General features: G+C 55.5%; 213 protein-coding genes, 3 tRNA genes, 1 other RNA gene, 1 pseudogene and 1 other annotated feature (2 of these 219 running past the window's edge). Of the genes and pseudogenes, 109 read left to right on the plus strand and 109 right to left on the minus strand.

Annotated elements, in window-relative coordinates:
* On the plus strand, positions 1-1051 hold the 3' portion of the coding sequence (locus ACREYP_RS12605; protein ID WP_336819813.1) for a benzoate/H(+) symporter BenE family transporter. 116 nt of this gene lie to the left of the window's left edge; the window shows 1051 of its 1167 coding nt (coding positions 117-1167); its start codon lies off the left edge, out of view; it ends in the stop codon at positions 1049-1051.
* On the opposite strand, the gene ACREYP_RS12610 is transcribed toward ACREYP_RS12605, so the two are convergent.
* Complete coding sequence (locus ACREYP_RS12610; protein WP_008460730.1) at positions 1031-1903, minus strand: helix-turn-helix domain-containing protein; 873 nt, start codon at positions 1901-1903, stop codon at positions 1031-1033. The genes ACREYP_RS12605 and ACREYP_RS12610 overlap by 21 nt on opposite strands.
* 172 nt (positions 1904-2075) lie before the next feature.
* On the opposite strand from ACREYP_RS12610, the gene ACREYP_RS12615 reads away from it, so the two are divergent.
* A complete protein-coding gene (locus tag ACREYP_RS12615; RefSeq protein ID WP_336819808.1) occupies positions 2076-2975 on the plus strand; it encodes a DMT family transporter in 900 nt (299 codons plus the stop codon).
* A 49-nt stretch (positions 2976-3024) separates the two neighbouring features.
* Here ACREYP_RS12615 and ACREYP_RS12620 read toward each other — a convergent pair whose 3' ends face one another.
* Both ACREYP_RS12620 and ACREYP_RS12625 read right to left on the minus strand, forming a co-directional pair.
* Positions 3025-3693 (minus strand): DUF3313 domain-containing protein, encoded by a 669-nt coding sequence (locus ACREYP_RS12620; RefSeq protein WP_008460733.1) that lies wholly within the window; start codon positions 3691-3693, stop codon positions 3025-3027.
* 88 nt (positions 3694-3781) lie between these two features.
* Positions 3782-4897, minus strand: a complete 1116-nt coding sequence (locus ACREYP_RS12625) for a MurR/RpiR family transcriptional regulator (RefSeq protein WP_008460735.1) — start codon at positions 4895-4897, stop codon at positions 3782-3784.
* Between the two features lie 249 nt (positions 4898-5146).
* Between ACREYP_RS12625 and ACREYP_RS12630 the strand changes: the two genes are divergently transcribed.
* The 3 genes from ACREYP_RS12630 to celB all read left to right on the plus strand — a co-directional run bounded on the left by ACREYP_RS12630 (position 5147) and on the right by celB (position 8229).
* Positions 5147-5452 carry a PTS sugar transporter subunit IIB gene (locus tag ACREYP_RS12630; protein ID WP_008460736.1) on the plus strand — a complete coding sequence of 102 codons (306 nt, stop codon included), beginning with the start codon at positions 5147-5149 and terminating at the stop codon, positions 5450-5452.
* A 16-nt stretch (positions 5453-5468) separates the two neighbouring features.
* Complete coding sequence (locus ACREYP_RS12635) at positions 5469-6770, plus strand: 6-phospho-beta-glucosidase (protein ID WP_336819805.1); 1302 nt, start codon at positions 5469-5471, stop codon at positions 6768-6770.
* 91 nt (positions 6771-6861) lie between these two features.
* Positions 6862-8229, plus strand: coding sequence for a PTS cellobiose transporter subunit IIC (gene celB / locus ACREYP_RS12640; RefSeq protein ID WP_008460739.1), 1368 nt, complete (start codon positions 6862-6864; stop codon positions 8227-8229).
* 435 nt (positions 8230-8664) lie between these two features.
* Here celB and ACREYP_RS12645 read toward each other — a convergent pair whose 3' ends face one another.
* Positions 8665-9813 carry an integrase core domain-containing protein gene (locus ACREYP_RS12645; RefSeq protein WP_498880897.1) on the minus strand — a complete coding sequence of 383 codons (1149 nt, stop codon included), beginning with the start codon at positions 9811-9813 and terminating at the stop codon, positions 8665-8667.
* 216 nt (positions 9814-10029) lie between these two features.
* Positions 10030-11625: an ABC transporter substrate-binding protein gene (locus ACREYP_RS12650; RefSeq protein WP_008456354.1), complete on the minus strand. Its 1596-nt coding sequence runs from the start codon at positions 11623-11625 to the stop codon at positions 10030-10032.
* A 119-nt stretch (positions 11626-11744) separates the two neighbouring features.
* Here ACREYP_RS12650 and pepT point away from each other — a divergent pair, with 119 nt between their 5' ends.
* Complete coding sequence (pepT, locus tag ACREYP_RS12655; RefSeq protein WP_336817641.1) at positions 11745-12974, plus strand: peptidase T; 1230 nt, start codon at positions 11745-11747, stop codon at positions 12972-12974.
* 173 nt (positions 12975-13147) lie between these two features.
* Here pepT and tehB read toward each other — a convergent pair whose 3' ends face one another.
* Positions 13148-13741 carry a tellurite resistance methyltransferase TehB gene (gene tehB / locus ACREYP_RS12660; RefSeq protein WP_008456357.1) on the minus strand — a complete coding sequence of 198 codons (594 nt, stop codon included), beginning with the start codon at positions 13739-13741 and terminating at the stop codon, positions 13148-13150.
* Positions 13738-14730 (minus strand): dicarboxylate transporter/tellurite-resistance protein TehA, encoded by a 993-nt coding sequence (tehA, locus tag ACREYP_RS12665; protein WP_034808269.1) that lies wholly within the window; start codon positions 14728-14730, stop codon positions 13738-13740. The genes tehB and tehA overlap by 4 nt, the downstream gene beginning before the upstream one ends.
* A gap of 113 nt (positions 14731-14843) precedes the next feature.
* Here tehA and ydcK point away from each other — a divergent pair, with 113 nt between their 5' ends.
* Positions 14844-15770: a YdcK family protein gene (gene ydcK / locus ACREYP_RS12670; protein ID WP_336817642.1), complete on the plus strand. Its 927-nt coding sequence runs from the start codon at positions 14844-14846 to the stop codon at positions 15768-15770.
* On the opposite strand, the gene rimL is transcribed toward ydcK, so the two are convergent.
* The 4 genes from rimL to ACREYP_RS12690 form a co-directional block, all read right to left on the minus strand.
* Positions 15767-16321, minus strand: coding sequence for a 50S ribosomal protein L7/L12-serine acetyltransferase (gene rimL / locus ACREYP_RS12675; RefSeq protein WP_008456362.1), 555 nt, complete (start codon positions 16319-16321; stop codon positions 15767-15769). The genes ydcK and rimL overlap by 4 nt on opposite strands.
* A 194-nt stretch (positions 16322-16515) precedes the next feature.
* Positions 16516-18171, minus strand: a complete 1656-nt coding sequence (locus ACREYP_RS12680) for a glucan biosynthesis protein D (RefSeq protein ID WP_166874622.1) — start codon at positions 18169-18171, stop codon at positions 16516-16518.
* Positions 18172-18425: 254 nt separating this feature from the next.
* Complete coding sequence (locus ACREYP_RS12685) at positions 18426-19202, minus strand: transporter substrate-binding domain-containing protein (RefSeq protein ID WP_336817894.1); 777 nt, start codon at positions 19200-19202, stop codon at positions 18426-18428.
* 12 nt (positions 19203-19214) lie between these two features.
* Entirely contained in the window at positions 19215-20384 is a 1170-nt protein-coding gene (locus tag ACREYP_RS12690; RefSeq protein ID WP_336817643.1) for a pyridoxal phosphate-dependent aminotransferase, read from the minus strand.
* Between the two features lie 118 nt (positions 20385-20502).
* Between ACREYP_RS12690 and ACREYP_RS12695 the strand changes: the two genes are divergently transcribed.
* On the plus strand, positions 20503-21357 hold the full coding sequence (locus ACREYP_RS12695) for a LysR family transcriptional regulator (protein ID WP_008456369.1): 855 nt from the start codon (positions 20503-20505) through the stop codon (positions 21355-21357).
* Here ACREYP_RS12695 and ACREYP_RS12700 read toward each other — a convergent pair.
* The gene (locus ACREYP_RS12700) at positions 21344-22846 is read right to left on the minus strand and encodes a carboxylesterase/lipase family protein (RefSeq protein WP_008456370.1); all 1503 of its coding nucleotides are present in this window, start codon (positions 22844-22846) and stop codon (positions 21344-21346) included. The two genes, ACREYP_RS12695 and ACREYP_RS12700, sit on opposite strands and share 14 nt — an antisense overlap.
* Before the next feature lie 41 nt (positions 22847-22887).
* Entirely contained in the window at positions 22888-24231 is a 1344-nt protein-coding gene (hglS, locus tag ACREYP_RS12705) for a 2-oxoadipate dioxygenase/decarboxylase HglS (RefSeq protein ID WP_336817644.1), read from the minus strand.
* 378 nt (positions 24232-24609) lie between these two features.
* On the opposite strand from hglS, the gene ACREYP_RS12710 reads away from it, so the two are divergent.
* Positions 24610-25533, plus strand: a complete 924-nt coding sequence (locus ACREYP_RS12710; protein ID WP_498880898.1) for a type 2 periplasmic-binding domain-containing protein — start codon at positions 24610-24612, stop codon at positions 25531-25533.
* Between the two features lie 24 nt (positions 25534-25557).
* Here ACREYP_RS12710 and smrA read toward each other — a convergent pair whose 3' ends face one another.
* Positions 25558-26121 (minus strand): DNA endonuclease SmrA, encoded by a 564-nt coding sequence (gene smrA, locus ACREYP_RS12715; RefSeq protein ID WP_008456373.1) that lies wholly within the window; start codon positions 26119-26121, stop codon positions 25558-25560.
* A gap of 438 nt (positions 26122-26559) precedes the next feature.
* On the opposite strand from smrA, the gene ogt reads away from it, so the two are divergent.
* The 3 genes from ogt (at position 26560) to uspE (ending at position 29104) form a co-directional block, all read left to right on the plus strand.
* Positions 26560-27075 carry a methylated-DNA--[protein]-cysteine S-methyltransferase gene (ogt, locus tag ACREYP_RS12720; RefSeq protein WP_336817645.1) on the plus strand — a complete coding sequence of 172 codons (516 nt, stop codon included), beginning with the start codon at positions 26560-26562 and terminating at the stop codon, positions 27073-27075.
* A gap of 192 nt (positions 27076-27267) precedes the next feature.
* Positions 27268-28020, plus strand: a complete 753-nt coding sequence (fnr, locus tag ACREYP_RS12725; RefSeq protein WP_008456375.1) for a fumarate/nitrate reduction transcriptional regulator Fnr — start codon at positions 27268-27270, stop codon at positions 28018-28020.
* A gap of 133 nt (positions 28021-28153) precedes the next feature.
* Complete coding sequence (gene uspE, locus ACREYP_RS12730) at positions 28154-29104, plus strand: universal stress protein UspE (protein ID WP_008456376.1); 951 nt, start codon at positions 28154-28156, stop codon at positions 29102-29104.
* Positions 29105-29216: 112 nt separating this feature from the next.
* On the opposite strand, the gene potE is transcribed toward uspE, so the two are convergent.
* The 4 genes from potE to pntA all read right to left on the minus strand — a co-directional run bounded on the left by potE (position 29217) and on the right by pntA (position 36404).
* Positions 29217-30641 (minus strand): putrescine-ornithine antiporter, encoded by a 1425-nt coding sequence (potE, locus tag ACREYP_RS12735; RefSeq protein ID WP_336817646.1) that lies wholly within the window; start codon positions 30639-30641, stop codon positions 29217-29219.
* Positions 30642-30672: 31 nt separating this feature from the next.
* A complete protein-coding gene (locus tag ACREYP_RS12740; RefSeq protein ID WP_336817647.1) occupies positions 30673-32976 on the minus strand; it encodes an Orn/Lys/Arg family decarboxylase in 2304 nt (767 codons plus the stop codon).
* 499 nt (positions 32977-33475) lie between these two features.
* Entirely contained in the window at positions 33476-34864 is a 1389-nt protein-coding gene (pntB, locus tag ACREYP_RS12745) for a Re/Si-specific NAD(P)(+) transhydrogenase subunit beta (RefSeq protein WP_008456379.1), read from the minus strand.
* A gap of 10 nt (positions 34865-34874) precedes the next feature.
* The gene (gene pntA / locus ACREYP_RS12750) at positions 34875-36404 is read right to left on the minus strand and encodes a Re/Si-specific NAD(P)(+) transhydrogenase subunit alpha (protein WP_336817648.1); all 1530 of its coding nucleotides are present in this window, start codon (positions 36402-36404) and stop codon (positions 34875-34877) included.
* Between the two features lie 544 nt (positions 36405-36948).
* Between pntA and ydgH the strand changes: the two genes are divergently transcribed.
* The 6 genes from ydgH (at position 36949) to tus (ending at position 43415) form a co-directional block, all read left to right on the plus strand.
* Positions 36949-37893 carry a DUF1471 family protein YdgH gene (gene ydgH / locus ACREYP_RS12755; protein ID WP_008456381.1) on the plus strand — a complete coding sequence of 315 codons (945 nt, stop codon included), beginning with the start codon at positions 36949-36951 and terminating at the stop codon, positions 37891-37893.
* A 188-nt stretch (positions 37894-38081) separates the two neighbouring features.
* Positions 38082-39464, plus strand: a complete 1383-nt coding sequence (locus ACREYP_RS12760) for an amino acid permease (protein ID WP_008456382.1) — start codon at positions 38082-38084, stop codon at positions 39462-39464.
* A 24-nt stretch (positions 39465-39488) separates the two neighbouring features.
* On the plus strand, positions 39489-40220 hold the full coding sequence (gene folM, locus ACREYP_RS12765) for a dihydromonapterin reductase (protein WP_336817895.1): 732 nt from the start codon (positions 39489-39491) through the stop codon (positions 40218-40220).
* A gap of 77 nt (positions 40221-40297) precedes the next feature.
* On the plus strand, positions 40298-41026 hold the full coding sequence (gene rstA, locus ACREYP_RS12770) for a two-component system response regulator RstA (protein ID WP_008456384.1): 729 nt from the start codon (positions 40298-40300) through the stop codon (positions 41024-41026).
* Positions 41027-41054: 28 nt separating this feature from the next.
* Positions 41055-42350: a two-component system sensor histidine kinase RstB gene (gene rstB, locus ACREYP_RS12775; protein WP_008456385.1), complete on the plus strand. Its 1296-nt coding sequence runs from the start codon at positions 41055-41057 to the stop codon at positions 42348-42350.
* 135 nt (positions 42351-42485) lie between these two features.
* The gene (gene tus, locus ACREYP_RS12780) at positions 42486-43415 is read left to right on the plus strand and encodes a DNA replication terminus site-binding protein (protein ID WP_336817649.1); all 930 of its coding nucleotides are present in this window, start codon (positions 42486-42488) and stop codon (positions 43413-43415) included.
* Positions 43416-43418: 3 nt separating this feature from the next.
* Here the strand turns inward: tus and fumC are convergent, their stop codons facing one another.
* Positions 43419-44816, minus strand: coding sequence for a class II fumarate hydratase (gene fumC / locus ACREYP_RS12785; protein WP_008456388.1), 1398 nt, complete (start codon positions 44814-44816; stop codon positions 43419-43421).
* A gap of 53 nt (positions 44817-44869) precedes the next feature.
* A complete protein-coding gene (gene fumA, locus ACREYP_RS12790; RefSeq protein WP_008456390.1) occupies positions 44870-46516 on the minus strand; it encodes a class I fumarate hydratase FumA in 1647 nt (548 codons plus the stop codon).
* A 206-nt stretch (positions 46517-46722) separates the two neighbouring features.
* Between fumA and manA the strand changes: the two genes are divergently transcribed.
* Both manA and ACREYP_RS12800 read left to right on the plus strand, forming a co-directional pair.
* Positions 46723-47898 carry a mannose-6-phosphate isomerase gene (manA, locus tag ACREYP_RS12795; protein WP_336817650.1) on the plus strand — a complete coding sequence of 392 codons (1176 nt, stop codon included), beginning with the start codon at positions 46723-46725 and terminating at the stop codon, positions 47896-47898.
* Positions 47899-48029: 131 nt separating this feature from the next.
* Positions 48030-49613 (plus strand): YdgA family protein, encoded by a 1584-nt coding sequence (locus ACREYP_RS12800; RefSeq protein ID WP_336709865.1) that lies wholly within the window; start codon positions 48030-48032, stop codon positions 49611-49613.
* Positions 49614-49645: 32 nt separating this feature from the next.
* Here ACREYP_RS12800 and ACREYP_RS12805 read toward each other — a convergent pair whose 3' ends face one another.
* Positions 49646-50233, minus strand: coding sequence for a GNAT family N-acetyltransferase (locus ACREYP_RS12805; protein WP_008456396.1), 588 nt, complete (start codon positions 50231-50233; stop codon positions 49646-49648).
* Between the two features lie 16 nt (positions 50234-50249).
* Positions 50250-51284: a Mal regulon transcriptional regulator MalI gene (locus ACREYP_RS12810; RefSeq protein WP_008456398.1), complete on the minus strand. Its 1035-nt coding sequence runs from the start codon at positions 51282-51284 to the stop codon at positions 50250-50252.
* A gap of 186 nt (positions 51285-51470) precedes the next feature.
* Here ACREYP_RS12810 and malX point away from each other — a divergent pair, with 186 nt between their 5' ends.
* From malX to add, 7 genes are all read left to right on the plus strand, one after another.
* Complete coding sequence (gene malX, locus ACREYP_RS12815; RefSeq protein WP_008456400.1) at positions 51471-53060, plus strand: maltose/glucose-specific PTS transporter subunit IIBC; 1590 nt, start codon at positions 51471-51473, stop codon at positions 53058-53060.
* Between the two features lie 90 nt (positions 53061-53150).
* On the plus strand, positions 53151-54323 hold the full coding sequence (locus ACREYP_RS12820; RefSeq protein ID WP_336817652.1) for a MalY/PatB family protein: 1173 nt from the start codon (positions 53151-53153) through the stop codon (positions 54321-54323).
* Between the two features lie 132 nt (positions 54324-54455).
* Positions 54456-55886: a CehA/McbA family metallohydrolase gene (locus ACREYP_RS12825; protein ID WP_336817653.1), complete on the plus strand. Its 1431-nt coding sequence runs from the start codon at positions 54456-54458 to the stop codon at positions 55884-55886.
* A gap of 190 nt (positions 55887-56076) precedes the next feature.
* The gene (locus ACREYP_RS12830) at positions 56077-57552 is read left to right on the plus strand and encodes a peptide MFS transporter (protein WP_498880899.1); all 1476 of its coding nucleotides are present in this window, start codon (positions 56077-56079) and stop codon (positions 57550-57552) included.
* A 258-nt stretch (positions 57553-57810) separates the two neighbouring features.
* Positions 57811-58641 (plus strand): class I SAM-dependent methyltransferase, encoded by an 831-nt coding sequence (locus ACREYP_RS12835; RefSeq protein WP_336817655.1) that lies wholly within the window; start codon positions 57811-57813, stop codon positions 58639-58641.
* 128 nt (positions 58642-58769) lie between these two features.
* On the plus strand, positions 58770-59231 hold the full coding sequence (locus ACREYP_RS12840; protein WP_166994163.1) for a GNAT family N-acetyltransferase: 462 nt from the start codon (positions 58770-58772) through the stop codon (positions 59229-59231).
* A gap of 118 nt (positions 59232-59349) precedes the next feature.
* Complete coding sequence (add, locus tag ACREYP_RS12845) at positions 59350-60351, plus strand: adenosine deaminase (protein ID WP_008456411.1); 1002 nt, start codon at positions 59350-59352, stop codon at positions 60349-60351.
* Positions 60352-60369: 18 nt separating this feature from the next.
* Here add and ACREYP_RS12850 read toward each other — a convergent pair whose 3' ends face one another.
* Positions 60370-61368, minus strand: coding sequence for a bile acid:sodium symporter family protein (locus tag ACREYP_RS12850; protein ID WP_008456412.1), 999 nt, complete (start codon positions 61366-61368; stop codon positions 60370-60372).
* Between the two features lie 445 nt (positions 61369-61813).
* Here ACREYP_RS12850 and ACREYP_RS12855 point away from each other — a divergent pair, with 445 nt between their 5' ends.
* A complete protein-coding gene (locus ACREYP_RS12855) occupies positions 61814-63061 on the plus strand; it encodes a collagen-like triple helix repeat-containing protein (RefSeq protein WP_498880900.1) in 1248 nt (415 codons plus the stop codon).
* A gap of 89 nt (positions 63062-63150) precedes the next feature.
* Positions 63151-64866, plus strand: coding sequence for a ShlB/FhaC/HecB family hemolysin secretion/activation protein (locus tag ACREYP_RS12860; protein WP_008456418.1), 1716 nt, complete (start codon positions 63151-63153; stop codon positions 64864-64866).
* A gap of 35 nt (positions 64867-64901) precedes the next feature.
* Here ACREYP_RS12860 and ACREYP_RS12865 read toward each other — a convergent pair whose 3' ends face one another.
* Positions 64902-65942 carry an oxidoreductase gene (locus tag ACREYP_RS12865; RefSeq protein ID WP_008456419.1) on the minus strand — a complete coding sequence of 347 codons (1041 nt, stop codon included), beginning with the start codon at positions 65940-65942 and terminating at the stop codon, positions 64902-64904.
* A gap of 339 nt (positions 65943-66281) precedes the next feature.
* On the opposite strand from ACREYP_RS12865, the gene ydgT reads away from it, so the two are divergent.
* From ydgT to gstA, 11 genes are all read left to right on the plus strand, one after another.
* Positions 66282-66515, plus strand: a complete 234-nt coding sequence (ydgT, locus tag ACREYP_RS12870) for a transcription modulator YdgT (RefSeq protein WP_008456420.1) — start codon at positions 66282-66284, stop codon at positions 66513-66515.
* Positions 66516-66593: 78 nt separating this feature from the next.
* A complete protein-coding gene (locus ACREYP_RS12875; protein ID WP_008456421.1) occupies positions 66594-67034 on the plus strand; it encodes a DUF2569 family protein in 441 nt (146 codons plus the stop codon).
* A gap of 77 nt (positions 67035-67111) precedes the next feature.
* Entirely contained in the window at positions 67112-67693 is a 582-nt protein-coding gene (gene rsxA, locus ACREYP_RS12880) for an electron transport complex subunit RsxA (protein WP_008456422.1), read from the plus strand.
* Positions 67693-68271, plus strand: coding sequence for an electron transport complex subunit RsxB (gene rsxB / locus ACREYP_RS12885; protein ID WP_008456423.1), 579 nt, complete (start codon positions 67693-67695; stop codon positions 68269-68271). The genes rsxA and rsxB overlap by 1 nt, the downstream gene beginning before the upstream one ends.
* Positions 68264-70435, plus strand: a complete 2172-nt coding sequence (gene rsxC, locus ACREYP_RS12890; RefSeq protein WP_498880901.1) for an electron transport complex subunit RsxC — start codon at positions 68264-68266, stop codon at positions 70433-70435. The genes rsxB and rsxC overlap by 8 nt, the downstream gene beginning before the upstream one ends.
* Complete coding sequence (gene rsxD, locus ACREYP_RS12895; RefSeq protein ID WP_008456425.1) at positions 70436-71488, plus strand: electron transport complex subunit RsxD; 1053 nt, start codon at positions 70436-70438, stop codon at positions 71486-71488.
* Between the two features lie 9 nt (positions 71489-71497).
* Positions 71498-72124 (plus strand): electron transport complex subunit RsxG, encoded by a 627-nt coding sequence (gene rsxG / locus ACREYP_RS12900; RefSeq protein ID WP_008456426.1) that lies wholly within the window; start codon positions 71498-71500, stop codon positions 72122-72124.
* Positions 72121-72810 (plus strand): electron transport complex subunit E, encoded by a 690-nt coding sequence (locus ACREYP_RS12905; RefSeq protein ID WP_336817658.1) that lies wholly within the window; start codon positions 72121-72123, stop codon positions 72808-72810. The genes rsxG and ACREYP_RS12905 overlap by 4 nt, the downstream gene beginning before the upstream one ends.
* Entirely contained in the window at positions 72810-73445 is a 636-nt protein-coding gene (gene nth / locus ACREYP_RS12910; protein ID WP_008456428.1) for an endonuclease III, read from the plus strand. Before ACREYP_RS12905 ends, nth begins: the two co-directional genes overlap by 1 nt.
* Positions 73446-74051: 606 nt before the next feature.
* The gene (gene dtpA, locus ACREYP_RS12915; protein ID WP_336817659.1) at positions 74052-75557 is read left to right on the plus strand and encodes a dipeptide/tripeptide permease DtpA; all 1506 of its coding nucleotides are present in this window, start codon (positions 74052-74054) and stop codon (positions 75555-75557) included.
* Positions 75558-75666: 109 nt separating this feature from the next.
* Positions 75667-76269 (plus strand): glutathione transferase GstA, encoded by a 603-nt coding sequence (gene gstA / locus ACREYP_RS12920; RefSeq protein WP_008456430.1) that lies wholly within the window; start codon positions 75667-75669, stop codon positions 76267-76269.
* Positions 76270-76316: 47 nt separating this feature from the next.
* On the opposite strand, the gene pdxY is transcribed toward gstA, so the two are convergent.
* The 5 genes from pdxY to anmK all read right to left on the minus strand — a co-directional run bounded on the left by pdxY (position 76317) and on the right by anmK (position 80924).
* Entirely contained in the window at positions 76317-77177 is an 861-nt protein-coding gene (pdxY, locus tag ACREYP_RS12925) for a pyridoxal kinase PdxY (protein WP_008456431.1), read from the minus strand.
* Between the two features lie 78 nt (positions 77178-77255).
* On the minus strand, positions 77256-78530 hold the full coding sequence (gene tyrS, locus ACREYP_RS12930) for a tyrosine--tRNA ligase (RefSeq protein ID WP_008456432.1): 1275 nt from the start codon (positions 78528-78530) through the stop codon (positions 77256-77258).
* Between the two features lie 140 nt (positions 78531-78670).
* A complete protein-coding gene (pdxH, locus tag ACREYP_RS12935) occupies positions 78671-79327 on the minus strand; it encodes a pyridoxamine 5'-phosphate oxidase (protein ID WP_008456433.1) in 657 nt (218 codons plus the stop codon).
* Positions 79328-79384: 57 nt separating this feature from the next.
* Positions 79385-79708 carry a C-type lysozyme inhibitor gene (gene mliC, locus ACREYP_RS12940; RefSeq protein WP_008456434.1) on the minus strand — a complete coding sequence of 108 codons (324 nt, stop codon included), beginning with the start codon at positions 79706-79708 and terminating at the stop codon, positions 79385-79387.
* Positions 79709-79799: 91 nt separating this feature from the next.
* Entirely contained in the window at positions 79800-80924 is a 1125-nt protein-coding gene (anmK, locus tag ACREYP_RS12945; protein WP_008456435.1) for an anhydro-N-acetylmuramic acid kinase, read from the minus strand.
* A gap of 291 nt (positions 80925-81215) precedes the next feature.
* Here anmK and ACREYP_RS12950 point away from each other — a divergent pair, with 291 nt between their 5' ends.
* Complete coding sequence (locus ACREYP_RS12950; RefSeq protein WP_008456437.1) at positions 81216-81680, plus strand: outer membrane lipoprotein; 465 nt, start codon at positions 81216-81218, stop codon at positions 81678-81680.
* A 47-nt stretch (positions 81681-81727) separates the two neighbouring features.
* Here the strand turns inward: ACREYP_RS12950 and ACREYP_RS12955 are convergent, their stop codons facing one another.
* From ACREYP_RS12955 to slyA, 8 genes and pseudogenes are all read right to left on the minus strand, one after another.
* A complete protein-coding gene (locus tag ACREYP_RS12955; protein ID WP_166994139.1) occupies positions 81728-82621 on the minus strand; it encodes a transporter substrate-binding domain-containing protein in 894 nt (297 codons plus the stop codon).
* 1 nt (position 82622) lies between these two features.
* Entirely contained in the window at positions 82623-83396 is a 774-nt protein-coding gene (locus tag ACREYP_RS12960; RefSeq protein WP_008456441.1) for an amino acid ABC transporter ATP-binding protein, read from the minus strand.
* Positions 83380-84306 carry an amino acid ABC transporter permease gene (locus tag ACREYP_RS12965; protein ID WP_498532125.1) on the minus strand — a complete coding sequence of 309 codons (927 nt, stop codon included), beginning with the start codon at positions 84304-84306 and terminating at the stop codon, positions 83380-83382. The genes ACREYP_RS12960 and ACREYP_RS12965 overlap by 17 nt, the downstream gene beginning before the upstream one ends.
* A 9-nt stretch (positions 84307-84315) precedes the next feature.
* Entirely contained in the window at positions 84316-84825 is a 510-nt protein-coding gene (locus ACREYP_RS12970) for a GNAT family N-acetyltransferase (RefSeq protein ID WP_166874724.1), read from the minus strand.
* 10 nt (positions 84826-84835) lie between these two features.
* Positions 84836-87102, minus strand: a pseudogene (locus tag ACREYP_RS12975) (NtaA/DmoA family FMN-dependent monooxygenase).
* 47 nt (positions 87103-87149) lie between these two features.
* Positions 87150-88271: an amidohydrolase gene (locus ACREYP_RS12980; RefSeq protein WP_336817662.1), complete on the minus strand. Its 1122-nt coding sequence runs from the start codon at positions 88269-88271 to the stop codon at positions 87150-87152.
* Positions 88268-89269, minus strand: a complete 1002-nt coding sequence (locus tag ACREYP_RS12985) for an MsnO8 family LLM class oxidoreductase (RefSeq protein WP_166994127.1) — start codon at positions 89267-89269, stop codon at positions 88268-88270. The genes ACREYP_RS12980 and ACREYP_RS12985 overlap by 4 nt, the downstream gene beginning before the upstream one ends.
* A gap of 219 nt (positions 89270-89488) precedes the next feature.
* Complete coding sequence (slyA, locus tag ACREYP_RS12990; protein WP_034808293.1) at positions 89489-89935, minus strand: transcriptional regulator SlyA; 447 nt, start codon at positions 89933-89935, stop codon at positions 89489-89491.
* Positions 89936-90111: 176 nt separating this feature from the next.
* Between slyA and ACREYP_RS12995 the strand changes: the two genes are divergently transcribed.
* The 3 genes from ACREYP_RS12995 to ACREYP_RS13005 are packed head-to-tail and all read left to right on the plus strand — an operon-like array spanning position 90112 to position 93231.
* A complete protein-coding gene (locus tag ACREYP_RS12995; RefSeq protein WP_008456455.1) occupies positions 90112-90348 on the plus strand; it encodes a DUF1656 domain-containing protein in 237 nt (78 codons plus the stop codon).
* 4 nt (positions 90349-90352) lie between these two features.
* A complete protein-coding gene (locus tag ACREYP_RS13000) occupies positions 90353-91210 on the plus strand; it encodes an efflux RND transporter periplasmic adaptor subunit (RefSeq protein ID WP_166874735.1) in 858 nt (285 codons plus the stop codon).
* Positions 91210-93231: an FUSC family protein gene (locus tag ACREYP_RS13005; protein ID WP_336817664.1), complete on the plus strand. Its 2022-nt coding sequence runs from the start codon at positions 91210-91212 to the stop codon at positions 93229-93231. The genes ACREYP_RS13000 and ACREYP_RS13005 overlap by 1 nt, the downstream gene beginning before the upstream one ends.
* Before the next feature lie 3 nt (positions 93232-93234).
* Here the strand turns inward: ACREYP_RS13005 and ACREYP_RS13010 are convergent, their stop codons facing one another.
* Entirely contained in the window at positions 93235-94131 is an 897-nt protein-coding gene (locus ACREYP_RS13010; protein WP_008456461.1) for an aldo/keto reductase, read from the minus strand.
* Between the two features lie 57 nt (positions 94132-94188).
* Positions 94189-94428, minus strand: a complete 240-nt coding sequence (locus ACREYP_RS13015; protein ID WP_008456463.1) for a DUF1289 domain-containing protein — start codon at positions 94426-94428, stop codon at positions 94189-94191.
* 167 nt (positions 94429-94595) lie between these two features.
* On the opposite strand from ACREYP_RS13015, the gene eptA reads away from it, so the two are divergent.
* From eptA to rnt, 5 genes are all read left to right on the plus strand, one after another.
* Positions 94596-96224 carry a lipid A phosphoethanolamine transferase gene (eptA, locus tag ACREYP_RS13020; protein WP_498880902.1) on the plus strand — a complete coding sequence of 543 codons (1629 nt, stop codon included), beginning with the start codon at positions 94596-94598 and terminating at the stop codon, positions 96222-96224.
* A 71-nt stretch (positions 96225-96295) separates the two neighbouring features.
* The gene (locus tag ACREYP_RS13025) at positions 96296-96895 is read left to right on the plus strand and encodes a TetR/AcrR family transcriptional regulator (RefSeq protein ID WP_008456467.1); all 600 of its coding nucleotides are present in this window, start codon (positions 96296-96298) and stop codon (positions 96893-96895) included.
* A gap of 53 nt (positions 96896-96948) precedes the next feature.
* The gene (locus ACREYP_RS13030; protein WP_336817668.1) at positions 96949-98046 is read left to right on the plus strand and encodes an alkene reductase; all 1098 of its coding nucleotides are present in this window, start codon (positions 96949-96951) and stop codon (positions 98044-98046) included.
* 88 nt (positions 98047-98134) lie between these two features.
* Complete coding sequence (gene gloA, locus ACREYP_RS13035) at positions 98135-98542, plus strand: lactoylglutathione lyase (RefSeq protein WP_039292495.1); 408 nt, start codon at positions 98135-98137, stop codon at positions 98540-98542.
* Between the two features lie 275 nt (positions 98543-98817).
* Complete coding sequence (rnt, locus tag ACREYP_RS13040) at positions 98818-99477, plus strand: ribonuclease T (RefSeq protein ID WP_498880903.1); 660 nt, start codon at positions 98818-98820, stop codon at positions 99475-99477.
* Positions 99478-99518: 41 nt separating this feature from the next.
* Here rnt and ACREYP_RS13045 read toward each other — a convergent pair whose 3' ends face one another.
* Positions 99519-99863 carry a Grx4 family monothiol glutaredoxin gene (locus tag ACREYP_RS13045; protein ID WP_008456474.1) on the minus strand — a complete coding sequence of 115 codons (345 nt, stop codon included), beginning with the start codon at positions 99861-99863 and terminating at the stop codon, positions 99519-99521.
* Positions 99864-100225: 362 nt separating this feature from the next.
* Between ACREYP_RS13045 and ACREYP_RS13050 the strand changes: the two genes are divergently transcribed.
* Both ACREYP_RS13050 and sodB read left to right on the plus strand, forming a co-directional pair.
* The gene (locus ACREYP_RS13050; protein WP_336817669.1) at positions 100226-101071 is read left to right on the plus strand and encodes a C40 family peptidase; all 846 of its coding nucleotides are present in this window, start codon (positions 100226-100228) and stop codon (positions 101069-101071) included.
* A 170-nt stretch (positions 101072-101241) separates the two neighbouring features.
* On the plus strand, positions 101242-101823 hold the full coding sequence (gene sodB / locus ACREYP_RS13055) for a superoxide dismutase [Fe] (protein ID WP_008456476.1): 582 nt from the start codon (positions 101242-101244) through the stop codon (positions 101821-101823).
* A gap of 82 nt (positions 101824-101905) precedes the next feature.
* On the opposite strand, the gene cydH is transcribed toward sodB, so the two are convergent.
* Positions 101906-101995, minus strand: a complete 90-nt coding sequence (gene cydH, locus ACREYP_RS13060; RefSeq protein WP_008456477.1) for a cytochrome bd-I oxidase subunit CydH — start codon at positions 101993-101995, stop codon at positions 101906-101908.
* 292 nt (positions 101996-102287) lie between these two features.
* Here cydH and purR point away from each other — a divergent pair, with 292 nt between their 5' ends.
* Positions 102288-103313 (plus strand): HTH-type transcriptional repressor PurR, encoded by a 1026-nt coding sequence (gene purR / locus ACREYP_RS13065; RefSeq protein WP_008456478.1) that lies wholly within the window; start codon positions 102288-102290, stop codon positions 103311-103313.
* On the opposite strand, the gene punR is transcribed toward purR, so the two are convergent.
* Complete coding sequence (gene punR / locus ACREYP_RS13070) at positions 103310-104248, minus strand: DNA-binding transcriptional activator PunR (protein ID WP_336817670.1); 939 nt, start codon at positions 104246-104248, stop codon at positions 103310-103312. The two genes, purR and punR, sit on opposite strands and share 4 nt — an antisense overlap.
* Positions 104249-104362: 114 nt before the next feature.
* Here punR and punC point away from each other — a divergent pair, with 114 nt between their 5' ends.
* From punC to ACREYP_RS13085, 3 genes are all read left to right on the plus strand, one after another.
* Positions 104363-105565 carry a purine nucleoside transporter PunC gene (punC, locus tag ACREYP_RS13075; RefSeq protein ID WP_336817671.1) on the plus strand — a complete coding sequence of 401 codons (1203 nt, stop codon included), beginning with the start codon at positions 104363-104365 and terminating at the stop codon, positions 105563-105565.
* A 296-nt stretch (positions 105566-105861) separates the two neighbouring features.
* Positions 105862-107010, plus strand: coding sequence for a cyclopropane fatty acyl phospholipid synthase (gene cfa / locus ACREYP_RS13080; protein ID WP_166874760.1), 1149 nt, complete (start codon positions 105862-105864; stop codon positions 107008-107010).
* A gap of 226 nt (positions 107011-107236) precedes the next feature.
* The gene (locus ACREYP_RS13085) at positions 107237-108628 is read left to right on the plus strand and encodes a glycoside hydrolase family 1 protein (RefSeq protein ID WP_008456482.1); all 1392 of its coding nucleotides are present in this window, start codon (positions 107237-107239) and stop codon (positions 108626-108628) included.
* 59 nt (positions 108629-108687) lie between these two features.
* Here ACREYP_RS13085 and ACREYP_RS13090 read toward each other — a convergent pair whose 3' ends face one another.
* Positions 108688-109332 carry a riboflavin synthase subunit alpha gene (locus ACREYP_RS13090; RefSeq protein ID WP_336817672.1) on the minus strand — a complete coding sequence of 215 codons (645 nt, stop codon included), beginning with the start codon at positions 109330-109332 and terminating at the stop codon, positions 108688-108690.
* A gap of 237 nt (positions 109333-109569) precedes the next feature.
* Between ACREYP_RS13090 and mdtK the strand changes: the two genes are divergently transcribed.
* From mdtK to ACREYP_RS13110, 4 genes are all read left to right on the plus strand, one after another.
* Positions 109570-110943 carry an MdtK family multidrug efflux MATE transporter gene (mdtK, locus tag ACREYP_RS13095; protein ID WP_166874765.1) on the plus strand — a complete coding sequence of 458 codons (1374 nt, stop codon included), beginning with the start codon at positions 109570-109572 and terminating at the stop codon, positions 110941-110943.
* 154 nt (positions 110944-111097) lie between these two features.
* A tRNA-Val gene (locus ACREYP_RS13100) sits at positions 111098-111174 on the plus strand.
* A gap of 17 nt (positions 111175-111191) precedes the next feature.
* Positions 111192-111268, plus strand: a tRNA-Val gene (locus tag ACREYP_RS13105).
* Positions 111269-111468: 200 nt separating this feature from the next.
* Entirely contained in the window at positions 111469-111609 is a 141-nt protein-coding gene (locus ACREYP_RS13110; protein WP_336817673.1) for a hypothetical protein, read from the plus strand.
* Positions 111610-111643: 34 nt separating this feature from the next.
* Here the strand turns inward: ACREYP_RS13110 and ACREYP_RS13115 are convergent, their stop codons facing one another.
* Positions 111644-112042, minus strand: coding sequence for a RidA family protein (locus ACREYP_RS13115; RefSeq protein WP_336708101.1), 399 nt, complete (start codon positions 112040-112042; stop codon positions 111644-111646).
* Between the two features lie 64 nt (positions 112043-112106).
* Positions 112107-113039 carry an alpha/beta hydrolase fold domain-containing protein gene (locus ACREYP_RS13120; RefSeq protein ID WP_336817674.1) on the minus strand — a complete coding sequence of 311 codons (933 nt, stop codon included), beginning with the start codon at positions 113037-113039 and terminating at the stop codon, positions 112107-112109.
* A gap of 72 nt (positions 113040-113111) precedes the next feature.
* On the opposite strand from ACREYP_RS13120, the gene ACREYP_RS13125 reads away from it, so the two are divergent.
* Positions 113112-114035, plus strand: a complete 924-nt coding sequence (locus ACREYP_RS13125) for a LysR family transcriptional regulator (RefSeq protein ID WP_336817675.1) — start codon at positions 113112-113114, stop codon at positions 114033-114035.
* Positions 114036-114071: 36 nt separating this feature from the next.
* Here the strand turns inward: ACREYP_RS13125 and ACREYP_RS13130 are convergent, their stop codons facing one another.
* Positions 114072-115172, minus strand: coding sequence for an FAD-dependent oxidoreductase (locus ACREYP_RS13130; RefSeq protein ID WP_336817676.1), 1101 nt, complete (start codon positions 115170-115172; stop codon positions 114072-114074).
* A 215-nt stretch (positions 115173-115387) separates the two neighbouring features.
* Here ACREYP_RS13130 and ACREYP_RS13135 point away from each other — a divergent pair.
* From ACREYP_RS13135 to ACREYP_RS13145, 3 genes are all read left to right on the plus strand, one after another.
* A tRNA-Val gene (locus ACREYP_RS13135) sits at positions 115388-115464 on the plus strand.
* 371 nt (positions 115465-115835) lie between these two features.
* Positions 115836-117248 (plus strand): pyruvate kinase PykF, encoded by a 1413-nt coding sequence (gene pykF / locus ACREYP_RS13140; protein ID WP_008456501.1) that lies wholly within the window; start codon positions 115836-115838, stop codon positions 117246-117248.
* 309 nt (positions 117249-117557) lie between these two features.
* Positions 117558-117794, plus strand: a complete 237-nt coding sequence (locus tag ACREYP_RS13145) for a major outer membrane lipoprotein (protein ID WP_008456504.1) — start codon at positions 117558-117560, stop codon at positions 117792-117794.
* A 66-nt stretch (positions 117795-117860) separates the two neighbouring features.
* Here the strand turns inward: ACREYP_RS13145 and ldtE are convergent, their stop codons facing one another.
* From ldtE to ACREYP_RS13185, 8 genes are all read right to left on the minus strand, one after another.
* Positions 117861-118859 (minus strand): L,D-transpeptidase LdtE, encoded by a 999-nt coding sequence (gene ldtE / locus ACREYP_RS13150; protein WP_336817677.1) that lies wholly within the window; start codon positions 118857-118859, stop codon positions 117861-117863.
* A gap of 109 nt (positions 118860-118968) precedes the next feature.
* The gene (gene sufE, locus ACREYP_RS13155; protein ID WP_336817678.1) at positions 118969-119385 is read right to left on the minus strand and encodes a cysteine desulfuration protein SufE; all 417 of its coding nucleotides are present in this window, start codon (positions 119383-119385) and stop codon (positions 118969-118971) included.
* Positions 119386-119396: 11 nt separating this feature from the next.
* Positions 119397-120617, minus strand: a complete 1221-nt coding sequence (gene sufS / locus ACREYP_RS13160; protein ID WP_336817679.1) for a cysteine desulfurase SufS — start codon at positions 120615-120617, stop codon at positions 119397-119399.
* Complete coding sequence (gene sufD / locus ACREYP_RS13165; protein WP_336817680.1) at positions 120614-121894, minus strand: Fe-S cluster assembly protein SufD; 1281 nt, start codon at positions 121892-121894, stop codon at positions 120614-120616. Before sufD ends, sufS begins: the two co-directional genes overlap by 4 nt.
* Positions 121869-122615, minus strand: a complete 747-nt coding sequence (gene sufC / locus ACREYP_RS13170) for a Fe-S cluster assembly ATPase SufC (protein WP_008456510.1) — start codon at positions 122613-122615, stop codon at positions 121869-121871. Before sufC ends, sufD begins: the two co-directional genes overlap by 26 nt.
* Before the next feature lie 16 nt (positions 122616-122631).
* A complete protein-coding gene (gene sufB / locus ACREYP_RS13175; RefSeq protein ID WP_008456512.1) occupies positions 122632-124113 on the minus strand; it encodes a Fe-S cluster assembly protein SufB in 1482 nt (493 codons plus the stop codon).
* An 8-nt stretch (positions 124114-124121) separates the two neighbouring features.
* Complete coding sequence (gene sufA, locus ACREYP_RS13180) at positions 124122-124490, minus strand: Fe-S cluster assembly scaffold SufA (protein ID WP_039292468.1); 369 nt, start codon at positions 124488-124490, stop codon at positions 124122-124124.
* Positions 124491-124927: 437 nt separating this feature from the next.
* Positions 124928-125815 (minus strand): YadA C-terminal domain-containing protein, encoded by an 888-nt coding sequence (locus ACREYP_RS13185; RefSeq protein WP_336817681.1) that lies wholly within the window; start codon positions 125813-125815, stop codon positions 124928-124930.
* Between the two features lie 492 nt (positions 125816-126307).
* Here ACREYP_RS13185 and ACREYP_RS13190 point away from each other — a divergent pair, with 492 nt between their 5' ends.
* Entirely contained in the window at positions 126308-127948 is a 1641-nt protein-coding gene (locus ACREYP_RS13190) for an ABC1 kinase family protein (RefSeq protein ID WP_336817682.1), read from the plus strand.
* A gap of 40 nt (positions 127949-127988) precedes the next feature.
* On the opposite strand, the gene ACREYP_RS13195 is transcribed toward ACREYP_RS13190, so the two are convergent.
* The 3 genes from ACREYP_RS13195 to ydiJ form a co-directional block, all read right to left on the minus strand.
* Positions 127989-128813, minus strand: coding sequence for a CPBP family intramembrane glutamic endopeptidase (locus tag ACREYP_RS13195; protein WP_336817896.1), 825 nt, complete (start codon positions 128811-128813; stop codon positions 127989-127991).
* A gap of 145 nt (positions 128814-128958) precedes the next feature.
* The gene (gene menI, locus ACREYP_RS13200) at positions 128959-129369 is read right to left on the minus strand and encodes a 1,4-dihydroxy-2-naphthoyl-CoA hydrolase (RefSeq protein WP_008456522.1); all 411 of its coding nucleotides are present in this window, start codon (positions 129367-129369) and stop codon (positions 128959-128961) included.
* On the minus strand, positions 129366-132422 hold the full coding sequence (gene ydiJ / locus ACREYP_RS13205; protein ID WP_336817683.1) for a D-2-hydroxyglutarate dehydrogenase YdiJ: 3057 nt from the start codon (positions 132420-132422) through the stop codon (positions 129366-129368). Before ydiJ ends, menI begins: the two co-directional genes overlap by 4 nt.
* 203 nt (positions 132423-132625) lie before the next feature.
* Between ydiJ and ydiK the strand changes: the two genes are divergently transcribed.
* Positions 132626-133744: an AI-2E family transporter YdiK gene (gene ydiK / locus ACREYP_RS13210; protein WP_336817684.1), complete on the plus strand. Its 1119-nt coding sequence runs from the start codon at positions 132626-132628 to the stop codon at positions 133742-133744.
* 299 nt (positions 133745-134043) lie between these two features.
* Positions 134044-134150: antisense sRNA RprA (rprA, locus tag ACREYP_RS13215), an RNA gene on the plus strand.
* Here rprA and ACREYP_RS13220 read toward each other — a convergent pair.
* Positions 134147-135049 carry an alpha/beta hydrolase gene (locus ACREYP_RS13220; protein ID WP_166994081.1) on the minus strand — a complete coding sequence of 301 codons (903 nt, stop codon included), beginning with the start codon at positions 135047-135049 and terminating at the stop codon, positions 134147-134149. The genes rprA and ACREYP_RS13220 overlap by 4 nt on opposite strands.
* Before the next feature lie 9 nt (positions 135050-135058).
* The gene (locus ACREYP_RS13225) at positions 135059-137221 is read right to left on the minus strand and encodes a TonB-dependent siderophore receptor (protein ID WP_008456530.1); all 2163 of its coding nucleotides are present in this window, start codon (positions 137219-137221) and stop codon (positions 135059-135061) included.
* Positions 137222-137372: 151 nt separating this feature from the next.
* Between ACREYP_RS13225 and ACREYP_RS13230 the strand changes: the two genes are divergently transcribed.
* Positions 137373-138935, plus strand: a complete 1563-nt coding sequence (locus tag ACREYP_RS13230; RefSeq protein WP_336817686.1) for an alpha/beta hydrolase-fold protein — start codon at positions 137373-137375, stop codon at positions 138933-138935.
* A gap of 84 nt (positions 138936-139019) precedes the next feature.
* On the opposite strand, the gene ppsA is transcribed toward ACREYP_RS13230, so the two are convergent.
* Positions 139020-141398, minus strand: coding sequence for a phosphoenolpyruvate synthase (gene ppsA, locus ACREYP_RS13235; RefSeq protein ID WP_008456532.1), 2379 nt, complete (start codon positions 141396-141398; stop codon positions 139020-139022).
* Between the two features lie 327 nt (positions 141399-141725).
* Between ppsA and ppsR the strand changes: the two genes are divergently transcribed.
* The 8 genes from ppsR to ACREYP_RS13275 all read left to right on the plus strand — a co-directional run bounded on the left by ppsR (position 141726) and on the right by ACREYP_RS13275 (position 149836).
* Positions 141726-142559 carry a posphoenolpyruvate synthetase regulatory kinase/phosphorylase PpsR gene (gene ppsR, locus ACREYP_RS13240; protein ID WP_008456534.1) on the plus strand — a complete coding sequence of 278 codons (834 nt, stop codon included), beginning with the start codon at positions 141726-141728 and terminating at the stop codon, positions 142557-142559.
* Between the two features lie 170 nt (positions 142560-142729).
* Positions 142730-143776: a 3-deoxy-7-phosphoheptulonate synthase AroH gene (gene aroH, locus ACREYP_RS13245; protein ID WP_008456536.1), complete on the plus strand. Its 1047-nt coding sequence runs from the start codon at positions 142730-142732 to the stop codon at positions 143774-143776.
* Positions 143777-143963: 187 nt separating this feature from the next.
* Positions 143964-144128 carry a hemin uptake protein HemP gene (gene hemP, locus ACREYP_RS13250; protein WP_008456537.1) on the plus strand — a complete coding sequence of 55 codons (165 nt, stop codon included), beginning with the start codon at positions 143964-143966 and terminating at the stop codon, positions 144126-144128.
* 102 nt (positions 144129-144230) lie between these two features.
* Complete coding sequence (locus tag ACREYP_RS13255; RefSeq protein ID WP_498880904.1) at positions 144231-146210, plus strand: TonB-dependent receptor; 1980 nt, start codon at positions 144231-144233, stop codon at positions 146208-146210.
* A gap of 11 nt (positions 146211-146221) precedes the next feature.
* Positions 146222-147253 (plus strand): hemin-degrading factor, encoded by a 1032-nt coding sequence (locus tag ACREYP_RS13260; protein WP_498880905.1) that lies wholly within the window; start codon positions 146222-146224, stop codon positions 147251-147253.
* Positions 147250-148065 carry a heme/hemin ABC transporter substrate-binding protein gene (locus tag ACREYP_RS13265; protein ID WP_336817687.1) on the plus strand — a complete coding sequence of 272 codons (816 nt, stop codon included), beginning with the start codon at positions 147250-147252 and terminating at the stop codon, positions 148063-148065. The genes ACREYP_RS13260 and ACREYP_RS13265 overlap by 4 nt, the downstream gene beginning before the upstream one ends.
* Before the next feature lie 35 nt (positions 148066-148100).
* A complete protein-coding gene (locus tag ACREYP_RS13270) occupies positions 148101-149060 on the plus strand; it encodes a FecCD family ABC transporter permease (RefSeq protein WP_008456543.1) in 960 nt (319 codons plus the stop codon).
* Positions 149057-149836: a heme ABC transporter ATP-binding protein gene (locus ACREYP_RS13275; RefSeq protein WP_008456544.1), complete on the plus strand. Its 780-nt coding sequence runs from the start codon at positions 149057-149059 to the stop codon at positions 149834-149836. Before ACREYP_RS13270 ends, ACREYP_RS13275 begins: the two co-directional genes overlap by 4 nt.
* Here ACREYP_RS13275 and selO read toward each other — a convergent pair whose 3' ends face one another.
* The 18 genes from selO to ACREYP_RS13365 all read right to left on the minus strand — a co-directional run bounded on the left by selO (position 149837) and on the right by ACREYP_RS13365 (position 166060).
* Positions 149837-151282: a protein adenylyltransferase SelO gene (selO, locus tag ACREYP_RS13280; RefSeq protein ID WP_008456546.1), complete on the minus strand. Its 1446-nt coding sequence runs from the start codon at positions 151280-151282 to the stop codon at positions 149837-149839.
* A 64-nt stretch (positions 151283-151346) separates the two neighbouring features.
* Complete coding sequence (locus ACREYP_RS13285) at positions 151347-152129, minus strand: EAL domain-containing protein (protein ID WP_336817688.1); 783 nt, start codon at positions 152127-152129, stop codon at positions 151347-151349.
* Positions 152130-152246: 117 nt separating this feature from the next.
* A complete protein-coding gene (locus ACREYP_RS13290; protein WP_498880906.1) occupies positions 152247-153221 on the minus strand; it encodes a LacI family DNA-binding transcriptional regulator in 975 nt (324 codons plus the stop codon).
* Positions 153222-153346: 125 nt separating this feature from the next.
* Positions 153347-153808: a C40 family peptidase gene (locus ACREYP_RS13295; protein WP_008456552.1), complete on the minus strand. Its 462-nt coding sequence runs from the start codon at positions 153806-153808 to the stop codon at positions 153347-153349.
* Between the two features lie 76 nt (positions 153809-153884).
* Positions 153885-154622 carry a vitamin B12 ABC transporter ATP-binding protein BtuD gene (btuD, locus tag ACREYP_RS13300; RefSeq protein WP_442892437.1) on the minus strand — a complete coding sequence of 246 codons (738 nt, stop codon included), beginning with the start codon at positions 154620-154622 and terminating at the stop codon, positions 153885-153887.
* A 10-nt stretch (positions 154623-154632) separates the two neighbouring features.
* The gene (locus ACREYP_RS13305; protein ID WP_166994026.1) at positions 154633-155184 is read right to left on the minus strand and encodes a glutathione peroxidase; all 552 of its coding nucleotides are present in this window, start codon (positions 155182-155184) and stop codon (positions 154633-154635) included.
* 26 nt (positions 155185-155210) lie between these two features.
* On the minus strand, positions 155211-156191 hold the full coding sequence (btuC, locus tag ACREYP_RS13310) for a vitamin B12 ABC transporter permease BtuC (RefSeq protein WP_008456557.1): 981 nt from the start codon (positions 156189-156191) through the stop codon (positions 155211-155213).
* A 102-nt stretch (positions 156192-156293) separates the two neighbouring features.
* Complete coding sequence (locus tag ACREYP_RS13315; RefSeq protein ID WP_336817689.1) at positions 156294-157253, minus strand: bifunctional helix-turn-helix transcriptional regulator/GNAT family N-acetyltransferase; 960 nt, start codon at positions 157251-157253, stop codon at positions 156294-156296.
* Positions 157254-157387: 134 nt separating this feature from the next.
* Positions 157388-157687, minus strand: a complete 300-nt coding sequence (gene ihfA, locus ACREYP_RS13320; RefSeq protein WP_001229265.1) for an integration host factor subunit alpha — start codon at positions 157685-157687, stop codon at positions 157388-157390.
* A gap of 4 nt (positions 157688-157691) precedes the next feature.
* Positions 157692-160079: a phenylalanine--tRNA ligase subunit beta gene (gene pheT / locus ACREYP_RS13325; protein ID WP_498880907.1), complete on the minus strand. Its 2388-nt coding sequence runs from the start codon at positions 160077-160079 to the stop codon at positions 157692-157694.
* A gap of 14 nt (positions 160080-160093) precedes the next feature.
* Complete coding sequence (gene pheS, locus ACREYP_RS13330) at positions 160094-161077, minus strand: phenylalanine--tRNA ligase subunit alpha (RefSeq protein WP_008456562.1); 984 nt, start codon at positions 161075-161077, stop codon at positions 160094-160096.
* Between the two features lie 60 nt (positions 161078-161137).
* Positions 161138-161261: a sequence feature (Phe leader region), on the minus strand.
* Positions 161212-161256, minus strand: coding sequence for a pheST operon leader peptide PheM (gene pheM / locus ACREYP_RS13335; protein WP_106120997.1), 45 nt, complete (start codon positions 161254-161256; stop codon positions 161212-161214). (Overlaps the previous feature by 45 nt.)
* A 239-nt stretch (positions 161262-161500) precedes the next feature.
* Entirely contained in the window at positions 161501-161857 is a 357-nt protein-coding gene (rplT, locus tag ACREYP_RS13340; protein ID WP_000124850.1) for a 50S ribosomal protein L20, read from the minus strand.
* Between the two features lie 44 nt (positions 161858-161901).
* Positions 161902-162099 carry a 50S ribosomal protein L35 gene (rpmI, locus tag ACREYP_RS13345; protein WP_006118955.1) on the minus strand — a complete coding sequence of 66 codons (198 nt, stop codon included), beginning with the start codon at positions 162097-162099 and terminating at the stop codon, positions 161902-161904.
* Positions 162100-162190: 91 nt separating this feature from the next.
* Positions 162191-162733 (minus strand): translation initiation factor IF-3, encoded by a 543-nt coding sequence (gene infC / locus ACREYP_RS13350; protein WP_071530481.1) that lies wholly within the window; start codon positions 162731-162733, stop codon positions 162191-162193.
* 3 nt (positions 162734-162736) lie between these two features.
* Positions 162737-164665: a threonine--tRNA ligase gene (thrS, locus tag ACREYP_RS13355; RefSeq protein WP_498880908.1), complete on the minus strand. Its 1929-nt coding sequence runs from the start codon at positions 164663-164665 to the stop codon at positions 162737-162739.
* A gap of 257 nt (positions 164666-164922) precedes the next feature.
* Entirely contained in the window at positions 164923-165177 is a 255-nt protein-coding gene (locus ACREYP_RS13360) for a hypothetical protein (protein WP_008456587.1), read from the minus strand.
* Between the two features lie 124 nt (positions 165178-165301).
* A complete protein-coding gene (locus tag ACREYP_RS13365) occupies positions 165302-166060 on the minus strand; it encodes a DUF481 domain-containing protein (protein ID WP_008456590.1) in 759 nt (252 codons plus the stop codon).
* Between the two features lie 291 nt (positions 166061-166351).
* On the opposite strand from ACREYP_RS13365, the gene pfkB reads away from it, so the two are divergent.
* From pfkB to ACREYP_RS13380, 3 genes are all read left to right on the plus strand, one after another.
* Positions 166352-167281: a 6-phosphofructokinase II gene (gene pfkB / locus ACREYP_RS13370; RefSeq protein WP_336817692.1), complete on the plus strand. Its 930-nt coding sequence runs from the start codon at positions 166352-166354 to the stop codon at positions 167279-167281.
* Positions 167282-167380: 99 nt separating this feature from the next.
* A complete protein-coding gene (gene ghoS, locus ACREYP_RS13375) occupies positions 167381-167662 on the plus strand; it encodes a type V toxin-antitoxin system endoribonuclease antitoxin GhoS (protein WP_008456593.1) in 282 nt (93 codons plus the stop codon).
* Positions 167663-167760: 98 nt separating this feature from the next.
* Positions 167761-168621 (plus strand): fructosamine kinase family protein, encoded by an 861-nt coding sequence (locus ACREYP_RS13380; RefSeq protein WP_498880909.1) that lies wholly within the window; start codon positions 167761-167763, stop codon positions 168619-168621.
* Positions 168622-168657: 36 nt separating this feature from the next.
* On the opposite strand, the gene ACREYP_RS13385 is transcribed toward ACREYP_RS13380, so the two are convergent.
* The gene (locus ACREYP_RS13385) at positions 168658-169194 is read right to left on the minus strand and encodes a YniB family protein (RefSeq protein WP_166874878.1); all 537 of its coding nucleotides are present in this window, start codon (positions 169192-169194) and stop codon (positions 168658-168660) included.
* Positions 169195-169362: 168 nt separating this feature from the next.
* Here ACREYP_RS13385 and hxpB point away from each other — a divergent pair, with 168 nt between their 5' ends.
* The 3 genes from hxpB (at position 169363) to ACREYP_RS13400 (ending at position 172267) form a co-directional block, all read left to right on the plus strand.
* Positions 169363-170031 (plus strand): hexitol phosphatase HxpB, encoded by a 669-nt coding sequence (gene hxpB, locus ACREYP_RS13390; RefSeq protein ID WP_008456600.1) that lies wholly within the window; start codon positions 169363-169365, stop codon positions 170029-170031.
* 121 nt (positions 170032-170152) lie between these two features.
* Entirely contained in the window at positions 170153-170743 is a 591-nt protein-coding gene (locus ACREYP_RS13395; protein WP_008456602.1) for a metal-dependent hydrolase, read from the plus strand.
* Positions 170744-170875: 132 nt separating this feature from the next.
* Complete coding sequence (locus ACREYP_RS13400; RefSeq protein WP_008456603.1) at positions 170876-172267, plus strand: L-cystine transporter; 1392 nt, start codon at positions 170876-170878, stop codon at positions 172265-172267.
* A gap of 44 nt (positions 172268-172311) precedes the next feature.
* Here ACREYP_RS13400 and cedA read toward each other — a convergent pair whose 3' ends face one another.
* Both cedA and osmE read right to left on the minus strand, forming a co-directional pair.
* A complete protein-coding gene (cedA, locus tag ACREYP_RS13405) occupies positions 172312-172548 on the minus strand; it encodes a cell division activator CedA (protein ID WP_008456606.1) in 237 nt (78 codons plus the stop codon).
* Between the two features lie 151 nt (positions 172549-172699).
* Entirely contained in the window at positions 172700-173041 is a 342-nt protein-coding gene (gene osmE, locus ACREYP_RS13410; protein WP_008456607.1) for an osmotically-inducible lipoprotein OsmE, read from the minus strand.
* A 267-nt stretch (positions 173042-173308) separates the two neighbouring features.
* Here osmE and nadE point away from each other — a divergent pair, with 267 nt between their 5' ends.
* From nadE to cho, 3 genes are all read left to right on the plus strand, one after another.
* Positions 173309-174136 carry an NAD(+) synthase gene (gene nadE / locus ACREYP_RS13415; RefSeq protein WP_336817694.1) on the plus strand — a complete coding sequence of 276 codons (828 nt, stop codon included), beginning with the start codon at positions 173309-173311 and terminating at the stop codon, positions 174134-174136.
* Between the two features lie 66 nt (positions 174137-174202).
* On the plus strand, positions 174203-175093 hold the full coding sequence (gene yddG / locus ACREYP_RS13420; RefSeq protein WP_336817695.1) for an aromatic amino acid DMT transporter YddG: 891 nt from the start codon (positions 174203-174205) through the stop codon (positions 175091-175093).
* A 66-nt stretch (positions 175094-175159) separates the two neighbouring features.
* Complete coding sequence (cho, locus tag ACREYP_RS13425) at positions 175160-176023, plus strand: excinuclease Cho (RefSeq protein WP_336817696.1); 864 nt, start codon at positions 175160-175162, stop codon at positions 176021-176023.
* Positions 176024-176052: 29 nt separating this feature from the next.
* On the opposite strand, the gene hutH is transcribed toward cho, so the two are convergent.
* The 8 genes from hutH to ACREYP_RS13465 all read right to left on the minus strand — a co-directional run bounded on the left by hutH (position 176053) and on the right by ACREYP_RS13465 (position 185730).
* Positions 176053-177597 (minus strand): histidine ammonia-lyase, encoded by a 1545-nt coding sequence (gene hutH, locus ACREYP_RS13430; RefSeq protein ID WP_336817697.1) that lies wholly within the window; start codon positions 177595-177597, stop codon positions 176053-176055.
* A 263-nt stretch (positions 177598-177860) separates the two neighbouring features.
* Positions 177861-178406 (minus strand): environmental stress-induced protein Ves, encoded by a 546-nt coding sequence (ves, locus tag ACREYP_RS13435; RefSeq protein ID WP_008456615.1) that lies wholly within the window; start codon positions 178404-178406, stop codon positions 177861-177863.
* A gap of 473 nt (positions 178407-178879) precedes the next feature.
* Positions 178880-179365 carry an ATP-independent periplasmic protein-refolding chaperone Spy gene (gene spy / locus ACREYP_RS13440; RefSeq protein WP_008456618.1) on the minus strand — a complete coding sequence of 162 codons (486 nt, stop codon included), beginning with the start codon at positions 179363-179365 and terminating at the stop codon, positions 178880-178882.
* 334 nt (positions 179366-179699) lie between these two features.
* On the minus strand, positions 179700-180665 hold the full coding sequence (gene astE, locus ACREYP_RS13445) for a succinylglutamate desuccinylase (protein WP_008456619.1): 966 nt from the start codon (positions 180663-180665) through the stop codon (positions 179700-179702).
* 10 nt (positions 180666-180675) lie between these two features.
* Complete coding sequence (astB, locus tag ACREYP_RS13450; protein ID WP_336817698.1) at positions 180676-182007, minus strand: N-succinylarginine dihydrolase; 1332 nt, start codon at positions 182005-182007, stop codon at positions 180676-180678.
* On the minus strand, positions 182004-183482 hold the full coding sequence (gene astD, locus ACREYP_RS13455; protein WP_336817699.1) for a succinylglutamate-semialdehyde dehydrogenase: 1479 nt from the start codon (positions 183480-183482) through the stop codon (positions 182004-182006). The genes astB and astD overlap by 4 nt, the downstream gene beginning before the upstream one ends.
* Positions 183479-184513 carry an arginine N-succinyltransferase gene (gene astA, locus ACREYP_RS13460; RefSeq protein WP_039302203.1) on the minus strand — a complete coding sequence of 345 codons (1035 nt, stop codon included), beginning with the start codon at positions 184511-184513 and terminating at the stop codon, positions 183479-183481. Before astA ends, astD begins: the two co-directional genes overlap by 4 nt.
* Positions 184510-185730 carry an aspartate aminotransferase family protein gene (locus tag ACREYP_RS13465; RefSeq protein ID WP_166874910.1) on the minus strand — a complete coding sequence of 407 codons (1221 nt, stop codon included), beginning with the start codon at positions 185728-185730 and terminating at the stop codon, positions 184510-184512. The genes astA and ACREYP_RS13465 overlap by 4 nt, the downstream gene beginning before the upstream one ends.
* A 444-nt stretch (positions 185731-186174) precedes the next feature.
* Here ACREYP_RS13465 and xthA point away from each other — a divergent pair, with 444 nt between their 5' ends.
* Together xthA and ACREYP_RS13475 are read left to right on the plus strand one after the other, a co-directional pair.
* A complete protein-coding gene (gene xthA / locus ACREYP_RS13470; protein ID WP_008456628.1) occupies positions 186175-186981 on the plus strand; it encodes an exodeoxyribonuclease III in 807 nt (268 codons plus the stop codon).
* 78 nt (positions 186982-187059) lie between these two features.
* Positions 187060-187728 (plus strand): TVP38/TMEM64 family protein, encoded by a 669-nt coding sequence (locus tag ACREYP_RS13475; protein WP_166874917.1) that lies wholly within the window; start codon positions 187060-187062, stop codon positions 187726-187728.
* A gap of 30 nt (positions 187729-187758) precedes the next feature.
* On the opposite strand, the gene ACREYP_RS13480 is transcribed toward ACREYP_RS13475, so the two are convergent.
* A complete protein-coding gene (locus ACREYP_RS13480) occupies positions 187759-188187 on the minus strand; it encodes an organic hydroperoxide resistance protein (protein ID WP_008456632.1) in 429 nt (142 codons plus the stop codon).
* Between the two features lie 207 nt (positions 188188-188394).
* Between ACREYP_RS13480 and ACREYP_RS13485 the strand changes: the two genes are divergently transcribed.
* The 5 genes from ACREYP_RS13485 (at position 188395) to ACREYP_RS13505 (ending at position 193834) form a co-directional block, all read left to right on the plus strand.
* The gene (locus ACREYP_RS13485; protein ID WP_336817700.1) at positions 188395-189057 is read left to right on the plus strand and encodes a TVP38/TMEM64 family protein; all 663 of its coding nucleotides are present in this window, start codon (positions 188395-188397) and stop codon (positions 189055-189057) included.
* A 51-nt stretch (positions 189058-189108) separates the two neighbouring features.
* A complete protein-coding gene (locus ACREYP_RS13490; RefSeq protein ID WP_336817897.1) occupies positions 189109-190266 on the plus strand; it encodes an ABC transporter substrate-binding protein in 1158 nt (385 codons plus the stop codon).
* Complete coding sequence (locus tag ACREYP_RS13495) at positions 190263-191837, plus strand: ABC transporter permease (RefSeq protein ID WP_336817701.1); 1575 nt, start codon at positions 190263-190265, stop codon at positions 191835-191837. Before ACREYP_RS13490 ends, ACREYP_RS13495 begins: the two co-directional genes overlap by 4 nt.
* Complete coding sequence (locus ACREYP_RS13500) at positions 191837-192460, plus strand: ATP-binding cassette domain-containing protein (protein ID WP_336817702.1); 624 nt, start codon at positions 191837-191839, stop codon at positions 192458-192460. The genes ACREYP_RS13495 and ACREYP_RS13500 overlap by 1 nt, the downstream gene beginning before the upstream one ends.
* An 84-nt stretch (positions 192461-192544) precedes the next feature.
* Entirely contained in the window at positions 192545-193834 is a 1290-nt protein-coding gene (locus ACREYP_RS13505; RefSeq protein ID WP_336817703.1) for a sulfurtransferase, read from the plus strand.
* A 135-nt stretch (positions 193835-193969) separates the two neighbouring features.
* On the opposite strand, the gene ACREYP_RS13510 is transcribed toward ACREYP_RS13505, so the two are convergent.
* Positions 193970-194596: a CDP-alcohol phosphatidyltransferase family protein gene (locus ACREYP_RS13510; protein WP_336817704.1), complete on the minus strand. Its 627-nt coding sequence runs from the start codon at positions 194594-194596 to the stop codon at positions 193970-193972.
* Positions 194597-195163, minus strand: coding sequence for a carboxymuconolactone decarboxylase family protein (locus tag ACREYP_RS13515; protein ID WP_166993988.1), 567 nt, complete (start codon positions 195161-195163; stop codon positions 194597-194599).
* A 70-nt stretch (positions 195164-195233) separates the two neighbouring features.
* On the opposite strand from ACREYP_RS13515, the gene ACREYP_RS13520 reads away from it, so the two are divergent.
* Positions 195234-195644: a pyrimidine (deoxy)nucleoside triphosphate diphosphatase gene (locus ACREYP_RS13520; protein WP_336708025.1), complete on the plus strand. Its 411-nt coding sequence runs from the start codon at positions 195234-195236 to the stop codon at positions 195642-195644.
* Here the strand turns inward: ACREYP_RS13520 and ACREYP_RS13525 are convergent.
* From ACREYP_RS13525 to selD, 3 genes are read right to left on the minus strand one after another with little or no spacing between them, the layout of a single operon-like run.
* Positions 195610-195855, minus strand: a complete 246-nt coding sequence (locus tag ACREYP_RS13525; RefSeq protein ID WP_336817705.1) for a YnjH family protein — start codon at positions 195853-195855, stop codon at positions 195610-195612. The two genes, ACREYP_RS13520 and ACREYP_RS13525, sit on opposite strands and share 35 nt — an antisense overlap.
* Positions 195812-197806, minus strand: coding sequence for a DNA topoisomerase III (locus ACREYP_RS13530; RefSeq protein ID WP_336817706.1), 1995 nt, complete (start codon positions 197804-197806; stop codon positions 195812-195814). Before ACREYP_RS13530 ends, ACREYP_RS13525 begins: the two co-directional genes overlap by 44 nt.
* A gap of 3 nt (positions 197807-197809) precedes the next feature.
* Entirely contained in the window at positions 197810-198850 is a 1041-nt protein-coding gene (selD, locus tag ACREYP_RS13535) for a selenide, water dikinase SelD (protein ID WP_008456654.1), read from the minus strand.
* 230 nt (positions 198851-199080) lie between these two features.
* Between selD and phoC the strand changes: the two genes are divergently transcribed.
* Positions 199081-199830, plus strand: a complete 750-nt coding sequence (phoC, locus tag ACREYP_RS13540; protein WP_008456655.1) for an acid phosphatase PhoC — start codon at positions 199081-199083, stop codon at positions 199828-199830.
* Positions 199831-199874: 44 nt separating this feature from the next.
* Here the strand turns inward: phoC and ACREYP_RS13545 are convergent, their stop codons facing one another.
* Entirely contained in the window at positions 199875-200426 is a 552-nt protein-coding gene (locus tag ACREYP_RS13545; RefSeq protein WP_336817707.1) for an NAD(P)H nitroreductase, read from the minus strand.
* A 232-nt stretch (positions 200427-200658) separates the two neighbouring features.
* On the opposite strand from ACREYP_RS13545, the gene sppA reads away from it, so the two are divergent.
* The 4 genes from sppA to chiD all read left to right on the plus strand — a co-directional run bounded on the left by sppA (position 200659) and on the right by chiD (position 205748).
* Positions 200659-202509, plus strand: coding sequence for a signal peptide peptidase SppA (gene sppA, locus ACREYP_RS13550; RefSeq protein WP_336817708.1), 1851 nt, complete (start codon positions 200659-200661; stop codon positions 202507-202509).
* A 97-nt stretch (positions 202510-202606) separates the two neighbouring features.
* Entirely contained in the window at positions 202607-203623 is a 1017-nt protein-coding gene (gene ansA, locus ACREYP_RS13555; RefSeq protein WP_008456661.1) for an asparaginase, read from the plus strand.
* Positions 203624-203632: 9 nt separating this feature from the next.
* Positions 203633-204268 (plus strand): bifunctional nicotinamidase/pyrazinamidase, encoded by a 636-nt coding sequence (gene pncA, locus ACREYP_RS13560; RefSeq protein WP_166993980.1) that lies wholly within the window; start codon positions 203633-203635, stop codon positions 204266-204268.
* A 205-nt stretch (positions 204269-204473) separates the two neighbouring features.
* Complete coding sequence (chiD, locus tag ACREYP_RS13565; RefSeq protein WP_166993978.1) at positions 204474-205748, plus strand: chitinase ChiD; 1275 nt, start codon at positions 204474-204476, stop codon at positions 205746-205748.
* A gap of 48 nt (positions 205749-205796) precedes the next feature.
* Here the strand turns inward: chiD and ACREYP_RS13570 are convergent, their stop codons facing one another.
* Positions 205797-206078 carry a YeaC family protein gene (locus tag ACREYP_RS13570; protein WP_008456664.1) on the minus strand — a complete coding sequence of 94 codons (282 nt, stop codon included), beginning with the start codon at positions 206076-206078 and terminating at the stop codon, positions 205797-205799.
* 39 nt (positions 206079-206117) lie between these two features.
* The gene (gene msrB, locus ACREYP_RS13575) at positions 206118-206531 is read right to left on the minus strand and encodes a peptide-methionine (R)-S-oxide reductase MsrB (RefSeq protein ID WP_008456665.1); all 414 of its coding nucleotides are present in this window, start codon (positions 206529-206531) and stop codon (positions 206118-206120) included.
* A gap of 344 nt (positions 206532-206875) precedes the next feature.
* Here msrB and gapA point away from each other — a divergent pair, with 344 nt between their 5' ends.
* Positions 206876-207871: a glyceraldehyde-3-phosphate dehydrogenase gene (gapA, locus tag ACREYP_RS13580; RefSeq protein WP_008456666.1), complete on the plus strand. Its 996-nt coding sequence runs from the start codon at positions 206876-206878 to the stop codon at positions 207869-207871.
* An 83-nt stretch (positions 207872-207954) separates the two neighbouring features.
* Positions 207955-208839: a D-hexose-6-phosphate mutarotase gene (locus tag ACREYP_RS13585; RefSeq protein WP_336817709.1), complete on the plus strand. Its 885-nt coding sequence runs from the start codon at positions 207955-207957 to the stop codon at positions 208837-208839.
* A 104-nt stretch (positions 208840-208943) separates the two neighbouring features.
* Here the strand turns inward: ACREYP_RS13585 and ACREYP_RS13590 are convergent, their stop codons facing one another.
* A complete protein-coding gene (locus ACREYP_RS13590; protein ID WP_008456668.1) occupies positions 208944-209690 on the minus strand; it encodes a MipA/OmpV family protein in 747 nt (248 codons plus the stop codon).
* Between the two features lie 424 nt (positions 209691-210114).
* On the opposite strand from ACREYP_RS13590, the gene yeaG reads away from it, so the two are divergent.
* A complete protein-coding gene (yeaG, locus tag ACREYP_RS13595; RefSeq protein ID WP_008456669.1) occupies positions 210115-212049 on the plus strand; it encodes a protein kinase YeaG in 1935 nt (644 codons plus the stop codon).
* A gap of 71 nt (positions 212050-212120) precedes the next feature.
* Positions 212121-213401: a YeaH/YhbH family protein gene (locus tag ACREYP_RS13600; protein ID WP_336817710.1), complete on the plus strand. Its 1281-nt coding sequence runs from the start codon at positions 212121-212123 to the stop codon at positions 213399-213401.
* Between the two features lie 45 nt (positions 213402-213446).
* On the opposite strand, the gene ACREYP_RS13605 is transcribed toward ACREYP_RS13600, so the two are convergent.
* Together ACREYP_RS13605 and ACREYP_RS13610 are read right to left on the minus strand one after the other, a co-directional pair.
* Positions 213447-214175, minus strand: a complete 729-nt coding sequence (locus tag ACREYP_RS13605; protein WP_008456673.1) for a MerR family transcriptional regulator — start codon at positions 214173-214175, stop codon at positions 213447-213449.
* Between the two features lie 129 nt (positions 214176-214304).
* Complete coding sequence (locus tag ACREYP_RS13610) at positions 214305-215495, minus strand: diguanylate phosphodiesterase (RefSeq protein ID WP_336817711.1); 1191 nt, start codon at positions 215493-215495, stop codon at positions 214305-214307.
* Between the two features lie 307 nt (positions 215496-215802).
* On the opposite strand from ACREYP_RS13610, the gene ycgZ reads away from it, so the two are divergent.
* From ycgZ to ACREYP_RS13625, 3 genes are all read left to right on the plus strand, one after another.
* Positions 215803-216051, plus strand: a complete 249-nt coding sequence (gene ycgZ, locus ACREYP_RS13615) for a regulatory protein YcgZ (protein ID WP_336817712.1) — start codon at positions 215803-215805, stop codon at positions 216049-216051.
* Between the two features lie 72 nt (positions 216052-216123).
* A complete protein-coding gene (locus ACREYP_RS13620; protein ID WP_336817713.1) occupies positions 216124-216489 on the plus strand; it encodes a hypothetical protein in 366 nt (121 codons plus the stop codon).
* A 37-nt stretch (positions 216490-216526) separates the two neighbouring features.
* Positions 216527-216805, plus strand: coding sequence for a biofilm development regulator YmgB/AriR family protein (locus ACREYP_RS13625; RefSeq protein ID WP_034808453.1), 279 nt, complete (start codon positions 216527-216529; stop codon positions 216803-216805).
* A gap of 52 nt (positions 216806-216857) precedes the next feature.
* Here the strand turns inward: ACREYP_RS13625 and ACREYP_RS13630 are convergent, their stop codons facing one another.
* Positions 216858-217283 carry a GNAT family N-acetyltransferase gene (locus tag ACREYP_RS13630; RefSeq protein WP_498880910.1) on the minus strand — a complete coding sequence of 142 codons (426 nt, stop codon included), beginning with the start codon at positions 217281-217283 and terminating at the stop codon, positions 216858-216860.
* 104 nt (positions 217284-217387) lie between these two features.
* On the opposite strand from ACREYP_RS13630, the gene ACREYP_RS13635 reads away from it, so the two are divergent.
* On the plus strand, positions 217388-217834 hold the full coding sequence (locus ACREYP_RS13635; protein ID WP_336817715.1) for an NUDIX hydrolase: 447 nt from the start codon (positions 217388-217390) through the stop codon (positions 217832-217834).
* A 1-nt stretch (position 217835) separates the two neighbouring features.
* On the opposite strand, the gene ACREYP_RS13640 is transcribed toward ACREYP_RS13635, so the two are convergent.
* Positions 217836-218660, minus strand: a complete 825-nt coding sequence (locus ACREYP_RS13640) for a phosphotransferase family protein (RefSeq protein WP_336817716.1) — start codon at positions 218658-218660, stop codon at positions 217836-217838.
* Between the two features lie 72 nt (positions 218661-218732).
* On the opposite strand from ACREYP_RS13640, the gene ACREYP_RS13645 reads away from it, so the two are divergent.
* Complete coding sequence (locus tag ACREYP_RS13645) at positions 218733-219236, plus strand: YbaK/prolyl-tRNA synthetase associated domain-containing protein (RefSeq protein ID WP_336817717.1); 504 nt, start codon at positions 218733-218735, stop codon at positions 219234-219236.
* Here ACREYP_RS13645 and yoaI read toward each other — a convergent pair whose 3' ends face one another.
* A complete protein-coding gene (gene yoaI / locus ACREYP_RS13650) occupies positions 219237-219341 on the minus strand; it encodes a small membrane protein YoaI (RefSeq protein WP_284143111.1) in 105 nt (34 codons plus the stop codon).
* Positions 219342-219491: 150 nt separating this feature from the next.
* On the opposite strand from yoaI, the gene ACREYP_RS13655 reads away from it, so the two are divergent.
* A complete protein-coding gene (locus ACREYP_RS13655) occupies positions 219492-219938 on the plus strand; it encodes a DUF441 domain-containing protein (RefSeq protein ID WP_034808455.1) in 447 nt (148 codons plus the stop codon).
* Here the strand turns inward: ACREYP_RS13655 and ACREYP_RS13660 are convergent.
* Genes ACREYP_RS13660 through ACREYP_RS13675 form a run of 4 tightly spaced genes read right to left on the minus strand, consistent with a single transcriptional unit; the run spans position 219919 to position 223036 of the window.
* Positions 219919-220614, minus strand: coding sequence for an amino acid ABC transporter permease (locus ACREYP_RS13660; protein ID WP_336817718.1), 696 nt, complete (start codon positions 220612-220614; stop codon positions 219919-219921). The genes ACREYP_RS13655 and ACREYP_RS13660 overlap by 20 nt on opposite strands.
* The gene (locus ACREYP_RS13665; RefSeq protein ID WP_336817719.1) at positions 220604-221362 is read right to left on the minus strand and encodes an amino acid ABC transporter permease; all 759 of its coding nucleotides are present in this window, start codon (positions 221360-221362) and stop codon (positions 220604-220606) included. The genes ACREYP_RS13660 and ACREYP_RS13665 overlap by 11 nt, the downstream gene beginning before the upstream one ends.
* Complete coding sequence (locus tag ACREYP_RS13670; protein ID WP_336817720.1) at positions 221359-222177, minus strand: amino acid ABC transporter ATP-binding protein; 819 nt, start codon at positions 222175-222177, stop codon at positions 221359-221361. Before ACREYP_RS13670 ends, ACREYP_RS13665 begins: the two co-directional genes overlap by 4 nt.
* Before the next feature lies 1 nt (position 222178).
* The gene (locus ACREYP_RS13675; RefSeq protein WP_008456699.1) at positions 222179-223036 is read right to left on the minus strand and encodes an ABC transporter substrate-binding protein; all 858 of its coding nucleotides are present in this window, start codon (positions 223034-223036) and stop codon (positions 222179-222181) included.
* 294 nt (positions 223037-223330) lie between these two features.
* Here ACREYP_RS13675 and ACREYP_RS13680 point away from each other — a divergent pair, with 294 nt between their 5' ends.
* Complete coding sequence (locus ACREYP_RS13680) at positions 223331-224866, plus strand: methyl-accepting chemotaxis protein (protein ID WP_336817721.1); 1536 nt, start codon at positions 223331-223333, stop codon at positions 224864-224866.
* Here ACREYP_RS13680 and ACREYP_RS13685 read toward each other — a convergent pair.
* Positions 224856-225656, minus strand: coding sequence for an AraC family transcriptional regulator (locus ACREYP_RS13685; protein WP_336817722.1), 801 nt, complete (start codon positions 225654-225656; stop codon positions 224856-224858). The two genes, ACREYP_RS13680 and ACREYP_RS13685, sit on opposite strands and share 11 nt — an antisense overlap.
* 98 nt (positions 225657-225754) lie before the next feature.
* On the opposite strand from ACREYP_RS13685, the gene ACREYP_RS13690 reads away from it, so the two are divergent.
* Positions 225755-226479, plus strand: the 5' portion of a protein-coding gene (locus tag ACREYP_RS13690) for an MFS transporter (protein ID WP_336817723.1). Its footprint extends 478 nt past the window's final position; only the first 725 of its 1203 coding nucleotides appear in the window; it begins with the start codon at positions 225755-225757; the stop codon falls past the right edge of the window.

Genomic DNA, 226479 nt, shown 5'->3' on the forward strand with positions numbered 1-226479 from the left:
CCCGCACCAAATCGCTGGCTGGCTGACAATGCTGGGCCTGGCGATGGGCATCAGCACGCTGGGGTTAACGCTGTGGTATCGCGCGCCGATACTCACAGCCTGGTCCACGCCGGGCGCGGCGCTGCTGGCCACCAGCCTGCCGGGCTACAGTCTGAACGAGGCGGTGGGCATTTTTATTTTCGCCTCTGGGCTGATCCTGATCTGCGGCCTCACCGGGCTGTTCGCCAGGCTGATGCGCCTGATCCCGTCTACGCTCTCCGCCGCCATGCTGGCCGGGGTTTTACTGCGGTTTGGCCTCGACACCTTCACATCGTTACAGGGTCACTTCTTGCTGTGCATCAGTATGCTGACCGGCTGGCTGCTGGCGAAGGTGTTTGCCCCGCGCTATGCCGTGGTTGTCGCCATGCTGGTTGGTCTGCTGATTTGCTTTATCAGCGGCGAGCTTCACGCCGGGAACGTCCCGGTTTCTGTCGTGGTGCCGGAATTCATCGCCTCCTCATTTAGCCTCGCCAGCCTGCTGGGCATCGGCGTACCCTTCTTCCTGGTGACCATGGCCTCGCAAAACGCCCCCGGCGTCGCCACGCTGGCGGCCTCCGGCTACAAAGTCCCGGTTTCACCGCTGATTGTCGTAACGGCGTTAATAGCCCTGCTGCTGGCACCATTCGGGGTATTTTCGGTTTGCATCGCCGCCATCACCGCCGCCATTTGCCAGAGCGCTGAAGCCCATCCCGACAAAGACAAACGCTGGCTTGCCGCCGCTGCTGCTGGGGTATTTTACTTATTGGCCGGCGTGTTTGGCGGGGCGATCTCGACGCTGCTGACGGCCCTGCCGCTCGCCTGGATCCATACTCTCGCCGGGCTGGCCCTGCTGGGCACCATTGCCGGAAGCCTGCATCAGGCGCTGAACCACGAGCGCGACAGAGACGCCGCCGTCGTGACGTTTCTGGTGACCGCCTCAGGCGTCAATCTGCTGGGCGTCAGCTCTGCATTTTGGGGGGTGATCGCCGGGGGAATTTGCTACACCGCGCTTTCAAGGCTGAAGCGCGCGTAGCTGCGAGGGCGTTGCGCCAAAGACGCTTTTAAAGCGGGTGCTGAAGTGGCTGGGCGAACTAAACCCGCAGGCCATCGCGATCTCCGTCAACGGCAGTTTTCCCTGACGAACCAGTATTTCCGCCTTTGCCATTCTGCGCTGCATCACGTACTGATGTGGCGCCAGGCCGGTGGACTGTTTAAACATACGTGCAAAGTGGTATTCGCTGAGATCCGCCAGCCGGGCAAGTTCACCCAGGGTCAGCGCCTCACTCAGGTTCTGCTCGATATACGCCTGGGCATTGCGCAGTACCGCCGGCGCCAGCCCGCCGCGCACCGTCGGCAGTTTCCACTGCACGCTGCTGTAATGCTGCACCAGATGCGTCAACAGCAGCGTAGAGGCCGTGCTTAGCGTCAGGTGATTAGCCCGCTGCTGCCAGTCGCTGCTCAGCAGAAAGTGACGATAAAGCTGGGTTATGCGCGGGTCGTCGGCAAAGGTTTTTTCATCAAGGTTGATGGCCGCCGGGCTGCGGTCCCAAATCTGCGCGGCAATCTCTTTCAAATGCTCGTCGGTGCAGTACAGGTGCACAAACGAGAAGTCATCCCGCACGTCCCAGGTTGACTCACTGTCTTCCGGCATAATGCAGAAGCGATCCGGGCCGCCGCCGTTGCGCCAGCCTGAGCTCGTTTTTTGATACGTTTCGTACCCTTCGGTCACGTACAGGCTCAGCGTGTGGTGATCGCAGCGCTGGGTAATGCAGTCATTTCCGTTGGACCAGGCGGCCAGCTGAATCCCTGAGCCAAGCTGAACGCTGCCGTTCAGGCGGGCTTTGTGCTGCTGCAGGTTTTCAAAGGCGTGGTATGGCGCGGTCATAGCGGGAGTCGGCTTCTGGAACATAATGGCTAGTGTAAGGACTGCGCGCCGCCGTCGCCACTGCCGCCGTGAAAAAAAACCGCAAGAATATGCAAGTCGCTGGCCCGGATGAAAGTCGCAGAGCGGAAAAAAAAGGAGACTCGTCATCTGGTTTTGACTGACGAGAACAACAATGAACGCTTTGCTTTATATTCTGGTGGTGGTGATTTGGGGAACGACCTGGATTGCCATTTACATGCAACAGGGGGTCGTTTCAGTTCCCGTGTCTATTTTCTGGCGCTTTGCCGTGGCGGCCGTGGTGATGCTTGTTGTGCTGCTCGCGCTGGGTCGCCTGAAGCGTATCGGGCTTAAAGACCACCTGTTTTGCGTCCTGCAGGGCGCGTGCGTGTTCGGCTTCAACTTCTTCTGCTTCTACCACGCGGCGGCCTATATCAGCTCCGGTCTGGAGTCGGTGATCTTCTCGATGGCGGTGCTGTTCAACGCCTTCAACAATTTTCTGTTCTTCCGCAAGAAACCGTCTCCCCGCGTATTGCCCGCCGCCGCGCTGGGCATTGCCGGCATCGTGGCCCTGTTCTGGCACGATCTTGCCGCCACACAACTGGCGCCTTCGCTGCTGATCGGCATCGGCCTTAGCGCGCTCGGCACCTTTGGTTTTTCGCTGGGGAATATGATCAGTGCCCGCCATCAAAGCCGGGGCCTGGAAACGCTGTCCACCAATACCTATGCGATGTTTTACGGCACCGCAATTATGGGCGTCGTGGCGCTGGCGAGCGGCGAATCGTTTATGCCGGATTTCACCGTGCGCTACCTTGGCTCGCTGCTTTATCTGGCGATTTTTGGTTCGGTGATAGCCTTTGGGGCCTATTTCACCCTGGTAGGCCGCATCGGGGCGAGCCAGGCCGCCTACAGTACGCTGCTCTTCCCGCTGGTGGCGCTGACGCTGTCGACGCTTTACGAAGGGTACGTCTGGCACGCGAACGCCGTGCTTGGGCTGGTGATGATCCTGCTGGGTAACCTGGTGATGTTTGCTAAGCCGGAACAGTGGCTGCCGTGGCGGAGAAAGCTGGCGTAATAAAAAACCGCAGCTTGTTCAGGGCTGCGGTTTTTGTTTGCAAAAAAGGTTATTTATTCGGCACGTCAAACATCGTGGCATCGGTGGCCAAATCATCCACAACCTGTTTCAGGGTATCGACGGTGACTTTTGCATTTTCGTTGCTGAGCGTTTTCCCTTCGCCCTTACGGACCACGCGTAAAACGGGTTTATTGGTTGCCGCATCAATCAGTTCGCCTTCGAAATAGAGATCGGTATTCATGGTGCGGTGCCCGGTGGCCATTTGCGTGCCTGCGACAACCATCGCAATCGGGATCACCTCATAGAACTGCAGCCCTTCTTTGCTGCTGTCCACGCCGGTGATCGCGCCCCGGAAAATAAGGCTGTGCGGGCCTGGCGTCGTGACCAGCGGTTTCCGCTGCGCCGCCGCGGCTTTTAATTTGGTGTTGGTGTACGCCAGCAGACCATCCAGCGTGTTCTGGCCTATTTGGGTCGTGGGCCTTGGCGTCGGGTAGTAGATCACCGGATTGTAGACCAGGCTGTCGTAGTTGCCGGGTTTGAAGTTCGGGTCAACCCAGCGCATAACGGTTTTACCGGTAGCTGATTTTGTCTCCTGCAGACCGGAGTAATCTTTTAGAAACCCAGAGTATTTTTCCGGCGCGGTGGTTTTTGAAGCACACCCCGCCAGCGCTAATAAACCTGCCAGACAAGCCACTTTAAAATACGTTTTGCTCCGCATCGTTTGATCCTGTTTGTGGGTATAAGCCTTTCAGGTATAGCAAAAAACGACACTTTGTGTGGGGGTTAAGCGGCCTTGACGTCAAAACTCAGATCGCGCGCTCATCGCCGGGGGCGGCAAGCCCATCGCAAAGCAGGTCAACAATCAATAATGCGCCGTAATGCCCTTCCCCGGGAGGCAGCCAGACGTCACCGGCCTGCCCCACGCTGGCGGGATCTTTCGTCACCATAACGATGGCTGCGCCCTGCCGCCTGGCCTGCTGCACGGCCGCTAACAAGGTGCTGTCCGGCGTCGAGCTGGCAAAGACGATCATTGCCTGCTCGCGATTCAGCATTGAGGCGGTGAAGCTCATCAGGGCAGGATCATAACAGACGCTGGCGGGCTGGCCCTGCGTCAGCAGGCGGTACTGCAAAAGGCTGGCAAAAGGCGTGTCTGCCGCGCCTGCGCTGAAAATATGAATCGCTTTCGCTTGCTTCAGCAGCAAAACGGCGCGCGAAACATTAGCTTCCGGAAGCGTTTCCAGTTGCTGAGTTAGCGCCTGCTGGATGCCGCTCAACCGCTGTTGCCAGGAAGCCGGTAGCTCGCTACCCGGTATGGCGGTGCTGGCCTGCGCCAGCTTCATGCGTAGATCACGAATATCGTCGCAGCCTGCGGCTCTGGCAAAGCGCGTGATAGTGGCCGGACTGACGCCCGCCGCCTGGGCAAGCTGGTCGATTGTCGCCGACGACGCAAAGCCCGGATCGTGCAAAATAGCCTGCGCAACTCTGGCTTCCTGCTGGCTGAACTCCGCCAGCCGCTGGCGGATCCGGCTGATAATGTCGCCCTCAGCATCCCGCCCTATGGAATGAGAAAAGCGTTCCAGCACGTCTTTCGCCACGCCGCCCCGGTTGGCCAGAAACTGCAGCGTGTCATTATCCACCCAGGCGGCATCCCCTAGCAGTTGAGACGGCGCTGCCAGCAAATCCTGTACCCGGCTGTCGTGCTGCTGGTGGCGAACCTGGCCGAGGAAATCATTCATATCGCTGCAGCCGATGGTGCGCGCGAACTGCTGGAGCGTGGCCTGACTGACACCCGCGCGCGCCGCCAGCTGCTCCATGGTGGCATCCGGTAGCTGGAAGAAATTCTCCAGAAAAAAGCGGGCCAGCCGCGTTTCCTGGGGAGAAGAGTCGGCTAACCCATGGACCAGGTGATAAACAATATCCATCGCTGAAAGGTTCCTTGTGTCTGCGTCACAGGCGGATAAATCATCATAATGCGTTGAAATTATTTTTCAATTAACTTTGCCGCGATGCCTTGCCGCCGTTTCACCCTCCTCCGTAAAAGTCTTGTTATTCCTTTAACATTCGGGAAACCAATAATCCAACGCAGATCACGGTCATGAAAATAATTTTCATACATGCTGAATAAACGCACTGTTGTTTGAAACACGTTTTCAATTTGAAGGATAAAGGTAATGAAAAAGATCATGTTGTGTTGTGCCGCAGGGATGTCCACCAGCATGCTGGTGCAAAAAATGCGCGCCGAGGCCACAAAACGCGCCCTGGACATTCAAATTGACGCGGTGTCTGTGGCCGAAATTGAAAGTCACCTGCAGAGCGCCGACGTGGTGCTGCTCGGCCCTCAGGTGCAGTTCGAACTGGCCCGCCTTTCCGAGCTTTCGGCTCCTCTCGGCAAACCCGTGGCGGTGATCGACATGATGGATTACGGCACCATGCGCGGCGACCGCGTGCTGGATAAAGCCATAACTCTGATGGCCTGATAACCGGGAGAAACCAATGAAAATTACCGTTGTGGGCGGGGGCAGCAGCTACACCCCGGAACTGATTGAAGGCCTGATTCTGCGCCATGCCGCCCTGCCGATGACGGAGCTGGCGCTGGTGGATGTAGAAGCGGGCCGCCAGAAGGTTGAAATCATCGCCGCGCTGGCTCGCCGCATGTTCGACAGCAAAGGTTTGGAACAGGTCAACGTGACGGTGCATTACGAACCAGACGCCGCGATTGTGGGTTCCAGCTTTGTGCTGACCCAGCTTCGCGTGGGGCAACTGCCCGCTCGCGCCGCCGACGAACGCCTGGGCCTCAGCCACGAGCTGCTAGGCCAGGAGACCACCGGTGTCGGTGGTTTTGCAAAAGCACTGCGTACTATCCCGGTGATGCTGGACATTGCTAAACGCGTGGAGCGCCTGGCCCCGAATGCGTGGATTATTAATTTCACCAACCCGGCGGGGATCGTCACCGAGGCAGTTTCCCGCTACAGCGCCGCCAACATTGTTGGCCTGTGCAACGTGCCGGTGACCATGCACCACACCATCGCTGACATGCTCCAACTGCCTTACGACAAAGTCACGCTGCGCTTCGCCGGGCTCAACCACATGGTGTGGGTGCACGAGGTGATTGCCGATGGGCGGGACGCGACCGCCGAGGTGATTGAGATGTTGTGCGATGGCGAGCAGTTGTCGATGAACAACATTAAAGCGATTCCGTGGCCGCCAGCCCTGCTGCGTGCCCTGAAAGCGATCCCTTGCCCGTACCACCGCTATTTCTGGCAAACCCGCACCATGCTCAAAGACGAGCTAGCGGATGCGGCGAACGGGAAAGGCACCCGCGCCGAACAGGTAATGAAAGTCGAGGCCGAGCTGTTTGAGCTGTACGCCAACCCGCAGCTCGACAAAAAGCCGGAGCAGTTGAGCCAGCGCGGTGGCTCGTTCTATTCCGAAGTGGCCCTGGAGCTTATCGACGCCCTGCACAATAACCTCGGCAAGCAGATGGTGGTGAATACCGCCAACAACGGCGCTATTCAGGGGCTGCCGGACGACGCGGTGATTGAAACCAACTGCGTGATCGACGCGCTGGGGGCCCATCCGCTGGCATTCGGCAAACTTCCTCCCCTGATGAATGGCCTGACCCAGCAGGTGAAAGACTTTGAACGACTGACGATTGAAGCGGCGGTCCACGGCGATAAACAGCAGGCGCTCCTGGCCCTGATAGCGAACCCGCTGGTGGCTGACGTGAATATCGCTCAGGCGTTGCTCGATGAAGTGCTTGCAAGCAACAAGGCGTGGCTGCCGCAGTTCAATTAGCGCCGCTTACCGGTGGGCGATGCTTTACGTCCACCCCACAACAGAAATCAATAACAATAATGCCCGGCCATGCGCCGGGACAGGGGTAACCGTGTCCGCAAAGAAATCGTTTCTTGAAAAATATGTGCTGCCCGTGGCGCTGAAAATCGCCGGGCAAAAGCACGTGCTTTCCGTCCGCGACGGGATCATTCTGAACATGCCTTTCATGCTGATTGGCTCGTTCTTCCTGATTTTCGCCTATCTGCCGGTGCCGGGTTACCCCCAGCTAATGACCGATCTGTTTGGTGCCACGTGGCAGACCAAGCTGCTTTATCCGGTCAAAGCGACCTATGACATCATGGCGATTATTTCGAGTTTCGGGATCGCCTATCGTCTGGCCGAAAAATACCGCACCATCGACCCGCTCACCGCCGGGGCGGTGTCGCTGGTAGCCTTTATCATGACCATCCCGCAGAACATCATGTTCACTCCGCCGTCCGGGGGGCCCGCTGAGTTTGTGAAGGGCGTGCTGCCCATGGGGCAAATTGGTAGCCAGGGGCTGTTTGTCGCCATTCTGATCGCCCTGCTTTCTACCGAAATTTACCGGTTTATCAGCAACCGTAATCTGGTGATCCGCATGCCGGAGGGCGTGCCGCCTGCGGTAGCAAAATCGTTCCTCGCGCTGGTGCCGGGTTTTTGCGTGTTGGCCGTGGTGCTGGCGCTTCGCCTGCTGGTGGAAGCCACGCCGTTTGGTGACATCAACACCATGATCACCGATCTGGTCGGCATTCCGATGAGCCACATTGGCGGCTCGTTACCGGGAATGATCGTGTCGGTGATCCTGATTGGTATTCTGTGGACGCTCGGCCTGCACGGCGACACCATCGTGCTGGTGTTTATCCGCCCGGTCTGGCTGACCAATATGTCCGAGAACCTGGCGGCATTCCAGAACGGCCTGCCTATCCCGCACATCATTACCCAGCAGTTCTATGACCTGTGGATCGCCCCTGGCGGCACCGGGGCGCTGTTAGGTCTGGTGATCTTTATGCTGATCCGCAGCCGCAGTGTGCAAATGAAGCAGCTGGGTAAAATTGCCGCACCGGGCAGCCTGTTTAACATCAGCGAACCGATGGTGTTTGGCATTCCTCTGGTGATGAACCCGTACCTGGTGGTGCCGTTTATTTTGACCCCGGTGGTGCTGGTGATTGTCTCCTACACGGCGATGGCAACAGGTCTGGTAGCGCCGCCTGCGGGGATTGCGCTGCCGTTCACCACGCCGATTATCGTCAGCGGCTATTTAGCGACAGGCGGCCATGTTTCCGGCTCGATTCTGCAGATTGTGAACCTGGCTATCTCGCTGGTGATGTATTACCCGTTCTTCCGGGTCTGGGATAACCTGAAATTCCGCGAGGAGCAACAGGCGAATCAGGCGACGGCAACTGCGCCGGTTGAGGCGGTGAGCGAGCGTAGTACGGTGTAGCGGTTGATTGGTGTTCAGGAGGTTCCGTTCACCTCAAGTACAGCTTCGACCTCAGCCACCGCACCAGTGAACGTCTTAGGGGAGCCACCGTCACTCCCCTAAGAACCCGGACTCCCGGCCAAATAAATCGACCGCGTGAGCGGCAAACCTCCATTTTATCTCCCAGTCCTGGGTCGGCTGAGATGCGTTCCCGACGCTCTCAGCCTCCGGTTATGACCCAACTCAGGCGGGGTTGAGCAGCCGGGAGCAGCGAAAGAGAGCGATCGTCGGGAACGAATCGCGAACGACCCCGAATGTTTGGGTGATAGCCGCTGGGTTTACCGCTTCAGCGGCGATGAGCTCGCCGGGCGCCGGGGGTTGTCAGGGGGCATGGCGTTGTATGAACCGGTCACATGGGTTACAGAACTGACCGGTCACATGGGTTACACCTTTCTCTCAATCTAACCTCAGGATACGGTGATTGATTCTGTCGTAATGCGCCAGTCTCAGTTCACCAAATCCTATTTCGTCGCATTGCTCATTCAACGGTTTCATCCAGACCCACTCATTTCGTAGCGCTTCACTCAGAAATATTCGGGTACTGTTGAACCATAAATCTCCTCTCTGCGCGACTCTCAACATTCTGGCATTATCCGGGACAGGCATTTCTGTTCGTGGCCCCGCAAACTGTCTTTCCGAAGGTTTCCAGACCGAGGCCGGCGTTTTACCCTGAAGCGCTTTATGCGGCCTTATCTCGTTGAATTCCTTTCGCCATCTGTCAAACCATTGTTGCTGTTCTTCCAGAGAAGAAAATGAGCAATGTTGGTTGAGCGCTTCCTTCATTGTCCGGTGCATTCTTTCGTGACGCCCGTTTTCAGTCGGTTTACCTGGCCGGATACGTTCAGGAATAATGCCACATTTTAATAACCAGACGGACATGACACTCAACCCCCACACCCCATGTCCGGCAAAGGGTGCACCGTTATCAGTCCGTAATAATTGGGGCATGCCGTTTTCAATAAAAATGCGCTCGAGGCAGGAAACGACAAAGGCATTATTAGGGGAATAGGTCGCCTCACTGGCGAGGATGATCCGGCTGCAGTTATCCGTCAGCGTGAGCGGGTAACACCATTTCCCGTTAGCATGTTTAAATTTCCCTTTAAAATCAGCACTCCAGACATCATTGGGCTCTTTGACCTCATACAGAACATGGGGCTGTGTCGGCTTGAATCGAACAGGGGGGCGTGCTTTTACCAATCCATGAGACTTGAATATCTGGCCGACAGTGCTTGCGGCAGGGACACCGGGAGTATCCAGATTGAGCAGATATTGCCTGATTTTTTCTGGCCCCCACAGCATGTACTGCTTTTTAGTTTTCAGCAGCAACTGAACCATCGACTCAGGAATGGTGTTTTGATGATGGCGTGCCCTGGAACGGTCAGCCAGAGAGTTAACATCTTCGCCTGAAAAACGAGCTAACCACTTATAGCCCGTTTTACGGCTGATATTGAATCTGCGACAGGCATCGCTGACAGATAATCCGTCTACAAGGCATGCCATGACAAATTGCATTCGTTGCATGGTAACAGTCTCAAGCCAGGGCACGATAAACCTCCTCACTCAGTTTACCGTACCAGTTATAACCTGTTACCCATGTGCCCGGTTTAAAGTGTTACCTATGTGCCAGTTCATACAGCGTAATGCCCCCTGACACGTTCACTGTCTCTGAACTTGCATGGACAATAGATCAATAAGTGAACGGAAAATATCCAAACTTACAGAGAATGTATTCTCAGATCGCCTGCTCTCTCCCTGCGCCAGCTACTTCTTCACATCCACCTGATAAAAGATATGCTTCCCGAACGGATCAATTTCATACCCGGTCACCTCTTTACGCACCGGCTCGAAAATCGTGGAGTGGGCAATCATCACCGCAGGCATCTGGTCGTGCATCATTTGCTGCGCTTCTTTGTAGAGCTCAACTCGCTTATCGTGGTTCCCCTCGGCACGGGCTTCGAGAATCAGCTTATCAAACGGCTGATAGCACCATTTGGATGAGTTAGACCCACCGTTGGCCGACGTGCAGGAAAACAGCGGCCCGAAGAAGTTGTCCGGGTCGCCGGTGGCCGTCGTCCAGCCCATCAGCGCCGCCTGGTGCTCACCGCCCTTCACTCGCTTGAGGTATTCGCCCCATTCGTAGGTGACAATTTTCGCCGTCACGCCAACTTTCGCCCAGTCGGCCTGAATCATCTCTGCCATACGTTTAGCGTTCGGGTTATACGGACGCTGAACCGGCATTGCCCACAGGTCAATGCTCATGCCGTTGGCAAACCCGGCTTCTTTGAGCAGCGCCTTTGCTTTTTCAGGATCGTAATCGTAATCCTTGAGCTTATCGTCCGCGCTCCACACGCCCGGCGGCAGTAGGTTTTTTGCCTCGATGCCCGTGCCGTGGAACACCGCTTCGATAATGGCCGGTTTGTTAATCGCCATTGCCAGCGCCTGGCGCACTTTCACGTTATCGAGCGGCGGTTTCTGGGTGTTAAATGCCAGAAAACCAGTATTCAGACCCGCTTTTTGCATCAGCGTGATGTCTTTGTTTTCCTTCATGCGCGGCAAATCCGCCGGGTTCGGGAACGGCATTACCTGGCATTCATTTTTCTCAAGTTTGGCGTAGCGGATCGACGCATCCGGCGTGATCGAGAACACTAAACGGTCGATTTTTGATTTGCCCTGCCAGTAATCAGGGAAAGCGGTATAGAGAATGCGGGAATCTTTCTGGTACTGCTTCAGCTCAAACGGCCCGGTGCCGATGGGGTCGGAATCGACGCGTTCCGGCGTGCCGGCCTTCATCATGACATCGGCGTATTCGGCAGAGAGAATCGAGGCAAAATACCAGCCTAAATCCGCGACAAACGGCGCTTCCGGGTGCGCCAGCGTGAAGCGCACGGTGTTGTCATCCACTTTATCAATCGCTGTGATCAGCTTGCCAAACTCCAGGCTTTCAAAGTTGGAGTAATTGCCGTTGGAAACGTTGTGGTACGGATGCTTAGGATCTTTCTGGCGCATAAACGAGAAAATGACATCGTCCGCGTTGAAGTCTCTGGTGGGCTTAAAGTATTTGTTGCTCTGAAACTTAACGCCTTTACGCAGATGGAAGGTATAGACTTTGCCGTCTTCGCTGACGTCCCAGCTCTCCGCCAGGCTGGGCTGCAGTTCCGTGGTGCCGACTTTAAAATCCACCAACCGGTTATAAACCGGCACCGCGCTGGCATCCACGCTGGTGCCCGAGGTGTAAAGCTGCGGGTTGAAGTTTTCCGGTGAGCCTTCGGAGCAATAAACCAGCGTGCTGGCCGCCACGCTGGTACTGATGGAGAGCGCCGCTACGGCAAGTGCAAGCGTTGTAATCTTTGTTTTCATCGCTGTCTTCCTGTGGTGTTTGTCCTGACCCTGAATGAATAAAGCTTGTGCAAAGCGCCTTAATAAATAACATTAAATTTACATTGCCAACAAACAACATCGAACAATAAGGAAACACTATGTCTTCGTCGCTCAGCGAGCAGCTCACCCGGCGCTTCTTTCGTTATCTGGCGGTGACCAGCCAAAGCGATCCGCGCGTCAGCAGCCTGCCCAGTACCCCAGGACAACACGAAATGGCCCGCCTGCTCGCGGAAGAACTGCGCACGCTGGGCCTTGAAAATATTGTGATTGATGAGCACGCCACGGTAACCGCCGTGAAGAAAGGCAACGTCGCTGGCGCACCGCGTGTGGGGTTTATTACGCACATTGATACCGTTGACGTTGGCCTTTCCCCGGATATTCATCCACAGATCCTGCGCTTCACCGGCGAAGATTTATGCCTGAACGCCAAAGAGAACATCTGGCTGCGCACGGCGGAGCACCCGGAAATCAACGCCTATCCTGGCGAAGAGATTATCTTCAGCGACGGCACCAGCGTGCTGGGCGCGGACAACAAAGCCGCCGTCACGGTGGTGATGACGCTGCTGGAAAACCTGACGCCAGAGCACCGGCACGGTGACATCGTGGTGGCCTTCGTCCCGGATGAAGAAATTGGCCTTTGTGGCGCCAAAGCGCTGGATTTGGCACGTTTTGACGTGGACTTCGCGTGGACCATTGACTGCTGCGAGCTGGGCGAAGTGGTGTATGAAAACTTCAACGCCGCCCACGCGGAGCTGAAATTCACCGGCGTGACCAGCCATCCGATGTCCTCCAAAGGCGTACTGGTTAACCCGCTGCTGATGGCGATGGACTACATTAGCCATTTTGACCGCCAACAAACGCCTGAACACACCGAAGGGCGCGAAGGCTATGTCTGGTTTAACGGGATGCAGGCTTCACAAAGCGAAGCGCTGCTGAAGGCCAATATTCGCGACTTCGATTTGGCCAACTTTGAACGCCGCAAACAGCAAATTGGCGAAGTGGCGCAGAAGATTGCCGCGCAGTACCCGACTGCACGCGTGGAGTTCAGCCTCAGCGATACCTACAGCAACATCAGTAACGCCATTACCGATGACCGCCGGGCCATTGATTTGATTTTTGCCGCTCTGGATGAGCTGGGGATTGAGCCGAAGGTGATCCCCATGCGCGGCGGCACGGATGGCGCGGCGCTGTCGGCTAAAGGTTTGCTGACGCCGAACTTCTTTACCGGCGCGCACAATTTCCATTCTCGCTTTGAGTTTTTACCGCTACGGGCGTTTGAGGCGTCTTACAATGTGGCGCTGAAGCTTTGCCTGCTGGCGGCGAAGTAGTTTTCCCCTCACCCTAATCCTCTCCCCTAAGGGAGAGGGTATCAGGACAGAAATCCCACTTAGCTTCACTCCCGCGATTTGCGGTGAAAGAAACAGCACAATTTTCTTGTATAGCTCTGATTTACCGCTCTCCTTTTCAGGGAGAGCGCCGGGGTGAGGGTTAATTTTTACATTTAGTTCTTACGCGCCAGCATCGTGGCAAAACGCAGCTTGATGCGGTTGCCGTGCTCATCAGTCTTGTGCAACTGCCCCACATCTTCGTTGTATTTAATCAGTTCCCAACCTTCATAGTAGTTCCGCAGTTCACCCTCTTTAAAGGCAAACGGGAAACCGACCGTGCACGGAAAATCCTCGGTATCCATGGCCGCCACAATCAGGTTGTAGCCGCCGGGTTTGGTGCAGCGCTGCATATTGGCGATAAGTCCTGGGATCGTGCTGCGCTCGAGGAACATCATCACCACGGTGGAGAGAATAAAATCGTACTCGCCGTCAAAGCTCAGTTGGTTCAGGTCAACCTCAGCGGTGACAATATTTTTCAGCCCTTCCGTCTCGATAATCTGATTCAGCCTGGCGATGCTCATCGGGTTTTTATCCCAGGCGGTAACGTCGAACCCTTTCTGGTTCAGGTACAGGCTGTTGCGCCCGCCGCCGCAGCCAAGATCCAGCGTTTTACCGGGGGCAACGTACTTCACGGCGTTCAGCACGTCAGAATGTGTGGCAGTTAAGCCGTATTTTTCGCTGTAGTAGCTTTCAGACTTCTCGGTCATGACAGATCCTTATTTTCAGGCCGCGCGGTGCGCAAAATCAATTTCCCCTGCATCAGCAGGATAAAAGTACGTGCCAGCAGCAGGCCGATAATCACATTAGTAAAAATAAACAGCGGCACGGCAATGACGTGAAACAGCCCGTCCCCGCTGCCTGCGCTCAGATGGAGCGCCGTGGTTGCCAGCGCAGAAATACCGAATGAGAAACTCCAGAAGGAGGCATTGAACGGCTGCGCCAGGTACCAGGGCATTAAGCGCAGCATGAAGAGCAATTGCAGCAGGCCGTAACCAAACAGCATTTTGGCAAAGAAATCCGTCACGCCGCCGTTCACGGCAAGGTAAGCGCTGCAGGCCACCAGCGCAGGGGCAAGCTGAATGCCCAGCGAGGTGCGTACCGGCGTGGGCAGTTCCCCGGCGCTGCGCATACGGTGCAAAATCGCCGGTTCCAGGCTGAGCCAGGAAAAAACACCGGCCCCAAGGAACAAGATCCCCAGGTCGTGATAACCCAACGCGCCGCAGGCCATCGCGCTGATAAAATTATTGGCGACGGTGGGCAAATACAGCCCCGGCGTCGTGGCATCCTGCGGGTGCGTACCTCGCCATAATCCGGCGGACTGCCAGGCGGCATAACAAAGCTGCACCACGGCGCCAAAGCCAAACATCACTGCAGCGAGCGGGCGCAGATAAGGGGCTACGCCGATGGCCACCAGCATGGTTGTCGCCGGGAACAGACTCACGAAGCTGCTCATTAAAGGGTGATAAATCTCTGCAATCACGCTGTGCGGGTAGCGCACCAGCCGCGTCAGGAACGCTAACGCCAGCAGCAGCCAGATGCCGGCGGCAAGCGCCACAAGAACCTCACCAACAACCGACGGCACCGGCCAAATCGTGGCGGCATAGCGCCAGGCAAACCCCATGCCGATGGTGCCCAGCACCATGCCAAAGTAGCCTGCGGGGAGATTGATAAAGCTACCGGGGATTGGTTTATTCATTTTGTTTATTTTTTAAAATGTATTTTAAATGCATTTTATGCGATTACGCCGCCAAACGCTACGCCGGTGAATTACCTGCTACGTTTATCAGCAGTGCACAGCGAGAAATCACCATGAAAAAATACCGGATCACCGATGTTTCGCGGCTTCATGATTATCAGCATGATGGCGAACAGCGGCAAGTTCGACTCTGGCAAATTGAGGCGCTTCGCGCTTTTGGCAACGTCGTGGCCGGGCAAGGCGGCGGCTGGATTGAGGAAGAAGCGAACCTGAGCCACGAGGGAACCTGCTGGCTTGAGCCTGACGCCCTGATCTGGAACGGTGCGACGGTTGAAGATGACGCAAAAATCCTCGGCGAGTCTGAAATTTGCCATCACGCAAAAGTGGGCGGCAAGGTGCTGGTCGAGGATTCCCGCATCAGCGGCGAATGCTTTATCTCGGGCTCGGCCCGCGTGTTGCAGCAGAGCCAGGTGATTGCCGTGCTGGGGCTGACCGAAGATACAGAAATGCGGCTGCAAATCTACGGGAACGCCACGGTGCTGGCCTCACGCATCGTCCATCAGGCACAAATCTACGGCCACGCGCGCGTGAACAACGCCTTTGTCGAACACCGCTCAGCCATTTTTGATAACGCCGTTATTGAAGGCAATGCAGAGAACAATGTCTGGGTTTGTGATTGCGCGCAGGTGTCCGGTAACGCACGTATTATTGCCGGCAGCGGCGACAGCCAGATCCCGACCATCCGCTACTCATCTAAAGTCTACGGCAACGCCCTTATTGAAGGAGATTGCGTGCTCAGGCACCGCGTCCAGGTTTACGGTAATGCGGCGCTTATCGGCGGCCCGGTTCTGCTGGACAACAATGTACAGGTGTATGGCGAGGCGAAAGTGATGGGTAACGTGCTCATCGAAAACAACGTGCAGATTTATGATGAGGCGGCGGTGGAAGGCTTTGGCGGCGAACTGATTCATCTTCGCGGCATGAAGGATATTAACGGCGCACAGCGAATTACCCGCACGCCGTTTCATGGCATTTTTTAATCAGCAATGCGCCCGTAAATATTCTGATCGTGGAACTCGTCGTTCAGAAACTCGGCTTGCCTCAGGCAACCTTCAAGGGCAAAGCCGTTGCGTTGGGCCACCCGGTTGCTGGCCTGGTTAGTGACGATGCATTTGATGACAAACCGGCGCACCGTCCCTTCCCCCGCGTACTTGCCGATCGCGGCCTCAATCACGGCGGAAATGATCCCCTTGCCCTGCCGATCCTCGCTTAGCCAGTAGCCGATGTAGGCCGTTTTGTCGGTCGGGACTATCTGGTTAAAGGAAAAGACGCCCGCCAGCTCGCCGCGATAGAGGATCATAAACATCTTCGCGTAGCCTTTATGGTGGAGAACATAATTCCCCTGCAGCGTTTTGCGGGTGTCGTCCTCGGAAACAACATACTGCGGCCAGTTCATCGCCTTTTGCAGCCAGCTTTTATTGCGCTGCACCAGGGCAAAAACGTCCTTCACGAACCGCTCGTTCACCGAATGCAGTTCGATATCATCATTAACCGCAATCACTTCATCCTGCCAGGCCTGCTGTTGTTCCACTCGTGACTCCTGCTTTTGTTAGAAGGTGACAGTTATCTTATGTCACTTTTTTGTGGCAACGCACGAGATTTAAAACACCGCCAAAAGTGAATACATAGAAATTCGTTATGAAAGAGTATTTATGCAATAAGAGGATGAGATGGTGAAACGGGCATAAAAAAGCCCCGCGGCTTTTACGCGGCGGGGCTGGATGATTAACGCATTTCGCGGTCGTCAACGTATTTACGTTTATCCGGCGGTGGTGGGAAATACTGGTACAGCCAGGTTTCACTGATCGCTTTGCCCTGGCAACGCAGGAACATGCGCATCTCGACCGGGTCGGTGGCGTCGTTGGTCGGATACCAGTCAAACAGAATGCGGTAGCCGTCAAACGGTTCGACGTAGAGGATCTCAATCTGCTTCGCTTCGCCGTTGGAGAGCGTAATCACCGGCTCAATCCCCTTCGGCGCGGCGGCTTTCAAATCGCCCCCGATAAAGTCGATAGCAAAGCGGCGGGACCATTTTTCCGGGAAGTGTTCACCCGGCGCCCAGCCTTCCGGGAAGCTGCCCATCCCGGTGCGGGTGGCGTAAACGCGGGCCAGATCCGTCGTCACCGGCGGCAAACCGCTCCAGTAGAGGCGATATTTGAACTCGAATTCGTCCCCGGCTTTGACCGGTTTTTCCGGCTGCCAGAAGCAGACAATATTGTCGAGCGTTTCGCCGGTGGTCGGGATTTCCATCAGGCCAACGGTGCCTTTGCCCCACTTGTTACGCGGCTCTACCCACAGGCTTGGACGCTTGTTGTACCAGCCCATGATGTCCTGGTAGCTGGCAAAGTCGTGATCCAGCTGCAGCAGGCCAAAGCCTTTCGGGTTCTCGTCCATAAAGGCGTTGAACTGAAGTTTCTGCGGGTTATTCAGCGGGCGGCAAATCCACTCGCCGTTACCGCGCCACATGGCCAGGCGGTCGGAGTCATGAATTTGCGGGTGAATGGTGTCGCAGGTCCGGCGTTCGTTGGTGCCGCAGGCAAACATGCTGGTCATCGGCGCGATACCCAGCTGCTTGACGTCTTTCCGGGCATAAAGGTGATTGTCCACCTCCATCACCACGCGCTCGGCTTCACAGCTGATAATAAATTTGTACGCGCCGGTCACGCTTGGGCTGTCGAGTAAGGCATAGACCACAAAAGTCGTGTCGGTGGCTTTCGGCGTTTCAAACCAGAACGAGGTGAAGTCCGGGAACTCTTCCGGCGTGTCGGTGAAGGTGTCCACCGCGAGGCCACGGGCGGACAGCCCATACTGGTACGTGCTGTCTACGGCACGGAAATAGCTCGCGCCGAGGAAGGAGACGACGTCACGGCGCGCCAGCTCCGGTGCCTTGAAGACTTTCAGGCCGGCAAAGCCGAGATCCGTCTGGCCTTCGAGCTGCCTGGTGTCTACGCCAGCATTGTTGTAGTTAAACAATTCCGGGCGGAAGTGGATTTCGCGCGCCTGATGGGTGGCGGAATCCAGCGAGAACATTCTGACGCGGCGGCGGAATCCCATGCCGACGTGGAAGAACTGCACGTCAAGCTGGCGGTTTTCGATGTTGTTCCAAAGCGAATGATCGGCGTCGTACTGAATGGCGTTATAAGCCTGAGGCGTCAGGTTAGCCAGGGTGTTGGGCAGCGCGCGCGGTGCCCCGCCCCATGGTTTTTTCGACAGGTCGTGCGCCATGCCCTGAAGCACCGCAAAATCGAAGGCGGTGGAGTGCCCGTCAGCGATGCCTGATTCGGCAGCAAAGGCGCTTCGGGAGAATAGCGTGGCAAGGGTTGGCGTGCCGCAGGCAGCGGCGAGAGCCATAGAGGCCTGGATAAAACGTCTGCGATTCATGCCTGAGAAATCGTCCTTATGTGTCGATGTGTTTTGTTCCTCCCGACGGGAAGAACAGCGGCAAGAGACTGCTACCTGTACGACCGCACACTCTAGACAAAATTCACAGTGAATCCAATGGGCGGAGAAGGCGTTTGGGGGAGGAACGAAAGTTTTTTTTCAGGAAACCAGATATCACCGAAAAATTCGCCATTGCCTGGCGAAAAAAACGCTAAAGGCCCGTCAGCCTGTGTGCCGACGAGCCCTGGTCAACGTTACTTCACGCTGACGTCGATGCCGGGGAAGAACTTCTGCGCGAGCTTAGTCACGGTGCCGTCGGCTTTCACCTTATCGATGGCCGCATCCAGCTCTTTTTTCGTGACAGTGTCACCTTTACGCAGACCAAAGCCAATCCCGCTGCCGAGGATAGTGTCGTCGCTCACCGGCTTGCCGATAAAGCCAAAGCCCTTGCCCTGCGGCGTGCTGAGGAAGCCCGCCTGACCTGCCGCGGACATCACCAGAGAGGCATCAATACGGCCGTTCAGCAAGTCAGCCCAGGCCATGTTCTGGTCTTTGTAAGACACGACGTTCACGCCCTGCTTTTCCCAGTGCTCTTTGGCATAGGTTTCCTGAATGGAGCCCTGGAGCACGCCGATGGTTTTGCCTTTCAGCCCTTCCGCCGTGGCTTCAAGGCCGCTGCCTTCTTTGCCCACCAGCTGAGACGGAATACGGTAGATTGGCTGGGTAAAGTCGATGCTTTTACGACGCTGCTCGGTGATGTTCATTGCCGAGTTGATGGCGTCAAACTTCTTCGCCACCAGCCCCGGGATCAGCGAATCAAACGACGTTTCAACCCAGGTACATTTCAGGCTGGCCGCCTGGCAAATGGCTTTCCCCAGCTCGACGTCAAACCCTTCCAGCTCGCCCGCGCTGTTGCGGCTTTCAAACGGGGGATACTCCGCTTCGAGGCCATAGCGAAGCTCGCCGGCGGCCAGCGCAGAAAACGAAGAACACAGCCCGAGCAGCAAACTTAACGCATACATTTTTTTCATCATGACCCCTTATCAGCGTGGCTTAACCCGGCACAGCGCTTCAGCGCCCGCCCGAAGTGTGGCTTCATCTTTGGCAAATGAGAGCCGGATAATTTTATTGTCAGTACCGTCGGTATAAAACGCGGAGAGCGGAATGGTCGCCACGCCGTAATCAGTGATTAACCGCTTCACCATCTCGCTGTCGGACTCATCGCTGAAGTGCCCGAAGCGGGCCAGCAGGAAGAATGACCCACCGCTCGGCAGCAGTTCAAACGGTGAATCAGCCAGCAAAGACTGCATTAAATCACGCTTGCGCTGATAAAACGCCGCCAGTGAAAGATAAGTTTGCGGATCGCTCATATAGTCGGCGAACGCATACTGCATCGGCGTGTCGGCGGAGAACATCAGGAACTGATGCACCTTGCAGATCTCATCCATCAGCGCCGCCGGGGCCAGGCAATACCCGACCCGCCAGCCCGTGACGTGGAAGGTTTTACCGAACGACGACACAATCACGCTGCGCTCGGCAAGCTGCGGGTGCGTCGCCATGCCGTGGTGCTTTTTGCCGTCAAAGACGATGTGTTCATACACTTCATCGGACAGGATCACAATGTCGGTGTCGCGAGTTACCGCCGCCAGCATTTCCAGGTCATGGGCGCTAAATACCTGCCCGCTTGGGTTATGCGGCGTGTTCACGATGATCATCCGCGTACGTGGCGTAATCGCCGTCCGCACTTCGTCCCAGTCAACGGTAAAATCAGGCAGGCTCAGCTTGAGCGCCACCGGTTTGGCGCCCTGCAGGCGGACAATCGGCGCGTAGCTGTCGAAAGAAGGCTCAAAGTAGATAACTTCATCGCCGGGATGTACCAGACCGCCGATCGCAGAATAAAGCCCTTCGCTGGCGCTGGCGGTGACCAGCACCTCCTCTGCGGGGTCATACACGGCCCCGTAAAGGCTGGCCACTTTGTCGGCAATCAGCTGTTTCAGGGACGCGAGGCCGGTCATTGGGGCGTACTGGTTATGCCCTTCCTGCATAGCTTTGGTGACGCCGGCAATCAGTTTCGGGTCGCAGGGGAAGTTGGGTGCCCCCTGAGAAAGATTTATCGCCTTGTGCTGCGCGGAAAGCTGGCCGATCACCGTAAAAATCGTGGTTCCGACGTCCGGCAATTTTGAACGTTGTTGTACCGGGGTTTGTATGGCCATAGCGGCTCCTGAACGTGATGCGATTTGCATAACTATTCAATATCGCCGCCATTGCCACGACAATCGAATTGTTGTCATAATAGCCATGCAAAAAATGCATAGCTCAGCGGAGAGCATCATGACCCGGCGTAATTTCCCCCTAAATACTCTCGATGCTTTTCTGGTCACGGCCAGGCACCTGAACCTCACCCGGGCGGCAAAAGAGCTTTGCCTGACCCAGGGCGCCGTCAGCCGTAAAATTGCGGCGCTGGAGCAGTGGCTGGGGTTCGCGCTTTTTGAGCGCCATGCACGCGGATTACGCCTCACGCCCCAGGGCAGCGCCCTGCTGCCCGACCTCCAGAACGCCTTTAACACGCTGCTGGACGTGGCCGACCGGGCCTGCCATAAGCCTGAGATTATTCGTCTTAAGGCCCCCACCTGCGCCATGCGCTGGCTGGTGCCGAAGCTGATTCAGCTTGAGCAGCGTATGCCGGAGATCCAGGTTGCGTTAACCACGACCGTGGAGCACGGCGTCAATTTCAAAAACGAGCCGTTTGATGCCGCCATTGTGTTTGGTCAGCAGGCCAAAAGCGGCGCGCTGCTGTTTGAAGAGAGTCTGACGCCGGTTATCTGTCAGGCGTTGCTTCCGCCGGAGACGAGCAACTGGGAGCGGCTGACCTTTTTGCACCCGACTCGCGATCGTACCGACTGGTCATTATGGCTTGGAAAGAACCCTTCACCGCCTTGGCTGGCGATGCAGAAAAATCAGCATTTCGACACCATGGATCTGGCGATCAGCGCCGCTATTCAGGGGTTTGGGATAGCCATCGCAGACGAAACGCTGGTGGCCGAAGATCTTCGTACCGGGCGGTTAGTGCGGCCTTTTACCGGGAGCGTAAAAACCGGGGCCAGTTACAGGCTGGCGGTGAAGCCCGGCAGCGAAGGCGCCGCCGGGCTGGAGGCCTTTTGCAATGCGTTACTCAGTCCAGGCTGACGTGGTGTTTCATCACTCGCTTAAATAACTGCATTCTCAGCCGCATAAAGCGATTTTCGACTTTAAACTGCGCCCGCAGATGAACGCCCAGCCGCAGCGTGCGGTCCCGCCCTTTGGTGCTGGCAGGCCAGCTTAACGGCCCAGGTAACGCTTTGCTATGCGCCCTGGCGCTGCGGGCGAAGCTGACCCAATAATCGCCAATCTGAGCGGCAAACTGCAGGTCGCGTTCAGTCACATATTCACTGGCAGGCGGGGAAAGCTGCAGCGTGTTAAAGACATAAGCCACTTCGTTGCCGTGCCAGGTGCCGTTGGCGTAGGTTTCACGCTCGGCCTCCGCCACGTAGTCAAAATAATACCGCCAGCAGGGCTGGCCTGCGCGCTGCTGCGCCTGCATCACCACAAACCCCAGCGTGGTAAAGGCCATGTCCCGGCACACCTGACGGCCCAGCTCAGCGTCACCCTTAACGCCGGGATACAGCAATTTGATAAGCCCCAGACCGAGACGCTTTTCCCGGCGCAGAAGCGCAACCTGCCCGGCGGGATCTATCCCGAAGTAGCTCAGCACGCTCGCCTCATCGCTGTTGCTGCCCACCATCAGCGGCATCCGGTGCTGTCGTGCGGCAAAAAACGTGTCCAGCATGGGTTCAGGCAAAACAATATCGCCGCTGATGGGCGTCGGCCCGATGTTTAGCGGGGCTTCCAGCGCCCATAATTCACTGGCGGGAAGGGAACGCAGCGCTTCAGCGTTCGCATTCTTCAGCCCAAAATGTTCTGCCACCGCCACGCCGCGCTTCAACGCTTTACGGCGATCGACATCCGGCAGCGTGTAGGCGCTTTGTATAATCCCCTTGTGGAACAGGCCACTGGCTAAAGGCGATGCCAGCAGAGAAAGCACGCTGCGGGCGCCTGCTGACTCGCCAAACAGCGTGACGTTGCTGGCGTCTCCGCCAAAAGCAGCGATGTTGGCCTGCACCCACTTCAGCGCGGCAATCTGATCGAGCAAGGCAAAGTTGTGGATCGGCCCAGCCGGATTTTCTTCATCCAATGCGGGATGAGCAAAAAAGCCCAGATGCCCAAGCCGGTAGTTCACCGTCACTAACACCACGCCCCGCGAGGCCAGCGCGGCGCCATCATATGGAGGTAAAGAACCGGCTCCAATGGTGTAGCCGCCCCCGTGCAGCCAGACCATCACCGGCAAGGGTTTGCCCGTTCGCCGGGCGGGAGTCCAGATATTGAGGTAAAGGCAGTCTTCTGAAAACTGGCCCGGATCGCCGCCGCCGACGGCTTTGCAGTATTCCAGGCTTTGCCAACAGGCCTGAGCGAAGGTATCGGCGACGCGAATACCTTGCCAGTTTTCTGGCGGCTGAGGCGCTCGCCAGCGCAGGTTTCCAGTGGGAGGCATGGCAAAGGGAATACCGCGATACACCGCAATATCCCCCTGAAGGACGCCGCTCAGTTGACCCTGAGCGACGTTAACAACGTGTTCCATCTGCTGTTCCTTGTAGCTGACATCCCAGCAGGGTAACGCGTTTACAATAAACCGCAACGGCGTTTGCTGCGATCCTCCGCCTGTTGATAAAGGCTGAATTCATCGGCCACCGCCGCACCCAGCGCCATTTCGAACTCGCTGCGGCTGGAGTGCCCGTGCTGTCGCTGGCCACCGTCGCTGCCTAAATTTGACTGGAAGATGCCCGCGGCGCTAACCGGCAGGAAATCTTCATAGATGATAGGCTGGGCGATGAGCCAGCCGCGCTCAATCAACAACTGCGGATCGTCGCCTGGTTTGATGGACTGGCGATGCATGTCGCCCACCGGCGTCAGGCGGTAGCGAAAATAGGCCAGTCCCTGGCGACGAAGCAGTGCGTCGCTGTCCGGGAAGCGGCTGAAGACTTCCTGCAAATGCTGCTGATGACTTAGGTTGTCCTTGCCGTTTCCCGCTTCGAGCAATAATTCATCATACAGCGCGCGGCCTTTAGGCGTCAGCGCCACGCCGCGCTGCTCAATCTCACCAAATCGGGCGGTGTGCGTGCCGTGGTGCTCACCGGCAAACAAAATAGGCTCTTCCAGCGCTTTAAAACTGGTCTGACGCAGCAAAATGGGGCGTTCACGGCGAGGTGGGCCTTCAATAATGGCTTTGGGCGAGATGCCCCGCTCCGGCATCATCGCCTGAACGCGGTCGATATCCAGCGTGCGCGGCGTGAGATGGTTAATGTGGCAGCCACGGAAGCAAACCACATCGGCGATCAGGCGATGTTCGTCGTGCAGGGCGCGGTAAGTGTCGGCGTCAACCGTGGCATGCTGATGCCAGCGGAAGGTTTCCAGCGCTTCGGCCACAAAGGTGTTCGCCTCTGCCTCGCTGAATCCGCCCTGCCTGTCGTGGAGATCGAGCATTTCGCGGCAGCGGGGAGTGAAAATGTCGCGTTTATCGAGGATTGCGGCTGCGCGAGCCCTTAGCGTCGGATTGTCGATAAGCTCCAGACGCAATAAAGAGGTAAACACGCGGAAAGGATTTCGCGCCAGCGCCTGGTCGTCAATCGGGCGGAAAGCGGTGGAATGTACCGGTACCCCGGCCTGGGAAAGATCGTAATAACCCACCGGATGCATGCCCATCACCGCGAAAATTCGCTTCAGCACCGCCAGCTCTTCGGCCTTACCTACGCGAATCGCGCCGTGGCGCTCTACGTTTAACCTTGCCAGCTCGTCAGCATTTTCGAGCTGCTGGTGCAGCTCAGGATCGTGTTCCAGCACGGCCAGGTTTACATCCGCCACCAGTTCTAACAGCGTGCCGTACTGCGGAACTTCTTGCTGGTACATCGCCGACATAGCTTGCGAAAATTTGTCCCGAATCTCATCGGCCGTGAGGGTGTTCGCCATGATGTCATGCCTCCAGTGGATAGTGCTGAAAGCGTAGAACCTGGTGGATCACTTATCAGGAAGAATTTCCATTTTGTGATCTGCTTTGCAGCACCTAAAAAGTAATTTTTTCAGCACATTACATAACGCAGCGTTATGCAGAATGCCTACCACAAAGAGTATAAATTAACAAAAAATTAACTAAAACAGGCCGCGTTAAAATCTGCAGATCGGCATCACTTTTCAGCAAAATAGCGCCCTTTTGTCGAAAAAATCTTCTCTGATTTAAAGTGGTTATGTGCCTGGCCATAACAAAATGTTAATAATATTTTGCAATGAAGTTATCAAAATTCAACACCGAGGCTTGTCAGCGAAGCCGGACTGTTTTTAACATTGCTTATGGAAAAAAATGGTCTCTTCAGTCAGCGCATTCGCTTGCGCCATTTACATACTTTCGTGGCCGTCGCTCAGCAGGGAACACTGGGTCGCGCGGCTGAAACTCTTAACCTGAGCCAGCCGGCGCTCTCCAAAACCCTCAATGAGCTGGAGCAGCTTACCGGCACACGTCTGTTCGAACGCGGGCGGTTAGGCGCTCAGCTAACGCTCACCGGCGAGCAGTTTTTAACCCATGCGGTAAAAGTGCTTGATGCCCTGAATCATGCCGGGCAGTCGTTTGTACGCCGGGAAGACCGGCCTTCTGATGTGATACGGATTGGCGCGCTGCCTACCGCCGCGCTGGGTATTTTACCGGCGGTGATCGGCGAGTTTCATAGGCAGCAGAGCGACGTCACCCTGCAGGTTGGCACCATGAATAACACCATGCTGCTGGCGGGATTGAAGTCCGGGGAACTGGATTTAGGCATCGGGCGCATGTCCGATCCTGAGCTAATGACGGGCCTGAACTATGAACTGCTGTTCCTTGAGTCTCTCAAGCTGGTTGTTCACCCTAACCACCCGCTGCTGCATGAAAATATTACCCTTAGCCGGGTGATGGAATGGCCCGCGGTGGTCTCCCCTCAGGGCACGGTGCCACGCGATAACGCGGAATCTCTGCTCGCGTCACAGGGCTGCAAGCTGCCTTCAACCTGCATCGAAACGCTGTCGGCTTCGCTCTCCCGTCAGCTGACCGTCGACTACAACTATGTCTGGTTTGTGCCTTCCGGCGCGGTGAAGGACGATTTGCGCCAGGGCACGCTGACCGCGCTTCCTGTCCCGATTCCGGGCGTCGGGGAACCTATCGGGATCCTTACGCGGGTGGACACTCAGCTCTCAACGGCTGCGCAAATTCTGCTGTCGTCGATTCGTAAATCAATGCCGTCCTGAGGGAGCTCGCCGCCATCCCGCCGCTCAGCGGCTTCTTTTGGCGTGTTTCTCCCAGGTTTCCAGTTTGGCCTGCTCTGATTTTTTTAAAGCAACATAGCAGGCCCCGCTTCCGCCGTGGTGCGGCATCGCCACGCAAAAAGCCTGCACTTCGTCAAACTCGGCCAGCCAGCGCCCAAGGAAGCTACGCACCACGTTGGCATGGGATTTATCTTCTCGTCCTTTGCCGTGCACGATGAGCACATTACGCAGGCCATCCTGCTTAGCCTGCATAATGTAGGCAAACAACATCTGCCGGCAGCGCTCCACGGGCTGGCGGAGCAGATTAAGACTTGCCTGCTGGCCGTATTTTCCGAGCCGGAGCTTGTCCAGGACGCCGCTCTGCAGACCCTCTCGCTTGTACTCCAGCGGCGTGTCGAGGGGAATGATGTCCAAAAAGTCGGTGGTGAGAAAGTTGTCCAGTTGGATGGGGTCTGGCTTCACGCCAATGTGCTCTTTCTGAGGTTTGATCCACTGGCTGTCCGCACAGTTTTTCAGCGGTTTGACATCCTCCATGGCGTCAAGAAACAGCGATTTGTCGTCAAGGTTCATGGTCAATCCTCCTGAGTTAGCTGCCGCTACTATAACCCCGCCCTGCCTGAGGCTCAACGGGACAGCCGTGGGAGATATTCCAGAATAGTTGGCAAATTATTTATGTCACCGGATCTTTAAAATGAAAATATAAAGTTTGCATTTACGTTAAAAAAAGGTAAATCAAATAACCGTAAAAGAAATTATTATTCCCTTCACCGGGGAAATAATCACCGCCGCAATCAGACGGTCAGTCGCTAACTATTTCGGGCAATGAGTCAGGGAAGTTATCAAACTTTTTTCTCCACGTCCGGCCATTATTTTCCGTCTTCGCCTGGAAATTTAGATGCGGTGATAATCCTTTTGAGGTCTGGCTGACGCGGTTGGGGGCATGTTATCTTTTCAGACTCAAAATGGGCCGCGCATTCGTTCAGGCCTGACAAAAAACGGAGTAATACCGTGCTGACAATACTGGAAGATAAGATTGACACCCCGCTTGGGCCGCTGTGGATCTTGTGCGACGAACAATTCAGGCTTCGGGCCGTGGAATGGGAAGAACACAGCGACCGCATGGAGCAGCTGTTGAATATTCACTATGGGAAACAAGGGTTTCAACGCGTCAGCAGTCGTAACCCTGGGGGCCTTAGTGACAAGCTGCGTGACTATTTTGCTGGCGATCTGGCGGTGATCGATACTCTGCCCACGGCGACGGCTGGCACGGATTTCCAGCGTCAGGTTTGGCAGGCTTTGCGCGATATCCCCTGTGGACGAGTGATGCATTATGGCGAACTGGCAGAACAGCTAGGCCGCGCCGGGGCCGCTCGCGCTGTCGGCGCCGCGAACGGCTCAAACCCGGTGAGCATTGTGGTGCCGTGCCATCGCGTCATTGGTCGAAACGGCACGATGACCGGGTATGCAGGCGGCGTGGCGCGGAAAGAGTGGCTGCTGCACCATGAAGGTTATTTATTACTGTGATGGTGCCAAAAGTGCGGCTATTTATTCCAAAAAAGAGTAGCTGCATTTTAATGTTTCAGGGAATTCAACAAGATGAAGACCCTTTTTTAACCCCCTCCCTTTATTATTGTCCGAATAACGTTCTGCCAGACTTACCTGATCGCGAAAAAGATGTTAAAATTGACCAATATCAATTACGGTCCGAGCATATCTATGATCCCTGAAAAGCGTATTATTCGACGAATTCAGTCTGGCGGTTGTGCTATCCATTGTCAGGATTGCAGCATCAGTCAATTATGCATCCCCTTCACGCTTAATGAGCATGAACTCGATCAGCTTGATAATATCATCGAGCGTAAAAAGCCGATTCAAAAGGGTCAAACCCTGTTTAAAGCAGGTGATGAACTGAAATCGCTGTACGCTATTCGCTCTGGCACCATCAAAAGCTACACCATTACCGAGCAAGGCGATGAGCAAATCACCGGTTTCCACCTCGCGGGCGACCTGGTCGGCTTCGACGCCATCGGCACTGGCCATCATCCGAGCTTTGCTCAGGCACTCGAAACGTCGATGGTTTGTGAAATCCCGTTTGAAACGCTCGACGATTTGTCCGGTAAAATGCCGAGCCTGCGCCAGCAGATGATGCGCCTGATGAGCGGCGAAATTAAAGGCGATCAGGACATGATTTTGCTGCTGTCCAAAAAGAATGCCGAAGAGCGCCTGGCGGCGTTTATATACAATCTTTCTCGCCGCTTTGCGCAGCGCGGTTTCTCACCGCGTGAGTTCCGCCTGACCATGACCCGTGGCGATATCGGTAACTACCTGGGCCTGACGGTAGAAACTATCAGCCGCCTGCTGGGTCGCTTCCAGAAAAACGGTATGCTGGCGGTGAAAGGCAAGTACATCACTATTGAGAATATCGATCTGTTATCCGACCTCGCGGGCCAGTCGCGCAGCGTTGCCTGATAACCCTCCCCTTTGCCGGATCGGCTTTTATCCCTTTTATTGATCCGGCAAGGGCTCTTCACCTGTTTCATTCCTTTCTTATGGGTTAATCTTACTTCACAGACTGTGGTTAAGCAGTTGTAAGGAGACCTGTATGGCAAACTACCAAAACATGCTAGTCGCGATTGATCCTAATCAGGACGATCAGCCTGCCCTGCGGCGCGCTGTTTATTTGCATCAACGGATTGGCGGCAGGATCAAAGCCTTCCTGCCTATCTATGATTTTTCCTACGAAATGACCACGCTTCTGTCCCCCGATGAACGCACCGCAATGCGCAAAGGGGTTATCAGCCAGCGCACGGCCTGGATTAAGCAACAGGCGCAGTACTATATCGAAGCCGGTATTCCTATTGATATCAAGGTGGTGTGGCATAACCGCCCGTTCGAAGCCATTATCCAGGAAGTGATCGCCGGCGGGCACGATCTGCTGCTAAAAATGGCGCACCAGCATGACAAACTGGAAGCCGTGATTTTCACTCCAACCGACTGGCATTTGCTGCGTAAATGCCCCTGCCCGGTGTGGATGGTCAAAGACCAGCCGTGGCCGGAAGGCGGCAAGGCGCTGGTGGCGGTGAACCTTGCCAGCGAAGAGCTTTACCACAACGCGCTGAATGAAAAACTGGTGAGAGAGACGCTGAAGCTGGCGGATGATGTCAACCATACCGAAGTTCACCTGATTGGCGCGTATCCGGTTACCCCCATCAACATTGCCATTGAGCTGCCTGATTTTGATCCGAGCGTGTATAACGACGCCATTCGCGGCCAGCATCTGGTGGCCATGAAGGCGCTGCGTCAGAAATACGGCATTGATGAAAAGATGACGCACGTCGAGAAAGGCCTGCCGGAAGAGGTGATCCCTGACCTGGCCGAGCATCTTCAGGCCGGGATTGTGGTACTCGGCACCGTCGGGCGAACGGGACTTTCCGCAGCGTTTCTGGGCAACACCGCTGAACAGGTTATCGACCATTTGCGCTGTGATTTATTGGTGATAAAACCGGACGATTACCAGACGCCGGTTGAGATGGACGACCCGGAAGACGACTGATGTGGCCATCCATTCAGGCAAAAAACCCCGCAGTCCATTTACCTGCGGGGTTTTTATTGGTCAGTGGCTGGAGCCGAATACGTTCCAGCTATTCTGCCCGAGCACGGGCCTTTTACTTATCCCGGTACGGGATAGCCGGCACATCCTCTTCCCCAGTGATAACCCGGTCAGGATGTACGAGTTGTTCCCCCTTCACAAATCTGGCACTGACGGCGCCAAACAATGTAAAGCCAAGAATGGTGGCTACGCCCCCGTACATCAAAGCCTTATCACCAGAATTCACTAACGCAAAGTAGCTGTACGCAGCCCCAACCCCTGCGATTGCGTTATTCAACAGAGCCTTATGGCTGAGTACCCGGTTGATTTCCTGAATTGTTACCAGAGCTGCCATAGACAGGATGTAGGGAATAAGATTCGTGACGACCGACAGGTCAACTACGGTTGAAAATTGGTCAGAGACACCCAGATTACCGGTGGCTACATGATGAATCCAGCCGTAGCGAGTCCCGTCAGGGCTGGCGGGAATTGAAAACCACCCCAGAATGGTTTGAATCCCCAACAGAATCAGCATTCCTGCGATGGGGGTTCCACTCTTATTACATTTAGCGAAAATTCGTACAAAATAGCCCACTTCCGCAGAACTCTTGAAGACTTGTGCAGTAGTGAACTGCCAGCCCAGTAAGGAACCGATGCAGGCGATAATCATCAGGCCCGTGATGATATTCCCTACCATGGGAGTAAACATCGTGGCGAATACCAGGCCAAACGGCGCGTTTGAACTGGCAAGTTCAGCGTTTGGAATAATTCCGCCAATGACGTTGGTCGACACGATATAGATAACCGCAGAGCCCAATGTCCCGAAGAGCACGGCGATGGGTACATTCTTTTTAGGATTATCCACCGCATCACTGTTCGCGCAGGCTGATTCGAGCCCAAGAAAGGCCCACAGCGTGATTGCTACGGAAGAGCCTGCGGCATCAAGTAGCGTGCTGTTATGAGGGTTCCAGCCTGCGGCATATATTTCGGGTTTAAACCAGAACCATCCCACCGTCGATACCACCACGACCGGCGCGATCACCCCCCAAACAGTGACGCCACCAATTTTACCGGTTATGCTGGCTCCACCAAAATTAGCAAACGTGGTTAACCATAAAAGTCCTATCGTCATTAATCCAATTTGCAGAGGATTAGGATTAATATTGAATAGCCCAATAATATAACCCACGGCAGTGATGGAGATCGCGACGTTACCAATGACGATCGCAACGCCATAGGTGTAGTTTGCAATGTAATTCCCCGCCTTACCAAAGGCATACTCAGCGTAACCGCCCATGCCACCAAGCTTATTACTCATCGTACCGCAGCAGGCAAAAGCCCAGGCCAGCGCCATTGAACCCACGGCAGTAATCACCCAGGATACTATCGAAATATTCCCGACTTGAGCCAGCTTAGTGGGTAGTAATATTATTCCCGATCCTAACATGTTGATGGCAGTCAACATTGTTAGCTGAGTGACACTCATTTTCTTAATTGCCATATTCACTCTCCTGCAGCTAACTGGGTTACCGTTAGATGCTTTCTTTTAGGCATTGAACGTAATAAACCCCATTTTTATTCTCTACACCATGGATATCATGGCCAAAACCTGGGAATCGCCGATCCCATAATTGCAGAATCTGCAAATATTTGATGTATGGGCTATCTTTATCTCCCGCGTTCTCGCCTGGCATGATCATTGGAATTCCCGGCGGATAAGGAACAACACCGGTCGCAAGAGTGCGGTTGTAAAGATCATCCACGCTAACTGTTTCAATATCGTTGTGTACGAGCCTGATATAAGCCTCGGCTGGAGTGAGTACCGGTTTCGGTAATATGGTGAAGGCTTTCTCCTGAACCTTTATGAGATCTGTTTCTTTGAAAAAGAGGAACATTTCATTAGCAAGATCTTTCAATCCTTTATTTTTGAACGCCTCAGGGCATTCGTCTTCATGTGCATAAAGGAGGTGTTTGACCGGAATATTGTTATCGTATGCATCTTTAAATTTGAGTAATGCATTGATCAATGTTCCGTATTTCCCTTTGGTAATACCAAGGGAGAAAAGAAACAGAATGGTAAAATCAGTGGTCTTTTCAACTTGAATGCCTTTCTGGCTAAGAAAAGCCGTCACCAGTGCAGCAGGAATGCCGGCGTTCTCAAGTGAGCCATCCGTCGCCACGCCGGGCATCACGACGGACACTTTTATCGGATCCAGCATACAGTAGCTGTCTTCGATTCCCTTAAAACCGTGCCATATATCACCCTCTCGCAATTCCCAGCAACGAGGGTCGGTAACTAAAAGAGACAGGGGCGCATCTTCAAAAGAAATTTTCTTTCCGGACTCCGGGTCGGGAACGAAGTCTGCATTCCAGGTGGAGAAAAACCAGTCATCATTTTCCTGAAGTTCTCTTCGAATACGCCTGACGGCCTGGCGAAAACGAACCGCTTCAGTAATTGATTCTGTGGTAAGGTGCTGACCACTTTGCCCCCGCATCATTTCAGCCGAAACTTCGTTAGCCATAATTATCGGATACAGCGGCGACGTCGAGGCATGCATCATATAAGCTTCGTTGAAGCGTTCATGAGGAACCGAATTTCGTCCATCCCGCACCCCAATCAGCGATGCCTGCGAAAGTGCAGCTAACAGCTTGTGCGTTGAGGTTGTAGTGAAAATTGTCGGCAGATCCCTTGGATAATCATCGGGTTCTCCATACATGCCAAAACGTTCTGCGTAGAGGGGGTTAAATCGCGCATAGCCGTACCATGCCTCATCAAAATGAATACGATCGACGCTGCTATTGAGCTGCTTAATAACCGTAGGCACATGGTAGGTCAGGCCATCATAGGTCGAATTTGTGATAATGCTGTGCAGCGGTTTTTTATTCTTATCTGTGGCGAGAGGGTTTGAGGCGATAGCTTCTTTCACTGCATCACCACTCAGTTGACGGGCATATACCGGCCCAATAATGCCGAGGTAGTTTCTCGAAGGCATTAAATACGTTGGGATGACCCCCGTCATAGTCAGGGCCTGTTCCGTAGATTTATGGGCGTTGCGGTCGCACAGGGCATAGTCGTCACGGGCTACGGAAGACATCATAATGACCCTGTTGGACATGGAAGAACCATTGGTAACGGTATAGGCCCTGTCCGCGCCAAATACCCGGGCACAGAATTTTTCGCTATCACCAATCGGACCGCTATGATCCAGCAGAGATCCTAATTCTCCGACGGAAATAGAAAGATCGGAGCGCAAAAGATTTTCCCCAAAATAATCATGGAATGCCCGGCCAACGGCCGATTTCATGAATGCCGTCCCCCCGGCATGGCCTGGGGTATGCCATGAATATTCATATTTTTCCGCAAACTCAAAAATTGCACGAGTGAGCGGCGGAACAATTTTATCCCGATAAGCTAAAATAGCCGAATGAATCCTACCTGCCAGGAAAAAAGGCGTATCTTCTTGAACCCAAATTAACTCATCAGTTTCACGCATTATTTCATGATTTAAATTCTCAGCCTGTCGATTATCTAATAACAGAAATAAAGGGATGGACTGATTTTTACGTCGAAGAGATTGTATTACTCTCTTTGCCGATTCATTATTCTGCTCACTGTCACTCATTACCCAATCGAGAAGTACGAGCTCAATGGTTTCATCATTATTTAAAACTGCGGCGGCGTCATCAGCAGAATCGGCATAAACAGTGGCGACATCCTTACTGTTTAACGCATTAATAAGATTAGAAATAGAATCATTGACTACGCTAACATGACAGGCAGAATTATGAACAATTAACGCCTTTAGCGATATTATCCTTTCACTGCGAATATCCATAGTAACCTCCGGGATTGTGCGATTTTATTTTCAATAAAAACAGACAATTTATATTCAAAATGAAATGTTGAATCACCTTTATCGTATACCACTCTCCAATATAGACCATGCTGGATCAGATAGCGTTAACAGAAATGCTCAATTCATTTCTTGCGTATTTTCACATCTACAGCTATGGGATGTTTAATAGCCTCGTAGAAAGGCCTGAATAAACTTAGTGGCTTTCAGGATATACAGACGATTTTTCTCGATGATAACCCAACTCGCTGAAATCAATATTTTTACAGGATGATGACAAATGGCGTGATTGTTTATTTCTAAAACTAAAAATATCTTCTTGAGATCCTCTCAATACCTTCGTCCTCCAGATCTGTTTGTTTTGTAAAATATCACACGCTGCGGCTTCGCTCTGATTGCGCCTGAACCTGCGTTTTCGTTCCTGTCCCGTACCCCAAAAAAAAGCCGCCCATTTGGGCGGCATTCACAAGACGGCTAACGCTTACAGCGCTTTCAGAATCGCTTCGACGCTGGCTTTGGCATCACCAAACAGCATCTGGGTGTTCTCTTTAAAGAACAGCGGGTTCTGCACGCCTGCGTAACCGGTATTCATTGAGCGCTTAAACACAATCACGTTCTGCGCTTTCCACACTTCCAGCACCGGCATACCGGCGATTGGGCTGCGCGGATCGTCCTGAGCAGCCGGGTTTACGGTGTCGTTCGCCCCGATAACCAGCACGGTGTCGGTGTCGGCGAAGTCGTCATTGATCTCGTCCATTTCCAGCACGACGTCGTAGGGCACCCGGGCTTCAGCCAGCAGTACGTTCATGTGGCCCGGCAGACGCCCCGCGACAGGGTGAATACCAAAACGTACTTTGACTCCGCGGGCACGCAGTTTTTCGGTAATTTCCGCCACCGGATACTGCGCCTGGGCCACCGCCATGCCGTAGCCTGGGGTGATGATCACTGACGTGGAGTTCTTCAGCATTTCAGCCGTTTCTTCCGCGCTGATTTCACGGTGTTCACCCGCTTCTTCCGTTTCACCGGTTGAAGAACCGTCTGTTCCAAAACCGCCGGCAATCACGCTGATAAACGAGCGGTTCATCGCCTTACACATAATGTAAGAGAGGATGGCACCAGAAGACCCCACCAGCGCACCAGTGACAATAAGCAGGTCATTGCTGAGCATAAAGCCCGCAGCCGCTGCGGCCCAGCCGGAGTAAGAGTTAAGCATCGACACCACAACCGGCATGTCTGCCCCACCGATGGACGCCACCAGGTGCCAGCCAAACGCCAGCGCAATGATAGTCATCACCAGCACGGCCAGAACCTGCATACCAACGCTTTCGGTACGCACAAACACCAGCAGCAGCGCGAAGGAAACCACCAGCGCCGCCAGATTGAGCTTATGACGATTTGGCAGCATCAGCGGTTTAGACGAAATTTTACCGCGCAGCTTGCCAAAGGCGACAATAGAGCCGGTAAAGGTCACTGCCCCGATGAAGATCCCAATGAAGACTTCCGTTAAGTGGATATTCTCCATGATCGGCTCAAGGCCCGGACCGTGATCGAGGTAGCTGTTAAAACCAACCAGCACCGCCGCCAGGCCCACAAAGCTGTGCAGCACGGCAACCAGCTCCGGCATTTCGGTCATTTCGACTTTCTTCGCCAGGTGAATACCAATCGCCCCGCCGATCACCATCGCGATGATAATCCACACGACATTGCCAGTTTCCGGGCCAAAAATGGTCGCCACCAGCGCAATCGCCATCCCCGCGATACCAAACAGGTTACCCTGCTTTGAGGTTTCGTGTTTCGACAGGCCAGCCAGGCTAAAAATAAACAGGATCGCGGCAACAATGTATGCAGCTGTAACTAATCCACCAGACATGTGTTACCCCTTAGTTCTTCCGGAACATTTTCAGCATGCGCTGAGTGACGGTGAAACCACCAAAAATATTGATACTGGCGATCAGTACCGCAATGAAGCTCAGGAAGCTGACCCAGCCACCGTGGCCAATCTGCAGCAGCGCACCTACCACGATTATCCCTGAAATAGCATTCGTCACCGACATGAGCGGCGTATGCAAAGCATGGGAGACGTTCCATACCACGTAGTAGCCCACCACGCAGGCCAGCGCAAAGACGGTGAAATGACCAAGGAACTCTTTTGGCGCCACACTTGCGAACCAGCCAAACAGAATAATTGCCAGCGCCATCAGGCCATATTTAAACCACGGAGACGTTGGTTTTTTCTCTTCGACCGGCTCAGCAGCTGGTTTTGCAGCGGCCTGCGGCTGAGCGGAAACCTGAATCGGCGGCGCAGGCCAGGTGACTTCACCTTCGCGAATAACGGTCACACCGCGCACAACCACATCATCAAAATCAACGGTGATATTGCCGTCTTTTTCCTTACACAGCAGCTTGAGCAGGTTGACGAGGTTAGTGCCGTAAAGCTGGGAGGACTGGGTCGGCAAACGACCCGGCAGATCGGTATAACCAATGACCTTCACCCCGTTAGGCGTCACGGTGACCTGGTTCGCAACGGTGTATTCGCAGTTGCCGCCGTTTTGTGCCGCCAGATCGACAATCACGCTGCCCGGCTGCATGGAATCCACCATTTCACGGGTAATCAGCTTCGGTGCAGGTTTGCCCGGAATCAGCGCCGTAGTGACGATGATATCCACCTCTTTCGCCTGAGCCGCAAACAGCGCCATTTCGGCTTTGATAAAGGCTTCGGACATCACCTTCGCATAGCCATCCCCGCTGCCGGCTTCTTCTTTGAAGTCCAGCTCCAGGAATTCGGCGCCCATGCTTTGCACCTGCTCTTTCACTTCAGGCCGGGTATCAAACGCACGAACAATTGCCCCGAGGCTGTTGGCCGCGCCAATCGCCGCCAGGCCCGCAACACCCGCGCCGATAACCATCACTTTAGCTGGCGGGACTTTACCGGCGGCGGTGATTTGCCCGGTGAAGAACCTGCCAAACTCATGTGCGGCTTCGACAATCGCACGGTAACCGGCGATGTTAGCCATGGAGCTAAGCGCGTCCAGCGACTGCGCACGTGAAATACGCGGCACTGAGTCCATCGCCATAACGGTGATGTTCCGCGCCGCCAGTTTTTCAAGCAGCTCCTGGTTTTGCGCCGGCCAGATAAAGCTGACAAGCGTCGAACCTTCACGAGCAAGCTCAATTTCGTTATCCAGCGGGGCGTTCACTTTAAGGATAATGTCCGACTGCCAGACATCCGCGCCGCTGGCAACGATCGCCCCCGCGCGCTCAAACGCTTCGTCGTCAAAACTTGCCAGTTTCCCCGCATCGCTTTCAACGGCGACAGTGAATCCCAGTTTAATCAGCTGCTCTACCGTTTTCGGCGTGGCGGCTACACGGGTTTCATTGGCCAACCGCTCTGTTGGTACACCAATACGCATAGTATTCCCTTCCATCTGTTTTTGATGATGGTTTGCCAGACCTTGCCATGGCCAGACGCAAGCATCCGCCCGCACGCGCAGGCAGATATCTGTTCCATTACCACTTCAACAAAAAATACATCTGTAACAAACTTTTTATAACCTACTGAAAATAACGACTGTGATCTACATCCGCATCCTGGTATTTCTATTTTTATCGCAAAAATTCAGTCATCAGGCGCTCAGACAGTTGTTTTAATCTTTATTTACACGCCGAGGCCTGATAATACGCTTAACCGAGACGGTAAGACATGATTCTACGCCGCAACAAAAACCAATTTTAACAACATTTTAACCAAATAAGTCATAAGCTTTATCAGTTTTAGCGGTGAATGCCTCTTTTTTTAACTTAATAACGTTTGTCGCGGTTATTCATCGCCGGGAAGGCACAAGGCGCGAAAAATGCCGCAGACAAGGACGTTATTTCCAGCCATAATCGGCATCTAATCGGTCCTAATCAGAGAAGTACCTGTATTCATTTTGCGCAAGGCGAAGGATTATTTTTATGAATCTCAAGAACACCCTTCTGGCGTCAGCTCTTATTTCCGTCACCTCGCTGTCCGCTCAGGCGGCGACCGAACTGACACCAGAGCAGGCGGCCGCACTTAAGCCGTACGATCGAATCACTATCACAGGCCGCTTTAATGCTATCGGCGATGCCGTGGCCGCCGTATCTCGCCGCGCAGATGCTATCGGGGCCGCTTCTTTCTACGTGCTGGACACCAGCGCAATGGGCGAAAGCGGCAACTCCCGCGTCGTGGCTGATGTTTATAAGAATGATGCACCTAAAGCCGATGCGCCTAAGAACCGCGTCATCAATGGCGTGATGGAGCTGCCGAAAGACCAGGCTTATCGACTGGAACCCTTTGATACCGTCACCGTTCAGGGTTTCTTCCGTACCCAACCGGACGTTAATGATGCCATTACTAAAGCTGCACGCGAAAAAGGGGCTGCCTCCTTCTTTATCGTGCGCCAGGTCGATACCAACCAGGGCGGCAACCAGCGCGTAACGGCGTTTATCTATAAAGCTGACGCTAAAAAACGCGTTGTGCAAAGTCCGGACCTGCTGCCAGCAAACTCCGAAGCAGGTAAAGCCGCGCTAGCCGCGGGCGGCGCTGCTGCCAAAAATGTGGAAATTCCAGGTGTTGCTTCTTCAGAAACGCCGTCTTCCGACGTTGGCCGTTTCTTTGAAACCCAGTCATCTCAGGGTTCACGTTATACCGTAACGCTACCAAACGGCACCAAAGTACAGGAAGTCAACAAGATAACGGCTGCTCAAATGGTGCCATTTGACAGCATTAAGTTCACCGGTAACTTCAGCAGCATGACCGAAGTTTCCTACCAGGTTGCGAAGCGTGCAGCTGATAAAGGGGCTAAGTTCTACCACATCACTCGCCAGTGGCAGGAACAAGGTAACAACTTAACCGTCAGCGCAGACCTGTTTAAATAAGATACACCATCAATCAAAGGGCAGCTTCCGCTGCCCTTTTTTTTGCACTCAAATCATTTTATCGCACCACACGCATTGCAAGCAGTGTGCACACTCCGTAAAATCCCGCGCCTTAGCGTGATCCTCCATTTATATGCGAAAAAGCATAATAATTATGCTGGAACACTTCTGACCTCAACAGGATGCGTATGGAAAAGAAACTTGGCCTCGCAGCGCTCACCGCGCTGGTATTAAGCTCCATGCTCGGCGCAGGCGTGTTTAGCTTGCCGCAAAATATGGCAAGCGTTGCGAGTCCGGCTGCGTTGCTGATCGGCTGGGCGATCACTGGCGTAGGTATCCTCCTGCTGGCTTTGGCGATGCTGGTGCTTACCCGACTCCGCCCCGACCTGGACGGCGGAATATTCACCTACGCGCGTGAGGGCTTTGGGGAGCTTATCGGCTTTTTCTCGGCCTGGGGTTACTGGCTGTGCGCGGTGATCGCCAACGTTTCTTACCTGGTCATTGTTTTCTCCGCCCTTAGCTTCTTTACCGACACGCCTGAGCTGCGTCTGTTCGGCGACGGCAATACCTGGCAATCCATTGTTGGCGCATCCGTTCTGTTATGGATGGTGCACTGGCTGGTGCTGCGAGGCGTACAAACGGCGGCCAGCATCAACCTGGTCGCAACGCTTGCGAAGCTGCTGCCTTTGGGGATGTTTGTGGTACTGGCGGCAGTTGCTTTTAAGCTATCTACCTTCTCTCTCGATTTTACCGGTATTAAACTCGGCGTTCCCGTCTGGGAACAGGTGAAAAACACCATGCTGATTACCCTTTGGGTCTTTATCGGCGTGGAAGGGGCCGTGGTGGTATCCGCACGAGCAAGAAATAAAAAAGACGTTGGCAGAGCAACGCTTCTGGCTGTCATTGCCGCACTCAGCGTCTACCTGCTGGTCACGCTACTTTCACTCGGCGTAGTTGCTCGCCCTGAGCTTGCTGCAATGCGCAATCCGTCGATGGCTGGCCTGATGGTCGAAATGATGGGCCCGTGGGGGGAAGTGATTATTGCTGCCGGGTTGATTGTTTCCGTGTGCGGCGCGTACCTGAGCTGGACAATTATGGCTGCAGAAGTGCCATTGCTGGCGGCAACCCATAAAGCTTTCCCCAAAATGTTTGCCCGTCAGAACAAAAATAACGCACCGTCGGCTTCTCTTTGGCTGACGAATATTAGCGTGCAGGTGTGCCTCGTGCTGATCTGGCTGACCGGGTCGGACTACAACACGCTGCTAACCATCGCCTCAGAAATGATTCTGGTGCCTTATTTCCTGGTGGGTGCATACCTGCTAAAAATCGCGACCCGCCCTTTACACAAGGCGATTGGTTTTGGAGCCTGCCTCTACGGTTTGTGGTTGCTTTATGCGTCAGGCCCGATGCATCTGCTGCTTTCGGTCGTATTGTATGCGCCTGGATTATTAGTCTTTATTTACGCGCGTCGTACCCATACGCACGAAAAGTCGCTAAATTTAAAAGAAAGAACGATGATTTGCCTGATGCTGCTGGCAGCATTTCCGGCAACGTGGATGCTGGTGGGGTAACGAATCCTTTCCCCGGCAACTATTCTGGATGAGGGGAGCCAAGCTATTAACCGACCTATTCTTATCACCGGTGCAGGCCAGCGTATTGGCCTGGCACTGGCTCAGCATTTTCTGGCTAAATCTCAGCCGGTAATTGTCAGCTATCGCACTCGCCATCCCGCTGTCGATAAACTTGAACAGGCCGGTGTCACTTGCCTGTACGCCGACTTTTCAACGAATGAAGGTATCCTTGAATTCGCTGAACGGGTGAAGTCACTCACGCCCGCACTGCGCGCCATCATTCATAATGCCAGCGAATGGAAGCCAGAAACTCGCGACACGGCCCTGTGCGATACGCTACAGGCAATGATGCAGGTTCATGTTACCACGCCCTACTTACTTAACCATGAGCTGGAGAGTTTGCTGCGCGGACACGGTCAGGCGGGCAGCGATATCATCCATCTGACCGATTACGTGGCGGAGCGCGGCAGCGACAAACATATCGCTTACGCCGCCAGTAAAGCGGCACTGGAAAATATGACGCTCTCTTTTGCGCTTAAACTGGCCCCGGAAGTCAAGGTCAACGCCATCGCGCCTGCCCTGATCATGTTTAACACCGACGACGATGCCGACTACCGCCAGCGCTCGCTTAACAAATCGCTGATGAAAATCGCCCCGGGTGAGCAGGAAATTGTGCGTCTGGTTGAGTATCTGTTGACCAGCCGCTATGTCACCGGCAGAAGCCATGCCGTAGACGGTGGCCGGCACCTACGCTAACACTGTTTACCAACCATTAATGGTGTAATCTATTGCATCATTGTATGTTCAAATTTTAAAAGCCGACGCGGCGGATTATGAGCAAAATAGTTTACGTGGAAGACGACCCGGAAGTTGGCGGCCTGATAGCCGCCTATCTCGGGAAACATGACATTGACGTTATCGTTGAAACCCGCGGTGACCGCGCCGAAGCGGTTATCCAGCAACAGCAGCCGGATTTGGTTTTGCTGGATATTATGCTGCCAGGGAAAGACGGGATGACGCTATGCCGCGACCTTCGCCCACAGTGGGACGGCCCAATTGTTCTGCTGACATCTCTGGACAGCGACATGAACCATATTCTGTCGCTGGAAATGGGCGCAAATGACTACATTTTAAAAACAACGCCGCCTGCGGTGCTGCTGGCGCGTTTACGGTTACACCTCCGTCAACGTGTTTCAGCCCAACAAACGGCAGACACAACGGCCAGTAACCTCAAGCCGCATAAAGCTATACGTTTTGGCACGCTGTGTATTGACCCGCTGAACCGCCAGGTCACGCTTGGGGATGAAAACGTTGTGCTGTCGACTGCGGATTTCGATCTGTTGTGGGAGCTAGCCACCCACGCAGGCCAGATAATGGACCGTGATGCCTTATTAAAAAATCTGCGTGGTGTGACCTATGACGGCATGGATCGCAGCGTGGATGTGGCCATCTCCCGCCTGCGCAAAAAGCTGCTGGATAATGCGACTGAGCCCTTCCGTATCAAAACCGTGCGCAACAAAGGCTATTTATTTGCCCCTCACGCCTGGGAAAGCGAAGCTTAATGAAATACGGATTTGACGGTAACGCTCAATGAAAAAGCTGTTTGTACAGTTTTATCTTTTGTTGTTTGTCTGCTTCCTGGTGATGACCATGCTGGTCGGGCTGGTGTATAAGTTCACCGCCGAGCGGGCGGGACGACAGTCGCTCGATGACTTAATGAAAAGTTCGCTGTACCTGATGCGCAGCGAGCTACGTGAAATTCCGCCGCGGGACTGGAATAAAACGATCAACGATCTCGACCTGAACCTCTCCTTCAAGCTCAATATTGAGCCGATGAGCAAGTTCAAACTCGATGACGTTGCCGCTCGCCACCTGCGAGAAGGCGAGATTGTGGCGCTGGACGAAGAATATACATTCATCCAGCGCATTCCACGCAGCCACTACGTTCTGGCCGTCGGCCCAATTCCGTATCTCTTTTATCTGCATCAGATGCGGCTGCTGGATATTGGCCTGATCGCATTTATCGCCATTTCGCTCGCCTTCCCGGTGTTCATCTGGATGCGCCCGCACTGGCAGGACATGCTCAAACTCGAAAGCGCCGCCCAGCGATTTGGTAAAGGGCATCTGGATGAGCACATCCATTTTGATAATGCCTCAAGCTTTGAACGGTTGGGCATCGCCTTTAACCAAATGGCCGATAACATCAACGCCCTGATTGCCAGCAAGAAGCAGCTGATTGACGGCATTGCCCACGAGCTGCGTACCCCGCTCGTTCGCCTGCGTTACCGTCTTGAAATGAGCGACAACCTCAGCGAAGAGGAATCTCTGGCGCTCAATCGGGATATTGGCCAGCTAGAAGCGCTGATTGACGAGCTGCTGACCTACGCACGCCTCGACCGCCCGCAGACCGAGCTTCATCTGGCGCACGTCAAATTTGCCAGTTGGATGGAAACGCATATTGCCGACGTACAGCTCATTCACCGTCAGCGCCGGATTAGCCTGGAGACAGATACCCTCACCGCCATTGACTATGGCGCGCTGGATCTGCGCCTCATGGAACGCGTCACGGACAACCTGATCAATAACGCCCTGCGCTACAGTGAGCAACAGCTGCGCGTCAGCCTGTGGCGTGAAGATGATATCGCCCATTTGCAGGTAGAAGATGACGGCCCGGGCATTCCTGAGGAAGAGCGCGCCCGCGTATTCGAGCCTTTTGTTCGCCTCGACCCCAGCCGGGACAGGGCAACCGGCGGCTGCGGGCTTGGCCTGGCGATAGTCCATTCTATTGCCGTGGCGATGGGTGGACACGTCACCATTGAAAGCAGCTCTTTGGGCGGCGCCAGCTTCCGCTTTTCATGGCCGGTCAATACCACGTACCTTTCCTGAATCCTGAATCCTGAATTCGCCAGCCCGGTAACCCCTACCGGGCGATTTTTCCCTGTTAAGCGCCACGTTCACAGTTGCTGATGCGGTCTCCCGTTGCTACAGTTCATAAGTATGTTGTAACTAATGTGAGTCGCTATGCCACGCTACGATCTTATTGAACGTTTAACGTCCACCTGCCGGGAGCTGGAGCAGCACCTGACTGTGCTCAGGGCACAGCTCGGTCAGCTTCGACTGCTCAGCGGGCGGGTCTTTACGCTGCCGGAGATAGAAAAAAGCAAAGAGCACGATCCGCTCTCTAAGATTGAAGTCACCCAGCGCGTCGGGCTGGAGGCGCATCACGCCGCCGTCGCCCACTTTACGCGGCTGTTTATCCAGCAGCAGTCGGAAAAAATCAGCACCAAGGCCGCCGTGCGCCTACCCGGCGCGCTCTGTTATTCGGTCAGCGAAGAGCAATACCAGCAAACTTCGGGGCTCCTGGAAAACATCAATCAGTTGAAACACGCTCTGGAGCAGATTATCAGCGTCGAGTCGACGCTTCCCTCCGCCCAGCGTTTTGAATGGGTTCACCGCCATATTCCCGGCCTGCTTACCCTGAACGCATACCGCGCCATTACCCTGCTTGAAACGCCGGACACCGTGCGTTTTGGCTGGGCGAATAAACAGATTGTCAAAAACCTTAGCCGCCAGCAGGTGCTGGAGATGCTGGAAAAAAGCCTGAATGCCGGTCGAGCCGTGCCGCCGTGGACAAAGGAACAGTGGGCCGAGCGCGTGAGGCAGGAAATGGATGAAGTGCAAAGGCTGCCGGAAAACGCACGGCTGAAAATCAAGCGCCCGGTGAAGGTTCAGCCCGTGGCCCGCGTGTGGTATCAGGCGCAGCAGAAACAGGTGCAGTATGCCTGCCCTTCTCCGCTGATTGTGTTGTGTAAGCAGGAAAGTGGTGAAACCTCGCCCGATTTAGGCGAACTGCTGAATTACGATGCCGAAAACATTCAGCACCGCTATAAGCCTCAAGCGCAGCCGCTGAGACTGATTATCCCGCGGCTGCATCTGTACTGCGAAACGTAAAACTTACGACTTCATGCTGCCGACCATATCCTCAGGGCGAACCCAGGCGTCAAACTCATCCTCGGTCAGATAACCGAGCTTCAGTGCCGATGCTTTAAGGGTCAGCCCTTCTTTATGGGCCTTTTTGGCAATTTCTGCCGCCTTGTCATAGCCAATATGGGTATTGAGCGCGGTCACAAGCATCAGCGACTCGTTCAGCAACTGGCTGATGCGATCGCGATTAGGCTCAATGCCCACTGCGCAATGCTCGTTGAAGCTTTCCATGCCGTCGGCCAGCAGGCGAACGGACTGCAGGAAGTTATGGATGACCATCGGGCGATAAACGTTCAGCTCGAAGTTACCGGACGCACCGCCGATATTCACCGCCACGTCGTTCCCCAGCACCTGGCAACACAGCATGGTGACGGCCTCGCACTGGGTCGGGTTCACTTTGCCCGGCATGATGGAGCTGCCCGGTTCGTTCTCAGGAATCGACAGCTCGCCAATGCCGCAGCGCGGGCCGGAAGCCAGCCAGCGAACGTCGTTGGCAATTTTCATCATCGACGAGGCCAGCCCTTTCAGCGCGCCATGCGCATGAACCAGGGCATCGCAGGTGGCCAGTGCTTCAAACTTGTTTGGCGCCGTGACGAAAGGCTGCTTCGTGAAGTCAGCCAACTCTTTTGCCACGCGCACCGCATATTCAGGGTGGGTATTCAGCCCGGTGCCCACCGCCGTACCGCCCAGCGCCAGCTCCGCCAGATGCGGCAGGCTATGGTCGATGTGCTTCAGGTTATGCTCAAGCATCGCCACCCAGCCGGAGATCTCCTGCCCCAACGTCAGCGGCGTGGCGTCCTGCAGGTGGGTACGGCCGATTTTGACGATATCCTTAAACGCATCGGCTTTTTTGGCCAGCGTTTGCCTGAGCACGTTTAGCTGCGGCAGCAGGTGCTCGCGAACCGCGATAATGGCCGCCACGTGCATGGCGGTCGGGAAAACGTCGTTCGAACTCTGACTTTTGTTCACGTCGTCGTTCGGGTGCACCAGTCGCTCCATCCCACGTACGCCACCCAGAATTTCACTGGCGCGGTTCGCCAGCACTTCATTCATGTTCATGTTGCTTTGGGTGCCGGAGCCGGTCTGCCAGATAGCCAGCGGGAACTCACCGGGGTGCTTTCCTGCCAGCACTTCATCTGCGGCCGCGATAATGGCCGTACCGCGCTCTGCAGGCAGCAGGCCGAGGTCAACGTTGACCTTCGCCGCCGCGCGCTTGGTAAGCGCCAGCGCTCGAATCAGCTCGGTCGGCATTTTCTCGGTAGAAATGCGGAAGTGCTCAAGTGAACGCTGGGTCTGCGCCCCCCACAGCTTATCTGCCGGGACGTCGATCGGGCCCATTGAGTCTTTTTCACTGCGACTGGATGTCATGCCTTTCTCCTTTGCGATAAAAAAAGCCGCCACTATAGGCGGCGGCTTGAGTATTACTTAACGCATCGAGAGCACTGTGAGGCCTGAATTTTCTGGAAGAAGTCGTTGCCTTTGTCATCCACCAGGATGAACGCCGGGAAGTCTTCCACTTCGATTTTCCAGATAGCTTCCATACCCAGTTCCGGGTACTCCACACACTCCAGGCTCTTGATGCTATTTTGCGCCAGCACCGCCGCCGGGCCACCGATGCTGCCGAGGTAGAATCCGCCGTGTTTGTGACAGGCGTCGGTCACCTGCTGGCTGCGGTTGCCTTTGGCCAGCATGATCATGCTGCCGCCGTTGGCCTGCAGCTGATCCACGTAGGAGTCCATGCGGCCCGCCGTGGTCGGCCCTAAGGAGCCGGATGCGTAGCCGTCCGGCGTTTTGGCCGGGCCTGCGTAATAAATCGGGTGATCTTTCACGTACTGCGGCAGATCTTCCCCGTTATCGAGACGTTCTTTCAGTTTAGCGTGAGCGATGTCACGCGCCACAATAATGGTGCCGGTTAACGACAGACGGGTGGACACCGGGAAGTCGGACAGCTGGGCGAGGATCTCTTTCATCGGACGGTTCAGGTTGACCTTAACGGCTTCCCCCTCGCCCGCCTGACGCAGCTCTTCCGGGATGTACTTGCCCGGATTGTGCTCCAGCTTCTCAAGCCAGATGCCGTCTTTGTTAATTTTGGCTTTGATATTGCGGTCGGCTGAGCAGGACACGCCCATGCCAACCGGGCAGGATGCGCCGTGGCGAGGCAGACGAACAACGCGGATATCGTGGGCAAAGTATTTGCCGCCGAACTGCGCGCCCAGGCCAAGATTCTGCGCTTCTTTCAGCAACTCTTCTTCCAGCTGCACGTCGCGGAATGCCTGGCCGTATTCGTTGCCTTCGGTTGGCAGGCCGTCGTAGTACTTGGTTGACGCCAGCTTCACGGTTTTCAGCGTCGCTTCGGCAGAGGTTCCGCCGATAACAAACGCCACGTGATACGGCGGGCAGGCCGCGGTGCCCAGGGTGCGCATTTTCTCCACCAGGTAATCTTTCAGCTTCGCCGGGGTGATCAGCGCTTTGGTTTCCTGATAGAGATAGGTTTTGTTAGCCGAACCGCCGCCTTTGGCGATGCACAGGAATTTGTACTCGTCGCCGTCCACGCTGTAGAGATCGATCTGCGCTGGCAGGTTGGTGCCGGTGTTCACCTCTTTGTACATATCCAGCGCGGCGTTCTGGGAATAGCGCAGATTATCTTCAATAAAGGTGTTGTAGACGCCGCGAGACAGCGCTTCTTCGTCGCCACCACCGGTCCAGACGCGCTGGCCTTTTTTACCCATGATGATAGCGGTGCCGGTGTCCTGGCAGGTCGGCAGAATGCCCTTGGCGGCAATATCTGAGTTACGCAGGAACTGCAGCGCAACGTATTTATCGTTCTCGCTGGCTTCCGGGTCGCTCAGAATGTCCGCCACCTGCTGCTGATGCGCCGGGCGCAGCATAAACGAAGCGTCGTGGAAGGCATGCTGAGCCAGCAGCGTCAGGGCCTGAGGATCAACCTTGAGGATTTGCTGGCCGTCAAACTCGGCGACGGAAACATAGTCGGAGCTCAGGAGGTAATATTCGGTCGGGTCTTTCTGGAGCGGAAAAGGCTCCTGGTAATGGAAGGGTTTATTCGACATATTTCTCTCACTTGCGACAACAGTAACGTTAATTTTTATATTTCAGCGCAGGATCTTACGCTGCGTTCCAAAAACAAGTCATAACATGCTACACAATTTTTTAACAGAAACTGAGACTAATACGACTTTTTGTTGCCCTGGTTACTTCCCCGCGGATAATTGGTTTAATAACTGAAACTTCGATTCAATGATGACAGGGACCTGAGATGCAAAAATTGATCAATGCGGTACAAAATTATGCCTGGGGAAGTGAAACGGCGCTAACGGAACTGTATGGCATCGCCAACCCGCAGCATAAGCCCATGGCCGAACTGTGGATGGGCGCTCACCCAAAGAGTAGTTCAAAAGTGCTCGATGCCAACGGGCAACCGCACGCATTGCGCGATGTGATTGACGCCGATAAGCAAGCGCTGTTGGGGAAAGCCGTTGCCGAGCGTTTTGGCGAGCTGCCTTTCCTGTTCAAAGTCCTTTGCGCCGCCCAGCCTCTCTCCATTCAGGTTCATCCGAACAAAAAAGCCTCTGAAATCGGCTTTGCGAAAGAAAATGCAGCGGGTATTCCGCTTGATGCCGCAGAGCGTAACTACAAAGATCCTAACCACAAACCTGAACTGGTTTTTGCCCTGACGCCGTTCCTCGCGATGAACGCTTTCCGCGAATTCTCCGACATTGTGTCGCTGCTACAGCCGGTTTCTGGCGCACATCCGCTGATTGCGCATTTCCTCCAGCAGCCTGGGGCCGAAACCCTGGCGCAGCTGTTTGCCGGCCTGCTAAATATGCAGGGCGAAGAAAAAGCCCTGGCTCTTGGCGTACTAAAAGCTGCCTTGAATAATCGGCAGGGCGAGCCGTGGGAAACCATTCGCCTGATTTCCGAGTTCTACCCGGACGACAGCGGCCTCTTCTCCCCGCTGCTGCTGAACGTGGTTAAGCTTGAGCCGGGCGAAGCGATGTTCCTGTTCGCCGAAACCCCACACGCCTATCTGAACGGCGTCGCGCTGGAAGTGATGGCTAACTCTGACAACGTGCTGCGTGCCGGGCTGACGCCGAAGTACATCGACATCCCTGAACTGGTGGCCAACGTCAAATTTGAGCCAAAACCGGCCAATCAACTGCTGACCGAGCCGCAGAAAAACGGCAGCGAACTGGACTTCCCTATTCCAGTGGATGACTTTGCCTTCTCCCTGCACGACCTGAGCACGCAGGAAGCCGCGCTGGCACAACAAAGCGCTGCCATTGTGTTCTGCGTTGAAGGTGAAGCCGTGCTAACCAAAGACGCCCAGCGCCTGGTGCTGAAGCCGGGCGAGTCAGCCTTTATTAGCGCCGCAGAATCCCCGATTGCCGTCAGCGGCGTTGGCCGGGTAGCACGAGTGTTTAATAAACTTTAACTTACTGATCTTTTTAGCGCGTATTGCTAAGCTAGTAAGCATGTTGACGAAAACGCCTGATAACAGGCGTTTTTCTTTCGCCCGGTGGGGGACGGCTGCCGGCTTCTATACATGACATGGATAATGACACGATGAAAAAATCTCTGGTTGCGGTTGGGGTAATTGTTGCGCTAGGCGTGGTATGGACCGGTGGGGCCTGGTTTACGGGTAAACAGCTCGAAGGCCGTATGGCCGAAATGATTGATAACGCCAATGCTGAAATCAAAAATTCAGCACCGGAATCAGGGCTGGTCCTCAGCTATCAGGACTACAAGCGTGGGCTTTTCCACAGTTCGGTACAGCTGGTGGTTAAACAGGCTGCCGGGACGAAAAACGCCCTGCTCACGCCAGACCAAAGCGTGTTATTCAACGAAACCATCGACCATGGTCCTTTCCCGTTCGCACAGCTGAAGAAATTCAACCTGATCCCGAGCATGGCGTCGATCCACACCGAACTGGTGAATAACGACACCACCAAACACCTCTTCACGCTGACCAAAGATAAGCCGCTTATCGGCGTGGAAACCCGCGTGGGCTACAGCGGGGCAACGTCTTCGGATATCGCCCTGGCGGCCATTGATGCCACCGAGGGTGAAGACAAGTTCAGCTTCAGCGGCGGCAAATTTACCGCCGACGTTGATGGCGCGGGCAATGAAATCGCCCTGTCCGGCTCGGCCGACAGTGGCCTTGTCAACACCGTCAACGAATACGGCCAGCGCGTGCAGCTCTCTTTCAACGGGATCAAAACCGACGGCGACAGCAAACGCAGCCTGTTTGACCAGCGCGTAGGCTCTCAGAAAGCGACCATCGATAAGCTGTCTATGGTTGTGGATGGCAAAGAAATTGCCGTCGTGGAAGGCTTTAACCTGAACGCAAAATCTGACGTGCAGGACGACAAAAAACACTTCACCGGCCAGTTCGACTACAGCCTTGATGCGCTGAAAGTCCAGAACCAGAACATGGGCAGCGGCAAGCTGACGCTCAAGCTCGGCAATATTGATGCCGCCGCGCTGCGCGAGTTTACCCAGAAATATAACGCGGGCGTACAGCAGCTGATGGCCGATCCAGCGCTGCAGCAAAACCCTGAGCTCTATCAGCAAAAATCCGTGGAGCTGATTAGCGCTAACCTGCCACTGCTGCTGAAGGGCAACCCAATCATTACCGTCGCCCCGCTGAGCTGGAAGAACGCGAAAGGCGAATCGACCTTTAACCTGTCCTTGTTTATGAAGGATCCGCAGGGCGCAACCGGCCCGGCCAATTCGGCGGAAGAACAGCTGGATCGCTACGTGAAATCTCTCGACGCGAAGTTGGTTATCCCTATGCCAATGGCTACGGGGCTGATGTCCCAGGTGGCGCAGCTGGAAGGCTATAGTCCGGAAGAGTCAGACAAACTCGCCAGCCAGCAGATCAAGGGCCTCGCTGCCATGGGCCAGATGTTCCGCGTCACCAAAGTTGACGGCGATAACATCACCACCAGCCTGCAATACGGCAATGGCAAAGCCTCCCTGAACGGCGAGCAGATGTCGCTGGGCGAGCTGTTCAGCATGTTCGCCCTGCCGGCAGGCATGGGTGGCCCGGCGCTGCAGGATAACGACAGCGATGCCGTGCCGCAGCCGCAGGACGAAGCACCGGGGGATGATGCATCTCCGGACGCCGCCCCGGCACCTCAGCAGTAAGCCATACAAAAACCCGCCAGATGGCGGGTTTTTTAGTTTCTGTCGGCCAGCAGCGCCGCAAGTGAATCCCGAATCTCTGGCCATTCATCGTCAATAATGCTAAATCTTACCGAATCACGCTTGCGGCCATCCGGCATGATTCGCTCGTGCCTGACTATCCCTTCCTGCTTCGCGCCTAATCTTAGAATAGCCCGGCGAGACTTTTCGTTAATCACATCCGTGGTGAACTGCACCCGAACACAATCCAGTGTCTCAAACGCATATTGCAGCATTAGAAATTTGGCTTCGGTATTGGCCCAGGTTCGCTGCCAGCGGGCGGCAAGCCACGTACTGCCGATTTCAAGCTTGCGGTTTTTCATATCTATTTTCCAAAACCGCGTGCAGCCAATCACGTGTCCAGACTCAATATCCGTCGTCACGAACGGCAAAATAGTTCCTGCCTGCCGCCCATTGAGCGCATGCTGGATGTAGTCGTTTACCGTCTGCGCGGACGGCACAACGGTAAACGGCAAATTCCACAGCTCACCGTCCGAGGCGGCCTCAACCAGCAACGGGGCATCGCTCAGCGCCAGGGGCCTGAGCTTGATACGCTGGCCGGTAAGTGTAGGAAAGTCGCTCATGTAATTCCTGAAAAAGTTAGTTTTTAATGGTGATTAACCGGGCGGGCATAATCTGATTGCTGAACACGACGTCGCTTTCCTGGGCTCGCTGGAGAATACGCTGTGCCGCGCTGCGGCCAATTTCTCTCGCAGGCGTCGTCACCCACGTCATTGGCACGTCGTCCAGATCATCTTCTGTGACTTCGGCAAAGCCTGCCAGCGCGATGTGCCGGTCGTAATAACTGTCCACGCTGCCGCCGCCCATCTGCCAACCCGCGCGGGTCAGGCCGAACCACGCCCCCATCGCCACGGTGCTGTTGTGGCAAACCACGGCGCTGATGGTCGGGAAGTTGTGCAGCAGTTCGGTGATGGCATCCGCCGCCTGCTTCTGGCTCGGCTCGCACTCAAGGATCCAGTCGCTGTGGAAAGGCAGCCCATGCTGCATCAGGGTGGCGCAAAAGCCGCCCAGCCGCTCCGCGCGTGTTAACGACGAGCTACGCCCGCCCAGCCACGCAATACGCTGGTGCCCGCGCTTAATCAGATGCTCGGTCACCAGTTGCGCCGCCTGCATATTATCCGGACGGATGATATCAACCTCGTCCAGATAACTTGCTCGTGAGGCAAACACCAGCGGCACCTTATTCTGTACTGCCATATCCCGCAGATCCGCGCCCTGACCTGCCGCACCGGCAATAATAATGCCGTCCACGCCCTGGGCCACCAGCGTGTCGAAACAGCGCTGCATATGCTGCCCCTGGCTACCGCTCTGGGTGAGAAACAGAAGCTGGCCCTGTTGCTCCAGCGCTTCCGTTAACCCGGCGGTTAACTCCGCATAAAAAGGATTACAGAGGTCGCGGACAATCAGGCCAATCACCCCGCTCTGGCCACCGCGCAGCGAAGCGGCCTGGCGATTACGCACAAAGCCTAACTTTTCGATAGCCTCATTCACCCGCTGACCGGTGGCGGTGGAGATCCTCCCCTTACCGCTAAGCACCAGCGATACCGTGGTCACCGAGACACCTGCAGCCTCGGCAACCTCGTTGATAGTGATTCTTTTGGTCAGCGTCGACATCGTTAAGTCAGATCCTCCGTGAATCGATAAATATAAAGATAAAACGTTTTACTTATGCTGGCATATTCAACGTCATTATGCGCGGTAATTCTGCGATCGTCCTCACGATAAAATTGGGTAAAACGTTTTATCATTTTCAAACTTTACTTACACAACACTTCATTTTAACCGGGTCAAGGAGTCGTGATGGCGGCTAATACACCACAAAAAAAATCGCTTTGGGAGTTTTTCCAGAACCTCGGCAAAACTTTTATGTTGCCGGTGGCGCTGCTGTCGTTCTGCGGCATCATGCTGGGGATTGGCAGTTCGCTGAGCAGCCATGACGTTGTTACCGAGATCCCGTGGCTGGGCAACCCAGTCTTACAGCTGATCTTTACCTGGATGAGCAAAATGGGCTCATTCGCGTTCAGCTTCCTGCCAGTGATGTTCTGTATCGCCATCCCGCTGGGCCTGGCGCGTGAAAATAAAGGCGTGGCCGCCTTCGCCGGCTTTGTCGGCTATATGGTGATGAACCTCGCGGTTAACTTCTGGCTGACCGCCAAAGGCATCCTGCCAACGACCGATGCGGCAATCCTCAAAGCCAATAACATTCAAAGCGTGCTCGGCGTGCAGTCAATTGATACCGGTATTCTCGGCGCGGTCATTGCCGGGATTATCGTTTATCTGCTGCACGAGCGTTTTCACAATATCCGCCTGCCGGACGCATTAGCGTTCTTCGGCGGCACCCGCTTTGTGCCCATTATTACCACCCTGGTGATGGGCCTGGTTGGCCTGGTTATCCCGCTGATCTGGCCAATTTTTGCCGCCGGGATCAACGCCCTGGGCTACATGATCCACAGCGCAGGTATCTTCGGGCCAATGATCTTCGGCACCGGGGAACGTCTGCTGCTGCCGTTCGGCCTGCAGCATATTCTGGTGGCCCTGATTCGCTTCACCGAAGCGGGCGGCACCATGGACGTGTGCGGTCACACCGTGAGCGGCGCGCTGACTATCTTCCAGGCGCAGCTGAGCTGCCCGACCACCCACGGCTTCTCTGAAAGCGCAACGCAGTTCCTGTCTCAGGGTAAAATGCCGGCGTTCCTCGGCGGCCTGCCAGGTGCAGCGCTGGCGATGTACCACTGTGCTCGCCCGGAAAACCGCCATAAAATTAAAGGGCTGTTGATCTCCGGCGTGATTGCCTGCGTCGTGGGCGGCACCACCGAACCTATCGAGTTCCTGTTTCTGTTCGTCGCGCCGGTGCTGTACCTGATTCACGCCGTGCTGACCGGGATTGGCTTCACCATGATGTCCGTGCTGGGCGTGACTATCGGCAACACCGACGGCAACATTATCGACTTCTTCGTCTTCGGCGTGCTGCACGGCCTGTCCACCAAATGGTATATGGTCCCGGTTGTGGCCGCGGTATGGTTTGCTGGCTACTATGCCATCTTCCGCTTCGCCATTACCCGCTTCAATATCAAAACCCCAGGGCGTGATATTGAAACCACCACTGCAGAAAAACCGGTTGGCGGCCACACGGGCAAATCTGGCTACAACGTGCCAGCGATTCTGGCGGCGCTGGGGGGCAGCGATAACATTTCGACGCTGGATAACTGCATCACCCGCCTGCGCCTGTCGGTTAAAGATATGTCGCTGGTGGATACCGCGGCGCTGAAGGCCAACCGCGCCATCGGCGTAGTGAAGCTCAACGAGCACAACCTGCAGGTGGTTATCGGGCCACAGGTTCAGTCGGTAAAAGATGAGATGGTCGGCCTGATGCGTACCGTCGAGGCTTAATTCACCCAGGAGCGCTTCGGCGCTCTTCATTATCATGCAAAGAGGGAAAGCGCGGTTTTCCCTCTTTGTGGTTAAAAGCTGTGAGGTTTTATGTTTGATTTTTCTGTTCCGGTAGACCGCCACGGCACCTGGTGCACCCAGTGGGATTATGTGGCCGACCGCTTCGGCGCCGCTGACCTGCTGCCCTTCACCATTTCCGATATGGACTTCCCTACCGCGCCCTGCATTCTTGCTGCCCTGCAAAAAAGACTGGCCCACGGCGTACTAGGCTACAGCCGCTGGAAGAACGACGATTTTCTCTCCGCCATCGCCCACTGGTACCTTCAGCGTTTCGGCAGCAGCATCGATCCGGAGAACGTAGTCTACGGTCCTTCGGTGATTTACATGGTTTCGCAGCTTGTACGCCAGTGGTCGCAGCCGGGCGACGGCGTGCTGATTCATACCCCCGCGTACGATGCGTTCTACAAAGCAATTGAAGGCAACCAGCGTCAGGTTCTGAGCGCGCCGCTGCATAAAACAGCGGAAGGCTGGCACTGTGATATGACGAAGCTGGAAACCCTGCTCGCCCGCCCTGAATGTAAAATCATGCTGCTCTGCAGCCCGCATAACCCAACGGGCAAAGTCTGGACACGGGAAGAGCTGACCACCATGGCTGAACTCTGCGCACGCCACGGGGTGCAGGTTATCAGCGATGAGATTCATATGGATATGGTGTGGGGCAATAACCGCCACATTCCGTGGTGCGAAGTTGGCCTCGGCGGCTGGGCACTGCTCACATCCGGCTCGAAAAGCTTCAACATCCCGGCACTTACCGGCGCTTACGGGCTGATTAATCATGCGGACGACCGCCAAAAATACCTGAACGTGCTCAAAGGGCAGGATGGCCTCTCCTCTCCGGCCGTGCTGGCGATTGTGGCTCATATTGCCGCCTACCGCGAGGGCCAACCCTGGCTTGACGCGCTGCGGGACTACCTGCAAGGCAATTTACAGTTCGTGGCCGACAGGCTGAACCAGGCGTTTCCTGAACTTAACTGGCAGCCACCACAGTCCACTTACCTGGCATGGATTGATTTACGCCCGCTGGGGCTGGACGACAGAGCGCTGCAGCAAGTGCTTATTGAAGAGCAGAAAGTCGCCATCATTCCGGGCTACACCTACGGCCCTGAAGGCAACGGTTTTGTGCGCCTGAACGCCGGGTGCCCGCGCGTCAAACTTGAGGCTGGCGTTGAGCGGCTTATTGCCGGGATCCATTCGCTGTTATAGCCCGTAAAGGGGAGCCAGCTCCCCTTCCTCTCCTGCGGCATTCATCACTTCGTCATGTTTCCGACACCCAATCGACACACAATCTTCACTCGCTCCCCTTAAGCTCGTGACAATTAAGAACAGGAGCAAATCATGCACGTTTTTACCGGTGAAATTCCCTTCGGTCATGCCGTCCACACCTTCTCTGTAGCAGACGATGCCCCGGCGATTAGCCTGACCGGCACGACGCTGCGTACCGGACACCTCTACTGCTACCTTTACGACAGCCGCCGGCAGCTAAGAGCCTCGGTGATGCTGCAAAAACCGGAAAAGGTGCTGACAGTCTGCGCGGACTGGGCTTCCATCGGTGCTCTCCCCGGCGAACTCCCCGCCGGAGAATGGCAATTGCATATCTATAACGTCATCGGTGAAAGCCGTTCGCCGCAGCCCATGAGCTATCGGCTGGATGTGACTTTCGACGCCCTGGCCGCCTCCGTTGATTTTGAAAAACAAGACGTTTTACGCCCGGATCACCAGGTCATTTTTGACTACCAGCGCACGCTCAGCGATCGTCCCGGCTGGTATCGCGGCGACCTGCACGGCCATACCACGCTGTCCGACGGCAACAACACGCTGCCTGAAGCGCTGGATATCATGGCTTCGCAGGGGCTGGATTTCTTCTTCCTGACCGAGCACAACTTGTCCCACGCCTGTCTCCCACGCCACGACAGCGTTTTGTTGCTGCCGAGCATTGAAGTCACCGCCGACAAAGGCCACCTGAACGTGCACGGCCCCGCCGGCACGCTGAATATGTTCCATGCGGATTACAGCAGCCGCGGTCTGCTCACTCAGGGCATTGCGCTCAAGCGGCCAGAAAGCGTACTGAGCGTAAACCACGCCATGCTGCACCCGTGGAGCTGGCTCTATAACGACATGCCGATGGCGGATATCGACGTACTGGAAGTGCTCAACGACCCAACCTGGAAAAACGCCACCACCGCGAACGAGCAGGTGGTCGAGATCTTCACCACGCTGTGGAACGCGGGGCACCGGATTTATGCCGTCGGCGGCAGCGACTGCCATATGCAGCCCCACGAGCGCTATCCGCAGGCGACAGAGCCGTCTATTTACGGCGACCCGGCAACCTGGGTTTATGCCGAAGCGCTCAGCGGAGAGGCCATTCTTGCCGCCATCAAAAGCGGGCATTGTTACTTTGAGCGCCGCTGCGGCCTGACGTTCAGCCTGAATGACGGCGCGCTGCTGCCGGGCGACGCTGCTGACGGCAAACAGATCGTATTGACTGTAGCGGTAAAAGATAGCGAACGGCGCTACACGCTCCAGGTCGTGTCGGAAGCGGGTATTCTGGCTGAATATCCCCTGGAAAACACGCCACAAGACATTCGCGCAGATATGAAAAAACATGCGTGGATTCGCTGGGATATCCGCCGTGAGGACGGCACGCTGGAGGGCATGATCAACCCGGTTTACTGCGCTCAGCATCCGCTGTTTCTCTCGCCTGTCGGCGCCACCTGGGGCGAGGTGACCGGCCACCTTGAATTTCCCCGCAGCACCGATTCGGAGTGATTTTTAAGCACTTTCGTCTGGTTATCTTTTTGGTTTGTAAAATTTTGAAATTATTTAATGTGAATATTTAGTCGTTCTGCTTTGCATAAAACCGCTAAAAGCGACGAAAATGCTCCCTCATCATAGTCATAGAAGTTAAGACCCGGTGACGCCGCGCTTCCCGGGTCTTTTTGTTGTTGAGAGAGACAATATGAGTTTATCTTCCGGCCACGCCTCGCATCAGGCCATTCCTCCCGGCTCAGGCGCGTTGTTCTTTATTCAGATGTTCGCCACCCTGGGCTTTGCGGTGCTTTACTCCACGCTGGTGCTGTACGTCACCAGGCGACTGGGCTTTAGCGAAGGCCAGGCCGATGCCATGATGGGGATCTTCGGGGCATTCAACTACGGGCTGCACCTGTTTGGCGGCTGCCTCGGGGGCCGCTATCTGAGCAACCGGAACCTGTTTGTGCTGGGGATGCTGCTGCAGGTCGCGGGCTGTTATCTGATTGCCGACGCGGGCCTGACGGGCCTGTGGTGGGGGCTGGCGATGTTCCTGAGCGGCAGCGGGCTGAACGTCACCTGCCTGAACATGATGCTGACCCAGCGTTTTGCGCCGGACGACGATCGCCGTGAAGCCGCCTTCCTGTGGAACTACGCCGGGATGAACCTGGGCTTCTTTATCGGTTTTACCGTGGCGGGCTACTACCAGTTGACCGAAAGCTACCGGGCGCTGTTCCTGTTTGCCACCCTCGGAAACGTCGCCGCCGTAGTCATTACCCTGCTCCGCTGGCCGGTGCTGGCAGATATCAGCACGCCGCTGCAGCACATCAAGGGGAAAGGGTTTTATCTGCGCATGGCTTTTGGGCTGCTGATCCTGATTCTTCTGGTCCCTGTCCTGCGCCTGCTGCTCGGCCATACCGAATTCAGCAGCACGTTTGTTATCGTGCTGGGGGCGCTGGTCTTCCTGGCACTGTGCGTCATGACCGCCCGACACCCTCGCAAGCACGAGCGTCGCCGCATGGTAGCTTACCTGCTGCTGGCCGCCGGTTCGCTGGTGTTTTGGTCGCTGTACCAGCTGGCACCCATGGGGCTGACGCTGTTCGCCGAGCATAACGTCACCCTGAACGCTTTTGGCTGGGAAGTCTCTCCGCAGTGGCTGCAAAACATCAACACTGTCGTCATCGTGATCGGCGGCCCGCTGATGGCCTGGCTGTTCAAACGTCTGCGCGATCGCGGCGTGCGCATCGACATTCCCGCCCAGTTTGCCTCTTCATTGTTCTGTATGGGCATTGGCATGCTGGTGCTGCCGCTGGGTATCGCCATGGCAGGTGCGGACGGCATGGTGGCGCTGAAATGGATTGTGCTGAGCTACATTCTGCAAAGCATCGGCGAACTGCTGATTTCTCCGGTGGGCTACTCGATGATCGGCAAACTGGCCCCGGCCAACCTGCAGGGCCTGATGATGGGCTGCTGGATGATGGTCACGGGCGTGGCCTCCGTGCTGGCGGGCTATGTTTCCGGCCGCATGCCGCAAAACAGCGGCAGCACGCCGATACTGACCGACCCGGGCTACAGCAAAGTCTTTAGCCAGCTGGGCTGGGGCTCCGTTGCTACCGCCGTTATTTTACTGCTGCTGATTCCGCTGCTGCGCCGCCTGATCGAGCAAAAAAACACGGCTCAGGCCTGAGTCACAGGGCGCGGGGGAACCCGCGCTTTTTGTACTACCTTATATGGCGGTTGACGCCCTTCCCGGCAGGAACTAAAGTTAATCGCCCACTCTTTATCCCCGAGGTTTGCAACGAAATGAACAACTAATGCGCTCCGCCTGACTTATGCCAGTGTGAATACGCATTGCTGTTTATTATTGCAGTTTCGGCTGCGGCTTATGCCGCACATCTCGCCGCTATTCCCTGGCTCTGCTTTTCACTCCCCAGAGGAAAATAAGATGCCTGATACATTTACCCACTCTTCCGACTTACTCGAGCACAACCGCGCCGCATGGGATGCCCTTGCCCTCCAGCAGTGCGAATGGTCCCGGCCTGTCGGTGCCGACATCATTGCACAAGCCCGCCGCGGCGAGTGGCAGATTCATTTAACGCCAGGCAAGCTCCCTGCCAGCTGGCTACCGAACGTGCAGGGAAAACGCATTCTCTGCCTGGCGTCTGCCGGGGGGCAGCAGGCACCGGTGCTCGCCGCCGCCGGGGCGGAAGTCACCGTATATGATTTATCGCAGGAGCAGCTCAATAAAGACCGCTTTGTTGCGCAACGGGACAATCTGAAGCTGACATTTGTCCAGGGCGATATGCGCGATCTGTCCCGTTTCGCGGATAAAAGCTTTGACTACATTATCCACCCGATATCTAACCAGTACGTGCCGGATATTCGCCCCATCTGGCACGGCTGTTACCGGATTTTAGCGAGCGGCGGAAAGCTGTTATCCAGCTTTTTTAATCCGGTTGTTTTCATCGGCGATCGTGCAGCCAACTATGCCGAACAAGGCGTTATCCGTCCAAGATTCAGCCTGCCCTATTCTGACGTCAATGATCTTACGGCCGACGAGCTGGCCGCGAAACAGGCTCGGGGAGAAGCGTTCGTCTTCGGCCATTCACTGGAAGAGCAGATCGACGGACAGCTTGAGGCGGGTTTCGCACTGGCCGGTTTTTATGAAGATAAGCAGCCCAACCCGCGTTTCTTGATTGACCAGTTTATGCCGACGTTTATAGCTACCTGCGCGATTAAATATGGGTTGGCAGCCGTCAGTGAAACAGGCGAATAAAAAGATCTTTTTTATTTAAATATGCTTACAAACAACTTTTTATAAAACCCAAAAACAGCCAGCCCCTAAAGCTGGCTGTGCTAACATTTGCCGGCACAAGCCTTCTTTCCCCTGATGGAAACCAGCCAATGAACGAGATACTTTTTCGTAAAGCACAGCTTGCCGATGTTCCCGCCATTATCACGCTGTTAGCCGACGACATTCTGGGCCGCCTGAGAGAAGATCCCAGCCTTCCCTTAGATCAGCGCTACATTGAGGCTTTTCATGCCATCGATGCCGACCCAAACCAGCTACTTGCCGTAGCCGTATCCGGAGATGAGGTCATCGGGACGTTACAACTGACCTTTATTCAGGGCTTAGCGCGCAAAGGCGCGTGGCGCGGCCAGATTGAAGCGGTACGCATTGCGCGTTCACAGAGAGGGACGGGGTTTGGCAAACAGATGGTGGATTGGGCCGTCCAGCAGTGCAAAGAAAGAGGCTGTCACCTCGTACAGCTCACTACGGACAAAACACGGACGGATGCGCACCGCTTTTATGACAACCTTGGTTTTGAGGCCAGCCATCTTGGCTACAAGCTAACGCTGCAATAATTTTTCTCGGCAAAAGCGCGACAGGGACGTTTGCGCAACAAAATGCTGACAGCCGTAGCAATTGCCCCCCATTTCTTTTTATAATACGCCGCACTTTAATCAAAAAAAGAGTGCGACCATGATTGATACCACCCTGCCGTTAACCGATTTGCACCGCCACCTTGATGGCAATATTCGTGCGCAAACGATCCTCGATCTCGGCCGCCAGTTTAATTTATCTTTGCCTGCCAACACCCTCGAAACCCTGCGTCCACACGTTCAGGTCGTTGAGACTGCACCGGACCTGGTCAGTTTCCTGCAGAAACTGGACTGGGGCGTGAAAGTGCTGGGCGATCTCGAGGCCTGCCGCCGCGTCGCCTGGGAAAATATTGAAGATGCCGCTCGCAACGGCCTGCACTACGTGGAGCTGCGTTTCTCCCCAGGCTATATGGCGATGAGCCATAACCTGCCGGTGGCCGGCGTGGTTGAAGCCGTAATTGAAGGTGTACGCCAGGGTTGCCGCGACTTTGGCGTTGAAGCCCGCCTGATCGGCATTATGAGCCGAACCTTTGGTGAAGCCGCCTGTGAAGCGGAACTGAACGCCCTGCTCGCCCACCGCGACAGCATTACCGCGCTGGACTTAGCCGGAGACGAACTTGGCTTCCCGGGCAGCCTGTTCCTGAATCACTTTAATCGTGCGCGGGATGCTGGCTGGCGGATCACCGTGCATGCCGGCGAAGCTGCCGGGCCGGAGAGCATCTGGCAGGCTATCCGAGAGCTGGGCGCGGAGCGTATTGGCCACGGCGTAAAAGCAGTTGAAGATCCGGCGCTGATGGATTTCCTGGCGGAACATAAAATCGGGATTGAGTCCTGCCTGACGTCGAATATTCAGACCAGCACCGTTGCGGCCCTGGACAAACACCCGCTGATCGCCTTCCTCGATCGCGGCGTTTTGGCCACGATCAATACCGATGACCCGGCGGTTCAGGGCATCGATATTATTCATGAGTATAACGTCGCGGCACCTCAGGCCGGCCTCAGCGCGGCGCACATTCGCACCGCGCAGGAGAATGGACTGAAGATTGCGTTCCTGAGCGAAGCCGAAAAACAGGCGCTTATCGCTAAGGTTAAGGCGGCGTAAAAATACCGGCGGCTGGCGTCAGGACGCGGATTCCAGCTGCCGTTTTTGTTCGGCCGTTTTGCGGGCATAGCGCTGAGCCAGAACGGCGCAAACCATCAGTTGGATTTGGTGGAAAATCATCAGCGGCAGCACCATCATCCCCACCGCACTTGCCGGGAACAGCACATTTGCCATCGGCACGCCGTTGGCCAGACTTTTCTTCGACCCGCAAAACACGATAGTAATCTCGTCAGCCGTATTAAAGCCCAGCAGGCGCGCCGCCAGCGTATTCACCACCAGCACAATCGCCAGCAGCACCAGCGAGCAGGCCAGCACCATCAGCAGCGAGAAACCGTTGACCTGATGCCAAATGCCTTCGACTACCGCTTCGCTAAACGCCACATAGACGACCAGCAAAATGGACGATCGGTCGGTCAGGCCAATCAGCTTTTTATGACGATCCACCCATTTGCCAATCAGCGGCCGGGAAAGATGCCCGATAACAAACGGCACCATCAGCTGCATAATGATTTTGCCAATGGCATGCAGCGTGTCGGTTGCCCCTTCCTGAGTCTGCATCAGCGCCCCGACCAGAACGGGAGAGAGGAAGATCCCCAGGATGCTGGATGCAGAAGCGCTACACACCGCCGCCGCCACGTTACCCCCGGCAACCGAAGTAAAGGCGATGGCTGACTGCACCGTGGCGGGCAGCGCACAAAGATAGAGGAAGCCCATATACAGCGGCTGACTCAGAATAGCCGGAGAGAGAAAGCCCATCGCCAGCCCCAGCAGCGGGAACAGCGCAAAGGTACTGAGAAACACCACTAAATGAAGTTTCCAGTGCCCCATGCCCGCCACAATGGCATCGCGGGAGAGTTTTGCTCCATGCATAAAGAAGAGCAGCGCGATGGCAAACGTCGTCAGGTATTCAAACCCGGTTTTCACTATCCCCTCGCACGGGAACAGCGATGCCACGATCACCACGCCAATCATTATCAGTAAAAAATTATCAATTTTTAGTTTTTGTAGCCAACCCATCCTGTTCCTCTACCTGCCAGACATCATTTTGGCTGTTACTTTGCAACAAATCGGCCGCGCTGGCGAGTTAACAATTCTGCAAACTTCCAAAAAATGCACAGTGGGTTCATGTCGCTTTATCTTAAAGCGAAACGTCATCGATTAAGCGAAACTGAAACTAAAATATGAATACAGCACGGCTTAATTTTATAGCTATTTAAAGAAGACATTTCATCGTAAATCAAGGCAATTGTCATAAAAATTTTTTTACCTTTTGGTAAAAATATAACCCAATGATAATTAAAAATTTAATATCAAAACCATTCAATTTCAAAATGCAGAAATACGACAAAAATCTCATTTGGAAATTTAAATTCATATTATATGAGCCGTGATGTGGCAGTGATTCAAATACGCCATACACTTATTAATACGCCGTCCGGCGTGCTAATAGTGGAGTATTGCTATGCGCTCAAATAACTTTGGCCGCCTCAGCGCTATTGCGATGGCGGTACTTCTTGCCTTCTCCCTGTCGGCCTGTAGCGGCGGCGGCGGGAGTTCGCACAATACGGCGAAAACAGCCGGGTCTGCCGGCACCACGGGCACAGACACCGCAAGCAATGGCGGTAGCGGCTCGGGGAGTAGCGGTTCCGGTGGAGGAACCGGTTCGGGTGGCAGTACTGGAACAGGAACAGGTACAAGTACTGGAACAGGTACAAGTACTGGAACAGGTACAAGTACTGGAACAGGTACTGGAACAGGTGGCGGTTCGGGCGGAGGTGGAACCGGTGGCGGTACTGGTGGAGGCACTGGAGGCGGAACAACCGTCGCTAATAGTGCAGGTAATAACATTATCGGCGATGCCGGCGGCGTCGTAAGCGGCGTTGGCAGTACCGTCAGCGGCGTAGGTTCTCAGTTACCGGTGAATAATCCTGTCACCTCCACGGTTGCCGTGGCCGTGGACGGCACCGGCAGCGCCATTTCAACCGTCGGCAACGGCGTAGTGAATGGCCTTGGCAATGCTAACAATCCTAACGGGGTGGGCACCACCGTGACCGGTGCGACCAATGCCGTGTCTGGCCTTGGGACAACCGTTTCAGCAGTCGGGACTAATCTCGCAAGCTCCACAGCCAATACGCCAGTCGGCGGGGTAACTGGTGCCGCAGGTGGACTGGTCAATACTGCGGGGCAAGTCGTGACCGGTACAGGGAATGCCCTGACTCAAACTGTACAAAGCCCTGGCGTGTCCAACCTGACAACTGGCGCTACGGGGCTGGTTAACACCACCCTTTCAGATACGCAGAAAGCCACTCAGGCCGTGGGCGGGGCTACCGGGCTGGGTACGCCAGTCAGTAACCTGCTGACCACCACAGGGGGAGCCGTCAGCGGTCTGGGGACCAATATAAGCGGCAGCAACCCTTCTCTCAGCGGCGTGGGGCAGGTTGTCCAGAATACCGGGCAGGTGGTGACTGACAGCGGAGCGCTGGTGAAACCAGTGCAAACCGGCAGCAGCTCAGGCTCCGTTTCAGCGGGGGCTTCTGGCTCGCTCGGCGTGGGGGGCAATGGCCTGGTGACCGGCCTTGGCACCACAGTGAGCGGCCTGACCTCTTCGCTAACCACCAATGTCAACGCCAGTGCGACAGGCAGTAGCACAAGTTCAGGCCAGCAAGTCGGGCTTACCGGCGCGGTCAGCGGTCTTTTGAAAACCAAATAGTGCTCACTATGGCACATGTGCTCCCGTGGTAACGGCGGGAGCACTTTTTTCACAGCATCTTCTTCGCTGCGCAGTTAAGGGAGATCACTATGGACACTCGTCTGGGTATCGTGTTGCTTTATGGCGCTACGCTGAGTATCAGCTATGCCGATATGTCCCCCACGCTTATCGACCCTAATAACCCCGCAAAAGCTGCTCGTTCTCTTGCCATACCTGCTGCCCCGCAAAAACAGCCAGAAGTAAAAACCTCGCTGCCGGTTCCGAAGTTAACCCCGCAGACGCCGATTACGGTGAAACATCTGCAGTTTATTGGCGGCACGCGCTATAAACTCGACTCGCTGGTTCAGCCGTTTATGCCGCTGGTCGGCAAAACAGTCCCGCTGGCCCAGTTGATAACGTTGACCAATAACATTACCCAGCGCTATCAGCAGGATGGCCTGCCGCTGTCCTACGCTTACCTGCCGAGCGACAATTTCCATGATGGCACGGTGCGTATTGTGCTGGTTGAAGGCTATATTGCGCACAGCAACATCAAAAGCGATAACGCTAATACGGGCGAACGCTTAAGCCGTTTGTCGGCGCTAATGATGAATGAAAAACCCCTCAGTCAGGCCACATTTGACCGCTACAGCCTGCTGATGCAGCGCACGCCGGCGACAAAAGTGGAGGCCAATGCCGCGCTACCTAACAACATTTATGGCGCGGCGGATATGAAAGTCGACGCCACGCAGCCGCATATCTGGGATATTTCCTCCACGATAGACACGCGCAAAGGCTCAAACTTGGCGCTGATTAACGGCACGCTCAGCAACCTCACCAGCCACGGCGATCAGCTGGGGCTTGCCACGCTGGTGCCGCTGGATAGCAGCACGAAAAAAACCTACTTTGGGGCCAACTATCAGCAATACCTCACCGATAACGGCCTGCTGATGCAGTTGAAAGGCAGCTTCTATCGTGAAAACCCCAGCGACTACACGCCGCTGCTTTATTTGCCGCAGAACATTTCTATCGACGCAAAGGAAAAAACCACCCAGTACACCGGGGGAATAGCCTTCAGCTACCCGCTGCTGCTTGAGCGCAAGAAGCAGTTTTCGGTCAGCGGCGGGCTGGATTATGTCGATAAGCGCGACGATTATGCGCTGCGCGCCAGCGGCTTCGGCAATACCATTGATTTGCCCGGCGTCAGCCAGCGCGCTCGCTACCCGGCGGCAGAGTTTTCGGCCTGGGGCTACCGCGAGTACGACACCGCCAACTGGAGCGCACGCCTGACCCTGCGCAAGGGTATTGATGCCTTTGGGGCCAGCGTCACGCCGGGATTAAACACTAATCTCAACTTTACGCGCTGGAAGGGCAACGTCGATGCCGCCTGGCTGGTCGCGCCTAAATGGCGATTGAGTACGTCGCTGGAGGGGGACTGGTCAAACAATAATTTGCCCGAAGCTGAGCGCGTAAGCTTCGGGGCGCAGCGTTTTGGCCGAGGATATCCTGACGGCGAGGCCAGCGGAGATTACGGCTACGGCGGGCAGGTTGAAATGCGCTATCTCCATAGTCTCGATCAGGGCGTGTGGATTAACACGGTGCAGCCCTATGTCGTGGCAGATACTGCCCAGACCTGGTTCAATCAGCCGGGCTTCCGTCATCAGCGTCTGGCCTCGATTGCAACCGGGGTAACGGTGGGCGACAGCCGCCACTATACTGTCTCCGTTGAGGCGGCGAGGCCACTGGCTGATTTACCCAGCGACAGCAGCCGCCGCGATGTCCGCTTCAGCCTGACCTTCACCTACAACTTTAACAATCTGCATTAACGGTTAACCCTCACCGGGCGCGGTGAGGGGCATTCTCAGACAAGGTTCAGCGTCGCGCGCTTTTTCGCGGACTCGATGCCCAGCTCAATCAGTTCCATGACCTGAATCGCCTGGGCTGCCGGGACAGGGTTCTCACCTTTACCGGCCAGAGCATCACGCACTCCCGCATAATAAGCCGGATAGTTACCCGGCACGGTCAGTAGCGTCTGCTCGTCCATTATCTCGCCCTGTGCCAGGGTCAGCACGCCGTCGCGCATGTCGTAACCCCAGTCTTCCTGTGGCAGTCGTTCGCCCGCTTTCAGGCGATCTTCCTGCGGATCAAGGCCGTATTTAATGTAGCTCCCACGCGTGCCGTGCACGATGTAACGCGCCGTTTCCGCCGCCGCCAGCAGCGTGCCATGCAGCACGACACGACGCTGCGGATAAGCCAGCACGGCGTGGAAGTAGTCGGTCGCCTGCGCCCCGGCGCGAAGCTGCGCGAGGTCCACGGTCAGGCTGACTGGCAGCCCAAACAGAGTGATGGCCTGATCAAGCAGATGCGGCCCAAGATCGTACCAAATACCGCTGCCGACGCCCGCCTGTTCACGCCAGCGGTTACGTACCTGCGGGCGGTAGCGGTCAAAGTGGGATTCAAAATAGGCCACTTCGCCGAGCGTCCCTTCCGCCAGCAAATTTTTCACCGTCAGGAAGTCGCTATCCCAACGGCGGTTGTGGAACACGGACAGCAGCAGGCCGAGCTTTTTAGCCAGCGCATCCAGCTCCCGCGCCTGGGATAGCGTGACGGTGAAAGGCTTATCAACGACGACATGTTTTCCGGCTTCCAGCGCAGCTTTAGCCAGCGGGAAGTGGGTGTCATTCGGGGTAGGAATGACAATCAGATCGATGGCGGGATCTTTAAACAGGTGCTGAGGATCGGACACGACCGTCATCCCCGGCCAGTCAGCGTGCACTTTTTCAGCATCGCTACTGGAAACTGCGGCGAGGATCATTCCTGGCGTACCGGAAATCAGCGGTGCATGAAAAGTCTTGCTGGCATAACCGTAACCGATAAGCCCGACGCGGATGGTATCACTCATGTGTTTTCCTCTCTTTAATGAACTCCGGCATTTCACCTTATCCCCCGGTGGACGACAACAGCAAGTTTCTGGATTGCGCATTGCTCAGGCATAAGACCGCCATTATTGCTAATCATCCAGACAGTTATTATGGCTTTAAATAACTGTCTTCATTTAGCCCGAACGGCCAGGGTAAATTAAAATTAAGAAGATTTTTATGTAGTCCAGGACGCGATATTCCTGGATCTTGCAAAGAAAACTCCTAATTGTTCCGTTGAGTAATAATAGCGCTAAGTCGCGACCAAGTTTGCGATTATCATCGCCTCTCAATCCGCCGACCGTGATTAATTGATACCCGCCATGGAAAATGCAACACCTCTCAGTGCCCTGGACTACCTGATGAAATTCCGCAAAATAAGCTCGCAGGAAAATCTGGAAAAGCTTTTTGATCACTTGAATTACACCCTGACCGACAGCCAGGAAATCATGAATATGTACCGCGCGGCCGATCACCGCAGGGCCGAACTGGCCTCCGGCGGACGTCTTTTTGACCTTGGATGTGTGCCGAAAACGGTCTGGCGTTACGTTGTATAGCCGCTGCCGGTAGCATTAGCGGCAAAATCCCTTATAATCCCCCCGCTTTATTCACCTTATTTAAAATCGGGAGGACACATGACGACGCCCCAACCCCCGCGCATTGCCGGCTGGCTCCTTGCCCCTTTGGCCTGGCTGCTGATGTCGTTGCTTAGCAGCTCGGTGGCGCTGTTAAGTTTCCTGATGATGATTCTGTCCCCGGCAGCCCGCGAGGCGCTGGGCAGCGCAGACGCAAAAACAACGCTGTTGTTCAGCCTGTCCGTCGCCTGTGCGATGGCAATGTGGGCCTATACCCTCTGGCTGACTATCGCGTTCTTTAAACGCCGCCAGAATGTGGTCCGTCATTATATTTTGTGGCTGCTGCTCACCGTGCTGCTGGCGATTAAATCCTTCGCATTTTCGCCGGTCAGCGACAAGGTCGCGGTTCAACTGCTGCTGCCTTCTCTGCTTGCAGCGGCATTACTGGTGCCTTATTTGAAGCGTTCGAAGCGAGTGAAGCAGACCTTCATTAACCCGTAATAACCCTATAGATAGCCCGTTGTCGCCGCCCGCCGATTCGTCGATAATAGGCGGCTTTTTTTGTTTCAGGTCGAATCATGTCAGATTATTTGCTGCTCTTTGTGGGTACCGTGCTGGTCAATAACTTCGTGCTGGTGAAGTTCCTTGGTCTGTGTCCGTTTATGGGGGTTTCCAAAAAACTGGAAAGCGCCATCGGCATGGGGCTGGCGACCACCTTCGTGATGACGCTCGCCTCTATTTTTGCGTGGATCATTGACGAACTTATCCTGGTGCCGCTGGACCTGATCTATCTGCGCACCCTGGCGTTTATCCTGGTTATCGCGGTTGTCGTGCAGTTCACCGAAATGGTGGTGCGTAAAACCAGCCCCGCGCTTTATCGCCTGCTGGGGATCTTCCTGCCGCTGATCACCACCAACTGCGCCGTACTCGGCGTGGCATTGCTCAACATCAATCTGGGCCATAACTTCCTGCAGTCGGCGGTGTACGGCTTTTCCGCCGCGCTTGGCTTCTCGCTGGTGATGGTGCTGTTCGCGGCCATTCGCGAGCGTATGGTTGTAGCCGATATTCCAGCCCCGTTTCGCGGCAACGCTATCGCGCTGGTGACCGCAGGCCTGATGGCCCTCGCCTTTATGGGCTTTAGCGGGCTGGTGAAGTTCTGATGACAACGTTGTGGATGGCCATTATTTCGGTCACGCTGATGGGGCTGCTGTTCGGCCTGATCCTGGGCTATGCCTCTCGCCGCTTTGAAGTAGAAGAAGATCCGATTGTTGACCGCATTGACGAACTGCTGCCCCAGAGCCAGTGCGGCCAGTGCGGTTACCCAGGCTGCCGTCCTTACGCAGAGGCCGTTGGCAACCAGGGCGCGAAAATCAACCTTTGCGCGCCGGGCGGCGAAGCCGTAATGCTGAAGATTGCCAGCGCCCTGAACGTGGAGCCCCAGCCGATTGACGGCGACGCCACCGCCGCAGAGCCGGTGCGCATGCTCGCCGTGATTGACGAAGCAAACTGCATCGGCTGCACAAAATGCATTCAGGCCTGCCCCGTTGACGCGATTGTAGGCGCGACCCGCGCCATGCATACCGTGATCAGCGACCAGTGCACAGGCTGTAACCTTTGCGTCGACCCTTGCCCTACCCGCTGCATCGACCTGATCCCCGTCAGCCCGACGACCGAAAGCTGGAAATGGGATTTGCAGACCATCCCGGTGCGTATGATCCCGGCGGATAACCATGCTTAATATCTTCAATCGCTTTAAAAAAGACAGAATTTGGGACTTTGACGGCGGCATTCATCCCCCGGAGATGAAAACCCAGTCCAACGGCACGCCGCTGCGCCAGGTTCCGCTGCCCTCCCAGCTCGTGATTCCGCTGAAGCAGCACATCGGCGCGGAAGGTGAACTGTGCGTCAAACCCGGTGATTATGTGCTGCGCGGCCAGCCTCTGACCCGTGGACGCGGGCGTATGCTGCCGGTACACGCTCCAACCTCCGGCACCATTAAGGCTATTGAGCCGCACTCAACCGCGCATCCTTCTGCCCTCGCCGAACTTAGCGTCATTCTTGATGCTGACGGTGAGGACCGCTGGATTGAACGAGACGGCTGGAGCGACTACCGCTGCCAGAGCCGTGAAGCCCTTATTGAACGCATTCACCAGTTCGGCGTGGCCGGGCTGGGCGGCGCAGGGTTCCCGACCGGCAGCAAACTGCAGGGCGGCGGCGATAAAATTGACACGCTGATCGTGAACGCCGCCGAATGCGAGCCCTACATTACCGCCGACGACCGCCTGATGCAGGACTGTGCCGCGCAAATTATCGAAGGCGTGCGCATTCTGGCCCATATTCTGAAGCCACAGCGCATTCTTATTGGCATTGAGGACAACAAGCCGCAGGCGATCTCCATGATGCGGGCGGTGCTGGCTAATAGCCACGATATGCAGCTGCGGGTCATCCCGACGAAATACCCGTCCGGCGGCGCCAAGCAGCTGACGCAGATTTTAACCGGCAAGCAGGTGCCCCACGGGGGCCGTTCGTCCGACATTGGCATTCTGATGCAGAACGTCGGCACCGCGTATGCCATTAAACGTGCGGTCATCGACGGCGAACCGCTGACCGAGCGTGTCGTCACTTTAACTGGTGAATCCATAACTCAGCCGGGCAACGTCTGGGCGCGTCTGGGCACGCCGGTCAGCCACCTGCTCAGTTTTGCGGGCTTCCGCCCAGGACAGGATCAGAAAGTGATTATGGGTGGGCCGCTGATGGGCTTCACCCTGCCGTGGCTCGATGTGCCGGTAGTGAAAATTACCAACTGCCTGTTGGCCCCGTCTCCGGCTGAAATGGGCGAGCAGGAAGAAGAACAAGGCTGTATTCGCTGCAGCGCCTGCGCGGACTCCTGCCCGGCCGATCTACTGCCGCAGCAGCTGTACTGGTTCAGCAAAGGCCAGCAGCACGACAAAGCCACCGCCTACAACCTGTCTGACTGTATCGAATGCGGGGCCTGCGCCTACGTTTGCCCGAGCAATATTCCGCTGGTGCAGTACTTCCGCCAGGAAAAGGCCGAAATCCGTGAGATTGAGCTGGAAGCCAAACGCACCGTTGAGGCTAAGGCTCGCTTTGAGGCACGGCAGGAAAGGCTGGAGCGTGAGAAAGCCGCTCGCCTTGAGCGCCATAAAAATGCCGCGGTTCAGCCGACGGCAAAAGATAACGATGCCATTCAGGCCGCACTTGCCCGCGTAAAAAGCAAAAAAGCGCAGGCCAGCGACGAACCTATAATGGTGAAAGCCGGCAGTACGCCGGACAATAGCGAAATGATTGCCGCCCGCGAAGCCCGTAAAGCTGAAGCGCGCGCGCGCCAGGCCGAGAAAGCGCTACAGGCAGAATCGGCGAGCAGCACCGAAACCGATCCGCGGAAGGCTGCCGTTGAAGCCGCGATCGCCCGTGCCAAGGCTCGCAAAGCCGCACAAAACGCAGAAAGTCCTGAGCCAGCTGCCGTTGAGCCAGAAGCCGTTGACCCGCGTAAGGCCGCCGTTGAGGCCGCCATTGCCCGAGCCAAGGCTCGCAAAGCGGCGCAAAACGCAGAAAGCCCTGAGCCAGCTGTCGTTGAGCAAGAAGCCGTTGACCCGCGTAAGGCCGCCGTTGAGGCCGCCATTGCCCGAGCCAAGGCTCGCAAAGCGGCGCAAAACGCAGAAAGCCCTGAGCCAGCTGTCGTTGAGCCAGAAGCCGTTGACCCGCGTAAGGCCGCCGTTGAGGCCGCCATTGCCCGAGCCAAGGCTCGCAAAGCGGCGCAGAAAGCGGAAAGCGAACAATCAGCTCCACAAGAAGAACAAGATCCACGCAAAGCTGCAGTGGCTGCGGCAATTGCTCGCGTTCAGGCGCGTAAAGCCGCTCAGATGTCTCCAGAGGAATAAATGGTTTTTAAAATCGCAAGCTCTCCGTTTACCCATAATCAGCGCAGCACCGCGCGGATTATGATGCTGGTTTGTCTCGCAGCCCTGCCCGGCATCGCGATGCAGTGGTACTGGTTTGGCTGGGGAACGCTGATTCAGGTTGTACTGGGGATCGTCAGCGCTATGGTCGCCGAAGCGCTGGTGCTGCGTCTGCGCAAAAAATCCGTACAAAACCACCTTGCCGATAACTCGGCGCTGCTCACCGGCCTGCTGCTGGGGATCAGTATTCCGCCTCTCGCGCCATGGTGGATGGTGGTTGTCGGGATGGTGTTTGCCATCATCATTGCCAAGCAGCTCTATGGCGGCCTTGGCAATAACCCGTTTAACCCGGCGATGATTGGCTACGTTGTGCTGCTGATTGCTTTCCCGGTGCAGATGACCTCCTGGCTGCCGCCGCAGTCCATTGCCGCCAGCGTACCGGGTTTTGTTGACAGCCTGCAGGTGATTTTCCACGGCGCAACCGCCACCGGCGGTACCATGGATACGCTGCGCATGGGCGTGGACGGCATCAGCCAGGCCACGCCGCTGGACACCTTCAAAACCGGTCTGCACGCGGGGCACTCCGCAGAGCAACTTCTGAGTGCGCCAATCTATGGCGGCGCGCTGGCGGGCCTCGGCTGGCAGTGGGTTAACCTGGCTTATCTGGCGGGCGGTCTGTTCCTGCTGTGGCGCGGCACCATTCGCTGGCATATCCCGGCGGGCTTCCTGGTGGCTTTGGTCGTCTGCTCCACGCTCGGCTGGGTTATTGCCCCGGAAAAATGCCTGTCGCCGATGGTGCATCTGTTCTCCGGTGCGACCATGCTCGGCGCGTTCTTTATCCTGACTGACCCGGTCACCGCCTCAACGACCAACCGTGGACGACTGATTTTCGGGGCGCTGGTTGGCCTGCTGGTCTGGCTGATTCGCACTTACGGCGGCTACCCGGACGGCGTGGCGTTCGCCGTGCTGCTGGGTAATATTACCGTGCCGCTGATCGACTACTACACCCGCCCTCGCGCGTACGGCCACCGCTAAGGAGACGCTATGTTTAAAACAATGCAAAAGCATGGCGTAGCCCTGGCGCTGTTTGCCGCTCTGTTTACCGGGCTGACGGCGCTGGTCAACGAACTCACCAAACCGACAATTGCCCAGCAATCGGCGCTGCAGCAAAAAATGTTATTTGATCAGGTGATTGCCGATGACGTCTACGATAACCCTATTCAGGACAGCTGCCTGCTAGTGAAGGACTCCCCGCTAGGCAAAGGCGCCCGACATATTTATGTGGCGCGTAAAGGCGATAAGCCCGTTGCCGTTGTCATGGAAGCCACCGCGCCGGACGGCTATTCTGGTGCTATACAGATTCTGGTTGCCGCCGATTTTAACGGCACCATCCTCGGCACCCGCGTGACCGAACACCACGAAACGCCGGGGCTTGGGGATAAAATAGAACTGCGTCTCAGCGACTGGATCACCCACTTTGCTAACAAACGCATTCAGGGCAGCAATGACCCGAGCTGGGCGGTCCAAAAAGACGGCGGGCAGTTCACGCAGTTTACCGGGGCAACCATTACCCCGCGCGCGGTAGTCAATGCCGTTAAGCGCGCTGGCCTGTTTGCAGAAACCCTGCCCGCGCAGCTCAACGAATTGCCGGCCTGTGGAGAACAACAATGAGCGAAACAAAACGCGTCCTGGTAAACGGGCTGTGGAAAAATAACTCGGCGCTGGTTCAGCTGCTGGGCCTTTGCCCGCTGCTGGCCGTCACCTCCACCGCCACCAACGCCCTCGGGCTTGGGCTGGCAACCACGCTGGTACTGACGCTGACCAACGGGACAATTTCCGCCCTGCGCCGCTGGGTGCCCGCTGAGATTCGTATTCCGGTGTACGTGCTGATCATCGCCTCGGTGGTCAGTATCGTGCAGATGCTGATCAACGCTTATGCATTTGGGCTCTACCAGTCGCTGGGGATCTTTATCCCGCTCATCGTCACCAACTGTATCGTCGTCGGGCGAGCCGAAGCCTACGCGGCAAAAGCCAGCGTGCCTTATGCCGCGCTGGATGGGTTTGCCACCGGGCTGGGCGCGACCAGCGCAATGTTTGTTTTAGGCTCCATTCGCGAGATTATTGGTAACGGCACCCTGTTTGACGGCGCGGACGGTCTGCTTGGCAACTGGGCGAAAGTGCTGCGCATTGAAGTCTTCCATACCGACACGCCTTTCCTGCTCGCCATGCTGCCGCCGGGCGCCTTTATTGGCCTCGGTATGCTGTTGGCGATAAAATACCTCATTGATGAAAAAATGAAGGCACGTCGCGCTCGCGAAAGCGCCACCGCCGTAGCAGGCAATGCAGAGAAGGCTTAATGAATAACAGCAAGCGCGTTGAGATCCTCACCCGCCTGAGAGACAACAATCCTCATCCGACAACCGAACTCAATTTCAGCAGCCCTTTTGAGCTGCTGATTGCGGTTCTGCTGTCCGCTCAGGCCACCGACGTCAGCGTCAACAAGGCGACGGCAAAGCTGTACCCTGTCGCCAATACCCCGGCGACGATGCTGGCGCTTGGGGTAGACGGCGTAAAGGAGTACATCAAAACCATCGGCCTGTTTAACAGCAAAGCGGAGAATGTGATCAAAACCTGCCGCATGCTGCTTGACCTGCACGGTGGCGAAGTCCCTGAGGACCGGGCGGCGCTTGAGGCGCTGCCGGGCGTAGGCCGTAAAACCGCCAACGTCGTGCTGAACACGGCCTTCGGCTGGCCAACGATTGCCGTCGATACCCATATCTTCCGGGTGTGTAACCGCACTCAGTTTGCTGCCGGGAAAAACGTCGAGCAGGTAGAGGAAAAACTGCTGAAGGTGGTTCCGGCAGAATTTAAGGTCGACTGCCATCACTGGCTGATCCTCCATGGCCGCTATACCTGCATCGCGCGCAAGCCGCGCTGTGGCTCATGCATTATCGAAGATCTCTGCGAATTTAAAGAGAAGGTTGACGCCTGATAGCCTCGCCCGGCTCTGTACCGGGCTTCCTCTGAACTTCCCTGCCTAAAAACTACCCGAGCTGCACACTTTTATCCCATGAATAACGCAGTGTGATTTTATATTGTTCGTTGATTAACCGGCTCACCAGGTTAATCGTTTTTTTGCGATAAGAAATTTCTATAAATTTGTGATCTGCATCACTTTGATAACCTGAGGTTGCGTAAAGGTAACGAAATCACCACTAACGCCTTGCTATCGTTAGCAATAATGGATCTACGGCCATACAATAGGCCAGACATATTGAATATAGTGGTCATTAACACTGCATCACGGCTTAATAAGCAGAATATATAACTATAATGTTAAAAAATCGCTTTGAAAAAAGACAAAAAATCGTTAATAAATGAATTGGTAAAATTTAACGCTGAATAACAATTCACCTGATGGCGTATTATCTTGCCATGGATATATGTAACAGAATATTACAAACCCCTTGCCTGCAACCCCTGGATAGTGAACATTACCCCCCGTTTTTCCTTCCTAATAACAAGAAAAATGCTTACCCATGCGGTAAGACATAAGTAAGCCCCTTAATTAAAGCGGGATGTAAAAAAAGAGGTATATGTGTCGACTGCAAACAAAGAACCAGCAGAAAGCGTTAGTCTAAACGCCTTTAAGCAACCTAAATCGTTCTACCTGATTTTCTCTATCGAACTCTGGGAGCGTTTCGGCTATTACGGCCTGCAAGGCATCATGGCCGTTTACCTGGTCAAAATGCTGGGCATGTCCGAAGCGGACTCCATCACGCTGTTCTCCTCCTTTAGCGCCCTTGTTTATGGCCTGGTCGCGATTGGCGGCTGGCTGGGCGATAAAGTCCTCGGCACCAAACGCGTTATCATGCTTGGTACCGTCGTACTGGCTATCGGTTACGCCCTTGTGGCCTACTCCGGCCACGACGTGAGCGTGGTGTATATCGGGATGGCGACCATCGCCGTAGGTAACGGCCTGTTCAAGGCTAACCCTTCCGCGCTGCTGTCAACCTGCTATGAGAAAGACGACCCGCGTCTGGACGGTGCATTCACCATGTACTACATGTCCATCAACATCGGCTCCTTCTTCTCTATGCTCGCCACCCCATGGCTTGCGGCGCAGTATGGCTGGAGCACCGCGTTCTCCCTGAGCTTCGTGGGCATGCTGATTACGCTGGTGAACTTCATCTTCTGTAAGAAGTGGGTGAAGAACTATGGCTCTAAACCTGACTTCGCACCGGTGCACTTCGGTAAGCTGATGGCAACCGTCGCAGGCGTTGTAGTGCTTATTGCCGTGGCAACCTGGCTGCTGCACAACCAGGGCATTGCTCGCGCCGTGCTGGGCTTCGTTGCACTGGGTATCGTTATTATCTTCGCGAAAGAAGCTTTTGCGATGAAAGGCGCGGCTCGCCGCAAGATGATCGTGGCCTTCATCCTGATGGTTGAAGCTATCGTCTTCTTCGTGCTTTACAGCCAGATGCCAACCTCCCTGAACTTCTTCGCTATTCGCAACGTGGGCCACGAAATTCTGGGCATCACTTTCGAAGCCGAGCAGTTCCAGGCGCTGAACCCGTTTTGGATCATGATTGGTAGCCCGATTCTCGCCGCTATCTACAACAAAATGGGCGACCGCCTGCCGATGCCGCACAAGTTCGCAATCGGGATGGTGCTGTGCTCCTTCGCCTTCCTGGTTCTGCCGGTTGGCACGAAGTTCGCTAACGAAGCGGGTATTGTGTCCGTAAACTGGCTGATTCTGAGCTATGCGTTGCAGAGTATTGGTGAGCTGATGATCTCCGGCCTGGGCCTCGCAATGGTGGCACAGCTGGTACCACAGCGCCTGATGGGCTTCATCATGGGCAGCTGGTTCCTGACGACTGCGGGTGCAGCAATCATCGCCGGTAAAGTTGCAGGCCTAATGGCGGTGCCGGAAAACGTGACTGACCCGCTGCAGTCTCTGGAAGTGTACGGTCGTGTCTTCATGCAGATCGGTATCGTCACCGGCGTGATTGCCGTGCTGATGCTGCTGACCGCGCCGAAGCTGAACCGCATGACGCTGAGCGAAGACAAAACCGAAAAGGTTAACGAAACCGCTACCGCGTAATTTCTCCAGGAAAAATGATTATTTAGCCGCCGGCCTCACAGCTGGCGGCTTTTTTTTTCCCGGTGTCCGCACTAACATAAGTTATCTTAGCGCCCTAAAGGAGTTCGTCATGAAACTGTATTTCAAGCCCGGTGCCTGTTCCCTCTCCCCACACATTATCCTGCGTGAATCTGGCCTGGACTTTTCGCTGGTGAAAGTTGACCTCGCGACCAAGCGCACCGAAAACGGTGACGATTTTCTCGCCATTAACCCCAAAGGACAGGTGCCCGCTCTGGTACTGGATGACGGCTCTCTGCTAACCGAGGGCGTGGCTATCGTGCAATACCTGGCGGATAAAGTGCCCGATCGCCATCTGCTGGCCCCAGCAGGCAGTATGACTCGCTATCACACGCTGGAGTGGCTGAACTATGTGGCAACCGAGCTGCATAAAGGCTTTTCTCCGCTGTTCAACCCGGCAACCCCTGAAGAGTTCAAGGCCGTGGTTCGCAAGCAGATGGAGAAGAAATTCCACTATGTGAACGAGTCGCTGCAGGGTAAGCAGTGGCTGATGGGGACCCGCTTCACCGTGGTGGACGCCTACCTGTTTACCGTGCTGCGCTGGGCCTATGGCCTGAAGCTGGATCTGGCCGGGCTGACAAACATCGAAGCCTACGTTGAGCGCATGAAGGCGCGCCCGGCTGTGTCTGCGGCGCTGACCGCCGAAGGGATTTAAATCAGGCCTGGATAGCAAAACGCCCTCTGCTGAGGGCGTTTTTTATTTCAGAGCTTCACCGCGGTGAAATAGTGTTCGGGTTTGGCAATCCCGTCCTGAGCCGCGACCAGCTGCAGTTCGTACTCGGCCATGCGTTTGGTGACGACCATAATGTCGTACACCGCCGCCGTAACGTGCTCCAGCGCTTCACGCAGCGTTGCCCCCTGCAGCAGCTTAACCAGCAGCAGGCCGCTGGTCACGTCACCCACGCCAACCGGCTGGCGCTCGCCAAAGTCCACCAGCGGGCGATGGATGTGCCAGGCTTCGTCCGCCGTCACCAGCAGCATTTCAAAACGATCCTGCTGGTAGCCTGCGCGCGCCAGGTGCTTCACCAGCACAATTTCCGGCCCTTGAGCAATCAGCTCCCGGGCCGTCGCCACGGCTTCGTCCACGTTGTTTACGCTGTGGCCGCTGAGAATTTCCAGCTCAATCAGGTTCGGCGCGATGATATCGCTGGCAGGCATGGCGTAGCGCGTGTGGTATTCCGCCACGCCAGGCGCCACGATACAGCCTTTCTCCGGGTGCCCCATCACCGGGTCACAGAAGTATTTTGCCTTCGGGTTAGCCGCTTTTACCTGACGCACAATGGAAAGAATATGTTCGCCCTGCTCAGCCGAGCCCAGATATCCGCTCAGAACCGCATCACAGCGCTCCAGTTGGCCGATATTCGCAATCCCCTGCACAATCTCGCTCAGGTGGCTGGCGGGCATCACCGTGCCGGTCCATTGCCCGTATTGCGTGTGGTTGGAGAACTGCACCGTGTTCAACGGCCAGACGTTGGCGCCCAGGCGGCGCATCGGGAATTCGGCGGCGCTGTTACCGGCGTGACCAAATACCACGTGGGACTGGATGGCAAGAATGTTTTTCATTTTCGACTCAGGTATCGCCAGGTGTTGTGCTTGCTAAAAAAAAGCACGGCATAAGCCGTGCTTTTCTATTCCGATAACTTATTTCCAGCAGACGAGGCAGTAGTTCTTTTTACCGCGGCGCAGCAGGGTGTAACGGTTAAACAGGATGTCGCCTTCGGTGAAGGAGTATTCCGGGTCAGACTGTTTTTCACCGTTGATGGTGATTGCGTTCTGCGAGATGGTTTTACGCGCCTGGCCACGGGATGGCTGCAGCTCGGAATCCACCAACGCCTGTTGCAGGTCGGCACCGCGATCCATTTCGACCATCGGCACGCCGTCCTGAGCCAGCTGCTCAAAGTCGGCTTCGCTCAGTTCACTCAGGTTGCCGTTAAACAGGCTGGCAGTAATGCGCTTGGCCGCGGTCAGACCTTCTTCACCGTGCACCAGACGGGTGACCTGCTCGGCCAGCACGTACTGGGCGCGAGGTGCAGCCCCGCTGTTTTTGTCTTCTTCTTCCAGGGCATTGATCTCTGCAATGTCCATAAAGGTGAAGAACTTCAGGAAGCGATACACATCGGCATCCGCGGTGTTGATCCAGAACTGGTAGAACTTGTACGGGCTGGTTTTCTTCGGATCAAGCCAGACCGCGCCGCCTTCGGTTTTACCGAATTTGGTGCCGTCGGATTTAGTGATCAGCGGCACGGTCAGGCCGAAAGCCTGCTGCTGATGCAGACGGCGGGTCAGATCGATACCGGAGGTGATGTTGCCCCACTGGTCAGAACCGCCAATCTGCAGCACCACGCCGTGCAGTTTGTTCAGGCAGGCGAAGTCGTAACCCTGCAGCAGGTTGTAAGAGAACTCGGTGAAAGAGATCCCCACGTCATCGCGGTTCAGACGCTGTTTTACCGCTTCTTTGTTAATCATCTGGTTAACAGAGAAGTGCTTGCCGATATCACGCAGGAAGGTCAGCACGTTCATGCTGCCGAACCAGTCGTAGTTGTTTGCGGCGACGGCAGAATTATCCCCGCAGTTAAAGTCGAGGAACGGCGCAACCTGACGGCGGATTTTTTCCACCCACTCCTGCACGGTATCTTCGGTGTTTAGCTTACGCTCAACGGCTTTGAAGCTTGGGTCGCCGATAAGACCGGTGGCGCCGCCCACGAGGGCAACCGGCTTATGGCCTGCTTCCTGAAAGCGTTTCAGGCACAGCAGTGGAACCAGATGGCCCAAATGCAAGCTGTCGGCGGTCGGATCGAAGCCGCAATAGAGTGCAATTGGCCCTTGCGCCAGTCGCTCTGCTAACGCATCCTCATCCGTCACCTGGGCCACCAGGCCCCGCTCTTGCAATTGTTTGATCAAATTGATGTTCGACATCAAATTCTCCATCTCTAATACGACTGCACCTTTGCCGGTACACGGCTTTTCGCCCACTGGCGAAAGAATTCATTTTTTAGGGGACATAGAATAAAGGGCTGGCGCAGTTAGCACCAGCGCTTAAGGTGAAAATCCTGACTTTACGGCGCGAGGCGGTCTATTTTCCAGGCTGTTCCGTCGCGCTGGTAGAGGAAGCGATCGTGCAGACGGTGTTCGCCACCCTGCCAAAACTCCATCTGGTCGATGCTGACGCGGTAGCCGCCCCAAAAACTCGGCAGCGGCACTTCCCCCTGCTGAAACTTCTGTTTCAGCTCGAGGAATTTGCTTTCCAGCACGCCGCGCGCGGATATGCGGCTCGATTGCTTCGATACCCAGGCGCCTATCTGGCTGTCCTTCGGGCGGCTGTGGAAGTATTTCAACACTTCGAGGGTGGATAACCGCTCGGCGGTGCCCTGCACCATCACCTGGCGCTCCAGCATATGCCACGGGAAATGCAGGCTAACGCGGGGGTTGTGTTCGATGTGGTGCGCCTTGCGGGAGCCCAGGTTGGTGTAAAACACCAGCCCTTTTTCATCAAAATGCTTTAGCAGGACGATGCGTTGATACGGCTGGCCGTTTTCGTCAACCGTGGCCACGACCATGGCGGTCGGGTCGGCAAGTTTGGCTTCGCAGGCCTGAGCCAGCCAGCGTTCAAAAAGCGGCAGCGGGGTGTCGGTGAGATCGTGGCGGCGCAGGCCACCTTTGGTGTATTCGCGGCGCAAATGCGCAATCTGTTGCAAAGAGTCGTTATCAGACATGGCGTTACATCAGGCTATCCTCGGGTGGAGCTATTGTGCTCTCCACCCTGAGAAATCTCAACGTTTGGCCGTCTGTAGCTGGCAATTATTCAGCACGATTGTGTCTTTGCGATAGACGGTTGCGCTGTCGCCCTTCGACCAAAAGACGTACACGCCGTCGGTATAACGTGCGCCGGACGCGGAAAGCCCCTGCGTCAGGTTCAGCATCTGGTTATCGTAGACAAAGCTAACCTGCTGTTTGTCGTTATTCAGCTTCACGGTGAGCGGTTTTTCATCGCACTGATACGCCAGCGTATCGGTATGCATTTTTTCGAGAAAAGCGTTGTAGTAACTACAGCCGGCGAGCAGCAGTGGCACGGTGGCAACGAGCAGTTTTTTCATCTGAGTATCCTGAAGATCTTGTTATCCCTGGAGGGCATGCGCCCTCCTTAACGCTAGCAGTTTAGCGGCTGCGGGATGAAGATAATTTCAGTTAACTCTTATTATGACGCGGATTAGCAGGATAAATGGCACCGAGGATGGTCGGCTCAGAGGCACCGGTTACCGAAGGCAGGTTGCCCGGCAGGCCGGACATTGTTCGGTAGGCCAGCCAGGCAAACGCCAGCGCTTCCATATCGTCCCCGCTTATCCCGGCTTCATCGGTCGTCGTCACTTCCGTACCCGGCAGCAGCGCAGCGAGGCGCGCCATCAGAAGCGGGTTACGGCTGCCTCCGCCGCACACCATGAGACGTTCACAGCCGCCGCTCAGGAGTACCTGCTCGGCGATGGTTGTCGCCGTCAGCTCAGTCAGCGTGGCCTGCACATCTTCTCCGGCAAGCGCCGGGAACATCGCAAGCTGGCGCTCAAGCCAGCCATAGTTAAAGTATTCGCGGCCCGTACTTTTGGGCGCAGGTGCGGCGAAGTAAGGATCGCTCAGCATTTGCTGCAACAAAGGAAGAACGACTTTGCCCTGGCTCGCCCATTCGGCGTCTTTATCATAGCCTTTTCCACGCTGCCGCCAGATCCACGCATCCATCAGCATATTACCGGGCCCGGTGTCGTAGCCTCTGACCGGCTGGTCTGGGATCAGCAAAGAGAGGTTGGCAATGCCGCCGATGTTGAGCACCATTCGGCGCTCAACCGGATGAGCGAGCAACGCCTGGTGAAACGCCGGCACCAGCGGCGCGCCCTGCCCGCCAAGCGCCATATCGCGGCGGCGAAAATCACCGACGACGGTAATACCGGTCAGCGCGGCAATATGGTTGTTGTCGCCAATTTGCATAGTGTGGGCGGCCTCGCCCTGCGGCTCATGCCACACGGTTTGCCCATGGCAGCCAATGGCCGTGACATCTTCAGGCCGCAGCCCTTCGCGCTTAATAAGGATTTGCACCGCCTCGGCGAACAATTTACCCAGCCGGTTGTCCAACTGGCCTAGCTGGGACAGCGTGAGTTGCTGCCCCTGGCAAACGGCAAGAACCGCGTTTTTGATGGCCAGCGGCATCGGGTGGCTGTAGCTCGCCTGCTGAACGACCAGATGTTCGTCGATAGCAGCCAGCACCACATCGATACCATCCAGACTGGTGCCTGACATCACGCCTATATAACGACCTGACTTCATCCGTCACTCCTTATTCTCGCCGGGGCGGTAAATTAATGTGGTTAAACTAGCACGCAATATTATGATTTATTAATAATTTTAATTAATAATCTGTGTCAGTCGCGGCAGAAAGCAGTACGGCATTTAAGCCAAACTCGCACAGCGCGGCGGTTTAATTGTTGTTAAAGACATTTGATTTACTATTTTTACAGGATTGTTGTAGAACAAACATGAACTATGGCCAGGAATTGCCATATAATTTAGTCATAACGGATGCTCACCGAGCGTTGATGGTTCACAGGAGAGGTACAAATGATTTCACGTATTTTGGCAGTTTCACTGGTTGCTTTCACCCTTGCTGGCTGCGCCAACGAAGGGCTGTCCGGCGATGTGTACAACGCGTCTGAAGCTAAACAGGTAAGAACCGTGACCTACGGGACCATTACCCACGTTCGCGCGGTGACCATCAAAGGCAGCGACAGCAATAGCACTATCGGGGCTATCGGCGGTGCGGTACTGGGTGGCCTGTTGGGTAACACCGTCGGCGGCGGCACCGGACGTACTCTGGCCACCGCAGGCGGCGCCGTAGCCGGTGGCCTGGCGGGTGATGCCGTCGGCGGCGCAATGGGCAACAGCAAAGGCGTTGAGCTGGAAATCCGTAAAGATGACGGCCAGACCATCATCGCCGTGCAGAAACAGGGTGACACCCGTTACTCCGTTGGCCAGCGTGTAGCCATCTCCGGCAGCGGCAACAACATCACCGTTGCTCCTCGCTAAGACAACATCGCCAAATGAATTAAGGCCCGCATAGCGGGCCTTTTCTGTTAGTAAGTAATGCCGGGCGGATTCACCTCCGACTGGGCAACTTCTTCCCCCTGCTCCCCCCACCGCGCAAGCACCTGCTGATACTCTCCCCGCTGAATAGCGCCATCCAGCGCCGCCTGCAGCGCGTACACCAGCCCGTTGCCCTTTTTCGTTGTCGTCGCCACATAGGCCTTTTTCGGCCCCAGCCCAACCACACGCGTAGTGCCGGTTAACGCGGCTTTATAGGCGGTGATTGACTGCGGCCCAAAGAACACGTCGGCCCGGCCAGACTGAATATAAAGGTTGGCGGAGGCATCGTCGGTCACATACACAGGCAAGGCGGGCTCGCGCCCGGCACCTTCGTTTTCTGCATTCCAGCCTAGCAAAATACGCTCCTGATTTGTGCCTGACCCGACGATAACCTTCCGCCCGGCGAGATCTTCTGCCTTAGCGATAGACTGAATCGGGCTGCTGGCCTTCACCGCAAAAGAGAGCGAGTCCACGCGATAGGTGGCAAAATCAAATTTCTCTTTCCGCTGCTCCGTCACGGCAATGTTTACCAGCGCCACATCATAGCGCCCGGAGGTGATGCCCAGCGGCCAGTCTTCCCACGCGGTCGGCACCAGCTTCAGTTTCAGGCCAAGGCTACCGGCCAGCAGGCGGGCTATGTCCGGGTCGCTGCCTATGCGCGTGCGGTTATCGCTGGCCAGCAGCGCCAGCGGCGGAGAGTTAAGCGCGGAGATCGCCACCGTTAATGTACCTGGCTCGACAAACCTGTAGCCTGCGGGGATTTTGGCAATCGCCTTTTCATCCCGCGCCACGCTCAAAGGCTTTTCATTGGCAACAAGGTCAATATTCGTCTGCGCAGACAAAGCGGAAAAAGAGATCAACAGCGCGATAAAGCCATATTTCATCTCACAGCACCTTCGATAAAAATTGACGGGTGCGGGGATGCTGCGGGCGATTTAATACTTCGTCGCTGCTTCCCTGCTCGACAATTTTGCCGTCGACCATAAACACCACCTGATCGGCCACTTCCCGTGCAAAGCCGATTTCATGCGTGACGACTACAAGCGTCGTGCCCGAACTGGCCAGTCTTTTAATTACGTCCAGCACTTCGCCGACCAGCTCAGGGTCAAGCGCTGACGTTGGCTCATCAAACAGCATCACCCTTGGGCTCAGTGCCAGCGCGCGGGCAATGGCAATACGCTGCTGCTGCCCGCCGGATAAATGCCGCGACCAGGCATCGGCTTTATTGCGCAGCCCGACGATGTCCAGCAGATCATACGCACGCTCAATCGCCTCTTTGCGGCTCAGCTGTTTATGAGCCACCGGTGCTTCAATCAGGTTTTCCAGCACCGTCATGTGGGGAAACAGATTGAAGTTCTGAAAGACATAGCCCACGTTGGCCCGCTGGCGCAGGATCTCCTTTTCTTTCAGCTCGTACAGTTTGTCCCCTTTCAGACGGTAACCAATGTAATCGCCGTCAATCTGGATGTAGCCTTCGTCCACCCGCTCAAGGTGGTTGATGGTGCGCAACAGCGTAGATTTACCGGATCCGGATGGCCCGAGGATTACCGTCACCGTGCCAGGCGGGATCTCAAGCGAAACATCATCCAGCGCCTTATGGCGACCGAAATATTTGCTGACGCCGGTAATGGAAATATGGCCGTTATGAGAGGTTGGCATGGACCGGCTCCTGGGCAACGGGGGCTGTGGACGGCGCAGCGCTGCGGGCGGTGCGCGTTTGATTGATGGCGGAGCGGCGTTCGCTGCGGGCCAGCGAGCGTTCAACCAGGTACTGAATCACCGACAGTACGCTGGTGATCACCAGATACCAGACGGCCGCCACCATCAGCAGCGGGATCACCTGCTGCGTGCGGTTGTAGATCATCTGAATGGTGTAAAACAGCTCCGGCATCGCCAGCACGTAAACCATCGCCGTGCCTTTAGCGAGGCTGATGATTTCGTTGAACCCGGCGGGCAGGATCGTGCGCAGCGCCTGCGGCAAAATAATCCGCACGGTACGCCGCCACGCGGGCAAACCTAACGCTGCGGCGGCTTCGTATTGCCCGTGATCCACCCCCAGAAAACCACCTCTAACAATCTCTGCGGTGTAGGCGCTTTGCACCAGCGTCAGCCCCACTACTGCCGTCGAAAACTGCCCCAGCACGTTAATCGTGTCGTAGCTGCCCCAGACGATGCTGGTGAAAGGCACCCCAATCGACAGCGTGTCGTACAGGTAGGAGAAGTTGTAGAGCACGATCAGCACGACAATCAGCGGCAGGGAGCGAAACAGCCAGATGTAACTCCAGGCCAGGCTGCTCAACAGCCAGGAAGAAGAGAGCCTTGCCAGCGCGAGTAAGCCCCCGAGCACCACGCTCAGCGCCGTGCCCAGCAGCGTTAACAACAGAGTTTGCCCTAACCCCTCCAGAATGACCGGATCAAAAAACCAGTGGGCAAAAACGCCCCATTCCCAGCGAGGGTTAAACGCGACGGATTGCACCACTACCGCGAGCACAAACAGCGCAACCACCGCCCCCACGGTTCGCAGCGGGTAACGCGCGGGCACCACTTTAATGGTTTCAGACGTTTTCATCGTCACTCCTCAGGCCGTTTTACTCAGGCTTTCCAGCGCTAAGATTTTGGTGAACCGTAGCCGCCCGTCGTAGGGCGGCAGGCTGAACGTTTCGGGGTCAACCTCCAGGCTGAACTGCGGATCGTAGCCCTCGCTCAGATAAAGCCTGACGGCCTCCGGTTGACGAAAGCCAGTGGTGAGATAGATGCGGCTGTAGCCAGCCTGAAGGGCCAGTCTCTCCAGTTCGCGAACCACTCGTCCGGCCAGGCCCTGCTTGCGCAGAGTACTTTTCGTCCAGATACGTTTGATCTCGGCGGTTTGCTGGTCGTAGGGCTTGTAGGCCCCGGTGGCAATAATTTCACCCTCGCGCTCCAGCACGATAAAAATGCCCTGCGGCGGCAGATACCATTCGGTCAGCTCCACTTCGGCATCACGGGAGAAAAAATCCCCGTAGCGAGCGGCGTACTCGCCAAACAGGCCGCTAATGATTGGCTGTAGCTCCGGCGCTTCCGGGGACAAAACGCGAAAATATTCGCTCATATACGCCTCCTCAATCGCCTAAACCGGCAGGGTTAACTTCCGAGGCAGAAATACGCTCCACGCCTTCACCCCAGCGCTTTAAAACTTTGTCGTAGTCGCCCTGTTGAATCGCGCCGTTGAGCGCCGCCTGCACCGGTTCCACCAGGCCACTGCCTTTTTTCAGCGTCACCGCAATGTGTGCCGCTTTTGGCCAGCCGCCGTCCACGCTGCCCACCAGCTTTGTTTTACCGGTCAGCGCCGCTTTCCATGCCCCGGTGACATTAGGCCCAAACCAGGCATCGGCTCGCCCGGACTGCAGCGCCAGCGTGAGCGCGGCATCGTCTTTGGTGTACACCGGCGTAAACGGCTTCAGCCCTTTTTTCTCGTTTTCCGCATTCCACGCCAGCAGGATCGCTTCTTGATTGGTGCCGGACCCAACGACGATGCGCAACCCGGCGATATCTTCCGCGTGGGTGAGCGATTTAATCGGGCTGCTGGACTTCACATAAAAGCCCAGCGAGTCTTTGCGGTAGGTGGCAAAATCGAACTTCTCTTTGCGATCTTTGGTGACGGTAATATTGCTGATCGCGGCATCATATTTCCCGGAAGCTACGCCGAGCGGCCAGTCCTCCCAGGAGGTCGGGACCACGTTCAGCTCTAGTCCCAGGCTGTCGGCAACCAGGCGGGCAATGTCGACTTCGCTGCCTAGCAGGGTTTTATTGTCATCAGAAAAAACCGTCAGCGGCGGCGAATTGAGCGCCGCCACTGCCACGGTAAATTTACCGGGAACGGCAAATCGATAATCTTTAGGCAACTGCGCGATGGCCTGCGGATTTTTAGCGGTATTGATCGGCGCTTTGTTGGCTTCCAGGCTGACGCCAGTGCCGTTGATGGTCACGTCGTTCGCCCAGGTAAGCGGCGTCCACGCCAGCGCAATCGCCAGCAGCAGGGATGTTTTTTGCATAGTTTTTCTCTTTATTTGTTTTATTTGCCGTAGCGATTTTCGGGTTGCGCAAGGTCAAAGCTTTCGCGCAGCGTGATGCCGGGGTATTCGGTGCGGAACAGGCCACGAGCCTGAAGGACCGGCACAACCTGATCCACAAAACGCGGGAAGGTGTCCGGGGTGCCGCCCTGGATGATGAATCCGTCTGCCGCTCGCTCGTCAAACCACTGTTGCAGGCCGTCCGCCACCTGTTCCGGCGAACCGGAAAAACGCGGCCTTGGGCTGGCGGCTTCAAGCGCGACCTGGCGCAGGGTTAACCCGCGCTCCCGGGCGTTGCGTTTGATCTCATCGGTGGTGCTGCGGAAGCTGTTCTGGCCCAAATCGCCGATATCGGGAAAAGGCTCGTCCAGCGGGTACTGGCTAAAGTCATGGTGTTCGAAATAACGGCCCAGGTAATTCAGGGCATCGCTGATGGAGACCAGCGCGGCGGTGGTTTGGTACTGCCGTTCAGCGTCTTCGGCATCCGTGCCAACGATGACGCTCACGCCCTGGAAGATGTGCAGCGAGTCAGCCTCACGGCCTTGCCCTTCCAGCTGGTTTTTCACATCCCGGTAAAAGGCTTTTGCCTCATCGAGCGATTCATGGTGAGTAAAAATGGCATCGGCATGTTTTGCCGCCAGCTTTTTGCCGTCTTCCGAGGCGCCGGCCTGGAACAAAATTGGCCTGCCCTGCGGCGTGCGGCCAATGTTCAGCGGCCCCGCGACCTGGAAGAAATCCCCCTGATGATCGAGCGCGTGCAGCTTTTCAGGGGCGAAGAACTGCCCGCTTTCTTTATTGCGCACAAAAGCATCTTCTTCCCATGAATCCCAGAGCCCTTTTACGACGTCCAGGTATTCATCGGCGATGCGATAGCGCAGCGCGTGTTCAGGATGCTGGGTTCTGGAGAAGTTTTTAGCCGATCCTTCCAGCGGAGACGTGACCACGTTCCAGCCGGCGCGGCCGTTGCTCAGATGATCGAGACTCGCAAACTGGCGCGCCGTGGTAAAAGGGTCGCTATACGACGTCGACAATGTTCCCACCAGGCCCAAATGCTTCGTCACGCTCGCCAGGGCAGATAATACCGTCAGCGGCTCAAAGCGATTTAAAAAGTGCGGGATAGATTTTTCGTTAATATAAAGTCCGTCGGCCACAAAGATAAAATCCAGCTTCCCCTCTTCCGCCTTGAATGCCGTTTGTTTGACGAACTCAAAATTGATACTGGCATCGGCTACCGCAGCAGGATGGCGCCAGGCCGACATATTTCCCGACGCGCCATGTAATATCGTACCCAGTCTTAATTGTCGTGTTGCAGACATGCCTTATCCTTATGCGGAACGTTAAAATCCGCCGTCGCTGATTAGAGTTAAAGTTGTTGTAGCGCCGATTGGGCTAACCGGGCGAAATAACGGGCTGCGGGTTCAATCAGTCTTTCATCGGGATCGAAGGCCGGATGATGAAGCCCATAGCGGCTGTCGCTGCCGATGCTGACAAACGCGCCGGGAATATGCTGGAGATAAACCGCAAAATCTTCACCGCCCAGATGCAGATCTGCATGATGCGTGGCGTAACCTTCCGCGGCGGCAACTTCACTGGCAAAGGCTGCCCAGCGCTCATCGTTAACCAGCGCGTCAGGCCCCAAATGCCAGGTGACGTCGATTTCCGCCCCAAAGGCGCTGGCAAGACCGGCCGCAATCTCAATCACGCGAGCTTTAACCGCCTCTCGCACGCTGGCGCTGTGGGTGCGCAGCGTACCTTCCAGCTCAACGCTTTCCGGCAGCACGTTCCAGGTGTTACCGCCCGCAATACGGGTAATGCTCAATACGGCTGAATCCAGCGTGTTGACCTCCCGGCTGGTGATACTTTGCAGCAGGGTAACTAATTGGCTGGCAAGCAATATCGCGTCTTTGCCTTCATGCGGGCGCGCCGCATGCGCGCCTTTGCCCCGCACCTGAATGACCAGCCTGTCAACGTTGGCATAGAACGGGCCGCCGCGTGTGGCAAACGCCCCGACAGGCAGGCCTGGCTCATTGTGCATGCCAAAAATGGCGGAGATCCCCTCCAGCACGCCGGCCTTAACCAGCGTGCTGGCCCCACCAAAACGCTCCTCTGCGGGCTGAAACAGAATGCGAACCCGGCCGTTAAGCTGCGTTTCGTTCTGCTTAAGCAACAGCGCCGCGCCCAGCATCACGCTGCTGTGAACGTCATGCCCGCAGGCGTGCATTACCCCTGGATTCTGCGAACTAAAGGCCACGCCGCTGGCTTCTTCAATGGGCAGTGCGTCGATATCGGCCCGCAGCGCAATAGCGTTCTCGCCTTCGCCAATTTCCGCCACTACGCCGGTGTGTAGCGAATACGGCAGCAGGCGGATACCCGCGCTTTGCAGCCAGTCGCGGATGCGCGAGGTGGTTGCCACTTCTTCAAGGGATAATTCCGGGAACCGGTGCAGCTCGCGACGCCAGTCGATCAGTTGCTGAGCAAACGTCATACAGCCACCTCCGCAGCCGCATGGGCCTCGGCCAGCAGCTGCAGCGAAGCCAGACGTTCTGCTCCTTCTGCCACCGGCGTATCAATAATAAATTCATCAATGCCGTACTCTTCGTGCAGCGCCTGCAGCGCTTCCCGCACCGCTTCAGGCGTGCCTTTGAACAGCGAAGGTTCACGGCGCGTCAGGCTTCGCAGCGTGCTGCCGGACTGGCGGGCAAAGCTGTGGGCCTGCTCTTCGCTTGCCACGCTCACGCGCTGGCCGTTTTCAAGCTCCACGCCCCAGATTTCCACCTGTCGGGCAAGCTCTTCCGCGCGGCCTGCATCCCGTGCCACGATAGCCTGTACGGCCACCAGCACGTCGCGGCGGCTGTTCTTTTTCCAGTCAGTCACTACGTCGCGCAGCAGCGTTTTATCGCCGTTTAAATGGGCGGCAAAAACAAAGTTCCAGTCCAGGCTGGCCGCCAGCCTGGCGCTTTGCAGGCTGGCGCCTAATAAAAAACCTTCCGGGCGCTGGGCCGGTAGCGGCGTGGCGCGAACGCTTTCGTCCGTCGCGGGTTCACGTCGCGAGAGCCAGTCGTCGAGCTGCGTGAGCTGTTCATCAAAGCTGCCTTTTATCGACGGCGATTGCCCGTGCTGCAGCGCCTGCGTCGAAAGCGGCAAGCCCCCCGGCGCTTTACCGACGCCGAGATCGATGCGGCCAGGCGCAAGGGACGACAGCAGATTGAAGTTTTCGGCCACTTTGTAAGGGCTGTAATGCTGAAGCATCACGCCGCCGGAGCCCACGCGAATGCGGCGAGTCTGCCCGGCAATCCAGGCAATCAACACTTCCGGCGAAGGGCTGGCAAGCTGGGGCGTGTTGTGGTGCTCGGCCAGCCAAAAGCGGTGATAGCCCCAGGTCTCTGCCTGCTGCGCGAGATGCAGCGTACGGGCCAGGGCATCCGTCGCGCTGTCGTTGGGCGCAAGCGGGCTTTTATCCAGGATACTGATGCGATAAGACATAATGCAGGCTCATTGTTAAAAACATGCCTGCATTATTAAAAGCGGGAGACGGCGGTGAGAAACAATTAATTTACATTTAGACTTCTGAAATAGAGATAAACAAACTCACACGCCTGCTCAACTCTTTGCTACCGGGCGAATATTTTTGCGGGTAACGGACAGTCAGGTAAAAAAAAGCCCCGCTGGATAAGCAGCGAGGCTTGGGTTCAACCAGGGAGATTAATCCCGGGCCTGCAGTTCAATAATATTTTGCTCAAGCCGATTAATCAGGCTGCTTAACAGCGCCTGCTCTTCGCGAGTAATACCCGACAGGATTTCTCCCCGCGTTTCGTTTATTACGCCTTCCATCTTTTCAATGATAGGCGCGGCCTGCTCGGTCAATTTAATCCGTTTTGCCCGGCGGTCGTTTGCACAGGTTTTGCGTGAGATTAACCCTTTCTCTTCGAGTTGATCGAGCGTACGAACCAGTGATGGCTGCTCAATGCCGATCGCTTTAGCCAACTGAATCTGTGACTGATCTGGCGGCAGCTGATGAATATTATGCAGCGTTACCCAGTGTGTCTGTGTCAATTCCAGAGGTTTCAGGCGATGGTCAATCAGAGCACGCCAGATGCGTACCAGGCGGGCCAGATCCGAACCTAATGGCGATGGCGATTCCAATTTCATCTCCTTATAATTAGCTTGCTAACTTATTATACTGATTTTAGACTATTGTGCAGGCATTAATTGTTAAAAACAAATCCCTTACTTTCACTGAAGTTATGCAACCAGCTATACTTTTATTCTACATCTAAGTGAGGGGAAACGGCAGCCACCCCCGTTTTTTAAAGGATTATCACTACGTGAGTCTCACTTTTAGCCCGTCCGGTTTCCCGCTTCAGGATCTTGTGGTCGGGGCATCGGTCTACTTCCCTCCGCTGTTTAAGGCCGTGTTTGTCGGCTTTTTTATCTGGCTGATCGTCCACCGTTTGCTGCGCGACTGGATTTATTCCGGCGAAATCTGGCATCCCACGTTAATGGACTTATCCCTTTTCGCGCTGTCCGTCAGCGCCGGCATGGCTCTTTTGGTGATGTGGTAACGCAATGAATATCAAAACAATAAAATATTTTTCCACCCTCATCGTTTTTGCCGCCGCGCTGCTGGCGGGCTGGCTGTTATGGAACTATTACATGCAGTCGCCCTGGACGCGGGACGGCAAAGTGCGCGCCGAACAGGTGAGCATCACGCCGCAGGTGTCCGGCACCATCGTGACCCTGAACGTGAAAGACAACCAGTTTGTGAGTAAAGGCACTCCGTTGTTCACCCTCGACGCCACGCCTTACCACATTGCGGTGCTAAACGCCGAGGCGCAGCTGGCGAAGGCCCAGTCCGATCTGGCCAAAGCCAGCAACGAGGCGAACCGCCGCCAGAATCTGCCGCGCAACTATATTTCTGCCGAAGACATGGACACCGCCAACATTAACGTTAAAGCGATGCAGGCGGCAGTGAAAGTCGCCCAGGCCACGCTGGAGCAGGCGCAGTGGCAGCTTTCGCAAACCACAGTCACTGCCCCGGTAGACGGCTGGGTCACCAACCTGACCTCCCGCGTCGGGAACTACGCCAGCGAAGGCAAGCCGGTCTTCGCGCTGGTGGACAGCCACTCGTTTTACGTGGTGGGCTATTTCGAAGAGACCAAGCTGCGCCGCATTCAGCCGGGTAATGCCGTGCAGATCGTGCTGTACAACGGCAACCAAAAGCTGAGCGGCAAAGTAGAAAGTATTGGCCGCGCGATCTACGACCAAAGCATCGAAAGCGACAGCGACCTGGTCCCGGACATTAAGCCGAACGTGCCGTGGGTTCGCCTTGCGCAGCGCGTGCCGGTGCGCATTAGCCTGGATGCCATTCCTGATGGCGTGACGCTGGTGTCAGGCACCACCTGCACCGTTAGCGTTCAGCCCTGATGAATCTCAGTTTTCTGGCGTGGCATAACACGCCGTGGGGAAAAGCCACCGGCGGGCAATGGCGCTATGCGCTGCGTAACGCCATTGCCATGGGCATGGCGCTGGCCATTGCCTACGGCCTGAATCTGGATGAGCCTTATTGGGCGATGACCTCCGCCGCCGTGGTGAGCTTTCCCACCGTTGGCGGCGTGATAAGCAAAAGTCTGGGGCGGATTGCAGGCAGTTTTATCGGCGCGGCAGCCTCGTTAATGATTGCCGGCAACGCGCTGAACGATCCCTGGCTGTTCACCTTCGCCATGGCAAGCTGGCTGGCGCTTTGTACCTGGGCCTCCAGCCATTTTCAAAATAACGTAGCCTACGCCTTCATGCTCGCCGGGTACACTGCCGCCATTATTGCCTTCCCGATGATCGATACCGTGGAATCAACGGAGCTGTGGGATATCGCCCAGGCCCGCGTGTGCGAGGTGGTGGTCGGGATATTGTGCGGCGGCTTTATGATGATGGTGCTGCCCAGCACCTCGGACGGCAGCGCTCTGGTTAGCGCCCTGAAAAACATGCACGCCCGGCTACTCGAACACGCCAGCCTGCTCTGGCAGCCGGAAACCACCGACGCCATTCGCACTGCGCATGAAGGGATTATCGGCCAGATCCTGACCATGAATCTGCTGCGTATTCAGGCTTTCTGGAGCCACTATCGCTTCCGCCGCCAGAACAACCTGCTGAACTACCTGCTTCACCAGCAATTGCGCCTGACCAGCGTGATATCCAGCCTGCGTCGGATGCTGCTCAACTGGCCGGAGGCACCCGCCAATATCTGGTCGGTGCTGGACAGCCTGCTGCGGGAGCTGGCCAAGCCCAACGCCGATAAATACACCGTTGCCCGGCTGCTGCAACACATCGCCCCTCATTCTCAGGACGATTATCGCCATCAGGCATTCTGGCACCGCCTGCGCTATTTCTGCTGGCTCTATCTCAACAGCAGCCGCTGGCTAAGAGAGCTGGAAAACGCCACGCCGGTGTCGGTGATTACGCCGCCCGAAGCCCCGCCGCTGGCGCGCCATACCGACAATGCCGAAGCGCTGTGGAGTGCCGTGCGCACTTTTGCAACGATCGTCCTGACCGGCGCCTGGTGTATCGGTACCCAGTGGGAGTCCGGCGGCGGCGCGCTGTCCCTCGCCGCCATTAGCTGTGTGCTCTACTCTTCGGTCGCCTCGCCGCTCGGCTCGCTCACGCTGCTGATGCGGACCCTGCTTTGGCTGTCGCTGTTCAGTTTCCTGGTGAAATTTGGCCTGATGATTCAGGTCACCCAGCTGTGGCAGTTCCTTATTTTCCTGCTGCCGCTGCTGCTCACCATGCAGTTACTGAAACTCCAGCAGGCAAAGCGCGCCGCGCTTTGGGGGCAGCTCATTGTCTTTATGGGATCGTTTCTGTCGGTCAGCAATCCGCCGGTGTACGACTTTGCCGGGTTTATGAATGACAACCTCGCCAAAGTCCTCGGCGTGGGCATTTCATGGCTGGCTTTTTCGGTACTGCGCCCCAGCTCCGACACCCGCAGGAGCCGCCGCCATATCCGGGCGCTGCGGCGCGGGTTTATCGACCAGCTCAGCCGCAAACCGCAGCACAGCGAGAGCCAGTTTGAATCGCTGGTGTACCACCACATCAGCCAGCTTAGCAGTAGCAAAGAAGAGGCGGCCCGCCGCTGGCTTCTGCGCTGGGGCGTGGTGCTGCTCAACTGCTCGCACGTAGTCTGGCAGCTGCGCGGCTGGGAAACACGCTCCGACCCGCTGTCGATGGTCAGGGACGTTTGCCTGCACACCCTGCGGGATGTGATGAGTGAACGGGGTGTACTGCAAAGGCCGCTGGCGGAATCACTGAAAGAACTGCAAAGAATGTGCAACACGCTGTCGCATCATCACGATCCGGCGGCGCGGGAACTGGCGGGCATTATCTGGCGGCTTTACTGCTCGCTGTCACAGCTGGAACAGGCACCGCCTGCCGGAACCCTGGCAGGCGGTCAGTAACAATCAAGGCACGTCGTAGCCGAGCGCGGCCTTACGAATGCGGAACCACTGCTGGCGAGTCATCTCCAGAGACAACGAGTGAATGGCAGAGCGCACACGTTCGATTTTACCAGACCCGATGATCGGCAGCGGGGAAGATGGCAGGCGCATCACCCAGGCATAAACCACCTGTTCGATGGTGTCGGCCCCAAGTTCTTCCGCCACTTTCTGCAGTTCGGCGCGCAGCGGCTGGAATTCATCGTCGTTAAACAGACGGCCGCCCCCAAGGCAGGACCACGCCATCGGACGAATGCGCAGCTGCTGGAGCTGGTCGAGCGTGCCGTCCAGCAGCAACGGCTGGTGCACCGGTGAAAGCTCAACCTGGTTTGTTGCCAGGGTGAACGGCAGGCGAGACTGCAGCAAGGAGAACTGCGCCGGGGTAAAGTTAGACACGCCGAAATGGCGCACCTTGCCGCTGTGATGCAGCGCGGTGAAGGCTTCCGCCACTTCGTCGGCGTCCATCAGCGGGTCCGGGCGGTGGATCAGCAGCAAATCCAGATAGTCGGTGGCCAGTTTTTTCAGCGAGCTTTCTGCACTGCTGATGATGTAATCGCGATCGGTAATGTAGTGGCCAAGAGCATTTTCTGGCTTCGCGGTGGTGGCGATACCGCACTTGGTGACAATCTCCATTTTACCGCGCAGATGTGGCACCAGACGCATCGCTTCGCCAAAGGCCGCTTCACAAGCGTACCCGCCGTAAATATCGGCGTGATCCGCCGTGGTGATCCCCATCTCAACGTGCTCTTCAATAAAGCTCGCCAGCTCGCGCGGGGACATGTTCCATTCCATCAAACGCCAGTAGCCCATCACCAGGCGTGAAAACTCCGGGCCCTGCGGGGCAATCGTAATACGCTGTACCATAAAAAAATCACCTCAAAAAAGGAAAAAATCTTCCCCGAGTATAACGGCGGTGAATGATTAAAACAGTGAGGGCTGCTCAGGTTCTTCAGGAGAATTTGGCTTGTTTGCTCGTAACTTGCGCAATAAGCGCTGGCGGCAGAGGCGCAGCACGTCCTGCTTTTGGGCGTCGCTCATTTGCTGCCACTGGAAACGCTCGTCCCGGCTGCGCATACAGCCACGGCAAAAGCCGCGTTCATCCGACTGGCAGATCCCGCGGCAGGGGCTTTGAATGGGGAAGAACTCTAGCTGCTCAGACACTAACCCGCCTCATTAACGACTTTGCATCAATTGAAGCCTGAGTCTGCCCCGGATGCAAGCGGGGCGGCTAAAAAATCGCCTCTCGACTGAAAGCGGCTGAAAATTAAGGTTCAACTAATCTTCTCTCTCCAGGATAGCGCATATTCAGTTTTGTATTCACGGCTTATATGAATCTTTTAAAAAAGTTACAGTGTAACGATGCGCAGTTTAACCTGTGCTGCGCATTTTTCTTTACGCTGATCAATTCTCTTTTTATCCACCGCAGCTGGCAGCTAATTGCGCCGGACTCGCTCCATAGCTGGCTGTTTGCCGCTTCGGTGCCGGTGGTACTGTTCTGCGGCTGGCTAATGATTTTCAGCGTGGTGAACCTGCCCTGGCTACGCAAACCCGTGCTGGTGCTGCTGGTCATCGGCTGCGCTGCCAGCAACTATTTTGTGTTCACCTACGGCGCCGTCATTGATAAAAACATGATGGTCAACGTGTTTGAAACAGATTCCCAGGAAGCCACCGCGCTGGTTACGCCGCAGCTGGTCAGCTGGCTGGCCTTGCTGGGTATTATCCCCGCCCTGTTGCTTTCCCTGGTGAAGGTTCAGCCGGCGCGCTGGTGGCATACCGTGCTGACTCGCCTGGTCGGCATTCTCGCCGGACTGCTGGTGATAATCCTCATCGCCGCCGTGTTTTACAAAGACTACGCTTCGCTGTTCCGGAACAATAAAAGCGTGGTGAAAATGGTCACGCCCGCAAACTACATCAGTGCCATTAGCCGCTACAGCAAAGAACGCTGGTTTGCCGGGGATCAGACGCTGATTAAAATTGGCGAAGACGCGCAAAGAGGCCCGCTGATTAAACAGCAGCCGAAGAAAACGCTGGTGGTGTTGGTCGTCGGTGAAGCCTCAAGAGCCGAGAACTATTCGCTGGGCGGCTATGAGCGTGAGACCAATCCTCAGCTCAAAAAACAGGGCGTGATTTACTTCCAGAATGCCTCGTCCTGCGGGACGGAAACCGCGGTTTCTGTGCCCTGTATGTTCTCAGTGATGCCGCGTAAAACCTACGATGCGGATCTCGCCCGGCACCAGGAAGGCCTGCTGGACGTATTAGCCCACGGCGGCGTGAACGTGCTGTGGCGGGATAACGACGGCGGCTGCAAAGGCGCCTGCGACCGTGTTCCGCATACGGATATGACCCAGTGGAAGCTGGACGTTTACTGCAAAGACGGCGCCTGCTTTGACGATGTGCTGCTCCACCGCCTGGACAATGTTCTCGACGGCCTGCAGCGGGATACCGTCCTGGTGCTGCATCTGATGGGCAGCCACGGGCCGGCTTATTACCAGCGCTATCCGGCCAGCTTCCGCCGCTTCACCCCCACCTGCGACAGTAATCAAATTCAGGACTGTGACCGCCAGGCGCTGATTAACACCTACGACAATACTATCCTGCACACCGACGACGTGCTGAGCCGCACTATCGACATGCTGAAACAGCATCAGGATAAACTGAATACGGCGCTGGTTTACCTGGCCGATCACGGGGAATCTCTCGGGGAAAGCGGTATTTACCTGCACGGTACGCCGTATATGCTCGCGCCTTCGCAGCAGACACATATCCCGCTGCTGTTCTGGCTGTCACAGGATTACCAGCGAAGCTTTGCGCTGGACAGCGAGTGCCTGGCCAATAAGGCCGCCAGCGACGCCGTGTCCCAGGACAATTTGTTCTCAACCCTGCTCGGTATGATGAATATTCATACCTTGGTTTATCAAAAAGATACGGATATTCTTGCCGACTGCCGCAGGCGCTAATGGGATGGTAGTCACAAAAAAGTGGCCGCCGCCTATTGCATTAGACTGACTGGTCTACTACATTTGAGCGCATGAATCGACATCCTGAACACGACACTCGCGAACATCTCCTCGCCATTGGCGAGCGGCTGTGCCTTGCCCGGGGCTTTACCGGCATGGGGTTAAGCGAATTGTTGCGCACCGCAGAAGTGCCCAAAGGCTCTTTCTACCACTACTTCCGCTCAAAAGAAGCGTTTGGCGTGGCAATGCTGGAGCGCTATTATCAGGCTTCTAATCTGCGCGTGGCGGAACACTTTTCGCACGGCGAAGGCAATTATCGCCAGCGCCTGCTGAAGTGGTACCAGGATATGCTGAGCTACTTCTGCCAGAGCGGAAACCTGAGTAACTGTCTGATAGTGAAACTTTCAGCAGAAGTCTGTGATCTTTCGGAAGATATGCGCGGCGCGCTGAATAACGGCGGCTCACAGCTAATCTCTCTGCTTGCTGATGCCCTGGAGAAAGGCCGCAGCGAAAAAAGCCTGCGCTTTGAAGGCGAAGCGCTCGAGCAGGCCATGGTGCTGTACTCGCTGTGGGTAGGCGCCAGCCTGCAGGCAAAAATATCCCGCAGCGCGCTGCCGCTGGAAAGCGCGCTGGCACACGTAAGAATCCTATTGGCAGAACCTGTCGCCTGACAGGTTTTTTATTTACTGAATTACTAGACGACCGGTCTACTTGAGGAAACACCATGTCAGCAGATAAACTGTTTACGCCGCTCAAAGTTGGCGCTATTACCGTACCAAACCGTATCTTTATGGCTCCGCTGACGCGCCTGCGCAGTATTGAGCCAGGCGATATCCCAACCCCGCTGATGGGCGAATATTACCGCCAGCGCGCCAGCGCCGGGCTTATCATCAGCGAAGCAACCCAGATGTCCGCCCAGGCTAAAGGCTACGCCGGCGCTCCGGGCCTGCACAGCGAAGAGCAAATCGCCGCGTGGAAAAAAATTACCGCTGGCGTGCACGCTGAAAAAGGCCACATGGCGGTGCAGCTGTGGCACACCGGCCGTATTTCCCACTTTACCCTCCAGCCAGGCCAGCAGGCTCCGGTCGCGCCTTCCGCGCTGAGTGCCGGGACCCGTACCTCCCTGCGTGACGAAAACGGCAACGCCGTTCGCGAAGATACTTCCATGCCTCGCGCGCTGGAACTGAACGAAATTCCGGGCATCGTGGATGACTTCCGCCAGGCAATTGGCAATGCACGTGACGCCGGTTTTGACCTGGTTGAGCTGCACTCTGCCCACGGCTATCTGCTGCACCAGTTCCTGTCTCCTTCTTCTAACCACCGTACCGACGAATATGGCGGCAGCCGCGAGAACCGCGCTCGCCTGGTGCTGGAAGTGGTTGATGCCGGGATCAAAGAATGGGGTGCCGACCGCATCGGGATCCGCGTATCACCGATTGGCTCCTTCCAGAACGTGGACAACGGCCCGGATGAAGAGGCTGACGCGCTGTACCTGATTGAAGAGCTGGGCAAACGCGGCATTGCTTATCTGCATATGTCCGAGCCGGACTGGGCCGGTGGCGAACCGTACACCGAGGCATTCCGTGCCAAAGTCCGTGAGCGTTTTAGCGGTGTGATCGTTGGCGCTGGCGCCTATACCCCGGAGAAAGCGGAAGATCTGATCGGCAAAGGCCTGATCGACGCCGTCGCGTTTGGCCGTTCGTTCATTGCCAACCCGGACCTGGTCGCTCGTCTGCACAAAAATGCCGAGCTGAACCCACAGCGCCCAGAGTCCTTCTATGGCGGCGGCGCGGAAGGCTACACCGACTACCCAACGCTGTAACTCCGCAGTACCTTTCATTGATAGCGGCGCGCAAACGCCGCTATACTCAACGACTCCAGAAATAACTGTCTCATTCGACGAGGATTTTATGCGTCTACTTCATACCATGCTGCGCGTTGGCGACCTGCAACGCTCCATCGAGTTTTATACCAAAGTGCTGGGCATGAAACTGCTGCGTACCAGCGAAAACACCGAGTACAAATACTCTCTCGCGTTTGTCGGCTATGGCGATGAAAGCGACACGGCGGTTATCGAACTGACCTATAACTGGGGCGTGGACAGCTATGAGCTGGGCACCGCTTACGGCCACATCGCGCTGAGCGTGGATAACGCCGCAGACGCCTGCGAACGCATTCGCAATAACGGCGGCAACGTGACCCGTGAAGCCGGCCCGGTAAAAGGCGGCACCACCGTTATCGCTTTTGTTGAAGATCCGGACGGTTACAAAATCGAGCTGATCGAAGAGAAGCACGCGGGCAAAGGCCTGGGTAACTGATTTTCAGGCGATTAGCGTCAAACAAGGGGCGTGTTGTGCGCCCTGATGGTTACTAACTAAAGAGGGAAAAAGCGTGTTTTTTCCCTCTTTGTGGTTAACAGATGAAAATCAATGAATTGATTTTTCTGGTTTATTTCATAATGACTTCGGGCCGCCTCTCCTATTATTGGGGAGTTATCCATACCCTGAAGGCGCACGTTGTGCGGCCTTTACTGCAACACTCCCCGAAATTTGCCATAATGCGCGCTGCATTTTCCCCGTATTAAGAGAAGCTGATGTCAGACAACACGCAATTGCATGGCCTGTGCGACCGTTTTCGTGGTTTTTATCCGGTAGTTATCGACGTTGAAACCGCAGGTTTTAACGCTAAAACCGATGCGTTACTGGAAATCGCCGCCGTTACCCTGAAGATGGATGAAGACGGCTGGTTATCCCCCGACGAAACGCTGCACTTCCATGTCGATCCGTTTGAGGGCGCGAACCTGCAGCCTGAAGCCCTGGCGTTCAACGGTATTGACCCGCATAATCCCCTGCGTGGTGCCGTCAGCGAATACGATGCCCTGCACGCGATTTTCAAAACCGTGCGAAAAGGCATTAAAGACAGCGGCTGCAGCCGGGCGATTATGGTGGCGCACAACGCCACGTTCGACCACAGCTTTATGATGGTGGCGGCAGAGCGAGCCTCTTTGAAACGCAACCCGTTCCACCCGTTTGTGACGTTTGATACCGCGGCCCTGAGCGGCCTGGTGCTGGGGCAAACAGTGCTGGCCAAAGCCTGCATCGCCGCAGGCCAGAAGTTTGACAGCTCGCAGGCCCACTCCGCCCTGTACGACACCGAGCAAACCGCCCTGCTGTTCTGCGAAATCGTCAACCGCTGGAAGCGCCTCGGCGGCTGGCCGCTGCCGCTGGCCGACGAACCGGAATCTGAAGCATAAAAAAAGCGACCTGAGGGTCGCTTTTTTACTGGCTGGCGAAATTATTCTGCGCCTGGCTCTTCAGATTTATGCTTCTCTGCGGTCTCTTTAATCAGCGCCTGCAGTTCGCCGCGCTGGTACATCTCGATGATGATGTCGCAGCCGCCGACCAGCTCACCGTCCACCCACAGCTGCGGGAACGTTGGCCAGTTAGCGTATTTTGGCAGCTCAGCACGAATGTCCGGGTTCTGCAGAATATCCACATAGGCGAAACGCTCGCCGCAGGCGGACAGCGCCTGAACGGCCTGAGCGGAGAAGCCGCAGCTCGGCAGCTTCGGGGAACCTTTCATATAGAGAAGAATCGGGTTCTCAGCGATCTGGCGTTGAATTTTTTCAATAGTGCTCATTGTCATGCTTCCTCAAACCTTGATACGGCAATAGCCTGCCATTGTAGCCAGTTGCGCCCCGGGCAGAAAACACCATTTTTATCAGGGTTTCTCTTTCCCCCGCCTGGCGCGCAAACATACCTTAAGAATAACACTTTTACAGCGCGCGAAAATGAGCAATTTGCTTCATTCAAGATCAATTAAACAGCGGATAACACCCTGGAATGGCTAATTTTTTAGCTATAGCTTCCACTTTTGACCGTTAAATAGTATTTGCCTATTAACATTATCGGCTTTTATGCATTAGAATCGTCGGGTTTCGCAAAAATCATACGCAGGCATGATGGTTAGCATCGTGTCTTCATTTATCAGGGGATTGACGAGTGGCGCGGATAAATAAAATCTCTATCACGCTATGTGCTCTGCTATTTGCTTTGCCCTATACACCTTTGGCGCAGGCGTCCGAGCACGCCCGCCATCCTGTTGCACAAAAAGGCCATCCGGCCAAGACAACAACCAGTAAAAGCAACAAGGGCAAAGAAAAAGCAAAACCGAAGGTCAGCACAGCCTCCACAAAGAAGTCCGGTAAAAAAACAACCTCACCGGCGAAAGCCAAAGTGGCAAAACACACCACCTCAGGCAAAAGCAGCACCCTCGCTAAAACTAGCAGCAAAAAAACCTCGCAGAAATTAGCCCTACAGCCAGCCTCAGCCTCCGTTGCGTACACTGAAAAATGCACTCATCGTAAAGGGCATAAAAAGCAGTGCGTTAAGGTGAAGTCGGAAAAAAATCTGACCATAGCGCAGGCGCATAAAGTGCGCGTGCAGAAAGCGCAAAAAACGGCCATGAACAAGCTGATGGGGCAAATTGGAAAACCGTATCGCTGGGGAGGTACTTCCCCACGCACAGGTTTCGACTGCAGCGGGCTGATTTATTACGCTTATAAAGATCTGGTGAATATCCGTATTCCACGCACCGCCAACGAAATGTATCACCTGCGCGATGCCTCCTCCGTTGACCGCGGCGAACTGGAAAGCGGTGACCTGGTGTTCTTCCGTACCCAGGGCCGTGGCACCGCCGATCACGTTGGCGTCTACGTTGGCAACGGGAAGTTTATTCAGTCCCCGCGCAGCGGCCGCGATATTCAGATCACCTCCCTGAGCGAAGATTACTGGCAGCGCCATTACGTGGGCGCCCGCCGGGTCATGACGCCAAAAACTATTCGTTAATCTTATCGCGCCCTTTCGGGCTAATCAGACTGATTAAAATATTAACAGCCCGGCACGGGCTGTTTTATTTTGTTGTTTCATTGCGCTTTTTTGCACTCTCGTAATTTGCTAACCTTATGACCACACAAAATGTAGCTATATTGTGAAGCAAAATAACAAGGAGTGAAGCCATGTCGTTCGAACTACCCGCCCTGCCCTATGCCAAAGATGCGCTGGCACCGCATATCTCAGCCGAAACCCTCGAATACCATTACGGCAAACACCACCAGACCTACGTCACTAACCTGAATAATCTGATCAAAGGCAGCCCGTTTGAAGGTAAAACGCTGGAAGAGATCGTGACAGGATCTGACGGCGGGATCTTCAATAACGCGGCCCAGGTCTGGAACCATACGTTCTACTGGCACTGCCTGGCGCCGAATGCCGGCGGGGAGCCGACCGGTGACGTGCTGGCAGCCATCAACCACGCTTTTGGCAGCGTGGAAGCCTTTAAAAAGCAGTTCACCGAAGCGGCCATCAAAAACTTCGGCTCCGGCTGGACATGGCTGGTGAAAAATAGCGACGGCAGCCTGGCTATCGTCTCGACCTCTAACGCAGGTACCCCATTAACAACCGGAGCAAAACCGCTGCTGACCGTGGACGTATGGGAACATGCTTACTACATCGATTATCGCAACGCTCGCCCGGTTTATCTCGACCACTTCTGGGCGCTGGTCAACTGGGAATTTGTTGCGCAAAACCTGGCAGGCTGATTTTTAGCGGTTAACCACGAAGGAGGGAAGCAACGCTTTTCTTCTATATACGAGAAGGGCCGCGAAAGCGGCCCTTTGTAAATCAGTGCAGGACGGCGGTTAGCGCCCCGGCAACAATCAGACTCAGTACGATAACCGTAGTCACCACGGAAAACTTCAGATCGGTACTCATCGTAAGCTCCTTTTATTTCCCTACAAAGTGTATGTGGGGTGATTTTCCCACAATTAGCGATAAAAATCCTGCTGGATTTGCACAGATATCGGTTTTCCCTCTTCCACTTTGCCCCGGGATAAGCCAAAATCCTTCGCTAATTTACCGCGTATCGCCCGGCAACGCCCTCCTCCCGCTGTATGTCGCATCCCCGACAGGCCTGGAACCAACGTGTTGCCCCAGGAGTTAGCGAAGGCAAACGTTTAACACATGAGTTATCAGGAGTTTACGATATGGTCTGGAGTGACATCTAATGGCAACGATTAAGGACGTAGCGAAGCGCGCAAACGTTTCCACTACCACTGTGTCACATGTCATTAACAAGACCCGTTTTGTGGCGGAAGAGACACGCAACGCCGTCTGGGCAGCCATCAAAGAGCTGCACTATTCGCCTAGCGCCGTGGCTCGCAGCCTGAAGGTCAACCACACCAAATCCATCGGCCTGCTTGCTACCTCAAGCGAAGCCCCTTATTTTGCGGAAATTATTGAATCCGTTGAGAACAGCTGTTTCGCCAAGGGCTACACCCTGATTCTGGGCAACGCGCACAACAACTTTGAAAAGCAGCGTGCATACCTGTCCATGATGGCGCAAAAACGCGTGGATGGGCTGCTGGTCATGTGTTCCGAATACCCTGAGACGCTGCTTTCAACCCTGGAAGAGTACCGCCATATTCCGATGGTGGTGATGGACTGGGGCGAAGCTCGTGCGGACTTTACCGATTCCGTGGTCGATAATGCCTTCCACGGCGGCTACCTTGCGGGCCGCTACCTGATTGAACGTGGCCATCGCGATATCGGTGCTATTCCGGGTCAGCTGGAGCGAAATACCGGCGGCGGCCGCCATGCAGGGTTCCTGAAGGCACTTGAAGAAGCCAATATCAAAGTGCCAGATAACTGGGTGGTTCAGGGTGATTTCGAACCAGAGTCTGGTTATCGCGCCATGCAGCAACTGCTTAACCAGCCGCATCGCCCTACCGCCGTTTTCTGCGGCGGCGATATTATGGCGATGGGTGCAATTTGCGCCGCAGACGAAATGGGGCTGCGCGTGCCGCAGGACATTTCTATCATCGGCTATGACAACGTGCGCAACGCCCGCTATTTCTCTCCGGCGCTGACCACAATCCACCAGCCGAAAGAGCGCCTGGGCGAAACGGCGTTTAACATGCTGCTCGACCGCATCATTAATAAGCGCGAAGAGTCGCAGACGATTGAAGTCCATCCTCGTCTGATTGAACGCCGCTCGGTGGCCGACGGTCCGTTCCGCGATTACCGCCGCTAAGCCTCTTCGGGGGCCGGGAATGTGTTACCCGGCTCCTGCAGCCACTCCTGATTCATCGTCTCACTGTCACCCAAATAGTCCAGCAGCCAGCTCAAAGCGGGCGAAGCATCGTCCTGCCGCCAGGTTAAGCAGCAGGCCGCGTCCGGGAATGGATTCTCCAGCATCAGCTCTTTCCAGTCGCCCCTGACGAGCCACGGCTGGGCAATGTGCGTCGGCACCATACCAATGCATAATCCCGCCGTCAGGCAATCCGCCCCCGACGCCCAGTCCGGCACCACCACGCGGCGTTGGTTGTCCAGCAGCCAGGTAATGCGCTTGGGTAACGAACGGGATGTGTCTTCCAGCACAAGGGATGGCCAGGGACGGATGTCATCATCCAGAATAATACCTTCCCGTTTCGCAAGCGGATGGTCAGCGGAAACCACGCAGCGCCAGCTTAGCGCCCCCATGTCCCGAAATGCGTAACGCCCCCCGACCGGGATAGCCTGCGTGGCGCCAATCGCCGCCTCAACTCGCCCGTCGGCAAGCGCATCCCACACGCCGTTGAACACTTCCTGGGAAACCCTTAACTCGATATCCGGGAAATGACGATAAAAATCCAGCACCAGCTGGCGAGTACGCTCAGGTTTAACGATATTGTCTACCGCAATGGACAGGTGCCCACGCCAGCCGTTGGCTATCTGCTGGCACTGCTGGCGCGTTGCCATCATTTTTTTGATAACAGACCGACCTTCTTTGAGAAAAAACGCCCCGGCGGCGGTCAGCTCAACGTCCCGATGACGCCGTTCAAACAGCGGCACGGCCAGCCACTCTTCAAGCTGACGCACCGTGTAGCTAATGGCAGAAGGCACGCGATGAAGCTCCTGGGCTGCACCGCTAAAGCTGCCGTTTCGCGCCACGGCATCAACCACTTCCAGCGAATATTCAGACCACATATTTCTGCCTGCAAAAAATTTGAATGCAATTTGCAAATATTAGCGTTTCACAAGCGGTTTTGCACTCCGTAGACTCCTGCCCCGTTAACCTGCTATCAAAATCAAGAGTGAAACATGCAACCATCAAAGGGATTTCTTATCTGGCTTGCGGGGCTGAGCGTGCTGGGTTTCCTGGCCACCGACATGTACCTGCCCGCCTTTGCCGCCATTCAACAAGATCTGGGTACCACCGCCTCCGCCGTGAGTGCCAGCCTGAGCCTGTTCCTCGCCGGCTTTGCTTTTGCCCAGCTAATCTGGGGCCCGCTTTCCGACCGCTTCGGGCGTAAACCTGTGCTGTTGATTGGCCTGGCCATGTTTGCCGTCGGCTGTATCGGAATGCTTTGGGTGCAGGATGCCACCACGCTGCTGGTGCTTCGCTTTGTTCAGGCCGTGGGCGTTTGCTCAGCCGCCGTTAGCTGGCAGGCCCTGGTGACTGATTATTATCCCGCCAACCGCGCTGGCCGCATTTTTGCCACCATCATGCCGCTGGTCGGGCTTTCTCCGGCGCTGGCCCCGCTGCTGGGCAGCTGGCTGCTGAACCATTTTGAATGGCAGGCTATTTTTGCCGTGCTGTTCGCCGTCGCTTTGCTGCTGATGATCCCCACGTTGCGCCTCAAGCCCCGGATTCAGCACCACGGGCAAACCGAAAACAATAAAGTCAGCTTCTTCTCTTTATTACGTTCCCGCGTTTACGGTGGCAACGTGCTGATTTACGCCGCCTGTTCCGCCAGCTTTTTCGCCTGGCTTACCGGCTCGCCATTTATTCTGAATGAGATGGGCTACAGCCCCGCGGCGATTGGCCTGAGCTACATGCCGCAGACTGTCGCTTTCCTGGTTGGTGGCTATGGCTGCCGCAGCGCGCTGCAAAAGTGGAGTGGCAAACAGCTACTTCCGTGGCTGCTGGCTCTGTATACCCTGAGCGTGGTCGCCACCTGGGGCGTGGCGGTGAGCGGCCATGCTGATCTGACGCTGCTGCTTATTCCGTTCTGCGTGATGGCCGCGGCGAACGGCGCCATCTACCCTATCGTGGTGTCCTCGGCTCTGCTGCCTTTCCCGCAGGCAACCGGGAAAGCCGCTGCCCTGCAAAACACCCTGCAGCTTGGGCTTTGCTTCCTGGCAAGCTTAATGGTTTCCTGGCTGGTCACTACGCCGCTGCTGACCACCACCAGCGTGATGCTGGCGACAGTCCTGCTTGCTGGTCTGGGCTATGCCCTGCAACACGCGGCCCAACGCAAAGCACCCAACAAGGGCCACAGCGAGCTGTCCCGCGCACAGTAACCTGCATGATAATGTGAATGTTGTGTGATTAGCTTGCTAACAATATTCCATTGAACCCTCAATTAAACGGGCTTATAGTAATTGCGGTTCTACGATAAGCCTTATCAATTTTATTTTGCGGAAGCCGGAGCGCTTCCGTTTTTCCATGGATGGCCTTTCAGTAAGGGAGAATCCCTCCTTTCTCTGTTCTACGTCGGATATCAGGCACGCGGAATTTTCCGTGAGAGTTCTCACAAGCCGGGAATAGCGTCTACGCTGTTTTAAGGTTCTGATCACAACAAGGTGATGGAGAAGCTATGAGTTCATCGTGTATAGAAGAAGTGAGCGTACGAGATAACGAATGGTATCGTATCGCAAATGAAATGCTGAGCCGGGCAGGTATCACCCTCAACGGCCCAAACCCCTTTGATATTCAGGTCAAAAACCCGAACTTTTTTAAACGCGTTCTGCAGGAAGGTTCTCTCGGCCTTGGCGAAAGCTATATGGACGGCTGGTGGGAATGCGAACGGCTGGATATCTTTTTCACTAAAGTCCTGCGTGCCGGGCTGGAAAACCAACTCCCCCACCATTTCAAAGATACCCTGCGCATTGCGGCGGCAAGACTGGTTAACCTGCAGTCTAAAAAACGCGCATGGATAGTCGGGAAAGAGCATTACGATCTTGGCAACGATCTGTTCAGCCGGATGCTGGACAAGCACATGCAATACTCCTGCGGTTACTGGAAAGACGCGACAAATCTCAGCGACGCTCAGGATGCCAAGCTCAAAATGATCTGCGAAAAACTGCAGCTGAAACCCGGTATGAAGCTGCTGGATATCGGCTGCGGCTGGGGCGGTCTGGCCGAGTTTGCAGCACGCAACTATGGCGTATCCGTCTTTGGTGTGACTATCTCAGCAGAACAGCAAAAAATGGCGCAGGCGCGTTGCAAAGGCCTGGATGTCACCATCCTTTTACAGGACTACCGCGACCTGAACGAACAATTTGACCGCATTGTTTCCGTCGGCATGTTTGAGCACGTCGGGCCTAAAAATTATGCCACCTACTTTGACGTTGCCGACCGCAACCTCAAGCCGGACGGCATTTTCCTGCTACACACAATAGGTTCTAAAAAGACCGACAATAATGTCGATCCGTGGATCAATAAGTACATTTTCCCTAATGGCTGCCTGCCGTCGGTGCGGCAGATTGCCGACGCCAGCGAACCGCATTTTGTGATGGAAGACTGGCACAACTTCGGCGCCGACTATGACAAAACGCTGATGGCCTGGCACGAGCGTTTTCTGGCAACCTGGTCAGAAATCGAAGGCAACTATTCTGAGCGCTTTAAAAGGATGTTTAGCTACTACCTGAATGCCTGCGCCGGCGCTTTCCGGGCGCGCGACATTCAGCTCTGGCAGGTTGTTTTCAGCCGGGGCATTGAGCACGGCCTGCGCGTACCCCGTTAAAACAGACCCGGTGAATGCCGGGTTTTCTTCTTTGCAATTGTCTCTCTTTGCGCACCAATGTGATTAACCTCACAGGTTTAGCCCTGCCTGCGCTTAGCGGCTTGATCTGCTTAACAGATATCATTTCCTGGGATGGAAACCGGTTTCATCAATCACAGACAATCTGGGCATTAGCCGTATCAATGATTGCCTGTCGGAGATGGCAGGTCAGACCGTGAGGACAACGATGAAATACGCATTTCCTGAGCATTTCTGGTGGGGCAGCGCAGCCTCCGGCCCACAAACCGAGGGCGAAGCGCTGAACTTTGGCAAATCTGAAACCATCTGGGACCGATGGTTCGCCGAGCAGCCTAACCGTTTCCACCACGGCGTCGGGCCACAAAACACCTCAACTTTTTATCAGCGCTGGAAGCAAGACATCGCCCTGCTGAAAAAGCTCAATCACAATACTTTCCGCACCTCCATTTCCTGGGCTCGTCTGATTCCCGAGGGCACGGGTGAAGTCAATCCGCTGGCGGTTGAGTTCTATAACCAGGTGATTGACGAACTGTTGGCTCAGGGCATTAAGCCATTTATCAACCTGTACCACTTTGATATGCCCATGGTGATGCAGGAAAAAGGCGGCTGGGAAAGCCGTGAAGTGGTTGATGCCTATGCCGCCTACGCCAATACCTGTTTCGAGCTTTTCGGCGATCGCGTGAAGCACTGGTTTACCTTCAACGAGCCGGTTGTTCCGGTTGAATGCGGCTACCTCTATGACTACCACTACCCTAACGTGGTGGATTTCAACCGCGCGGTGACCGTCGCTTACCACACCATGCTTGCCCACGCTAAAGCGGTCAAGGCTTACCATGCCCGCAGCGATGACGGCCAGATTGGCATCATTCTCAACCTGACGCCATCTTACCCTCGTTCGCAAAACCCGGCTGACGTAAAGGCCGCCAACCTGGCCGACCTGATGTTTAACCGCAGTTTCCTGGACCCGGCACTGCGCGGTGAATATCCTGCTGAGCTGGTCGCGTTCCTGAAAGAGCACGATAAACTTCCGGCCTGTCAGCCTGAGGACAGAGCCCTGCTCGCTGCGGGCGTCGTAGACTTACTGGGGATTAACTACTACCAGCCGCGCCGCATTAAGTGTCGCGACACGCTGGTTAACCCGGAAAGTCCGTTTATGCCGGAGTGGTTCTTTGAGTCCTACGAAATGCCGGGTCGCAAAATGAACCCTTATCGTGGCTGGGAAATCTACGAGCGCGGGATCTACGATATTCTCACCAATCTGCGTGAAAATTACGGCAACCCGGCCTGCTATATTTCAGAAAACGGCATGGGCGTCGAAAACGAACAGCGCTTTATCGACAACGGCCAAATCAACGATGATTACCGGATTGATTTCGTTCGTGACCACCTGAAGTGGCTGCATAAGGGCATCAGCGAGGGCAGCAACTGCCTTGGTTACCACATGTGGACATTTATCGATAACTGGTCATGGTGCAACGCCTACAAAAACCGCTATGGCTTTGTGTCGCTGGATCTTAATACCCAGCAGCGCACAATTAAGAAAAGCGGCGAGTGGTTTATGAAAACTGCAGTCGAAAACGGGTTTAACGAAGAAGATTAATCCTGGTTAAGAACGAGAAACGGGGCCAGCTGGCCCCGTTTTTTATGGCTAAAGAATGTTTATTCGCTAGCGGGAATCGCCGCTGCTATTGCCGCTTCACGGCTAGCCAGCACGCGTTCAACGGTGTCGACAATTGCCTGGGTCTGCGGGTCAATTTCAATGTTCACGCGCTGCCCCAGTTTTTTAGCACCAAGCGTAGTGCGCTCCAGTGTTTCAGGGATCAGATGCACGCAAAAACGCGTGGCGGTCACCTCGCCCACCGTCAGGCTAATCCCGTCGATGCCCACATAACCTTTATAAAGGATATATTTCATCAGGGTCTTATCCTGGATCTTAAACCAGATTTGGCGGTTATTTTCTGAGGTCAGAATTTTTGAAATTTCGGCCGTGGTCATAATATGACCCGACATTAAATGTCCGCCGATTTCGTCATTAAATTTGGCAGCACGCTCAACGTTCACGCTGTCGCCCACGCTTAGCTCACCGAGGTTGGTGATGCGCAACGTCTCTTTCATCAAATCAAAGCTAACGTGATTGCCGTTGATTTCGGTTACCGTCAGGCAGCAGCCGTTATGCGCCACCGAAGCCCCGGTTTCGAGGTCTGGCAGCATTTCAGTCGGCATATCAATAACGTGGGTGCGGAAATTCGGTTTCTCATCGATGGAAATCAGGGTCGCCGTGCCCTGCACAATACCTGTAAACATCTAAAAACTCCTGGCAATTCGCAGACGGTAACGCTACCGCCATTAACAGACATTTTCGCACTTTAGCAGTTGGAAAATCAGCTTGCCAGTGCGGGGCGTGCGCTGGCTCTATTTTTGACTGGCGTATAAATAAACTCCCGCTACAATAGACTGGTTATTTCCCCAGTTCATCTTCTTGCTGCCTGTTTTGGCGGCTTTTTTAGTCTCTCATACATATAAAAATAATCAGGTGTAATCATGCAGAAGTACCTCACCGAAGCTCGCCAGCTCCTTGCCCTGGCGATACCTGTCATCATCGCGCAGGTCGCTCAAACTGCAATGGGATTCGTCGATACCGTGATGGCCGGTGGCTACAGCGCCACCGACATGGCCGCCGTGGCGATCGGCACCTCCATCTGGCTGCCCGCCATTCTGTTCGGCCACGGGCTACTATTGGCCTTAACGCCAACCGTTGCGCAACTCAACGGTTCGGCGCGACGTGACCGCATTGCGCACCAGGTTCGCCAGGGGTTCTGGCTGGCTGGCATGGTTTCCGTGCTGGTGATGGTGGTGTTGTGGAACGCGGGCCACATCATTCACGCTATGCACAATATCGATCCTGAACTGGCGGATAAAGCCGTTCGCTATCTCCGAGCGCTGCTCTGGGGTGCGCCAGGTTACCTGTTCTTCCAGGTAGGACGTAACCAGTGCGAAGGCCTGGCCAAAACCAAGCCAGGTATGGTGATGGGCTTTATCGGCCTGCTGGTCAATATTCCGGTCAACTACGTCTTCATTTATGGCCATTTCGGCATGCCCGAACTGGGCGGCGTGGGCTGCGGCGTGGCAACGGCGGCGGTATACTGGGTGATGTTCTTCAGCATGCTGTCTTACATCAAAAAAGCGCGTTCGATGCGCGACATCAAAAACCCGGAAGGTTTCAGCAAGCCGGACTGGGCGGTGGTCAAGCGCCTGAGCCAGCTCGGACTGCCGATTGCCCTGGCGTTGTTCTTCGAAGTTACGCTGTTTGCCGTTGTCGCCCTGCTGGTTTCCCCGCTGGGTATCACCGACGTTGCCGGGCACCAGATTGCCCTCAACTTCAGCTCGCTGATGTTTGTGCTGCCGCTCTCTTTAGGGGCCGCGGTGACTATTCGCGTCGGTTTCCGTCTTGGGCAGGGCTCAACCCTGGATGCACAAATCGCCGCCCGCACCGGGGTTGGCGTGGCCATTTGCCTGGCGATGTGCACCGCGTTGTTTACCGTTATTTTCCGGGAGCACATTGCTCTGCTGTACAACGACAATCCGGCAGTTGTCGCGCTGGCGGCGCATCTGATGCTGCTGGCGGCCATTTACCAGATATCCGACTCAATCCAGGTGATTGGCAGCGGCGTTCTGCGTGGCTACAAAGATACCCGCTCGATCTTCTTTATTACGTTCATCGCGTACTGGGTGCTGGGGCTGCCAGCCGGCTATATTCTGGGGCTAACCGACTGGGTCGTCGAACCGATGGGCCCGGCCGGGTTCTGGATCGGCTTTATTATCGGCCTGACTTCCGCCGCGATCATGATGATGTTGCGTATGCGTTGGCTGCAGCGTCAGCCTTCCGTCACAATCCTGCAGCGCGCCGCGCGTTAATTAAACAACAGTAGCCGCATCCGCGGCTACTTTCTCTCCATTCTGCGCAGATGCTCGGCAATCGTGTGAAATCTGGAATAAAATTGCGAGTTTTCCCTTGCAAGCCCCGAGGTGTATCGCTAATATTCGTCCCCGCTGTCGCCAAGACAACAATGCGTTCATAGCTCAGTTGGTTAGAGCACCACCTTGACATGGTGGGGGTCGTTGGTTCGAGTCCAATTGAACGCACCATTTTCAAATATATCAGTGCGTCCGTAGCTCAGTTGGTTAGAGCACCACCTTGACATGGTGGGGGTCGGTGGTTCGAGTCCACTCGGACGCACCATATTTGCTAAAGCAGTTCCCTTCTTTAACCCGCTTTTCTTCAAGCTGATAAATTCCAAATTTCTTTTTTACACGCAAGCCCGTAGCGCATGAAAACGTCATTTTTAGCGTTTTGAGCGTCCGCCGGTGTTTGGGGATGCGAAAACCCGAAAGGTTGCATATCATAAAGCGAGTCATTCACTAAACCACGACAGGTAACTTATGGAAATCGATCTCAATAATCTGGTGTTTTCCGGATTAGATGAAGCCGAAGTGCGCAACGCCGAGCGCCAGGAAGACGCAGACAAAAAAGCTAAGGCCGTTGTGGCCGATGACGACTGCGGCGACGCCTGCAAAATCTGATAAAAAACCGGCTTACTCAGCCGGTTTTTTTATGTTACGCCGTTCTTCTCACGGCAATACATTTCACTTCCACCAGCAGCCCCGGGCGAGCCAGTTCAGACACGCCGACGCAGGTCCAGGCACAGTGTCCCCGCGGAAACAGTTCGTCTTTCACCTCCCGAAAAACAGCCATGTGTTCTTTCATGTCTACGTGATAAGTAGTCATTTCCACAACGTCTTCAAAGTTGCAGCCCGCGGCCTGAAGGACCAGACGCAGGTTTTCCCAGCAGGCCATAAACTGCGCCCTTGGGTCAGCTATCACCTGTAAATCAGGCGTGCGCCCAACCTGCCCGGCACAATAAACCGTGTTACCTACCACCACCGCAGGTGCATATCCCGCCCGTTCAGCAAGTACTTGCATGGAAGGCGGCATAATAATTTCTCTGTCTGACACGACTGTCTCTCCCCATTATTTAAAGGCTCGCAATTCTCGCGCCTGCAGATGAATCATTTTTATCTCACCCGATGTTGACCGGGTTTAGCGCATCTTCGAAGAATCTTATCGCGTTTCGTAGCGCCTGGTCCGCCTCCGGCAATATCCCGGCAAACAAATGCCAGACGTGAAACATTTCCGGCCAAACTTCTAGAGTGGTACGAACCCGGCTCTCACTCATGTGGGATGCAAGGCGAATGGCGTCGCTCAGCATCACCTCGTTTTCACCAACCTGTATCAGCGTGGGAGAAAGGCCTTGTACATCGGCAAAAACCGGAGAAGCATCCGGATGTGTGGGCAGCACTCCGGCAAGGAAACTTCGGGCCAGTTGGTTCAGGAAAGCTACACTGCATAAAGGGTCCAGCCCATCCCGCACCGTTGCAGATGCGCCGCTATGCGTTAAGTTAGCCCACGGTGAAATAGCTACTGCGGCGGCGGGTAATGCCAGGCCAGCACCGCGCGCTTTACGCATCAGCGTGACAACCATCGCCCCACCGGCAGAATCCCCCGAAATCATCAGCGAGCGCGGGTTTGTACCCTGCTCAAGCAAGGCTCGGTAGGCCTGAAAGACATCATCAATTGGCGTCGGGAAAGGAAACTCAGGCGCCTGACGATAATCTACCGCATATACTTTAGCCTTCAAGGCGCGAGCATAACGCCCAGTTAATCCCCGATAAGCTTCGACCCCACCGTGAACATAGCCTCCGCCATGAATATAAATCATCACCCGATCCTCAGTGACTTCCTCAGGCGTGACCAACATCGCACCAATACCGCCCAGGCTGGCATCGGCAAAGGTTACGCCCTCCACGGCAGGGAACAACTCATCCAGCTGCTTCACATAGTCAGCCCGAACTGCTTTCCAGTCAGCATCAGACTGGCCATATACCTTCTTCACAACCGGCCCGGCGGCTTTTATCCAGCCCATAAGGGCTGCCTGTGCGTTATCAGGAAGCATTTATTTCTCCATTGTCTACTGTGATTAAACAAAAAAGATTATGCTTAATGATTTGACGAAAGAGGTTCGCCAATGTCACTCCGCACAGGCACTAAAAGCCATTCAGACCTCGATCTCGGCAGCCTGCGAGTTTTCGTGGCTATCGTGGAAAGCGGGAGCTTTGTCGCCGGAGGAAAGGCGCTGGGCTTAACCCGTTCCGCCGCAGGAAAAGCGATTGCACGCCTTGAAGCACAGCTGGAAACGCGGCTATTTCATCGTACGACGAGAAGCGTCGCCCTGACCCGCGATGGCTACGGTTTTTATGAACGCTGCGCACAGATTTTGCAGGATATTGAAGAAGCAGAGGCGAGTGTCCGGCAGAATTTTTCCAGCCCCGGCGGAGTGCTTCGGCTCAGCGTCCCGGAAACGTGGGGCAAAGTAGTGCTTCTGCCTTTTCTGAAGCACTTCATGGCGGCCTACCCGAGACTGGATATTGAAGTCAATTTCACCGACCGCGTGGTGGACCTCGTCGCGGAGGGGTTCGATCTCAGCCTCCGACTGGGTGATTTACCGAAAGATTCGCAGCTTATTGCACGAACCGTGCAGCGCATTCGCCCTCATCTGTTTGCTTCCCCAGACTACCTGGCCAGTTCAGGTATACCAGGTTCGCCAGAAGATCTTCGCCTTCACCAGCGGCTGATTTACGGCCTGAGCCCTCAAACGACAAACTGGACGCTGTTCACGGCCAGCAATGAGAGCGTGTTGGTTGAAGGGCACAGCAGGATCCGCTTCGACAGCGGAGAGGCTATTTGCGCCGCCGCTGTTGCAGGCTTAGGCATCGCTTTCCTGCCAGCTTTTCTCGTTGCCCGGGATGTCGCAGAGGGCACACTGGTGCCCGTACTGCCTGAATTAGGCGGCACACCATTGAGCGTGAACGTGGTGTACCCTAATCGGAAACATCTGGCAGCCAAAGTGAGGTTGTTTATCGACAGCCTGGTGAAGCATATGGACCATTAACAACATCCCGATGAAAGGATTTGGGAATTACAGGACCTAATCCTGCGCTCCTAACCCGGTGAATAACCCCAGCAGTTCCCGCGGCGCATCAGCCGCAAACCCCATGGCAAAATTCGCGGCAGACTCCTGCTGAAAACGAACGGTTCGTGCAGCCATTGCCTCCTGATATACCTTAAAAGCACCCTCCATGCTGGAAGGCTGGGAAATGATGGCATAGGCGAGATCGACGGCATCCGCCATCGCCAGATTCACGCCCTCCCCGGCAAAAGGTGACATAACATGCGCGGCATCACCAATCAGGGTCACATTTCCCGCTGCCTTCCAGAACTCCGCGGTAGGTAACACATAGATTGGCCTGGCAACCATCGGCCCCTCACTTTGCACTAACATCTCGCGGTAGCATTCGCCCCAGTCACGGAAGTGTTCAGCCAATTCATCACGAGTAAAGGTTCTGCGCGATTGCGCTTCCGGTACGGGTATGGCGGCATAGGCTGAAACCTCGTCTCCCGGTTCACAGTGAGCCATGATGCCCCGGCCTTCGCTCAGAGCAAACAACGACCCCTTGCCCATCAGCGCTTTCACCGCAGGATATTGCTGGCTTACGTTCGGGTAACGCAGCTCAACAAAGGTTATTCCGGAATAAAGCGGTTGCTGTCCCGTTAACAAAGGCCTGACTTTCGACCACGCACCATCGGCGCCTATCAGGGCATCACAAACATGCGTACTGCCGTTCTCTAGCCGGAGAAGAAAGCCTGTGCCCTGTCGTTCGACGGACCTTACCCGACTGTTCCAACGAATGATCCCCTTGGGCAACGCCTCTATCACTAGTTTGCGCAACGCGCCGCGGTCGACTTCCGGGCGGGAGCCATCACCTTCATCCTGATACAAGATATGGCCGTTTTTATCACGCATCAGAGTTGCATCCGCCCCCTCCAACACCAGAGCCATTGCGGCTTCATACAATCCCGCCGCTCGAAGTGCAGGTTTACCCGTGCCTTCGTTCAGATTGAGCATGCCACCCTGATGGCGTGAATCGAGAGAAGCATCAGCCTCGAAAATACAGACCGCAATACCCTGGCGGTGCAACATGTACGCCAGCAGCGGCCCCGCTACACCTGCGCCAAGAATGGTTATCATAAAAATGCCTCTGACTGTCGGAGAAGAAACGGTTTTATCAGCAGCCAGATTGAAATGCCAGCCAGAACAAGCATAAAAAGCTCAAACATTCACCGGACAGTTTCTACGGGGCTTGTCAACATCCCGATTGCCCGTCATAATGTTGTCACTTCTCACCAAAGAAGATAAAACAATAATCAATTCAGTCTGTTATCGTTTTATAAATCGTATTAAATGCGTTCATAGCTCAGTTGGTTAGAGCACCACCTTGACATGGTGGGGGTCGTTGGTTCGAGTCCAATTGAACGCACCATTTCTTTTTATTTTCATCATCTCTGAAAACGCTCAAACATCTGGCAACGCCCTGATAACAACTCGCTGTAAAACTGTGCACTCCGTCGCTGAATCAACGGTTTTGATTCCTTTTCCAGCCAGATTTATCTATACTACGCCCGTTCTTAACTTGAATGGTTTCAGCTCATTGGACTCCTTTTTTATACAACAACATCGTCTAACGCTTTCCCCTGCTGAACCACAAGCACACTTTCCTCTGCACGCTTTATTTCTGTCACCTATCCTTACCAGGTGCCACTTTCAACACCACAGTATTCTTTTAAGCTCCGGCAGCCCGGTCTCCCGGAACACGATTTCAACATTCCTCCTCAACTTATAGATAAGACTGTCATGAAAAAGACTAAAATCGTTTGCACCATCGGTCCAAAAACCGAATCCGAAGAGATGCTGTCTAAAATGCTCGACGCGGGCATGAACGTTATGCGTCTGAACTTCTCCCACGGTGACTATGCAGAACACGGCCAGCGCATCAAAAACCTGCGCAACGTCGTTGCTAAAACAGGTAAAAAAGCCGCTATCCTGCTGGACACCAAAGGGCCAGAAATCCGTACCATCAAGCTGGAAGGCGGTAACGACGTCTCCCTGAAAGCAGGCCAGACCTTTACCTTCACCACCGACAAATCCGTGGTTGGTAACAGCGAAATCGTCGCAGTGACCTACGAAGGCTTCACCAATGACCTGACCGTGGGCAACACCGTTCTGGTGGACGATGGCCTGATCGGCATGGAAGTCACCGCCATCGAAGGCAACAAAGTTATCTGTAAAGTGCTGAACAACGGCGACCTCGGTGAGAACAAAGGCGTTAACCTGCCGGGCGTGTCCATCGCGCTGCCAGCGCTGGCTGAGAAAGACAAACAGGATCTGATCTTCGGCTGCGAACAGGGCGTTGACTTCGTGGCAGCCTCCTTCATCCGTAAGCGTTCTGACGTGGTTGAAATTCGTGAGCACCTGAAAGCCCACGGCGGCGAGAGGATCCAGATCATCTCCAAGATCGAAAACCAGGAAGGCCTGAACAACTTCGACGAAATCCTCGAAGCATCTGACGGCATCATGGTTGCTCGTGGCGACCTGGGCGTTGAAATCCCGGTGGAAGAAGTTATCTTCGCGCAGAAGATGATGATCGAGAAATGCGTTCGTGCACGTAAAGTGGTGATTACCGCAACCCAGATGCTCGACTCCATGATCAAAAACCCGCGCCCTACCCGCGCAGAAGCCGGTGACGTTGCTAACGCCATCATCGACGGCACCGACGCAGTGATGCTGTCCGGTGAGTCTGCAAAAGGTAAATACCCGCTGGAAGCTGTGACCATCATGGCAACTATCTGCGAGCGTACCGACCGCGTAATGACCAGCCGCCTGGACAACAGCAACGACAGCCGTAAACTGCGCATCACCGAAGCCGTTTGCCGTGGCGCCGTTGAAACCGCAGAAAAACTGGAAGCACCGCTGATCGTGGTTGCCACCCAGGGCGGTAAATCCGCTAAAGCCGTGCGTAAATACTTCCCGAACGCGACTATTCTGGCGCTGACCACCAACGAAGTAACCGCGCGTCAGCTGGTGCTGAGCAAAGGCGTTGTCACCCAGATGGTGAAAGAAATTGCCTCCACCGACGACTTCTACCGCCTGGGTAAAGAAGTGGCGCTGGAAAGCGGCCTGGCTCGTAAAGGCGACATCGTGGTGATGGTTTCTGGTGCGCTGGTCCCAAGCGGCACCACTAACACCGCCTCGGTCCATGTTCTGTAATTGACTTGTTAACAAGTTTAATTAACAAAAAAGCGCCTTCGGGCGCTTTTTTTATATCACTTGCAGTCAGATCTTAATAAAAATGCAAATCGGATTTTACTATTTAAGCTTACTCTTAATTAAGATGAATCCGATGAAACTCCCCTGTTTTCTCTCTTTTTTTTAACTTTCCGGCTCCGTTCGGTGCTTCTTTGAGCGAACGATCAAATTTAGGGGTATTCCCGACAAAAAATTATTCTCATCACAAAAAACTTTGTGTAATACTTGTAACGCTACATGGAGATTAACTCAATCTAGAGGGTATTAATAATGAATCGTACTAAACTGGTACTGGGCGCGGTAATCCTGGCTTCTACTATGCTGGCAGGTTGTTCTTCTAACGCTAAAATCGATCAACTGTCTTCTGACGTTCAGACTCTGAACGCTAAAGTTGATCAGCTGAGCAACGACGTGAACGCAGTGCGTTCTGACGTTCAGGCTGCTAAAGACGACGCCGCTCGCGCTAACCAGCGTCTGGACAACCAGGCTCACTCTTACCGTAAGTAAGAGTCACTGGTATAAAATGGCGCACAATGTGCGCCATTTTTTTTGCCTGTCATTTATCCCCGCCGGCTACTGTGTCGCGCTAGTCGCCTCTTCAGCATTTACCACGCCATTCCTCGCCGACTGCACCGCCATCGTTGCCGCAGGTGTTTGCCCCGCAGAGACCACAACGGGATACCCCGCACGCCTGTATAGCGCCTTCTCCACTAACGCTTTCTCCACGCCGCTACCGGCCCGGAACTCGCTAAAGCCCGCGGGAAGCACGTAAGGCATAGTCTGCGTGTTCTGCTGCTCATCCTGAGAAAGCGGCCGATGGACTTCGACGTAGCGAACGCCGTTTGGCTCAACGGAGAATTTCACCGGATCGTTAATCACCCGCACCGTCGTGCCAGTTTTCGTTTGCTCAAACAGGGTTTTGATGTCGGGGGCATTCATTCTGATACAACCGGAGCTGACGCGCAGCCCCACACTGTCCGGCGCGCTGGTGCCGTGGATCAGGTACTCGCCATTGCCGTAGGCCAGCCGCATGGCGAATCTCCCCAGCGGGTTATTAGGCCCGGCAGGCACGACGGGCGGCAGCTTGATCCCTTTTTCCAGGGAGCGCTGGCGAATACCGGCGGTAGGTGTCCAGGTAGGGTTGGGGATCTTTTGCCCAATCCTGGTGGTCATCAGCGGCGTCTCCAGCCCCTGCAGACCAATACCAATCGGATAAACCTGCACAATGTTTTGTCCTGGCGGGAAGTAATACAGCCGCAGCTCGGCAAGATTCACCACAATCCCCTCGCGCGGCACGTCCGGCAGCAGCAGCTGGCTGGGGATGGTTAGCACCGTGCCGGGTTTAGGCACTGGCGCAATGGTGTTATTGGCCTCCAGCAGCAGCATCGCACCGGTGTCAAAACGCCGGGCAATAGCCTGCAGGTTACGATCGCCTGCCTGTACGGTATAAGTCTGGTTTTGGCCAATCAGGCGGCTGCCTTCCGGCGGTAAGGGATAATCGAGGGCTAAAGCGGGCTGAATGGCGCTCAGAGCGCCGATAATGGCCAGTGTGAGTAAAGACGCGTATTTCATACTTTTTATTCCTGTAGTCGCGCTGGCGAGCGCCAGCAGGCTGAAAGACAAGCGAGGCAGAAAACCGCCTCGCAAAACAGGACCATAGGTATGATTAAGTTTAGCTAACTTAAATGAGATTGGTGGCTTGGTTGCGAATTGCGCGAATCATCGCTTCCAGCCCCTGAGAGCGGGACGGCGTCAGATGCTGTGCGAGCGCCATTTTTTCAAACCACGGGCGCACATCAAACGCCACGATATCCTGCGGCGTCATTTGCTGATAGAGAATAAATACGATAGCGATCAGCCCTTTAACGATAGCGGCATCGCTGTCACCCTCCAGCGTAATCACCCCATCGGGCTGCTGGTGCATGACTATCCATACCTGGCTCTGGCAGCCCTGAATAATATGTTCAGGCTTGTGTTGCTCCGCCGCCAGTTCCGGCAGGCGGCTGCCCAGTTCGATAATGTAGAGATACTTCTCTTCCCAGTCCGCACAGCGGCTGAAATTTTTTAGCAGTTTGTCTTTATCCGGCAGCGTGGCCATGACCGTCTCCGTTATCCTAACAGGCTGTGGATACGCTGCAGGCCGGCGACCAGGCGATCCACTTCTTGTTCGGTATTGTACATGGCAAAGGAGGCGCGGCACATGGCCGGGACGCTGTAGAACGCCATCAGCGGCATGGCGCAATGGTGCCCGGTGCGAACCGCGATGCCGTAGTTGTCGAGGAAGCTGCCGACGTCATAGGCATGATGTTTCCCGAGATTAAACGCCAACACACCACGGCGCTCTGCCGGGCCGTATACGGTGAGATCGGGCACGGCCTGCAGCGCGTGTTGAGCATAGCGCATCAGGTTGCGTTCATACTCGCCAATCGCCTCCATGCCCAGCCCTTCAACGTAGCTCAACGCTGCCCCAAGGCCGATAATGCCAGCCGTGTTTGGCGTCCCGGCTTCAAAGCGCCACGGGGCTGCGGCGTAAGTCGTCCCTGCAGTCAGGCTGACGGTAGCAATCATCGACCCACCGCCTTCCCATGGCGGCATATCCTGCAGAATGCTTTCTTTCACATACAACACGCCAATCCCCGTTGGCCCGTAAATCTTGTGCCCGGAGAAAAGATAAAAATCGCAGTCCAGCGCCGCCACATCCGTGACGTGGTGCATCACCGCTTGTGCGCCATCCACCAGCACTTTGACGCCCGCCTGATGCGCGGTAGCGATCATCTCCTTCACCGGGTTTTCGGTACCGAGCACGTTAGAAACGTGGGCAATCGCCAACAGTTTTGTGCGCTCGTCAATCAGCGTCGGGAAGACATCAAGCTGCAGCGTGCCGTCCTGGTTGAGCGGGATAACGCGCAGCTCCGCGCCGGTACGCTCACACAACATCTGCCACGGCACGATGTTAGCGTGGTGTTCCATGGCGCTGATGATGATGTTATCCCCGGGCTGGACGTTGGCGCTGCCCCAGCTATTGGCCACGAGGTTTATCCCCTCGGTGGTGCCACGCACAAAGACAATCTCTTCCGGTTTTGCCGCGTTGATAAAGCGTGCCGCCTGACTGCGCACGTTTTCCATCAGGGTGGTTGCTTCTGCGCTCAGAGTATGAATGCCACGGTGCACTGCGGCATACCCATGGCGATAAAACTCAAGCTCGGCGTCAATCACCGCCTGTGGTTTCTGCGCGCTGGCGGCGCTGTCCAGATAGGCCAGCGGCTGGCCGTTGACCTCACGGCTCAGAATCGGGAAATCAGCCCTGACCTGCTCAATTGAAAAACTCATGCCTCGCCCCCTGCAAAGCGCCGGGCGATACGTGCCAGCACCTGCTGTTTTAAGGCCTCGTCGCGAATACTTTCGGTAAGCTCTGCGGCAAAGGCGAAGATTATCATCTGCTGTGCAGCCTGTTCGCTGATACCACGGGAGCGCAGGTAGAACATCTGTTCGTCATCAATGCGCCCAATGGTTGCGCCATGGCTGCACTTCACGTCATCGGCGTAGATTTCCAGCTGTGGCTTGGTGTCCACCTCCGCCAGGCGGCCAAGCAACAGGTTATTGTTGGTCATCTGCCCGTCGGTTTTAATCGCGTGCTGAGCCACTTTGATCATGCCGTTAAACACCGCCCGGCCCTTATCACGCACGATGGTTTTATGCAGCTGGCGGCTGTTGCAGTAGCCCTTGTTGTGCTCAAGCCAGGTTCGGGTGTCGCACACCTCGTTATTTACCGGCAGCGCCAGACTGTTGATGTGCAGCTGGTTGTTCTCGCCGTTAAGCTGCGTGCTGGTGTTGTGGCGCAGCACTGCGGCCCCCAACAGGAAGCTGTGGCTGCTCACCGCCGAGTCCTGCTCAATCAGTAGATCGTTGTGCGCAAAGTGGTAGCTGGCGGCATTTTCAAACGCCAGCTTGTAGTGGCTAAGCTGCGCGTTGGCGGCCACTTCGGCGGTAAATCGTGCGCCGGTGAAATGCGCCGCCTCGTCAAGGCTGACGAAGTGCTCCATCACCGTGGCCTGAGCGCCCTGCTCAAGGATCAGGTGGTGACGGTAATGCGCCGTCGCCATCTCCTGCGCCTTGCTGCCGCGCGTGACGTGCATCAGCAACAGCGCTTTTTCAGGCTGCGTGTTACGCGCCACGCGGATATGCGTCACGGTCTCCGCCAGGCTTTCCGTCAGGTGCAGGAACACTTCGCCCTGAACCGGCGCGGGCAGCGTCTGGCGGTTATCGTCGATACTTATCACAAAACCGCTGTCGGCGATGTCATCGCTCAGTTCGGCGCTGAAACGCCCGTCAACAAACACCAGCCGCAGCGCGTCTACAGGCAGGGCAAGCTCGTCACGCTGTTGCGCACTTAAAGGCGACTGAGGCGCAAAGACAAACTGGTTATTCAGCAACCCGTCGAGCGGCGTGTATTTCCAGTTTTCATGCTTGCGTGTCGGTAAACCCAGGCGCAACAGCTGCTGCATATGCTGCTGGGCCACCTGCGAGCGGCCCGTGCCCTGAGCTTCAAACAGATGATGCCACTGCTGGAGCGCGTTGCCGTTACTGCTGTTCGGTAAGCCAGCCATAACCCTGCTCCTCCAGTTGTTTCACCAGGCTGAAATCGCCAGATTTAACGATGCGCCCCTGATACAGCACGTGAACAAAGTCCGGCTTGATGTAGTCGAGGATACGCTGGTAGTGGGTGACCACGATAAATGAACGCTTGCCGTCACGCAGCGAGTTAACGCCTTCGGCCACAATCTTCAGGGCATCAATATCCAGCCCGGAGTCGGTTTCATCGAGAATACACAGCTCCGGCTCCAGCACCGCCATTTGCAGAATGTCGTTACGCTTTTTCTCGCCGCCGGAGAAGCCGACGTTCACCGAGCGGGTAAGTAAATCTTCCGGCATTTGCAGCAGCTTGATTTTCTCTTCCATCAGATCCTGAAAATCAAAGCGATCCAGCGACTCGAGGCCCCGGTATTCCCGCACCGCATTCAGCGCGGTTTGCAGGAAGAACTGGTTGCTGACGCCGGGAATTTCCACCGGGTACTGGAAGGCCATAAAAATACCTTCGCCGGAGCGGTCTTCCGGCGACAGTTCCAGCAGGTCTTTGCCGTTGAACTGCACCGAGCCGCCGGTCACTTCGTAGTCTTCACGACCGGCAAGCGTGGCGGATAAGGTACTTTTCCCGGAGCCGTTTGGCCCCATGATGGCGTGAACTTCGCCCGGCTTCACTTCGAGGTTTAAGCCACGCAGGATCTCTTTATCCTCAACGCTGACCTGTAAATCTTTAATGCTTAACATAGTTTTCCCTTAATCCTTAACCGACGCTGTGTTCGAGGCTGATGGCTAATAATTTTTGTGCTTCCACCGCGAATTCGAGCGGTAACTCTGAGAACACGTCTTTGCAGAACCCGTTGACGATCATCGAGATGGCGTCATCTTCGCTGATGCCACGCTGCAGGCAGTAGAACAGCTGATCTTCACCAATGCGCGACGTGGTCGCTTCGTGCTCCAGCTGCGCCGTGTTGTTGCGGCACTCCACGTACGGGAAGGTGTGCGCCCCGCTGTCCGGCCCGATCAACATCGAGTCGCACTGGGTGAAGTTACGAGCGTTGGTCGCGGTGGGCATGATTTTCACCAGGCCGCGGTAGCTGTTCTGGCTATGACCGGCGGAGATCCCTTTCGAGATGATCGTCGATTTGGTGTTCTTGCCGATGTGGATCATTTTGGTGCCGGTGTCCGCCTGCTGATGGCCGGAGGTCAGCGCCACGGAGAAGAACTCGCCGATGGAGTTGTCGCCACGCAGGATCACGCTCGGGTACTTCCAGGTGATGGCAGAGCCAGTTTCTGACTGTGTCCAGGACATCTTACTGTTCTCACCTTCGCACAGGGCGCGCTTGGTGACGAAGTTCAGGATGCCGCCGGTGTTGTTATCCCCCGGGAACCAGTTTTGCACCGTGGAGTACTTCACTTCCGCATCGCGGTGAATAATCACTTCCACTACGGCGGCGTGGAGCTGGTAGCTGTCGCGCACTGGTGCAGAACAGCCCTCGATGTAGCTCACATAGCTGCCTTCATCCGCCACTAAAATAGTGCGCTCGAACTGACCGGTTTTTTCCGCGTTGATACGGAAATAGGTGGACAGCTCCATCGGGCAGCGCACGCCTTTCGGGATGTAAATAAAGGTGCCGTCAGAGGCCACCGCGGCGTTAAGCGCGGCGAAGAAGTTATCGTTAGACGGCACCACGGTACCCAGGTATTTTTTGACCAGTTCCGGGTAATCGTGAATCGCCTCGCCGAAGGAGCAGAAGATAATGCCCTGCTCGGAGAGTTTTTCGCGGTAAGTGGTTGCCACAGACACGGAGTCAAAAATGGCGTCAACAGCCACTTCGCTACCTTCGCGCACCGGTACACCAAGCTGCTTAAACGCGTCTTCGACTTCGTTAGTCAGGAAGGCGTTTGGCGGCTGCTGAACCGCGCCGGGCTGGGACGCACAGGTGTCGTCGCAGCTCCCGCAGGATGGCGCAGAGTAATAGCTGTAATCCTGGTAATTCAGTTTGTCGTAATTCGCCTTCAGCCAGTGCGGCTCTTCCATTTTCAACCATGCATGGAAGGCGTTGAGACGAAACTCCAGCATCCATTCGGGCTCGTTACGACGGGCAGAGATTGCCCGAACCACCTCTTCGTTTATGCCCTTCGCCAGCTGCTCGGTCTGCAGCTCGGTGAAAAAGCCCTCTTTATAATTGAGGTTGCCGGTCCAGGTTTTGACATCGTCAGTTGCTTCAGTATTACGAGACATAGTACCGCCTATACCCCAAAGCTTTCGCCGCAGCCGCATTCGTGCTGCGCTTTCGGGTTATTAAATTTAAAGATCTGATTCAGGCCTTCACGCACGTAATCCACTTCCGTGCCGTCGATAAAAGGCATGGCGGAGAGCGGCACCCACAGGCGCGCGCCGTCAAACTCATAGACCAGATCGTCCGGCTTCGGCTCGGTGACTGTGTCCAGCACGTAGCCAAAGCCAGCGCAGCCCGTCTGTTTAATACTCAGGCGGATGCCTTTAAGCTCGGGTTGTTTGGCGGCCAGATCGCGGATATGCGCGCTCGCGGCCGGGGTCAGGGTCAGCCCCTGCCAGGCAAAATCATTGGGATCAAAGGAACCGGTTTGCACATCCATTCTTCACCTCATTATTCTCTGCGCCCGAAGGCCGATACCCTTATGTTAATGATAACAATTATCAATACAACGTTATGAAAACAGGGGTATTCGCGAAACGCTGGTTTTTTGGGCGTCTTTACTAAGGATAGACCGTCATGAAACTCTTGCCGATGGCGAAAAGAGCTGTTTAAGCTACTGGTGTAAAAGGAAATATCAAAGATGAAAAACGCCTGAAGCGGGCAAGACAAAAGATGTATAGAAAATATCTATTTATGTGATTGGAAGCGCACTGAATGCCAAAGGGCACCGACAAAGTACCAATAATTTTCAGTTTTACGGGAACAAGAAGAGGTGCGGTCGCAGGGGGATTAAGGTATCTGTTCAGGAAAATCCGCCCCCTGGTTACCAGGGCATAAGGTTAACCAGGGGAACTGAGTTAGCTATGTTGAGCTGCATTACCACTCAAAGTTGACTGCCGCATTGTATGTCACGGCCTTGAAGTCTTCGGTATTGGTTGAAATCCCGGCCTTTGCGGCGACATTTTCATTGAACCGATACCCGCTACCAATGGCCATCGCGCTGGTAGATTCATACCCGCCTAGCGAGCCAGAAAGGTTGAATTTGCCAACGCTGTAGGGCTGGAAAAGCCCTGAGAGCGCCGCCTGGGAGGCAAACCCACGCTTCATTTTGTGATCCAGTTTATCCACGCGGTTACCGAGATGGTTAAGATCGCCATTAAGCTGGGTGATGGAGTCCTGGAACTGAGCATTGCTCCTGGCCTGACTCTGGTTAATGGTATTCTGCTGCGTATTCAGATTTGCCTGAGACTGGTTAATGGCCCCCTGCTGATTGTTCAGATTTGCCTGAGTCTGATTAATGGCCCCCTGCTGATTGTTCAGATTTGCCTGGGTCTGATTAATGGCCCCCTGCTGATTGTTCAGATTTGCCTGGGTCTGATTAATGGCCCCCTGCTGATTGTTGACGTTAGCCTGGTTCGCATTAACCGTGGACTGCTGTTGATTCACCGCATTCTGCTGGCTATTTACGCTGTTCTGGTTCTCATTCCACTCGGCCTGCTTGACGTTGGTGGCATTCTGCCGATCGTTGAGCATTTTTTGTTGGTCATTGACTGTCTGCTGTTTTTGAATGCTTTCATTCAGCGCTGAATCAATGGTATCAACGTTATTTTTAATATCACCGAAATTTCCATTAGTTTTATCAGCATCAGCATGTGAGTTACTGGAAGTCACGTCTGATGACCAGTCCCCCCATTCAAGAGCAGAGACAGACTGGGTGACTAATAATCCAGAAACAAGAAAGGCCAACAAAGACTTATTATTCATTAAAATCACTCCATTATTATAATAAAACCATTACTGTGCGGAGAAATTATTCATAAATAGAATTAACAAGGCAACACAGAAATAATGATAAAAATAGCCTGAAGTGAATATTCCTATCCATAAAAAATAAAATTAACCAGTTGTTTTTAAAACAATAAAAACAAAAAAATAACAAATTTGACATAAACAAACACATCAAAAACCACCAGACTTTCAGAATTCACCTCGGGCAAAAGTGGTAAAAAATCGATAATAAAAATCAGATTTAGCAATAAGAGAAAACCATACACATACCAAAAAAAACAAGATAAATAGATGAGATGAAGATCAGTTAGCTTTTATTGATGACTCTCATTACCTTCCATCGCTTTAACGTCAAATTTCCCGCAGCCTGTATGCGACAGGCTAACCCTCTGCCCTGAGATAAGAATGGCGTGAAAATATTCCGATTTATCGACTATCCTCCTGTTAAGAAAAAAGGAGCTTAGCCTGATGCTGAAAATGATTATGGTCACCGCCCGCGATCGCGTGAGGCTGCAGGAAATTATCGGTGTTTTCCTTCGCTATGGATTGCAGGACATTGTGCGTTTGCTGGGCCTGGCCTCGCTGCATGACAAAATTCGCGGCGGCAGCCAACACGATGCTTTACCGATGCCGCAGCGCCTGTGCGCGGCGCTGGAAGAACTGGGCCCGACGTTCGTTAAGCTCGGGCAAATCCTCTCAACCCGTAGCGACCTGCTTGACCCCGCATGGACGGAAGCGCTTAGCCAGTTGAATTCGAGCGCCAGCCCTCTGCCCTGGCCGCAGCTTGAACCAGGCGTTGTAGCGACGCTCGGGGCTTCGCCTGCGGAGGTTTTCGCTACCTTTGATGAAACCCCGCTGGCCAGTGGCTCGATAGCACAAATTCACCGGGCCACGCTGAAAAATGGCGACGAGGTTATCGTCAAAATTCAGCGCCCCGGGATTGAAACAACCCTCAAGGCCGACCTGCGTTTACTCCGTTACCTCGCGGAAAGTCTGGAGCAGCAGAGCGCGGGGCTGGCTCGCTTTCAGCCGGTGATGCTGGTGCGTTATCTGGAAAACGCCCTGAATCAGGAACTGGATTTTTGCCATGAAGCAGCCAACGGGGAAAAGATTTATCAGTTTTTCGCCGACAACGACGACGTCGTCATCCCCAGGATTTATTGGGACTGGTGCCACCCTACGCTGATGGTACAGGCATTTTTGCCCGGCGTAGCGCCGGTTGACGGCCAGCAGCTTGCCGCCGCCGGGTTTGATGGCCCCTTGTTGGCGCGTAAAGGCGCGACAGCGTTTATCAATATGCTCTTTGACCTGCGGACTTACCACGCAGATCCGCATCCCGGCAACGTCATGGCCCTGACGGGCAACCGGGTCGGCTTCATTGATTTCGGCATGGTGGGAAGCCTGAGCCAGGCGCGACGCGACGAGCTGCTGTCGCTGATTTATGCCATCAGCGAGCGTGACGCCAGCGGGATTGTCGATGCCCTCATCGCCTGGAGTGGCCAGGAGACAGTAGATCTTACCGAACTGGAACTTGCAGCCAGCTATTTTCTGCAAAAACAGGGCAATCTCCCGCTACAGCTGGGAAAAGCGCTGACCGATATGCTTTCCACCATCCGGGAATTCCAGCTGGCGCTGCCGCCGGATTTGGTTTTATTGTTTAAGGCGTTGATCACCGCGGACGGCGTATTGCTGAGAATGGATCCGCAGTTCGACATTATTCGCATTCTTCGCCCGGAGATTAAGCAGGAGCTGTTAAAACGCTATACCCGCCTCGGGAGCCGCAGACGCCTGCTTAAACTCGGCAACCAGCTTCTTGAGGGAGGTGATTCGCTGCCGCAGACCCTACGTCTGGTGATGCAAAGGCTTCGTCACGGTAAGCTGCACGCGGACATTAACGTAGAGAATATTAACCAGCTCGGAAAGTCGCTGGAGCGAGCGGCCTCTACTCTGGCGCTCGCCCTTGTTTTAGCCGCCCTGACAATCGCGATAGCTCCATGGCTGCTCGGGTTGAACTGGACGCTGTTTGGCATCCCATTTTTCCCTGTACTTGGCTTGTTGTGTGCTATTGCGGGAAGCGCATGGCTGGTTATTCGGTTGTTAAGGCGATGAGATTTACGACATCGGAGCCAGGTTCCGATGTCGTAAAAAATTAGTGCACAGAATGCTGCAGCGCCGGATAGGTAAACAGCAATAAATGGGTCATATTCAGCCCGACATGAAACGCCACGGCAACCCACAGCCGCCCGCTCCACATCCACGCCAGGCCGTAAATAAGCCCCGCCAGTGCGGCAAAAACAATCAGCAGCGGGCCACCGGCGAAATGCAGTCCGCCAAATATCGCGGCTGAAATAATCAGCGCCACAACCGGGTGCATAAAGCCGGATAAACGCTGCTGGAGATACCCCCGGAAGAGCGCTTCCTCCGCCAGCGAAACAAAGAAAATATTTGCGAACAGGAACGGCGGCAGCCACTGCGGGAAATGAGGTTCAATCTTTAAGCCACCCAAAGCTACCGCCAATAGCAACAGCCCTGGGATCAAAGCAATCAGCAAGATCCACCAGAGCTTAGCGGGCTGATATTTCGGCTCGCTGACGAACAGCGACTTCATCATCACCAGCAAAATAAAGGGCACCAGCGCTTTGTCGAAGTTGTAATACATGGAAAACGGCGCACTTTGCGGCCCGGCGGTCACCGAGTCCAGCACCTTTGGATTATGGAAACCGGGAATAACATGGATGGTCAGCGCTACTGCGGCGGCGACCAGCAAAAATTCAAGCACATAGCGCACGGGCTTTCTGTTTGCGGCTTTTAAATAAGCGACGGCAAGAGCGGTCATTACCGCCAGTGAAGCCAGTGCCCGCCAGTCGAGTACACCGTCAACGGCACCCCATACCACGGTCACCAGTAATAATCCGAGGGAAATTTTTTTATTAAATTGTAAAACCAGTAAGGCGGCTGCCAGCAATATCCACATCATTTTTCCTTAAGCCTGAAAACATCATGAGGCAGGTTTTTTAACAAAATGGGTGGTGGATATATAGTTTTTTAAAGAAATAATCACAAATTAAAACAATCCCACGTCCCCGAGGGCTGAACGTGGGAATATTTTAGCCGTTGCTTTACACCACCGCCGTAGTCAGGCGGGAGGTACAGCACAGCTGGTCTTGCTGATCGTAGATATCAATTTGCCACACCTGATGACGACGCCCCGCGTGCACCGCGCGACAAACGCCGCGCACCACGCCTTCTCGCGCCGAGCGGATATGATTGGCGTTCACTTCCAGCCCAACCACCTTCTGGTCGCCTTCGGTGCACAGGTAGCCTGCTACGGAACCCAGCGTTTCCGCCAGCACCACCGACGCGCCACCGTGCAGCAGGCCAAACGGCTGCCGGGTGCGCTCATCCACCGGCATGGTGGCCTCAATTTCGTTGTCGTCAAAACGCGTAAATTCAATGCCTACATGGCCGACCATATTGTTCGCGCCCATTTTATTGAGCGCGGCAAGCGTGGCTTCACGTCGCCAAATCATCCGATAATCTCCAGAAGAGCCTGTAATGGATGCCGTACGCCGTTGCCCTCAACGCGCTTGACCTGGCTGCGGCAGGAGTAGCCGGTTGCCAGACAGCGGTTGCGCGGCAGGCGCTGCATCGCCTGATGCCAGGAGAGTTCATAGATGCCCAATGAATTGGCGAGATTCTTCACCTCGTGACCGTAAGTGCCAGCCATGCCGCAGCAGCCAACACTCACGCTCTCGAGCTTCGCGCCAAAACGAGCAAAAATACCGGCCCACTGATTCGGTGTCGCCGGCAACGCCGTTACTTCGGTACAGTGGCCAAAGAGGTACCATGCTTCCCCTCCCGCGCCCTGCACTTCCCGTTCTTTCAGCGCAGTCTGGAGCCATTCGTGCACCAGCTGCACCTGAAAATCACCGCGCTCTTCGCCTAATGTCTGTTTATATTCATCGCGGTAGCACAGGACCAGCGCCGGATCGACGCCGACCATCGGCATACCCAGTTTCGCAATGCGGTTCAGGAACTCAGACGTTTTACTCGCCGTGCGCGCAAAACGCTGCATGAACCCTTTAATGTGCTGAGCCTTACCGTTCGGTGAGAACGGCAGCACCACAGGTTCAAAGCCTAGCTTATCTGCAAGCTTAATAAAATCAGCCACCACCTGAGCATCGTAATAGCTGGTGAACGGGTCCTGCACCACCAGCACGGTTTTGGCGCGCTGCTCATCTGAGTAATGCTCCAGCTCTTCCAGCGTGACGTTGGCTGAGCGGTGCCCGACCAACTGCTGCTGCAGCGTCGGCGTGGACAGCATAGGCAGGTCAACCATACCGATGTGCCTGCGGGACAAACTCTGGACCCACGGCTGGCTCATAAAGAAGTTGAAGGTTTTTGGCGCGCGCGCCATCAGCGGCGCGTAGCTCTCCACGGAGGCCACAACGTGATCGCGCAGCGGGCGCAGATAGCGCGTGTGGTAAAGCTGCAGGAAGCGAGAGCGGAACTCCGGCACGTCGATTTTAATCGGGCATTGGGTCGAGCAGGCTTTACAGGCCAGGCAGCCGGACATCGCCTCTTTCACTTCGTGGGAAAAATCGTACTCGCCCTTGCTGGCGTGCCACGAGTTGCGGGTACGCTCGATAAGGCCTCGCAGGCTGGCGCGCTGCTCCGGCAGCTGTTTCTCAAGCTGCAGCGGGTCAACGCCGCGTTCGGCCAGCAGCCGCAGCCATTCACGGGTCAGCGTGGCTCGCCCTTTCGGGGAGTGGATACGGTTGCTGGAGATTTTCATCGACGGGCACATCGGGCTTTTCACGTCGAAGTTAAAGCACAGGCCATTGCCGTTGCACTCCATCGCGCCGCGCCAGGAGGTGCGTACCGCAATCGGGATTTGTCGGTCAAACGTTCCGCGCTTAACGGCATCGACCTGCATCATCGGGTCGTCCACGCCGAGCGGCGGGCAAATCTTCCCGGGGTTCAGCCGGTTAGCCGGGTCAAACACGGCTTTAATCCGGCGCAGTTCTTCATACAGCGTTTCACCGAAGAAGGCCGGGCTGTACTCGGCGCGGAACCCTTTGCCATGTTCGCCCCACAGCAGACCGCCGTATTTTGCCGTCAGCGCCACCACGTCGTCGGAGATGCTTTTCATCAGCATTTCCTGCTGCGGATCGCACATATCCAGCGCAGGGCGAACGTGCAACACGCCTGCATCAACGTGACCAAACATCCCGTAGCTCAGGTTGTGGCTGTCCAGCAGAGCGCGGAATTCAACAATGTAGTCCGCCAGATGCTGCGGCGGCACGCAGGTGTCTTCGGCAAACGGAATCGGTTTAGCCTGCCCTTTGGCGTTCCCCAGCAGGCCAACGGCTTTTTTCCGCATGCCGTAGATTTTTTCGATACCGGCCAGCTCGTCACAAACCTGCCAGCCAATCACCCCGCCCTCGCCTGCGGCTATTAGCGCATCGAGGCGAGCACATAGCTCAGTGACCTGGCCGTCGATCAGTGCCTGGTCGTCCCCGGCAAATTCAACGATGTTCAGCCCGAGCATCTCTTTGTTCGGCACGTCGGTGATCAATTCGCTGACCGAGTGCCAGACGATATCTTCCCGCGCCAGGTTCAGGACTTTGGAATCGACGGTTTCCACCGACAGCGCCCGAGCATCCACCATAAAGGGCGCGTTACGCAGGGCTGAATCGAAGGAGTCATACTTGACGTTCACCAGCCGGCGCACTTTCGGCAAGCGGGTGATATCCAGCTTCGCCTCGGTGATAAAGGCCAGCGTCCCCTCGGAGCCGGTAAGAATGCGGGTTAAATCGAACTTGCTTAGATCGTCATTAAAGACGTGGCGCAGGTCATAGCCGGTAAGAAAGCGGTTTAGTTTGGGGAATTTATCGATAATCAGCTCACGCTGCTCGCGGCAGCGTTCAAGCACGGTGCGGTAGATTTTACCGCTCGATGTCTCTTCGCGGCCCAGCTCTTCGGCAAGCCCGGTTGCCATCTGGTGCGTGTCCAGAATTTCACCGTCCATCAGCACGGCGCGCACGCCCAGCACATGATCGGAGGTTTTACCGTACACCAGCGATCCCTGCCCGGAGGCATCGGTATTAATCATTCCTCCCAGCGTGGCACGGTTACTGGTCGACAATTCCGGGGCAAAGAAGTAGCCGTGCGGCTTCAGGAACTGGTTGAGCTGGTCTTTAATCACGCCGGCTTCGACCCGCACCCAACCTTGTTCCGGGTTGATTTCGATAATGCGATTCATGTAGCGGGACATGTCCACCACGATGCCGCCGTTCAGCGACTGCCCGTTGGTGCCGGTGCCGCCGCCGCGCGGGGTAAACACCAGGGATTTAAAGCGCTCTTCGGAGGCCACGCGGGTAATCAGCGTGACGTCGGCGGTTGAACGAGGGAAAAGCACCGCATCCGGCAGCAGTTGGTAAATACTGTTGTCGGTCGCCATGGTCAGGCGGTCTGCGTAGCTAGTGGCGGTATCGCCGGTAAAGCCCTGTTGCTCCAGTGATGCTAAATAGCTGAGCACCAGCTGAACGACGCCAGGTGCCTGAGAAATTTGTGGGATCATTGACGGGTCGACCCTGTGTTGCTTAGTAAGAGTTATCGTTTGCGTGTCTGTTTTGTTTTTATCATATTCCATCGCGATTTGCGGCTGTTATTTCAGATAACGCGATGCGAAATGCACCTGTCAAAAATCGAGGAAATACATCATCATTAAATTATCGCCATGCGAATTTAGCGCGGGTGCATTTTATTGAGGTGATTCTTCCTATGATCAAAGTCAGTCAGCCAAAGGATCTGCTGCAGATCCTGCTGTCCGTGCTGTTTATTTCGGTGATGATTCTTGCCTGTCTGTGGATTGTCCGCCCGTTTGTTTTGGGCTTCGCCTGGGCCGGAACCATCGTCATTGCGACCTGGCCGCTGCTCATCAAATTGCAAAATCTGCTGTGGGGCAAACGCTCCCTTGCGGTGCTGGTGATGACGCTGCTCCTGCTGATGCTGTTTGTCATCCCGGTCGCGATGTTAGTGAACAGTCTGGTGGACAACAGCGGCCCGGTGATTAACTGGGCGACCAAAGGGCACATGGCGCTGCCCGCCTTCGAATGGCTGCACAGCGTCCCACTTATTGGCGATAAACTTTACAGCGGCTGGAACACGCTGGTGAGCAGCGGCGGCAGTGCGATTATGGAAAAGGTCCGACCCTATATCGGCACGACGACCAGTTGGTTCCTTGGTCAGGCCGTACACATAGGTACTCTGCTTGTGCATCTCGGCCTGATGCTGCTGTTCAGCGTGCTGCTGTATGCCAAAGGTGAGACGCTGGGGAACGGCATTCGTCATTTCGCCTTCCGCCTCGCGGACAAACGCGGTGATGCCGCCGTACTGCTGGCCGGCCAGGCGATTCGCGCCGTAGCGCTGGGCGTGGTTGTCACCGCGCTAGCACAGGGTGTACTGGGCGGTATTGGCCTGGCGGTGTCCGGCATTCCTTACGCCGCGCTGCTTACGGTGCTGATGGTGCTTAGCTGCCTGATTCAGCTTGGCCCGCTGGTGATTCTGGTGCCCGCCATTATCTGGCTGTACTGGAGCGGCGATACCACCTGGGGGACGGTGCTGCTGGTATGGAGTTGTGTCGTTGGCACCATGGATAACGTGATTCGCCCGGTGCTTATTCGCATGGGCGCGGACTTGCCGATGATTCTGATTCTTTCCGGCGTGATCGGCGGCTTGATTGCCTTCGGGATGATTGGCCTGTTTATCGGCCCGGTGCTGCTGGCGGTTTCTTATCGCCTGATTTCGGTCTGGATGCACGAGGCGCCTGCCCCACAGGACGATCCACAAGAGGTGGTCGAACTGCTTGAGGAGCAGCAGACGCTGAATGTGAAGAAATAAAGATGCGGAGGGTTTGAGGAGTTCCTGTTCGCTCAAACCCTCTATGCGACAACAGCTAAGTTTCCGTTCACATCCTCTACATCTCCACAGAAACTTTTTTAACGACAGAATAACTTGCGCCTAAAGCAGTGACTTAACGCAAATGGTTAATAAATCTAATCAATAACGCATTTTCCCTTCGCTATTCCGGCCATTGAAGCCCCCATTCCGGGCTATGCTGCCTCAAGTTATTTACCTTCTGTTAACGATTGAGACGAATCTGAGTGACGCCACTTAGTGAGATGCCTACTATTTAACTCACGGTTATGAATCAACACGTTGATTTATAAACATCGAAATCCCCTGAGTGAAACAACGAATTGCTGTGTGTAGTCTTTGCCCATCTTGATGATGGGCTTTTTTTTATTCTGATTTCGCAAAGTGATTGATAAGCGCCCCATGCAGAACCAACGGGGCAACGGTCAGGTGGCTCTGCCCTTCTACCAGCGTAAAATCAACCCGGGTCGGGGCGTTAGCTATCAGGGCATTAGCCATTTCGCGGTTCCCGTCTACCATCGCTCGCTGCCCACGATGTTTTAATAGCGTGGCGCGCTTCTCTTCCGACAGCCTGGCCTCCTGCGGCTGCAGCGACTGTTCATAACTTCCCACGGAGAGCGATAGCTGAGCATTTCCCTTATCAGGCCGCCAGTTTTGCGCCATTCGCAGCAGATAGCGGTCGTTCCACCATACCGATGGGCTTGAGGCGTAATAATGCTGGAAAGCGCCCGGTGAGGTCATAAACAGCCAGGTGGTGAACAGGCCGCCATAGGAGTGCCCAAAAAGCGCCTGCCGCTGCGGATTGATTTTCCACTGCTTTTCGACCCAGGGCCGGAGTTCAGCGTCGATAAACCGCCAGAATTTCTGCGCCTCGCCGGGGGCGCCAGGCGGATAAGTGCCCCCTGCCGGGTTCGGCTCCAGCACCACTTTTTCTACCGCAGGTCGATAATCCCGCTCCCGGCGGCTGTTTTCCGGGTAGTCAATCGCCACCACCACGCCCGGCGTCAACGGGCAACGCTCACAGGTCAGGCGCTGCATCAGCGACACCGCGCCGGGGAAGACGGACTCACCGTCCAGAAGGTAAATCACCGGCCAGCCTTCTGACGGCGCTTCGCCTTCAGGCCAGGAAACCATAATTTTATACTCACCGTTTTCCGGCGAATGCAGACTGTGTACCAGCGTATTCGCCAGCGTGTAGGGCTTATCCTCGATGACCGCTGCCCCCGAGGGAGCAGCGAGTGCGATAAGCGCCATAAGCAGATAGCGCAAAAGTTCTCCTTACCAGCGATAGCTGACGGTGGCGGTTAAGGTACGGCCAATGCCGTAGAAACAGGCTGAATCCGACGCGCAGGACGCCACGTATTTTGTGTCCGACAGATTATTGACGTTGAACTGCAGGGCGGCCCCTTTTAAATCAGGGCTCACTTCTCCCAGCTCGTAACGCAGCATGGCGTCATAGAGATCCACGGCCGCCACTTTAAAGGTATTTTTCGCATCGCCATAGCTGGTCCCGATGTAGCGAACCCCGACACCTGCCGTCAGGTTTTTCAGCAGGCCTTCAGGAATAGTGTAACTGCCCCACGCCGAGGCCATATGTGTTGGAACACGCGCGGGCGTTTTTCCTTCGGTGCCCGCCACGGTGGTGCTCACGGTTTCCGCATCCGTCCAGGTGTAAGAGCCTATCAGGTTGAGGCTGTTAAACAGCGTGGAATGCACCTCCGCCTCCAGCCCTTTAGAACGGATTTCACCGGCGTTTTCAAACCAACCCAGCGCGCTGTTGTAGGTCCCAACGTTTGTCTGGCGGAGATCGAACAGCGCCAGCGTCATGAAGGTCTCTTTCAGCGGCTGATACTTCAGGCCCACTTCGGTCTGCTTGCCCAGGCTTGGGTCGAACGGCGCAGCGCCTGGCGCACGGTTGGTCTGCAGATTGGGCTCAAACGAGGTGCTGTAGCTGATATACGGCGACAGGCCAAAATCAAAGGCGTAAAGCAGCCCCGTACGCCAGGTGAACTTGCTGTCATTCTGCTGCGTCGTTTTACTTTTTAACCTGTCCGTCGTGCGCACTTCGGCCCAATCATAACGCCCGGAAAGCAGCAGTTGCCAGTTGTTCCAGCTGAGCTGATCCTGCAGGTACACGCCCGTCTGGTCGAGATTCTGCTGATCGTCGTTCACCGCGCTGAAGGTGCTTTCGTCCACATTGAGGCCATATACCGGATTCGGCCAGTACAGATCGTATTTCGCCCCGGTACCGCGGCTGAGCTGCTGCCGGTCATGGTTAGACTTGTAATCCAGGCCGCCTAACAGCGTATGCCCCAGCGCGCCGGTATCAAACTGCGCTTCAAGCTGGTTATCCACGCCAAACTCATCGGTATCACGCGTTTCTCGCTGCGCACGGCGCGAAAGTAGCGTCTCGCTTTTTGAGGTGGAATACACGAGGTAACGGTACTTCTGTTTGATACTGGCGTAACGGGCGTTCTGGCGGAAGGTGAAGATATCGTTGAAGCTGTGCTCGAACTCATAGCCCACCATCGTTTGCTCGCGCCACGACTGGTCGTAATTGGGATCGCTAACGTTAAAGTCCAGCGGGATATACCCCGCCGTGGTTTCCGTCACCAGGCCTGCGGCAGGCAGGAAGTTACGATAGCCCGCCTTCGGGTCTTTCTGGTAGCTGGTCAGTAAAGTAAAACGCGTCTGCTCGTTGGGATACCAGGTCAGCGCCGGCGCAATCGCCAGGCGCTGCTCTTTGTAATCGGCCACCTGGCTGTGCTGCGTGCGTGCGATGCCGTTCAGGCGATAAAGCACCCGATTATCGTCGCTTAGCGAGCCGCCAAAATCAAAAGCCCCCTCGGCCAGATGCTGGTTGCCTGAGCGGAACTGCACTTCATGTATCGCTTCCCTTGTCGGCCGCTTGCTGGTCATGCTGATAAGCCCGCCGGGGTTCACCTGGCCGAACAACACGGATGCCGGGCCGCGCACCAGCTCCACGCGCTCAAGCAGCCACGGGTCAAACGTCCCGGTCTGGGAAGACGCTGTTGCGCCATAGCTCAGTCCGTCAAGATATTTTGGGACATAGCTGAAGCCGCGCACAAACACCTCATCGTTGCGGTTCGAACTGCCCCGATACTCCGTCAGCACCCCGGCCGAATAGCGCAAAGCCTGCGACACGGAGGTAACATCCTGCGCGTTCATTTGGTCGCGGGTAATCACCGAAACCGACTGCGGCGTTTGGAGCAAATCAGCCGCGGTTTTCGTTGCAGACAGCGTTTTGGTAGCCACCATCCCCTTCAGCGGCGCAGAAGGATCCTCGCTAACGGAGCCGGTGACAACCAGAGTTTCCTCGCTGCCCTGCCGCTCCTGCGCCTGAACGCCGTTTCCCATCCCCAGGGCACTGAATCCCATCAGCCAAAGGCCGCAGGTTACCTTATTATTTTTAAAGTGCATGACCGTAACATCCCATGTGATTAGGTGAATTAAGTTCGCCTTTCTCTCCTGTTACGTTTTGTCGTAAAACGCAACGACTCGCAATGTTATTGCAAATCAATCTCATTTGCATTAGCGTGTACGCACTTTTTTATCAGGAATGATAAACACGATGAGAGCCGCGTGGAGCGCATTAATGTTGGGGCTTTGTTCAGCGTCGGCGGTGGCCGCGACCTGTACTTTTACCGGCAGCCAGGGTGAGCAGGATGGGAAGTTCGACGCCAGCGGCGAAATCTGCTTTGGCCTTCCGGCGCTGGGTGAAAATTACGCCAACGTCCGGTTGAGCGGCGTGACCGACGCCAGCCTGGTGGACAGCAAAGGCAGACTCTGGCGTTCGCTGGTGGAAAACGGGCCGGTGGATGGCCAGCACAATCCGCTTTTCGCCCTGCCCGTCGGCCAGCCTTCTACGCTGGTGCTTCGCGGTGAACCCGGCCGGCGCTGGCTGTTTCGCTGGCAGATCCGTGAAACCGTGCCGCTCAAGCGTAACGACGAACAATCCCCGGAAAGCCCGACACTGCTGGCGCTTGAGCAGGCTCTGAGCCATGGCGCAAGTACGGAAGCCTTCTGGCAGGAAAGGCGCGAGCAGGGCACGCCGCTGGTCGAGCCCATCGATGCCAGCCGTAAACGCGTGACGTTCCTGTGGCGAGGCGCACAGGGCAACGTGTTCGTGCTCGGTTCACCGGCCGGTGACCATGACCCGATGTTCCGCCTCGGGCAGTCCGACGTCTGGTATCGCAGCTATGTGGTACCGGCTGATACGCTAATGCAGTACAAACTTGCCCCCGACGTTCCCCTTGTGGAAGGCACCGCGCGCGACCAGCGCCGGGCGATTCTGGTGTCGGCCCAGACTGACCCGCTTAACCCGCAATTCAGCCCCGCAGGCAAAGGCGACCGCTGGAATCGTTTCTCGCTTTTGGACCTGACCACCCACCGCTATTTTACCCCGCAGGCAACCGCCGAGCCGATTCGGCAGGGCTCCCTTGTTCGCTATCAGGTAGAAAGCAAAAAGCTGGCTAACCGGCGGGAAGTGACCGTCTATCGGCCACGCGGGGGGCAGCCCGCCCGCTGGACGCTAATGCTGTTCGATGGCCGTATGTACCAGGACCGTTATCATCTCGCCAATGTGCTGGACGGCCTGATAGCCCGTCATGCCCTGCCGCCGGTTAACGCCGTGTTTATCGACAGCCTGGACGGCGAACGACGTGAAAAAGAGCTGCCGCCCAATCCTAATTTCGCTGATTTTATGGCCGAAGAGTTAGTGCCGTGGCTGCACCGCCAGGGCATCACCACCCCGGCACAAAAAACCATCGTGGCAGGCTCCAGCTACGGCGGCCTGGCATCGTCCTGGGTGGCGCTTCGCCATCCCGAAGCGTTTGGCAACGTGCTGAGTTTGTCCGGCTCTTACTGGTGGGCACCCGAGGGCGAAGCGCCGGGCTGGCTTACCCGGCAGTATCAGGCATCCCCGCGCCTGCCGGTGCGATTTTGGCTGCAGGCGGGACGCTTCGAAAGCAAAGGCGCAGACGGCGGTATTTACCGTAATACGCAACAGCTTGAAGCCGTGCTGCGTGAAAAGGGCTACGAGGTGAGCTTTAACCCCTGGTCGAGCGGGCATGATTACGCCGCCTGGTGCGAGGCCATTATTACCGGCATGAAGGAATTGATTAAGCGGGGATAAGTGTCGGCCCGGTGGCCTACCCCGCATAAGGCAGGCAGGCTCCGGGCCGGATCCCCTCTCTTTATTGCAGAGAAGGGTTGAACGTTACTTATTCAGTTCAGCAAGGCTGAGCCAGGTTTGCACCACGGTGTCCGGGTTCAGGGACAGGCTGTCAATCCCCTCTTCCATCAGCCAGGCGGCAAAGTCTTCGTGATCGGACGGCCCCTGCCCACAGATCCCGACGTATTTACCCTGTTTCTTCGCCGCTTTAATCGCCATCGACAGCAGCGCTTTCACCGCGTCGTTACGCTCGTCAAACAGTTCAGACACCACACCAGAGTCGCGATCCAGGCCCAGCGCAAGCTGCGTCATATCGTTCGAGCCAATGGAGAAGCCGTCAAAGTATTGCAGGAACTCGTCCGCCAGCAGGGCGTTGGACGGGATCTCGCACATCATGATGATCTTCAGCCCGTTCTCACCGCGCTTCAGGCCCTGACGTTCCAGCTCCTCAACCACCGCTTTTGCCTGGGCAACGGTACGCACAAACGGTACCATCACTTCGACGTTGGTCAGGCCCATTTCATTACGCACGCGCTTCATGGCCGCGCATTCCAGCGCGAAGCAGTCGCGGAAGCTGTCTGCCACGTAGCGACCTGCCCCACGGAAGCCCAGCATTGGGTTCTCTTCTTCCGGCTCATAACGCTCGCCGCCCACCAGGTTGGCGTATTCGTTAGATTTGAAGTCAGACAGACGCACAATCACGCGCTTCGGCCAGAACGCCGCACCTAAAGTCGCGATCCCTTCGGTCAGGCGACCCACGTAGAACTCAACCGGATCGTCATAACCTTTCATCATCGTGCGGATTTCCGCCTGCAGCGCGGGCTCCTGCTGGTCGAACTCCAGCAGCGCGCGCGGGTGCACGCCAATCATGCGGTTGATGATAAATTCCAGACGCGCCAGGCCAACGCCTTCGTTCGGCAGGCAGGCGAAGTCAAACGCACGATCCGGGTTGCCAACGTTCATCATGATCTTCAGCGGCAGATCCGGCATGGCATCAACCGTGGAGCTTTTCACGGTGAAGTCGAGGATCTCCGCGTAAACGTAGCCGGTGTCGCCTTCGGCGCAGGAAACGGTCACGTTCTGGCCGTCTTTCATGCGCTCGGTGGCATCGCCACAGCCCACAACGGCTGGAATACCAAGCTCACGTGCGATGATGGCCGCGTGGCAGGTACGCCCACCGCGGTTGGTGACAATCGCCGCCGCTTTTTTCATGATCGGTTCCCAGTCCGGGTCGGTCATGTCGGTGACCAGCACGTCGCCCGGCTGGATGCGGTTCATTTCGCTGATGTCGTGGATCACTTTTACCGGACCCGCGCCGATGCGGTGACCAATCGCGCGGCCTTCCGCCACGATCTGCCCCTGCGCGTGCAGCTGGTAGCGTTCCATCACCTGGCCCTGAGAACGCACGGTTTCCGGGCGAGCCTGAACGATGAACAGCTTGCCGGTATGGCCGTCTTTAGCCCACTCGATGTCCATCGGGCGGCCATAATGTTTTTCGATTTGTACCGCCTGCTTAGCCAGTTCCTGAATCTCTTCCTGGGTAATACAGAAGCGGTCGCGATCGGCTTCCGGCACGTCTTCAATCCGCACCTGCTTGCCGTGTTCCTGCGTTGGAGCGTAGACCATGCGAATTTTTTTCGAACCCATGGTGCGGCGAACGATGGCCGGATTACCCGCCTCAAGCGTTGGCTTGTGCACGTAGAATTCATCCGGGTTTACGGCGCCCTGCACAACCATTTCACCCAGGCCCCACGCGGCGGTAATAAACACCACCTGATCGAAACCGGATTCGGTATCAATGGAGAACATCACCCCGGAAGAAGCGAGGTCGGAGCGCACCATACGCTGAACGCCAGCGGAGAGCGCCACGCCGCGGTGGTCGTAGCCCTGATGCACGCGGTAGGAGATTGCACGGTCGTTAAACAGCGAGGCGAAAACGTGTTTCACCGCCACCAGCACGGCATCATAGCCCTGCACGTTGAGGAAAGTTTCTTGTTGCCCGGCAAAGGAAGCGTCCGGCATGTCTTCCGCAGTGGCCGAAGAACGCACCGCAAAAGAGGCCTCGGCATCATCGGAGGAGAGCGTTTGGTACGCTTCACGAATGGCATGCTCCAGCTCAGGCTGGAAAGGCGTGTCAATAATCCACTGGCGAATCTGCGCCCCGGCTTTTGCCAGTTCGCTCACATCGTCAATGTCGGTTTTATCCAGCAGCTCGTAGATACGCTGGTTCACGCCGCTCTGGTCGAGAAACAGGTTAAACGCCTCGGCGGTGGTCGCAAAACCGTTCGGGACGGAAACGCCCATACCCGAAAGATTGGTAATCATTTCACCCAGGGAGGCATTTTTGCCTCCGACCCTGTCTACATCATTCATGCCAAGTTGGTTATACCAAAGCACCAGCGGTGACGAGCCGTTATTGGACATCGAAACAATCCTTTTTTAAATGAATGGGTACAAGAAACACCAGACTTCGTATTTAGCTTTGCATACTCTTAGGGGGGAATGAAACCAGTGAATCGTTCAAGCAAAATAAAATATGACGTTTTCGGATAGATCCGCTCATTTCATAAACCATTGATTATCATATAATCCTCACAATTTAGATGGGTATAGTATTGATTTGAATATATTTAAGATGGTTTATTAAATTTAAAAACGCTATTTCACTTTTTAAATTAAGATTAGCGCTACTCGGAATCCCTTGTTTTACTTTATGCTTTAGGGAAACCGGTTCCCCGCTCAGGAATAAAAATGGATAATTTAGTCGATCGTCAGGTATTTTGTATTTCCGATGGCACCGCGATTACCGCAGAGGTACTTGGTCACGCGGTCATGTCACAATTCCCGGTATCTATCAACAGTATTACGCTGCCGTTTGTTGAAAATGAAAGCCGCGCAAAAGCGGTAAAAGAGCAGATTGACGCTATTTACCAACAAACCGGGGTGCGTCCGCTGGTGTTTTATTCCATCGTGCTGCCCAATATCCGCGACATCATTATGCAGAGCGAAGGTTTCTGTCAGGACATCGTGCAAACGCTGGTTGCGCCGCTGCAGCAGGAGCTAAAACTCGACCCGACTCCCGTCGCCCACCGAACGCACGGCCTTAACCCCGGTAACCTGACGAAATACGACGCCCGTATTGCCGCCATTGATTACACGCTGGCGCACGACGACGGGATTTCGATGCGCAATCTCGATCAGGCGCAGGTCATTTTGCTGGGCGTATCCCGCTGTGGAAAAACGCCGACCAGCCTGTACCTCGCGATGCAGTTTGGCATTCGCGCCGCGAACTACCCTTTTATTGCCGATGACATGGACAACATTCAGCTCCCGGCCGTGCTTAAACCGCTGCAGCACAAGCTTTTTGGCCTGACCATTAACCCTGAACGCCTGGCCGCCATTCGTGAAGAACGGCGTGAAAACAGCCGCTATGCTTCTCTCCGCCAGTGCCGTCTGGAGGTCGCCGAAGTGGAAGCTCTGTTCCGTAAAAATCAGATCCGCTACCTCAACAGCACCAACTATTCTGTTGAAGAGATGGCGACCAAAATTCTCGACATTATGGGACTGAATCGCCGCATGTACTAAGAAACTAGTACAAAAGATCGAGCGTGTATGCTAGGGTGTACAGACTGCGGTGGGGCAATCCTTTCGCCAAAGCCGGCCGGATGTTGAAATCGGTCAGCTTTGGTTTATTGTGATCCCCATCACTTCCCGGTAAATCTGCCGCAGAGAAGACAAAATTTCTGAGACACCCAATGAACAAAACAGATGAATTGCGAACCGCGCGCATCGACAGCCTGGTGACGCCGGCTGAGTTAACCGAGCGCTTCCCGGTTTCCGCCGAGGTTGCCCAGCACGTCACCGCCGCCCGCCGCCGGATCGAAAAGATCCTCACCGGTGAAGATAAGCGCCTGCTGGTTATCGTCGGCCCCTGCTCGATCCACGATCTTGACGCCGCGATGGACTATGCTCGCCGCCTCAAAACGCTGCGTGAAAAACATCAGGATCGTCTTGAGATCGTGATGCGTACCTACTTCGAAAAACCCCGCACCGTCGTCGGCTGGAAAGGGTTAATTTCCGATCCTGATCTGAACGGCAGCTACCGCATTAATTACGGCCTCGAACAGGCGCGCCGCCTGCTGCTGCAGGTCAACGAGCTGGGTGTCCCTACCGCGACCGAATTTCTGGATATGGTGACCGGGCAGTATATCGCCGACCTGATTAGCTGGGGCGCCATTGGCGCGCGCACGACCGAAAGCCAGATCCACCGTGAAATGGCGTCCGCACTCTCCTGTCCGGTTGGCTTTAAAAATGGTACAGATGGCAATACCCGCATTGCGGTGGATGCCATCCGTGCCGCGCGTGCCAGCCATATGTTCCTCTCCCCGGATAAACAGGGGCAGATGACGATTTACCAGACCAGCGGCAACCCTTACGGCCATATTATTATGCGCGGCGGCAAGCAGCCGAATTATCACGCAGAAGACATTGCCGCCGCCTGCGACACGCTGAGCGCGTTTGACTTGCCTGAACATCTGGTGATTGATTTCAGCCACGGTAACTGCCAGAAGCAGCACCGCCGTCAGTTGGATGTTTGCGAAGATGTTTGCACGCAAATTCGCAACGGCTCGCGGGCGATTGCCGGGATCATGGCGGAAAGCTTCCTGAAAGAAGGGACGCAGCAAATCGTTGCTGGCCAGCCCCTGACTTACGGGCAGTCGATCACCGATCCTTGCCTTAACTGGGAAGATACGGAAACGCTGGTCGCGATGCTGGCGCAGGCCACTGACCGACGCTTCTGATAGTCTCCACCGGCGGGCACTTGATAACCCGCCGGATATCATAGCATTACGCCTCGCGACAACTCGCCCGCAAAGAAATTCCCTGATTCACACAATTCTTACAAATAATGCTTGCTGCTGATTCGGCTTTTTCTGATAATGATTCTCATTGTTACACTGATTGTCATTTGTAAACAGAGTGAAGCGTATGGACAAACCATTCACCCCCGCCCGCCCACAGCCCGCGACAGAACCTCGCCAGGTTGACAGCAAAACGCTGCTCGGTGCCGATGGCCGTGTTGTTATCGTCCATGAAGGACAGCAATATCTGTTACGCCAGACTCAGGCCGGGAAGCTGATCCTGACCAAATAAATTAAACAAACCGTTCCCCACACCCAAACGGGGAAATTAGCCAGCCACCCAGGTCATACCCAGGCAGCCAGCGCTTTCGATATTCCTTAGGAGAGTTGCGCTATGCCTTGCACCAACACAGCAGGTTTTCGTCTGTCTGTACTCACGTTAGCCGTATTTACCGCCCTGCCCGCTTTCGCAAAAGACGATCAAATGACCGTGGTTGCCACCGGTAACCAACGCAGCACTTTCGAAGCCCCAATGATGGTGAGCGTTATCGATGCAAATTCGCCAGAGAGCCAGACGTCCACGTCCGCCGCTGACATGCTGCGCAAAGTTCCGGGGATCACCATCGACGGCACCGGGCGCACCAACGGCCAGGACATCAACATGCGCGGTTACGACCGCCGTGGCGTACTTACCCTGGTAGACGGCATTCGTCAGGGCACCGACACCGGCCACCTGAACAGTACGTTCCTCGATCCCGCGCTGATTAAGCGTATTGAAGTGGTACGTGGCCCGGCGGCTCTGCTGTACGGCAGCGGCGCGCTGGGCGGTGTTATTTCCTATGAAACCGCAGACGCCGCCGATCTGCTATTTGACGGGCAAAACAGCGGCTTCCGCGTCTTCGGCACCGGCGGTACCGGCGACCACAGCATCGGCATGGGTGCCAGTGCCTTTGGCCGTACCGATAACCTGGACGGCGTCGTCGCCTGGTCCAGCCGCGATCGCGGTAACCTGCGCCAGAGCAACGGTGAAACCGCGCCTAATGACGAAAACATCGGCAACCTGCTGACCAAAGGCACCTGGTATATCGATTCGGCTCAGTCGCTGTCCGGCTCCCTGCGCTACTACAATAACAACGCGCAGGAACCGAAAAACCCGCAGACGCCGGATGCCTCAGCCTCCAGCAACCCGATGACCAATCGCTCCACCATTCAGCGCGACGCGCAGCTGAAATACCACCTCAATCCGCAGGATAACGACTGGCTGAACGCGACCGCGACGGCCTACTGGTCCGAAGCTCGTATCAACGCCGAAACCCCTAATCAGGGGAGTGAATTCCGTAAACAGACGACCAAAGGCGGTAAGCTCGAAAACCGCAGCCGTCTGTTTAGCGACAGCTTCGCGGCTAACCTGCTGACCTACGGCAGCGAATATTATCGTCAGGAGCAGGCTCCTGGTGGCCTGACGACCGGTTTCCCACAGGCGAAAATCAACTTTGGTTCCGGCTGGCTGCAGGATGAAATCACCCTGCGCGACCTGCCGATTTCTATCCTGGCCGGGACGCGTTATGACAACTACAGCGGCAGCAGTCAGGGCTATAAAGACGTCGATGCCGACAAGTGGTCATCACGCGGGGCGGTTTCTGTCACCCCAACCGACTGGCTGATGCTGTTTGGTTCCTATGCGCAGGCGTTCCGTGCGCCGACCATGGGCGAGATGTACAACGACTCCAAGCACTTCTCTATCGGCACTCGCTACACCAACTATTGGGTACCAAACCCGAACCTGCGCCCGGAAACCAACGAAACGCAGGAATACGGCTTCGGTCTGCGCTTCGACAATCTGGCAATGGCTAACGACGGCCTGGAATTCAAAGCCAGCTACTTCGACACCAAAGCGAAAGATTACATCTCTACCACCGTGGACTTCGCCAAAGCGACCACCATGTCCTACAACGTGCCAAAAGCAAAAATTTGGGGCTGGGACGTCAACGCGAAGTACACCGCCGATCTGTTCAGCCTGGATACCGCCTATAACCGTACCCGCGGTAAAGATGAAGATACCGGCGAGTACATCTCCAGCCTGAACCCGGACACCGTCACCACCACCCTGGACATCCCTGTGTCACACAGCGGCTTCTCCGTGGGCTGGGTCGGCACCTTCGCCGAGCGTTCCACCCATATCAGCAGCTCCTATGCACAGCAGCCGGGCTATGCGGTCAGCGATTTTTATGTCAGCTACAAAGGGCAGCAGCAGCTGCGCGGTTTAACCACCACGCTGGTGTTTGGCAACGCCTTCGATAAAGAGTACTGGTCACCGCAGGGTCTCCCGCAGGATGGCCGTAACGGTAAAATTTTCGTGAGCTATCAATGGTAAAGGAGTTATTCATGAGTCAGCGTTACGACAGCTGGATCCAGCTTAAGCAAGAACACCCGAAAAAATATGCCCGGGATATCGCCAAACTGATGCACATCAGCGAGGCGGAACTGACCCATGCCCGCGTCGGGCACGACGCATGGCGCCTGAATGGCGATGTGAAAGAGATCTTCGCCGCGCTGGAAGCCGTGGGGGAAACAAAGTGCATCTGCCGCAACGAATATGCCGTTCACGAACAGGTAGGCCGCTTTGAGAACCAGCACCTTAACGGCCACGCCGGGCTGGTACTGAATCCTCGTGCGCTGGATCTGCGTTTGTTCCTGAACCAGTGGGCGAGCGTGTTCCACGTCCGGGAAGAGACCGCTCGCGGCGAACGCCAGAGCATTCAATTCTTTGACCATCAGGGTGATGCGCTGCTGAAGGTATACACCACCGACAACACCGATGTTGAAGCCTGGAGCCAGGTGCTGACCCGCTTCATCCGCACCGACAACCCGGCGCTGGCGATCAAAGCCGTTGAAGAAGCGGTAATGACGCCTACGGTCGAGGCCGACAAGGTGGACGCAGAATGGCGCGCGATGACGGATGTACACCAGTTCTTCCAGCTGCTTAAACGCCATCAGCTGACTCGCCAGCAGGCTTTCCGCTTGGTGAAAGACGATCTGGCCTGTCGCGTAGATAACGAAGCGCTGTCCCAACTGCTGAACCAGGCGAAAGAAGACGGCAACGAGATCATGATTTTCGTCGGCAACCGCGGCTGCGTGCAGATCTTCACCGGTGAAATCCGCAAAGTGGTCCCGATGGAAAACTGGGTCAACGTGTTCAACCCGGAATTCACCCTGCACCTGATGGGCGACACCATCGCCGAAAGCTGGGTAACCCGCAAACCAACCGCCGACGGCCACGTGACCAGCCTCGAGCTGTTTGCCGCCGACGGCACGCAAATTGCCCAGCTGTACGGCCAGCGTACTGAAGGCCAGCCGGAGCAGGAGCAGTGGCGTCTGCAAATTGAAGCCCTGATCGGCAAAGGGTTAGCGGCATGAAACGCCTGCTGCTCGCCATCCTCGCCCTGCCATTGATGGCAGGTGCGGCCGAGCGCGTGGTAACCATCGGTGGCGACGTCACCGAGATTGCCTGGGCTCTGGGTGCGGGTCAGGATGTGGTGGCTCGTGATAGCACGAGCCTTCATCCCGATGCCGTGAAAAAACTGCCGGATGTGGGCTACCTGCGCCAGCTTAATGCCGAGGGTATTCTAGCCATGCGCCCGACGCTGGTACTGGCCAGCGCTCAGGCTCAGCCATCCATGGCGCTGAAGCAGGTTGAGGCCAGCAAAGTGAAAGTGGTTACCGTTCCGGCGGAAAATAACCTCGAGAGCATTGATGCCAAAGTGGCTGCCGTGGCTACCGCGCTGGGTAAAACAGCCGAAGGCAACAAGCTGCGCAAAACGCTTCACGACCAGCTAGCGGCGATCCCGGCCAAACCGCTGGGCAAAAAAGTGCTGTTCATTATGAGCCACGGCGGCATGACCGCCATGGCTGCCGGGCAGGAAACCGCCGCGGATGCCGCGATTCACGCCGCCGGACTGGACAATGCCATGCAGGGCTTCAAGCGCTACCAGCCGCTGTCTCAGGAAGGCGTGATCGCCAGCAAACCTGACCTGATCCTGGTCACCACTGATGGGGTGAAAACCCTCGGCGGAGAAGCCAAAGTCTGGGCATTGCCAGGGCTTGCGCAAACGCCAGCCGGGAAAAATAAACAGCTGATGGTCGTCGATGACATGGCGCTGCTCGGCTTTGGCATTGATACCCCGCAGACGATCCTCGCCCTGCGCAAAAAAGCGGAGCAACTGCCGTGATACGCCGACCTTTGCCTCACCATGCCCTGTGTTTGATGGGGCTGGTTTTGCTGGCAATGGCACTTATTGCCGCTAACCTCGGCGCCATGCGGCTGTCTGTGGCCGTGCTGTGGCAGACGCATGACGACACGCTGCGTGACATCTGGCTCAACATCCGTCTGCCGAGGGTGCTGCTGGCGGCGCTGATCGGCGGCGCGCTGGCGCTGTCGGGCTGCGTGATGCAGGGGTTGTTCCGTAACCCGCTTGCCGATCCGGGCCTGCTTGGGATCAGCAGCGGGGCCGCGCTGGCGGTGGGGCTGTCGATTGTTATGCCGCTGGCTCTGCCGGCGGTTTTGGCGCTTTATGCCCCTATGCTGGCAGCGTTTGTAGGCAGCCTGGCGGTGACGCTGGCGATTTTCCTGCTTAGCCGGAAAGGCACCAACAGTTTGTCTCGCCTGCTGCTGGTGGGCATCGCCATCAATGCGCTGTGCGGCGCAGCGGTTGGCGTGCTGTCGTGGATAAGCAACGACACTCAGCTGCGCCAGCTTTCTCTGTGGGGCATGGGGAGCCTGGGCCAGGCACAATGGTCCACGCTGCTCGCCACCGCGTCGCTTATTCTTCCTGCAAGCCTGGGCATCTGGCTGCTTTCAAAGCGCCTGAATTTGCTCCAGCTTGGTGATGAGGAAGCGCATTACCTGGGCGTGGATGTCAAAACAACCCAGCGGCATTTGCTGATCCTGAGCGCATTGTTGGTTGCTGCGGCGGTAGCCATCAGCGGCGTGATCGGCTTCGTTGGTCTGGTGGTTCCGCATCTGGTGCGCATGTGGCTTGGGTCCGATCATCGCTGGCTGGTGCCCGGCTCCGTGCTGGCCGGTGCCATGCTGCTGTTGGTGGCCGATACGCTGGCGAGAACGATTGTCGCGCCAGCAGAAATGCCTGTAGGCCTGTTGACCAGCCTGATAGGCGGCCCCTGGTTCCTGGCGATGATCTTTCGCAGCAAGGAGAGCGCGAGATGAATGAAGTTTTGTCCACGCACGATATTTCGCTGAAGCTGGGCCACCGTTATCTGATTGATAACGTCAATGTCAGCCTGAAGCCGGGTGAAGTTGTGGCGCTGATTGGCCCAAACGGCGCGGGCAAATCCACGCTGTTGCGGCTGTTAACCGGGTTTCAACAGCCTGACAGCGGGCACGTTGCGCTGGCAGGCCAGGATTTGAATCAGTGGTCCAACGAAGCGCTGTCCCGCAAACGCGCGGTGATGCGCCAGCAAAGCAGCATGGCGTTTAGCTGGACGGTAGAAGACGTGATCGCTATGGGCCGTGCGCCGTGGCCGCAGGCGTCAACGGCCGGCGTCGTGGCGGAAGTCATGGCGCTGACCGGGTGCGACTCTCTGAGCGGCAGAGATTTTTGTCGTCTGTCAGGCGGCGAGCAACAGCGGGTGCAGCTTGCCCGGTCGCTGGCGCAGCTTTGGTGCGACGGGCAGCCTCACGGCTGGCTGTTTCTGGACGAGCCTACGTCGGCGCTGGATCTCTACCACCAGCAGCATGTGCTGCGCCTGCTGCGTCGCCTGGCGCAAATGGGGACGTTATCGGTCTGCGTTGTGCTGCACGATTTAAATCTGGCGGCACTCTGGGCCGATCGTATCGTGCTGTTACATAAAGGCAGGCTGGTGGCAGATGGAACGCCTGATGAAGTGCTGGAAGAGCAAACGTTGCAGCGCTGGTATCAGGCCGATCTGCGGGTGTTCCGACATCCGGAACACCCGGTTCCTCAGGTAGGCCTGCGCCAGTGATCAGCTTGAACAGCTGACTTCCAGCCGTTTTCCCCAGTCAGGTGGGCGCTGCGTCATATCGTCCTCACGATCGGAGAACGGCTGGAGCAGCGCCTCGTGGAGTTTAGCCAGTTCACGAGTATCACCCTTTTCGGCAGCTTCGATTGCCCGCTGTGCCAGCCAGTTGCGTAAGACCAGCGCCGGGTTCACCGCCTGCATTTTCTGCTGGCGTTCGGCATCACTCACCTGCTCCGCCTGAAGCCGCTCACGATAGCGCCCAAACCAGGCATCAAAACTTGCCCTGTCGATAAATTCATCCCGCAGCGGCGACGCCGCGCTGAGCTGCTCCGTCACGCTCAGCATCCGGAAGGTACGCGTGTAATCGCTGCCTTCTTTGCTCATCAGGGCGAAGAGCTCACTCAGGATTAGGTTATCGGCCTGCTGTTCGGTGAAAAGCCCCAGTTTGGCGCGCATCCGTTGGCCAAAAGCACGCATAATTGCCGGCTGGTAGCCATCCAGAATCGCGTTCAGCTTCTCGGCAGTAATAAACGGCGACAGCGTCTGCGCCAGGCGCTGCAGGTTCCACAGCCCTACCGCCGGCTGGTTGTCGAAGGCATACCGGCCCTGGTAGTCGGAATGGTTACAGATAAATTCAGGCTGATAGTCGTCGAGGAAGCCATACGGGCCGTAGTCCATGGTCAGGCCAAGAATCGACATGTTGTCGGTGTTCATTACCCCGTGGGCAAAGCCCACCGTTTGCCAGCTGGCAATGAGCGCGGCGGTACGCGCCACCACGTCGGTAAACCACAGCTCATAGCGTTCTTCAAGCCCCTGCAGATGCGGCCAGTGGTGACGAATGGCGTAATCGGCAAGCTGCTGAACTTTTTCCGGCTCGCGGCGATAGTAGAAATGCTCAAAATGCCCAAAACGCAGATGGCTTTCGGACACCCGCAGCAGCATTGCCCCCTGCTCAACCGTTTCACGCTGTACCGGCGTATCGCTGGTGACTATAGTTAACGCTCGCGTGGTCGGAATGCCTAAAGCATGCATGGCTTCGCTGGCGAGAAATTCGCGAACAGTGGAGCGCAGCACGGCCCGGCCATCACCCATGCGAGAGTACGGCGTCAAGCCTGCGCCTTTGAGATGCCAGTCAACCTTGCGCCCGTCCGCCAGCTGCTGCTCTCCCAGTAAAATACCGCGCCCGTCCCCCAGTTGCCCTGCCCAGACGCCGAACTGGTGCCCGCTATAAACTTGGGCGAGCGGCTGCATGCCGGGCAGCAGCGTTTCGCCACTCCAGATCCCCTGCTGTGGTGCAGCAAAAAACGAGGCGTTAATCCCCAGATCGTCTGCCAGCGGCTGGCTGTGATAAAGCAGCCGGGCGTTTTTCAGCGGCGTGGGGGTTAATTCGCTATAGAACCCCGGCAGCTCATCGTGCCAGGTATTCAGAAAAGCTAAAGTATTGGTCATGGTTCCTCCGCCCGACAGTGTAGCCCCAGTAATGCATTTTAAACACAGTCGAGCAGCAGGGGCTTTAGTGAACCAGACCTTCATGAGGGGGGAAAAGTGAGGCCAGTTCTTCCGGCGGCACCAGCGGCCAGAGTTTGCCCTGCATCGCGGCAAAGCCTAAACCCTGCACTTTACGTCGCGCGCTGGCGGTATCTATCCCGGCAATCAACAATGCCTGACAAAACGGCGAAACCTGCCCAAGAATGGCAAGCATAAAGGGCGAGAAAGTGCGGCCCGGAAGCTGTTTCTGAACAAAAAATCGGTCCATGAACACATGCCGGAACAGACCATCAAAAATAGATTTTGTGGTGGCATTGCCTGCACCAAAGTCAGCCAAACCGAGTGGGAAACGTTCAGCCAGCCAGGCCAGTCTTAAATTCGTTTTGCCGCTATTTAAATCAGGAAAGCTTTCGCTAATCATTAATTCAATAAACGGCAAAGCCTTTAGCCGGATATATAAATCCTGGTTGTTAATTAGCGCGTCAACAATAGTTTCATTAATATGAACCCAGACAACAAGGTACCGGGTGATAAAGAAATGCTGATGTTCTTCTATTTGCGTTAATTTTTCTCTAAACAGTTCGAGATGCTGTTCCGGCGCAAGATGAGGAATTAACAATTCGGTTGGAATACGAACCGGCGCGTCGGCACCCACGAAGTTAGCAACGATTTCGACGCCCAAAATGCTATCGTCCGGCCTGACGGCGGGGCGATAGTAGAGGTGAGAACAATAAACACTATCAAGTGAAACAATCATTTTGCCAGCCCTGTGGATTTCTGGTTGGACGGCAGAGAGATACAGCGCCAATCCGAAAATAGTCGGATAGCTGCTATCGCTGTGAATTTCACACTCATCCCTGAAACGTTTAAGCTTTATGTTTTAATAACTTTTAGCTTATCCTGGATATCCGTACATAGCCAGTTTTTAACGTAAATTCCGAACGGAATCACGAGCAATGATGCAAGGTAAAAAAGATTCATTCTCACAATGTTCATTCAGTAATTTACACGTGGCAAAGCGGGCCATGTCGCCTATTGGGAAATAAACGCTGGTTAACGCCGGGCGGACAAATGCCGCACGATCGCCACTGTCATAACAAATAAGGGATATATCCAGAGGAATGCGTAAGCCCCGCTCGGTAATGGCCAGCATCGCCCCGACGGCCATCTCTTCGTTACAGCAATAAAGGGCGCTGATTTTATATTCATCCAGCAAGGCCGAGGTTTGCCGATAGCCGCTGGGCATATCGTACTCACCTTCCACCACCGCCACCGGGGTAATGCCCTGCTCTTCCATGGCATCGAGAAAGCCCTGGCGTCGTAAGAGGCTGGAGGCGCGCTGGGTCGGGCCATGCAGGCAGGCGATTGCCAGGTGGCCGGCATCCAGCAAATAGCGGGTGGCCATGTGGCTGGCAAGACGATGATCGAAGACCACGCAGCGCGGGCTTAATGCGGGCACGTCTCTGTCGAGGATGATAAACCGGTTACCTCGTTCCGCCAGTTGAAGCAGCGTTTCGTCCGCAATGGCACGGACATGGAGAATCAAGCCATCACAGCGCAGATTGTAGAGTCGCTGAATGGCATTGCGCTCGTTCTCTTCTACGCCACGCCCCTGCGTCACCAGCAGTTGCTTGCCGTGGGATTCAGCTTCACTTTGCACCGTATCCATCAGCGTCCCGAAGAAACCCCCGGTGTATGACGTGGTTACCAGACCAATGGAATGGCTCTGGCTGGACGCCAGCGCTCTGGCTGCAGGATTGGGGGAATAGCCCAGTTCAGCAATCGCGGCCTCCACTTTAACGCGGGTTTGCGATTTAACCTTAGTGTCGCCATTCACCACGCGTGATACGGTGGCGCGGGAGACGCCGGCGTGGGCAGCAACATCTTCGAGGGTGACCATGACACAATCCTTAGCGGGAAAAGCACAATGCATCCCGATATTACCTGATATTGCCAATACCGTTGACGTTGCCCGCAGATTTGCGGGAACGGTCACGATTTTCAGTCAAGAAAAAACAGGAAAGGCTATATGCGGCGGGCTTGCCAGAATTTTTTACGCCAGTAGACGTTGTCCAGAGAGGAACGCATAACGCCGCGACTGGTAGACGCGTGAATAAAGGTGTTGTCGGTGTCATAAATGCCGACGTGCAGGCCGCTTTCGCCCGAGCCGGTTTTGAAGAACACCAGATCGCCAGGCAGCAGGTCGTCTTTATCGATTTTTGTGCCGATTTCTGCCTGCTCGCTGGTCATGCGCGGCAGCATCAGATCGAACCTGTCGCGGAAGGTCATCAGCACGAAGCCGGAACAGTCCACGCCGCGTCGACTCATGCCACCGTAGGTGTACGGCGTGCCGTGCCAGCTGCGGAGCTGATCGTTTAGCTGAGCGATAACGGTGATGGAATCGGAAAGCCTGGCGTTCGGATGAGGGGCATTATGACTACACCCCACCAACACTATGCATGCCACTGCAATAAGCCACAAACGCATTTTCAGACAACTCCCGGTCTTGCTGTTTCCAGTAATTTAGCCTGTCGCCCGGAATTATTGCAAGCTTTCCACGATGTTATAACGGGCTTATCAGCATACTGTGCCCTTCGATACGCAAGAGTCGGAACGGCATTTGGTAAGCTGCGGCTAAATTTTTTGGCGTCAGCACTTCATCCTTCGGCCCCTGAGCGATCATTTTTCCCTCACGCAAGAGCCACACTTTATGGGCATGACGCAGGCTATGGTTCAAATCATGGCTGCTCATCACTACCGCAATACCCGTCTCACAAAACGCAAGCAACAGGCGATCTAATGCGGCCTGCTGGGCGACATCAAGGCTGTTCATCGGCTCATCCAGCAGCAAGAGCTGCCCTTCGGGATTGGCCGAGGGATCAATCTGCAGCAGCACGGCGGCAAGGCGAACGCGCTGCCATTCACCGCCGGAAAGCTGGTTGACCGACCGGGTCAGTTTGTCTGAGAGCCATAGCGACGCCGCCAGACGCAGCATTGCCGCTTCGGACTCAGGCGAGGATTGATGTAGCTGCAGGTAATGCCAGACGGGCATTGCAAAAGGAGGAAGCTGCTGCTGGCTTAGCCAGGCACGATGTCGGGATAGCCCGGCAGGCAACCAGTCGTCAAGCGGCTGCTGGTTAAACAGAAGGCTGCCTTGCCCGGCGCTTAACCCTGCCATTCGCGTGAGCAGCGTGCTCTTGCCTGCCCCGTTCGGCCCGACAAGATGGATAAGTTCTCCGGGCTCCACCGCCGCAGATATTGGCCCAACCCGGCCCGCGACGGTGACGCCTGTCAGCTGCAGCAGGGACAACTTATTTAGCCAACGCCTGTTTAATGGCGTCCAGCACCACAGGATCTTCTGGCGTCATGTCCGGAGAGAAACGCTGAATCACTTTGCCATCACGGCCAATCAGGAATTTTTCGAAATTCCACAGGATGTCGTCAGGGTAAAGCGGACCACGCCCTTTGCTGCTCATTCGCTCCAGAAAGCCGCTGCCTTCCGGGGCAACGGCTGCCGGGCGCGCATCAATCAGCTTCTGATAAAACGGATGTCGGTGCTCGCCGTTGACATCGATTTTGCTAAACAGCGGGAACGTCACGCCGTAGGTAGTGCTGCAGAAGGTTTTAATTTCTTCGCTGCTGCCAGGCTCTTGCCCCAGGAACTGATTACATGGGAAACCAAGCACGCTGAACCCCTGAGCTTCAAAGTCTTTTTGCAGGTTTTCCAGTTGCTCATACTGCGGCGTCAGGCCGCATCTGGAAGCGACGTTCACCACCAGCAGCACTTTTCCCTGCCAGCTCTCCAGCGTGGTGTTTTCGCCGTCAATGGTGGTGACTTCGGTATTCAGAACATTGCTTTGCATATCATCCTCTTCCTCTGTGAGCCGAATTAACGTCCGGCTTTCAATAATAGCCAGATAAACACCGGCGCGCCGAGCGTAGCGGTGACTACGCCAATGGGCAGCTCGGCAGAACTTAGCGCAAGCCTTGCCACCACATCCGCGCCGGTTAAGATCGCGGCCCCAGCCAGCGCACTGGCAGGCAGCAAAACGCGATGATCGGTTAACCCCGCGAGTCGCAGCATGTGCGGGATCACCAGACCGACAAATCCAATTGCGCCGGCAAGCGCCACGCTGACGCCAACCAGCCAGCCGGTAGCCACAACCAAAATATTGCGCCACAGCCAGACGGAAAGCCCCAACTGCCGGGCTGAGTTTTCACCGAGCGCCATCAGGTTGAGCGGCGCATGCTGTCGGCACAGCCAGACCACCACCGGCAGCAGCGTCACCATCAGCCAGCCCTGACGCCAGTCCACGCCGCCAAAGCCGCCCATCATCCAGTACATCAGCTGGCGCAGGTCGAGGCTTGAGCTAAAGTAGACCGCCCAGGTCATCAGGGCACTACAAATAATGCCGAGGGCGACACCTGCAAGTAATAGACGACTGGTGGAGAGATGACGACGGGAAAAACGTAACAGAATAAAAGTGATCGCTAAGGCACCGAGAATGGCGCACAGCCCCAGCACCCAGCCCGGCAGCATCCCCTGCCCGAGCAACAGGGCAACAACCAGCGCAACGCCGGCGCCGTTGGAGACGCCAAGTAAACCGGGTTCGGCCAGCGGATTTTCAAACAGCGACTGCATAATCGTGCCGGTCACGGCCAGAGCCGCCCCCACCAGCAGGACGGCCAACGTTCGCGGCAGGCGGATTTGCCAGATAAAGAGCCGGGCCTCATCATTCCACCAGGAAAGAGGCGAAAACCAGACATCCCCGGCGCACAGGCTCAAGGCCAGCATCGTCGCCGTGGCAAAGACCAGGGCCACTAGCCAGCGTCGCTCAAACCTGCGTTGTCTGGTTACAAAATTCAGCATTCCGTAAAGGCTCCCCCTGCCCCGTTTATGCGCCTGATTTTACGGGGAGTTCGCCGAAGAGAACAAGCAAAGAAAAGGCCTTAATACCGCACCTGTCCCGAATTACTTTTCTACTGGCCGTTTACGAGTGAACTGCTGCTCCAGCATTGAGCTTCCCCACTGCTCGCCCTGCCATTCCCTGGTTAGCTTGAATCCCATCGACTCATAAAGATGGCGAGCGGCATTCAGTCCGCTAAAAGTCCACAGCTGCACGACGGAAAACCCATACTCATCGCAAAAGCGCATGGCCTCACGTAAAAGCGCTCGCCCGATACCGCTGCCACGGCACTCATCGTCGAGAATAAACCAGCGTAAATGGGCTTCGTGATTGCCCAGATCCTCACCATCGATGGATACAGAGCCCACTATTTTGCCGTTGTGGAGCACCACCCAGATGCGGTTACACGGGCGATCCAGCCGCCCTGAAAACTCCGCCAGCCCGGCGGCGACTTTCCCTTCAAAAAAATAGCCGAAGTTATAGTGCTTTGAGTAATAGTTAGCGTGCATTTCCGCCACGCGGCCAATTACGCCCGGCTGGTATCCCGTCATTATCTCGAAGTTTTTTCTTCCCTCGTCGCCCGTCAACTCACCACGACAGGCTTTCAGCGCCTGAGCATAGTTAGACAGGCCAGCAGCGACTGATTGCTGCGCCGGAGCATTCAGGTGCGCCAGAGCCTTCTCTACCCGCATTCTGCCGTATCTGTGGATTTCCCTGACCGTTTGTTTACCCTGGGCGGTCAAACGGAGTCGCCTGGCTCTGGCGTCTTCGTCTGAAACGCTCTCGAACAGCTCTCCCGCCTTGCGCAGTTTGCCTATCATTCGGCTGACGCTCGACTTCTCCAGACCAAGAATCTGGACCAGGTCGGCCGCAGTGACGTTCTCCCGGGAATCAATTTCCAGCAAAGCATGAACCGCAGAAGCAGAGTAGTTCGTGGCGGCAAGCGTTGAATTGAGAAAACCAAGCTCGCGTACAACCTGGCGCGATGAGGCGCGTATAGATTCGATTAGGGTGCTGTCAGACATGATCGATACCGTTGAAATATGGTTGTACAATACAACCATTTGGCAGAAATGTTTGTCAAGCACATGTCGTTAAGCAATAGGACTTAAAAGCAAAAGAAAAAGGCCGCGAATGCGGCCTTTTTTGTTAACTCAGGTTACTCGTCTTTTGGCGACGCGTTTTCAACCCGACTTTTTAGCTTCTGACCAGGTCGGAAGGTCACCACACGGCGCGCCGTAATGGGAATATCTTCACCGGTCTTCGGGTTGCGCCCGGGACGTTGGTTTTTATCGCGTAAGTCAAAATTACCAAAGCCCGAGAGTTTAACCTGCTCACCGTTTTCCAGAGCGCGACGGATCTCTTCGAAAAACAGCTCTACCAGCTCTTTGGCATCTCGTTTGCTAAGCCCAAGCTTATCAAACAGATATTCTGACATTTCAGCTTTTGTAAGCGCCATACGTTCAATCCCTCAATGATGCCTGGAATCGCTCTTTTAATGCCTCTACACATTTTGCAACGGTAGCGGCCATCTCCTCTTCTTCGAGTGTACGGCCCGTATCCTGAAGGATAAGGCTTATGGCCAGGCTCTTGTAGCCATCGGCTACGCCCTTGCCACGGTACACGTCAAATAAGTTTACGCCAACTACCTGATTTGCGCCAACTTTCTTACACTCGGCCAAAACATCTGCTGCCGGGACGTTTTCAGCCACCACAACAGCGATATCGCGGCGGTTTGCCGGGAAGCGGGAAACGTCCTGCGCCTCAGGCACCACGCGGTCTGCGAGCTTGCTCCACAGCACCTCAAACACCACCGTGCGGCCGTTAAGGTCCAGTTTACGCTCCAGTTCCGGGTGAACAACACCAATGAAACCAATGCATTCACCTGCTAAATAAATGGCAGCACTTTGCCCAGGATGCAAGGCCGGATTTGCCTGCGCTCTGAATTCGATGTCTGAAAGTTTACCGGTCAGGGCCAGAACGGACTCCAGATCGCCTTTCAGATCATAGAAGTCAACGGTGTTGCGCGCCAGATCCCAGTGTTCTTCATAGCGGTTGCCGCAGATAGCCCCCGCCAGCATAAGATCCTGACGAATCCCAAGGTCTGCCTGAGTATCAGGCACAAAGCGCAGGCCGGACTCGAAAATACGCACGCGGCTTTGCTGGCGATTCTGGTTATAAACCACGGTTGTCAGCAGGCCACTCCACAGCGACAGGCGCATAGCGGACATGTCGGTAGAGATCGGATTAGGAAGAATCAGATTTTCTTCGCCAGGGTGCAAAAGCTGCTGAATTTTCGGGTCGACGAAGCTGTAGGTAATGACTTCCTGGTAACCTTTGTCCACCAGCATGGTTTTCACACGCTTCAGAGAAAGGTCGGCTTCGCGATGGGTGCCCATCACCAGACCTGCCTGTATCGGGCTGTTTGGAATACTGTTGTAGCCGTAAACGCGGGCCACTTCTTCCACCAGGTCTTCTTCAATTTCCATATCGAAACGCCAGCTCGGCGCCACGGCAGTCCACTGCGCCTGACCTTCGGTCACTTCGCAGCCCAGACGACGCAGAATGTCGCTAACCTGAGCATCTTCGATGTGGTGACCAATCAGACGGTCCAGTTTGCTGCGACGGAGCGTGATCGTAGCGCGCTTAGGCAGGTGCGCTTCGCTTGTGACATCGATAACTGGGCCAGCTTCACCGCCACAGATATCCACCAGCAGGCGAGTCGCTCGCGCCATCGCTTTATACTGCAGCGCAGGATCGACGCCGCGCTCATAGCGGTGGGAAGCATCGGTATGCAGACCATGGCGGCGCGCACGACCGGTGATAGACAGCGGGCTGAAGAAGGCACATTCCAGCAGTACGTTCTGGGTTTCGTCGTTTACGCCTGAATGCTCGCCGCCGAAGATACCGCCCATGGCCAGCGCTTTATTGCGATCGGCAATAACCAGGGTGTCGGCATTGAGCTTCGCTTCGCTGCCGTCCAGCAGGACCAGGGTTTCGCCCTCTTCCGCCATACGCACCACGATCCCGCCTTCAATACGGTTCAGGTCGAAGGCGTGCATCGGCTGACCAAGCTCCAGCAGCACATAGTTGGTCACGTCAACCACCGCATCAATGGAACGAATACCGCAGCGACGCAGCTTCTCTTTCATCCACAGCGGCGTGGGTGCCTTAACGTTGATGCCTTTCACAACGCGGCCCAGGTAACGTGGGCAAGCTTCTGCGGCGTCTACGCGAATAGGCAGCGTGTCATTGATAGTCGCAGCAACGGCGGTAATTTCTGGCTCAACCAGAGGCAGCTTGTTCACCACCGCCACGTCGCGAGCTACGCCGATAATACCGAGGCAGTCGGCACGGTTTGGCGTGACGCTGATTTCAATGGTGTTGTCGTCCAGCTTCAGGTATTCGCGGATGTCAGTGCCGATTGGCGCGTCCGCTGGCAGCTCGATAATGCCATTATGATCGTCGGAAATACCCAGCTCGGAGAAGGAGCACAGCATCCCTTCGGACGGTTCACCGCGCAGTTTGGCCGCTTTGATCTTGAAATCGCCCGGCAGCACGGCACCAACAGTCGCCACGGCAACTTTCAGACCCTGACGGCAGTTTGGTGCGCCGCAGACGATATCCAGCAGGCGATCGCCACCGACGTTAATTTTTGTTACGCGCAGTTTGTCGGCGTTTGGATGCTGACCGCACTCGACCACTTCCCCGACCACAACGCCGTGAAAAGCCCCTGCTACGGCATCGACACCGTCAACTTCAAGCCCGGCCATAGTTATCTGGCTGGAAAGTTCGTCACTGCTGTTGGCTGGGTTTACCCATTCGCGTAACCAGAGTTCACTGAATTTCATTGGATATCCCGCCTTTATTTGAACTGTTTGAGGAAACGTAAATCATTTTCGAAGAATGCACGCAGATCGGTCACGCCATAGCGCAGCATGGTCAGACGCTCCATGCCCATACCGAAGGCGAAGCCGGAGTAAACTTCCGGATCGATACCTACGTTACGCAGCACGTTCGGGTGCACCATGCCGCAGCCCAGTACTTCCAGCCACTTGCCGTTTTTACCCATCACGTCCACTTCAGCGGACGGCTCGGTGAACGGGAAGTAGGACGGACGGAAGCGAATCTGCAGATCTTCTTCAAAGAAGTTATTCAGGAAATCGTGCAGCGTTCCCTTCAGGTTGGTGAAGTTAATGTTGGTGTCAACGATCAGGCCTTCCATCTGGTGGAACATCGGGGTGTGGGTCTGATCGTAGTCGTTACGGTAGACGCGGCCCGGGGCAATAATACGAATTGGCGGCTGCTTGTCTTTCATGGTGCGGATCTGCACACCAGAAGTCTGGGTACGCAGCAGACGGGTCGCGTCAAACCAGAAAGTATCGTGGTCCGCGCGCGCCGGGTGGTGCCCTGGAATATTCAGCGCATCGAAGTTGTGGTAGTCATCTTCGATTTCAGGGCCAGTTGCTACGGTGAACCCCAGCTCGCCGAAGAAGCTTTCGATACGATCAATGGTGCGGGTTACCGGGTGCAGGCCACCGTTTTCAATCCGACGACCAGGCAGAGAAACGTCAATCGTTTCTGCAGCCAGACGTTCGTTCAGTGCGGCGCTTTCGAGTGCAGCTTTGCGGGCGTTCAGGGCTTCCTGAACCTGCTCTTTAGCTTCGTTAATCACCGCGCCCGCAGCCGGACGTTCTTCCGGTGGCAGTTCACGCAGGGTGGTCATTTGAAGGGTCAGATGCCCCTTCTTCCCCAAATATTCGACGCGTACATTATCTAACGCGGCAACATCCTGGGCATCGTTTATGGCTGCTTTGGCACTGGCAACCAGCTCTGCGAGATGTGGCATGGTATTCCTCTTATGCCGGCAAACTGCCGGGGTAGTTGGTCTGATTCGAAAACGAAACGCAAAAAAAAAGCCTCCGTACAGGAGGCTTTCGGCGCTGTTTTTCGTTTCTTTTCTTACGCGCAAAGCCCCCTGAATCAGGCGCTAAAGTAAAAAAAGAAGCGGAAAATAGCAGCATTCATGCTTGCAGTTACCTTGTTTTGACAAATTTCGCTTTGGCTATTGAACGAGCTACGGCGTTGAAAGTCAATAAATTGATTGTGTTATGCCCGAATAATTCGATTTGTAGTAAGGCGACAAGCTCGATTATCCCCGGGAGCTTACTTAAGTAAGTGACTGGGGTCAGCAAGTGCAGTTAACGCAGCTACAGATGAAGTATGACGGGGATAAATTAAAAGAGGGAGCAAGCTCCCTCTTATAACTGGCTTATGCCAGAGCTGCTTTCGCTTTCTCAACCAGGGCAGTGAATGCCACTTTGTCGAATACGGCGATGTCAGCCAGGATCTTACGGTCGATTTCAACAGAGGCTTTTTTCAGGCCGTTGATGAATTTGCTGTAAGAGATACCGTTCTGACGAGCTGCAGCGTTGATACGTGCAATCCACAGCTGGCGGAACTGACGTTTACGTTGACGACGGTCGCGGTAAGCGTACTGACCAGCTTTGATAACAGCCTGGAAGGCAACGCGGTATACGCGAGAACGCGCACCGTAGTAGCCTTTAGCTTGTTTGAGGATTTTTTTGTGACGAGCACGTGCGATTACACCACGTTTTACGCGAGCCATTTAGCTCTCCTGTTTCTATTCTGAATTAATTAAAAAAAGTTTACTTATGCGTACGGCAGGCAAGCGACAACCAGGCCCAGATCCCCTTTGGAGACCATGCCTTTCGGACGCAGATGACGTTTACGTTTGGTAGACTTTTTAGTCAGAATGTGACGCAGGTTAGCGTGCTTACGCTTAAAACCGCCAGAAGCAGTCTTTTTGAAGCGCTTAGCGGCGCCGCGTACTGTTTTGATCTTTGGCATTTCAATTTCCACTTCGCATTGTTAATAAAACGAACCAGTAGGCGAACAAAACCCGCGAGGCCTAAGCCCCGCGGTCTGTTACTTGATGGCCTTACTGTTTCTTCTTCGGAGCAAGCACCATGATCATCTGGCGGCCTTCGATCTTCGTTGGGAAGGATTCGACCACTGCCAGTTCACTCAGATCGTCACGGACGCGGTTAAGCACTTCCATACCAATCTGTTGGTGTGCCATTTCACGCCCACGGAAACGCAGGGTGATTTTGGCTTTGTCTCCGTCTTCCAGAAAGCGAACCAGGCTGCGGAGTTTTACCTGATAGTCGCCATCATCGGTACCAGGTCGGAATTTAATTTCCTTAACCTGAATAACTTTTTGCTTCTTCTTCTGTTCCTTAGAAGATTTGCTTTTCTCGTAGAGGAACTTGCCGTAGTCCATGATGCGGCAAACAGGCGGCTCGGCGTTTGGACTGATTTCTACTAAATCAACCCCAGCCTCTTCGGCTTTTTCTAAAGCTTCATTCAGACTGACAATACCAATCTGCTCGCCATCAATACCGGTCAGACGAACCTCAGTGGCACGAATCTCTCTGTTAATGCGATTAGGACGCGCCGGTTGAACTCTTTTTCCGCCTTTAATACTTTATTCCTCCAGTTGATGAAGATTGCGGCTGCGAATTTCTTGCTGCAGCTTTTCAATCAATTCGTTGACGTCCATGCTCCCCAGGTCTTTGCCGCGGCGGGTACGAACGGCAACTTTGCCTGCTTCGACCTCTTTATCGCCACAAACCAGCATATAAGGGACACGACGTAACGTGTGTTCACGGATTTTAAAGCCTATCTTCTCATTTCTCAAGTCTGCTTTTACGCGAATGCCCGCATTTTGGAGTTTACGAGTCAATTCGTTAACGTATTCTGCCTGGCCGTCGGTGATATTCATCACCACGGCCTGCACCGGAGCAAGCCAGGTTGGGAAGAAACCAGCAAACTCTTCGGTCAGAATACCGATAAAGCGTTCCATTGAACCTAAAATGGCGCGGTGAATCATTACCGGCACCAAACGCTCGTTATTTTCGCCAATATAGGAGGCGTTCAAGCGGGTTGGCAGGGAGAAGTCAAGCTGAACGGTACCACACTGCCATGCACGATCCAGGCAGTCATACAGCGTGAACTCAATTTTCGGGCCGTAGAATGCACCTTCACCCGGCTGATAGTCAAACGGGATATTGTTTTCCTGCAATGCAACAGCCAGATCCGCTTCCGCGCGATCCCACATTTCGTCACTGCCGATGCGTTTTTCCGGACGGGTAGACAGTTTCACCACGATTTTCTCGAAACCGAAGGTGCTGTACATGTCGTAGACCATGCGGATACAGCTGTTTACTTCATCGCGAACCTGCTCTTCAGTACAGAAGATGTGGGCGTCGTCCTGAGTAAAGCCGCGAACACGCATCAGGCCATGCAGCGCGCCCGAAGGCTCATTGCGGTGGCAGCTACCAAATTCCGCCATACGCAGCGGCAGGTCGCGGTAGGACTTCAGGCCCTGGTTGAAGATCTGCACGTGGCCCGGGCAGTTCATCGGTTTGATGCAGTATTCACGGTTCTCGGAAGAAGTGGTGAACATCGCGTCTTTGTAGTTATCCCAGTGGCCCGTTTTTTCCCACAGGACACGGTCCATCATGAACGGACCTTTTACTTCCTGGTACTGGTACTCTTTCAGCTTGGAACGGACGAACACTTCCAGCTCGCGGAAAATCGTCCAGCCGTCGTTGTGCCAGAACACCATACCCGGCGCTTCTTCCTGCATATGGTACAGGTCAAGCTGCTTGCCGATTTTGCGGTGATCGCGCTTGGATGCTTCTTCCAGACGCTGCAGATAAGCATTCAGCTGCTTTTTGTCCGCCCAGGCAGTGCCGTAGATACGCTGCAGCATCTTGTTATTGCTGTCACCGCGCCAGTATGCACCGGAGGTTTTCTGCAGCTTGAAGTGATGGCAGAAACGCATGTTTGGCACATGTGGCCCGCGGCACATATCCACGTATTCCTCATGATGATACAAACCTGGTTTGTCATCATGGCTGATGTTTTCATCAAGAATGGCAACTTTGTAGTTTTCGCCGCGGTTGACGAAAGTCTCACGCGCTTCCTGCCAGCTCACCTTTTTCTTGATAACGTCGTAATCTTTCTCGGCCAGCTCGTGCATACGCTTCTCGAGCAGCTCAAGATCTTCCTGCGTCAGGGTGTGGTCCAGATCAACGTCGTAGTAGAAACCGTTGTCGATAACCGGGCCGATCGCCATTTTAGTGTGCGGCCACAGCTGCTTGATGGCATGACCGAGCAGGTGAGCACAAGAGTGGCGAAGAATTTCCAGACCCGTTTCGTCTTTAGCGGTGATAATGGCGAGCTTCGCGTCGTTTTCGATAATATCGGAAGCATCAACCAGTTCACCGTCTACGCGGCCAGCGATACACGCTTTGGCAAGACCTGGACCGATGTCCAGCGCAACGTCCATTGGGCTAACGGGTTTGTCGTAATGGCGTTGGCTGCCATCAGGAAGAGTAATAACAGGCATGTTAAGTCCTTATCTGCAGTGGTGACCCACACGAAAGATCACATACAGTAGAGAAATTGGATTTAGAACAACTCGTTGCGTAACCATTTGACCAACAATCGCCGAATTGGTACGCAGTCTGGTGTACAAATGAAAATGGCATCACTGCCATCTCACCTGAATCGCAGATGGTAACACTAACAGGAAGGGGAATACATCCCTTGTTGCCGTGAACGAGCTTGATAAATAGGGCCGTCGCCCACCCTTTTCAAGGCGCGTTATGCCGCTTTGTCTTTCTCTTCCACCAGCACCAGCGGGCATTTTTTTACCTTACAAGCCTGGGAGTAAGCCAGGTCGCACACCGCACAAAGGTCTCTCAGTTCCGACTCATATTCGTATTCCATAAAATAGCGAAAAGTCCCACCGCCGGACTCAGTGCGCCAGAATCGCTGCGGCTCCAGAATTTCATCAAGCTGCCTGAAGGTCAGGGCTGAAGGGTTATGAAACCCCACTCGTACGCGATAGATAGTCATGCACGATTATTCTCAGGGCGCGATGCGTTTTGCCAGGTGGTTTTGGTTCTCAAAAGGATAGGAAAAAACGAAGAGTGGGCGCACGAGGAAAAAACAAAGCCGGATATTGTCCGGCTTCTTAATCTTACATCTTATACCCGAGCGTAATTTGCGTACGTCTGTCGGTATGGTTTGGTGCAGTAGACGGCGGATCGGAGTTCCAGGTCACGTTATAGCCTACTTTCAGGCCAAAGTGCTCACTGATAGCCACATCCAGCGCCGTTTCGGAGTTCACCGTGGTGTCGTCACTGCCCAGCACGGACACGCCCTGAATAAACTTAGCGTTGTCGGTCAGCTGCCAGTTATAAGTCGCAGACGCATAGCCCAGCGCCTGAGTCTCGTTTTTACCATCGGTAAATTCGTCATAACGCACACCTGGACCGAATTCCACACGCAGACTGTGAACTGGACCGTTCAGCAACTGGCGACCATAACCCGCAGTGAAGACATCGCGCGCATGATAGCCGTTGTACCGGTCAGTCAACCAGCTGGCCTGACCAAAGAGATAGTCATAGTCAGTCATGTTGTAACGACCACGTCCACCCGCTGAGTATTTCTCGGAAGAACGCACATCGTTGGAAGAGGTGTTACTGGCGGTACCCCAAATTGACCAGGCGGTAGCCGTATTGTACCAGGTCATATTGGTGTTTGCAGTCAAGTTGGAACTTTTGGTATTGCCTGCCTGCGCAAGATAGCCTGCATTCAGATTACCTTCGAAGGGTTTCTTCGCGGTAGTCGGGTCATCCATGACAGTAAATACTGAGTCATCTGCCACTGCGAAATGGCTAAAGAACGCTCCACCGGTGAGTAAAAGCGCAACCGGCACTGTCTTTAAAAGCTTCATTTATTAATCCGTACAACACAAAAAAGAAACCATTAAGGTTCCGGAATCTTTCCTCGGGATCAAATCGAAGCCGCCCCGGAAAGGTTACAAATTATAAAAACTCCGCAATAACATAGCAATGGATTCTTGTTTCATTTTTTGTATAAGAGAGCTCTTAAAATATCTTTATTTTCATAAGGATACGAAGGTTATGGTTTTTGGATAATCATTCGATAAATCATGATTTTAATTAACATTTCACTTCCCGCTTCGGTGCTACGCTTTAGGACAATGGCTAAAAAAGGAGGAGACATGACCGCTATTTTTACACTCACCCTCGCCCCTTCCCTCGACAGTTCCACCGTCACGGCGCAAATCTATCCTGAAGGGAAACTTCGCTGCACCTCGCCCATCTTTGAACCCGGCGGCGGCGGTATAAACGTTGCCCGTGCTATTGTCCATTTGGGGGGACACGCCACGGCGATATTCCCGGCTGGCGGCGCGACTGGCCAGCACCTTCGTGACCTGTTGCTTGAAGAGCGTGTCATTGTGGACACCGTGGAAGCGAAAGACTGGACCCGCCAAAACCTGCACGTTCATACCGAGTCTACCGGCGAACAATATCGATTCGTGATGCCTGGAGCCGCCCTGACGGAGGATGAATTCCTGCACCTGGAACAAAAAGCCCTCGCTCTTCATCCCGGCGATATTCTGGCGATCAGCGGGAGCCTGCCGCCGGGCGTTGATCTCAAAAAGCTCTGCCGCCTGGTAAAAATGGCTCAGGAGAAAGGCATACGCTGCATTGTGGACAGCTCAGGAGAGGCACTGAAAGCCACACTCGCGTTAGGCAACATCGAACTGGTGAAGCCAAACCAAAAAGAGCTGAGCGCCTTAGTTCAGCGCGAACTTACGCAGCCGGACGATGTGCGAGCCGCCGCGCAGCACCTTGTCGACAGCGGCCAGGCAAAACGCGTCGTGGTTTCTCTGGGTGCACAGGGAGCCCTGGCGGTTGATACACAAGAATGTGTGCACGTTGTGCCGCCGCCGGTCAAAAGCCAAAGCACCGTCGGCGCCGGAGACAGCATGGTTGGCGCCATGACGCTCAAGCTTGCGGAAAACGCGCCTCTGCTGGATATCGTTCGCTATGGTGTGGCTGCCGGCAGTGCCGCTACGCTGAACAAAGGCACCCGCCTCTGCTCGCTGGAAAATACGCAGAAGATCTACGCCTGGCTACGAGGCTAACGTTTCGTTGCAGAATAAACGGGCTGCCGCCGGGCGAGAATATCGCCATTCCGGCAGCATGAACTATGCTAAAACCTTCAGGATAACAACGGGGTGACTATGAGCGAAGTTGAACGCTATCTGATAACGGTGCAATTTGAAGAGCAAAGCCTGGCCGACATCAACGAGCTGAACAACCAGCTCACGCGCGGCGGTTTTACCCTCACGCTCACCGATGATCAAGGCAAAATTCACGAACTTGGCCCGGGCAGCTTCGGGCTAATCAGTCCGCTTGATGAACAAGAAGTTGCAGCGTTGGCCAGAGGGCTGGGAAGCGTAGCGCTTGGCACGGAGCCTGACGTCGTCGTTACCCGCTGGGAAGCCTGGCAGAAACAAAAGTAAGTACTGGCCGGGGTTGTGCGTCAGCGCGTGTTTTTGCCCGGCAAACGGCGATAAGCTATTGATTGCAGTGTCTACCAGCCAACCTGGGGAGAAAAGTCATGTGGCAAGCCATCCGTCATTTGTTAAGCGAGCAGTTAGGCGAAGCAGAGATTGAACAGCGCACTGAGCTACCCGGCGGCGAAATTCACGCGGCATGGCATATTCGTTATGCGGGCCACGAGATTTTCGTCAAGTGTGACGAACGCGAAATGCTGCCCATCTTCACGGCAGAAGCCGATCAGCTAGAGCTCCTGTCGCGCAGTAAAACCGTCAGAGTACCCAAGGTCTGGGCGCTCGGCAGCGACAGAGATTACAGCTTCTTGCTGCTGGAGTATCTGCCTTCTAAACCCCTCGATGCCCATAACGCGTTTCTCCTCGGTCAGCAGTTGGCCCGGCTTCATCAATGGAGCGACCAGCCGCAGTTCGGTCTGGACTTCGACAACGATCTCTCCACCACCCCGCAGCCCAACGCCTGGCAGCGACGCTGGTCGACCTTCTTTGCCGAGCAGCGCATTGGCTGGCAGTTGGAAATGGCGGCGGAAAAAGGCATCGACTATGGCGATATTGATTTGATCGTTGATTTTGTCCAGCAGTCGCTGGCCTCACATCAGCCTCAGCCTTCCCTGTTGCATGGCGATCTCTGGTCGGGCAACTGCGCCCTCGGGCCTGACGGGCCCTTTATTTACGATCCCGCCTGCTATTGGGGTGACCGGGAATGCGACCTGGCCATGCTGCCGCTGCACAACGACCAGCCGCCGCAAATTTACGACGGCTATCAGTCCGTCTCTCCTCTTCCGGCGGGCTTCCTCGACCGCCAGCCCATTTACCAACTTTATACCCTGCTTAACCGGGCGATTCTGTTCGGCGGGCAGCACCTGGTGACGGCGCAAAAAGCGCTGGAGAAAGTATTAGCGGCGTAAAAAGCAGGCCGCGCCTGAACGGCGTGGCCCGTTATTTTATAAAAAGCCGAGCAGCTTGAAGAAGAAATAGCCCACTACGATGACAATCACCGGCAGGACATAAAGCGGAAAAATCTGCAGTAAGATCGTGTGATGTGGCACAACCACTTTTGCATCGAGCTGCGCTTTGCTGAGTCCCTCCGGCCCTTTGGCCTGTTCAAGAATCAGCTGATCCTGCACGCCCTCGCGCAGGAATTTTGCCTGACGGCTCATGCGGGCCCCGGAGTCCTGCAGCGCCAGACCGATAAAAATCAGCGCAAATATTAGCCAGAAGAAGACGTTCACCTGGCCGTTAAAATCCGGCAGCGGCGAGTTGTACCAGAAGAGATTCAGGAACGGCGTATTGAACCGCATCATCTCAATCATCACGTGAGCGAAATCCATCATTACGGCGTCAATGCCCGGCTGTTTTTCGCTGTGCTGATACATAAATTTCAGGATGGAAATTACCGTCGACAGAAGCGCCGGGATAAAAATAATCCAGCCCGCCACGCGCTTTAAAATCGCAATGCGTCCAGCTTGTTGATACGTCATGTACTCCCCTTTATTAGGACGTAACGTTATACGCTCAAAGTCTACCCTGTGTGGCGCTATTTCGCCTGAGCTTTGCGGGCTAAATTCGCAAAAGCGGTAGCTTCGAGCTTTGTTTCCGGCTAAAGATACACAAACATTTTATTTTGACGAACAGAAAGGAGTCATTTTATGGCCGAAACGCGCCAAATCCTCGCAGCAATTTTTGATATGGATGGGCTGCTGATAGATTCCGAACCGCTTTGGGATCGTGCGGAGCTGGACGTGCTGGAGAGCATCGGCGTCGATATTACGCGTCGTCACGAACTGCCCGACACGCTGGGATTACGCATCGACCTGGTGGTTGAACTTTGGTATTCACGCCAGCCGTGGACCGGACCATCCCGTGAGGAAGTGACCGCGCGCGTTATCGAACGTGCTATTGCGTTGGTTGAGGAACAGCGCCCGCTGCTGCCTGGCGTTATTGAAGCGGTGAAGCTTTGCAAAACGCTGGGCCTAAAGGTTGGCCTGGCTTCTGCGTCTCCGCTGCACATGCTGGAAAAGGTGCTTGAAATGTTCGACCTGCGCCAGGACTTCGACGCTATTGCCTCCGCCGAACATCTGCCTTACAGCAAGCCGCATCCACAAGTGTATCTCGATGCGGCCGCGAAGCTGGGGATCGATCCGCTCTCCTGCGTGACGCTCGAAGACTCCGTCAACGGTATGATCGCCACTAAAGCGGCGAGGATGCGCTCCATTGTGGTGCCTGCCGAGGAAAACTTTGCGGACCCACGCTGGTGCCTGGCGGACGTCAAACTTCCTTCTCTGGTTCAGCTAACGGAAACAAGCCTGAAAGGCTAAACCTGTCGGGCGGCTCAGGCCGCCCATCTTCCTGACAAAATGTTACACCGTCACCTCTTCCGAATACTGTACAAAAACCCTATACTGGATGAATCGACAGTTTCTTCATTCAGGTTGTATCATGACGGCGGAAGGCCACCTGCTCTTTTCTATTGCCTGCGCAGTTTTTGCCAAAAACGCCGAACTGACGCCCGTCCTCGCCCAGGGTGACTGGTGGCATATTGTGCCGTCCGCGATTCTGACCTGCCTGTTGCCGGATATTGACCACCCAAAATCCTTTCTGGGCCAGCGGCTAAGCTGGATCTCAAAACCGGTGGCGCGAATGTGCGGCCACCGGGGGTTTACCCACAGCCTGTTCGTGGTGTTCGCCGGGCTGGCACTGTTTTACCTCAAGGTACCGGAAAGCTGGGTCATTCCGGCCGATGCGCTGCAGGGCATGGTGCTGGGTTACCTCAGCCATATCCTTGCCGACATGCTAACGCCTGCCGGGGTGCCGCTATTGTGGCCGTGCCGCTGGCGTTTCCGTTTCCCCATCGTTCGCCCACAAAAAGGCAATCAGCTTGAGCGCGCCCTGTGCATGGCGCTGTTTGGTTTTGCGGTTTGGATGCCCCAGGGCCTGCCCGAAAACGGTGCAGTACGCTGGTCTTCGCAGATGATAAATTCGCTGCAAACCACCTTTAATAGCTTTATAACTCACCAGTCTGAGCGTTAAACAGCCAATATCATTCATTTGGTAATAATCAATTCCTTTTGAATATAAGCCAACGCCCTGCCATCTGTTACGCTTTGCAACATAACGGTCGTCCCTGCGCGGCCGCGTGACAATAAATCAGGAGATACGGGGATGAATTTTCCACTGGTAGCGAACATTGTGGTGTTCGTTGTATTGCTATTGCTGCTGGCGCAAACTCGCCACAAGCAATGGAGCCTTGCCAAAAAAGTGCTGGCAGGTCTGGTACTGGGCGTGATCTTTGGCCTGGCGTTGCACACCATTTATGGTTCCGACAGCGCGGTGCTGAAAGATTCCATTCAGTGGTTTAATGTTGTCGGTAACGGCTATGTGCAGCTGCTGCAGATGATTGTCATGCCGCTGGTCTTCGCCTCAATTCTGAGTGCCGTCGCCAAACTGCATAATGCATCTTCGCTGGGGAAAATCAGCGTTCTGTCTATCGGTACACTGCTGTTTACCACGCTGATTGCCGCGCTGGTCGGGGTGCTGGTCACCAATCTTTTTGGCCTGACCGCTGAAGGCCTGGTGCAGGGCAATGCAGAAAACGCTCGTCTGGCGGCGATTCAATCCAACTACATTGGTAAAGTGGCTGACCTGACCGTCCCGCAGCTGATCCTCTCCTTCGTGCCAAAAAACCCGTTTGCTGACCTGACCGGTGCCAACCCGACGTCTATCATCAGCGTGGTGATTTTTGCCGCCTTCCTGGGCGTCGCAGCGCTTAAGCTGCTGAAAGATGATGCCCCTAAAGGTGAGCGCGTACTGGTGGCTATCGACACCCTGCAAAGCTGGGTCATGAAGCTAGTTCGCCTGGTCATGCAGCTGACGCCATACGGCGTGCTGGCGCTAATGACCAAAGTAGTGGCGGGCTCAAACCTGCAGGACATCATCAAGCTGGGCAGCTTCGTGGTGGCGTCTTACCTTGGCCTGGCAATCATGTTTGGCGTTCACGCCGTACTGCTGGCTTTCAACGGCGTTAGCCCGGTGAAATACTTCCGCAAAGTCTGGCCGGTGCTGACATTCGCGTTCACCAGCCGCTCCAGCGCAGCGAGTATTCCACTGAACGTGGAAGCGCAAACCCGCCGTCTCGGCGTACCAGAATCTATCGCCAGCTTCTCTGCCTCCTTCGGCGCAACCATCGGCCAGAACGGCTGCGCAGGCCTTTACCCGGCGATGCTTGCCGTGATGGTGGCTCCGACCGTAGGGATTAACCCGCTGGATCCTGTCTGGATTGCGACGCTGGTAGGGATTGTGACCGTTAGCTCCGCAGGCGTAGCCGGCGTGGGCGGTGGTGCAACCTTCGCCGCGCTGATTGTGCTGCCCGCGATGGGGCTGCCGGTCACGCTGGTCGCGCTGCTGATTTCCGTTGAACCGCTGATTGATATGGGCCGTACCGCCCTGAACGTTAGCGGGTCGATGACCGCCGGGACCATTACCAGCCAGTTGATGAAGCAGACCGACAAAGAGATTCTGAACAGCGACGATGAAGTGGAATTAGCCCACCGTTAATCTGAACTGAAAAACAAAAGGCCGCTGGTGATAGCGGCCTTTTTTTATACTTCGTTTTCCTGTCGAACCTGTTTCGCCCAGCGCTGTGCCGACTCGGGCAAAGTAAACGGCGGCGACTGGCGGAAGGCATCACCCAGTAAAACAAACGCTACATACTGCCCGCGCAGCAAATAGACATCTTTAAACCCGTCTACTCGCCACGCATGAGAAGGCGGAGCTGGCTCCACGCGGGGCGTGTAGGTAATGATTGGGCGTGTATTCGGTTGGCGCAGTGGTTTCATAGGCAACGGGATTGGAACTGAATTAGTGAACAACCTCACCATGATAGCGGATCTCACCCTTCCTCGTCGCCCCCTCTTCTCTGTCTCCGCCCGTAAGGCAAAAAAAAGCCCGGCGCAGAGACTGCAGCCGGGTCCATTACGGCGTGCTAGCTTAGGCTTTAGGTGCCTGCGGATCGGTGTCGTATTCAGCGCAGGTCTGGTAGCCCGAATTCATCACGCGACCGGTGTCATCCAGCGCGACAAAATACGTTTCAGCTTTACCGTTACGCTGGCCCAGAATATAGGTCTGGCAGGTCCCTTTGGCGTGGATCATGGTGATTTCGGAAGACGGTTTACCCGCAATCTGCTGTACCTGGGCACGGGTCATGCCTTTTTTCACATCTTTCACCACCGGCTCAGTCACCAGATCTTTGGTGCGATCGTAAGCGGTACACCCTGCCAGCATAGTCATTACCGCTGCCGCGCCTAAAAATCCTGCAAATTTATTATTCATAATTATCCTCATCAATGAATGTATTGATCCTGCGTGTTAGATAAGCCTGGAATATAAAAGAACATTTTTCAACTCGTTACCCTTAATGCGTGAAAATTCGGACAATAAGAGTATTCATAAGGATCCTGTCTGGTTTGCAGGAAAACTCGCCGTCTGCAGGCCGGGTAAGCCTTTGAGCCTTGTCGTTTTCAGCGCAACAGGGTAAGTTTTAGGGCAGTTAAATTTTGCGGCCTGCGCTTTGCGGGTACAGCTTATTGGAGGGGTTAAATGGCTCTGCAACAAGAAATTATTCAGGCACTGGGCGTCAAGCCACAAATCGACGCCAGCGAAGAGATCCGCGTCAGCGTTGATTTTCTGAAAACGTACCTTAAAACCTACCCGTTTATTAAATCTCTGGTGCTGGGGATAAGCGGCGGCCAGGACTCCACTCTGGCGGGTAAACTCTGCCAGCTAGCTATCAGCGAACTGCGTGAAGAAAGCGGCGACGACAGCTATCAGTTTATCGCCATGCGCTTGCCGTTTGGCGTACAGGCCGACGAGCAGGATTGCCAGGATGCCATTGCGTTTATCCAGCCGGATCGCGTGTTAACGGTGAACATCAAGGGCGCCGTGCTTGCCAGCGAGCAGGCTCTGCGCGAAGCGGGAATCGAGCTGAGCGATTTTGTTCGTGGCAATGAAAAAGCCCGCGAGCGCATGAAGGCGCAGTACAGCATCGCCGGGATGACCAAAGGCGTCGTCGTGGGGACTGACCATGCCGCGGAAGCCGTAACCGGATTCTTCACCAAGTATGGCGACGGCGGCACCGACATTAATCCTCTTTTCCGCCTCAACAAACGCCAGGGCAAACTGCTGCTGAAAACGCTCGGCTGCCCGGAACATTTGTACCTGAAGGCCCCGACAGCCGATCTCGAAGACGATCGCCCTTCTCTGCCGGATGAAGCGGCCCTCGGCGTAACCTACGTGCAAATTGACGATTATCTGGAAGGCAAAACCGTACCGGCTGAAACCGCAAAAATCATCGAAGGCTGGTATCTGAAAACGGAACACAAACGCCGTCCGCCGATTACCGTGTTTGATGATTTCTGGAAAAAATAGTCAGAAACAGCTTTGCATTAGCATTTTTTCAGGGCGGCGTAGTGCCGCCTTTTTTACAGGATGGACATGGACACCTCTTCGCAACGCGCCACGCTTATCGGCCTTATCGCAATCCTGCTCTGGAGTACCTCCGTTGGCCTGTTGCGCAGCATCAGCGAGCACTTTGGCGCAGTCGGCGGCGCGGCCCTGCTCTACACCGTCAGCGCGCTGTGTCTTTGCCTCGTCCGAGGTTTGCCCAAAATACGCGAACTCCCACCCCGTTATCTCTGGGTTGGCGGGCTGCTCTTTGTGGGCTATGAAATAAGCCTGGCGCTTTCAATTGGCCTGGCGCACACCCGCGCTCAGTCCCTGGAACTGGGGATGATCAATTATCTCTGGCCCTGCCTGACCGTCTTTTTCGCCCTGTTTATTAACGGCCAGCGCAGCAATTTATGGCTGTGGCCTGGGCTCGCGCTTTCCCTGGCGGGGATTGTGCAGGTAATGAAAGGAGACGGCGACTGGTCGCCTCTCGTGATGTGGCACAACATTCTCGATAACCCACTGGCCTACGGCCTGGCTTTTGCCGCCGCCATCATCTGGGCGCTCTACTGCAACCTGACTCGCCGCTGGAGCGAAGGTAAAAGCGGCGTCAGCCTGTTTTTCTGCGCCACCGCGCTGGTGCTGTGGATTAAGTTCGCCTTTGTGGCACATCCAACAATGCATTTCACGCTATCCGGTACAGCGCAGCTGTTATTTATGGGGATTTCTACCGCCGTCGCCTATTCAGCCTGGAATGTTGGTATCCAGCGGGGAAACATGACGCTGCTTGCCACGGCTTCCTACTTCACGCCGGTATTATCGGCCCTGCTCGCCACGCTGTGGCTGGGTCTGCATCCCGGCTTTGCTTTTTGGCAAGGTGTACTGATGATTGTAGGCGGCTCTCTGCTTTGCTGGCTTGCCACGCGGCACTATGGTTAAGGGCGATTCCCTCTTCACCTTCACGACTGCTATACTGGTGAAATAAACAGTATCCAGGAGTCCGATGTGGTCAGGCGTGCAAATACGTCGCGGTTAGAGTTTGAAGCCGCGGCGGTCTATGAATATCCGGAGCATCTCAGGCCATGGCTTGATGACCTGCCCAAAAAACCCGGCGTCTATGTTTTTCACGGTGAAAGCGACGTTATGCCGTTGTATATCGGCAAAAGTGTCAATATCCGCACGCGCGTGATGTCCCATTTTCGTACGCCTGATGAAGCCGCACTCTTGAGGCAGTCTCGCCGTATTACCTTTATCCGCACTGCCGGCGAACTCGGAGCGCTGCTGCTCGAAGCGCAAATGATCAAAGAGCAACAGCCTTTGTTCAACAAACGCCTGCGTCGTAACCGCCAGCTTTGTTCCCTGTCTCTCCAGGGGGACATACCGCAGGTTGTATATGCCAAAGATGTCGATTTCTCCCGCCAGCCGGGCCTGTATGGGTTGTACGCTAACCGCCGGGCCGCGCTGCAAACGCTGCAAGGGCTGGCCGATGAGCATCGCCTCTGTTACGGCCTGCTGGGCCTGGAATCACTGAGTAAGGGCCGGGCCTGTTTTCGCTCAGCGCTTAAACGCTGCGCCGGAGCCTGTTGCGGGAAAGAGACTCAGGCCGAGCATCATGCCCACCTGGTTCAGGCTCTCGAACAGGTTCGCCTGATTTGCTGGCCATGGAAAAACGCCGTCGCCATCGTGGAACGCAGCCCGGAGATGACCGAGTATCACCTGATCGATCACTGGTTTTATCTTGGGTCCGTGCAGCAGTTAAATGACGTAACAACCCGCCGCCAGCCGCCGGATGGCTTTGATAACGACGGCTACAAGATCCTTTGCAAGCTGATGCTGAGCGGGGAATATGAGGTGATAGAACTGGAGTAGACTCCCCCCAAGAGAGGAGTCTAAAAGTGCTATGCCGCCGACGAAGGCAGAAGTTTGGTGATAGCTTCCGGCCAGCCGTCGCTGCAGCCCCAGAGACGCATTTGCTCGATATCCGGTGCCAGCAGGCGGTCCTTTTCCAGAAATGCCACGCGTTCGCGAATATCCCCGAAGACGTTTTCAAGCAGGGGTGAGCTGCGCAACGGCCGGTGAAACTCGATGCCCTGAGCGGCCGCCATAGCCTCAATCCCAACCACTGCCGCAGTGTTAAAGCACATAGATCCCAGACGGCGAGCCGCATAGGTCGCCATCGAAACATGGTCTTCCTGATTCGCAGACGTTGGCAGACTGTCGACGCTACCCGGATGAGCGAGCGATTTATTCTCCGATGCCAGTGCCGCAGCGGTGACCTGCGCAATCATAAAGCCGGAGTTAATCCCGCCCTCTTTCACGAGGAACGGCGGCAGGCCGGACAGCCCGGTATCCAGCAGCAGCGCCAGGCGACGTTCCGAAATTGCGCCAATTTCCGCCACCGCTAACGCGATAATATCGGCGGCAAAGGCAACGGGCTCTGCGTGGAAGTTGCCGCCGGAAATCACTTCTCCGGTGTCGCTGAACACCAGCGGGTTGTCCGAGGCGGCGTTGGCCTCAATCTGCAGAACACGCGCCGCATGACGCAGGTTATCCAGACACGCGCCCATAACCTGCGGCACGCAGCGAATGGAATAAGGATCCTGCACGCGGCCACAGTGGACGTGAGAATCAACGATTTTACTGTCGGCAAGCAGTGCAGTGACCGCCGCAGCCACATCAATTTGTCCCGCCTGGCCGCGAGCCTGGTGGATACGCGCGTCGAATGGTTTCACTGAGCCTTTGATAGCCTCCAGCGACAAGGCCCCCGCCACCAGCCCGGCAGCAAACACCTTCTCGCCCTCAAACAACCCTCGCAGCGCAAGCGCCGTCGAAACCTGGGTCCCGTTCAGCAGCGCCAGGCCCTCTTTTGGCCCCAGTACCAGCGGCTTTACGCCTGCCAGCTTCAAACCTTCACCGGCAGGGATCTGTTCGCCGTTCACCCTGACATTCCCTTCCCCGAGCAACATCAGCGACAGATGCGCCAGCGGGGCCAGGTCACCGGATGCCCCCACCGAGCCTTTCTCCGGGATCACCGGCATTACGCCCGAGTTAAACAGCGCAATCAGGCTATCAATCACCAGCAGACGAACGCCAGAATGCCCGCGTGACAGGCTGATAATTTTACTGGCCATCACCAGTCGGACAACATCATCCGGCAGCGCTTCGCCAAGCCCCACGCTGTGAGAAAGCACCAGATTACGCTGAAGTTCAGCCAGATGATCGGTGGCGATGGTGGTTTGTGCCAGCTTGCCAAAACCGGTGTTAATACCGTAAACCACGTCGCCGTGGGCAACAATCGCTTCTACCGTGCCGAGCGCACGCTCAACGGCGGCAACCGCCCCGGGGTCAAGCCTGAGCAGCACGTTTCCATGGTAGATCTCGCGCAGAGTGGCCAGTGAAACGGAACCTGGAGTGAGACTGCATAGCTTCTTTTGCGTTGACATGTCAGCATCCTGTTTGCATCGGGTTTTTGTCTATATTTGTATATACAACTTAACTAATAAACCAAATAATCCGCCAGCGGGTCATAGGACTTTTTTATCGATCGGTGAGCCGGATCGCGCTTGTGAAATTTTTCCAGCACGGGATGCTGCCGGGCGTTTACAGGTAAGGGAAATGAAGAACAAAAGCGCAGTTGCACAGCAGTTTCTGAGGATATTCATCAGGAAGAAAGAGCATTGCCCGGCCAGTTTTCCGGGCATTCGGTCTACAAATAGGTAATTTCGCTGAACAGCAGTTGCCCTTCGTTTTTTAACAGCCGCAGCGTGTGGCTGCCCTCCTGCCACCAGGCGCCCTGGTCCGGTGAAAGCAGCTTATCTTCCAGCTGCCATTCCCCGCTCAGGACATAAACAACGCCGCCTCGGGTACCAAAAGTGGTAAAGGTTCTGTCCGCCACCCGCACCTGGGCCCGGCATCGGTCCCGGCGAGTCATCACGTTAAAGTCCATCGACATGCCGCGAGTCAGCTCGGCTTTTACGGGCTGCTCGCCGGCAAAAGTAAAAGGCTGATGGCGCTTGAGCGTATGCCTGAACGCCTTTCCGCCGTCGAGAACGACCTCACTCCCCTCCAGCAGAGTCATTACCCGGTCAACCTGCGGAAAGACCGGGAACTCGCCGTTGTGGGCCAAAGAGGCGATACTGGCACGCCAGTTGAAATCTCGCGTCGCGGGTGGAAAACAGCATATTTCTCGCGTTTCCCCGGCGCCGTTGCGCCAGAGGTTAACCGGCACCTTTCGTATATCAAAGAATTCCATCACCACTCCTGAGGACGCACGGCATCCGTGTGCCCTGGCATTTGCTCTTTAAATTGAGCGACCCCAAAGGAAGCGCTCCCCCGGCGGCCTGCTCATCAGTTCTCTGTTTTGTTCGTCAGATCTGTGCCTGACGCCAGTGTTATCGGCAGCCGTGGCCGGTTGCTGTAGCCCTGGTTCTATTTTTGTGACAATGATTTAGCGGCTTTTTTATCGGGAAGCAAAGTAAATTTATCGCCCTCAATACCGGTCGGTAAAATCTGCGGAGTGAACTGCAATTTTGAATGTAAGCTGCTGAAATAGAGTGTTTAAAATGGCTTATCCCGTCGGTGTGATTATTGCCGGGCGGTATTATTTGAGTCGAGCGAAGGGGAAAGAGTGGAGTGACATGATTAAACGAGAAAACCGCCGATCCTGTTCACAGCGTACCTCGCTATTGTGAACAGGACCGGCGGTCTTAATTTAGTCGCTCAGGCTTACTGAGCAGCTGGCATTTTACCTTCATGCGCAGGGCGTTCTGTCAGACGCTTCTCAAAATTCGCATTAAACTGTTTTTTCTGATCCGGGGTCAGAATGTTGTAGATTTTGTTCTGGGTTTGCAGATGCGCCAGCATGCGCGCTTTGTTCTGCTCGGCCATTTTATCAATCTGCGCCTGGGCTTTAGCCTGGTCGAAGCTGTCGCTGGCAATCACGTCGTGCATGGCGCGGCGTTCGTCAACGGATGGGCGCTGCATCTTGCCGCGCTGTTCTTTCATAATGTCTTTAATTTGCTGTTTCTGCGCATCGGTCAGGTTCAGGTCTTTAAACATCATGTCGTGCATCGGGCCGCGCATCATTTTATGGTGCATCATCGGAGCATCGGTTTGTGGAGCCGCAGCCGGGGTTGTGTCTGCAGCATGCGCCAGGTTAGCGGCACCCAGAGCCAGGGTAGAAGCGACGAACAGTGCAGTTAATTTACGCATATTTTTAACCTTCTCTTTTCATTAAATTGACGGCTCGCTTAAAACGACGATGCCGTGTTGACGAGAATGAGTTTACGAGTCTTATCGTCAAGGAGACGGTGGCATCCGTAAATCATTGAAAGGGTATTAAACAAGAATGCATCAATTATGAAGAAAATAAGGATTAAGGCGGGGAATAGTGCAACTAAATATAACAAATCACTGATTATAAAGACAATATGAAAAGTGTACAGCAATCAACCTAACGAATAAACCCTGTACCCAGGAATTATCCGCAAATAAATTAACAATACGAAATGATTAAGCAGCTCAATTATTCAGAGCTGCTTAAAGTTTAAATTTCCTCCAGCATCAGCCCCGCTCTCAGCCCCAGCGCCACATCCGGGTTGGGGAATAAAACGTACTCTTTTTCACCGGCAACGACATAACGCTTCTCACCATCTTCAGCCAGCAGGGTGCCCTTCGAAAACGCGGTAAAGTTCTGCGTTTGGCCGGACATGTGCAGCACAAATTTCTCCGACTGTCGGGTGATTTGCTGAGCGACACGGTAACGCTGCGGTTCTATCTCCATGACCGGCGGCTCTGCCCCGCTTAACAACGCTGAGATTGCTTCTTTAGTTATTGCGAACTGACCAAGATCGTTCTGCCCAAACGGCCTGGCTTTTCCCAGCTCGAGCGTGCAGCTCAGCGCCCCAAAATGCTCGCTGCTGAAATGACTAAAGGTGCCACCGGGCTTTTGATGAAACACCAGCGCCTGCAGCCCGGCGCAGCCCAGCCAGGTTAAAAAGCTCTCGCTATAAGGCAACGGCCTCGCAGGAAGCACGCCAAACCGGGGGTGATAAGAGCCACGAATAGCGGTATGCATATCCAGATGCCAGCGGGTTTGCTCTTCACTTCGCGACCAGAATTGCTCGAGGGCATGTTCAAGCCTGGCCGCACGTTGGGTTTCTACGCTTTCAGGAAACTGCTGCCAGCGCCCGCCAAACATACGGTTCATGTCGCTATGGGTATAACGCTTATCCGCGCGCAGCGCCGCTGGGTTACCCAGAATAATCATCGTGCGCCACTGCAGCGGAAGCTGCCCCGCGATCAAGCCGTTGGTCAACTGGCCAAGGATCTCCACCGGGGCGGTTTCGTTGCCGTGAATCCCGGCCGATATGACCAGCGCTTTCCCTGCCGCCTCACGCGGCGTCAACGTCAGAATACCTTCATCCCACCAACGCCAGCTGAGATAAGCATTCTCCCCGGAAGTTTGTTCAGGCGCCTTGCCGGCCAGCGTCTGCGCCAGAAAATCAATCATTATTTCTCCCCTATTGCTGGAACGGATACACGGAACCTAAATCCAGAATGTGCGTCAGTTCATCCAGGGCTTCACGCCCCTCGCGCAACAGCTGCGGGTCGGCTAAATCAGCCTGGGTTAAACGGTCGCGATACCAGCGATCAACCCAGCCATTGAGCGTCATAAACAGCGTGTCGTTCATCATCACCGCCGGATTAACGGCTTTAAGCTCCTCGTCCGTCAGTACCACTCTCAGGCGTAAACAGGCCGGGCCACCGCCGTTAGCCATGCTTTCCCGCAGATCAAACACCTGCAGCTCACGGACAGGGTTATCCGCCTCCAGCAGTTGATTAAGGTAGCGCCAGACGCCTGGATGCTGGCGAGACTCTTCCGGCAGCACGAGCGTCATGCCGCCGTCGGCGCGACTCAACAGCTGGCTGTTAAACAGATAGGTCGAAACCGCATCCGCCACCGAAACCAAATCGTCCGGGACTTCCAGGGCCGTAAAGCCCGGGACTTTTTCGCGCAGGCGCTGATAAAGCCCCGGCTGATCCACAAACGCATGCTGGTGGCAGAACAGCACCTCGCGGTTAGAAACTGCAATAACGTCGTTGTGAAAAACGCCCAGGTCGATCACCGCCGGGTTTTGCTGAGCGAAGATAACCTGCTCAGAACGTACCTGATTCAAACGTGCCACGGCCTGGCTGGCCTCCAGCGTCTGACGAGCGGGATAGCGGGCCGGTGCCTGCCCGCTTTTCGAGTCTTCGCGACCATAAACAAACAGCTGCACGCCCGGCTCGCCATACTCGCCGCCTAAACGGTTATGGTTGGCGGCACCTTCGTCACCAAACATCGCCACCTGCGGCAGCGCGCCGTGCACGGCAAAACACCCGGTATCCCGGAACATCGCCCGCAGCACGCTTTCCGTCGTCGGTGCTTCGCTGGCGCGGTGGAACTTATTGTTCAGGTTGGCGACGGTGAGATGCACTTTACCGTCCAGCGTATCGGCTGACGGTGATACCGTCGCCGCGTTGGCCACCCACATCGAAGAGGCCGAACTGGCGGCGGACAGCAGCTGCGGAGCTTGCCGAGCTGCACGCTCAACAACCTGCTCGTCGCTGCCGCTAAAGCCTATCTGACGCAGCACGCCAATATTCGGACGCTCCTGCGGGGCAATCACGCCCTGCGGATAACCCGCGTCTGCCAGCGCTTTCATTTTCAGTAGCCCCTGCTTCGCCGCCAGCTTCGGGTTAGACACGCGAAACTGGTGCTTCGTCGAGGCTTCATTGCCGAACGACAGCCCGGCGTAATGGTGGGTCAGCCCCACCAGTCCGTCGAAGTTGGCCTCACGTGCTTTCTTCATGGCTGCTCCTCGCGGCTAAAATCTAGCCCTGGACTCAGGGTTGGTGGCAGCGCGAAGCTTGTACTTTCCAACGAGGCCATCGGCCAGGCGCAGTAATCCGCCGCATACCAGGCGCTGGCGCGGTGATTACCTGAAGCGCCCACGCCGCCGAATGGCGCAGTGCTGGCGGCCCCGGTCAGCGGTTTATTCCAGTTCACGATCCCGGCTCTGGCTTCCAGTAAAAGCTGGTCAAACTGTTCGCGGGACGGTGAAATCAGCCCGCTCGCCAGGCCGTAGCGTGTGTCGTTCGCCATCCGAATCGCGTCGTCAAAGCTGTCATAGCGGTAAATCGCCAGCAGCGGGCCAAACACTTCTTCATCCGGCACGTCGGCCACGCCGCTAAGCTCAACGATGCCCGGCGTCAGTAAAGAGGTGCCTGGACGAATCATTTTTGGTTCAAGCAGCGGTTTACCGCCGCGGGCTATGTGAGCCTGAAACGCGGTCAGCACCCTTTCAGCCGCCTGCACCGAAATCAATCCGCCAATAAACGGTTGTGGCATAGCATCCCATTCCCCCGGCTGCAAACGGGCAGAGACTTCAACCAGGCGACGAATAAATGCATCTCCCTGCTCACCCTGTTTCACCAGCAGACGGCGGGCGCAGGTGCAGCGCTGCCCGGCGGTGATAAACGCCGACTGGATAGCCACGTGAACGGCGCCGTCGATATCCTGCGGATCTTCGACGATCAGCGGGTTGTTCCCGCCCATTTCCAGGGCAAGGATCTTCTCCGGTTGCCCGGCAAACTGCCGGTGAAGGTGGTAGCCGGTGCCCGCGCTGCCGGTAAACAGGAGCCCATCAAGTTCCGACTGATTAGACAGCGCCTCGCCGGTTTCGCGTCCCCCCTGCACCAGGTTCAGCACGCCAGCCGGGATACCGGCCTCCTCCCACAACTTCATCACCAGCTCACCGATACGCGGCGTTAGCTCGCTCGGCTTAAACACCAGGGTGTTGCCGGCCAGCAGTCCCGGCACGATATGTCCGTTGGGCAAATGGCCAGGGAAATTGTAAGGGCCAAAGACTGCCAACACGCCGTGAGGGCGATGGCGTAAAGTCGCCGCCCCGTCCGGCATCGCGGTGTGCGTTTCGCCCGTTCTGGTGTGGTAAGACTTGATGGAAATGGCAATTTTATTAACCATCGCGGTCACTTCGGTGGCCGCTTCCCAGCGAGGTTTGCCGGTTTCCTGCGCAATTGTTTCAGCGAGTGCAGTTTTATTCGTCTCAAGCAGGCCGGCAAAACGCTCCACAATCTCCTGGCGTTCTGCAAACGGGCGTTTCGCCCAGGCGGGAAACGCCGCACGAGCCGCACGGCAGGCTTCTTCTACCTGCGTTTTATCCGCCACCAGCCCTTCCCACAGCAGCGAGCCGCTGACAGGGTTATGTTTTAACAGCGCTTCGCCGCGGCCCGGCACCCATTGTCCGTTGATCCAGTTAGTCATACTTTTTTCTCCTCAGGGCACAGGCGCACCACGCGCACGGTGTCGCCGCTGGCGCACTTCAGCGCATCGGCGGTGGCGGCATCAATAACCAGTTTCTCGCCTTTGGGATCGGCTTTGATCAGCATCACGCGGAACTGGTGATAATTTTCGTTGGCGACCAGACAAACGGGCAGTTCGTCGGTAGCAGGCTGGCCGACAGCGACGGTTTGCAGGCGGCTCTTGCGGATCGCCCGCACGCGGTCGATATCGCACTCCAGAGTAGGACCACCGTCGAAGATGTCGACATAGTTACGATAGCGGAATCCTTCGGCTTCAAGCACGGTGCGCGCTGGCGCCGTTTGCGGATGCACCTGGCCGATAACCGCCTGCGCCTCTTTGGAAAGGAAGTCGGTATAAATCGGGTGTTTTGGCATCAGCTCGGCAATAAAAGCTTTCTGCCCGGTGCCACACAAGTAGTCGGCGCGAGCGAACTCCATAGAGAAGAAGCGATTCCCAAGGCTTTCCCAGAACGGTGAATGCCCGTGTTCATCGATTACCCCGCGCATCTCGGCAACCACTTTGTCGTTGAAGCGTTCGCGGAAGGCGGCCATAAACAGAAAACGAGACTTGGATAACAGATACCCGTTGCCCTCTTTACGCCAGGCCGGGTCGAGGAACAGCGTGCAAAGCTCGCTCGCTCCGGTGTGGTCGTGGGTGAGAAAAAGCGTCGGCAGTGCGTTATAGATATTCAACTCTTTGGAGGCATGAACCAGCGTCCCGACCCGGTAGTTGTACCAGGGGTCATTCAGGCCCACGGCCACCTCAATGGCGCAAATCCCCACCATCTGGCCGCTGCTGGTATCTTCCAGCACAAAAACATAGCCCTGATCGCCCTTCGGCAGCCCGCCCTGCCAGGTCTGCAGCGAGCGTTCGATTCGGTCGGCCAGCGTTTTTTCGTCGGCGGGGAGCGAGGTCAGTCCGCCGCCGGTTTTCCCGGCAAGCTTAAGCAACCCCGGCAGATCGCCTCGTTCAATCGGGCGGATTACCATCATGATGAAACTCCCGCGAGGAAGCGTTCGCAGGCACGCTCGAAGCGATCCAGGCCCAGCTGAACTTCTGCTTCGCTGACGATGAGCGCAGGGGCAAAACGCAGCACGTTAGCCCCGGCGATCAGCATCATCAGGCCTTCCTGCGCGGCAGCCTGCAGAATAAGTTTCGCTTTACCGGCATGTTCAGGGCGCAGGGCACAGCCGATCAGCAGCCCTAAGCCGCGTACTTCGCTGAACAGCTGGTGCTTCTGGTTAATGTGGTTCAGGCGCTCAACAAACCAGTCATGGCGCTGTTTCACGCCGTTGAGCACCTCCGGCGTATTAATGATTTCCAGCACGCGTCCGGCCACAGCAGAGGCCAGCGGGTTGCCGCCGTAGGTGGTGCCGTGGGTGCCCACCACCATCACTTTGGCAAAGCGATCGGTGGTCAGCAGCGCGCCGATCGGGAAGCCGCCGCCCAGCGCTTTGGCCGTCGAGAGTACGTCCGGCGTCACGCCATAATGCATATAGGCATACAGCGAGCCGGTGCGGCCCACGCCGGTTTGTACTTCGTCAAAAATCAGTACGGCGTTGTGTTTGTCGCAAAGTTCGCGCAGCCCCTGAAGGAACTCTGGCGTCGCTGGAACGACCCCGCCTTCACCCTGCATAGGCTCGACGATCACCGCACAGGTTTCGTCGTTAATCAGCTCACGGGCAGACTGTAAATCGTTAAATACCGCGTGGTTAATCTGCGGCGGCAGCGGCGCAAAGTCCTGAGAATAAGCGGGCTGACCACCGGCCGTGACGGTAAACAGCGTGCGGCCATGGAACGCGTTCTTGAACGCTACGATGCCGCTTTTCTGTGCGCCAAAATTATCATGGGCATACTTACGCGCCAGCTTCAGCGCCGCCTCGTTGGCCTCGGCCCCTGAGTTACAGAAGAACACTTTCTCCGCAAAGGTAGCGTCGATGAGCTGCTTCGCCAGCTTCAATACCGGCTCATTGGTGTAGCCATTGCCGGTGTGCCAGAATTTTGCCGCCTGCTCCTCCAGCGCTTTGCGCATTTCAGGGTGAGCATGTCCCAGGGCGTTAACCGCGATGCCACCGGCAAAGTCGATGTAGTCTTTTCCCTGCTGATCCCACAGGGTGGAACCCTCGCCACGAACCGGAATAAAAGGCGCAGGGGCATAAACCGGCATCATCCATTCGTCGAAATGTTGGCGTGTAATTGACTGCGACATAGTGACCCCTCACGGTAAACAAAAAGTTTATTAAATGTTAAATAATTGAGTGTTTGCGCTGTAAATGTAGATTGCAGGCATCGTGCCAGCCAGCGATAAAAATGCATAAACCGGAGGGGCAAACGAAAAATCAATAACTTAAAAACACTTACTATTCATATAAAATGAATAAAAAGTGCATAGTTTTAACGTGCCGCCTGATTTTCGACACGAAAACAAGAAATATTATGCAGTGGTAAAATATAATGCTGGAATTGTGATCGCCTTCGGGATTTGCCTGCCGTTTTCGCCCCCTTTTTGCGCATCGAGATCAATTTTGGTGCAAATGTTGCTTTATTTTTGCCCGTCAGACGCGCCTATGGCAACGATTAGCTTCAGCGCAGCAACCTGCGCCGTTTTCTGCTACCATCCTGCAACAATTAACCTGACAACCTGGCAGCGACTATGAAATTTGTCTCTTTTAATATCAACGGCCTGCGCGCCCGTCCTCATCAGCTTGAAGCCATCGTGGAACAGCATCAGCCGGACGTTATTGGTCTGCAGGAAACCAAAGTGCACGACGATATGTTCCCGCTGGAAGACGTGGAGAAACTCGGCTATCACGTGTTTTATCATGGCCAGAAGGGTCATTACGGCGTGGCGCTGCTGACCAAAGAGAAGCCGATTTCGGTGCGAAAAGGCTTCCCGACCGACGACGAAGATGCCCAGCGGCGCATTATCATGGCGGAAATCCCGTCTGAATTTGGCAACCTGACGGTGATCAACGGCTACTTCCCGCAGGGCGAAAGCCGCGATCATGAAACCAAATTCCCGGCCAAGACTAAGTTTTACCAGGATCTGCAGGACTTCCTGCAGGGTGAACTGCGCCCGGAAAATCCGGTGCTGATCATGGGGGATATGAATATCAGCCCGACGGATCTCGACATCGGGATCGGTGAAGATAGCCGCAAGCGCTGGTTGCGCACCGGGAAATGCTCGTTCCTGCCGGAAGAGCGTGAGTGGATGGCTCGCCTGCTCGGCTGGGGCCTGGTGGATACTTACCGCCACGCTAACCCGGAAGCACAGGACAAATTCTCGTGGTTTGACTACCGTTCAAAAGGCTTCGACGATAACCGTGGCCTGCGTATAGACCTGCTGTTGGCAAGCCAGGGGCTGGCGCCGCACTGCGTGGCAACCGGGATCGACTACGACATTCGCGGCATGGAAAAACCGTCCGACCACGCCCCTGTTTGGGCGCAGTTTAAGCGGTAAGGGAAATACTGAAGGTAGACACATCTTCAGACAAGGATAGCGAGATGCCGTTTTTCCCCCTGACGAGGCGCGAACAGAATGCGTAAAATCCTGTTTTTGCTGCTGGCCACGCTGGTCATCTCGCTGTTAATCCTGCTGCCGCCGGGCACCCTTAGCCTGGCGACGCTGCAGAAATATCACGCTCAGCTTAGTCTCTGGCACGCCGAACGCCCGGCGCTGGTGATGAGCGCCTTCTTCCTTGGTTATTTCCTGATTTCCGCCCTTTCCATCCCCGGCACGCGCATTATGACCCTGATGGGCGGCGCGCTGTTTGGGCTGATTGAGGGCACCGTACTGGTTGCCACGGCTGCTGCCAGCGGCGCAACCGTGGCGATGTTGCTGAGCCGTTATTTCTTGCATGACTGGGTACAGCGGCGCTTTGCCACCACCATGGCAAAGATCAACGAGGGCATTAAACACAATATTACGCACTGCCTGTTTGCCCTGCGCCTGGTGCCGGTTCTGCCCTTTTCCATCATCAACCTGCTGATGGGGCTGACGCCGATTTCCGCCGTTCGCTTCGCGATAGTCACGCTGCTTGGCCTGCTGCCGTCTATCGTGCTGTACATCAGCACCGGCCGCCAGCTTAGCCAGGTAGAAAGCCTGCGGGACATTATTTCCCCCACCATGCTGCTGTTATTGGCGCTGATTGGCCTGCTGCCGCTCCTGTCTCACTGGCTGATAAAAAGAACTCGCTTAAAAAGTTAAACGCCCCCGGCTATCGAAGGCGTTTTGTCGTTACCCTTGTGAAAGCAGCGTCACGTCAACATTGCCGCTAATAGCACGTGAGTAAGGGCAAGTGGCGTGGGCGGTCGCGAGCAAAGTTTCCCGCTGGGCCTCGCTCAGCCCAGGCAGCCTGACGTGAAGCGTCACCGCCAGCGCAAACTGGCTGTCGTTATCGACTTTTCCCAGCGAAACACTGGCGTCCACGGCGGTTTCCTCCGGAATGCGGATAGCCAGTTTTTTCCCCGCCAGCCCAATCGCCCCCATAAAGCAGGCGGAATAACCGACGGCAAAAAGCTGTTCTGGATTCGTCCCCGGCTTGCCGGATCCCGGCGTGCTGAGCTGCACGTCCAGGCTGCCGTCGTCCGAACGCCCGTGCCCGCTGCGAGCGCCAACGGTAGTGGTATGGGCGGTATAAAGCACTTTCTCGAGTTTGCTGGACATCGTGATTCCTCAATCGTGGGTAAGAAGAGCCGCCATTTAACTACCGCTATGTATCTGCCATATGTTCTCCGTCAGGCCAAAATGTATAAGTCTGTATCCGCTTCATGACCTGGCTCAAGCTCGCTGTCACGCTCCCTCCGCTATACTCCACGCCTTTACTGCAGCGGTACGGTATGACGATGGATAAACAAAAGAGAAGAGGTAGATGTGCGTAAGAGTCTCTTTGCGCTGCTGGTCATCATGGCGGGGTTGTTTTGGTATCTGCTTCCTCCGGGCACAATAAGCCTGTCGGCACTTCAGCACTCTCAGATAGCGTTTGCGCACTGGCATGCGCAGCACCCAATATTGGCGATTGTGATTTTTTTGGGCTGCTACTTTCTCACCGCCGCCTTTTCCATTCCCGGTGCCACCCTGCTCACGCTGCTGGGCGGCGCTATCTTTGGTGTGGTGCAGGGCACCGTGCTGGTTGCCCTGGCGGCCACTGCAGGTGCGACCGTCGCCATGTTAATCAGCCGTTACATGCTGCGGGACTGGGTGCAGCGCCGTTTCTCGCGCATGATGGAAAAAGTGAACCAGGGCATACGGCGCGACGGCGGCCATTACCTCTTTGCCCTGCGGCTCGCGCCGGTCTTCCCTTTTGTGCTGGTGAATTTATTAATGGGCCTGACGCCAATGGGCGTCGTTCGCTATGCCGCGATCAGCCTGCTCGGCATGCTGCCTGCCATCGTGGTCTACATTAACACCGGCAGGCAGCTGAGCCAGCTACAAAGCCTGGGCGATATTCTCTCCCCCGGTATGATGCTGGTGTTTGCCCTGCTAGGGCTATTGCCGCTGGCCGCGCGCTGGCTGGCCAGACGAACAGCCCCATAACACGCTGAGGACTTTCTCTTGCAACGCTTAATATCTGGCATACGGGCGCTGATGGTTGCCCTGACGATGATCGGCTTTAGCGCCGTCGCCCAACCTCAGTCCTGGCAGAATATTCGCCAGCAGGCCAACGGCCAGACGGTTTATTTCAACGCCTGGGGCGGCGATCCTGCCGTTAACGGCTATCTGGACTGGGTCAGCCGTGAGGTAAAAACGCATTACGGCGTGACGCTTAAAGTGGTGAAGCTGGCGGACGCGGCCGATGCGGTGAGGCGCATTCAAAGCGAAGCGACTGCGGGCAGAAAAACCAACGGATCGGTAGATCTGCTTTGGGTCAACGGTGAAAATTTTAGCGTGCTCAAGCAGGCAGGATTGCTCAGCGAAAACTGGGCCGAAAATCTGCCAAACTGGCGATATGTTGACGTGAAAAAACCTGTGCGGGAAGATTTCTCGGTACCGGTTGACGGGGCAGAAGCGCCCTGGGGAAGCGCCCAGCTGATGTTCATCGGCGATAAGAAACGCACGCCGACCTTCCCACAAAATGCAGAACAACTGTTGGCCTTCGCCAAAGCCCATCCCGGCAAGCTCAGCTACCCTCGCCCGCCGGATTTTACCGGCACGGCGTTCCTTGAACAGCTTTTGATTGTCTTGACCGAAAAACCGGCCGCGCTGAAAACGGCCCCGGATCCCGGCACCTTCGAGCAAGTCACCGCCCCGCTCTGGCGTTACCTTGACCAGCTTCATCCGTTCCTCTGGCAAAAAGGTAAAACGTTCCCGCCGACGCCGGCGCGCATGGATCGTATGCTGGCCGACGGCGAGCTGCTGCTGTCAGTGACCTTCAACCCGGCGCACGTCGACAATCTGATCGCTCGCCGCCAGCTCCAGCCGTCGGCAGAATCCTTTGGCTTTAGCGCCGGTATGCTGGGCAACGTGCATTTCGTCGCTATTCCGGCGAACAGCAGCGCCAAAGCCGGAGCGCAGATCGTGGCCAATTTCCTGATGTCCCCGGAAGCACAAATCCGCAAAGCCGATCCGGCTGTCTGGGGCGATGCGAGCGTGCTGAGCAGCAACGCACTGCCGCCACCGCACAAAGCACAGCTTGAGGATCTGGTGCCCAAAAGCCAGCATCCGGTTCCTTTCCTGGCAGAACCTCACGCCGCCTGGGTTAACGCGCTGGAGCAAGCCTGGCTTCAGCGTTACGGGTCGCGATGAGCCGCGGCTTTACGCTTGCCGGAGCACTGGCGGCGGGCCTGGTGTTTGTGCCGGTGCTGCCGGGGTTTGCGCTGATAGTGCCGCCATTATTACAAAGTGAAACCTGGCTTGCCTTCTGGCAGGACTCACAGTGGCCGGAAGCCTTAATGACCACGCTGGTTTCAACCACTCTCAGCGTGGGCGGTTCGCTGCTGTTGACGTTAATCCTTCTCTGCACCCTGTATCCCGGCGAGCGCTGGCAGCGCTATCTTCAGCGCCTGCCGCTGCTGCTGGCGCTGCCACACGTCGCCCTTGCCAGCGGCTTTTTCTTCCTGTTTTCAGCCAGCGGCTGGCTGGCGCGCCTTTTCAACCTTTCTCTGCCGCCGGATAACTACGGCTTTACCCTCGGCCTCATGCTGGCGCTAAAAGAAGCCTGGTTCTTGCTATGGTTCTCAGCCGCACAGCTACAAAGCGAACAGCTGAGCCAGCAGATAACGTTTGCCAGAACGCTCGGCTACGGCGAGCTACAATCCCGTCTCTACGTGCTTGTGCCGCAGCTCTTGCCGCGCCTGGGCTGGGCTTTAGTGGCGGTGACGGCATACAGCCTTTCGGTCGTGGATGCCGCGCTTATTCTTGGCCCCGCTAACCCGCCCACTTTTGCCGTGCTGGCCTGGCAATGGTTAACGGACAGCGATATTTCTCGGCAGAACATGGGCCTGGCGGCCTCCTGCGTGCTGCTGCTTTTGCTCGGCGGTTTTATGGTTTTCGGGCGGTTAGCGTGGGAAGCATTTAAACTGCGAATCGGGCGTTTTTCAGGCAAGCGATATGCCTTGAATCTTACCTCAGCAGGCACTGTGGCCAGCGCTTCACTTTCTCTGTTCGGCTTTATGGCTCTCGCCATGCTTGTCACCTGGTCCTTCGCTGAAGGCTGGTTCTATCCGGCGCGCTGGCCTGAAAGTTTAACGCTTAGCGGTTGGCAGCAGGCTGAACTGGTGCCGGTCTGGACAAGTTTTGTGGCCGGGCTTATCAGCGCTTTGATCGCGCCAGTCGTGACAATATTGTGGCTAAAGGGCTGCCCGCGCCGGTACGATCGCTGGCTGTATCTGCCGCTGCTGCTGCCTGCGCTGCCGCTGGCAGCCGGGCAGTATCAACTCCTGCTCAGGCTGAACATGGAAGGAAGCTGGGCCGCGCTTATCTGGAGCCATTTGCTGTGGGTCGTGCCTTATACGCTGTTGATTCTGGCCCCAGCCTGGCTGCGGATCGACGCTCGTCTGGTACTGACAGCGCAAACTTTCGGCTGGTCGCCGGGGAAAATTCTCTGCCTTATCCAGATCCCATTGCTTGTCCGGCCTTTGCTGGCGGCGCTGGCCGTCGGTTTTTCGGTCAGCATCGCGCAATATTTGCCTACGCTTTATGCCGGGGCGGGCCGGTTTGCCACCGTCACAACGGAAGCCGTGGCGCTCAGCAGCGGCGGCGATCCACAGCAGTTTGCAATCCAGGCCCTGCTGCAAATGCTGCTGCCGCTGGCCGTATTTATCGCCACAATCTCAGCCAGCCGCCTGGCTGGCACCCACAGAAAAGGATTGCGCTAATGCTCAGCGTGCGAAATTGCTCCCTCTCTCGCAATGGCGAACCACTGCTGGCGAATATCAGCTTTGACGTTGCGCCGGGTGAGATTGTTACGCTGATGGGCCCGTCTGGCGTGGGTAAATCGACGTTTCTGAACTGGATGATCGGCGATTTAGCCCCGGACTTTAGCGCCCAGGGCACGCTGCAACTTAACCAGCGCAGCCTGACTTATTTGCCCGTTGAACAGCGCCGCATCGGCATTTTGTTCCAGGATGCGTTGCTATTCCCTCACCTCAACGTTGGGCAAAATCTGTTGATGGCGATTCCCGCCTGCGTCGCTGGGCGCTCGCTGCGGCAGCGTGTTGTTTCGGAGGTTCTGGAAAGCGCCGGGCTGGCAAACTATGCCCGCAGAGATCCGGCCACGCTCTCCGGCGGGGAACGAGCGCGCGTCAGCATCCTGCGCACCCTGCTGGCCGAACCCGAAGCTTTGCTGCTGGATGAGCCCTTTTCCCGGCTCGACCTGCCGCTGCGCCAGAGCTTTCGGGAATTTGTCTGGCAAAAAGCCCAACTGCTTAAACTGCCGGTCGTGCTGGTTACTCACGATGAGCAGGATGCGCCGGCCCACGGCCAGATTATCCAGCTTTAGCCCATCGAACATGAGGTATCGCAAAGAAGCCAGCGCCAGCGAGGGCTAAACTTTCGGCTCTTTTGCTATCCTTCAGGTTATTAGATGAAACGTGTTTCTCAGCTAACCACCGCCCTGCTGCTTGCCGGGCTGTCCCAGGTCACTTTTGCCGCCTCGGTACCCACTGAAATGAACCTCTCCAGCGTAAAAGCCGTAAACGGTGCCGTGATTGATACTCGGCCGAGCGCGTTTTACAACGGCTGGCCGCAAACCTTAAACGGCAACGGCGGCCATGAACCCACAGCCTTGAATCTTTCGGCCTCCTGGCTGGCGCTAATGAGCGATGAGCAGCTTTCAACGTGGGCTAAGCAGCATCAGTTGACCAAAACCGGATTGATGGCGCTGTATGGTAGCGACGCTCAGGCCGTGAAAACTCGCTTAGAAAAGCTGGGGTTTACACAGATTGCAATGCTGACCGACGCCCTGCAGGATCCTTCCCGCCTGCAAAAGCTGGCGCATTTTGAGCAGCTGGTGTACCCGCAATGGATCCATGATTTACAGAATAAAAAACCGGTCACCGCAGCGCCTACCGGGGAGTGGAAAGTGATTGAAGCGGGCTGGGGCGCGCCGAAAAAATATCTGCTCAGCCATATTCCCGGCGCGGGCTACATCAACACCGAAGAGGTGGAGAGCGAGCCGCTGTGGAACAAAGTGTCCGACGACAAGCTGAAAACCATGCTGGCGAAGCACGGCATCCGGCACGATACGACCGTCATTTTGTATGGGCGTGATGTCTACGCGGCGGCGCGCGTGGCGGCGATCATGCTGTACGCCGGCGTGAAAGACGTCCGTCTCCTGGACGGAGGCTGGACGACGTGGAGCGCAGCGGATCTGCCCGTTGAACGTGGCCTGCCCAGCCAGCCAACACCAGCCCCCGACTTCGGTGCCCCGATTCCCGGCCAGCCTCAGCTGATGCTGGACATGGAACAGGCGCGCGCGCTGCTGCACCGCAAAGATGCTTCTCTGGTCAGCATTCGTTCCTGGCCGGAATTTATCGGCACCACCAGCGGGTACAGCTACATCAAGCCCAAAGGCGAGATTGCGGGCGCCCGCTGGGGCCACGCGGGCTCTGACTCCACGCATATGGAAGACTTCCATAATCCGGACGGTACCATGCGTGCAGGGGACGACATCGCCGCGATGTGGAAAACCTGGAATATCTCGCCGGATCAGCAGGTTGCTTTTTACTGCGGAACCGGATGGCGTGCTTCCGAAACGCTGATGTACGCGCGGGCAATGGGCTGGAAGGACGTTGGCTTGTATGACGGCGGCTGGTACGAATGGAGCGCTGACCCTAAAAATCCTGTCGTGAGCGGCGAGCGTAAACCGAACTGATGCCGACTTGAGGACTTCCCCCCCTCACCCTAATCCTCTCCCCCACGGGCAGAGGGGATAAATAGCACCTGTATTCTCCCCCAGAGCGGAATTGTGTTCTTCCTCATCCCCTGGGAGAAGGTCGGGGTGAGGGGATTAATCTGTGGAGTCATCCAGTCGTTTTAACGTCTTATACCCGCCCCAGGCGCGGTTGAGCGTTGTGAGCCAGCACAGCGAACCGAAGATCCACGCCAGCCAGGCAAAAGCGTCCGGGAACAGGCAGCCAAGCACAAACAGCAGGAGAGTTTCGGTACCTTCCGTCAGTCCCCCCAGATAATAAAACGATTTATGGGCGTAGCCTGGATTCGCGATATCGTGCTTCTGCGCCAGGACAGCAAACGCCAGAAAGCTGCTGCCGGTACCGATGAAAGAGAACAGCAGCCACGCGCCTGCGAGAGCATTTTGCGCCGGGTCCGCGAGAATAAAGCCAAACGGCACAAGGGCATAAAAAAGAAAATCCAGCGTAATATCGAGGAAGCCACCGGCATCGGTTAGCCCTCTGCGTCTCGCCAGCGCGCCGTCCAGGCCATCAAACAGCCGGTTAAAGATAATGGCAACCAGCGCCGGGACATACCATTGCAGTGCCAGAAAAGGCAAAGTGAGCACGCCAATCGCGAATCCTGCCAGCGTCAACCTGTCCGGCGTGATAGCGGGCTTATCAAGCACGGCCGCCAGGCGATTAAGCACGGGTTTGATACGCGGGTGAAGGTAGCTGTCGAACATCTAGCGTTTTCCCTTCGTCGGGCATAACCCCTGGGAGGGAATATCCAGTGCGGCGTTAAAGCGAGCCGAAAGGTTCTGGAAGGCAATCAGCGCGGTGAGTTCGGTCCCCGCCTGGTCGTTGAAATGCTGCTTGAGCCTATTTTTTAACTCGTCGGTCACCTGTGGCGGCGTGGCGGTCATCGCTTCGGCGTAGGCCAATGCGACCCGCTCTTTCTCACTAAATATCGACTCATTTTGCCAGTTGGCCACCGCCAGCACCTTATCCATCGACTGACTACGCTCTGCAAGACGCAGGCTGTTAGCGTCGATACAAAATTCACAGCTGCACAGCTGCGATACCCGGGTCATCACCAGCGAACGAATCACCGGGTCGATTTTTGCCCGGCGTCTTTCCAGAAAGCCGACAAACAGCGCCACCAGCCAGAATAAATACGGCAGTCGCCCCCACCAGCGGGTCGGGTTCAGCACCGCACCAAAATTTTTCTCCTGCATCGCCACAATCGGGCGCAGGCTTTTGGGCAGCGTTTTAAGGGGGGCAATCCAGGGCTCGCTTTTCGTTTCCATCATTCAGTTACTCTTTTGCTGGCATCTCAGGACGAGTATTATGCCACGCCAGCCCCACGGAAAATGGACACCCATGCTAAAAAACCTTGATGTTGTCGCGGCTATTATCGAGCACGAAGGCAAAATTCTGCTCGCCCGTCGCCCTGAAAATGGCGATCAGCCCGGCCTGTGGGAATTTCCAGGTGGGAAAGTAGAAAGGGGAGAAACGCAGCCCGAAGCGCTGGCGCGGGAACTCCTGGAAGAGCTGGGAATTACGGCACAAATTAGCGGCTACGTGGCCAGCCATCAGCGCGAAGTGAGCGGGAGAATGATTCATCTGCACGCCTGGCATGTTGAGGCCTTTAGCGGCGAACCCATCGCCCACTGCCACAGCGAGCTGGTCTGGTGTGAACCGCCGGAGGCGCTTGGCTATGCCCTCGCCCCGGCGGATGTCCCACTGTTGAAGGCGTTTATGGCTTCACGCGGCGCCAGACCAGCGGATTAGTCCCTAAGACTTTGTCATCACGCTGGCATTGCAGCAAAATGCCTTCCGTCTTCACCACCGCCCCTTCAGAATAGTTTTTATTTTCATAAATACAGCACTGGTTGCAGGGCGGCGTCTGCGGCTGATTGTTGTTGGTGAACACTTCCGGCGGGATCACCACGTCAACGTCAGGCTGACGGGGCTGCACCGCCATCGCTGGCAGACTCATCATTAGCCCCACGACGGCGGCGAGCAGGCTTTTTACTGGCATCATCACTTCCCTCTTTTTTGACCCAACGTTTTGCTTTTTTTCCGTCATCCTGGGCTTTGATGCCCTTAAATGCATGCCGCACCGGCGTGGTTCGCGCCTGATGAATCAGCTCATAAAGCGTTTGCACCAGCGGCTGCATAAAGTCCTGATAGCGGCACTGCTTTTCGCTGATTTGCGTCAGCGTTGATTCCCAGTGCGCGGTCATGTCCGGCCTGGCGGCCAGCTCCGGCAGCGAGTGGATCAGCGCCCGCCCGGCCTCCGTAGAATGAATATAGCGCCCTTTCTTGACCAGAAAAGCGCGTTTGAATAACAGTTCGATGATCCCGGCTCGCGTCGCCTCGGTGCCTAATCCGTCCGTGGCGCGCAGGATCTTTTTCAGATCTTTGTCCTGCACAAAGCGCGCAATCCCGGTCATCGCTGACAATAATGTCGCATCGGTAAAGTGGCGCGGCGGCTGAGTTTGCCGTTCAACCACTTCGCCATGCTCGCACAGCAGTTCGTCCCCTTTCGCCACCACCGGCAACGGCGTGCCGTCGTTCTCTTCATCGCGCTCTTTATTGCCCAGCAGCGCCCGCCAGCCCGCTTCGGCAAGGAAACGCGCTTTAGCGATAAATTTGCCTCCGGCGATATCCAGATCGATGGTGCATTTACGGAATACGGCGTCGGCACAGAACTGCATTAAGTATTGACGGGCGATCAGGCCATAAACTTTAGCCTCATTTTCACTTAATGAGATTGCAGAGCTGCGGGCTGTGGGAATAATCGCGTGGTGGGCATCCACTTTTTTATCGTCCCAGCAGCGGTTACGCAGATCGGCATCCACCGCGGGCTGCGGCAGTAAATCCGGCTGATGCACGCTGATGGCGTTCATCACCGCATGCCGCCCGGCGAAGTGCTCTTCGGGCAGATAGCGGCAATCGGAACGCGGATAGGTGATCAGTTTGTGGGTTTCGTACAGCTTCTGGCAAATATCCAGCACGTTCTGGGCGCTCAGCCCAAAGCGTTTCGCCGCCTCGATTTGCAGGCTGGAGAGCGAAAACGGCAGCGGCGCGGTTTCCGATTCCCGTTTATCGTTATAGGCGGTGACCAGCGCCGGGTGGCCGTTGATACGCGCGACGACGTGCTCCGCCAGCTTGCGGTTCAGCAGGCGGCCTTCTTCGTCCTGATGGGGTTCGCAGGATTCGCTCGGCTGCCACACCGCCACAAAACGCTCGTCCGCCGGCGTCACGATGTGGGCTTTTACTTCGAAATAATCTTTGGCGACAAAGTTTTCAATCTCTTCATCGCGACGCACGACCAGGCCCAGGACTGGCGTCTGGACGCGGCCCACAGACAGTACGCCCTGGTAGCCCGCATTGCGCCCGAGAATGGTGTAGGCGCGGGTCATGTTAATCCCGTACAGCCAGTCGGCGCGGGCGCGGGCCAGCGCCGAAACGCAAAGCGGAATAAATTCGCTGTTGGCGCGCAGGCGGGAAATCGCCCGCTCCACGGCCTGCGGGTTAAGGTCGTTGATCAGGCAGCGCTGCACCTGCTGGCGCTTTTCCGGGGCAAGCTGGAGATAGTCCAGCACTTCATCCACCAGCAACTGCCCTTCACGATCGGGGTCACCCGCGTGAACCACTTCGGTGGCCTGAGCCAGCAGCTTTTTAATCGCGTTGAGCTGTTTAGTCACGGAGGGGCGAGGCTGGAGCTGCCACTTTTCCGGCACAATGGGCAAGTCAGCGAGGTTCCAGCGGGCATATCTCCCGTCGTACGCGTCCGGCTGCGCCTGCTCCAGCAGGTGGCCAATGCACCAGGTCACCACCTGGCCATTGCCGCATTCAATAAACCCATCGCCGCGACGATGGGGCTTGGGCAGCACGTCGGCAATGGCTCGCGCAAGGCTTGGTTTTTCCGCAATAAACAGCCGCATGAATTAACGGATCTCGATCATTGGGCGGCCAGCGCGGGCCTCTTTCAATTCACCGATGGCGCTGAGCTTAATGCCGTTCCGCTCGGCAGCCGCAAAGACTTCGGCTTCGGCATCCGCGCGAACCGCCAGCAGCAGGCCGCCGGAAGTTTGCGGGTCGCACAGCAGATTGCGCCAGGCCTCCGGCATCTCGCCGACGAGTTGCCCGTAGCTGGCAAAGTTTCGGGAGGTGCCGCCGGGCACGCAGCCCTGCTCGATGTAGCTTTCCACACCCGGTAATTTTGGCACGCATTCAAACCAGACATCAGCTTGAACGCCCGCGCCTTCGCACATTTCGCTCAGGTGGCCCAGCAGGCCAAAACCAGTCACGTCCGTCATCGCGGTCACGCCCGCAATATCGGCAAACTCTGCACCGACTTTGTTCAGCTGGCACATCGTCTCTGCCGCCAGGCCTTTGTGCTCTGGCAGCAGCAGGGATTTTTTCTCGGCGGTGGTCAACACGCCAATGCCCAGCGGTTTGGTCAGGTACAGCTTGCAGCCTGCTTCAGCAGAGCTATTTTTCTTCACTCGCTCGGTGGGCACAACGCCGGTCACCGCGAGGCCAAAAATCGGTTCAGGCGCGTCAATCGAGTGGCCGCCGGCCAGAGAAATCCCCGCCTGCTGGCAGACAAAACGCCCGCCTTCGATAACCTCACGAGCAATTTCGGGCGCCAGCGTATTAATCGGCCAGCCGAGAATAGCGATCGCCATAATCGGTTTCCCGCCCATGGCGTAGATGTCGCTGATGGCGTTGGTCGCCGCGATACGGCCAAAGTCGAAGGGATCGTCCACGATCGGCATGAAGAAGTCGGTGGTACTGATGATACCGGTGCCGTTGCCCAGGTCGTAAACCGCCGCATCGTCGCGGGTTTCGTTCCCCACCAGCAGATTAGGATCGACAAACTTCGCCTGCTCGCTGTGCAGGATGGTTTCCAGCACCTTCGGGGAAATTTTGCAGCCGCATCCTGCGCCGTGGCTGTACTGGGTCAAACGAACGGTTTGCTTCATGGACTTTTCCTTTCTTTGCCAAATTCTGTACCCAATATGGTAGCGCTCAAACGCCCTGGTGGTAAGTCTGGCAGTCCTAATTCGCGTGCCGTTGCTCACTAAGCAGGCAAAGCGGAAGTTTTTTGAAGCCAGGCCGCATTTTGCCGATGCGCTCTTTTACTCAAATATGACAGTAATGTTACAACCATCGAGGCAACTATCTGGACAACCCACGCATGTAAGGAATAACAATGAAAAAACGCGTATTAGCCTTCTGTATTGCCGGCCTGTTCTCCTCTGCGGCCTTTGCCCTTGCCCCTCCGGGAAATGACGCCACCACCAAGCCCGATCTCTATTACCTGACCAACGCCCAGGCCATTGACAGCCTGGCGCTGCTGCCGCCGCCGCCTGAAATCGGCAGCATTGCGTTTCTGAACGATCAGGCGATGTATGAGAAAGGCCGCCTGCTGCGCGCCACCGAACGCGGCAAGCTGGCCGAAGAAGATGCCAACCTGAGCGGTGGCGGCGTGGCTAACGCTTTCTCCGGCGCGTTTGGCTCGCCAATTACCGAAAAAGATGCGCCGGAACTGCACAAGCTGCTGACCAACATGATTGAGGACGCCGGTGACCTCGCCACGCGCGGCGCAAAAGAAAAGTACATGCGCATTCGCCCGTTTGCCTTCTACGGTGTGCCAACCTGTAACACCAAAGAGCAGGATAAGCTGTCGAAAAATGGCTCTTATCCGTCCGGGCATACCTCAATTGGCTGGGCTACCGCGCTGGTGCTGGCGGAAATCAACCCGCAGCGCCAGAACGAGATCCTGAAACGCGGGTTTGATCTGGGGCAAAGCCGGGTGATTTGCGGTTACCACTGGCAGAGCGATATTGATGCCGCTCGCGTCGTGGGATCTGCCGTAGTGGCCACGCTGCATACCAACGCCGCCTTCCAGCAGCAGCTGCAGAAAGCGAAAGACGAGTTTGCGAAACAGCAGAAGAAATAAGAAATGGAACCTGCCGGGTCAGCGCCCGGCAGGATAATGTCCAATCAGAAGTGAGAAACGAACGCAGAAGTATCCGGGGTGCTGATGGTCGTCGACGCTTTCAACTGCGGCGTGCCGAGGTAGAGGAAGCCCACCACTTTGTCCTGCTCGCGGCCACCCAGTCCTTCGCGCACCAAATCATTTTCAGTCCACGCGCCGCTGCGCCAGATACCGTTAAAGCCCTGGGCCACCGCCGCCATTTGCATCGCCATCACCGCACAGCCTGCGGAAACCACCTGCTCCCACACCGGCACTTTATGGTTAGTCTCACAATGCGCAACCACAGCAATGATTTGCGGGGCGCGGAACGGCGATGTACGCGCCTTTTCAACGCTTTTTTCATCCATGCCGGCCGCAAGGGCTGCTTTCTCTAAAAGCTGAGCAAAGCGCTCGCGCCCTTCCCCTTCAATAACAATGAAGCGCCACGGCTGGAGCGTACCGTGGTCCGGCGCGCGCATCCCGGCACGCAGAATATTTTCCAGCACTTCACCCGCCGGAGCCGGCTCGGCCAGACGGGAGGCGCTACGGCGGTTAATCAAAAGTTCAAGTGCATCCATTTAAAAGCCCCTTACTGACAGGAAATGACTGGCAAAGCGTGGAGGTTGCCCCAGTCCGTCAAATGATTTTCATTCACAAAATTAACACAGCCGTAGTTTTTGTTACAGCGCCGCTCCGATTTCCTGCTGACATTTCCTCGCCCTCTCTTTAGGATAGCCTTTACTTTCGCCGCTTTAGCCAGCTTCATTGCGGCGTGCGGGTAATACCCCTGTTGAAGGTTATGGAGAAAACATGCGCACCATTGGGCGATTTATTAGCGGCTTTTTTAAGTGGACCTGGCGTCTGCTTAATTTTATTCGGGAATTTATTCTCAACTTGTTCCTTATCCTGCTGATCCTGGTCGGAGTCGGCATCTGGATGCAGGTAAAAAGCACGCCTGCAGAACCTGCGCGCGGGGCGCTGCTGCTGGATATCACCGGCGTGGTGGTAGACAAACCGTCGGTCAGCAATAAGCTGGGCGTGATTGGCCGCCAACTGGTGGGCGCCAGCTCTGACCGTCTGCAGGAGAATTCCCTGTTCGACATCGTCGACGCCATTCGTCAGGCGAAAGACGACCGCAATATCACCGGCATCGTGCTGGACCTGAAAGATTTCGCCGGGGCCGACCAGCCGTCAATGCAGTACATCGGTAAAGCGCTGCGCGAGTTCCGCGACGGCGGCAAGCCGGTTTATGCCATGGGCGACAGCTATAACCAGAGTCAGTACTACCTGGCAAGCTTTGCCAATAAAATCTGGCTCTCACCGCAGGGCATGGTTGACCTGCACGGGTTTGCCACCAACGCGCTGTATTACAAAACCCTGCTGGATAAGCTGAAGGTCTCGACCCACGTCTTCCGCGTCGGCACTTACAAATCAGCGGTTGAGCCGTATATCCGCGACGATATGTCCCCTGCCGCGCGCGACGCGGACAGCCGCTGGATTGGCGAGCTGTGGCAAAACTACCTGAACACCATCGCGGCCAACCGCCAGATCACCGCTCAGCAGGCTTTCCCTGGCGCTCAGGCGCTGCTGGATAACCTGCAAAAACTGGGTGGCGACACCGCGAAATATGCCCTGGACAATAAACTCGTGGACGAGCTGGCGAGCAGTGCTGCTGTAGACAAAGCACTGGTGAAGCAGTTCGGCTGGAGCAAAGCCAACAAAGACTTTAGCTACACCAGTATTTACGACTACACCGTGAAAAAACCGTCTGAGCAAGGCGATGCCATCGCGGTGATCTTCGCCAACGGCGCGATTATGGACGGGGAAGAAACCCCGGGCCAGGTCGGCGGCGATACTACGGCCATGCAGATCCGTGAAGCGCGTCTGGATCCGAAGGTGAAAGCCATCGTCTTCCGCGTGAACAGCCCTGGCGGCAGCGTCACTGCGTCCGAAACCATCCGTGAAGAGCTTGTGGCTGCGCGTGAAGCCGGGAAGCCAATTGTGGTTTCCATGGGCGGCATGGCGGCATCCGGCGGGTACTGGATCTCCACCCCGGCGAACTACATCATCGCCAACTCAAGCACGCTGACCGGTTCGATTGGTATTTTCGGCGTCATCAACACCGTAGAAAACACCCTCGATGCGATTGGTGTGCATACCGACGGCGTATCAACGTCGCCGCTGGCCGACGTGGCCGTGACCAAGAAACTGCCGCCTGAAGTACAGCAGATGATGCAGCTCAGCATCGATAACGGCTACAAGCGCTTTATTGGCCTGGTGGCGGCGTCCCGTAAGAAAACGCCGGAGCAAATCGATCAGATTGCTCAGGGCCACGTCTGGACCGGGGAAGATGCCAAAGCCAACGGCCTGGTGGACAGCCTGGGTGACTTTGACGACGCCGTGGCCAAAGCCGCCGAGCTGGCGAAGCTGAAAAGCTGGCACCTGGCGTTCTGGCAGGATGACGCGACCTTCACCGACATGGTCTTTAACGCCATGACCGGCTCGGTACGCGCCGCGCTGCCGCAGGCCATTCAGGCTTACCTGCCAGCGCCACTGGCGGATGCCGCGCTGGCGGTCAAGGCCCAGAATGACAAATTCGGCACCATGAACGATCCGCAAAACCGTTACGCCTTCTGCCTCACCTGCGGCGATGTGCGTTAATTTACTCAAATGAATCAAAGCCCGGTTAAACCGGGCTTTTTTTTTCCGTCATCCTCTCTATACTCTGCCGCAAATATCGAAAGCCTCGAGCAAAACTATGCCAAAGAAATCTATCTACGTTGCCTACACCGGCGGTACTATCGGGATGCAGCGTTCTGAACACGGCTACATTCCTGTTTCCGGCCATCTCCAGCGCCAGCTGGCGATGATGCCTGAATTCCATCGCCCGGAAATGCCGGACTTCACAATCCACGAATACGATCCGCTGATGGACTCTTCGGACATGACGCCTGAAGACTGGCAGCACATCGCCGACGACATCAAAGCCCACTACGACGAGTATGACGGCTTCGTGATCCTCCACGGCACGGACACCATGGCGTTTACCGCCTCGGCGCTCTCGTTCATGCTGGAGAACCTCAGCAAGCCGGTGATCGTCACGGGTTCACAGATCCCGCTGGCGGAGCTGCGTTCTGACGGGCAAATCAACCTGCTTAATTCGCTGTACGTGGCGGCCAACTACCCGATCAACGAAGTGACGCTGTTCTTCAACAATCGTCTCTATCGCGGGAACCGCACCACCAAAGCCCATGCCGACGGCTTTGATGCCTTTGCCTCCCCTAACCTTGCGCCGCTGCTGGAAGCCGGGATCCACATCCGCAAGCTGAATACGCCGCCTGCCCCGCACGGCGAAGGCGAACTGATTGTCCACCCGATCACGCCGCAGCCGATTGGCGTGGTCACCATCTATCCAGGCATTTCTGCCGACGTCGTGGGCAACTTCCTGCGTCAGCCGGTCAAGGCGCTGATCCTGCGTTCTTACGGCGTGGGTAATGCCCCGCAGCAGGGCGCGTTCATTAAAGAGTTGCAGGAAGCTAGCGCGCGCGGCATCGTGGTGGTTAACCTCACGCAGTGTATGTCCGGCAAAGTGAACATGGGCGGCTATGCGACCGGCAACGCGCTGGCGCAGGCGGGCGTTATCAGCGGCTTTGATATGACGGTGGAAGCGACGTTAACCAAGCTTCACTATCTGCTGAGCCAGGGTCTGGATGCCCAGGCGATCCGTGATGCCATGTCGTGCAACCTGCGTGGTGAACTCACCCCCGACGAATAAGGAACGCCAATGGCGCGACGTGCTTTGCTGTTGATTGATTTGCAGAACGATTTTTGTGCCGGTGGCACGCTCGCCGTCCCAGAAGGTGACAGCACCGTTGAGGTCGCTAACCAGCTTATCGAACTGTTTAACGCCCGCGGTGAAAACGTGGTTGCCACTCAAGACTGGCATCCGGCAAAGCACGGAAGTTTCGCCAGTACGCAAGGCACTGAATCTTTTTCTGAGGGCATGCTCGACGGCCTGGCGCAAACCTGGTGGCCCGATCACTGCATTCAGAACAGCGAAGGGGCGAAACTTCATCCGCTGCTGAAGGCTTCCGGCGTCCATAAGATCGTCTATAAAGGTCAAAATCCGGCTATCGACAGCTACAGCGCGTTTTTCGATAACGGCCACCGGCAGCAAACCGAGCTGGATGCCTGGCTGCGCGAGCACGACATCAGCAGCCTGGTGGTGTTGGGGCTGGCAACGGATTTCTGCGTGAAATTTACCGTGCTGGACGCGCTGGAGCTGGGTTATGAAGTGATAGTCATCACCGATGGCTGTCGCGGCGTGAACCTGCGGCCCCAGAGCAGCCTCGAGGCATTCCAGGAGATGGCGGTTGAAGGCGCCACGCTAATGACCTTCGCCGATTTTACCTGCCAATAATTGTAGGGGCGGCCCCCCGCCCCGCACTTTTGTATCGATTCCGCTCACACTCTACGCTTTTTTTGCTCGCCCTCGCCTGGGAGCGCTCTCATAATCATATTCAGTGAATTTATTCAGCACGTTAGCTGATTTCGCTTTCCGCCGTTTTCGTCTGTTAAGCGTGGCCGGGGAGCCTTTATGTTGTGCCCGTCAAAGAGGAATCATTATGTCATTCACACGTAAAATGTTACCGCTGGTGGCCGCGGTGACGCTCGCCTGCAGCGGCGTTGCGCAGGCTGAATCTTTGCTTTCCGTGGGTTACTTCAACGGCGGCGGCGACGTCACTGCCGGTCCCGGGGGGGATATCAATAAGCTTGATGTTCGCCAGATTACCCACCTCAATTACTCCTTTGGCCTGATTTATAACGACGAGAAAGGCGAAACCAATGAAGCGCTGAAAGATTCGTCAAAACTGCATCAAATCTATCTTTCCCCGAAAGTTGTCTCCGACCTTGAAACCCTGCCGGCACTGCGGAAACAGAATCCACAGCTGAAAATCTTGCTGTCCGTTGGTGGCTGGGGGGCTCGCGGTTTCTCTGCCGCAGCAGCAACGCCTGAAAACCGCGCGGTGTTTATCCGCTCCGTGCAGGAAGTGATGGACAAATATGGCCTGGATGGGATCGACCTCGACTGGGAGTTCCCGGTAAATGGCGCCTGGGGCCTGGTGGATAAGCTGGACGCCGACCGGGATAATTTCACCGCCCTGCTGAAAGAGTTGCGCAAAGCCGTGGGCGACAAAAAACTGGTTACCATTGCCGTCGGGGCCAATGCCGAAAGCCCGAAAAGCTGGGTTGATGTGAAAGCCATTGCGCCGGTGCTGAACTACATCAACCTGATGACCTACGACATGGCATACGGTACGCAGTACTTCAACTCGAATCTCTATGATTCGAAAAAGTGGCCGACCGTGGCCGAAGCCGACAAGTACAGTGCTGATTTCGTAGTAAATAACTATCTCGCAGCCGGGCTGAAACCAGCGCAGATGAACCTCGGCATCGGCTTCTATGGCCGCGTACCTAAGCGTGCCGTAGAGCCGGGCATTGACTGGTCAAAACCCGACGCGCAGAAAAATCCGGTCACACAGCCCTACTTCGGCGAGCGTGAGCTGGAGCTGTTTAAAACCGCGCTGGGCGTGGATCTGACGAAAGACACTTACGTCAAATACAACGACCTGGTGAAGAAAATGCTGAACGACCCGCAGAAGCGCTTCACCGAAGAGTGGGATGACGACGCGAAGGTGCCGTACCTGACGCTGAAGTCTGCTGAAGGTAAACCGCTGTTTGCCATTTCCTACGAGAATCCGCGCTCGGTGAAAATCAAAGCCGAGTACATCAAAGAGAAGGGGCTGGGCGGCGCGATGTTCTGGGAATACGGCGCGGATGACAACAACCAGTTGGCGAAACAGCTCGCCGAGTCGCTGGGCATCGATCACGCTAAATAGCGGTTAACGCAGAAAAACGAAGGGAGACAAGTGAGTCTCCCTTTTTGTTTACTGCAGCTTCATCGTTACAAACGGCGCAGGCTCGATGCCAAACTCCGCTTTCAGCTGCTGTTTGCTCTTCATCACCATCTGGCCATTGGTGTCGATAGTCATGTGCTGCGCCTCCGTGTTGTGGCGCGCCTGCCACAGCATCACCAGCTGGAGGCTGTTGTCTTTTTGCTCCTGGGTCAGCGCCACGCCATCAGGCCACTTTCCCAGTTCGACCGCGGTCGCCAGGCGCTGATAAATCTCCGGCGTCATCACGCTCAACATCTCATCCAGATTGCTCATTGGGCACCCCGTCGCAGAATAATTAGCTGAATCGATTCTTCAACCCTCAACCTGCTCACCATTTTGCCCATCGGTGAAGCTCAGCGAGGCCGAGTTAACGCAATACCGCTCCCCGGTCGGCTGCGGGCCATCCGGGAACACATGGCCCAGGTGCGCGTCGCAGCTGCCGCAGCGGATTTCAACGCGTTCCATGCCGTGGGAATTATCGGTCAGATAGCGGATGGCATCGGGGCTGACAGGCTCGTAGAAGCTTGGCCAGCCGCAGCCTGAGTCGTATTTTGTTTCCGAAAGAAACAGCGGGGCCTCACACACCAGGCAGTGATAAATCCCGTCACGCTTATTATGCAGTAAACGCCCTGAATACGGCGGTTCAGTGCCGTGCTTCTGGGTCACGTAGTATTGCATCTCGCTGAGGTTTTTCTTATTTGAATCAGGGGGTAATTGATTAGACATAGGTGTACATCTCGGTCAGTTCAATTGGGACAGCTCACGGCCCCATTCTAACAAAAAATTAACAACACCGTGCTGCTTTTTGTTCTAAACTTAGCCCTGAAATTCTGGCACGGCACAAAGCGTGACGTGAATCACATTATTGTTGGGACTGGCGTTTAAAATCCCCCGCATCGTCCCCATTTGGATTTAAGCCCAAAAGGAAGCGTGAGGCGTTCAGTCGTACAAACCCTGGTCACAGGATTGATTTGTCGCAATGATTGACACGATTCCGCTTGACGCTGCGTAAGGTTTTTGTAATTTTACAGCCAACCTTTTATTCACTAAAAAATAGCTGGTGGAATACTATGACTATCAAAGTAGGTATCAACGGTTTTGGTCGTATCGGCCGTATCGTTTTCCGTGCTGCTCAGGAACGTTCTGACATCGAAATCGTTGCAATCAACGACCTGTTAGACGCTGACTATATGGCTTACATGCTGAAGTACGACTCAACTCACGGTCGTTTCAACGGTACTGTAGAAGTTAAAGACGGCAACCTGGTTGTTAACGGTAAAACTATCCGTGTTACCGCAGAACGTGACCCGGCTAACCTGAAGTGGAACGAAGTGAACGTTGACGTTGTTGCTGAAGCAACGGGTCTGTTCCTGACTGACGAAACCGCACGTAAGCACATCACTGCTGGCGCGAAAAAAGTTGTTCTGACTGGTCCTTCCAAAGACAACACCCCAATGTTCGTTCGCGGTGCTAACTTCGAAAAATACGCAGGCCAGGACATCGTTTCCAACGCATCCTGCACCACCAACTGCCTGGCTCCACTGGCTAAAGTTATCAACGACAACTTCGGTATCGTTGAAGGCCTGATGACCACCGTTCACGCTACCACCGCAACTCAGAAAACCGTTGATGGCCCGTCCCACAAAGACTGGCGCGGCGGCCGCGGCGCAGCTCAGAACATCATCCCTTCTTCTACCGGTGCTGCTAAAGCCGTAGGCGTTGTACTGCCAGAGCTGAAAGGCAAACTGACTGGTATGGCGTTCCGCGTTCCTACCCCTAACGTGTCCGTTGTTGACCTGACCGTTCGTCTGGAAAAAGCTGCTTCTTACGAAGAAATTAAGAAAGCAATCAAAGCTGCTTCCGAAGGCGCAATGAAAGGCGTTCTGGGCTACACCGAAGATGACGTAGTGTCTACCGACTTCAACGGCGAAGTACTGACTTCCGTGTTCGATGCTAAAGCTGGTATCGCACTGAACGACAACTTTGTGAAACTGGTTTCCTGGTACGACAACGAAACTGGCTACTCCAACAAAGTACTGGATCTGATCGCTCACATCTCCAAATAAGTTGAGATGAGAACCTGATCCTAAAGGGCGACTTCGGTCGCTCTTTTTTTTGCCTCAAATCACCAGGACTAAGGAAAAAAGAAATGATTAATAAAATTTTTGCACTTCCGGTCGTCGAACAAATTACCCCTGTGCTTACCCGCCGCGTAAACGATGAGCTGGACGTCATCGTCGTTGATCACCCCCAGGTTCGGGCATCTTTCGCACTTCAGGGCGCACACCTGCTCTCCTGGCAGCCTGCCGGTGAAGATGAGGTGCTGTGGCTGAGCGACATCACCCCGTTCCATAAAGGCAAAGCGCTGCGCGGCGGTGTGCCTATTTGCTGGCCGTGGTTTGGTCCGGCAGAGCAGCCAGGCCTGCCGGCGCACGGTTTTGCCCGCAACCAGCCGTGGACGCTGAGCGCGCACAATGAAGACGCCAACGGCGTGGTGCTGACCTTTGAGCTGCATAACAATGCCGAGACGCTGAAGCTGTGGCCGCATGAATTCACGCTGTATGCCCGCTTCAAGCTGGGCAAAACCTGTGAAATCGAGCTGGAAGCACACGGTGAGTTCGAAACTACCTCGGCCCTGCACACCTACTTCAACGTCGGCGACATCGCAGATGTGAAGGTCAGCGGCCTGGGTAATCCGTATATCGATAAAGTGCTGAATGAAGCCCCGGGCCAGTTGACCGACGGCGTACAAACCTTCCCTGACCGCACCGATCGTCTCTATCTGGAGCCGGAAGAGTGCAGCGTCATTCATGATGCCAGCCAGTTGAAGCGCATCCTGAACGTGGTTCATCACCATCATCACAACGTGGTGGGCTGGAACCCAGGCCCGGCACTGTCCGTTTCGATGGGCGATATGCCGGACGACGGCTACAAAACCTTCGTCTGCGTAGAAACCGCCTGCGCATCTAAAAAACAGAAAGCCAGCGCGGAAAAACCGACCCGTCTGAGTCAGACCATCAGCGTGGCGAAGTAAGGCTAAGCGACTTTCACCAGCTTAGGGCAAAGGCCGTCAACCTCTGCCTCATTAAAAAGCAAACGGGGCGCAAGCGCCCCGTTTTAGTGCACTGATTGCACCTATTAGAAGCTGTAGTTCACGCCCGTCAGCAGCACACCAGTCCAGTTGCTGTCGACCATTGGGCTGTCGGTCACTTCTTTGGACAAACGCATGTAGCGGCCCATACCGAACACGTTCCAGTCTGCGTTCAGCTTATAGTTGACGGACAGCTCAACGTACGGTGACCAGCTGTTACCCGCGTCGTACTCGTTCAGGCCGCTGCGGTTGGACTCCTTGCCGCTCACGCCGTAGTAGTAGTCGTTTTGATTCTTGCTGTCCCACACGACACCAATCCCCGGCGTGACCGTCAGGCTATCCGCGTTGTAGCGATACAGCCAGGCGGTATCCCAGGTGATGCCGTTGCTGTTGTTCAGGATATCCCCGGCCAGCACGGTACGCAGGAAGCCATAGTCGGTGTTATGCACCCAGGACAGGCCCGCCATCACGGTAGAATGGCGGTAGTCCAGCGCGCGCATGCTGTCGTAATTGCTGTCTTTCGGCCTGAAATGCAGCGGCGAATAATAGGCGGTGACGGACAGCTTATCGGCCTGGTCATTCCACAAGTAGTAACCCGCGTTGAACCCGCGGAAGTAGAAATTGTCACCTTCATAGCCCAGCAGAGGCGCCGGATAGACGCGGTTCTGGTCACCTTTGTAAGGGTTTGGCGAAACCAACGCCCCCGCACCGATAGACCATGGGCCCTCTGCGTGCGCAGCGGTAACGGAAGAGGCTAACAGTACGCCTAATGCGAGAATTTTGAATTTGGTCACAATCCTTTCAGTCCTTTAATCAAATAATCAGCGCAGGAAGTGTAACCGCCCTTGGCTCCCATCCCAAATAATTTACTTAGTCACAACCTTCAACCAACTTTTTAGCTTCCCGCAATCAGATGACGGCGGATTTTCAGCTTTATGTCAGCCAGATGAAAGCAAACACTGTCGCTTATCTCAAATACGAAATTTTTAGGATGAGTTATTGATATGTCATTGAAATTGAGCGTTGGCCGTATGCAAGTTTTGCAAATGCCATCTACGCTTTATTTTAGGAAGGTGAAACGCTGAGACGGCGGCGTGAGCGCCCGGTATCAACCTGGCACAAGGGTTGCTGTTCATTTAGCAGACGTCTTCCGGGGAGCCTCTATTACACATACCAACGGCTCTTTAACCTGTGCTAAAAACGAAAGGACGGCATGCCATGAATATATTCGATCACTATCGCCAGCGTTATGAAGCTGCCAAGGACGAAGAGTTCACACTGCAGGAATTTCTTGCTATCTGTAAACAAGATCGCAGTGCCTACGCGAATGCGGCAGAACGGCTATTGACGGCCATTGGTGAGCCAGTGATGGTAGACACTGCCACAGAGCCACGGCTGTCCCGTCTCTTTTCAAACCGGGTGGTTGCCCGTTACCCGGCGTTTGAAGAGTTTTATGGCATGGAAGAGGCTATCGAACAGATCGTGGCCTACCTGAAACACGCGGCTCAGGGGTTGGAAGAGAAGAAACAAATTCTCTATCTGCTGGGGCCGGTGGGCGGCGGTAAATCTTCCCTGGCCGAGCGCCTGAAAGCCTTGATGCAGCGCGTGCCTATTTACGTGCTGAGCGCCAACGGCGAACGTAGCCCGGTCAACGACCATCCGCTGTGCCTGTTTAACCCACAGGAAGACGCCTCCATTCTGGAAAAAGAATATGGCATCCCTAACCGCTACCTCGGCACCATCATGTCGCCGTGGGCAGCCAAACGCCTGAGCGAATTTGGCGGCGACATCACCAAATTCCGCGTGGTGAAAGTCTGGCCGTCCATTCTGGCGCAGATTGCGATTGCCAAAACCGAACCCGGCGATGAGAACAACCAGGATATCTCTGCGCTGGTCGGTAAAGTGGATATCCGCAAACTGGAACACCACGCGCAAAACGACCCGGATGCTTACGGCTACTCCGGTGCTCTGTGCCGGGCCAACCAGGGCATCATGGAATTTGTGGAGATGTTTAAAGCGCCCATCAAGGTGCTTCACCCGCTGCTGACCGCCACTCAGGAAGGCAACTACAACGGCACGGAAGGCATCTCTGCCCTGCCGTTCAACGGGATTATTCTTGCGCACTCGAACGAATCCGAGTGGGTCACCTTCCGCAATAACAAGAACAATGAGGCGTTCCTTGACCGCGTGTACATCGTCAAGGTGCCTTACTGCCTGCGCATCTCGGAAGAGATCAAAATCTACGAGAAACTGCTCAACCACAGCGAACTGTCCCACGCGCCATGCGCCCCGGGCACCCTGGAAACGCTTTCTCGCTTCTCTATCCTGTCGCGCCTGAAAGAGCCGGAAAACTCCAGCATCTACTCGAAAATGCGCGTCTATGACGGGGAAAGTCTGAAAGACACCGATCCGAAAGCCAAGTCCTACCAGGAATATCGGGACTACGCCGGGGTCGATGAAGGCATGAACGGGCTCTCGACGCGCTTCGCCTTTAAAATCCTCTCCCGCGTGTTCAACTTTGACCACGTTGAAGTGGCAGCGAACCCGGTGCACCTGTTCTATGTGCTGGAACAGCAAATCGAACGCGAGCAGTTCCCGCAGGATCAGGCAGAGAAATACCTGGAGTACCTCAAAGGCTACCTGATTCCGAAATATGCGGAATTTATCGGCAAAGAAATCCAGACCGCCTATCTCGAATCTTACTCAGAGTACGGCCAGAACATTTTTGACCGGTATGTCACCTACGCTGATTTCTGGATTCAGGATCAGGAGTACCGCGACCCGGATACCGGCCAGCTGTTTGACCGCGAATCCCTGAACGCGGAGCTGGAGAAAATTGAAAAACCGGCCGGGATCAGCAACCCGAAAGATTTCCGCAATGAAATCGTCAACTTCGTGCTGCGTGCCCGGGCCAATAATAACGGTCGTAACCCAAACTGGACCAGCTACGAGAAGCTGCGCACGGTTATCGAGAAGAAAATGTTCTCGAACACCGAAGAGCTGCTGCCCGTTATCTCGTTCAACGCCAAAACCTCCACCGACGAGCAGAAGAAACACGATGATTTTGTCGATCGGATGATGGAGAAAGGCTACACCCGCAAGCAGGTTCGCCTGCTGTGTGAATGGTATCTGCGGGTCCGTAAGTCTTCTTAAGGGAGTTTCATGCAGGTCACGCCGGGCGGCGTGGCCTGTTTGCGCACCTGGCATAAGCAGTTGGGGGAACTATGGCCTACTTCATAGACAGGCGGCTTAACGGCAAAAACAAGAGCGCGGTCAACCGCCAGCGCTTCTTGCGCCGCTATAAGGCGCAGATCAAACAGTCGATTTCCGGGGCCATCAACAAGCGTTCGGTGACCGACGTGGACAGCGGCGAATCCGTGTCCATCCCCATTGAGGATATCAACGAACCGATGTTTCATCAGGGTCGCGGCGGCCTGCGCCACCGCGTCCATCCCGGCAACGACCACTTTGTACAAAACGACCGCATTGAGCGCCCGCAGGGCGGAGGCGGCGGCGGTGGAAGCGGCCAGGGTCAGGCAAGCCAGGACGGCGAAGGCCAGGATGAATTCGTGTTCCAGATATCCAAAGATGAATATCTCGACTTACTGTTCGAGGATCTGGCGCTGCCGAACCTGAAACGTAACCAGCACCGGCAGATCACCGAATTTAAATCCCATCGCGCAGGTTTCACCTCTAACGGTGTCCCGGCCAATATCAGCGTTGTTCGCTCGCTGCAAAACTCGCTGGCTCGCCGTACGGCAATGAGCGCGGGTAAACGCCGTTTGCTACACGAACTCGAAGAGACCCTAGACACCGTCAGCCGCAGCGAACCCGCTCAACTGCTGGAAGAGGAACGCCTGCGCAAAGAGATTGCAGAGCTGCGGGAAAAAATTGCCCGCGTGCCGTTTATCGACACCTTCGATCTCCGCTACAAGAACTACGAGAAGCGCCCGGAACCTTCCAGCCAGGCGGTGATGTTCTGCCTGATGGACGTCTCCGGTTCGATGGACCAGGCGACAAAAGACATGGCCAAGCGCTTTTATATCCTGCTCTATCTGTTCCTGAGCCGGACCTATAAAAACGTGGAGGTGGTTTATATTCGCCACCATACCCAGGCGAAAGAGGTGGACGAACACGAGTTCTTCTACTCACAGGAAACCGGTGGGACCATTGTTTCCAGTGCCCTGAAGCTGATGGATGAAGTCGTGCAGGAGCGCTACGATCCGGCGCAGTGGAACATCTACGCCGCGCAGGCCTCGGACGGTGACAACTGGGCAGACGATTCGCCGCTGTGCCATGAGATCCTGGCGAAAAAACTGCTGCCGGTGGTGCGTTACTACAGCTATATCGAAATCACCCGCCGGGCGCACCAGACCCTGTGGCGCGAATACGAAAATCTGCAGGCCACTTTCGAGAACTTCGCGATGCAGCATATCCGCGATCAGGATGATATTTATCCTGTATTCCGGGAGCTGTTCCAGAAGCAAAGCAGCGATGCGTACTGATCGCTGAGACAAAAAAGCCGCGTATCACACGCGGCTTTTTATCGCTTATTGATGGAGTTCAATGTCGTATCCCCACTGTTTCCAGTGAAGCAGCTGTTCCTGCTGGGCTGTCGATAACGTCTTTCCCACCCATAGGAAAATATGTTGCCCGGGGAAAAGCTCCGGACGCAACGTATCCACCGGCTCGGCAAATACGTTCACGGTCAGGCCTCTGCGGGACAGGCGCCACGCCTCCAGCCATAACGCAGCCCGATCGTCCGTCTGCCAGCCAATCAGCAGGATGTCGCCCAAACTTTGGTTCTGCGCCGGCGCCAGGCTCTGGGCACAATGGCAGATCAACGCGCCATCCAGCAGGCTGCGCATCAACAAAGCCGTGGATTCATCCTGGCTAAGTTTTTGCCTCACGGGCAGCAAAAGGTTATCAATCAGTAAGTCTGCGCTGTGCTCCCGGCTGAGAGAAGTAATCTTCTCACGCAGCTTTCCAGGATTAACTTTCCTGACCAGAAGCATCATTTCTTCTTGCAGCGTTACCCACAGCTGCTCTTCCGGCACGTGGCTGCGCTCCAGCAGGGCTTTCACTTTGCCTACGGAAACGCCTTTGCTCATCCAGTATTTGATTTCTTCGATGCGCTGAATATCCGCATCATCAAACTGGCGATGACCACCCTCGCTACGCTGGGGCTTCAGCAAGCCGTAGCGGCGCTGCCAGGCTCGCAGGGTGACCGGGTTGATGCCACATCGCTCTGCTACATCACCGATAGTGTAATAGGCCATAGTGTCCCTCCCCGTACACAGATCCCACGCTTTCATTGAAACATTAGTCAATCTGTTCAATGTGTACAATTTTTTTTAGAGTTGTACAAGTGAAACCTGATGTCTTTGAGGCACGACACACGGCGGATATCACAACTCTGCTTTACGCTCCGGCCAGGCAATACGGAAAGCGCCGTGGCCGCAGGGTTTAGCAAACAAACTCCCCTGGAAGTGAGAAATACCGGCCGCCTCGAGCCACATCCACTCTTCCGGTTGCTCAATACCCGTGGCTGAAACCGCAATTTCAAGGGAGGCGCAGCATTTGATTATGGCCTGAATAATCGCCTGCTGTGGCCCACTTTTATGAATGCCCCGAATCAGCGACTGGTTAATTTTCAGCCTTTCAGGTTGAAACTGTGCCAGCAGCTGTAGCCCAGCAAAGCCGACGCCAAAATCATCAATCGCAAGCTTGATACCGGCCGATTTAAGCTGCCTGATAGCGTCGGTAAACGCATCCATCTGTGGCATAATTTCGCTTTCGGTAAACTCAATAACCACTTGCTCGGGAACAAGCCCGCTCGCCTCAATATCCGCCAGCAGTTGTTCCACGGCGTCAGGCATCATGACCAGCGTCATCGGCAGCAGATTGATGCATAGCGTTTGCACGCCAATATTAGCGGCGCATGCTGCGGTGAAAGCGGCCTTCGCGTTCAGCAGTTCAGCCAGGTAAACATCGCCCCCTTCCTCCGGCACTGAATTAGCTTCCGTGGCTAACACCTCTACTGCCGCGACAGTACGAGCCATTGGGTCAACAATCGGTTGAAAAACTATCTTTTTATGCAGCGTTTGTGGACTTGATGCCGAATGAGCCGGCGCATCGAGAATAAATTCCCACGCATCACCCGGAGGGATCTCAAAATAGTTCTCTTTTTCCGTCGATTCGATGAAGGTCCGGAAAAAACTCAAGGCCCGGTCATCGTAAGCCAGTTGATATCGGCTAGTCCCTTTTTCCAGAACGACCTGCAAGACATCGTTTTTATCGTGCTCTCTTAAATCAAAAAGCTCCATGCCCACTCGCCCAAAGCGGCGGGCCGGGGCGTAATCACAGAGCAATTCAACAATGTTGTGATGGCGATCGTCTTTACAAATAGCGTGATAAACCTTCTGCACGCTCTCTTCCGGGCCTTCCAATAGTTGAAAGAAATGTCTGCCGTTGAATAGCAGGATCCCCGTCACATTAGCGTCAATATTTTTTGCATTTGCCGCGGAAACCATCGCCTCCAAAACCTCAAACGGCGTGCTGGCGTGGATGTGGCTTCGGTAAATAACTGTCGTGAGCATGGCGGGTTCCAGCGAAAGGTTAAGGGAGTAACTTAACAGATCCCCGTCCTGACGTCGCCACATACTCAACAAAGTCTAAACAACTTAACAACATGGAATGTTTTGCTCGCCATTTACCCTTAGTCAAAATGTACAATTTTACGTATCGATAAGTTAATAAATTTAAACCATAAATTATTGATAAATAAAGATTAGCATTTTTAGTCAAAAAATAGCAGGCAAACTAATACACCTTTGTGTACAGTTTTTATAGCAATTGCATAACTTAGTTAACATCTTGCAACGTGTGAATTTACAGGAGCAACTTATGCGACAGGACACTTTTACACCAGGTCAGAACAGCGTAGAAAATGACATTGCGCGCTATTTTAGCCGCGTTGCGCCGCTGTCTCAGCAGGAAACAATGGGGCAAATTGTGCTCGAAATTCTCAGCGATGGCCGCAATCTGAACAGAAAAGCGATCTGTACCAAATTGCTCTCTCGACTCGATCGCGTTTCTGAACCGGAAGAAGAAAAGCACTATCAGGCCCTGTTGGGCATGCTTTTTACTCGCTAGCGAATAACCAGCCCGGAGTTCAATCAGAGTAATGCGTACGCTCCCTGGTGGGAGAGTCACCTTGAAGTATAAATGCTGAATTTTCCTCATTCTCAGACTCCGGCAAATGACTTCATGCCAGCGGTATTTACCCCCGGCGAAGAAATCAGGAGTAACGAAGTGAAGAGAAGCGACGATGAACAATTAACGGACGAGATTATCGGTGAAGCAGCGCTGTCGTTACTGAACAGCAACAGCGCAATTAATACCCGCGCTTTAGTTGCCAGGTTGGAAGCGATGTTTATATCGGAGCAAGAAGTACGGCGACGTAACGCGCTACAGAAAATTATCGCTGAAATCGAGGGGAATATTTCCCAGAGTCTGACAGGAAAGACAGAAAAAAAAGCGCTTTCAGGCGCAGTTAAGACTCAACGGCTTAACGAAAAAAATGTCCACTAGCGGCCCATGGCCAACAACTGAAAAACGGTGAATGACTATGACACAGCTAATTTCTAATCCCTCTGCAATGCATACCGGAATCGTAGACCACGCATTATCCGACTTTATAAGAAGCACAGCAGACCGACACGCAGAGGAAAATGCTGCCATCAGTCAGGCCGTCACCGCCATTCTGGCTGCCAATAAGAGCGTATCCAATAAAGCGATCATTATCTGGCTGGTTGACGCCCTGGAAACGACTCAAGACGTCGTCATGTGCGACGTTTATCGCAATGCTTTAGAGATTGTTGTGGGCCATACCGTGGACGATATTTAAGGCCTGCGCAAACAATAAAGGCCGGCCAGAACCGGCCTTTATTGTTTCTGAATTACAGCGCCTTCTTCATAAAATACCGGCTGGTGCCTTCGGGTAAACAGTCAATTTTGCCAAATGCCTCCCAGCCATGCTTGCGGTAGAAGTCCGGAGCCTGGAAACTGATGGTATATAAAAAACCAGCCACACAGCCGCGCCTGCGCCCTTCTGTTTCAAACGTCCTCAGGATCTCGCTGCCTAATCCATGCGCTCTTAACTCAGGCGGTAAATAAAACAGATCGATAAACAGTACACCGAGGGACGAACGCCCCAACATCCCACCAACAACTTTCCCACTCTCGGAACTGCGAACCACAACCGCCAGCGGTTGGCGATCGTTTATCCCGCTCATCGCATCGTTAAACTCACCGAGCCCCGCTTCGATGGGCAGCGAATATTCCTCGTTGATTTGATCAGAAATTTCTAGTTTGAAACCCGACATCGCATACCTCACTGACATTGCCCCTTGTCACCCTACCAGTTCTTGCGTTGAGCCTGGCCGACAACACTGTATATATTTACAGACCGTAAAAACAAGAGTCCAAAATGATGAAAAGAGAACGCTATCGGCTTTCCGTCGCCGTATTTGTTGTCCTGCGCCGCAGAGACGAAATTTGTCTCATCCGCAGAGCGAACACCGGCTGGATGGACGGCTTCTATAGCCTGCCCGCAGGCGGTCTTGAAAGCGGTGAAACGCTGCTTAATGCCGCAGCCAGAGAAGCCCACGAAGAGACGGGGGTGATCATTGAGGCCGAAGCCCTCAGGTCAGTTCACTTGATGCACGTTAAAACCGAAGATCGCTCGTGGATGGGCCACTTCTTTCTCTGTTCAGACTGGCAGCGCGAGCCTTATATCGCCGAGCCGAATAAGCATTCTGATCTGCTATGGGTAAATATCAGGCAGTTGCCGGAGAACACCGTGCCCTATGTTAAGCAAGCCATCAGCGCTATTATCAACGGCGAGATTTATTCCGAATACGGCTGGCTAAGCTAAGCTAAGCGAACGTAGAGCGCCATAAATGCTGGGCCTGTGGCAACCAGGCCGGCAAGTTAGCCTGATACCAGTCAAGATACCGGGTTAACATTTGCGGGTGTCTGTGGGAAAGAAGATTCAGCACTTCTACCACCAGCCAGGCTTTAGCCAAAAGCACATGACGTGTCAGGCGTGACTTCGACCACTGAGGTGCCACTTGTTGATATCGCGCTACCATGAGGTGAATACTGGCCGGTTCCCCCATTCCTTTAATCAGAGGTGCCAAATCTATCGCCGGGCTCCCACGGCCAAAGCGCTCCCAGTCAAATAAAACCAACTCTCCCCCGGTTCGGCGTCCCCAGTTCCCGGCATTTGAATCCCCAGACACCCATTGCTGCGGCTCGAAAAGCACATCACTGTGAGCTTTGAAATGATGCAAAACTGCTTCGAGCTCTGGGGGCAATTTCAGCAGGCTTAGTGCCAACGCCATTTGCTCATCCCTCCACTGATGCCGCCTGAATGTCCCTGAGGGTTTCATCTGGCAATGATGGAGCAACGCCAGCTTTTCATACAAATCGGGGTCGGCAGTCAGCGTTTCCAGTGAACAAGGCTGCGGGATAAATTCGATGATCAGCCGTCGTGCCTGGCGGTTAAGGGAATAAACGTCGGGAATGCCAGGCCCCTCCGCCCTGAACACGGAGGCATGGTGCTGATAAAAATCGAGTTCAACCTCGGAAGCATCTCGCTTTTCAACGGCAGGTTTTCCCTGAAAAACGCATTCACGCACGAGGGCATTTCCCATCTGCGTCAGTACATTATTAGCCATCTTTTGCCCGAATTTTTGCATGTCAGATAACTATTATCGCGATAGGATGAAAATTCAAAGCAGAGACTTAGAAAGACGACAAGAGGCAGTGCAATGACATCCCACGCAAAAGGCGAAGACGTCCATCAGCAACTTATCGATTTACTCGAGCAACAGCAGGCCCGCTACCGTGTGGTAAAACATGTCGCAGCGGGGAAATGTGAAGAAGTCTCGGCGATCCGCGGCACCGAACTTGGCCAGGGCGCAAAAGCGCTGGTCTGCAAAGTCAAAGGCAACGGCGTCAAGCTGCACGTGCTGGCGATTCTGGCGGCGGACAAACAGGCGGATCTGAGCCTGCTGGCGCAGCATCTGGGCGGCCTGAAAGCGTCGCTGGCAAGCCCGGCGGAAGTAGATGAGTTAACGCGATGTGTGTTTGGCGCTATCCCGCCATTCAGCTTTCACGCACAGCTCCGGCTGGTGGCCGACCCGTCTATTTTCGATCGTTTTTCAGAAATTGCCTTCAATGCAGGGTTGCTGGAAAAGTCAGTGGTGATGGATACGCAGGATTATTTGCGCATTGCGCGCCCGGAGCTGGTCAATTTTCACCGCCCCGAATAGCTACCCGAGGCGTTCGAGATAAAGGACAGACAGCACCAATACCGAAGCGATCCCGAGGAACGCGGCAGTAATGCAAATCGTGTCGAATAACGCTGGATCGCCCATCCTTTTCTCCCGCAAGCCATTGCTCGCTGTCATATCGTTCAATTATTGACCGCAAAAATGACAGAATGATGAACGGCCACAGAATCACTGTCGGCCATTCGCCACAACAATAAAAGTTAAAAACCTCTTATTTGGCAAGGATATATCATGATTTTTGACCCCACACTTTTGATCCTTCTGGCGCTGGCGGGATTAGGTTTTGTCAGCCATAACACCACCGTCGCGGTTTCCATCCTCGTGCTGATTATTGTGCGCGTCACCCCGCTGAACACCTTCTTTCCGTGGATTGAGAAACAGGGCCTGACGGTAGGGATCATTATTCTGACTATCGGCGTGATGGCCCCGATAGCCAGCGGCACCCTGCCCGCCAGCAACCTGATCCACTCTTTCACCCACTGGAAATCGCTGGTGGCGATTGTCGTCGGGATTGCGGTTTCATGGCTCGGCGGGCGCGGCGTGACGCTGATGGGCAGTCAGCCAGGCCTGGTAGGTGGCCTGCTGGTTGGCACCGTCCTTGGCGTCGCTCTGTTCCGTGGCGTCCCCGTTGGGCCGCTGATCGCCGCCGGGCTGGTTTCCCTTATTGTGGGTAAGCAGTAGCCTCCTGCCGCTGCCAGCGGTGAATGCGCCAGGCCAGCGCGCTGCACAGCAGGTAATAAACCAGACCGGTAAAGATAAAAATGGCCGCCGGGTAAATTTGTACCCGGCTGTTGACCTGCCCGGCCACGGTTGTCAGCTCCGGTACGTTGACGATAAACGCCAGCGACGTGTCTTTGATGAGCGAGATAAACAGCCCGGCAAACGACGGTAAAGCGTTGCGCAGCGCCTGAGGCAACAGCACTAGCCTCAGCGTTTGCCGTGGCGTAAACCCGCCGGCAACCGCCGCCTCATTTTGCCCCTTCGCCAACGCATTCAGCGCCGCCAGCGTGGTGTACATCACCGCCGCAGACGTAAACCAGGCCAGCGCCAGCGTGACGGTTAACGGCCCCGGTAAATCACGCCCGGTAATGGCGGGCAGCAGGAAATAGAGCCAGAAGATAACAAAAATTAGCGGAATGCCGCGGATCAAATCGGCCCAAATGAAAAGTAGCCGCCGCACAATACCGCCGTAGCGCCAGGCGACACAGGCCAGCAATAACCCCAGCCCCAGGGCAAGCACGCCAGCGCCCACGGCCATCATCAGCGTTAGCAACACGCCGCCCGGCTCGCCCTGAGCCATTTTTCCCCACAGCAAATAATCGAGGTTGTCCGTAATAACCGAAATGTTAGCGATCATGCTGTACCCCCGGTTTACGTAACCCGCGTTTCCCCGGCGCAAAGAGTGTAAATAGCCCGCTCATCGCCAGTCCCAGCAGCAGATAAAGCACCGTGCCTGCGGCAAAAGCGCCCAACGCATGGGCGTTATAGCTTTCGATACGGCGCACCTGGCTGGTGAGCTCGGCAAAGCCGATGCCCGTGGCCAGCGAGGAGAGCTTCATCAGGTTGAGATATTGCCCGACCACCGGCTGCCAGGCGTTAACCACGCCCTGGGGCAGCAGCACGGTGCGAAAAAGCTGCCACTCAGAGAAGCCCTGAGAAAGTGCAGCTTCGGTTTGCCCCTTCGGCACCGCCTGCAACCCGCTGCGGATCTCCTCCACCAAAAATGCCGAGGTGAAAACCCCTAGCCCCCACGCCGCGCAGAGAAACTCCGGCGTCAGCCACCAGACGCCGCCGGGCAGCTGAGACCAGCTGTGATCGGCATTAATAAAGCCGCGCCAGCTCTGCGGCAGCGCGTTCCACGCCGCGAAATACCAGAAAAGCAGCTGTACCAGCAAAGGCGTATTGCGAAAAATGGAGATCCAGCTTGCCGTGAAATAGCGTCCCGCCCGGCCACCGGTGAGCCGAAGCCCCAGCAACAACACGGCAAACAGCGTCGCAATGATTATCCCGGCGAACGTCACCCACGCGGTGGTCAGCAAACCGGAGATCAGCCAGGCTCGCGGTGCTCCACTTAACACCCCCGCCCAGTCAAAGTAGCTGTTCATGATTCAGCCCCGGCATGTAGCGGGTCGAGTACCTTTTGCAGGAAACGACGGGCGCGGGGATGCTGCGGCGAGCGGAAAAACTGCGCCGGGGCCGCCTGCTCGAGAATGGCTCCGCCGTCAATGAACACCACTCGGTCGGCGATTTCACGCGCGAACTGCATCTCATGCGTGACCACAATCATGGTAATGCCGCTGTGGGCGAGATCCTTCATCACCTGCAGAACTTCGCCGATCATCTCCGGGTCGAGGGCCGAAGTCGGTTCGTCAAACAGGATAATTTGCGGCGATGACGCCAGCGCCCTGGCAATCGCCACGCGCTGCTGCTGCCCGCCTGAAAGCTGCGCCGGATAGTGCTGCGCTTTGTCTGCGAGGCCGACTCGGGCCAACAGCGCCAGAGCCTGCTCATGCGCCGCCTCACGCTTCCAGCCGTGAACGTGGGTTAGCGACAGCGTAATGTTCTGTTCAGCCGTCAGGTGGGCGTAAAGGTTAAACTGCTGAAACACAAACCCGATTCGGCTTCGCAGGCGGCGCAGCGTCCTGTTATTCAGCGCTCGGGTGGATTTGCCATCGATAAAAATATCGCCATCGCTGAGGGTTTCGAGCTGGTTGATGAGCCGTATCAGCGTCGATTTCCCCGAACCGGACGGGCCGCAAATCGCCACTACTTCTCCGGCCGCGATAGTCAGGTCTATCTCGCGCAAGACGGATGTTTCACCATAATTTTTACTCACTTTGCGAAATTCAACGCTGGCGGACTGCAGATGCAAAAAATCCGCAGCCGAAGCTGCGGACAAAAGAGGCGGTCGTTTAAACATATTATTTGGCTACAATTTTAAAGCTGCGCGGCTGCGGGGTTTTGCTGTCGGGGCCAAACCAGGCGCTGTAGATTTGCTCTGCCTGGCCACTTTGTTCCAGCTTCACCAGCTCGTCGTTAACCGCTTTTAAAAGGGCAGGTTCCCCTTTCTTCACGCCAACGCCAATCTCTTCCTTGCTCAGCAAGTCCGGCAGAATTTTAAACTTCGCCTTATCCGGCGCTTCGGCCAGCAGCCCGGCAAGAATAGTGCTGTCCTGAGTGATCGCCTGGACGTTACCGTTGCGCAGCGCGGTAAAAGCCAGCGGGATATCATCATAAGAAAGCACTCGAATTGACGGGAAACGCTGCACCAGCGCCTGTTCTCCGGTGGTACCTTTCACCGCACCCACGCGCCCTTTCGCGTAATCCTCAAGCTTATCCGGCCCGGAAGCCGGGACCAGGAACTGCTGCCCGGTCACAAAATAAGGGGTAGAGAAATCCACTACCTGGGCGCGTTCCGGCGTAATGGTGATATCCGCCACGATAAGGTCGACCTTACCGGACTGCAGGAGCGGAATACGGTTCGCCGGGTTGGTGGCCACCAGCTCAAGCTTAACGCCTAAGGATTTAGCCAGTGCTTTCGCGAAATCAACGTCATAGCCCACGATATCGTGCGTTTTAGCATCTACAGAGCCAAAAGGTGGATTTGCGTCAAAAGTGGCCACTTTAACCACCCCCGCTTTTTGAATATCCGCCAGCTGGTCTGCGTGAACCGCGGCGGAGGCCAGGCCGGACAGGGCCAGAACCAAAGCAGAGAGCGTTAATTTACGTTGCGCTGTTGTGTGTGAAGTTATGTGCGTTGAAGCCTTTACCTGTGCCATTGATTTTCCTTGTTATCCCGTCTGTGAGCGAGCTATGCCTTTACGCTCGCACAAGCGCCTTTCCCTCGCCAATGCTTAATCCTGCATTGCATATGCAGAAAACATATTAGTTAATCCTGAGTTAAATCTTTTACTTATAGATTTAACAAATAATTGAGTTAAGTGATTATTTTAAAAATAAAAAATTGGCGATTTATGGCATAAATTTGTGACTCACCCGCTAGTTTTCAGATCTGGTGAAAAAGTTTCCCTTCTCCTGGGCCGATAAGCTTTTCAAATAATAGGAGAGGCAAAATGAAATCACTGGCTCACAATTTGTTGTTATTAATTTGCTGTTCGATTTTGATGTCCGCCCTGGTTACCGCCATTTCACTCTACGGCAGCCACCGAAGCGCCCAAAGCACCGAAAGCGGCCTGCTGGCAAAGGATTTGATGTCTGACATCAAGCCCGCACCGATTTACCTGATTGAACTGCGGCTGGTGCTTTCGCGCGTGGTGGAAGGCACGCTGAGCGTCGATCAGGCCGATGCCGAAATTAAGCGCCTCAGCGCGCAATGGCACCAGCGCGTTGATTACTGGAAGGCCGCCCTGCCACCTGAGCTGCAGCAGAATCTGCTCGGGGAACAATACCAGGCCGGGATGGCAATGATCAAAGATGCCAATGACCTGGTGGAGCTTATTCGTTCGGGCGCCCCGACGCCGCTGTTTGAAAAGCTGAAAGCGGCCGATAAAGACTTTTTCGCCCATCAGAAAGGCATTGAATCCTTCGTTAAAGCCTCCGCCGAGTATGCCGATAAAGCGGTAGAAAAAGCCCAACACAGCAGCGTTAACTCCACACAATGGCAGTTGATTGGTTCCGGTGCCGCCGTGTTGCTGCTGCTGGTTGTCGGCTGGTGGGTTCACCGCACGATTTTCCGCTCACTGGGTGGCGAGCCAAGTGAAGTGGCCGAGATTGCCAACGCCGTGGCCTGCGGAGATCTCACCCGAGAAGTGAAAGTGCGCGACGGCGACAGAAGCAGCGTCATGGCCGCGATGGAAACCATGTGCCAGCAGCTCACCATGGTCATCCATCTGGTGCACGAAAGCAGCAACCAGATATCCACCCGCTCCAGCGAGATTGCCAGCGGCAATATTGACCTGGCTTCTCGCACCGAAGAACAGGCCAGCGCGCTGGAGCAAACGGCGTCGTCGATGGAAGAGATGACCGCCACGGTGAAGCAAAACGCAGAGAATGCCCAAAGCGCCAGCCAGTTGGCCAATACCGCCTCGAGAAGCGCGGAACAGGGCGGCGCGGTAGTGGCCCAGGTCGTGGAAACCATGGACGGCATTTCAAGCTCCGCCAACAAAATCACCGATATCATCGGCGTTATCGACAGCATCGCCTTCCAGACCAACATCCTGGCGCTGAACGCGGCGGTAGAAGCCGCCAGAGCCGGTGACCAGGGGCGCGGTTTTGCGGTTGTTGCCGGCGAAGTGCGCAGCCTGGCCCAGCGCAGCGCCAGTGCGGCCAAAGAAATTAAAGAGTTAATTGAAGACTCGGTGAATCAGGTCGCCAGCGGCAGCAGACTGGTAAACGAAGCGGGCAAGACCATCAACACCGTGGTGCAGGACGTGAAGCGCGTCGCTGCGCTGATGGTGGAGATTACCCACGCCAGCGATGAGCAAAGCAGCGGCATTGAGCAGGTCAGCACGGCCATCAGCCAGATGGATGTCACCACCCAGCAAAACGCGGCGATGGTGAATCAGGCCTCCGAGGCGGCCGAATCGCTGCTGGCGCAGACCTATGAGCTGAATACCGCCGTGTCCCAGTTTAAGCTGGCTAGTCTGTAAAATCGTCCCCGTCCAGGGTGCTTAAATAACGCCCTGGCGTGGTGCCGAGCGCCTTTTTAAACATGGTAATAAACGCCGTGGTGGAGTCGTACCCCAGAGACTCCGCCACGTTTTGCACGGTCATCCCGCTTATCAAATACCGCAGCGCCACGATGAGCTGCATCTGCTGCCGCCAGCGCAGAAAACTCAGCCCCGTTTCTTTCCCCACCAGCCGGGCAAGATTACGCTCGCTCATCGCCATGTCGTCTGCCCACTGGGCCAGCGTTTTCTTCTCCTTCAGGTTTTTCGCCATGCTGTCCGCCATCGCACGTATTTTGGGGTGTGAGGAGATCGGTAGCTGGAGCTGTTCCACCGGCTGATTAGGCAGCTCATCAAACAGCACCTGCACCAGCCGTTGAATGGGCGCACACTCGAGATGTTCATGGGGAACGTTGGACAGGCGCAGGATCAGTTCCCGCACCAGCGGCGAGATCTTCAGCGTGCAGCATTCCTGCGGCATGGCGACCGCCTCCGGTTCAATAAACAAAAAGCAGAGCCGCGCGTCCGCCGTCACCCGGTTGCTGTGTGGCATTTTCCCCGGCACCCAAACCGCATACTGCGGCGGCACCATCCACATCGAGTTGGTGACTTCGCTGGTGATACCGCCGTGGAGCGCCAGGATCAGCTGTCCTTTTCGATGGGTGTGGATGGGCTTTTCGTTATAGGTTTGCGCGGCGCGAATGCGAAACGCCAGCGCGGGCGTCACAATGCTGTCCGGGTCAAACCCTTCGAGATCCAGGTCACGTTCCATAGCATGTCCGAATTTAGCGATAATCTGTCATTTTAGCTTGATTCGTAAAAAGGCAGAAGCGTGTATCTTTGCTTTACCGTTTTTCAGGACACAGACACATGACTTCCACGACTTCAGCGAGCAAAAAGAGCCGCGCTCTGCTTCTGCTCGGCATTCTGATGATTGCCACCACCCTGCGCGTCACCTTTACCGGCGCGGCACCGCTGCTGGATATGGTGCGCGATGCACTTGCGCTGTCCACCGCGCAGATCGGGATTTTAACCACCCTGCCCCTGCTGGCCTTTGCGGTTGTTTCCCCGCTTGCCGCCGGGATCGCCCGCCGCTTTGGTACCGAGCGCAGCCTGTTTGGTGCGTTGCTGATCATCTGCGCCGGGATTGCTTTGCGCTCCGCCGGCCACGCCGCGCTGCTGTATATCGGCACGGCTATCATCGGCTGCGGGATCGCCATGGGCAACGTGCTGCTGCCCAGCCTGCTTAAGCGCGACTTCCCCGGCCAGGTCGCCAAACTCACCGGTGCTTACTCGCTCACGATGGGCGTGGCCGCCGCGCTGGGCTCGGTGATGGTGGTGCCGATTGCTCTGCACGGCTTCGGCTGGTCCGGCGCCATGCTGTCGCTGATGATCTTCCCGCTGCTGGCGCTGATTGTCTGGCTGCCGCAGCTTGGCAGCAGCACGGTGATGAACCTGTCCGGCAACCCGGCGCTGCACAGCCGCGGCATCTGGTCTTCGCCGCTGGCCTGGCAGGTCACCCTGTATCTGGGGATTAACTCGCTGGTCTATTACGTGATTATCGGCTGGCTGCCTTCCATTCTGATCAGCCACGG

This window comes from Enterobacter sp. TMH.L2 (assembly GCF_050847315.1).
Classification (GTDB): domain Bacteria; phylum Pseudomonadota; class Gammaproteobacteria; order Enterobacterales; family Enterobacteriaceae; genus Cedecea.

What these genes read in the sequence shown, in the direction of transcription:
- ACREYP_RS13290 (WP_498880906.1), bottom strand. Translation starts at nt 153,221, where the DNA reads ATGGTCACCCTCGAAGATGTTGCTGCCCACGCCGGCGTCTCCCGCGCC.
- sufA (WP_039292468.1), bottom strand. Translation starts at nt 124,490, where the DNA reads ATGGATGTGCAAACCGGTTCCTTTGATCCCAATGATTTTGCCTGGCAG.
- rsxA (WP_008456422.1), top strand. Translation starts at nt 67,112, where the DNA reads ATGTCAGATTATTTGCTGCTCTTTGTGGGTACCGTGCTGGTCAATAAC.
- ACREYP_RS13660 (WP_336817718.1), bottom strand. Translation starts at nt 220,614, where the DNA reads ATGATCGCTAACATTTCGGTTATTACGGACAACCTCGATTATTTGCTG.
- ACREYP_RS12685 (WP_336817894.1), bottom strand. Translation starts at nt 19,202, where the DNA reads ATGAAAAAAATGTATGCGTTAAGTTTGCTGCTCGGGCTGTGTTCTTCG.
- pdxH (WP_008456433.1), bottom strand. Translation starts at nt 79,327, where the DNA reads ATGTCTGATAACGACTCTTTGCAACAGATTGCGCATTTGCGCCGCGAA.
- ACREYP_RS12760 (WP_008456382.1), top strand. Translation starts at nt 38,082, where the DNA reads ATGGAAAAGAAACTTGGCCTCGCAGCGCTCACCGCGCTGGTATTAAGC.
- ACREYP_RS12620 (WP_008460733.1), bottom strand. Translation starts at nt 3,693, where the DNA reads ATGCGGAGCAAAACGTATTTTAAAGTGGCTTGTCTGGCAGGTTTATTA.
- ACREYP_RS12950 (WP_008456437.1), top strand. Translation starts at nt 81,216, where the DNA reads ATGATTTCACGTATTTTGGCAGTTTCACTGGTTGCTTTCACCCTTGCT.
- pykF (WP_008456501.1), top strand. Translation starts at nt 115,836, where the DNA reads ATGAAAAAGACTAAAATCGTTTGCACCATCGGTCCAAAAACCGAATCC.
- tehA (WP_034808269.1), bottom strand. Translation starts at nt 14,730, where the DNA reads ATGAATAAACCAATCCCCGGTAGCTTTATCAATCTCCCCGCAGGCTAC.
- astA (WP_039302203.1), bottom strand. Translation starts at nt 184,513, where the DNA reads ATGATGGTAATCCGCCCGATTGAACGAGGCGATCTGCCGGGGTTGCTT.
- ACREYP_RS13600 (WP_336817710.1), top strand. Translation starts at nt 212,121, where the DNA reads ATGGCCTACTTCATAGACAGGCGGCTTAACGGCAAAAACAAGAGCGCG.
- ACREYP_RS13685 (WP_336817722.1), bottom strand. Translation starts at nt 225,656, where the DNA reads ATGGAACGTGACCTGGATCTCGAAGGGTTTGACCCGGACAGCATTGTG.
- ACREYP_RS12855 (WP_498880900.1), top strand. Translation starts at nt 61,814, where the DNA reads ATGCGCTCAAATAACTTTGGCCGCCTCAGCGCTATTGCGATGGCGGTA.
- ACREYP_RS12800 (WP_336709865.1), top strand. Translation starts at nt 48,030, where the DNA reads ATGAAAAAATCTCTGGTTGCGGTTGGGGTAATTGTTGCGCTAGGCGTG.
- ycgZ (WP_336817712.1), top strand. Translation starts at nt 215,803, where the DNA reads ATGCGACAGGACACTTTTACACCAGGTCAGAACAGCGTAGAAAATGAC.
- ACREYP_RS12810 (WP_008456398.1), bottom strand. Translation starts at nt 51,284, where the DNA reads ATGTCGACGCTGACCAAAAGAATCACTATCAACGAGGTTGCCGAGGCT.
- rpmI (WP_006118955.1), bottom strand. Translation starts at nt 162,099, where the DNA reads ATGCCAAAGATCAAAACAGTACGCGGCGCCGCTAAGCGCTTCAAAAAG.
- ACREYP_RS13515 (WP_166993988.1), bottom strand. Translation starts at nt 195,163, where the DNA reads ATGATGGAAACGAAAAGCGAGCCCTGGATTGCCCCCCTTAAAACGCTG.
- ACREYP_RS12610 (WP_008460730.1), bottom strand. Translation starts at nt 1,903, where the DNA reads ATGACCGCGCCATACCACGCCTTTGAAAACCTGCAGCAGCACAAAGCC.
- potE (WP_336817646.1), bottom strand. Translation starts at nt 30,641, where the DNA reads ATGGCAATTAAGAAAATGAGTGTCACTCAGCTAACAATGTTGACTGCC.
- tehB (WP_008456357.1), bottom strand. Translation starts at nt 13,741, where the DNA reads ATGACCGAGAAGTCTGAAAGCTACTACAGCGAAAAATACGGCTTAACT.
- phoC (WP_008456655.1), top strand. Translation starts at nt 199,081, where the DNA reads ATGAAAAAACGCGTATTAGCCTTCTGTATTGCCGGCCTGTTCTCCTCT.
- fnr (WP_008456375.1), top strand. Translation starts at nt 27,268, where the DNA reads ATGATCCCTGAAAAGCGTATTATTCGACGAATTCAGTCTGGCGGTTGT.
- add (WP_008456411.1), top strand. Translation starts at nt 59,350, where the DNA reads ATGATTGATACCACCCTGCCGTTAACCGATTTGCACCGCCACCTTGAT.
- sufS (WP_336817679.1), bottom strand. Translation starts at nt 120,617, where the DNA reads ATGAGTTTTTCAATTGAGCAGGTCAGGGCTGATTTCCCGATTCTGAGC.
- ACREYP_RS13675 (WP_008456699.1), bottom strand. Translation starts at nt 223,036, where the DNA reads ATGGCACAGGTAAAGGCTTCAACGCACATAACTTCACACACAACAGCG.
- ACREYP_RS13635 (WP_336817715.1), top strand. Translation starts at nt 217,388, where the DNA reads ATGATGAAAAGAGAACGCTATCGGCTTTCCGTCGCCGTATTTGTTGTC.
- astE (WP_008456619.1), bottom strand. Translation starts at nt 180,665, where the DNA reads ATGATTGATTTTCTGGCGCAGACGCTGGCCGGCAAGGCGCCTGAACAA.
- ACREYP_RS13030 (WP_336817668.1), top strand. Translation starts at nt 96,949, where the DNA reads ATGTCAGCAGATAAACTGTTTACGCCGCTCAAAGTTGGCGCTATTACC.
- ACREYP_RS13305 (WP_166994026.1), bottom strand. Translation starts at nt 155,184, where the DNA reads ATGCAAAGCAATGTTCTGAATACCGAAGTCACCACCATTGACGGCGAA.
- sufC (WP_008456510.1), bottom strand. Translation starts at nt 122,615, where the DNA reads ATGTTAAGCATTAAAGATTTACAGGTCAGCGTTGAGGATAAAGAGATC.
- ACREYP_RS13045 (WP_008456474.1), bottom strand. Translation starts at nt 99,863, where the DNA reads ATGAGCACTATTGAAAAAATTCAACGCCAGATCGCTGAGAACCCGATT.
- anmK (WP_008456435.1), bottom strand. Translation starts at nt 80,924, where the DNA reads ATGAAGTCAGGTCGTTATATAGGCGTGATGTCAGGCACCAGTCTGGAT.
- ACREYP_RS12805 (WP_008456396.1), bottom strand. Translation starts at nt 50,233, where the DNA reads ATGAGCGACTTTCCTACACTTACCGGCCAGCGTATCAAGCTCAGGCCC.
- thrS (WP_498880908.1), bottom strand. Translation starts at nt 164,665, where the DNA reads ATGCCTGTTATTACTCTTCCTGATGGCAGCCAACGCCATTACGACAAA.
- ACREYP_RS12960 (WP_008456441.1), bottom strand. Translation starts at nt 83,396, where the DNA reads ATGCCAACCTCTCATAACGGCCATATTTCCATTACCGGCGTCAGCAAA.
- uspE (WP_008456376.1), top strand. Translation starts at nt 28,154, where the DNA reads ATGGCAAACTACCAAAACATGCTAGTCGCGATTGATCCTAATCAGGAC.
- ACREYP_RS13380 (WP_498880909.1), top strand. Translation starts at nt 167,761, where the DNA reads ATGTGGCAAGCCATCCGTCATTTGTTAAGCGAGCAGTTAGGCGAAGCA.
- ACREYP_RS12835 (WP_336817655.1), top strand. Translation starts at nt 57,811, where the DNA reads ATGCCTGATACATTTACCCACTCTTCCGACTTACTCGAGCACAACCGC.
- aroH (WP_008456536.1), top strand. Translation starts at nt 142,730, where the DNA reads ATGAACAAAACAGATGAATTGCGAACCGCGCGCATCGACAGCCTGGTG.
- ACREYP_RS13670 (WP_336817720.1), bottom strand. Translation starts at nt 222,177, where the DNA reads ATGTTTAAACGACCGCCTCTTTTGTCCGCAGCTTCGGCTGCGGATTTT.
- ACREYP_RS13640 (WP_336817716.1), bottom strand. Translation starts at nt 218,660, where the DNA reads ATGCAAAAATTCGGGCAAAAGATGGCTAATAATGTACTGACGCAGATG.
- ACREYP_RS13125 (WP_336817675.1), top strand. Translation starts at nt 113,112, where the DNA reads ATGTCACTCCGCACAGGCACTAAAAGCCATTCAGACCTCGATCTCGGC.
- ACREYP_RS13605 (WP_008456673.1), bottom strand. Translation starts at nt 214,175, where the DNA reads ATGGCCTATTACACTATCGGTGATGTAGCAGAGCGATGTGGCATCAAC.
- ACREYP_RS13505 (WP_336817703.1), top strand. Translation starts at nt 192,545, where the DNA reads ATGAAACGTGTTTCTCAGCTAACCACCGCCCTGCTGCTTGCCGGGCTG.
- pheS (WP_008456562.1), bottom strand. Translation starts at nt 161,077, where the DNA reads ATGCCACATCTCGCAGAGCTGGTTGCCAGTGCCAAAGCAGCCATAAAC.
- ACREYP_RS12875 (WP_008456421.1), top strand. Translation starts at nt 66,594, where the DNA reads ATGACGACGCCCCAACCCCCGCGCATTGCCGGCTGGCTCCTTGCCCCT.
- tyrS (WP_008456432.1), bottom strand. Translation starts at nt 78,530, where the DNA reads ATGTCGAACATCAATTTGATCAAACAATTGCAAGAGCGGGGCCTGGTG.
- ACREYP_RS12850 (WP_008456412.1), bottom strand. Translation starts at nt 61,368, where the DNA reads ATGGGTTGGCTACAAAAACTAAAAATTGATAATTTTTTACTGATAATG.
- ydiK (WP_336817684.1), top strand. Translation starts at nt 132,626, where the DNA reads ATGATCAAAGTCAGTCAGCCAAAGGATCTGCTGCAGATCCTGCTGTCC.
- malX (WP_008456400.1), top strand. Translation starts at nt 51,471, where the DNA reads ATGGCGGCTAATACACCACAAAAAAAATCGCTTTGGGAGTTTTTCCAG.
- rsxC (WP_498880901.1), top strand. Translation starts at nt 68,264, where the DNA reads ATGCTTAATATCTTCAATCGCTTTAAAAAAGACAGAATTTGGGACTTT.
- gstA (WP_008456430.1), top strand. Translation starts at nt 75,667, where the DNA reads ATGAAACTGTATTTCAAGCCCGGTGCCTGTTCCCTCTCCCCACACATT.
- tus (WP_336817649.1), top strand. Translation starts at nt 42,486, where the DNA reads ATGCCACGCTACGATCTTATTGAACGTTTAACGTCCACCTGCCGGGAG.
- ACREYP_RS13510 (WP_336817704.1), bottom strand. Translation starts at nt 194,596, where the DNA reads ATGTTCGACAGCTACCTTCACCCGCGTATCAAACCCGTGCTTAATCGC.
- ACREYP_RS13490 (WP_336817897.1), top strand. Translation starts at nt 189,109, where the DNA reads ATGGTTGCCCTGACGATGATCGGCTTTAGCGCCGTCGCCCAACCTCAG.
- rstB (WP_008456385.1), top strand. Translation starts at nt 41,055, where the DNA reads ATGAAAAAGCTGTTTGTACAGTTTTATCTTTTGTTGTTTGTCTGCTTC.
- pntB (WP_008456379.1), bottom strand. Translation starts at nt 34,864, where the DNA reads ATGTCTGGTGGATTAGTTACAGCTGCATACATTGTTGCCGCGATCCTG.
- ACREYP_RS13145 (WP_008456504.1), top strand. Translation starts at nt 117,558, where the DNA reads ATGAATCGTACTAAACTGGTACTGGGCGCGGTAATCCTGGCTTCTACT.
- pfkB (WP_336817692.1), top strand. Translation starts at nt 166,352, where the DNA reads ATGACCGCTATTTTTACACTCACCCTCGCCCCTTCCCTCGACAGTTCC.
- rplT (WP_000124850.1), bottom strand. Translation starts at nt 161,857, where the DNA reads ATGGCTCGCGTAAAACGTGGTGTAATCGCACGTGCTCGTCACAAAAAA.
- ACREYP_RS13025 (WP_008456467.1), top strand. Translation starts at nt 96,296, where the DNA reads ATGAATCGACATCCTGAACACGACACTCGCGAACATCTCCTCGCCATT.
- cedA (WP_008456606.1), bottom strand. Translation starts at nt 172,548, where the DNA reads ATGAAACCACTGCGCCAACCGAATACACGCCCAATCATTACCTACACG.
- ACREYP_RS13295 (WP_008456552.1), bottom strand. Translation starts at nt 153,808, where the DNA reads ATGCGTTTGTGGCTTATTGCAGTGGCATGCATAGTGTTGGTGGGGTGT.
- ACREYP_RS12970 (WP_166874724.1), bottom strand. Translation starts at nt 84,825, where the DNA reads ATGAGCGAATATTTTCGCGTTTTGTCCCCGGAAGCGCCGGAGCTACAG.
- ACREYP_RS13400 (WP_008456603.1), top strand. Translation starts at nt 170,876, where the DNA reads ATGAATTTTCCACTGGTAGCGAACATTGTGGTGTTCGTTGTATTGCTA.
- ACREYP_RS12840 (WP_166994163.1), top strand. Translation starts at nt 58,770, where the DNA reads ATGAACGAGATACTTTTTCGTAAAGCACAGCTTGCCGATGTTCCCGCC.
- xthA (WP_008456628.1), top strand. Translation starts at nt 186,175, where the DNA reads ATGAAATTTGTCTCTTTTAATATCAACGGCCTGCGCGCCCGTCCTCAT.
- ACREYP_RS13225 (WP_008456530.1), bottom strand. Translation starts at nt 137,221, where the DNA reads ATGCACTTTAAAAATAATAAGGTAACCTGCGGCCTTTGGCTGATGGGA.
- ACREYP_RS13195 (WP_336817896.1), bottom strand. Translation starts at nt 128,813, where the DNA reads ATGTGGATATTGCTGGCAGCCGCCTTACTGGTTTTACAATTTAATAAA.
- ppsA (WP_008456532.1), bottom strand. Translation starts at nt 141,398, where the DNA reads ATGTCCAATAACGGCTCGTCACCGCTGGTGCTTTGGTATAACCAACTT.
- ACREYP_RS13545 (WP_336817707.1), bottom strand. Translation starts at nt 200,426, where the DNA reads ATGGATGCACTTGAACTTTTGATTAACCGCCGTAGCGCCTCCCGTCTG.
- ACREYP_RS13480 (WP_008456632.1), bottom strand. Translation starts at nt 188,187, where the DNA reads ATGTCCAGCAAACTCGAGAAAGTGCTTTATACCGCCCATACCACTACC.
- ldtE (WP_336817677.1), bottom strand. Translation starts at nt 118,859, where the DNA reads ATGAAATACGCGTCTTTACTCACACTGGCCATTATCGGCGCTCTGAGC.
- astB (WP_336817698.1), bottom strand. Translation starts at nt 182,007, where the DNA reads ATGAAGAAAGCACGTGAGGCCAACTTCGACGGACTGGTGGGGCTGACC.
- ACREYP_RS12825 (WP_336817653.1), top strand. Translation starts at nt 54,456, where the DNA reads ATGCACGTTTTTACCGGTGAAATTCCCTTCGGTCATGCCGTCCACACC.
- ACREYP_RS12710 (WP_498880898.1), top strand. Translation starts at nt 24,610, where the DNA reads ATGGAAAAAAATGGTCTCTTCAGTCAGCGCATTCGCTTGCGCCATTTA.
- osmE (WP_008456607.1), bottom strand. Translation starts at nt 173,041, where the DNA reads ATGAATAATAAATTTGCAGGATTTTTAGGCGCGGCAGCGGTAATGACT.
- pepT (WP_336817641.1), top strand. Translation starts at nt 11,745, where the DNA reads ATGTCTTCGTCGCTCAGCGAGCAGCTCACCCGGCGCTTCTTTCGTTAT.
- ACREYP_RS13495 (WP_336817701.1), top strand. Translation starts at nt 190,263, where the DNA reads ATGAGCCGCGGCTTTACGCTTGCCGGAGCACTGGCGGCGGGCCTGGTG.
- sppA (WP_336817708.1), top strand. Translation starts at nt 200,659, where the DNA reads ATGCGCACCATTGGGCGATTTATTAGCGGCTTTTTTAAGTGGACCTGG.
- yddG (WP_336817695.1), top strand. Translation starts at nt 174,203, where the DNA reads ATGGACACCTCTTCGCAACGCGCCACGCTTATCGGCCTTATCGCAATC.
- hxpB (WP_008456600.1), top strand. Translation starts at nt 169,363, where the DNA reads ATGGCCGAAACGCGCCAAATCCTCGCAGCAATTTTTGATATGGATGGG.
- ACREYP_RS13385 (WP_166874878.1), bottom strand. Translation starts at nt 169,194, where the DNA reads ATGACGTATCAACAAGCTGGACGCATTGCGATTTTAAAGCGCGTGGCG.
- ACREYP_RS13520 (WP_336708025.1), top strand. Translation starts at nt 195,234, where the DNA reads ATGCTAAAAAACCTTGATGTTGTCGCGGCTATTATCGAGCACGAAGGC.
- smrA (WP_008456373.1), bottom strand. Translation starts at nt 26,121, where the DNA reads ATGAACCTTGACGACAAATCGCTGTTTCTTGACGCCATGGAGGATGTC.
- manA (WP_336817650.1), top strand. Translation starts at nt 46,723, where the DNA reads ATGCAAAAATTGATCAATGCGGTACAAAATTATGCCTGGGGAAGTGAA.
- ACREYP_RS13000 (WP_166874735.1), top strand. Translation starts at nt 90,353, where the DNA reads ATGAATATCAAAACAATAAAATATTTTTCCACCCTCATCGTTTTTGCC.
- ACREYP_RS13680 (WP_336817721.1), top strand. Translation starts at nt 223,331, where the DNA reads ATGAAATCACTGGCTCACAATTTGTTGTTATTAATTTGCTGTTCGATT.
- ACREYP_RS12740 (WP_336817647.1), bottom strand. Translation starts at nt 32,976, where the DNA reads ATGGATATTCGCAGTGAAAGGATAATATCGCTAAAGGCGTTAATTGTT.
- ACREYP_RS13665 (WP_336817719.1), bottom strand. Translation starts at nt 221,362, where the DNA reads ATGAACAGCTACTTTGACTGGGCGGGGGTGTTAAGTGGAGCACCGCGA.
- ydgH (WP_008456381.1), top strand. Translation starts at nt 36,949, where the DNA reads ATGAATCTCAAGAACACCCTTCTGGCGTCAGCTCTTATTTCCGTCACC.
- gapA (WP_008456666.1), top strand. Translation starts at nt 206,876, where the DNA reads ATGACTATCAAAGTAGGTATCAACGGTTTTGGTCGTATCGGCCGTATC.
- sufD (WP_336817680.1), bottom strand. Translation starts at nt 121,894, where the DNA reads ATGGCTGGCTTACCGAACAGCAGTAACGGCAACGCGCTCCAGCAGTGG.
- ACREYP_RS13630 (WP_498880910.1), bottom strand. Translation starts at nt 217,283, where the DNA reads ATGTCGGGTTTCAAACTAGAAATTTCTGATCAAATCAACGAGGAATAT.
- ACREYP_RS13085 (WP_008456482.1), top strand. Translation starts at nt 107,237, where the DNA reads ATGAAATACGCATTTCCTGAGCATTTCTGGTGGGGCAGCGCAGCCTCC.
- ACREYP_RS13625 (WP_034808453.1), top strand. Translation starts at nt 216,527, where the DNA reads ATGACACAGCTAATTTCTAATCCCTCTGCAATGCATACCGGAATCGTA.
- ACREYP_RS13610 (WP_336817711.1), bottom strand. Translation starts at nt 215,495, where the DNA reads ATGCTCACGACAGTTATTTACCGAAGCCACATCCACGCCAGCACGCCG.
- eptA (WP_498880902.1), top strand. Translation starts at nt 94,596, where the DNA reads ATGAATCTTTTAAAAAAGTTACAGTGTAACGATGCGCAGTTTAACCTG.
- sufE (WP_336817678.1), bottom strand. Translation starts at nt 119,385, where the DNA reads ATGGCCACGCTGCCGGATAAAGACAAACTGCTAAAAAATTTCAGCCGC.
- hemP (WP_008456537.1), top strand. Translation starts at nt 143,964, where the DNA reads ATGGACAAACCATTCACCCCCGCCCGCCCACAGCCCGCGACAGAACCT.
- ACREYP_RS13090 (WP_336817672.1), bottom strand. Translation starts at nt 109,332, where the DNA reads ATGTTTACAGGTATTGTGCAGGGCACGGCGACCCTGATTTCCATCGAT.
- pheT (WP_498880907.1), bottom strand. Translation starts at nt 160,079, where the DNA reads ATGAAATTCAGTGAACTCTGGTTACGCGAATGGGTAAACCCAGCCAAC.
- rsxG (WP_008456426.1), top strand. Translation starts at nt 71,498, where the DNA reads ATGTTTAAAACAATGCAAAAGCATGGCGTAGCCCTGGCGCTGTTTGCC.
- sodB (WP_008456476.1), top strand. Translation starts at nt 101,242, where the DNA reads ATGTCGTTCGAACTACCCGCCCTGCCCTATGCCAAAGATGCGCTGGCA.
- ACREYP_RS13530 (WP_336817706.1), bottom strand. Translation starts at nt 197,806, where the DNA reads ATGCGGCTGTTTATTGCGGAAAAACCAAGCCTTGCGCGAGCCATTGCC.
- ACREYP_RS13360 (WP_008456587.1), bottom strand. Translation starts at nt 165,177, where the DNA reads ATGACTATCTATCGCGTACGAGTGGGGTTTCATAACCCTTCAGCCCTG.
- purR (WP_008456478.1), top strand. Translation starts at nt 102,288, where the DNA reads ATGGCAACGATTAAGGACGTAGCGAAGCGCGCAAACGTTTCCACTACC.
- rnt (WP_498880903.1), top strand. Translation starts at nt 98,818, where the DNA reads ATGTCAGACAACACGCAATTGCATGGCCTGTGCGACCGTTTTCGTGGT.
- ACREYP_RS13525 (WP_336817705.1), bottom strand. Translation starts at nt 195,855, where the DNA reads ATGATGAGTCTGCCAGCGATGGCGGTGCAGCCCCGTCAGCCTGACGTT.
- hglS (WP_336817644.1), bottom strand. Translation starts at nt 24,231, where the DNA reads ATGGCGAACACCCTCACGGCCGATGAGATTCGGGACAAATTTTCGCAA.
- ihfA (WP_001229265.1), bottom strand. Translation starts at nt 157,687, where the DNA reads ATGGCGCTTACAAAAGCTGAAATGTCAGAATATCTGTTTGATAAGCTT.
- ves (WP_008456615.1), bottom strand. Translation starts at nt 178,406, where the DNA reads ATGGAATTCTTTGATATACGAAAGGTGCCGGTTAACCTCTGGCGCAAC.
- ACREYP_RS13130 (WP_336817676.1), bottom strand. Translation starts at nt 115,172, where the DNA reads ATGATAACCATTCTTGGCGCAGGTGTAGCGGGGCCGCTGCTGGCGTAC.
- ydgT (WP_008456420.1), top strand. Translation starts at nt 66,282, where the DNA reads ATGGAAAATGCAACACCTCTCAGTGCCCTGGACTACCTGATGAAATTC.
- rstA (WP_008456384.1), top strand. Translation starts at nt 40,298, where the DNA reads ATGAGCAAAATAGTTTACGTGGAAGACGACCCGGAAGTTGGCGGCCTG.
- btuC (WP_008456557.1), bottom strand. Translation starts at nt 156,191, where the DNA reads ATGCTGAATTTTGTAACCAGACAACGCAGGTTTGAGCGACGCTGGCTA.
- ACREYP_RS13315 (WP_336817689.1), bottom strand. Translation starts at nt 157,253, where the DNA reads ATGTCTGACAGCACCCTAATCGAATCTATACGCGCCTCATCGCGCCAG.
- pdxY (WP_008456431.1), bottom strand. Translation starts at nt 77,177, where the DNA reads ATGAAAAACATTCTTGCCATCCAGTCCCACGTGGTATTTGGTCACGCC.
- sufB (WP_008456512.1), bottom strand. Translation starts at nt 124,113, where the DNA reads ATGTCTCGTAATACTGAAGCAACTGACGATGTCAAAACCTGGACCGGC.
- ACREYP_RS13110 (WP_336817673.1), top strand. Translation starts at nt 111,469, where the DNA reads ATGGAAATCGATCTCAATAATCTGGTGTTTTCCGGATTAGATGAAGCC.
- pntA (WP_336817648.1), bottom strand. Translation starts at nt 36,404, where the DNA reads ATGCGTATTGGTGTACCAACAGAGCGGTTGGCCAATGAAACCCGTGTA.
- selD (WP_008456654.1), bottom strand. Translation starts at nt 198,850, where the DNA reads ATGAAGCAAACCGTTCGTTTGACCCAGTACAGCCACGGCGCAGGATGC.
- ACREYP_RS12695 (WP_008456369.1), top strand. Translation starts at nt 20,503, where the DNA reads ATGACCCGGCGTAATTTCCCCCTAAATACTCTCGATGCTTTTCTGGTC.
- ACREYP_RS13010 (WP_008456461.1), bottom strand. Translation starts at nt 94,131, where the DNA reads ATGGTACAGCGTATTACGATTGCCCCGCAGGGCCCGGAGTTTTCACGC.
- ACREYP_RS13570 (WP_008456664.1), bottom strand. Translation starts at nt 206,078, where the DNA reads ATGAGCAATCTGGATGAGATGTTGAGCGTGATGACGCCGGAGATTTAT.
- gloA (WP_039292495.1), top strand. Translation starts at nt 98,135, where the DNA reads ATGCGTCTACTTCATACCATGCTGCGCGTTGGCGACCTGCAACGCTCC.
- ACREYP_RS13500 (WP_336817702.1), top strand. Translation starts at nt 191,837, where the DNA reads ATGCTCAGCGTGCGAAATTGCTCCCTCTCTCGCAATGGCGAACCACTG.
- ACREYP_RS13265 (WP_336817687.1), top strand. Translation starts at nt 147,250, where the DNA reads ATGAAACGCCTGCTGCTCGCCATCCTCGCCCTGCCATTGATGGCAGGT.
- rsxB (WP_008456423.1), top strand. Translation starts at nt 67,693, where the DNA reads ATGACAACGTTGTGGATGGCCATTATTTCGGTCACGCTGATGGGGCTG.
- ACREYP_RS13365 (WP_008456590.1), bottom strand. Translation starts at nt 166,060, where the DNA reads ATGAAGCTTTTAAAGACAGTGCCGGTTGCGCTTTTACTCACCGGTGGA.
- ACREYP_RS12690 (WP_336817643.1), bottom strand. Translation starts at nt 20,384, where the DNA reads ATGGCCATACAAACCCCGGTACAACAACGTTCAAAATTGCCGGACGTC.
- ACREYP_RS13395 (WP_008456602.1), top strand. Translation starts at nt 170,153, where the DNA reads ATGACGGCGGAAGGCCACCTGCTCTTTTCTATTGCCTGCGCAGTTTTT.
- ACREYP_RS12615 (WP_336819808.1), top strand. Translation starts at nt 2,076, where the DNA reads ATGAACGCTTTGCTTTATATTCTGGTGGTGGTGATTTGGGGAACGACC.
- selO (WP_008456546.1), bottom strand. Translation starts at nt 151,282, where the DNA reads ATGACCAATACTTTAGCTTTTCTGAATACCTGGCACGATGAGCTGCCG.
- ACREYP_RS12650 (WP_008456354.1), bottom strand. Translation starts at nt 11,625, where the DNA reads ATGAAAACAAAGATTACAACGCTTGCACTTGCCGTAGCGGCGCTCTCC.
- mdtK (WP_166874765.1), top strand. Translation starts at nt 109,570, where the DNA reads ATGCAGAAGTACCTCACCGAAGCTCGCCAGCTCCTTGCCCTGGCGATA.
- ACREYP_RS12860 (WP_008456418.1), top strand. Translation starts at nt 63,151, where the DNA reads ATGGACACTCGTCTGGGTATCGTGTTGCTTTATGGCGCTACGCTGAGT.
- spy (WP_008456618.1), bottom strand. Translation starts at nt 179,365, where the DNA reads ATGCGTAAATTAACTGCACTGTTCGTCGCTTCTACCCTGGCTCTGGGT.
- ACREYP_RS13260 (WP_498880905.1), top strand. Translation starts at nt 146,222, where the DNA reads ATGAGTCAGCGTTACGACAGCTGGATCCAGCTTAAGCAAGAACACCCG.
- mliC (WP_008456434.1), bottom strand. Translation starts at nt 79,708, where the DNA reads ATGAAAAAACTGCTCGTTGCCACCGTGCCACTGCTGCTCGCCGGCTGT.
- ACREYP_RS13270 (WP_008456543.1), top strand. Translation starts at nt 148,101, where the DNA reads ATGGGGCTGGTTTTGCTGGCAATGGCACTTATTGCCGCTAACCTCGGC.
- chiD (WP_166993978.1), top strand. Translation starts at nt 204,474, where the DNA reads ATGTCATTCACACGTAAAATGTTACCGCTGGTGGCCGCGGTGACGCTC.
- ACREYP_RS13230 (WP_336817686.1), top strand. Translation starts at nt 137,373, where the DNA reads ATGAGAGCCGCGTGGAGCGCATTAATGTTGGGGCTTTGTTCAGCGTCG.
- pncA (WP_166993980.1), top strand. Translation starts at nt 203,633, where the DNA reads ATGGCGCGACGTGCTTTGCTGTTGATTGATTTGCAGAACGATTTTTGT.
- ACREYP_RS13465 (WP_166874910.1), bottom strand. Translation starts at nt 185,730, where the DNA reads ATGTCGCAGTCAATTACACGCCAACATTTCGACGAATGGATGATGCCG.
- slyA (WP_034808293.1), bottom strand. Translation starts at nt 89,935, where the DNA reads ATGAAATTGGAATCGCCATCGCCATTAGGTTCGGATCTGGCCCGCCTG.
- ACREYP_RS12865 (WP_008456419.1), bottom strand. Translation starts at nt 65,942, where the DNA reads ATGAGTGATACCATCCGCGTCGGGCTTATCGGTTACGGTTATGCCAGC.
- ACREYP_RS12625 (WP_008460735.1), bottom strand. Translation starts at nt 4,897, where the DNA reads ATGGATATTGTTTATCACCTGGTCCATGGGTTAGCCGACTCTTCTCCC.
- ACREYP_RS12955 (WP_166994139.1), bottom strand. Translation starts at nt 82,621, where the DNA reads ATGAAATATGGCTTTATCGCGCTGTTGATCTCTTTTTCCGCTTTGTCT.
- nth (WP_008456428.1), top strand. Translation starts at nt 72,810, where the DNA reads ATGAATAACAGCAAGCGCGTTGAGATCCTCACCCGCCTGAGAGACAAC.
- menI (WP_008456522.1), bottom strand. Translation starts at nt 129,369, where the DNA reads ATGATTTGGCGACGTGAAGCCACGCTTGCCGCGCTCAATAAAATGGGC.
- ACREYP_RS12700 (WP_008456370.1), bottom strand. Translation starts at nt 22,846, where the DNA reads ATGGAACACGTTGTTAACGTCGCTCAGGGTCAACTGAGCGGCGTCCTT.
- ACREYP_RS13475 (WP_166874917.1), top strand. Translation starts at nt 187,060, where the DNA reads ATGCGTAAAATCCTGTTTTTGCTGCTGGCCACGCTGGTCATCTCGCTG.
- rsxD (WP_008456425.1), top strand. Translation starts at nt 70,436, where the DNA reads ATGGTTTTTAAAATCGCAAGCTCTCCGTTTACCCATAATCAGCGCAGC.
- punR (WP_336817670.1), bottom strand. Translation starts at nt 104,248, where the DNA reads ATGTGGTCTGAATATTCGCTGGAAGTGGTTGATGCCGTGGCGCGAAAC.
- msrB (WP_008456665.1), bottom strand. Translation starts at nt 206,531, where the DNA reads ATGTCTAATCAATTACCCCCTGATTCAAATAAGAAAAACCTCAGCGAG.
- ACREYP_RS13185 (WP_336817681.1), bottom strand. Translation starts at nt 125,815, where the DNA reads ATGAATAATAAGTCTTTGTTGGCCTTTCTTGTTTCTGGATTATTAGTC.
- hutH (WP_336817697.1), bottom strand. Translation starts at nt 177,597, where the DNA reads ATGTCAACGCAAAAGAAGCTATGCAGTCTCACTCCAGGTTCCGTTTCA.
- ansA (WP_008456661.1), top strand. Translation starts at nt 202,607, where the DNA reads ATGCCAAAGAAATCTATCTACGTTGCCTACACCGGCGGTACTATCGGG.
- fumA (WP_008456390.1), bottom strand. Translation starts at nt 46,516, where the DNA reads ATGTCGAATAAACCCTTCCATTACCAGGAGCCTTTTCCGCTCCAGAAA.
- ACREYP_RS13275 (WP_008456544.1), top strand. Translation starts at nt 149,057, where the DNA reads ATGAATGAAGTTTTGTCCACGCACGATATTTCGCTGAAGCTGGGCCAC.
- ppsR (WP_008456534.1), top strand. Translation starts at nt 141,726, where the DNA reads ATGGATAATTTAGTCGATCGTCAGGTATTTTGTATTTCCGATGGCACC.
- ACREYP_RS12630 (WP_008460736.1), top strand. Translation starts at nt 5,147, where the DNA reads ATGAAAAAGATCATGTTGTGTTGTGCCGCAGGGATGTCCACCAGCATG.
- fumC (WP_008456388.1), bottom strand. Translation starts at nt 44,816, where the DNA reads ATGACATCCAGTCGCAGTGAAAAAGACTCAATGGGCCCGATCGACGTC.
- ACREYP_RS12905 (WP_336817658.1), top strand. Translation starts at nt 72,121, where the DNA reads ATGAGCGAAACAAAACGCGTCCTGGTAAACGGGCTGTGGAAAAATAAC.
- ACREYP_RS12680 (WP_166874622.1), bottom strand. Translation starts at nt 18,171, where the DNA reads ATGAATCGCAGACGTTTTATCCAGGCCTCTATGGCTCTCGCCGCTGCC.
- ydcK (WP_336817642.1), top strand. Translation starts at nt 14,844, where the DNA reads ATGAAAAAATACCGGATCACCGATGTTTCGCGGCTTCATGATTATCAG.
- ACREYP_RS13255 (WP_498880904.1), top strand. Translation starts at nt 144,231, where the DNA reads ATGCCTTGCACCAACACAGCAGGTTTTCGTCTGTCTGTACTCACGTTA.
- yoaI (WP_284143111.1), bottom strand. Translation starts at nt 219,341, where the DNA reads ATGGGCGATCCAGCGTTATTCGACACGATTTGCATTACTGCCGCGTTC.
- ACREYP_RS12635 (WP_336819805.1), top strand. Translation starts at nt 5,469, where the DNA reads ATGAAAATTACCGTTGTGGGCGGGGGCAGCAGCTACACCCCGGAACTG.
- ACREYP_RS12965 (WP_498532125.1), bottom strand. Translation starts at nt 84,306, where the DNA reads ATGAAAACGTCTGAAACCATTAAAGTGGTGCCCGCGCGTTACCCGCTG.
- ACREYP_RS13620 (WP_336817713.1), top strand. Translation starts at nt 216,124, where the DNA reads ATGCTGAATTTTCCTCATTCTCAGACTCCGGCAAATGACTTCATGCCA.
- ydiJ (WP_336817683.1), bottom strand. Translation starts at nt 132,422, where the DNA reads ATGATCCCACAAATTTCTCAGGCACCTGGCGTCGTTCAGCTGGTGCTC.
- ACREYP_RS13645 (WP_336817717.1), top strand. Translation starts at nt 218,733, where the DNA reads ATGACATCCCACGCAAAAGGCGAAGACGTCCATCAGCAACTTATCGAT.
- yeaG (WP_008456669.1), top strand. Translation starts at nt 210,115, where the DNA reads ATGAATATATTCGATCACTATCGCCAGCGTTATGAAGCTGCCAAGGAC.
- ACREYP_RS12980 (WP_336817662.1), bottom strand. Translation starts at nt 88,271, where the DNA reads ATGACGTTTGCTCAGCAACTGATCGACTGGCGTCGCGAGCTGCACCGG.
- ACREYP_RS13005 (WP_336817664.1), top strand. Translation starts at nt 91,210, where the DNA reads ATGAATCTCAGTTTTCTGGCGTGGCATAACACGCCGTGGGGAAAAGCC.
- ACREYP_RS12985 (WP_166994127.1), bottom strand. Translation starts at nt 89,269, where the DNA reads ATGTCTTATCGCATCAGTATCCTGGATAAAAGCCCGCTTGCGCCCAAC.
- cfa (WP_166874760.1), top strand. Translation starts at nt 105,862, where the DNA reads ATGAGTTCATCGTGTATAGAAGAAGTGAGCGTACGAGATAACGAATGG.
- astD (WP_336817699.1), bottom strand. Translation starts at nt 183,482, where the DNA reads ATGACTAACTGGATCAACGGACAATGGGTGCCGGGCCGCGGCGAAGCG.
- ACREYP_RS13120 (WP_336817674.1), bottom strand. Translation starts at nt 113,039, where the DNA reads ATGCTTCCTGATAACGCACAGGCAGCCCTTATGGGCTGGATAAAAGCC.
- punC (WP_336817671.1), top strand. Translation starts at nt 104,363, where the DNA reads ATGCAACCATCAAAGGGATTTCTTATCTGGCTTGCGGGGCTGAGCGTG.
- ACREYP_RS13190 (WP_336817682.1), top strand. Translation starts at nt 126,308, where the DNA reads ATGCTGAAAATGATTATGGTCACCGCCCGCGATCGCGTGAGGCTGCAG.
- ACREYP_RS13585 (WP_336817709.1), top strand. Translation starts at nt 207,955, where the DNA reads ATGATTAATAAAATTTTTGCACTTCCGGTCGTCGAACAAATTACCCCT.
- cydH (WP_008456477.1), bottom strand. Translation starts at nt 101,995, where the DNA reads ATGAGTACCGATCTGAAGTTTTCCGTGGTGACTACGGTTATCGTACTG.
- nadE (WP_336817694.1), top strand. Translation starts at nt 173,309, where the DNA reads ATGGCTCTGCAACAAGAAATTATTCAGGCACTGGGCGTCAAGCCACAA.
- ghoS (WP_008456593.1), top strand. Translation starts at nt 167,381, where the DNA reads ATGAGCGAAGTTGAACGCTATCTGATAACGGTGCAATTTGAAGAGCAA.
- ACREYP_RS12820 (WP_336817652.1), top strand. Translation starts at nt 53,151, where the DNA reads ATGTTTGATTTTTCTGTTCCGGTAGACCGCCACGGCACCTGGTGCACC.
- ACREYP_RS12830 (WP_498880899.1), top strand. Translation starts at nt 56,077, where the DNA reads ATGAGTTTATCTTCCGGCCACGCCTCGCATCAGGCCATTCCTCCCGGC.